Here is a 230,686-nt window from a genome sequence, read left to right as displayed (position 1 = left end):
AATGATGTGGCGGTGGCGGCGGCGGTGATGCGCGCAGAAGGCCGGGTGCGGCGGATTTTGATCATCGATCTCGATGTGCATCAAGGGGATGGCACGGCGGCCATTTTCCGGGATGTGCCCGAGATAACCACCTTCTCGATTCACGGAGATAAAAATTTTCCCGTGCGCAAAGCCCGCAGCGATTATGATCTCGCCTTGGCCGATGGCATCGGGGATGAGGACTATCTCGATCTTGTGAACAGCCATATCCCGCGACTGATCGCCGCGCATCATCCTGAGCTGATATTCTATAATGCGGGTGTCGATCCCCATATCGATGACCGTTTGGGCCGCTTTCATCTCAGCCATGATGGCATAAAAGCCAGGGATTGTGCGGTGATCGACCATTGTCGGGGGGCAGAGATCCCCCTTGTCACCGTCGTGGGCGGGGGCTATTCCAATGATCTGGAAGCGCTGGCCGGGCTCCATTTTATGGTGATCGAGGCCGCTGCCAGAAAGATGGGCTTTCCTGCTGCATAAAAGGCCTTTGCTTGCACTTGGGGCAAAGCTGTCTTAAATGCAGCCCACAGACTGAGCTTTGATGCTCAAATTGGTGCGGAAGGGCGGATGTGACAGGTCCACGTCTTCCAGATCGGCCTTGAGGGCCTTATCAGGATTGCGTTAAACGGCACGGATAAACAGATTTTGTGCCGGATATGAAGGACAACGAACAGGCATGGAACCATTCGAAACAGCCGACCGCTTGGAAGCGCTCGATAGCGTTGTCGTGCGATTTGCCGGTGATTCCGGCGACGGTATGCAGCTCACCGGCAGCCAATTCACATCATCCACGGCGCTTGCCGGAAATGATCTGGCGACCTTCCCCGATTTTCCCGCAGAAATCCGCGCCCCCGCCGGCACCACATTCGGGGTCTCGGCCTTTCAGATCAATTTCGGATCGTCCACGGTGCTGACCGCGGGCGACGATCCCGATGTTCTGGTGGCGATGAACCCGGCGGCGCTCAAGGTCAATCTTGAAACCCTGCGCGAAGGCGGCATGGTGGTCATCGATACCGGATCTTTTTCGGCCCGAAATCTGCAAAAGGCGGGCTTTGAAAGCAATCCCCTCGATACGCCTTTGCTCGATCGCTTTCGGGTTTTGCAATTCGATATCTCGAAGCTGACCCTTGAATCGGTCAAGGAATTCGGCCTTTCAAACAAAGACGCCCTGCGCTGCAAGAATATGTGGACGCTGGGGCTGATGATGTGGATGTTTTCCCGCCCAAGGCAGGCGGTGATCACCTGGCTCAACAGCAAATTCGCCGCAAAACCCATTTTGCGCGATGCCAATATCGCCGCCCTCAATGCCGGACATGCCTTTGGCGATACCGCCGAATTGGGCGCATCCATCAAGCGCTATCGCGTGGATCGGGCCCAGGCCGAGCCGGGCGAATATCGTACTGTCACCGGCAGTCAGGCTTTGGCATGGGGCATTGCCGCCGCGGGCCAGCTTGCCAAATTACCGATCATGTTCGGTTCTTATCCCATCACCCCGGCATCGCCCTTGCTGCATGAATTATCACGGATGAAAGAATTCAACGTGATGACCTTCCAGGCCGAAGATGAAATCGCCGCCATCTGCTCGGCCATCGGGGCTTCTTTTGCGGGATCGATCGGGGTTACATCAAGCTCGGGTCCGGGCATCGCCTTGAAAGGTGAGGCTTTGGGCCTTGCCATTTCCACCGAATTGCCGCTTTTGGTGGTCAATTCCCAGCGCGGCGGCCCGTCCACCGGCCTGCCCACTAAAACCGAACAATCCGATCTTTATCAGGCGGTTTATGGCCGCAATGGCGATGCGCCCCTGCCGGTGATCGCCACCGCCACGCCGGGCGATTGTTTTGATGTGGCCATCGAAGCCACGCGCCTTGCGCTGAAATATATGACCCCGGTAATGCTGCTCACCGATGGCTATATCGCCAATGCCGCCGAACCCTGGAAGCTGCCCGATTTCAACAGCCTGCCCGGGATCGAAGTGGCGCAAAAGCAATTCCCCGATGAAGGCGTGGCGTTTAATCCCTATGCCCGCGATCCCAAAACCCTTGCCCGCCCCTGGGCGGTGCCGGGCACGCCGGGGCTGGAACATCGCATCGGCGGGATCGAAAAATCCACCGAAACCGGGCATATTTCCTATGATGCCGCCAATCATCAGAAAATGAGCAACTTGCGGGCGGACAAGATCAATCGCATTGCCGATGATATTCCCCTGCAATCTGTGGCCTTTGGCAAAGAAGGCGGGCGTTTGGCGGTGGTTGGCTGGGGATCGACCTTTGGCCCCATCGATCAGGCGGTGCGCCGCGCCCGGGCCGAAGGGCTGGATGCCAGCCATATCCATATTCGCCATATTCATCCCTTCCCGAAAAATCTGGGGGATCTTTTGGCCAGCTATGATCGGGTGATCGTGGCGGAAATGAATATGGGGCAATTGATCACCGTTTTGCGCGATCGCTTCCTGCTTGATGCCCGCGCCTTCACCAAGGTATCGGGCCAGCCCTTCAAAATTCGCGAATTGCTGGCCGCCATCGAGGAAGAGCTTGATCCCGCCTCGGCACAAGGGGCCATTTCCTCTCATAGAGCGGCGGAGTAAGCATCATGAACAAGCCTTTAGTTGATCTGACCGCCAAGGATTTCGCCACGGATCAGGAAGTGCGCTGGTGCCCCGGCTGCGGCGATTATGCGATTTTGAAATGCATGCAGCGCACCTTGCCCGAATTGGGGGCAACCCCCGCCAATACGGTTTTCGTATCGGGCATCGGCTGTTCTTCGCGCTTTCCCTATTATATGGCCACCTATGGCTTCCACACCATTCATGGCCGCGCTCCGGCGGTGGCCACGGGGGTGAAGCTGGCCAATCCCGATCTGGATGTGTGGATGATCACCGGCGATGGCGATGGTCTGTCGATTGGCGGCAATCATCTGATGCATGTGTTGCGGCGGAATGTGGATCTCAATATCTTATTGTTCAACAATGAGATTTATGGCCTCACCAAAGGGCAGTATTCCCCCACCTCGCGCGAGGGAACGCGCTCGCCCTCCACGCCTTATGGCTCGCTGGATCGGCCGATATCGCCGGCGGGCTTTGCCTTGGGATCGGGGGCGCGTTTTGTGGCCCGCACCATCGATACGGCGCAAAAGCATATGCCCGATATCTTCAAGCGCGCCCATGGCCATAAAGGGGCGAGCTTTGTGGAGATTTTCCAGAATTGCATCGTTTATAATGATGGCGTGTTCAATGAATTCACCGAAAAAGCGGTGTTTGCCGATCAAACCCTTGATGTGGTGCATGGCCAGCCGATGATTTTTGGCAAGGATCGCAATAAGGGCCTGATGTTTGATGCTAAAAATTTCCGTCTGATCGTGGCAAATATTGGCGAGAATGGCATCACGGAAAGCGATATCCTGATCCATGATGAAACCAATCCCACCCTTGCAACGATGCTGGCGGGCCTCCATCCGCCCGATTTTCCGATGGTGATCGGGGTTATTTTCTGCAGCCCGGCTTCCAGCTTTGATCGGGATATGACCAGCCAGATGAACGCCGTGAAGGCCGAACGCGGGGCCGCCGATATGAATGCCTATCTGCGCCGTGGCTATAGCTGGACCGTGGAATAAACACCGCCCGGGCCAGACCCTTTAGCTATATGCCCCTTGCCTGGCTCGCACCCGGCAGGGGGTTTTTCATAGAGGCGTGCAATAAAAGCAAAACTTATATAATGATCTTTTCTGGCGCAGGGTTTTGCCTTGGTGCGGCGTATCACTGTGAAAAGAGTCTGAATTGGCAAAAAATGGCTCGATCAATGCGACAGATGATGTGACTGGCGATATGCCCAGCGAGGATGCGGCAAATGGTGTGGAGGCGTCTGACGAAGGTCTGATGGAACGTGTGGCGAAAGGAGACCGGGTGGCTTATGCCATTCTGGTCAAACGGCACGCAAACCGCTTTTTAGCGATGGCCGAACGCATCTTGGGCAATCGACAGGAAGCAGAAGATCAGGTTCAGCACGCCTTCACCCGGCTTTGGGTTCATGCGGCACAGTTCAATCCGCAAACGGCGCGATTTTCCACCTGGTTTTACAAGATCGTGACCAATGCCTGCACCGATCATTTGCGTAAGAAAAAAACGGTGCCGCTGGCACAGGGATGGGATGCAGAAGATGGGGCGCTCCGGGCCGACAAGAAGATAGAACAGGCGGAGCAGAATGAAGCCCTAAGGCAGGCTTTGATGGGGCTTTCACAACGCCAGAGGATCGCGATCACATTGTGCTATTTTGACGAATTGAGCAATCATGAGGCCGCCCGTATCATGGGAACGAGCATCAAGGCGCTGGAATCCCTTCTGGTGCGCGGGCGCGTGGCGCTCCGCCAGATTTTGGCCGAGGATCAATCTGCATGACCATGAAACGGCATCAATTTTTGCACGCACTGGCCTGCTATGGCGCCGATATCGGGCGCTGGCCCATAGACCTGCGCGCCGATGGGCGATCTTTGCTTGCCCGGATCAGCGAAAAAGAAAGCGCCTTTGACCCGGCCATCAGCGAAAGCCTCAAAGCCGCCCAAAGCCTTGATCATCTTATGGATAGCAGCGCATCGCCCGGCCCGGCTGATGATGCTTTTCTTCAGCGCCTTTACAGCATCCCCTTTCATCATGGCCAGAGTGCATATTCAAAAGATCGCCCAGGCCCTGCAAAGCCCGCAGCCGATAGCATCGGGGCAGCACTCCCGGCTTTCTGGCGCTCGGGATGGCAATGGCTTTCACCAATGAAAATCGCCGGGCAAACCGCCCTCACAGTGGCGGCGATCATCAGCGGCTTATATCTTGGGGCGATGGGCCTTCATAACACCCCCAGCGATCATGTTGATCTCAGCCCCTATCTGATGGGCAATGATCTCGCCTATTATGAGGAGCCGGGCGAATGAATACCCCAAAGGCGCCCTTTGCTTTCACCGGATCTGCGGGCTTTAAGCTGGCCTTGGCAATTTCGGTGATTTTGAATATTTTTCTGGGCAGCATCATGCTGGGGCAAATGATCTTTGGCAAAGATCATCATCAGGATCGTAGCAGCAAAGGGGATCGCTATACCCTCAGGATGGAATTGCGGGCGCTTGATTCCGCCCTGCCCGATGAGGCGCGCAAGGCCCTGCGCCAAAGCCTCAATGCGGCCCGCACCGATCTGCGCGCGCAAATCGATGATATTCATGCAACCCGCCGCTATATCCGTGATCTTTTAACCGCACCGCAATTGGATAGCCCGGCGCTATCGGCGGCTTTTGCCCGCCTCAATCAGGATCTGGCCGCCCTGCAAAGACCATTGCAATCGATCATCGTTGATTCGGCTGAAAAGATGACGGCCGATCAGCGCGCCGAGATGGCCCGGGCGCTTTCTGCGGCACAATCCCATGCGTCCAGAAAAGCATCGGATGAAAAGAAGGATGATGAAAAAAGGGACGATCCGCGCTGATCGCCCTTGCGGCTCACAGAGCGCTTAAAATGCCTCCTCCCATGATCCTTGGGTCGCCGCCTTGGAATATTCGGTTGAGCGATTTTCAAAGAAATTCGTATGTTCCACCGCATTCAGCATGATATCGAGCCACAAAAGCGGGTTCTTTTCCGTGGCAAATAAAGGGGCAAGGCCAAGCTGCGCCAGCCGCCGATCCGCGATATAGCGGATATAGCGCTTCACATCATCCGCCGTCAGCCCCTCAACCGGGCCAAGCTCAAAGGCGAGATCCACAAATGCCTCTTCATGGCTGACGATGGTGCGGCAGATATCGGCCAGTTCATCGCGCAGATCGGCAGTCCATAAATCCGGATTTTCCGAAACCCATGTACGAAACAGCTTGATGATGCTGTCGCAATGCAGGCTTTCATCGCGGACCGACCAGCTCACGATCTGGCCCATGCCCTTCATTTTATTAAAGCGCGGGAAATTGAGCAGCATGGCAAAGCTGGCAAAAAGCTGCAGACCTTCGGTAAAGGCCCCGAAAACGGCCAAAGTAATGGCTATATCGCGGGGGCTATCGGTATTGAAGCGCTGCATATAATCATATTTGTCCTTCATTTCCTTATAGTGGATGAAGGCCGAATATTCGGCTTCCGGCATCCCGATGGTATCGAGCAGATGGCTGTAAGCGGCAATATGCACCGTTTCCATATTGGAAAAAGCCGCCAGCATCATCTGGATTTCGGTGGGTTTGAACACTTGGGCATAGTGTTTCATATAGCAATTATTCACCTCGATATCCGATTGGGTGAAAAACCGGAAAATCTGGGTCAAAAGATTGCGCTCGCCATCACTCAGCTTCTGACGCCAATCCTTCACATCTTCCGCCAAAGGCACCTCTTCGGGCAGCCAGTGGATGCGCTGCTGGGTGAGCCATGCCTGATAGGCCCAAGGATAGCGAAAGGGTTTATAGGCAAGGCGATCTTCGATCAAAGACATAGGCGCTTTTCTTCCTTTTAAGCAAAAACACACACCCTATCCATGGGCATGGAACGCATTGGCCACCGCCACCGAAATGCTGAGCAGGCCATCATAAACAATTTCGATGGGATCGATCAGCCGGTGATTGATATCGCTGTAATTGGCCGCTGTTTCATCGGGATAATCCGATTTTTCATGCAGGTTGAAATCATCGGCACTGGGCGCGGTATCGGGATAGGCTTCTCGCAGCAGGGCAACGGCTTCGGGAATCCGCAATTCAAAAACCAGCTCCATGATATCGGCCCGGCTGATATCATTGCGCGCCGAAAATTGCGGGATTTTGGCGGCCAGCAAAAACAGATGCTGGATAAGGGCAATCCGCACGGCATGCAAAAGGGCAAGAAAATCCCGTTCGCCTGCATCCAGAACCTGCTGATCCTCGCTGGTTTCATGCAGCAATCGATGGAGCAGCAATTCATCAATCCGCAACCGGGTGGATAATTCCAGCATCGCCCCGAAGCGATCATCGCGTTCCAGCCTGTCGGCGATATAAAGGCAGGCTTCGGTCAGATGGCCCTGATCCGCCCCATGGGGCCGTGCCGCCCAATAGCCCCCATCGAAAAGCGTGCCATAGGCCATCATCGTGCGCAGGCTGGCGCGGGTGCGGCTGGCCACCACCATATCCATCAGATCGGAAAAGCGCCGGCTTTCGCGCCGCCATTCGGAAAAAGGCTCGCGGCCCTTGCGGGTGGCCTGCCCAATGCCCCCCAGCACATTCACCGGATAGCCAAGCTGCTGCAAAACCGCATTATGGGGAATGGCCCGCACTTTCGATAGATCGGGGCGTTCGCCCGAGCCGCTTTCAAATTGCCGACGGGCCTTGCGCGATCCGGTGGTTTTCAATAGCGCCAGCCCGAAAGCCGACAAAGTGCGGTGATACGCACCCGAGCCCATCAGCGATTCCTGAAACCGCATCACCCGGCGAAAGAAATCCAGGGTGATATCGGGGGCTTTATAAAAGCTGTCTTCATCGGCTTCGGGCACCCGCCGTTCCAGCCCTTTGCGATATTCAAAAATGCGGGTGAAAACCGCCAGCGCCAGATCGGTGCTTTTAAACCATAAATAGCCATCGCCGCCCTGGAAGCTGGTTTCATGACGAAGGCGGAGATCGCGCTCTTCAAAGCGCTTGCGTGCCCAAGGGGATAAAACATGATCGAGCCGGGCCGCGAAGGAAGCGGGATGCGCCCCGCGCCCCATCGATTCGCCATGGGTATTGAAAATCAGACATTCCAGATCGCCCAGGCCGTGGCTTTCCACCAAACGAGCCATATTCGCCTGCAATCGCTCGATCGACAAAGACGCAGGAATTTGACCGATGAACCGCCCGGCATCGGAAAATCCGGTTTGAATGCTGATCCGCCCCCGCGTCTTCACCGCCTTACGATAAGCGGGCTGGCTGAACAGCACATCCAAAAAGCGTTCCCCGCCCTCTAGCGCCGGGGGGGTTTCAAACAAGGGAGAAATATCCACATGATGATCCACCCCAAATAACCGTGCCAGATAAACCGCAGCCAGCACAGTAGAGGGACGTTCGCATTCGGCAATCAAAAGCCGGATATCAGAATCCGCATCGATATGCTTGATGAACTGCGCAATGGTCAGGAATTGGCGCACGGCGGTGGTCGATTCCATCGACAAGGCTGCAAAATTCACCGCCAGCGGCGCTTCATTTTCATAAAGATCATTCAAGGCGATGAGCGCCCCACGGCTGGCCAGATCCACCGGCTTTTCGCGATCCAACCGCCGCCGCACCGCATTATGCAATTGGGTGGCATTCATCCGAAAATGCACCCGCCCGGCCCCCAGGCCATAGCATTCCATACGCGCCGCCAAAATCATCAATGGCAGGCTGATCGCATCATCAGGATGCGCCGCCGCCAGGGCGCGCAGGCGTTTAATGACCGAGCGCAGGCTGATGAGCCGCCCCGGCCCCGGATCAGTGAGCCAATTGGCAGCAGCGGTGAAGGCCGGAGCCTGATCAAGGGGTTCGGAAAAAAGGGCGATGGCCCGGCGACTATGGCCCAAAGCGGTTTCCAAAACAGCCTTGATGGCATCCATCTCGGTGGTGATCGCCTCGCCACAGGCCGCAAGGGGCATCTGATCGATATCCGCCAGATACCAGCCAAGCTGGCTTTCTTTTTCCATCAGCCGCAGGCGCACACAATCGGCCCAGCCGATATCGGTGCGGCCATCCATATCATAGCCCACCCAGCTTGCCAGATCGAAAGGCCGGGGCCGCAAATCCAGCCAGCGATTGCCATAATGGGCTTTCGCCACCTCATAAAGCAGACGACAGAATGTGCTGTGGGCGGCGCGGGCATTGGCAATGGCGGCCAGCACCTGTTCATGCTCGTCGCTCAAAGTTGGGGGGTTATGCGGCCCCTCATCGGCGCTTTTCCGATGCACGCCGGTGAGGGCATGGATCAGCTTTTCACTTTGGGATGGCGACAGCAAAAAGGTGGGATGGGCGGTAAAAACACAGCCAAAAGCGGCGCGCCCCCAGCGTTCGGCAAATTCATCGAAATCCAGATTTTGGGCATCGTCTTCAAAAATGGCCCGCAGGCGCTGCTCATTGTCTTCGCTTTGCAACGGCTCCAGCATGGCCTGCATCCAGCCCGCCCGATCTTTCAGGGATCGATCCAGCAAATGCCCGCATAAACGGCTCAGATCCTCGCGATCCAAACGGCCGCTTTCGATCCGTGTAGACAGATCACAGGCCAGACGCCAGATCGGATTGAAGCCGGGATCTTCCTTGCGGCGCAAGCGCAGATCTTCCAGCCGTGCCAAAAGGCGTGCTTCCAGATCACGGCTATCGATCAAAGCGCGATCGGCCTCGGATTTTTCAGGGTGCTGGGATGGGGTCATGGGTCTCGTCAGTCTCCGCTTGAAGGGCACGCACTGCGGCGCAGGAACGGATCGGAGCAGGTCAGGCGCAGCCAATCTTTCTCTTCAAGGCGCAAATGCGCATCAAAAAGGGTTGGCATGATCGACCAGCCACGGTCGCTCATGGAATTCCACAAGGCAACCACGCCCAATCCGCTTTCGGGCATGAAGGCAATCTGGGCCCGATAGCCATTAAGGCCGCCATTATGCATCACCAGATCACGCCCGGCATAATCATAAATCCGCCAGCCCAGGCCATAATAGGTTTCCCGCACCCGATCCTTCAGCCAGCGGATTCGCCGCAATTCAGCCCGGGTTTTCACGCGCGGACTATGCAAAAGCGAAAGCGCTTCGGGGCTGAGGATTTCGGGGGCTGCCCCCATCTGCGCCGCCAGCCACAAGGCCATATCGTGGATGCTGGCATTCACCCCGCCCGCCGATGGCACCTGATAATAGGCATCATCAAGCCGCGCCTGCTTCCAGCCATTGCGCCCGAAAACATAAGGCCGCGCCCAATTATCATCCTTGATGAAACCGGCCATACCATAAGAGGCATCCGCCATCTTCAAAGGCGCAAACAGCCGTTCGCTGACGGCGCGCTCGAAATCAAGGCCCGTGGTGCGCAAAACCACCGGTTCAATCAGGCTATAGGCAATATTTTGATAGCTGTAACAATCGCCCGTCGCGCAGATCAGCCGCACCTTGGCCAGACGATCAAAAATATCCGGCACCGGAATATGGGCTTCCAGCAAATTATCATAAGCATAAGGCGGCAGGCCGGTCCGATGGGAGAGCACATGCTCGATGGTCAGCCGGGTTGCGGCCTGAGGCTGGATCAAGGAAAAGGTCGGGGCAAAGGGCCGGACCGGCGCATCAAGCTGAAGCTTTCCCGCCACCACAAGCTGAGCCGCCATGGCCGAGGCGAATCCCTTGGATAAGGACGCGATACGAAAGCGGGTATGGGCATCGATGGGCGCGCCATTATCCCGATTGCGAACCCCATAGGTGCGCAAAAGCGCAATTTCGCCCTGATCAACCACCGCTACCGCCAGACCGACAAAATCCTGGCCCTTGGCGGCTTCATCAAGCTTTCGAGCAAAAGCGGCAATCGAATGATCCGGGGCCATTTTCGGCGTGGGCGCCAGACGCATCTGGGCCCGGGCCGATGGCCCCACCATCGCGCCCATGAAGGCGATGAAGGCGATGAAGGCCAGCGTGAGGACTATCAAAGCCCGTGACAGGGCTTTGAAAGCTTCATGATCCCAAAAAATGCGCATTTCAAAAGATCATTGGCAGGCAAGACATTCATCATAATCGGTGTTGCTGGCATCATAATCGGTGATGTCCGGATCGGTCTTGCTCTGATCCGCGCTGATAGCCGCCACAAGGGGAATTTCAATGCCATCGGGCGAGGGCGGGCGATCATCGGATGCCGCAGCCGCAGGGGCCATGCGATCAGAGACAATATCAGCCCGTTGCAAGGATTTTGAACGGCAATAATACAGGCTTTTCAGGCCCTTTTTCCAGGCGCTGAAATGGATTTGATGCAGATCACGCTTATGAATATCGGCAGGAATGAACACATTCACCGATTGCGCCTGATCAACGAGCGGCGCACGATCCGCCGCCAGATCAACCACCCAGCGCTGATCCAGTTCGAAAGCGGTTTTGAACACCGCCTTTTCATCATCGCTCAGAAAATCAAGATGCCGCACCGATCCTTCGCGGGTGGTGATGGATGACCAGATGTCCTCATCATTGCGGCCTTTTTCTTCCAAAAGCGCGATCAGATGCCGGTTTCTGACATTAAAACTCCCCGATAAGGTTTTGTGAACATAGGAATTTCCGGCAATCGGCTCGATCCCGGGCGAGGTGCCGCCGCACAAGGTGGAAATCGAGGCCGTGGGGGCAATCGCGGTCTTGTTGGAAAAGCGTTCAAGCATCCCATAATCTTCGGCATCGGGGCAGGCGCCGCGTTCTTTGGCCAAAGCTTTCGAGGCGGCATCCACATCTTTTTTGATGTGATTGAAAATCTTGAAATTCCAGGCCTTGGCCATGGCCGATTCGAAGGGCACCATCCGGCTTTGCAAAAAAGAATGAAAGCCCATCACCCCAAGCCCCACCGAGCGTTCGCGCATCGCCGCATAGCGGGCATGGGCATGGCCATCCACATCAACGGTTTTATCGATATAATCCTGCAATACATTATCGAGAAAGCGCATCACATCGGGAATGAAATCAGGCACATCGCGCCATTCCAGATAACGTTCCAGATTGAGCGACGACAAGCAGCACACCGCCGTGCGCATGGCTCCCAGATGATCGCGCCCGGTGGGCAAAGTGATTTCCGAGCACAGATTGGATGTTTTGACGGTCAGCCCCGCAAGCTTGTGATGTTCGGGAATGGCGCGGTTGACGCTATCGGAAAACACCAGATAAGGCTCGCCGGTTTCCACCCGCGCTGTCAGCAGCCTGATCCACAGGGATCGCGCCGAAACCGTGCGCACCACATGGCCATCTTTGGGGCTGGTCAGCGCCCAGTGTTCATCGGCTTCCACCGCCCGCATGAAGGCATCGGGGATCTGCACCCCATGATGCAGATTGAGCGCCTTGCGATTGGGATCGCCGCCGGTGGGCCGGCGCAATTCGATGAATTCTTCGATTTCAGGATGGCTGACCGGCAGATAAACCGCCGCCGAACCGCGCCGCAAGGACCCCTGGCTGATCGCCAAAGTGAGCGAATCCATAACCCGCACAAAAGGAATGATGCCGCTGGTTTTACCAACCCCGCCCACCGTTTCGCCAATCGAACGCAGATTGCCCCAATAGCTGCCAATGCCCCCGCCCTTGGCGGCCAGCCACACATTTTCCTGCCATAAAGAAACGATGGAGCCAAGATTATCCTCGGCCTCGTTCAGAAAACAGGAAATGGGCAGTCCCCGATGGGTGCCGCCATTCGATAAAACCGGCGTGGCCGGCATAAACCACAGGCGCGAAATATAATCATAAAGCCGGGCGCTGTGGGCGCTGTCATCGCCATAATAGCTCGCCACGCGGGCAAACAGATCCTGATAGGATTCGCCGGGCATCAGATACCGGTCTTCCAATGTTGCCTTGCCGAATTCGGTCAGCAATCCATCGCGCGTACGATCAACTGAAACCGCCGCACGGTGTTCGAAATGGGTGACCTCAAACACCTTGCTCATCCTTGCTCTTTTAAGGGCCTTCACTTCAGGGTCGATCAGTATGGCCGCATGAGGATACTGATTTTATGAGCACAGGAACATATGTCGAACAAAAAAATAAAGTGCTTTTTGTTCGGCCCTTTAGCCAAAGATATGACAGGGCAGGCAGGGCCATCTCACAGTTCTGTGTCCGGGGGGTGATCCTATGGAAAAGGCGGCATCTGGTCAACATTCTGATGAAAAAATATTCCCGCACACCATATCTTGTGTGTGAAATGAAGGGTCATGGCCAAAAACCCCTGAAATGAGCGAGTCGCCGTCTTCGGCTCAGCGATCCCGATCCAGATATTGATCCGCGCGGGAAAGGATTAATAAAAGCCGCACGCCATAGCGCGATCCATCGCCCCTCAGGCCCGCCCGATGGCCAGAAAGCGTTCGCGCCGCAATTGCCGCAAACGATCCGCCGGGATGCCATCCATTTCATTCAAGGCATCCTGCACCGCTTCACCCAAAGATTGGATGGCCCGGCCCGGCTCGCGATGGGCCCCGCCCAAAGGCTCGGGGATGATGGCATCCGCAACCCCCAGTTTCAGCAGGTCCTGCGCCGTGATCTTGAGGGCGGTTGCCGCATCCTTGGCCTTGTCGGCGGTGCGCCATAAGATCGAGGCACAGCCTTCGGGCGAGATTACCGAATAAATGGCATGTTCCATCATCAAAACCTTATTGCCCGCCGCCAAAGCCACGGCACCGCCCGATCCGCCTTCGCCCACAATGGTGGAAACAAGAGGCACAGACAGGCGCAGGCAGCGTTCGGTGGACCGCGCTATGGCTTCGGATTGGCCGCGTTCTTCGGCACCGATGCCGGGATAAGCCCCAGGGGTATCCACAAAGCTTAAAATCGGCAATTGAAAGCGATCCGCCAGATCCATCAGGCGCACGGCCTTGCGATAGCCTTCGGGCCGGGCCATGCCGAAATTATGCCGGATCCGGCTTTCGGTATTCGCCCCCTTTTCATTGCCCATCACCATCACCGCCCGGCCATTGAAACGGGCCAGACCGCCGATGATGGCATTATCCTCGCCAAAGGAACGATCCCCGGCCAAAGGCGTGAATTCGGTGAACAAGCGCGCCAGAATATCGCTCAGATGCGGCCGTTCGGGATGGCGGGCCACCTGCGCTTTCTGCCAGGGCGAAAGCCCGGCATAGGTTTCGCTCAACATCCTGTCGCGCTTGGATTGCAGCCGATCCACCTCATCGCTGAGATCCAGACTGCCTTCATGACCGGATAATTTCCGCAGATCGCGAATGCGGCCTTCAAGCTCGGCAATGGGTTTTTCAAAATCGAGAAAGGTAATCATTCATCCATCCACACAGATTTCAGAGGCAAAGTGGTGCCGCCGATGCCATGAGTCAAGCATCCATGGTGATCAGCTGCTTGCCACATCCATCGCTTTTGCCTTTTTGATCATGGCTTTTGCCTGCCGGATCGAGGCCAGATCGATCAGCTTGCCATCCAAAGCCACCGCGCCCTGGCCACTGGCTTCGGCCTTTTCCATGGCATCCAATATCTTTTGGGCCTTGGCAAGCTCATCGGCAGACGGGCTGAACACCGCATTGGCCAAAGCCACCTGACTGGGATGGATCGCCCATTTGCCTTCACAGCCCAAAACCATGGCCCGGGCGGCATGGGCGCGGAAACCGGCCTCATCGGAAAAATCACCAAAAGGCCCATCGATAGGGCGCAAGCCATGGGCCCGGGCGGCCACCACCATCTGCCACACCGGATAATGCCACATATCGCCCCAATGGATATCGCGGCGGCCGCTTTCATCCAAGGGATCGGTGAGCACCGCATAGCGCGGATTGGGGCCGCCGATCTGGGTGGTATCGGCATGCACCGAAGCGGCAAAATCGGCCACCCCGAAATGCAGGCTTTCATTGCGCGGGCTGGCCCCGGCAATGGCATAGGCATTGGCCAGCCCCATGGCCGATTCGATGATGAGTTCAAAACCGATGCGTTTTTTGCGGCCCCGCGCCCGTTCCACCTGGCTCACCAGAACATCAAGGGCATAGACATCCGCCGCCACCCCCACCTTTGGCAACATCATCAGATCAAGGCGTTCGCCGGTTTTCTCCAGCACATCCACCACATCGCGATAGGTCCAGGCGGTATCCAGCCCATTGAGCCGCAGGGAAACGGTTTTCTCCCCCCAATCGAGATCATTGAGCGCCTCGATAACATTGCGGCGCGCTTCATCCTTCAGGGCGGGCGAGACCGAATCCTCGAGATCGAGAAACACCACATCCGCCGCCGATTGCGCGGCCTTTTCCAAAAAACGCCGGTTCGATCCGGGCACCGCCAGTTCGGATCGATTGAGCCGCGCCGGGGCTTCAGTGATTTCGGTAAAGCTCATGATCGGGCCTTTCTGCGAGCATTGCTACAGTGCATCTTTTGCACTGCAACAATAGCAATCTAATTCTCCGGCGCCAGATAATAGCATGAGAACCCTGCCGATTTGAGGGCATTGCACCGGCTGTTGGCCGCCCCGCGCGATGCAAAAGGACCGATCTGCAGGCGATAAAAGGTGCCGCGATCCGCAATATCGGCGGGAATGATCTGATGATCGAGCCCCGCCAGCAGATCGGGGGCGGCGGCGCGCATGGCCTCCCATTCTTTTTGGGCTTCGGATTCTGAACGCAGGGCCATCAATTGCAGCCGCCAACTACCGATGAAGCGTTCCAGATCAAGCCCCGGGGGGTCAGGGGGGGGAGCCGGGGAAGAAGCCGCAGGGGAAGTGGGGGGAGAAGCCGGGGCTGCCGCAGCCGAAGATGCGGCTGTTTCGCCCACAGATTGGGGGCGCGGAACCGGGGTGATGGTCCGCCCCTGCTCATCTCTTTCCGCCATCCGGTTCACACCGGGCTGTTCATCGGCATCCCGGATGGCCGGTTGCGTGGCGGGCGCCTGCGCCGGTTCGGCATCGCCTGAAGGTCCGCTCGCAATCTGTGACTCTTCAGGCTCCAAAAGTTCGGGTGACAGGGTTTCCGCCTCGCGGCGCTGGCTGACATCCAGATAGCGATCCATGGTTTCGCGGGCTTCATTGGCTTCAGGCAGGCCATTTTGCGATGCCAGCCCCATCCAAGCCCGTCCGCGCACCAGATCCCGCGCCACCGCATCGCCATTCCAGTATAAAAGCCCCAAACGATATTGCGACAAGCCATGATCATGGCGGGCGGCATCCAGCCACCAGCGCACCGCCTGCTGGCGATCGGCTTCATCAGCCGTTTCCGCATCGAAAAGCTGGCTGGCCAGAACATATTGCGCTTCCGCAAAGCCCTGATCAGCCGATTGACGCAGAAAATCGGTGGCCCGGTCGCTATCGGCCTCTACCCCCAAACCCCGACGATAAAGGGTCGACATATTATAAAGGGCCCGGGGATCGCCCGCATCGGCCAGCGGCTGCCAGGCCTTGCGCGCTGCCTCATAATCCCCGGCCAGATAATGGGTGCGCCCCTCGTCCAATGCCGAAAGGGACAAGGGGGCCTCATCCGCAGCCTGATTTTGGGCCTGATTCTGGGCCTGATTCTGGGCCTGCATCGCCTGCGCTCGGGGCATCGCGCAGATCAGCGCCGCCGCCATCATCGGCAGAACAAAGCCGAGCCGCATGGCCCCTTTCCACACTAAAGCGATACGGTGCCACCCCCCCGCATTCCCCGCCTGTTGCCAAACCCCGATCATCATCCCGTGCATGCCCTTGCTATCACCTTCCATCCTGCGCGCGCCCATGCGCCATGCTTAGCGAAAAGCGGGCGATGGGTCCAGAAGCGACATGCCGAAAATGCCGCCCCCTTGCAGCATGGATTATCCTCTAATGAAATTGATTAATACTTATTATAATTAAAAATTTATCAAATTAAATGGCTTTTTACTCGTCTTTATTCAATCACTTTACGGTTCTTTAAAGCCATTCTTTTAGTTTATTCACTGATAATCGCCTATCCCGAGTCTGATTTCAGGCATCAAGACATCAAGGCATCAGCTATTCGGGATTCGAAAAATCGAGACACAAGCTCAAAGGAACAGGCACATGCGCGTGATTGCTTTTGCATCTCAAAAGGGCGGATCAGGCAAAACGACCCTGAGCGGACATATGGCCGTAGCCGCAGAGCGCGCGGGCGCCGGGCCTGTGGTGCTGGTGGATACCGATCCGCAGGGATCATTATCGGAATGGTGGAATGAACGGGCTGATCCCGCCCCGGCTTTTGCCCGCACATCCATTTCGCGGCTGATCAGCGATCTGGATGATCTGCGCGCCCAAGGCTTCAAGCTGGCGGTGATCGATACCCCCCCGGCCATCACCATGGCCATCCAAAGTGTTGTGGCGATCAGTGATATGGTGGTGATCCCCACCCGCCCATCGCCCCATGATCTGCGGGCGGCCGGGGCCACGGTGGATCTGGTGGAGCGGGCGGGAAAACCGCTGGTGTTTGTCATCAATGCCGCCACCGCCCGGGCCCGGATCACCTCTGATGCCGCCATTGCCCTGTCGCAGCATGGCACGGTGGCCCCCACCACCATCCATCAGCGCACCGATTTTGCCTCCAGCATGATCGATGGGCGCACGGTTCTGGAAATCGGCAAGCCCGGCAAATCCGCCGAAGAGGTGGAAGCCCTGTGGCGCTATCTGCATGATCGGCTGGAACGCACACACCGGCGCACGGTGTTCAATGGCCGCAGCCATCCGCGATCCATCGGCAATGGCAGCGCGGCCCGCAGCTTTGGCCGCAAAAACGATCTGGCCGATCAATCCGCATGGTGATGATGGTACGGGCTTTTGGCCCGATGCGTTCAGAAGAGTCAAAAAGAACAGGAGACAGATGAAATGTCCCATGTCGCCCGCTTGAATGCCGGCCTGCTGGCCCGCAAAGGCAGCGCCAGCCCGGCTTTCATGCCCCAGAAAACCGGCCAAACCAGCCACGGCCCGGACGCCAGGCTTTATGGCGATGCCCACCGCCCCCCCGCGCACCAAGGGCCGGATCATCTGCATACAAGGGCCAAAGGCGTGGCGCAAACGGCCCATAAGCTTGGCAATACAGATGGCGTAACGGATCAGAAACGAATTGCCCTTAGCCTAAGGCTCAATAAAGAAAAGCATCTGCAATTAAAGATTCTTTCAGCGCATCTCAATCAATCAGGCCAGATGATCTTGCAGGAAGCCTTGGATATGATCTTGAAATCTTATCAAGACCGTCTGCCTGATTGCGCTTGTTTAAAAGGCATGAATCCCAAACAATGCTGCCAGCAAAAAAGGCATGAATAAAGGTGAGCGAAAAACAACCCGTCCTATCCCTGCGGCATCATAAACCCGCCCCGGCTCTGGCCCTCGCCCTTGGTCTGGCCACGCTGATGGTGGGTGCCTGCACCTCATCGCCGATGGTACAGCAGGCCGCCATGCCCATATCCGGGGCCGAAGCGGGGGATAAGGCCCCGTTGCTCAGCCTTGCCCGCAGGCTGGCCGATGAGGGCCGCCATGCCGCCGCCATCCCCCTTTATCGGCAGGTCATCTCGGGCGGTGCAATGCGGCCACAGGGGCTGGTGGGTTTGGGTCAATCGCTAATCGCCATGGGGCAAATCGCCGAAGCCGAAAAAACCTTCCTGTTGGCGGTGCGCGCCGATAAAAATCTGGCCGCTGCCTATCTGGGTCTGGGTGAGGTTGATCTTGCCTTTGGCCGATCCGAACTGGCGCTCAAGCAATTTGATCAGGCCATCGCCACCGCCGGGCCCATCCCCTTGCCCGAGGCCCATTCAGGCCGGGCGGTGGCCCTTGATGCTCTGGGCCGCCATGATGAAGCCCTCAAAGCCCATGATCGCGCCCTGCAAAGTGGCGGTGATGATCTCAATCTGCGCAGCAATCTGGCCCTGAGCCATGCGCTTTATGATGAGAATGAAAAGGCCATCGCGTTGTTGGAAGACATCGTGAAAAGCCCAAAAGCCAAAGCCCAGCATCGACAGAATCTGGTTTTGGCCTATGTTTTTGCCAATCGGATGGAACCGGCAGGGCAGATGGCCCGGGTCGATCTTGATCACCGCTCGGCCATTGAAACGCTCGCTTATTTCCGGGAATTAAACAGCCTGCCGCCCGCCCAAAGGGTGGCGGCGCTGATTTTGGGCCTGCAATCCCCGGCCCGCACGCCATCGGATCAGGCCATTCTGGTTTTTGAAGAAACCGAAGACAAATCCCGTGCTGCCGCCCGGCTTGTGACGGCACCAGACCCTGAGCCCGCGCCTGCGCCCCAACCTGAACCTGAGCCTGAACCTGAGCCTGAACCTGAGCCAGAACCCGCCCCCGAGCCGGTGGACCTGCCGCCGCTGATCGAACCCGAAGGCTGGTCGGTGCAGGTGGCCGCCTATCGCACCGCCGATCAATTGATCAAGGGCCAGAAATTTTATTGGGATCGCTATCAGATCATCCTCGAACCCCTGGAACCGCGCCGGTCCGAGGTGGATTTTGGCGATCGCAATACCGCGCCCCGGGGCTTTTTCTATCGCCTGAATGCCGGGCCTTTGCGGGATCTGGCACAGGCCCGCGATGTGTGTGCCGCCCTTAAAAAAGCCGGTGCACCCTGCTGGATCAGGCCGCCCGAGCCACCCGAAGGCCGTCTGCCGGATGAGGCAGCACAGCAAGATGAAGCGGAAAAATGATCAGACCGGGCTGCACCGGCTGATCCTCCCTCTTGACCCGAACCGATCCCAACCCCAAATATTTTGCACCCAAGGCCAGCTTTGCCGCAACGATCAGGATTGCTGGCCCGGGGTGAGGTGCTTATCCGGTGCTTTATGTTGATCTCCATGGGAGATGGGCCGGATGAGCGGATCGCTTCTAAAGGAGGACAACCATGTCACGCTTATCTGTCTTCAACAGCCCTCTGCTTTTGGGCTTCGATCATATCGAACGGATGCTCGATACCGCTGCGAAAAGCGGCAATGATGGCTATCCGCCCTATAATATTGAACATCTCGATGATCGCACCTTGCGCATCACCTTGGCGGTTGCCGGATTTACCACCGATGATCTCGACATTTCGGTGGAAAGCAATCAGCTTGTGATTCGCGGTCGGCAAAATGAGGAAACCGAGCGGACCTTCCTGCATCGCGGCATTGCCACGCGCCAGTTCCAGCGCAAATTCGTGCTTGCCGAAGGCATGGAAGTTTCGGGTGCTTCTTTGGATAATGGCCTGCTCAATGTCGATCTCAATCGGCCCGAGCCTGAAAAATCGATCAAAACCATCGAGATCAGACAAGGCGACCACAGCGCGCGCAGCATCAAACGCAATCTTGAAGGAAAAGCCGCGTCTCCTTCAGATGCCAAAGAAGGGATCGCCTATGAACGCTCCGACCACTGATCGCTTTTCGGATCGGGACTTTGCTGAATTGGGTGCGCCGCATCTGGTTTATATCCGATCCGTTAAATCCCAAAACGGCGATAAAAGCTTTTGTCTTCATGCCGCCAATGGCATCAAGCTTGCGGATGTGTCCAGCTTTCCTGAAGCGCTGATGATGGCCCGCTCCCACGAGCTGATGCCGGTTTCGGTGCATTAAAGCTCAAAATTGTGCCGTCGATGCCGCGCGCAAGGCTTTTTCAACGGCCTTTGCCAAAGCATCGGCGGCCATCGTTCCCGCCACCAACAGGCTACGCGCATAGGGCTGGGGCGGGGTGATCGCCCCGGTCGAGAGAGCAAACACGCTATCCCCATCAAAAGGCGTGTGGATCGGTCGCAAGCTGCGCGCCAAACCATCCTGAGCCATCATCGCCAACCGCTTGCACCCCGCTTTATCAAGGGCGAGATCGGTGGCAATGGCGGCAATGGTGGTATTCGCCCCCACCAATCCTTCTTTCGGCATGGGTATGCGATCCCGGCGATCATCAATGGGCGGGCCATAGGCATTCACCGCCACCAGCGCCCCCACCGAAAAGCCGCTTTCACAGCAAAAAGCCGCCGTGCCAAGGCCGCCACGCTGGCCCCCGGCCCGCGCCCCATAGCCTGCGCCCACAGCCCCTTCGCTGATCTCAAGACCAGCCGCATCACAGGCGGCCATCCCCAGATCGCGATAGGGGGGCAGCGATCCCCAGTTTTTATCGCCACCATTGGCCAGATCATAAAGGATGGCACCGGGCACCACCGGCACGAAACACGGCCCCAAAGCCAGCCCCCTTTGCCGCACCGAAAGCCATGAAACAACCCCATCCACCGCCGCCAGCCCAAAAACCGAGCCCCCCGAAAGCACCAGCCCATGAAAACTGTTGACGAGACACGTAGGATCAAGGGCATCGGTTTCCCGGGTGCCGGGGGCGCCGCCGCGCACATCCACACCCATCGTGACCGGATGATCGGGCAGAATAACGGTGGTGCCGGTTTGCACCCGCGCATCATGGCTATTGCCAACCAAAATCCCGGCGATATCGGTGATCCGGTCATGGGCCGTGGGTTTAATGGGTTCGTCGCTCATGGGGCTTTGGCTCTGTGATCAAAAGGCCTGACTGGATGCTTTTCTTGTTGCGCTCCTTTGCTATAGTGGGCGCTTGCACCCTTATCAAGGATCGTTCATTCATGCGCTCACCCTTTCTGCCCGCCAGATCTGCAGCCTTGTCCATCGCCCTGCTGCTGTCCCCCCTCTTTTTCACAGCCGCCCTTACCCTCCCCTCGCGGGCCTTTGCTCAGGATGGTGCGGCGCCGGAAACCCGTCCCGCCACACAAGTGGTTGAGGCTGAAAAGCACATGGCCATTGCGGCCAATCCCCATGCCAGCCGCGCCGGTTTGGCAATGCTGCGCCAAGGGGGCAGTGCGGTGGATGCGGCGATTGCCATGCAGGCGGTGCTCAGCTTGGTGGAGCCACAATCATCGGGCATTGGCGGGGGTGGCTTTCTGCTCCATTATAATAAAGCCGATGAAAAGCTGATTGCTTATGATGGGCGGGAAAAAGCACCTCAGACCGTGGATGAAACCCTGTTTTTAGATGAACAGGGGAAACCCATGGGCTTTTTAGAAGCGGCTTTTGGTGGCCGCGCCGTGGGTGTGCCCGGGGTGATGGCCATGCTGGCACTGGCCCATCAGGAACAGGGTAAATTACCTTGGGCAGAGCTTTTTGCGCCTGCCATCGATCTCGCAGAAAACGGTTTTGAAATCTCGCCCCGGCTTTTTTATCTGCTGGATGGGCGGGCCAGACTTTATCGCGACGCGGGCTATAGCCTTGATCGGCTGGGCGCTGCGGGCCGCTATTTCTTTACCGATGATCTACAGGCAAAACCCCTTGGCTTTTTACTGAAAAATCCCGTCTATGCAAAAAGCCTGCACCAAATCGCCGAGCAGGGCGTTTCCGCCTTTTATGAGGGTGAAATCGCCCAAAATATGGTTGAAACGGTGCAGAACAACCCCTTTGCCCCCGGGGCGCTGAGCCTTGAGGATCTGGCCAGCTACGAGCCGATGAAGCGCGAAGCGGTGTGTGGGCCTTATCGCAGCAATCGCGTGTGTTCCATGGGCCCGCCTTCATCGGGGGGCACCACCATGCTGGCGATTTTAGGCATTTTGGAAGGCTTTGATCTCGCCGCCCTCGCCCCCTATGGCCCGGATGCGGTGCATCTATATGCGGAAGCCAGCGAGCTTGCCTATGCCGATCGCAATCTTTATTCCGCCGATCCGGCTTTTGTTTCGGTGCCGGTGAAGGGGCTGATCGATCCCGCCTATCTGGCCAAACGCCGCGCCCTTATCGATCCCGTTAAAGCCATGGGCGAAGCCCCGGCGGGCGACCCTTCCCATGATCAGGGGGCGCTGTTTGCCCCCCATATCGGCCCGGATATTCCCTCCACCAGCCATCTTGTGGTGGTTGATGATGCGGGCAATGTGGTGTCCTTCACCACCACCGTACAGATTGCTTTTGGCAGCTTTTTGATGAGCGGCGGCTTCATCATCAATAACCAGCTCACCGATTTTTCCTTTGCCCCCGAAGTCGATGGCGTCAAGGTGGCCAATCGGGTGGAACCGGGCAAAAAGCCCCGCAGTTCCATGACCCCCACCATCGTTTTCGATGAGCAAAATCGGGTGCGCATGGCCATCGGCTCCCCCGGCGGGTCGCGGATCATCAGCTTTGTCGCCAAAACCCTGGTGAATGTGCTGGATTTCGAGATGACTATCCAAGAGGCCATCAGCGCCCCCAATCTGGTGGCCCAAAGCGGTATTCTGGAAATCGAGCGGGATCGCGGCCTGCTCGATCTGATGGATGCCCTGCGGGCCCGGGGGCACGAAGTTCGGGATCGCACCCTTAATTCCGGCCTGCATGGCTTAACCGTGCATTATGATGAGGATGGCACAGCCCATTATCGGGGGGGGGCCGATCCCCGGCGCGAAGGCGTGGCGCTTGGAGATTAAGAGGATGGGCGCCTGAGCAAAAACCTATAGAAAGCTGTAGGGGTCCACATCCACCCGCAATCTGACCGAAGACGGCAGACGAACCGCGGCCAGCCATTGTTTTAAAATCGCCTGGATCGGCTGATCCCGCCGGGTTTGCAGCAACAGGCGCTGGCGATGCTGGCCGCGCAGGCGGGCCAAAGGGGCAGGCGCCGGACCGAAAACCGCGATCCCCGGGGCCATCGGCGCGGCGCGGGCCACCGCCTTTGCCGCCATATTAAGGGCATCGAGATCAGGGCCGGATAAGATCAGCGCCGCCAATCGCCCGAAAGGGGGCATCCCCGCCGCCCGCCGATCCGCAATATCCTGATCGAGAAAGCCATCCCGATTGCCGCTGATCAGCGCTTTAGTCACCGGGTGCGATGGATCATAGCTTTGCAGATAAACAATGCCCGGTCGATCCGCCCGCCCGGCGCGGCCCGCCACCTGCATCAATTGTTGCCAGCAGCGTTCCCCGGCGCGCAGATCGCCGCCCCGCAGGCCCAGATCGGCATCCACCACCCCCACCAATGTCAGCATCGGGAAATGATAACCTTTGGTAATGATCTGGGTGCCGATGATGATATCCGTTTCCCCGGCTTCGATCCGGCCGATCAGCATCCGGGCCTTGGCCGGGCTTGTGATGGTGTCGGATGTCATCACATCGAGCCGGGCATCGGGCCAGCGCCGGGCAGCTTCTTCGGCCACCCGCTCCACCCCCGGGCCACAGGCCACCATGGCATCTTCCGCCCCGCAGGCCGGGCAATCGGGCTGCGATGGCTGGAAATAGCCGCAATGATGGCATTGCACCTGCCGCTTATAGCGATGTTCCACCAGCCATGTGGAACAATGGGGGCAGGATAATCGCTCGCCGCAGGATCGGCACAAGGTAAGCGGCGCATAGCCACGACGATTGAGAAACAATAAGGCCTGCTCGCCCCGGGCCAGGGTTTCATCCACCGCATCCACCAGCCCCTGGGCCAGCCACTGGCCGCTTTCCGGGGGATCGAGGCGCAGATCAAGGGCGCGGATATCGGGCAATTCCGCCGATCCAAAGCGCGATGGCAACAGGCAATGACGATAGCGCCCTTCCCGCGCATTGAGCAGGGTTTCAAGGGCGGGGGTGGCCGAGCTTAGAATGACCGGGCAGCTTTCCATCCGCGCCCGCACCACCGCCATATCTCGGGCATTGTACAAAACCCCCTCTTCCTGCTTGAAGCCGGGATCATGTTCTTCATCCACCACGATCAGAGATAAAGCGCGAAAAGGCAAAAACAGCGCCGACCGCGCCCCCACCACCACCCGCGCCCCGCTTGATGCCACCTGATGCCAGGCCCGCCGCCGTTCTGCCGGGCCAAGATCGGAATGCCATTGCACCGGATAAACGCCAAAGCGCGCCTTGAAGCGATCCAGCCATTGGCTGGTGAGGGAAATTTCCGGCAAAAGCACCAGAATCTGCGCATCATTGCCGGCATCCAACTGCAAAGCCCGGGCGATGGCTTCAAAATAAACTTCCGTCTTGCCCGATCCGGTCACCCCTTCCAACAGCACCGGCGCAAAAGCCTGTGCCGCCACCAGATCACATAATATCTGCGCCGCCCGTCTTTGATCGGCGCTTAGATCCGCCCCCAAAAGATCAGGATCGGGCGCGGCAAAGGCGCTGTCGCCGCTTTGTTCGGTGATCATCAAAATCCCCGCCTGTATCAGCCCGCGCACCACGGCATCGCTGACCCCCGCCGCCGCCGCCAAGGCCGCAATGCTTTGGGGCGGACCGCTTTTTGCTTGACCGAGCACCGCTTTTCGGGCGCGGGTCAGCCGCAGGCCTTGATGATCGGCATCAGGCGCCGGGGCGCATAATCGGCGGATAGGGGCTTTCGCCTCGATCACAATCGCCGGTAAGGCCATGCGTAAAACCGCCCCCAAAGGCGCCATGGTATAGCGCGAAACCCAGCCGATGAAGCCCCGCATGGATGCCCCCATGGGCGGCAGATCCAAAACCGCTTCAATGGGTTTCAGCCGATCATCGGGAATGGGCGTGGCTTTCGCATCAGGGCCGGGGGCATCATCATCCCAGATTACCCCCAGCCGGCTTTGGCGGCCAAAAGGCACCCGCACGATGGCACCGGGCCTGCACAACAGGGCTTTGCCATCATCCGATAAGGGGGCAAGATAATCAAAAGGCTGCGCCACCGGCAAAGCGAGCAGAACCTTCAGACGTTGCGGCTGATCATAAGACATAAAAGATTGAGACAGCTTTTGTTTATGGACAACAGATAGGCTCGTGGCACCGATCAAGAACGCCGGATCATCTTGTGCATGGCTTGCATTTCACTAAACAAAGGGATAGCACAGCCCCATGCAGCCTTCACCATAACTCAGGATCATGGCCATGAAATTCTTTGTCGATACCGCCGATGTTACCGATATTCGCGAACTCAATGAAACCGGATTGCTGGATGGGGTCACCACCAATCCATCGCTGATCATGAAATCAGGCCGGAATTTTCTGGATGTGGTGGCCGAAATCGCCGGCATTGTGGATGGCCCGGTGTCCGCCGAAACGGTGGCGCTCGATCATGCAACCATGCTGAAGGAAGGCCGCAAGCTGGCCGCAATCGCCGATAATATCGCCGTGAAAGTGCCGCTGACCATGGATGGCCTCAAAACCTGCAAGGCCTTGTCGAGCGATGGTATCATGGTCAATGTCACCTTGTGCTTTTCTGCCAATCAGGCGCTTTTGGCGGCAAAAGCCGGGGCCACCTTTATTTCGCCTTTCGTGGGCCGTCATGATGATCATGGCTTTGATGGCATGGATCTGATCGAAGATATTCGGATCATCTATGATAATTATGGCTTTGATACCGAAATTCTGGTGGCCTCGATCCGCCATCCGGTTCATGTGCTGGAATCCGCCCGCATCGGTGCCGATGTCGCCACCATGCCCGCCGATGTCATCCGCAAGCTGGCCAATCATCCCCTGACCGACAAAGGGCTGGAAGGCTTTTTGAAGGATTGGGCGGCGACCGGCCAAAGCATCCTTTAAAAACCGCCGATCATCGCGTTTTTTCAAGGCCGTCTCAGGATCATGAGGCGGCCTTATAGATTTCCACCCGATCCATGATGCCGATTCCCATCGTGGCTTTTGTGCCCTCCCGTCGCAAAGGCAGCGACAGAAATTCGATATGCACATGCCCGCGGCCATAAGGGGCGAGCGAGGACAGGAAATAAAGCGGCGCTTTCCCCTGATAGAAATCGGCCCCATGAAGGCGCATGGCTTCAACCCATTCCGGGGGCAGAATATCGCTATTCAAATGGCCCGATGGATCTTGCGCCAAAGTCTCCACCACATAGGTGCCCGCCAGCCGCACATGCACGGCATCGGCCTGGGGCACATGCTCCCAGATCGAAAGCCGGGGCAACAGGCCCTTCATTTCATGGGGCGACAGATCGGCACGCCGGGGAATATCCCCGCTGCATTTCATCAGCCAATAGGCAAAAAGCTGCCGGCTGTGATCGCTGCGCAAGTGATGCTTGAAATCATTGATCTGCGCCGGGTTGGGCCAGGCTTGCGCAAAAGACGGACCAACGATACGCTCATACAAGGATGCCGTGTTATCAGAAACAACCATATGCATTCACCTGTCTCACCATGTTTATAGTCGCAGGCCTTTTTTGAACAATCAAGACACATATAAAGATATTCAGTGTGATATTGATGTAATCAATCCTTCTTTGGTTGAAATTTTCAAACAATGGAGCCGCTATATTACCACAGAGAAAAGGTTCTCTGCCCATACAATACAGTCCTATCATCACGATGTTTTGATGTTATTGAAATTTTTAAATAAACACCGTGATGATTTTGAAGATGAAACCGATTTCCAAAAACTGACTGTAGCTGATTTTCGCGCCTTTCTGGCCCAGCGCCGGGCCGATGGATTGGGATCGCGCTCTTTGGCCCGGGCCTTGTCGGCCTTGCGCTCGTTTTTCGGCTATCTCGATCGGGCAAAGGGCATCAAATGCGATGCTCTGGCCGCCGTGCGCAGCCCGAAACTGCCCCGCCGCCTGCCCCGGCCCATCGGTATCAAGGATAGCCGCACCCTGCTCAGCAGCATCGGGGATGAAGCCCGCGAACCCTGGATCGGTGCCCGCGATTGTGCCGTTTTGAGCCTGCTTTATGGTTGCGGCCTGCGCATTTCCGAAGCTTTGTCTTTGCACTGCGGCGATATCGCCGGGCGCGATATGCTGATCATCAAAGGCAAGCGCGATAAGGAAAGGCTGGTGCCTGTTTTACCTTTAGTTGCAAAAGCCATTGCCGATTATCTGGCCTTATGCCCCTATCCCCAAAGCTTTGATCGGCCTTTGTTTTTAGGCGTGCGGGGGGGCCGTTTGGGGGCGCGGGCGGTGCAGGCGGCGATGCAAAAGGCCCGTTATGCGCTGGGCCTGCCGGAAAGCGCCACCCCCCATGCCCTGCGCCACAGCTTTGCCACCCATCTTCTGGGGAATGGCGGCGATCTGCGCACCATTCAGGATCTTTTGGGCCATGCCTCTCTTTCCAGCACCCAGCTTTATGCCGATGTGGATCAGATCCATCTGATGACCAGCTATGAACAGGCCCATCCCCGGGCCAAAGCCAGGAAACAGCCCTGAAGGCTTTAAGCCGGGCTGATACCCAGCTTTTGAAACAGGGCCCGGTCGCGATCATGTTCGGGATTGCCGGTGGTGAGCAGCTTTTCGCCATAAAAGATCGAATTGGCCCCCGCCAGAAAAGCCAGAGCCTGACATTCCTCGCTCATGCTTTCCCGCCCTGCCGATAAACGCACCGCCGAGCGGGGCATGGTGATGCGGGCCACGGCGATGGTCCGCACGAATTCCAAAGGATCAAGGGGTGCGGCATCGGCCAGCGGCGTGCCTTTCACCTGCACCAGCATATTGATCGGCACCGATTCGGGATGCGGTGTCATGGTGGCCAGCACCTCCAGCATCGAGGCGCGATCCCCCACGGTTTCGCCCATCCCCACAATGCCGCCGCAGCACACGCTCATCCCGGCTTCCCGCACATGGGCCAAAGTTTCAAGGCGTTCGTCAAAGGTGCGGGTGGTGATGATCTCGCCATAATATTCGGGCGAGGTATCAATATTATGATTGTAATAATCAAGGCCCGCCGCCCGCAAACGCTGGGCCTGATGGGCTTCCAGCATCCCCAATGTCATACAGGTTTCAAGGCCCAGCGCTTTCACTTCGCGAATGATGCCTTCCAAAGCGGGCAGATCGCGATCTTTCAATCTGGTCCAGGCCGCCCCCATGCAATAGCGCGAAGCCCCCCCGTCCCTGGCGCTTTGGGCATCGGCCAGAATGGGGCCGATATCCATCAGCTTTTCCGCTTTCACTCCGGTCGCTTCGGCAAATTTGGCCGATTGCGGGCAATAGGCGCAATCTTCGGCACAGCCGCCGGTTTTGATCGATAAAAGCTGGGAAAGCTGCACTTTATTCGGATCATGAAAGGCCCGGTGGATTTCGGCCGCCCGAAAGATCAGATCGGAAAAGGGCAAGGCAAAAAGAGCGCCGATCTCGGCTTTGGTCCAATCATGGCGGATGCTGCCTTTAAGCTTAGGATCATCCACGCCTTCAAAGGCAGACAGCGCAGACGCTTTTGCAGTCGAGGGCGTTTTAAGGGATGTGTTAATGCGCGTGGCCATAGCATATCCATTCAATGGGGGGGACCAAACGCTTGCCCGCGCAGGGCCGTGAAGTCAAGCCCGGCATCGCCCGATATTTCACAAAAACAGGGCGGATCATGCGGCCCAAAACGCATGATCATTGACCTGCAATCCCGAATGGCGCTATCGCCTGATCATGATCAAACCCTCATCCCTTGCGGCCTTTGCTGAACAAAAGCTTGATGCCCTGCGCGATGCCGCACTGGATCGCCATCTTCATCCCACGGCCCGGGGGGCGGGGATGACAGCCCGGCGCCATGGGCAGGATCTGATCTCATTTTCCGATAATGATTATCTGGGGCTTTCCACCGATCCACGCCTGATCGAGGCGGCGGTGGATGCGGTTCGGCGCTATGGGGCGGGGGCCGGGGCTTCAAGGCTGGTGAGCGGCGATCATCCCCTTTATGCGCAGCTCGAAGCCCGGCTGGCGGCGTTCAAGGGCACCGAAGATGCGGTGGTTTTCGGCTCGGGCTATCTGGCCAATATCGGCTCTGTTCCGGTTTTTGCAGGCCGTGAGGACCTCATCCTGATCGATGAATGGGCCCATGCCTGCCTGCACAGCGGCGCGCGGCTGGCCCAATCCCGGTGTTTGCGGTTTCCCCATAATGATATGCACAGCCTTGATCATCTGCTGGCCACCCATCGCCGCGATCATCGCCATGCCCTGATCATCACCGATGGTGTTTTTTCCATGGATGGCGATCAGGCCCCCCTCGCTGAATTGACCGCTCTGGCCCAAAAGCATCAAGGCTGGCTGATGGTGGATGATGCCCATGGCGTGGGTGTTCTGGGCAAAGGGCGGGGCACCCCGGCACAGCAAAACCAGCATCCCGATCTTTTGATCGGCACCTTATCAAAGGCTTTGGGCAGCTATGGCGGCTATGTGGCCGCCGACAGCCCGGTGATAGAGCTGATCCGCAATCGCGCCCGCAGCCTGATCTATACCACCGGCCTGCCGCCGGCCGCCATCGGCGCGGCCCTTACCGCCCTCGATATCATCGAAAACGACCCTGATCTCTGGGCCAGGCCCTTGATGGCGGCACGCTCTTTCTGCCAGGCTTTGGGCCTGCCTGAACCCCAAAGTGCGGTGGTGCCGCTGATTTTGGGAAGCGCGGAAAAAGCCCTTGCGGCGCAGGCGAAGCTGTTGGCGCGGGGCTATCTGGTGGTGGCCATTCGCCCCCCCACCGTGCCCGATGGCACCGCCCGGCTGCGCTTTTCTTTTTCCGCAAGCCACCGCCAAAGCGATATCGATGGCCTGATCACCGCCCTTCAGGATACGGGGATCGTGTGATGGCTGGATTGTTCATCACCGCCACCGGCACCAGGATCGGCAAAACCCTGCTCACCGCCGCATTGGTGCACCAACTGCGCCACGCCGGGCGAAGGGTGCAGGCCATCAAGCCGATCATTTCCGGCTATGCCCCCAAGGATGAAACAAGCGATACCGCCCTCTTGCTCAAGGCTTTGGGGCGGCCCTCATCGGCCGCTGCCGACATATCACCCTGGCGATTTGCGGCCCCGCTTTCACCGGATATGGCCGCAGCCCTTGAAGGGCGCCGCCTTCCTTATCCGGCGCTGCTCGCTTTTTGTCGGCAGGCCATGGCCGCCCCCGGCCTTACTTTGATCGAAGGAGTGGGCGGGGCCTTTGTCCCCCTTGATGATCGCCATCTGGTGGCCGATTGGATCGCCGATCTGGGCTGTCCGCATCTTCTGGTGACGGGCAGCTATCTGGGAAGCCTCAGCCACAGCCTATCGTGCATCGAGGGGTTGGCCCATCGCGGGCTTGCACCCTCGGCCCTGATCGTCAGCGATAGCCCCGATCATCCGGCCGCCATTCCCCTGAACGACACTTGCAAGAGCCTCTCTCGTCATATCTCCTGCCCGATCATCAGCCTGCCGCGCCTCGATGGCCCCGACCCTTGGGCCCACGCCCCCGATCTTTTGGCCGTGCTTGATCGGCTGGGTATTCCGGCTGCCTGACAGGCTTAAATGTCTCTCGCTTTTTGAGGCGGCAAGCTTTGCGCCCCCAGCCCGGCAAAGCCTGCCTGCCCGCCCGGCCATGGGCTTTGATTTTTTGTAATCATTAATTTTATATCGCATAAAAACAATGGCTTAAAATGTTTTTTTAAACTGGCCCGGCATTTGCTGATGAAACGGCATCATCCTTTATACCGGGAGCCTGTGATGCCTGCTTTGCCCCTAACGCCGATTGTGAATGACTTTGATCCCAAGGTTTATTTTGAAATCGCCGCCAGTACGCTGGTCAGAAATTTCGGGGATCGCGCCCTTTATTATGCCGATGAAGCCCTGAAAAAAATGCGGGCCATCGATGATGCGGATGGCTTTGATATGTGGCTGGGGATCCATCAGCATATTCTGGGCATCATCCGTGATGGGCATATCCCCGCCGGAGTCTCGATTCATTAAAGCAAAGCCGGGGCTGAACTTTTCGATGGACCATGATAGGACTATGGCGCTTTTCTCCAAAGGAGTGCGCAGCCATGGTCGGCCATCCCCCGCCCAAAGATCAGCCCCATCAACCTGATCAGCCCCGTCAGCCCGATTGGTATGAAGCGGGGCTTCGGCATCTGTGGTTTCCCTATAGCCAGATGAAAACCGCCCGGCCGCCTTTGGCCATTGCCTCCACCCATGGCGAAAGGCTGCAACTGAGCGATGGGCGCAGCCTGATTGATGGCATCGCAAGCTGGTGGACCGCCGCCCATGGCTATAATCATCCGCATATTCTGGCGGCCATCCAAAAGCAGCTTCAGGCCATGCCGCATGTGATGTTTGGCGGCCTGATGCACGAACCCGCCGCCCGGCTGGCTGCGCGTTTGGCTGGGCTTTTGCCCGGTGATCTGGATCGCGTGTTTTTCGCCGAATCCGGCTCGGTTTCGGTCGAGGTGGCGATGAAAATCGCTCTTCAATATGGCATCAATCAGGGCCGCCGCCGCCATCGCTTCCTGTTTTTTCGCCATGGCTATCATGGGGATACTCTGGGCACCATGGCGGTGTGTGATCCCGATGAAGGGATGCACCGCCATTTTGAAGGGATGCTCGCCCAACAGATCATGGGGGAATTGCCCGATGATCCGGCCCGCCTCACGGCCCTTGATGATCTGATGGGCCGCCATGCCGATGATCTGGCAGCGGTGATTATCGAGCCATTGGTGCAGGGTGCCGGGGGCATGCGCTTTCATAAGCCAGAGACTTTGAAAACCGTGGCCGATCTGTGCAAAAAGCACGATATTCTGCTCATTCTCGATGAAATTTTTACCGGATTTGGCCGCACGGGAACGCTTTTTGCCTGCCAGCAGGCGGGGATCGTGCCCGATATCATCACCCTTTCCAAAGCCCTGACCGGCGGCACTTTGCCCTTATCAGCAGCGATTGCCCGGCGCGGCATTTATGATGCCTTTCACAGCGATGATCCCAATCATGCCCTGATGCATGGCCCCACCTATATGGCCCATGCTTTGGCTTGTGCTGCGGCCAATGCTTCCCTCGATCTGTTTCTAACAGAAGATCGCCTGGGCCAATGCGCGGCCATTTCCCGGCAATTGACGGATGAACTTGAGCCCTGCCGCCATTTTCCCGGTGTGCGCGATGTGCGGATATTGGGGGCCATCGGCGTGGTGGAATTGATGCGCCCCCCCAATATCGATAAGCTGAGGCAGGCCTTCATCGACCGTGGCCTGTGGATCAGGCCCCTTGGCTCGGTGGTCTATCTGACCCCGGCGCTGACCATCAGCCCTGCGGATCTTTCCGCCCTGACCGAAGGCATCAGGGCCTGCCTGAAAGATCTGTGAGGCCAGCCCCTGCGCCACCAGAATGCCGATAGCTTCCATCGGCACCCCACTGTTTCGTGTGGCAGAATAATGTTTTTATAAATGATGCGATTGTGCGGCCCTTGGCCAAGCCATAAACTGTGATGCAGATGACCATTTTACACAGGAGCGCAGCATGACCAAAATCCTCGTTTTATATTACAGCATGTATGGACATATCGAAATCATGGCCAATGAAGTGGCCAAAGGGGCCAGCAGTGTTGAAGGCTGCGAGGTGAGCTTGAAGCGCGTGCCCGAAACCATGTCCGAAGATGCGGCCAAAGGCGCCGGCGCCAAGCTCGATCAGGCAGCGCCTGTAGCGAGCCCTGCCGAATTGGGCGATTATGATGCCATCATCATTGGCACCCCCACACGCTTTGGCAATATGGCTGGCCAGATGCGCACCTTTTTCGATCAAACCGGCGGCCTGTGGGCCAAAGGGGCTCTGGCTGGCAAGGTGGGCAGCGTCTTTACCTCGACCGGCACCGGCGGCGGCAGCGAGACAACCATCATCAGCACATGGCTGACTTTGGCGCATCATGGCATGGTTTTGGTGGGCACCCCTTATGCCATTCCTGAATTGACCGATATCAGCGCCGTGCGCGGCGGCTCGCCTTATGGCGCGGCCACCATCGCCGGGCCCGATGGTTCGCGGATGCCCAGCGAAGCCGAACTGACGATTGCCCGCTTCCAGGGCAGCCATGTGGCCAAAATCGCCGCCAAACTACACGGCTGAGATTGAACTGAAATCGGGCTGAAGCTGAATCCCAAAATCAAGGGCTGTGTCCATCCAAGGCACAGCCCTTTTTATTTCTGCGGCAAATGGCTTTAGAATTTATAGCCAACCCCGATCCCGAAAATCCACGGATCGATATCCACATTGGCTTCGATCGCCCCATCATTGAGGGTGACCCGGGTATCGAGAAACAGCTTTTTCATATCGATATTGATCATCCACGGCCCTTTCACGGCGAAATCCGCTCCGGCTTGCAGGGCAATGCCAAAGCTGTCGCGTGCCTTTAGCTGCGTGACCACGCCGCCTTCCGCTTTATCCTTGATGAACATCGTATAATTCACCCCGGCCCCGATATAGGGTTTGAAATAATCGCCGAATTGCTGGTGATATTGCACGGTGAGGGTGGGCGGCAAAAGCAACAGTTCGCCCAACTCCAGATCGCCCAAAGCTGTGCCCTTGGCCCGGGCATCATGGGGCGATACCGCCGCGATCAATTCAACCGCCAGATGATCGGTGATGAAATAGGTCAGATCAAGCTCGGGCATCACCGCATTATCAATCCCAACATCCCCGCCAATGGCGCTGATGGTCGCGCTTTCATCAGGGGCCACCAGAATGGCCCGGCCCCGTAGCAGAAAATCCCCTGCCTTTACCATATCCTGCGCGCTGGCATCGGGCGCACAGATCAAAACCGGCACCATCGCCGCCATTGCCCACATATTCAGTTTCATCACACATTCCTTTCTTAAAGCCTTCTGGCCATGGCTAAAGCCTTGCCGACCCTTTCAATGTCTTTGGTTTAGGGCTTTCCTGACGGCGGCTGTTGATCCATATCAAATAAATGTGAAGAGGAGGATATGCGTGCTTTTCCGGCAACAGTCGCAGCGGCCAGCCTTCAGCGCCGGACAGCGGTTTCAACGATCAGGAGAGTGGCCACGCCCTGGCCCAAAAGGCGATCTGTGGTGCTTTGCAGGATCGTCTTGATGATATCCAGATCCACCGATTCGCCCGGACGGATAAAATGCTCCGACAAATCGGACAGATTGGCGAGATAAGCCGCTTCGAGCCGGGGCATCAGCCGATTGATTTCGGTTTTCGCCTTCGCATCCACCGCCGCCAGATTGAGCCGCAGATGAAAACTGCCGCTGACATAGCCATCGCGCAGCAAGGGCACGGTCATCGGCATCAGTTCCACATAGATGGGGGCAGTAGCGGCCTCAGCCTTTTTTTCTGCCAAAGCCCAAGCGGGTTGAGGCGCAAGAGCAACCCAGGCCATTGCGATCATCGCCAGCCATGAAAGAGAGATCATCTTCATCCCGTGAGTGTGGCGATTAAATCTTAAAAAGATGTGAGGCACTGATCAGAATAAAAATTCGCATTTTGCAATGCATTTTGATTTCTATATTCCGAAATTGCCGGGCAGTCGGGCCAAAAAATGGATTCTATGGCTGAAAGATGGCGAATTTCCGGCATCATAAATATGGCACGCGGTTTGCTTATCAGGGTTGAGAGACAACAGACAGACCCTCATTGCAAAGACCGTATCTCGACCCTCAGGTCCGCTCAATCAGGGTTTGCTGCTGTATCTTTAAAATCGACACTCAATTGGCCGGTCCGGACCCCATCCCGGGCCGGTCATTTCTTTTGCCAAAAGCCGTGATCAGCCCCGCCTTTTGCCCAGCACCCGCATCAGGATATAGAGCGGCACCACGATGGCTGCGCCCATCAACACATAGATGAGCAAGCCATCCACCGATTGCCAGCTCCACAGCGCCATTGCCGACAGGCGATTCCATAAGGATTGCCAGAATTCCATCGGCGAAAGACCAGCCACCTTCAAAAACAGGCCCACCAGCAGGCTGGCGAGCACAAGGCCAAGGACCTGTTTCATGGTGATGGATTTCATAAGCCGCCTTTGGATGATCAAATGATAAGAAACCCCATAAAACACCGTCCTTTCGCCCTTGGCAAGTCAGCAACCGGAGACGATCCGGGAGCCAGGCAAGTCCTTTAAGTCTGTTTAAAAGGTGCCCGCTGATCGGCCAGATCGGCCAATTGCCCTGTGGTGGCCCCGGCGGCTTCGGCCTCAAGCAAAATCCGGCTGTCTTCCTGAGCGCGTTGCTCATGAACACTTGTCGCCGCATATAGCAGGGATTGTTTTAAGTGATCGACGGCCAGAGGCCGCAGCCTTGCTTTTCCAAAGCGTAAAAGCAGACGCCCGAATCCGGCATGGATCAGGAGATTATCGGGGTCCTGCTTTAAAGATCGCTGAAACAGATCAATCGCCTGATCGCGATCCGCCCCGAAAAACAGGCCGCCCAAAAAAGACCCGGCCCCCAAAATCACCCGCCCATGCCAAAAACCGAAAGAGGCGAGAACACGCGGATCATCGGGATCGATTTCATAAGCCTTTTCAAGGAACCGCTTTGAAGCCCTGGCATCAGACAGGCTGCGATTGATTTGCGCCCGCACCCCATAGCTGGCTGCCGCCTGCAGCAGGATTTCGATGGCATCGGCGTCCAAGGCCAAAGCCTGATCAGCCCAATCCAATGCCCGATCAACGGCCTGCTTTTGCTGATCGGGCTGATCATCATACATCACCGATGCCAATAAAGCGCGCGAGGCCATAACAAACCCGCCCGCACTTTGCATGGCCGTGCCCCGGGCGATCACCGCATCCCACTGCCCCGCATCATAAGCGGCTTTCAGATCATCGGCCAATCCCGCTTCATCAGCCAATCCCGCTTCATCAGAGAGCGCAGAATCAAAGGCGGCCACGCCGCCCGCCCAGAAGAAGGCCCCGATCAGCACAATCAGCCGGATAAAGTCCCGGCGGAAGCACGCGAAGGCCCTTCGCCACCTCCCCATAAAAATGCGCATGAAAAATGGCCTCCTTTCGACAAGATTTGCCACAAGAGCCCATTTCCCACGCACATGATCATTCTATCCAGTAGCAGATGATTATTTCGGGGCAATGACCATGGTCATCTGCCGCCCTTCCAGCCGGGGATGCGCCTCAACCTTGGCGACGGCGGAAATATCATCCTGAACACGCTTCAAAACTTCCATGCCCAGATCCTGATGCGCCATTTCGCGACCGCGAAAGCGCAAGGTGACCTTCACCTTATCGCCGGCATCCAGAAATTTGGTCATGGCCTTCATTTTGGTCTGATAATCATGGATATCGATGCCGGGGCGCATCTTGATTTCCTTGACCTCTTGAATCTTCTGCTTTTTCTTTGCGGCATTGGCTTTTTTCTGGGCTTCGTACTTATATTTTCCAAAGTCCAGCACCTTGCACACCGGCGGATCAGCATTGGGCGAAATCTCGACGAGATCAAGCCCCACCTGCCGGGCAACCTGCAAAGCGGTGTTGATATCCACAACACCATGATTATCCCCATCGGGGCCGATCAGGCGCACCTGTGGCACCTTGATACGTTCGTTGATCCGCGGGCCTGTTGGTTTCGGCGGCGGACCGACAAGACGACCTTTACGTATGAGCTTTCCTCCTGCAATGAATATCAGACAAAGCCCACGCTCTGCCTGTCGTCAAAACTGATGACGGATCGACTATAACCTGTCTGCCACATCTTGGCGAGTGGCCCCCATGCAACAATCCGTCACTAAATTCATAATTTTCAGGGCATGTGTGCTTCCGCAACCAAAAGCGCAAGGGCTTCATCCAAAGCATAGGATGTCTGATCATTCGACCCCAAACGCCTGAGCGAGACTTTGCCCTCTTCCGCCTCGCGCTTGCCCACGACCAGAAGAGCCGGAACCTTGGCCAGACTGTGTTCGCGGACCTTATAATTGATTTTTTCATTCCGCAGATCGCTTTCAACCCGCAAGCCTGCGGCTTTCAAACGATCCCGCACATGGGCGGCATAATCATCGGCATCCGATGTGATGGTCGCCACCACGGCCTGCACGGGGGCAAGCCATAAGGGGAATTTTCCCGCATAATGTTCGATCAGAATGCCGATGAACCGCTCGAACGAGCCAAAAATCGCCCGATGCAGCATCACCGGACGATGCCGCGCCCCATCTTCGCCCACATAGCTGGCATCAAGCCGTTCAGGCAGCACGAAATCCACCTGTAAAGTGCCGCATTGCCAATCCCGGCCAATGGCATCGGTCAGCACGAATTCCAGCTTCGGCCCATAAAAGGCTCCCTCGCCGGGATTGAGCTCAACCTCAAGCCCCATAGCCGTGGTGGCATCGCGCAAGGCGGCTTCGGCGCGATCCCAGGTGGCATCATCGCCCGCACGCTTTTCCGGCCGATCCGAAAATTTCACCCGGACCTTCTCAAATCCCAGATCCTTGTAAACGGCAAAAAGCAGGGTTGAGAAGGCTTCGCTTTCCGAACGGATCTGCTTTTCGGTGCAGAAAATATGGGCATCATCCTGCGTGAAAGCCCGCACCCGCATCAAGCCATGCATCGCCCCCGAAGGTTCATAGCGGTGGCATGAGCCAAATTCAGACAGCCGCAAGGGCAGATCGCGATAGCTGTAAAGCCGTTGATTGAACACCTGCACATGGCAGGGGCAATTCATCGGCTTTACCGCCAGTTCACGCTCTTCTGACGTCAGCGCATACATATGTTCGGAGAATTTTTCCCAATGGCCGGATTTCTCCCACAGGCTGCGATCCACGATCTGCGGGGTTTTGATCTCGCGATAACCGGCAGCATCGAGCTTTCGCCGCAAATAGGTTTCAAGGGCGCGATAGATGGTCCAGCCCTTGGGATGCCAAAAGGCCATGCCTGCGGCTTCTTCCTGAAAATGGAAAAGCTGCATTTCCTTGCCCAAGCGCCGATGATCGCGCCTTTCCGCTTCTTCAATCCGCTCCAGATGAGCGCGCAATTCCTTTTTATCGCGCCAGGCGGTGCCATAGATACGGGTGAGCATTTCATTGCGCTGATCGCCCCGCCAATAGGCCCCGGCCACCTTGGTCAGCTTGAAGGCATCGCCCACCTTGCCCGATGAAGGCAGATGCGGGCCCCGGCACAGATCCATCCAGCCATCCCCATGGCGATAGACCGAGATTGTTTCGCTTTCCGGCAGATCCTCGATGATTTCGGCCTTGTAATGCTCGCCGATGGACCGGAAATGGGCGATGGCCCGCTCACGATCCCATTCTTCGCGGCGGATCGGCTCATCCCGGGCGACGATCTCATGCATCCGGGCTTCGATGACCGCCAGCTCTTCTTCGGTGAAGGGCTGATCGCGGGCGAAATCATAATAAAAGCCATCCTTGATCACCGGGCCGATGGTCACCTGTGTATCGGGATAAAGCTCTTGCACCGCTTCGGCCAGAATATGCGCGCTATCATGGCGAATCAGCTCCAGCGCATGATCTTCATCGCGGGCGGTGATGATCGACACCGCAGCATCTTTGGTGATCGGCACTGAAAGATCGCGCAGATGGCCATCGATCATGATTGCAAGGGCGGCTTTCGCAAGGCCCGGACCAATGCTGGCAGCCAGATCCGCCCCGGTGACCGGGCCATCGAATTGGCGGCGGCTGCCATCAGGCAAAAGCAGGCTCACAGGGCGGGCATCAGGCCCGGATGCAGCAGAGATATCGTCCATCGAACTTCATTCCATTCAGCCAAATCCACGGGGTCAGAAACAGACGGACCCATGGTGTTTGGCGATCATCATCTGATTTCGGGCGCAAAAAGATGCGCGCCCCAGCAAAAGGGCACAGCCGCACGAAGCCGGGTTTATAAGTCAGTTTCCCATGATGCGCAAGGCGTTCACCGCCGCTTTCAGCCCGGCTTCAAGGCCCGTGATCAGGCCGCCAGCATCCTTTGATAGCGGGCCAGAACCTGCTGGCACATTTCATCCCGACCAAAGCGGTTCACCATCCGGCTGCGGGTTTTCATGGCAATGGCCAGCCGCGCTTCGGTTTCCAGATCAGCGGCATGGAGCAGGGCTTCGGCCAAAGCCCCGGCATCGCCCGGGTCCACCAGCCAGCCGGTTTCCCCATCCAGCACCGTTTCCCGCGCCCCGCCATGGCGGCTGGCCACCACCGGACGGCCCATCGCCTGCGCTTCCACACACACCCGGCCAAACGCTTCGGGCTGGATCGAGGGCACCGCCACCACATCCGCCAGCATATAGGCGGCGGGCATATCCTCGCAATAACCGGCGAGCCGCACCCGGCCCCCCAGTTTGTGCTTTTCGATCAGGGCTTCAAGCTGGGCGGCCTGCTGGCTTTCGGCAGGCCCGCTGCCTAAAATAAGACAGAACAGATCATCCCGCTCGATCCGTGCCATCGCCTCGATCAGGATTTCAAAGCCATTGCGCGGCAAAAGGCTGCCCGCCGCCAGAATGATCGTGCACCCATCGGGCAGGCTGTAGCGCCGCGAAAGCTGGATCAGCCTTTGCGCCTTTACCGCTGCCGGATTGAAGCGCGCCAGATCGATCCCGCGATGGATCACCGATATCCGGTCGGGGCTCAAATGTCGTTCGGTGCCGATCTGTTCGGCAATGAAATCGGAAATGGCGATGATATGATCCGCATCGGTAAAGGCCCGTTCATAGCGGCGGGCCAGAAACCCCCCATCCGGTGGCCCCAGATCGCTGATCGTGCTGACGCTGTGGCACCCGGCCGCTTTCGCCGCCCGCATGGCGGGCCAGGCAAAAGCCGGGCTACGCACATGCACCAGCTTCACATCATGGGCAGCGATCAGGCGGGCGATCCTGCGCTGCATCAACCGCATGCTGAGCGGATTGGGGCGGGGCAAGGATAAGGGCTCATGCAAAGAGCCCCCCACCAAAGCTTCGGCCAGCAAAGAGCCCAAAGCCGATGCAATCACCGACCGCCCGCCCTTTTGCACCAGCGCTTTCGCCACATCCACCGCCGAGCGGCCAACGCCATGCGGCTCCAGATCATCGAGAATCTGCAAAACGCAAACGCCCTTCAGGTCCCCATCCTCGGGTCTGAGGATAAGGTCGCGCGAGGGGGATGTTCCGGGCATAATCTGTTCCAAATCAAAAAACCCTGGACCATAAGGAGATCCCATGACACCGCCATCCATAGCCCACAGCCCGCATGGCGTCCAGATTGCCTATCACAAGATTGCCGGGAATGAGAACACAGCCGCCCCCAAACAACCCGAACAGAATGAGGGCGCCACCCCCGGCCTGATTTTTCTGGGCGGTTTTCGATCGGATATGACCGGCACCAAAGCGCTGGCACTGGAAGCGCACAGCATCGCTCAAAGCCAAAGCTTCATCCGTTTTGATTATCGCGGCCATGGGCAATCCTCGGGGCAATTTGACATGAACACCCTGAGCGATTGGCTGGCCGATAGCCTTTTTGTCATTGATCAATTAAGCACCGGCCCGCAGATTTTGATCGGCAGCTCGATGGGCGGCTGGCTGGCGCTTCTGGCGGCTTTGGCGCGCCCGCACCGCATCTGCGGCCTGATCCTGCTGGCCCCGGCACCCGATTTCACCGAAAAACTGATGTGGGATCACTTTTCCGAAGACATCCGACGCCAGATCATGGAACAGGGCCATTATGCCCAGCCCAGCGCCTATGACCCCGAACCCACCCTGATCACCCGCAATCTGATCGAGGATGGCCGCAAACATCTTTTGCTCGTCAAGCCCATCGATCTTACGATCCCCATCCGCCTGATCCATGGCGACCGCGACCCCGATGTGCCCTGGCAGCACAGCATCACGCTGATGGATCGCCTGACGAGCGATGATGTGGTGCTGCATCTGATCAAGAACGGCGATCATCGGCTGAGCAGCCCCGCCGATATTGCGCGCCTCAAAGCCATCACCACAGACCTCAGCGCACAATGCAGGCATCGGAATTGATCCCTAATGATCGCCATTGATCTGATTTTCGCATCCGTTCGTAAGAGCCATCAAGAGCATGAAAAGATTTTTCGCTGTAGAGCCGTGCGATTTTTCGTTAAATGGAGACAGACGTGCCCGGATATGCGGAGAGCAACGCTGACCGTTTCAGACAGACCAGAAAGCCAGTTCATCTGGCCCCGATCATGATGCGCGGCCTGTCTTCACAGAGCCGTCCGCGGCCGGATGATGCGCGCCTTGTGGCGCTGATCACGGCCATCGCCGCAGAGCGGTCGCGGGCAGCATTTGCCGAGCTTTTCCGCGCCTTTGCGCCCCGGCTCAAGGCCTATGTGATGCGCGCGGGGGCCGATGGCCGCATGGCCGAGGATGTGGTGCAGGAAGCGATGATCGCGGTCTGGCGCAAAGCCGATAGTTTCAATCCTGAAAAAGCATCGGTTTCCACATGGATCTTTACCATCGTGCGAAACAAGCGAATCGATTATCTGCGCCGGGAAGCCCGGCCCGATCTGAAGCCTTCCGATTTTCTGCATCTGGAAAATGATCAAACCCATGCCGATGACGAGATCGATGATCAGCAAACCGGAGACAGCATCCAGGAAGCGCTGGCCGGCCTGCCTTTGGAACAGGCGCAGGTTCTGGAACTCGCCTATTTCGAGGATAAATCGCATCGCGAAATCGCCGAACAACTCAATCTGCCTTTGGGCACCGTCAAATCCCGCATCCGGCTGGCGCTCGCCCGGATGAAAGGGTCGATATCGGATATGGCATCATGAATTTGAACCGTCTTTCAGATGAAGTGCTGGTGGATTATGCCTCGGGCGCAGCCCCCGAGCCGGTGGCTTTGGCCATTGCCACCCATATGAGCCTCAATGCTGAGGCCCGCCGCGATTATGAACAGATGAACCATCTGGGCGGTGCTCTTTTGATGTCGCTTGATGAAGAAGCGGTGAGCGATCATCTGCTCGATGATCTGCTGGCGCGTCTTGATGAGCCGGAAGCGGCGCAATCCCCAAGCCCCGCATTCGATGCCCAGACAAAAGCCATCGTGCCCCAGCCCCTGCTGCCCTATCTGCGGGCCTCGCTCGATGATCTGCCATGGCAGAAGGTTTATAACGGGGTTGAGGAATATCGTTTTGAAACGACCCTGCCGGGCTATAAATCCGCTTTATTGCGGATTGCACCGGGCAAGCCCATGCCGCTGCACAGCCATCGCGGGCCGGAATATACCGTGGTGCTGGATGGGGCTTATTATGATCAGGGCGTGCGCCTGGGGCGGGGTGATCTGTGTGAAGCCGATGGCCATGATCAGCATCGCCCCATCGCCGATGACAAAGATGGCTGCCTGTGCCTGATCGTGCTCGATGCGCCGATCCGGCTTTCGGGACTTTTGGGGATCGTGCTCAATCCGTTCCTGAAAAACTGAAAGGCATCCCATGTTGCGTCGTCGCTTTTTAAGCCAGGCGGCCGGGTTTGCCGCCGCCGCTCCCATCATTACCCTTCATGGCCCATCGGCTTTTGCCGATCCGGCAGGCGATGATGGCTTTTGGCTGTTTGATGACCGAAGCGCCATTCCGGCACAGATCGCTTTCGACATCATCCGCAAAGGGGATCGGATCGGCGAGCATATCATCGCTTTCACCCCCACCGAACAGGGCCTGCTGGTGGATGTGGATATTCGCATCAAGGTGAAATTTCTGTTCATCACAGCCTATTCCTATCACCACCAGATCCGCGAACACTGGGTGGGGGATCGCCTGCAATCCTATACAACCCGCACCCGGGATAATGGCAAGGATCTGGCCGCCCATGGTCAGATCATGGGGGATGATTTTGAACTGACCGATGCCACCGGGGCGGTACACCGGGTGCCCCACAACACCCTTCTCACCAGCTATTGGCATCCCGATACCCGCACGGCAAGCCGGCTCATCAACAGCCAAACCGGCGCACCAATGGATGTGCGGCTGGTGCCGGTGCAAAAGGATGATCCGCTGATCGCCCCCTGGGGCGAGGTGCGGGCCGACAAGCTGCGGGTGGAAGCCGACCGCCAATGGTATTTATGGATCGATTCCATGGGTTGTCTTTTCGATATTGCCTTCACCGGCAAGGATGGGACCGAAATCCGCTATGAACTCAAACGCCATCTCGATCCCCAAACAGCCCCGTGGATCAATGATGCCCCCCTGCTTTCCCCTTATGTGAATAATCCCATGCTGGCCCGCCAGCAAAGCAGCCCTTCAGGCCAAGGCTGAGATCACAAACAAAATTCACTGGCGGGATTCGCTGGCGGGATTCACTGGCGGGTTTCAGGGGCGGGATTCAGGGGCGGGTGGCGGCCAGTTTCTGGCGCAGGCCCCGATGCTCGGTTTCATCCAAATGAAAGCCGCGCATCAACCAGATGGCCCAGCCCTTGAAAAGGGCGGGAACAAGGGCATACATCACCGCCACCACCAACAGCGCCGAGGATGAATTGGCGGCCCCCAGCTTTTCATCGAAACCGGAAAGCCCAAGGGCAAACAGCCCCGCCGCCCCGGCCAAAGCCCATGACAGCTTGTAGATCATCGATAAAAGCGAGAAAAAAAGCCCCGCCCGCTCGGCCCCGGAATAAACCTCATCCAGATCCACCACATCCGCTGCCATCGCCGGCGGCAGGAAAAAATCGGCGCCCAAACAAAAGCCGGTGATCACAACCAAAGCCAGATAAATCTGATGATCCGCAGGGCCCAGAAAGGCCACAGGCACAAAAGCCGCCGCCGCGATCCCCATAGCCAGCATCCATGTGCGATCCTTGCCCAAGGTTTTGGATAGGCGAGTCCATAAAGGCACGCCCAGAATGCCGCATAAAAAATAGATCATGATATAAAACCCCACATCATTGGGGGCATCAAGCACCGCCTGCACATAATAGATGAATAATGTGGGCGGCAGGCCATTGGCGATCCCATTGATGAGGAAAGCCCCCGACAACCGCTTCAGGGGGCCATTGCGGGCCAGATCACGCAGATCATACCAGCTTTGCCGTGGACGATGGCCCGGCTGACGGGGATCAGGCACAAGAACAAGCGCCAGCCCCACGGTGATCGGCAGCGCAATAAGCAGGCCAATCCCCAAAAGCCTGAAAGCCGCGCCGATATCATCCCCGGCCAGATTGAGATCGCCGCCCATCGCGCTCACCGCCTGCACGAGCAGGGCCAAAGCCGCCACCGTTCCCAAAAGGGAAAAGCCTTCGCGAAAAGCCGAAATGCGCGCCCGTTGATGATAATCCCCCGAAATCGCCACCGACCAGGCATTCAGGGGCAGGGCCATCATCGTCCAACCCAGAAACAAGAGCATGGTCCATAAACCAAGGCGGATGGGCGATATGCCCGGTTCGGCAAACAGTACCATCACGATCCCCAGCATGGCCACGGGCAGGCCAGCCAAAAGCCATGGCCTGCGCCGCCCCAAAGGCAGGCGGGTGCGATCCGATAAGATGCCGATCAGGGGATCGGTGAACACATCCCAAAGCCGGGTTACGAGAACCAAAATCCCGGCAGTGGCAAATTCGATTCCTAAATGCAATTTATAATAATAGGGGAAAAAGCCGATCAGCAGCAAAAGCGCATAAAGCGGCAAGGCCGGTGCCCCATAAGCCAGCAAAAGCGAAACCGGCACCGCCGCCGATTTTTCCAAGGGAGAGGCGCGGGCTGCACCCTCCGCCGCCTTATCAGGCTCAATCGCCATCGCGAGTCAGCGCCAATTGGACGACATCGATGCTGCCACCGCGAAAGCCGCCCTCGCAATAGGCCAGATAAAAGCTCCATAAACGGCGGAACATCTCATCAAAGCCTTCGGGCAGGGCCCCGCGTTCGAATTGTTCGTTAAAGCGCAATCGCCACAAAGCAAGGGTTTGGGCATAGCTATCGGCAAAGCCCATCATGTCTTTCAACACCAGCCCGGCATGGGCCACTTCATGCTTCAAGGCCGACACGGTGGGCAGCATCCCGCCGGGGAAAATATAGGTTTGGATGAAATCGGCGCTTTTGCGATAGGCGGGGAAAAGCTTTTCATCGATGGTGATAATCTGCAATCCGGCCCGCCCACCCGGCTTCAAAACCCGATGCAGGGTTTCAAAATAAACCGGCCAATAGGCTTCGCCCACCGCTTCAAACATTTCGATCGAAACCACATGATCATAGCGGCCGGTTTCATCGCGATAATCGCGCAAAACAAATTCCACCTGATCGGATAGGCCAAGGCGGGCCATGCGATCATTGGCAAAATCGAGCTGTTCGCGGCTCAATGTGAGGCCGGTGACCCGCGCCCCGCGTTCTTTCGCCGCAATCTCGGCAAAGCCCCCCCATCCGGCCCCGATTTCAAGAATATGCTCACCCGGCTTCACATCGATCACATCGAGAAGCCTGCGATATTTGCACAATTGCGCGGCTTCCAGATCCTGTTCGCCGGCTTTGAACAGGCCCGATGAATAGGTCATGGTTTCATCGAGCCAGGGGCTGTAAAAGGCATTGCCCAGATCATAATGAAACGCGATATTCTTGCGCGCCCGGCTGCGGCTGTTGGCCCGCAATAGATGCCGCATCCGATCCAAGAGGCGCAGCGCCATTGAGCCGCGCAAATGATGGGCCATGCTTTCGCGATTGACCGAGGCAAGCGCGCAGACCGCTGCCAGATCCGGGGTTTCCCAATCGCCATCGATATAAGATCGGGCAAAGCCAAGGGCCCCGCCGGTGGCCATCCGCCCCAAAGCCCGCCAATGCAGGATATGAAAAACCGCCGCCGGGCCGGGCTCGGGTCCGGTAAACAGATGGCTGCTGCCATCGGGCAGAATGAGCCGCGCCGATCCCTTCAAAAGCTTGCCTTCAGCCAGCGCAAACAAGCGTTCCGCCCCATTGGTTTTGCTGATCAGCCAATCGAGGGGGGAATGCCCCGCCCGCTTCACCCGCTTTGCCCTGATGCCGTGATCGGTCATTTCATCCCCCCTTCATGACGATAAACCGGCGCGCCCTTGCGCCATAATCGCAGCGCTTCCCAATGTATGGCTGTGATGACTTTAAGGGTCATCAGCGGGTGCGTCACCAACCGTTTGGCCAAAACCGCATCGCACAGCTTTTCACGGCGGCCATTTTGCACGGCCAGCAGATGTTCGGTGGCATTGGAATGATCGATGGCAATCATCAAACGATCATCGGGGGGGTGGATGCGAAAACGATAGCGCCCGCTGATTGCCAGGAAAGGCGAGACATAAAACCGTTTATCACAGGCCTGTTGGACCAGCGACGCCCGCTGCTGCGGATCATCCACCGGCAAAACATAGCAATGACGCTCGCCAAAGGTATTAGACACCTGATGAATGAGGGCAACCAAAGCCCCCGCCCGATCATAGCAGAAATACACCGCCAAAGGATTGAACACATAGCCAAACAGGCGGGGAAAACACAGCAATCCGATCCGATCCGCTTCCAGCCCCTTGGCGGCAAGGCACTGCTGCGCCCAGGCTTTCAGGCCCGCGCCGCCCGCCCCTTCGTCCTTTGCCCCCGCCCCTTCGCCCTTTTCCAAAGGCACTTCACCATGATCCTTGTCATGAAAGCTGAAGAGATTGAAGCGGTTATGGGAAAATAAGCGGAGCCGTGCGGCCAGCGCGGGCAGTTCATCGAGATCGAGAAACAAGGAAAAAACGGCATAGGAAAAGCGATGCCGCACGGGGCTGAGGCGGCGATGCATCACATGACCTGTATAAAGCGCCGATTGCATCACACTGCCTCATGATAAGGTACCATGGCCCCATGATCGGGGGCCACCGCATCGGCTTTCACCCAAGGGGCATCAATACCGAAATCACGCGCCACCGCAAGAGCGGAGGCCAGCCCGTCTTCATGGAAGCCATGGCCGAAATGCGCCCCGCAAAACCACAGGCCGCCCATGCCCTGTAATTGGTGAAGCTGCTGTTGGGCCATCAGGGCTTCGCGCGAATATTGCGGATGATCATAAGCGATTTCCGCCAGAATATCGCGTGGTTCCTGATGCGGGTTCAGGGTAACAAACAGATCATGAGCCTGGTCCAGATTTTGCAGCCTGTTCATCCAATAAGTGAGCAACAGCTTTTCCCCATCGCCATCCCCCTTGCGGCTGAGATAATTCCAGCTTGCCCAGCAGCGCCGGGTGCGGGGCATCCATGTGCGATCCCGATGCAAAACCGCCCGATTGGGCACATATTGAAAGGCCGAAAGCAAGCGCTGTTCCATGGCGCTGGGGCGATCGATCACCGCCAGAGCCTGATCGGCATGGCAGGCCAGCACGGCACTGTCATAGCGTTCAGGGGCGCAGCCCTCGGCCTTCACCCATACGCCATCTTCATTGCGGGCAATATTTAAAACCCGCGCGCCTTTGCGGGTTTCTCCTTTGAAAGCGGCATTCAGGGCCGCCACATAAACCCGGCTGCCCCCGGCGATCGTCCGCCAGCGGGGGCGATTTCTGAGCTTGAACAAGCCATGATTTTCAAAAAAGCGCACAAAGCTGGCTGCCGGAAAATCCAGCACCTGCTCGATGGGGGTAGACCAGATCGCCGCCGCCATCGGCAGAATATGGCCCCGGGTGAGGCCCGCCGAACAGCCAAAGCGCACCAACAGATCATGCAGGGTCATATGGCTTAAATCATGGCTTTGGGAAAAAGCGATGATCTGCCGATAAAACTGCACGATATCCATCAGCATCCGCCAATGGCCGGGGCGCAACAGATTCCGCCGCTGAGCAAACAGGCCCGATAATCCCTGCCCGCTATATTCCATCCGGCCATTATCGAGGGACACGGCAAAAGACATATCCGAAGGCTGGCTGGCCACCTGCAAATGATCGAGAAGAGCCGTGAAATGGGGATAATTATGATCATTGAACACGATAAAGCCGGTATCCACCGGCTGTTCGCGCCCATCCATACTCACATCAAGGGTATTGGCATGGCCGCCAATCCGCTGATCCTGCTCATAAAGCACCACATCATGGCGATCCGATAACAACCATGCGGCGGCCGCCCCGGAAATGCCCGCACCAATCACCGCAATGCGGCCACGGGGAAATAAATCATCCGGGCTTGGCGGTTTCGATGCCAAAAAGCGTGAGGAGATCATAAGCCTGTTTTCACTTTCTCATAACCCGCCAGCGCCCGGGCCCGGGCCTTGCGATGATCGATCATGGGATGGGGATAGCTTTGCCCCAAAGAAACACCAGCCGCCTGCAGGATCATCGGCGGGGCTTCCCAGGGGGCATGGATATGCTCGGCAGGCAGATCGGCCAGTTCGGGCACATAGCGGCGCACATAATGGCCTTCGGGATCAAAGCGCTGGCCTTGCGTGATGGGATTGAAAATACGGAAATAAGGCGAGGCATCAGGGCCCGACCCCGCCACCCATTGCCAGCCCATGCTGTTATTGGCGAGGTCCGCATCCACCAATGTATCCCAAAACCAGCGTTCTCCCTGTCGCCAATCGATCATCAGATGCTTGATCAAAAAGCTGGCCGTGATCATCCGCACCCGATTATGCATGAAGCCCGTGTGCCATAGTTCGCGCATCCCGGCATCGACGATGGGATAGCCGGTTTGGCCCCGCTGCCACGCACGTAAATGATCCTCATTCTCGCCCCAGGGAAAGGATTGAAATTGCGGCCGCATCGGCTGATCGGGCAGATCGGGGATCATTGCCAGCAGATGACCGGCAAAATCCCGCCAGCCCACTTCCCGCAGAAAGGCCCAAACGCCTTTTTCCACGCTCCCGGCGCGATCAGTATCCGCCCGCGCACAGGCCATCTGCGCCCGATGCCAGATCTGGCGCGGGCTGATTTCACCGAAATGCAGATGCGGCGATAAGGATGAAGTGAAGGCTTCAGCCGGAAAATCCCGCCCGTTTTTGTAATTAGCCACCGCATCATCAAGAAAATCATCAAGACGGGCCGCCGCCGCATCTTCGCCAATGCCATAAGAATGAAGCCAGCGCTGGCTAAGGCCCGCTGCCCAATCCACCTGAGGCAACAAGGATAAATCCTTCAGATCAAGGCTTGAAAGCCCATCACTTGGGGGGGCAAACACCCCTGATCGGGGCGCGGGTAAAGGCGCATCGGGTTCCGGCGCTTTCAAAACGGCTTTCCAGAATTGGCTGAACACCTTATAGCCGCCGCCCTGCTGGGTGCGGATGCTGCCCGGCGGATGCAAAAAAGCCCCATCATGAAGTATCAGGGGCACCGGCAGGGATTTTGCCAGTTGATGATCCAAAGCGCGGGCATAAGGCTCGATCATGCGGGTGGCATGAAGGGCGGTGGCCCCGCTTTGCGCCACCAGTTCCATCAGTTGCGCGCCGGGGTCGCCCTGGCGCAAAATCAATCGGCCGCCGCGCTTTTCCAGATCACGGCCAAGGCTTTCCAGGCTGTGATGAAGCCACCAGCGGCTGGCCGACCCCATGGCCCAACCGCTGCCATCGGGCTGGTTTTGATCCCATAGATAAACGGCGATCACCGGCCCGCCCTGGGCCACGGCCTGATCAATGGCCGCCTGCAAAGCCGGATGATCAGACAGGCGCAAATCCTGCCGGAACCACAAAAGAACAGGTCGATCCTGTTTCATATCACCCTTGAATTATCTTTCGAGCCGATGAGGCTTTGCTTATTATGAAGCATTACGCGCCAAAGAGCGCCCAAGATCACCGGATTTGAAAAGATGCTGCAGCCGCGATTGAAAGCCGAGCTTTGGGTGAAAGCCCATATCCGCCGCTGTCAGGTGGCGGGGCTGGATGCCTTTTTGCGCCATCGCGGGGATCAGGATGCAGGTACGGTTTTATTGAAAATCAATGGGCTGGAGCGCGGCTCGATGCTTTTGGAGCCGATCATCGCCATGGATGGGGGCCGGGCCTGGATGAAATCGAGCGGCCCCCTGCCCGCAGATGATGCGCTGATCGAAGGCATGATCGAAAAACGCCTGCAGCGCGATAGCGATCTGTGGGTTCTGGAAATCGAAGACCCAAAAGATCGCCATCAACTGGATGATCCGATCCTTTAGGGTTTCCGGCGGTTTCTGCCTTCAATGACGGAAATGGCGCATCCCGGTCAAAACCATGGCAAGGCCCGCTTCATCGGCGGCCTTGATCACCTCATCATCGCGCATCGAGCCGCCGGGCTGGATCACCGCTGTTGCCCCCGCATCCGCTGCGGCCAAAAGGCCATCGGCAAAAGGGAAAAAGGCATCGGATGCCACCACCGATCCCGCCGCCCATGTTTCCTGATCCCCTGCCGCTTCGGCGGCTTCGGCGGCGCGGATGGCCGCGATCCGGCTGGAATCCCGGCGGTTCATCTGGCCCGCGCCAATCCCCACCGTCATCCCATTGCGGGCATAGACGATGGCATTGGATTTCACGTGCTTTGCCACCGTGAAGGCAAAAAGCAGATCATCGATTTCCGCATCGGTCGGCGCCCGCTTTGTCACGACCTTCAGATCCTTTGCAGTGATCATCCCGCGATCATGATCCTGCAATAAAAAGCCGCCCGAAATCTGCCGCCATGTCATCATCGGCTGTTTGGGATCGATCAGACCTTCGCTGAGCAAAAGCCGCACATTCTTCTTGCTGGCCAGAATTTCACGGGCTTCATCGCTGATAGCCGGGGCGATCACCACTTCGGTAAAGACCTTGACAATTTCGCTCGCCGTTTCCGCATCAAGACGATGATTAAGCGCCACGATGCCGCCAAAAGCGCTGACCGGATCACAGCTCAGGGCTTTCAGATAGGCTTCATGCGTCGTGCGGCCCATGGCCACCCCACAAGGATTGGCATGTTTGATGATCGCCACCGCCGGTTCGGCACGGCTCAATTCGCTCACCAGCAGAAAGGCGGCATCGGTATCATTAAGATTATTATAGCTCAATTCCTTGCCCTGAAGCTGCCGGGCGGTGGCAATGCCGGGCCGGGGATCGGCAGGGTTGCGATAAAGGGCGGCTTTCTGATGGGGATTTTCACCATAGCGCAAAACGCCAGACAGGCTGGCCGAAAGGGTTTGACGTTGGGGAAAAAGCTGATCCGTTTGCTGGGCAAACCATGTGGCAATGGCCGCATCATAGGCCGCCGTGCGGGCAAAAGCCGCCGCTGCCAAACGCCGCCTGAGCGCAAGGGTGGTGCCGCCTTCCTGATCGGCCAGTTCATCGAGAAGATCATCATAATCAGCCACATCCGTGACCACGGTCACGGCCTGATGGTTTTTCGCCGCCGAACGGATCATCGCCGGGCCGCCGATATCGATATTTTCGATGCACACTTCAAAGGATGCGCCCTTCTCCACCGTCGCTTCAAAGGGATAGAGATTGATCACCAGCAGATCGATGGGCTCGATGCCATGGGCATCCATGGCGGCGCGATGGGTGGCATCATCACGCACGCCCAAAAGCCCGCCATGCACGCGTGGATGCAGGGTTTTTACCCGGCCATCGAGCATTTCGGGAAAGCCGGTATAATCGGCCACTTCGGTGACAGCGATGCCGGCATCACGGAGATTTTTCGCCGATCCCCCGGTCGATAAAATCACCACGCCCCGCGCCGCCAGTGCCTGCCCTAATTCGATCAGCCGGGATTTATCGGAGACTGAAATAAGCGCCCGGCGAATGGGAATGATATCATTCATGATGGAAATCCTTATGGGATCATGGCCTGCTGGAAAGGGTTGGATCAGGGGGGGTGAGGCTTTTATCGCTGGGCGGACGGGCCGCGCTCAATCGCTCGAAACGCCAATGAACCGGGCGGCCAGCAGCCCCCTTTGCCACCCCTTGGCCACCAAAACGACCGGTGATGACGATCTGCTGACAGCGCACCGGGCGGCCCGCCTCCATATAAACGCTTTCTTCCAAAATCAGTTCGGCATCGAGATCATCGACAGCAAGATCAGCGGCAGCAAGATCAGCGGCAGCAAGATCAGCGGGATTGAGATGAAACAACCAGCCATGACGATGGGATAAGCGCAATAAAACCGCCCGCCCCCCTTGGGTGATCGATGCGCTGACAGCCGGATGCAGATGAAAGCGGATATGAAAGGGCAATCCCGCCCGGGGCAGGCGGCCATGGGCCACGCACAAATCCGTTCCATCCAGCCGATCCCCCCGGCGGCTAAGGCTAAGGCGGCGCTGATGATCCACCTTCAGGCGGCGGCGATAGCCATCATGGCGGGCGGTGATGCTCAGGGCATCGGGCTGTTCCACCCGCTCCAATTCGATATGGCTCACCCCTTCGCCCAGATGATCATTGCGGATGCGGGTGGAATTTTTATCCATCAAAATCAAGGTCGAATGAGCCGCGGTGGTGCGCACCAAAGCCGCCAGATCGGCGGCATAGGGATCGGTGCGTTCATCGCCCCCTTGATCCGCCGATTTGTGGGATAAAGGCGCGCGCGCCACCGGACCGATATTAACCACCAAAGGATCAGGGCCATCCGCCAGTTCAAAAGACAGCGTCCCGGCATGGGCCCCATGGCTCATGGCCATGGGGGCGGCGGGCATGGCATCGAAAATCACCAGCGTTTGCCGCGCATTAAGGCGCATCAGGCCGGTATAGGGGGCATTGGACAGCGCCCGGCCATGGGCTGCCGATTGCGCCAAAACCAGATCGATCAGTTCGGGCGGCTCGCCCCCGGCCCCATTGATATGCGTCAGGCGGCCATCGGCATGGCGCAGGGCGCGCAAAAAAGGCCCCATGCGATCAAGGCATTGTTGCAGATAGGCCGGGCTTTCTTCCTGCCGATCATCATAGCCATGGCGCAAGATCACCAGCAGCTTCATCACCGCCAGAAGATCTTCAGGCATCCGGCTGATCGGGCCACCATCGGCCAGCACGAACCGATCCAGCACCCGGCGCAACGCGGCCTCGCCCCTGAGCCGCCACGCTTTGCCATGGGGCAGATAAAGCCCGCACAAGATCAGGCCTGAGGCCGCATGAACACGGGGCAGGCCATCGGCGCTATCCCCCAAAACCCGCATCAGATGCCGTGCCTGACGCGCCATGCTGTTGAGCACCGCGCTGCGATAGACCAGATCATGGCTCGATAAAATGAGGGGGGCATGGATCAGCCAGTGGCGCAGGCGTTCGGCCAATAAAGGGGCAGACCAGGCCTCCGAGTGATAGCGGCCAAAAGCATCCAGCCAGCCGCGCATCAAAAGCTCGGCCACCACCCGGGCGCGCTTTTGATCCTTGATCATCGCCAGATCCGCCAGCCATGAAAAGCCCAAAGCCTTGTGCGATAAAGCCGGACTCCGCGCCGCCCGGCGCCAGAAATCCGGCTGCTCGATCCCCAGCCGGGCCCCCTGCCGACCCCCATGGGCGATCAAAACACCTTCATGCAAAGCGGCACCGGCTGTGGCATCGCCGGGAAAGGGATCCACGGGGCACCCCAACAGCTTCAAGGGGTGCCGCCCCCGCAACCGCCAATCATAAAAGCGGCTGGCATAGGCTTTCTGGCGCACGGCCCGCCACAGGCGCGCCCCCAGATCATCGAACAATCCGGGCGAAGGCATCCGCACCAGATGGCGCTGTTCGCGCAGCATCTCTTTATCTGGGGCCAACGTTCTATCAGAAGTTTTTGCAGGCGAAGATAGAGGCGCGGCCCCGGCCACCGGCTTGGCTGCGGACGGCCCGGAAGAGGGATGTGGAGGGGGATTTGAAGACGGTGAGACAGCCATATGCACAAACGCCTTTTCCATCATGAAAGCCCACAGTCCGCGTTCATCGCGTGTTCCGATCCCGGCTCAGAGATGCGCCCGCAATGCGGCAAGATTATCACGATAAGCCGCCGCCCCGCCCTCGAAACTCGCAGTGCCCGCCACCAGAATATTGGCCCCGGCCTGCCGCGCCAGCGGGGCCGTGCTCCGGGTGATACCGCCATCCACTTCCAGATCGATGACCCGCCCGCTGGCATCGATCATGCGCCGGATCTCGGCGATCTTGTCAATCTGGCTATCGAGAAAGGATTGGCCGCCAAATCCGGGGTTCACCGTCATCACCAAAATCAGATCCACCAGATCCATCACATGGGCAATCGCCGATATCGGGGTTGCGGGATTGAGGGACACCCCCGCCCGCTTGCCCAAAGCGCGGATGCTTTGCAGGCTGCGATGCAGATGCGGCCCGGCTTCGGGATGGATGGTGATGATATCGGCCCCGGCCAGCGCAAAGGCTTCCAGAAAAGGATCGGCGGGGCAGATCATCAGATGCACATCGAACGGCTTCTGGCTATGGGGGCGCAAGGCTTTCACGATGGCCGGGCCGATGGTGATATTGGGCACGAAATGGCCATCCATCACATCGATATGGATATAATCGGCCCCGGCTTCATCGATGGCGCGCACTTCTTCCCCCAAACGGGCGAAATCGGCAGACAGGATGGACGGGGCAATCTGAATATCGGTGTTCATAGTCTGCTCGTTATCAGTTTATTAAACTTTGCTCAATCTTTCTAGAGCATTTTCCGATCAAAGTGGATCGGATCAAATGCTCTAAATATTTGTTTGATCGCGATTTCCTGGCCGCGTCATGATTCCACTCCGCTCGAAATCGCTCTATGGACCTGTCTTTTGCAGGCGGGCAATGAAAAAACCATCCATGCCGCCACGCGCCGCCCAATGATCGGGCCGGGTGCGCACATCCCCCGCATCATTGATTGCCTGTGAAAGGCCGGGCAGCTCTTCCGCCCGGATCGGCAGCCTGCGAAAATCGCCATGGCGGGTGAGAAAATCGCGCACCTGATCCTCACCTTCTTCGGGCTCCAAAGAACACACGCAATAAAGGATCACCCCATCGGGGGCGAGGATGGATGCCACATGATCAAGAATGCGCTTTTGCAGATCCACCAGCTTATGAATATCCGCCGGGCCCTTCAGCCAGCCGATATCGGGATGGCGGCGCAAAGTGCCGGTGGAGGAACAGGGCGCATCCAAAAGCACGGCTGCGGGCGGATGATCGGGGATAAAGCTTGTGGCATCGGCCACGGCAATCTCGGCCGCAAGGCCGGTGCGCGCCAGATTTTGCCGCAACAAGCCTAGCCGCCGGGCGGATCGATCAATCGCCAGAAGATCGGCGGGCTTGGCGCCTGCCGCCGCGCGCGCCGCCAATTGCAGGGTTTTTCCACCCGGCGCGGCACATAAATCAATCGCCGGGCCGGGGGGCAAAAGCCGGGCGGGCAGGGATGCCGCCACATCCTGCACCCAGAAACGCCCGGCATCAAAGCCCGGCAGGCCGGTGACATCGGTGCTCTGTGCCAATCTGATGCTGGAAAAAGACCCTGCATCCTCATCAGCCATCAGCGCGATCGGGGTGGCGGCATGACCGGCACCCACCCATTCCGCGCATAAAGCCGGGCCATCGACGGGATTGCGCAGGCTGAGATCAAGGGGGGGTTCGGCCACCAGAATACGGGCCATGGCGGCAAGGGCTGCATCGCCATAAGCCTGCCGCCAGCGATAAGCAAGCCAGGGCGGCAGAACAAGAGCGGGATCCGCTTCAAGCCGCGCCAGAATATCAGGGCGTTCGCGCGCTGCCCTGCGCAAAAGCGCATTCACCACCGGCTTCATGCCGCGATCCGCCCGGTGTTTTGATCCGCCGATCAAAGCGACGCTGCAATCCACCGCCGCATGATCGGCCACATCCATGAACAAAAGCTGAGCCAGACCGGCGCGCAAAACCAGATCGGCATAGCGGCATTTTTCGGGCACCCCTTCGGTTAGAAAATCATCGAGAAGATGATCGATGAAACCAAGATAACGCAGGGTGCGGGTGGCAATCATCCGGGCAAATGCGCGATCAAGACCACCCATCGGCCATGTTTTCAATGCCGCATCAACCGCAAGATCAAGGGTTTGACGGCGGTTCAATACATGATCGAGGATGGCGAGCGCCAATCGGCGCGGAGCGAGGCTGTCTTGCATGGCGGCGGACTATGATGGAAAGCCGCACCGATTGCCAGAGTCGATTTCAAGTCTCAATCGCGTGGCCCCGATAAAGGCACGCTGGACCGCCGGATGCGGCGCGGCTGTTTTTCCCTGTGCGCCGGTTCCGGGCGGCTGATGGGCACCGAAGTTTTGACCGGACCCGCAGATGCCGGTGCCGTGCGAGGCCGGGACTTTTGCGCGGCAGATGGAGGCAAGCCCACCGACCCCGCCATCGCCTCAAGGGCGGCAATGCGATTATGGGCGGCCGGATGGGTGGAAAACAGGCTGTCCATCTTTTCGCCCGACAAAGGATTGATAATAAACAGATGCGCCGTAGCGGGATTGGATTCAGCGGCCCCATTGCGGATCTGCCGCGCCCCTTGCTGCAATTTGTTCAAGGCACTGGCCAAAGCCAAGGGCTTGCCCGATATTTCAGCGCCGCCCCGATCAGCAGCATATTCACGGGTGCGGCTGATCGCCATCTGCACCAGCATGGCGGCCATGGGGGCAAAGATCATCAATAAAATCACCCCCGCAAAGCCCAAAGGCTGATCGCGATTGCCACCAAAAAACAGGGCAAAATTGGCCAGCATCGAAATCGCCCCGGCCACCACTGCGGTCAGGGTCATGATCAGGGTATCGCGATGCTTGATATGGGCCAGTTCATGGGCCATCACGCCTTCGATTTCATCTTCATCAAGCAGGCGCAAAAGCCCGGTGGTGGCGGCCACAGCAGCATGATCGGGATCGCGCCCGGTGGCAAAGGCATTGGGCTGAGCCTGATCCACCAGATAGATTTTGGGCATCGGCAGATCGGCCCGCCGCGCCAGATGCGAAACGATCCGATAAAGTTGGGGGGCTTCCTGGGCGCTGACCGGCCGGGCCCCCTGCATTTTCAGCACCAGCTGATCGGAATTCCAATAAGCAAAGCCGTTCAAACCAATGGCCAGTAAAAGCGCCATGATCATGCCGCCAGTGCCGCCCAGCAAAAAGCCTACGGCCAGAAAAAGCCCGGTCATGGCTGCCAGCAAAAGGCCGGTTCTAAAGATATTCATCGCGCTGCAAACCCCTTCTCAAATGATCGGAATCAGGAAAAAACTGGTATCCGATGATCCCGATGCCTATGTGGGGAGAGAGCGATCGGGGATCAATATCCGCCGATCATCCCACCCATCGACATCTGATCCGGAGCCGCGCCCCCATGTCTGATCAAAAGACCCAAAGCCCAAACGAAACCCGCGATGAGACCCCTGCTCTCGATCAAAAGCGAGGGCAAAACCAGAAGCTGCAACCGGAAAAGGGCGGCCCCAAAGGCCCCGAGCCGACGCGCTTTGGCGATTGGGAAAAAAATGGGATCGCCAGCGATTTCTGAATATGGAATTTTTGGTTTGTGGGACGTTGGAAACAGTCTGATCAATCCGCGCGATCGGCTTTTTCCCGCAGGGCGATGAGCTGATCCATCACATCGATGGCCCGGGCGCCGAATTGATCGGCCAGATCATGATCAAGCCGGATCAGCTTGGCGCGGGGCACCTCATAGCGCTCGGCAAAAGCCTTGATCTGCGCCCGTTTGAACCGCGCGGGCGAGCCATTGAACAGAACCCGATCCACCCCTAAAATAAGGCTTTCCGGTTCTATGATCACGGCATCATCAGCGGATTGAAGCTGATCAGGGGCCCCCACCAGTTCAAACCGCGCCAAGGCCATCAGGGAACCGGCATAGCTTTGTTTGGCAACGGTTTTATAGGGATTATCCTGATCCAGATAAAGCACCCGGCGCAGGGACTTTGCGCGCATGGCCATTTTCACCCGCGCCTGCGCCGCCTCGAATCGGCGGGCCAGACTATCCGCCGCCGTGGGCACCTGAAAGACCCCGCCAAGCAGGGTATAAAGATCGAGATTATCCTGCACCATCTGCACATCCACCGCTAAAAGCGGCAAATCAGCGGCCGCCAACGCATCAATCACAGGCTGGGGGGTTGCGGATAAATGCACCAGAATATGGGTGGGGTTGAGATCGGCGATTTTCCTGAGATCAAGATCATCGATTTCACCAACCTTGGATATGGCCACCAGACCATCCATGCTTTTGGCGCAATCTCCGGTGCAGCCAACCAGTTTTTCGCCCAAATCAAGGGCAAATAAAAGATCGGTCAAGCCCGATGACAAAGACACGATTCGCGCCGCTCCCTCATGGGGTGCAAAAACCTGCCCGCGCGCATCGAAATAAGATCTGGCCTCGTCCATCATGACTAATCATCAGCCCCGATTTGGTTGATCCGCATATCTGATCTGAAAAATGATAAATACAAGAGGCTCTGGTCAGCCGCACCGGATTTCATTGCCTGCCGGGGGCGCTTTGTTTTTCTGGCCTATCCTGCCCATATTTCCGTCACTGGTGCCGCAAGAGGGATTCGAACCCCCGACCCCATCATTACGAATGATGTGCTCTACCAACTGAGCTATTGCGGCCCATGACAAACCCGCACCGCCCTTCAAAAGCAGCGCGCGGCGCAACATAGTGACCAGAAGATGATCCCGCAAGCCCTAAGATCAATCCACCCGCTTTGGCCCGTCATCGGGCTTCTCGCCACGCTGATCACGATCAGGATCAACAGCCTGCCCGGCCCCCGATGATCCATCCAGTATTCTGATCGCCGAGGCCGAGGCCGATGGCAGGGCCATGCCATCACCGCGCACCACATGCCAGTCAAAGCGATCGAAAGCCGCACAAGACGGGCATAAAGGCAACCAACGATCCCGGGTGAAGCCGCAATTGGCACAGCGCCAGCAGGGGCGATGGGCCCCATGCTGCGCTTTTTCGCGCCACAGATGTCCGCTTTCCTCATCATCCGCGCGCACCGCAAGGCTGGCCCGCAGCAGGGAAATGCGCGGATCGCCGCTTTCCAAAACCGGCTCCAGCGCCGCCATCGCCCGATCCGGGCGATCGGCCCCCATCGCCGCCGTTGCAAGGGCCAGACGGCTTTCCAGATGATCGGGAAGGCTGGCGATCAATCTTTCGATTCGCTGCAAGCGCGCAAAAGCGGTTTCAGTGGGGAAAAGCGCCTGCCATTCCTTTAAAAGCAGGGGGTGGGGCTGGGCTGCCCATCCCGCCAATAAATGCTTTTCGGCCTGTTTTTTCTGATTGGCCTGACGATGAAGCCGCGCCGCCAAAGCCACCGCAGGGGGCAGCCCGGGCCGCAAGCCTGCTGCTTTCTGCGCCAATTGCAGGGCGTGGGGCTGATCATTGGCCAGATTGGCATCCACCGCCTGACAATAAAGCAGGGCGGCGCGATGCTGTGCGCTTTGGACCTTATCATAAACACCGACGCGGCTTGCCTTGTCCAAAGTCTCCAAAGCCTCGTCCCAATCGGCGGCCTGCACCGCAAAATCAACCAGCGTGCGCAAGGCCCAATGGCTTTTGGGCCGCAAAGCCACGGCCCGGCGGGCCAGTTCCCGCGCCTTGCCGGAATGGCCATCCGCCCGTTCTTGCAAAACCAGGCCGCGCAAACCCAAAAATGCCGCCAGATCATCATCAAGCAACGCCTGATAATGCTGGCGCACCCGATCTCCATCTTCGGATAATTTGGCCGCTTCCGCCGCCATGATATGGGTCAAGGGCTGTTCGGGAAGGAGGCGCACGGCCTTGTCGCTTAAAGCACGGGCGGATTTGCCATCCCCCGATCCCAAAGCCACCATCGCCTGATTGAGCAGGCCATAGCCCTTTTCCGCCCGACGCCGGGCCCGCTTTTCCTTTGAAAAAGGCAGATCCCGCGCCAGAAAAACCAGAAGCCGCTGCACCGCCATGCCCAGAAAAAACACCAAAATCATGGCAAAGGCCAAAACCGCCATCGAGCTATCGGCGCGATAGCCCAGCCAGTTGATGCCCAGTTCGCCGGGATGATCGGCAAACCAGGCCATGGCCAAAGCGGCCAAAGTGATGAGCAGCAGATAAACGATAAACCTGATCATCACCGGCTCATAATCCTTCATCCGGTGTTTCAGCCGCCACGGGCAACTCCGGCTGATCGCGGAAATCTGCTTGGGGATCAACCGGCTGCAAACCCGCTAAAAGCCGATCATAGGCCGCCCGCGCCGCCACAAAAGCCCGGGCATCCTCAAGCCATGAAGCAGCCCCCGCCCGCACAATTTCGGGCAGCGCCGAAAGCTGCTCGTGGGCCATCGCCACATCCCCCGCATCCATCGCCGCTTCAGCCCTGGAAATCAGCGCCAGCGGCCCGCCTTTTTCGGCATCCACCCGGCCCGGATCGCTTGGCCGCACCACGATCACCGAAGCCAGCGACCGCTTCAGCCACGAAAACCAGCCGCTTTGCGCTGTGTTGGCATCCGGTTCAGCGGGGCTCGGATTGCCCGGACCGGCTTCAATCTGCACCGCCCGCCGCACCAGATCCGGCACCCTTTGGGCAAAGCGCTTTTGCAGTTCCACCAAGGTGGGAAGCCCGCCATCGGCATGAGCCTTTAATTCCGACAAGGGCGCATAAAGCCCCGCCTGCGCCGCCGCCGGGCGCGCCGCAAGGGCCGCCTCGACCCCATAAAGGGCCGATTGATAGGGCTGCCCCCCCTCGATCCGGCGGCCCAATTCCAGCACTTCGGCCGCCAAAGCCAGTGAGCCGACCCCCGCCCCGCGATCCACCGCTTCAAGGCTGGTCAAGCGCGATGCCAAAGCGGCCAAACGGCCCTCGATCAGGCGATCCGACTGGCGCAGGGCCGCCAATCCATCATTTAAAGCATCGAGCTGCGCCGTAGAGGCCCCCATCACCCCACTTTCGGATTGCGCCAAAAGCGCCCTTAACCCGGCCACATCCTCTTCCAATCCCGCAAGCCGCATCAAAAGCGCACTGCTTTCCTGCGCCACAGCCTGCATGGCGCGATCAAGGCTTTCTAATTGCGTGGTTTTCTCGGACAGGGTGATTTCCAGATCGGCAAGGCGATCCGCCACATCTTTGGCCCCCATGGCATTTGGGGCCGGGCCCTTCTCCACCGCCGGAACATCAGCCATCAAGCCCCAAGCGGCCATCTGCCGCTCAACAAAGGGGGCCGCAAACAGGCCGCCGATGAAACAAGCCAAAAGCAACGCGATCAGCCAGGGCAGCGCTTTCACCAGGCGGCGAAAGCCCGAACCACCCGCCCGGGGCGCATCCGCCGCATCATGCACTTTGGCCTCGCTGAACTCCCCATCGATCACCGGGGCATCGCCATCATGTTTTTGATCAACCATAAGCCCGCCTGTTTTTCCTTAAACGCCAAATGGCTGGTCGTAAAAATCTGCCAGGGCCCGCAGCAAAGACGCTTCATCCGGCTGCCGGGCGATAATCCGATGCCGCCAGACCGATTCCCCCGATGATCCTTTACCCCCATCTGCTGCCCATTCTGCGGCATGAGCCACATCATCGCTCAAACAGCCCACATCCACCCCGGCCAGAAGCGCTCGATCAAGACCGGACGCGGCCATCTGATCGAAAAACAACCGGGCACTGCGGGCAGAATACAATAAGACGAGATCGATGTCGCCCTTGGCAAAGGCCCGAACCGCCGTATCGCCCAGATCCGGCACGGGCCGGGCATCATAGATCGGCAATTGACGAAGGGTAAAGCCATTGGCGGCAAGGCTTTGGGCCGGTTCGTCCTTCCGCACCACACCACAAGGATGCACCAGCGCCCCGGCAGCAGGCTGGCACTGCTGGCTGATCATATGGGCCAGAGCCTGACCATCTCCATCAGCCGACCGCAGCTGCGAAAATCCCGCCCCCCGGGCCAGATCAGCGGTGCGCATGCCCGTGGCGAAAACCGGAAGGGCCATGGTTTGCTGGCTGATGACCTGACAGCGCTGCAAGGCCCGCACGCCATTCCCGCTGGTAAAGATCAGGCCCTGGGCATCGGCCAGATGATCGGCCAGACGACCACAAAGCCGATCATCCTCATCAGCCAGCCAATGCACCTCCATCACCGGCGCGGCGATCACCTGATGGCCCATCGCCTGCAAATGGGCAGCCAGGGCCTCTTGATCCGAAACTGGCCGTGTGAGCAGAATCTTCAGACGGCTTTATCCTTTTGCTGATCATTTTGCCCGATATCGGCAATATGGGCGAGAAAATCCTCCCCCGCCCGGGCCCGCACGCTTTTCCCCAAAGACCAGCCCAAAGCCGCAGAATCGCTGGCCGGGCCTTTGATGCTGTCTTCAAAACACTGGCGGCCATCCAGCCCCAAAAGCCGCCCGATCAGATGAATTTGGCCATCGCTGATCTGGGCATAAGCGGCAATCGGGGTGCGGCAATTACCCTCCAAAGCCGCGAGAAAGGCCCGCTCGGCCAACACGGCCTGAGTGGTATCGGCATCGGCAAGGGGGGCGAGACGATCCTTCATCCGCTGATCATCCGCCCGGCTTTCCACACACACCGCCCCCTGCGCCGGGGCGGGCAAAAGCTGATCCACCGGCAGCACGGCCGTGGCTTTATCCGCAAGGCCCAAACGCTTCATCCCCGCAAAAGCGAGCAGGGTGGCATCTGCTGCCCCGGCAGCCAGCTTTTTCAGCCGGGTGCCCACATTGCCGCGAAAGCTGATCACCTTAAGATCAGGGCGGATAGCCAAAAGCTGGGCCTGCCGACGCAAGGACGCCGTGCCCACAATCGCCCCATGGGGCAGAGCATCGATCCCGCCACCATGGGCGCTGATCAGAGCATCACGGGGGTCTTCGCGCTTTAAAAAGGCGGTGATGGCCAGGCCTTCGGGCAGGCTGGTGGGCATATCCTTGGTGGAATGAACGGCACAATCGATCCGGCCATCGAGCAGGGCTTCTTCAAGTTCCTGCGTAAACAGGCCCTTGCCACCGATTTCCGCCAAGGGGCGATCAAGGATCGCATCGCCTTTGGTTTTGAAAATGACGATTTCCACCGCATCCGGCTGCAAAGCGGGATGGGCGGCTAAAAGCGCATCGCGAACGGCATGGGCCTGCCAAAGGGCGAGGGGGCTGCCGCGGGTGCCAATTTTAAGGCCATGTTGCACAGAATCTGTGTAGCGTGTATCGAAAGCATCCGTCAATCCGGCGCATGTCAGCCCGCATGCCTTCGTGCAGCTTTTAACGGTATTCTTCCATGGCCAAAGCCCCGATCATCCTTGGCATCGAAACATCCTGCGATGAAACGGCCGCCGCCCTTGTGGATGGGGAGCGGCGGATTTTATCCCATGCCCTGTGGAGCCAGATCGAGGCCCATGCCCTTTATGGCGGGGTGGTGCCCGAAATTGCCGCCCGCGCCCATGTCGATCATCTCGATCATCTGATCCGCAAGGCGCTTTTGGATGCCAATATAAAGCTGGCCGATGTCGATGCCATTGCCGCCACCGCCGGGCCGGGGCTGATCGGCGGGGTGATGGTGGGGGTGGTGACGGCGAAAGCTTTGGCCTTTGGGGCGAATAAGCCCTTCATTGCAATCAATCATCTGGAGGGCCATGCCTTGTCGCCGCGTTTGTGCGCAGACATCGCCTTTCCCTATCTTTTATTGCTGATTTCGGGCGGCCATTGCCAGCTTCTGATCGTTGATGGCGTGGGCGCTTATGAGCGTTTGGGATCGACCATCGATGATGCCGCCGGCGAAGCCTTTGATAAAACCGCGAAATTGCTGGGGCTGGGCTATCCCGGCGGCCCGGCGATTGAACAGGCGGCCCTGAAGGGAGAGATTGGGCGCTTTTCCCTGCCCCGCCCCCTGACCGATCAGCCGGGCTGCAATTTCAGCTTTTCCGGTCTGAAAACCGCCATCCGCCGCTGTGCCGAGCGGCTGGAAAGCGATCAGGGCGGCCTTTATGAGCGCGATATCAACGATCTGGCCGCCGCCACCCAGGCCGCCATCGGCGATTGCCTGATCAATCGCACCGATCATGCCATCAGCCGCTATCTATCAAGCCGTGGGCCCATTACCCCGACTTTGGTGGTGGCGGGCGGGGTGGCCGCCAATGCAACCCTTAGATCGCGCCTTGAAACACTGGCCCAAGGGCGCGGCCTTTCCTTTATGGCCCCGCCGCCATGGCTGTGCACCGATAATGGCGCGATGATCGCCTGGGCGGGGCTGGAACGGTTTTTATTGGGGCAAAATGATGGGCTGGCCGCCCCCGCCCGCCCGCGCTGGCCGCTGGATGAAACCGCGCCCCCCCTTTATGGCACCGGGCAAAAAGGCGCAAAGGCCTGATCATGCTCATCGAATTCTTGCTTATGCGGCGCTTTTCCGCCACCGTTCGGGGATGATTAACATGGGCCATAAATCGCTGGTGGGCATTGTGGGCGGCGGCGCCTGGGGCACGGCTTTGGGCTGCCTGATGGCAAAAAAAGGCCAGCCCGCGCTTTTATGGGCGCGCAATGAAGCGGTGATCGCCGATATCAACCAGCATCAGCGCAATCGCCTTTATCTGCCCGATATTGCCCTTGATCGCGCCTTGCACGCCACATCAAGCCTTGAGGATCTGGCGCGGGCCGAGGTGCTTTTGCTGGTATGTCCGGCGCAATATCTGCGTGCCACCGCCCACGCCATCGGCCCCTTTATCGGCGCCGGGGTGCCGCTGGTGATCTGCGCCAAGGGGATCGAGCGCGATAGCGGCGCCCTGATGAGCACGGTTCTGGCCGAGCTTTTGCCCCACAATCCGGTGGCGGTTTTATCGGGGCCGAATTTTGCCGCCGAAGTGGCCCGGGGCCTGCCCGCCGCCGCCACCCTTGCCACCGCCGATGAAAGCCTGGGCCACAGATTGGTGGCGATCATCGGCGGCCCCGCCTTTCGCCCCTATTATTCCCCCGATATCATTGGCGCCCAGATTGGCGGCGCGGTGAAAAATGTGCTGGCCATTGCCTGTGGCATGGTGGCCGGGCTGCAACTGGGCGAAAATGCCCGGGCGGCGCTGATCACCCGGGGCCTTGCGGAAATGACCCGCTTTGGCATGGCTTTGGGGGCAAGGCAGGAAACCATGACCGGCCTATCGGGTATGGGCGATCTGATCCTCACCTGCATGTCGGGCCAATCCCGCAATATGTCATTGGGGATGGCTTTGGGTGAAGGCCGCAAGATGGCCGATATCTTAAAGGAAAGGCGCAGCGTGGCCGAAGGGGCGGCCAGTGCCGATGTGGTGCAGATGCTGGCCGCCAAAGCCGGGGTGGATATGCCCATCGTCGATGCTGTTGTGGATATTTTGCATGATCGCGCCCAAGCCGCAAAGGTGGTGCAAAATCTTTTGAACCGTCCGTTCAGACATGAAGGAATATGAAGCCATGCTGTTTGTGATTCTGGCCACCGACAAAGACAATGGCAGCGCCATCAGGGCCACCACCCGGGCCGCCCATCTGAGCTATCTGGAAGGGGCGGGCGAGCGGCTGAAGCTGGCTGGCCCCTTGCGCGATGAGGCCGACAAGCCCATCGGATCGATGATCGTGATCGATGCCGCGTCCCAAACCGCCGCCCGGCTTTTTGCCGAAAATGATCCCTATGCCAAGGCCGGGCTTTTCCAGCAGGTGCAGATCACCCCCTTTGTGGCGGTGACCGGACGCTGGGCAAAATTTGAGGGCTGAGGCCCGCACGGCGCGCGCATCAATATTTTCTAGGCATCCGGGCAAGATTTCATCGTTTGCCCTGATAGCCATAAATCCATAGCTGTCATCCCATGGATGGGTGTTTGTTGCCTCAGCTTCGATGACGGAGCGGCTCAAACCTCGCAGGTCTTTTTAGAAAGCCGGGATGATGGAAAGTCTGCCAATCTTCTTCAGAATGGCTGATCGTCGGGTGCTGCTGGTGGGGGATGGTGAACCCGCCCGCGCCAAATTGCGCCTGCTTTTGAAAACCCCCGCCAAAATCAAATGGGTCTTAAGCGATCCCGATCTGGCCGATGCGGCGCGGGCGGATTTTGCCGGAACCCCATCACTGGTCATTTCGGTTATCGGCGCGGGCCGGATCACGGCAGGCGATCTGGAAGGCATGTCGTTAATTTATGGCGCTTATGGCGAAGCCGGGCCGGATCAGCATCTGGCCGCTTTGGCGCGCCGGGCGGGCATCCCCGTCAATATCGTGGATCGCCCCGATCTGTGCGATTTCACCACCCCCGCCATTGTTGATCGCAGCCCCTTGCTGGTGGCGATTTCCACCGGCGGCGCAGCGCCTGTTTTCGGCCGCAGGCTGCGCGCCATGATCGAGCGGCTTTTGCCCCAGGGCATTGGCCATCTGGTGGGCCGCGCTGGCGCCTTTCGCGGGCGGCTGGCGGAAATTTTACCCACCCAAGGGGCGCGGCGGCGTTTTTGGGATCGGCTTTTTGACAGCACGAACCCCCAGCATCTGGTGGGGCTGGATGAACCGGCCTTTACCCGCCATCTGGAAGATCTGGCTCATGAGGCCATGAGCGAGCAGGGGCGCGGCCATGTGCAGCTTGTGGGGGCAGGCCCCGGCGATCCCGAGCTTTTGACCCTGAAGGCCCAGCGCGCCTTACAGCAGGCCGATGTCATTTTATATGATCATCTGGTGAGCCCTGCGGTGCTTGATTTTGCAAGGCGCGATGCCGAATTCATCGCCGTGGGCAAGCGCCGGGGGGATCATGGCAAAGGCCAGCCCCATATCCATGATCTGATGGTGCGCCATGCCCGCGCCGGCCGCCATGTGGTGCGTCTCAAAAGCGGCGATCCGCTGATTTTTGGCCGGGCTGGCGAGGAAATCGCCGCCCTCAGGGCCCTTGATATCGAGGTTGAGCTGGTGCCCGGCATCACCGCCCTTTCGGGCAGTGCGGCAAACGCCCAGATCCCCCTCACCCATCGCGATCATGCCTCGGCCATCACCCTTGTCACCGGGCAGGTGCGGGCGGGTTCCTCCCTTGATTGGCATGCGCTGGCTGGCCCGGATCGCACATTGGCGATTTATATGGGCCTCAATACCGCCCCCGATATCACGGCAGCGCTTCTGGCGGATGGCATCGCCCCACAGCTTCCGGTGGCGGTGATCGAAAATGGCACCCGCCCGGATGAGCGCCGCTTTTACGGCCCCTTGCGCGATCTGCCCGATCTGGTGACCCGCCATGGCATCAAAAGCCCGGCGCTGATCCTGATTGGCGCGGTTGTCCCGCTGGCCCGGGATTGGTCGCAAAGCCGGTCAGCTTCGGCATCGGCGGCGGCATCATCATCGCCCGAATTTCATGATCCGGTGGCTGCAGCCTTGTCTGTGGCAACCCTTGCTCTTGCTGGTTGAAGGATAATCTTATGGCCGATTTGAAACCCGCTTCATCGCAGATGATTTCCGCCAATGACCTGTGGACCGGTCAGGTGGTCTTTCTCACCCGCGCGGGAGGCTGGACGACCGATCCCGCCCGCGCCGCACTGAGCGAAAGCGCCGAAGACAGTGAAGCCCTGCTGGATCTGGCGGCACAATCCAATGCCCGGGCCGAAGTGGAACTGGTGCATCTGATCGCCGCCAGCCTGCGCCATGACGGCACGCCCTGGCCCAGCCGCAATCGCGAGGATATCCGCGCCCTTGGCCCCACGGTTCGCCGCGATCTTGGCTATCAGGCCGAAGGCCGCCCCACGCTCTAGACCCGTCAGACTTTTTCAGGACCAAAATTTATGTATCGCTATGACGATTATGATCAGACCCTGGTGAACCAGCGCATCGCCGATTTCCGCGATGCCGTGGAACGCCGCCTGTCTGGCCATTTGAGCGAGGAGGAGTTCAAGCTTGTTCGCCAGATGAACGGTGTTTATCTGCAATTGCACGCTTATATGCTGCGCGTGGCCATTCCTTATGGCTCGCTCGATAGCCGCCAGATGCACAAGCTGGCGCATATCGCCCGCACCTATGACAAGGGCTATGGCCATTTCACCACGCGGCAGAATATTCAGTATAATTGGCCATCCTTGCGCGAAATGCCCGATCTGCTTCAGGAACTGGCGGCCGTGCAGATGCATGCCATTCAAACATCGGGCAATCTGATCCGCAATGTGACCGCCGATCAATATGCCGGGGCCACAGCCGAGGAGGTGGATGATCCCCGCCCCTATGCCGAATTGATCCGGCAATGGTCGACTTTGCACCCGGAATTTTCATTCTTGCCGCGCAAGTTCAAGATTGCGGTCACGGCCTCGGCAACCGACCGCACGGCGGTGAAATTTCACGATATCGGCATGATTTTGCACGAGGATCCTGAGCGGGGCCGGGGCTTTGAGGTGATCGTAGGCGGCGGCATGGGGCGCACGCCTTTCGTTGGCCCCAGCCTGCGCGATCATCTGCCCGAAGCCCAGATTCTCACCTATCTGGAAGCGGTTCTACGGACCTATAATGAACTGGGGCGGCGCGATAATGCCTATAAGGCGCGGATCAAGATTCTGGTTCATGAATTGGGTGCCGATACCTTCCGCACCCTGGTGGAGGAAGAATTCGCCAAGCTTTTACCTCAGGCCGATGATCTGCCCCAGGCCGAGCTTTTACGCATCCGCGAGCGCTTCATCGTGCCGGAGCTTGATGCCCTGCCGGCCCGCGATCCGGGCTTTGACACGGCTTATGAGAAGGACCCCGATTTTCGCCAATGGGTGAAGGTGAACAGCGCCCCGCACAAGGTGCCGGGCTATATCATCGCCAATATCTCCCTCAAGCCCTATGGCGGGATTCCCGGGGATATTTCCGCCGATCAGATGGATCTGGTCGCCGATCTGGCAGAGCGCTATGGCCATGATGAAATCCGCGCCACCCATGCCCAGAATCTGGTGCTGCCGCATGTGAAACTGCGCGATCTTTACGACATCTGGCAGGCGCTGAGCGTGGCGGGCCTTGGCACCGCCAATCTGGATCGGGCGAGCGACATCATCGCCTGCCCCGGCCTTGATTATTGCGTGCTGGCCAATGCCCGCTCGATCCCCATTGCGCAGGAAATCTCGAAGCGCTTTGCCGCCAAGGGCCGCGAGGATCTGGTTGGCGAATTGAAGATCAAGATTTCCGGCTGCATCAATGCCTGCGGGCATCATCATGCCGGGCATATCGGGATTTTGGGCGTCGATCGCAAAGGCGAGGAAATGTACCAGCTCACTTTGGGCGGTTCGGGCGATGAACAGGCCTCCATCGGCCAGATCACCGGGCGCGGTTTTGATGAGGCGGGCATTGTCGATGCCGTTGATACGGTGGTCGAAACCTATCTTGGCCATCGCGCGGATCACGAGACTTTTCTGGAAACCTATCGCCGGCTTGGCCCGGCACCCTTCAAGGAGGCGCTTTATGGAACGGCTTGATCTTCGGAAATTGACCGGGGCGCATCTCAAACCCTATCGCAGCATCGATGATGAAGCCCCCCTGCCCGATGAAGGCGGCGTGCTGGTGAGCCTTGCCCGGCTGAAAAAGGACCGGGCGGCACTGGCGGCCCGCAAAAGCCCCTATGGGCTTTTGGTGAATGGCGATGAAAAGGCCGCCAACCTTGCCCCCCATCTCGAAGGTTTGGCGGTGATTGCCATCCATTTTGGCAAGTTCAGCGATGGTCGTGGCTTTTCCCTTGCCCATCGTTTGCGCGAGGATCATGGCTTTTCCGGCGAAATCCGGGCCACCGGGGGGCTGATCGCCGATCATGCCGAATTTCTGCTGCGTTCGGGGGTGAGTTCGGTGGAATTGGCCGACCCCATCATCGTTGCGCAGTTCATCAAGCGGCTGAAGCTTTATTCCGTATGGTACCAAGATGCCCATGATGCGCGCCCCACGGCTTTGGAACTGCGCCATGGGCGGACAAGAAAAAGGCTGGCTTCATGAGTTTCCTTGATCCCGATCTTTCCGGCCCTTGGGCGGCGGTGCTGGCGGATCGCTATGCCCGCGCCGATAGCGTGAGCCTGCTCAGGGCGATGATTTTAGATCTTTTTCCGGGCCGCATCACGCTGGTTTCCTCTTTTGGGGCCGAATCCGCGGTGCTGTTGCATATGGTATCGCGGATCGATCCCGATCTGCCGGTGGTTTTCATCGATACCGGCAAGCTTTTTGGCGAAACAAAGCGCTATCGCGATCAGTTGACCCGGCATCTGGGGCTGCGCAATCTTCAGATCATCACCCCCGATCCGGCGCGGCTGAAGGCGCAGGACCCCGATGGCATGCTGTTTTCCCAGAAACCCGATGCCTGCTGCTTCTGGCGCAAGGTCGAGCCTTTGGAGCGGGCTTTGGCGGGCTATGGCGCGTGGATTTCCGGCCGCAAGCAATTTCATGGCGGGGCGCGCGCCGATCTGCAGCGTTTTGAAGCGGTGGATAAACGCATCAAGATCAGCCCCCTTGCGGGATGGACGCGCGATCAGATCGCCGCCTATTTCACCGCCCATGATCTGCCCCCCCATCCTTTGGAGGCAGAAGGTTATCTTTCCATCGGCTGCATGCCCTGCACCGCGCGGGCAGAATCTGGCGCGGCTGTCCGCTCGGGTCGCTGGCAGGGGCTGGACAAAACCGAATGCGGGATTCATTTATCCCTTTCAGAAGCGCGAAAGCGGGCCAATCTTTGATTGGGGCTTGACGACAGGCGATGAGGGGCACATCAAAAGCACAGCAAAAGCGCCGCCCATCGGCCTTTTGCCCCGTGCAACGATAAATGGAACGATCCCGATCATGGCGGATGACAGCACAAGACCCGGTGCGATCAGGCGGTTGCGTCGGTCGCAGCTTCCTCTCAATGCCTTGCGCGCCTTTGAGGCCGCGGCCCGGCATCTGTCGTTCAAAAAGGCCGCCGATGAACTGGCTGTGACCCCGGCGGCGGTAAGCCAGCAGATCCGCAGCCTTGAAGATTATCTGGGCATTCAGCTTTTTCGGCGCACCAGCCGCGCCCTCATTCTGACCGAGCGCGCTCAGGATTCCCTTGAAGCCCTGCATCAGGGCTTTGATCTGATCGAAGATGCCTGTGGGATGCTGCAAAGCCCCATCGATGACAATATCCTCAAAGTTTCGGTGTCCCCGTCCTTTGCCGCGAAATGGCTGATTCCCCGGCTGGAACGCTATTATGAAGATCATGCCGATGTCGTGGTGAAAATTTCGGCCAGCAATGAACTGACCGATTTTTCAAAAGAAGATACCGATCTCGCCATTCGCTATGGCCCCGGCCACTATCCCGGCCTTTATGTGGAAGAGCTGATGCGCGAAGAGGTGTTTCCCGTATGCTCGCCCAAGCTCATCACCGGGGAGAATGCGGTTAAAATGCCGCAGGATATGGCGCTTTTAACCCTTATTCATGATGATAGCTCTTTGGATGATGAAAGCAATCCCACATGGCCGATGTGGCTGAAAGCCGCCGGGGTGAAGGTGGGGGATGGCCAGCGGGCCCTGCATTTCAACCAGACCGCTTTGGCCATCGAAGCCGCCATTGCCGGGCGCGGCGTGGCTTTGGCCAAGCGCACGCTGGCGGAAACCGATCTGAAACAGGGGCGGCTGGTACGCCCCTTCAGCGAATCCCATCCGGTGGATTTTGCCTATTATATGGTCTGCCCCGATCAGAAGAAAAATCTGATCAAGGTAACGAGCTTCATGGATTGGCTGCGCTATGAAGCCTGCCAATCCTGGGCCTGGGAAATTTAAACAGCCCTAAACGGCCCTAAACAGACCTAAACAGCTTTGGCCGAGACCGCGCGCAGGCAGCGGCCATAGCCCTGATCCTTGCCCAATTGGGGCGAAAAGTGGCCATCGCGCCACGCCACGCGGCCATTGATCAGCACCAGATCAACCACCCCATCGGATCGGTTGACCCGCTGATGATAGCCAAATTCCGGGCGCTGGATCAGCTGATTATGGGCTTCGCTTTCATAGGCCGCCAGTGCCTCGGGATTGATCAGCACCAGATCGGCGCGCGCGCCCTTTTCCAGCCGACCGGCATCGATGCCAAAAAAATCGGCAGGCTCGCGGGTGAGCCGGGCCACCGTATAAGCCACCGCATTTTCAGCCTGGGCAATTTTCAAAGCCCTGAGATTACCATCATAAAAGGCCATATTGGTGAGATGCGCCCCGGAATCATTGAAGCCGGGGAGAAAAAGCGGATCCATCACCAGATCGCGCACGACCTTTGGATCTTGATTGGCGCTGACGATCGACCAGCATAAATCCGTATCGCAATGGGCCAGAAGGGCGATCAGAAAAGCCGCCTCATCCCGCTCGCCGGATGACAGATCATCAAGGGCGGTAAAAGCCTTGGCCTCGGCCTCGGACCGGGCCTGATCAGCGCCCGCGCCCACCGCCCGCCAATGACGATAAAGGCTGCCCATATCACGGCCCGCCCATTCGGCCACCGGGGCATAATCGATCTCCATATCCGCGAGATTGCGGCTGATGGCATAATCTTCGCGGCGCAAGATGCGCTTCAGCCGCGCCAGCGACCAGCCACTTTTCCCGGCCCGCCACATCGCCCGGAATTCTGCCTGCCATTGGGGATCGGCCAGAATCGCCCGGCGCGCGGCCCGATCATCGAGATCGGGCTCATTCAACCGGCGCAGGCTGGGAATTTCTTCCGCCAAAGGGGTGAGCGGTCCTTCCGCCCAAACCCGGAAAGGGGCGGCCAGCGCCTGCATCCGAAACGATCCGCGCACAAAGCGGCTGTTTAAAAGTCGCGCCATCAGCCGCGCCAACACCACCAGCCCTTTATTGCTCGCCACATCGATGGCGGCCACCGCGGTGAGCTTTAAAGGCTTGCCATAAAAACGCCCGCTGCTAAGGAAAAACGTGCGCAAAACCTCGAGGGGGCGATCCTTGGGCGGGGTCGCCTGCCAGACCCTTTGATGCGCCCGCACAATATCGGTGAGCCGCCGCAATTCAGCAAAACGGCCATATTGCGCCGGAATACGGCTGCGTTCATGGGGGCGATTGGCCAGATAATGAAAGGGCAAGGCATCGGTGGAAAAACCGGCATAGCCTTCGGCCATGGCCTTTTGCAAAAGCGCTTCCATCTTCGCGATTTCAGCATCATCGGGATCGCGGCTGATGCTGTTGTGAAGGCCCATCACCTCGATCCGCAGCATCGAATGGGGCAAAAGGGGCACCATATTGGGGCCAAGGGGCAATTGATCGAGATGCGCCAGATAATCAGCGCTCGTTTGCCATGTTGCCTTATCCGCCACGGCCTTCAGGATGGGCTTGGGGATATTTTCCACCCGGGCAAAGCAATCCACCACCGGATCCTGCCCATCGCGGCGCTGATGGCCATAAGCCAGCCCCAGAGAACAATTCGCCACAACCACCGTGGTTGTGCCATGGCGCACGGCTTCGGGCAAAGCCGGGGCAATTTCGGCTTCCAGATCGAAATGGGTGTGAATATCAAGCAAGCCGGGCATCAGCCAACGCCCTTGGGCTTCGATGATCGTTGCGCCCATATCATCGGGGGCGGCAAGATCGGGGGCGGCAAGGTCGGGGCCGATTTCGGCGATCACGCCCCCGGCCACCCGCACATCGGCAATGAAGGAGGGACCATTGGTGCCATCATAAATCCGGGCCCCCCGGATCAGCAGATGGGGTGGTGGGGATGCTGTCATGAGGGCCTATCCCGATTTTGGGGCGGATGGGATGAAAAAGCGGCGCTGTGCCGGTCGATAAAATCGAGATAAGCCGCAGCCACCTGATCGGGCTGTTCGACCTGAGGATAATGGCCGATTCCATCCAGCGCACAGATTTCATCGCGATCCCCCAGAAGCTGGCGATAGCGGGCCACCATATGGGCCCCGGAAACCGGATCGGCGCTGCCATTGATCAGCTGTATAGGAGAGGGGCAGTGGATGAGCGCCCCCACCCAGCGTTCGCGATTGATCCGGCGTTCGTGCATATAGCCGATCAGCGAGGTAAAAACATGCCGCCCGTCATTTTCGGTGATCAGACCCCAGAAATCATCGAGCGCCCGGGCATCGGGCTTGCTATCGGGGCCAAAAACTGCGGAAAAGCTTTTATCAAAACGGCTTTTGGTGGTCAGCCGATTGACCAGCGATCCCACTGGGCTTGCCAGCAGCTTTTGAATGAGCCGGGCCCGGTGGGTTTCAGGAAACAGCCCGCCATTCAGCAAACACACGGATTTGAACAAACGATCATGGCCGGTGCGCGCCTGATCGCGGGCCAGCAATTCCTGGGCAACTGTATCGCCATAATCATGGGCCAATAGATGCACATCCGAAAGATCGAGCCGATCCATCAGGGCTTCCAGAAGATCGGCCTGTTCAAAAATGCCATAGCGATGGGGACAAGGCTTGGCCGAAAAACCAAATCCCAGCATATCGGGGATGATCAGCCGCATATGCGGCACCAGAAGCGGCCAAACGCGATGAAAATCCCAGCCCGCCGTGGGAAAGCCGTGGATCACCAGTACCACCGGTCGATCATCGGCGCCGCCAGCCAGATCATCGGCGCTGCCAGCCAGATCATCGGCGCTGCCAGCCAGATCATCGGCGCTGCCAGCCAGATCATCATCAGCGCTATCGACATAAAAAATATTATGGCCCCGCAGCGATGCCATATGCCCCGATGCGCGCCAAGCTTTTGGTGATGTCAATCTGTTGCTCATCGATGAAGTCTATCCTCATCCAATAAAAGCACAGCCCGCCAGTTCCGTGATGATCGCTTATAGATGATCGGTGCGCTTATCTCGCAGCCTTTATCCCGCAGCCCTTATCTTGATGGCCCCAGAAGATGCGCAAAACCGGCAATCACCTGTTCATACATTGGCCGCTTGAAAGCCACGATATGATCGGGCAAGGCCGCCGCTTCCTGCCAGCGCCATGCGCTGAATTCCTGATGCGGGCCGCCCAGATCGATAGCCTGATCATCGCCCTTGAACCGCATGGCAAACCAATGCACCCGCTGGCCCCGATAGCGGCCTTTCCAGGCCTTTCCCAAAAGTTCATCGGGCAGATCATAAAAAAGGGGCTGAGCCAGTTGATCGAGAATTTGCACATCTTCGATGCCGGTTTCTTCTTTCAATTCGCGCAAGGCCGCCTGTTCGGGGCTTTCACCCGGGTCAATGCCACCCTGGGGCATCTGCCATGCCAAAGCGGTGGTGTCTATGCGTTTTCCGGTCCACACCAGCCCCTGAAGATTGAGCAGCATCATCCCCACACAAGGCCGATAGGGCAGATCACTGGCCCTGATGGATTTGGCCATGATCGGTTCAAATTGGCGATCATTCATTCATCGCTCCCATAAAGTCCGGGCCGTAAAAACCGGTAAGAGATGTGACCGGGGCCAGATCAATGCCTTTCAATTCCAAGCCCTTCGCCCAGCGTTCGATTCGCTCCACCGTCACCGGATAGGGGCGGCCAAAACCCACGGCATGCCCACGCTGCAGGGCAATGATTTCAAGATCCGCCAGAAAACGATCAATTTCCTCGGCGGTGGCGGTATTATCGATATAGCGATCATTTTCAGCATAAGGCAGGCCGGTTTTTCCGGCAATTTCGGGCACCACTGAACGGGCGCTGGTGCGGGCATCAACAAACATCAGGCCCCGCCGCGACAGGTCCGCCAAAATCGGCTCCAAAGCGGCAGGGGTGGCGGTAAAGCGCGAACCCATATGATTGATCACCCCGGCATAGCCCTGGGCCCGGCTCATCACATGATGCAGGCGGCTGATATTTTCCGCCGCCGACAAGGATACCAAAAGACTATGGGGGCCGGGATCACTGCGGGGGAAGGACACCGGCTCCATCGGCACCATCAAAAGCACTTCATGCCCGGCATCGCGGGCCGCTTGCAAAACAGCCTGTGGATCAGCGGCATAAGGTGACAGGGCAAGGCTGACGGCTTTGGGCAGGCGATTGATGGCCGCCATGCTGGCTTCCCGCGCAAGGCCGATTTCCTGAATCACCAAAGCAATCCGGGGCCGATTGCCATTGGGCAGATAGGGCCGGGCATAAATATTCAGGGGCTTTCGGCCATCCACCGAAATCACCGGCAAGGGCCCGGCGGATGTTTGTTCCACCAAAGCCGGATCGGGCACCGGCCCCATCCGGATCAGGGTCAGGCCCTCTTCCTCAGCAGCGGGCATATTGGCGGGCATATTGGCAAAGCCTGATGAAACCGCAAGAGAGGCGGTTTCATCAGGCTTTGCCCCCATCCCCGCCCCCGCATCCCCAAAGGATGCAGACGGCATATCACCCGCATTTGGTACTGAACTGGGACCCACTTTCGGTAAAGGCGGCTGATAGCTGATCTGCAACCAGATGGCGAGGGCGGCCAGCACGATCAGGGTGATCGCCCACACAGCAATAAGGGGCCCGGCACCGCCGAGCCCCCCTATCAACAGATCTGTTTTCTGGCGAGAAAAGACCATCAAACCGGCCTGCCTTTTCGCAACGGGTGGATTTTCTCCAACATGCCGTTCTCGCGCCGCTTTAGCTCCACCTTTAGTCCTTGATGTCTGCGGCGGCTGTTTGTTCTTCAACCGCCTTTCTGACCCCGAGCAAAAGATCAAGGGCATAGTTAAGCTGATAATCGCCCGCTTCTTCTTCCTTATCTTCTGCACTTTCCGGGGCGGTATCGCCGGCCGCTTCATCCGACTTTGGGTCTTTGGTCGAAGCAATCACCTCAGCCGGGCTGATGCTTTCTGCATCCTCAGCCCCAGAGGCATCAGAAGATTGATCAGCAGCTTCATCCGCACTCTGTTCGGTATTAGCTTCATCTTTCAGCAATTGTTCATTCCGCAAATGGCCCAAAAGATCGCGTTCCCGGCGGGGCATCAAAACCCGCCCGCTGGCAGTGACACGCGGTTGGGTCACGGCGATATCCGGTTCGATCCCCCGTTCCTGAATCGAGCGGCCCGAGGGTGTGTAATAGCGGGCCGTGGTCAACCGCAGGGCACTTTCCGCCCCCAGGGGAATGAGGGTTTGAACGGTGCCCTTGCCAAAGGTATCATCGCCCAGAATGGTTGCCCGGCGATGATCCTGCAAAGCCCCGGCCACGATTTCCGAGGCCGAAGCCGAACCGGCATCAACCAGAACCACCACCGGCTTACCCTTCACCAGATCTCCCGGTGTTGCATGCCAGCGTTTGGTATCGCGCGGATTGCGCCCCCGGGTGGAAACCACTTCGCCCTGATCGAGAAAGGCATCAGACACCGAAATCGCCTGATCGAGCAGGCCGCCGGGATTGCTCCGCAGATCGAGCACCAGACCAACCATATCAGGGCCCAATTGCTTTTCGATATCGGTAATGGCTTCTTTCAGACCACGGGTGGTTTGATCATTAAAGGTGCGCACCCGCACATAACCCACCGCATCGCGCTCCACCCGATGCGAGACAGATGTGAGGGTGATGGTATCGCGCACCAGATCCACATCGAAAATTTCATCGTCTTCATCGGGAACAGGCCGCACGACGGTAATGGTGATCGGTGCCCCCACCGGGCCTTTCATCTTGTCGATGGCTTCGGTCAGGGTCAGCCCCAAAACCGGCGATCCATCGATCTGGGTAATATAATCGCCGCTTTTCAGCCCAGCGCGCGAGGCGGGGGTATCATCGATCGGCGACACCACCTTCACCACGCCATTTTCCTGGGTCACCTCAAGCCCAAGGCCACCATATTCGCCCCGGGTTTGCACCTGCATGGCGCGAAAACTTTCCGGGCCCATATAGCTGGAATGGGGATCGAGAGACGCCAACATCCCATTGATCGCCGCTTCCAGTACTTTTTCATCTTCGACCTTCTCGACATATTCGGCGCGCACGCGCTCAAACACCTCCATCAACAGATCGAGCTGCCGATAGGTATCGGCATTATTGCCCTGGGCAAAAGAGCTGGCCGAACCCATGAAAGCCAAAACAGCGGCGCTGGCGCCCAAGAAAAATCCACGCATCTTCAACTCACCTTTCCTAGTCCTGCTGCCAACCATGGCACAGGATCCACTGGTTCGCCCCCTTTACGCAACTCAACATACAGTTCCTGAGCATTTTTTGCGGGGACATCCGCCGTTTTTGCCCTTTGCGGCACCGCACGCGCCTCATCTTGCATGATCCCGACCGGTTCACCGGCCAAAACCCACTGACCAACCGAGGCATAAACCTCATCCATGCCAGCCAGCAGGGTATGGTACTCTTCGCCATGGGCAATGATCAAGAGCTTGCCATAGCCGCGAAACGGACCGGAATAAACCACCCGCCCATCATATGGGGCCACCACCTGCGCCCCCGCAAGGGTGGCGATGGTGATTCCTTTTTCATGAAGGCCCCCATTGAGCGCCCCGAATGTTCGCAAAAGCCGCCCGCGCGCCGGTAAAGCGAGGCTACCCCGGGCCTCGCTCAAAGGAGCTGACGAAGGGGGGACAGACGCGGGGGGAACCGCCAAAGCCACAGCCTTTTCTTCCGGCGTTCTGGGCATCTGCGCAAGCCGCTCAGCCGCTGCATTGGCCGCCGCCAAACGGCGGGCACGCTCGGCCTCGATGGCTTTGAGCAGGTCCTCAAGGCTGCGCGCCTGATCCGCCAGCCGGGCCATCACGCGGCTTTCCTCCTGCGCTTCTTGCGACAATTTCTGCCGTTCGGCCTGTCGTGCCTCGCGCTGGAATTCCAGATCCCTGCGGCTGGCTTCCAAAGCCTTTTGATCGGCCTTCAGGGTCTCGCGTTCGGCCATCAATTCTTTGCGAAGATCAAGGATTCGGGCCACCTGCTGGCCCACGGCGCGGGCTTCATCTTCCAATTGCGGGGCGAGTTCCCGCAAAAGAATGGCGCCCTTGATGGTTTCATCGGCATCGCCGGGCCGGAGCAGGGCCAAAGCCTGAGGCCGACGCGACAGGCGCTGCAGGGCAGCGAGCGTGCGGGCCATCTGATCCTGTTTAAGTTCGAGCAGGCTTTCCTGTTCCTGCAAAAGATCGCCCACCGTTTCGATTTTCAAGGCCACCGCCGTCACCCGCTCTTCAAGGGCCTGTACATCGGCGGTGGCGGCAATGATCGAGCGGGCAATGGCCTCGGCTTCGCGGCCCGCAGACCGGGCTTTTTCCGCCAATGCGCGCTGCTGTGCCGCCCGCTGCTCCAATTCCTGCTCGATAGCATCGAGACGGCTGCGGGGATCGCCTTCGGGGTTTTGGGCCGCACTGTTTGGCACGGCACAGGCCATTCCCAACCCAAGGATCAGGAGCGTGAGGGCAATGCGTCCGGTCAATATCGACAAAGGCATGCGCGCCCTCATTCCCGGTGATAAGGATGACCGGCGCTGATCGAAACCGCCCGGTATATTTGTTCTGCCAGCATGACCCGCACCAGCATGTGCGGCCAGGTCATTTTCGACAAGGATAAAAGCGCATCGGCCCGGGCCCGCATCGCATCGCCATGGCCATCGGCCCCGCCAATGGCAAAGGCCAGCGGCCGCCCCTGCTGCCGCCAGCCTTCCAGCTTTTGCGCAAAGCCAAGGCTGGTCAAATCCGGGCCCTGTTCATCCAAAAGAATGAGAAAAGCATTGGCGGGCAGGGCGGCGAGGACCTTTTCCCCTTCGCGGTGTTTTCTTTCCGCCACAGACAAGGGCTTGCGTTCTTCCACCTCATGGATGTCGGCCCCGAAAGGCAACCGGTCGAGATAAGCCCGGGCAAGCTGCGCTTCCGGCCTTCGCCCGGCCTTTCCCACCGCATAGATCGTCAGCGCCATGCCGCAGCCCCATGTTTAAACCAGCATCATGCCTGGTGTTTTAAGCGAGTGGGGCCGCGCGTTCAATGATCGCGTCAAGATCAAGGCCATCGGGCAGGGTGCCAAAGGCCCGCCCCCAATCCCCGCCAAGGCGGCTGGCGCAAAAAGCATCGGCCACAGCAGGGGGCGCATATCGCACCAGAAGCGACCCCTGCAAAACGAGGGCCATATCTTCGACCAGTCGCCGGGCGTGGCGCTCATCAACCGACCCTTTGGCAAGCTTTGTGCCCATCTGATCCATGGCCCGATCCAGAAACCGATCCGTGCCTTTTGCGGCATGGATTTCCGCCATCAGGGCTTCAACCGATTGCGGCGATTTATGAAGCGAGCGCAGCACATCAAGGGCGATCACATTGCCCGAGCCTTCCCAGATGCCATTGAGGGGGGCTTCGCGATAGAGCCGGGGCATCACCGTTTCTTCCACATAGCCAACCCCGCCATGCACCTCTAAAGCCTCGGCAATCAGAGGGGCCACCCGTTTATTGAGCCAGTATTTCGCCAAGGCCACCGCCAAGCGGCTGAAAGCCCTGGCCTGTTCGCGGTCGCCGCCCGCTGCTGCATCCTCGCCGCTCTCCCCGCTGCTTTCATCATAAGAACGGGCAATCCGAAAGGCCAGAGTCGTGGCCGCCTCCTGCTCGATAGCCATATCCGCCAGCACCATCTGCATCAGGGGCTGATCCACCAGCCGCCTTTGAAAGGCCGTGCGATGGCGGGCATGATGGATCGATTCCGCCACCGCCCTGCGCATCAGCGAGGCCGCCCCGATGGTGGTATCAAGGCGGGTATGATGAACCATATCGATGATCGTGCGCACCCCCGCCCCTTCATCGCCAATGATTTCGGCATAGGCCCCATGATATTCGATTTCCGATGAGGCATTGGCCTTATTGCCCAATTTATCCTTCAGCCGCTGGATGAACAGACGATTGCGCTGGCCATCGGGGGTCCATCGCGGCACGAAAAAACAGCTCAATCCCCCGGGGGCATAGGCCAAAGTAAGAAACGCATCCGACATCGGTGCCGAACAGAACCATTTATGACCGGTCAGTTCATAAGCCCCGGACGTCGCTACAGCCTTCGTGCTGTTGGCCCGCACATCCGAACCGCCCTGCTTTTCGGTCATCGCCATGCCCATGGTGGCCGATGCCTTATCGGCCACCGGCCGCGCCGCCCCATCATAATCCCGCGAAAGCAATTTCGGCTCCCACAAGTCCGCCAGATCAGAATGATGGCGAAGGGCGGGAATGACCGCATAGGTCATGCTGAGGGGGCAACACACCCCGGCTTCCACCTGATGCATCAGATATTCCAAAGACGCATGACGCACATGCCCGGCTTTTTTTGCGGTCCAGGCCACCGAATGCTGACCATGCGCCATGCCCAGCGCCATCATCTGATGATAGGCCGGATGAAAGCGCACCTCATCGATGCGCTGGCCATAGCGATCAAAGGGATGAAAATCCGGCGGATGGCGATTCGCATCATCACCGGCCTGCAGAATCGCCGCATCCCCCAAAGCCGCACCATAGGCATCTGCGGCCTTTTGGGCATCGGCATCGCCTTCCCGGCCCACGGCTTCGATCAAAGCGGCATCGGCGGCATAAAGATTATAATCCACCAAAGGCGGAGGCTGATTGGTCACCGCATGGGTGGGCAAATCGGCCATAGGACGAAAAGGGGGACGAAAGGGGGACATAAGGCGTTCCTTCAACAAAGGACCAGAATCCTGATCAAGATCGAACAGGAAAAGTTGAACAAGCTTAAACCCCCAAACAAAGCGGGAAAAGGGTGCAGCCATGCTTGCCTGCCGATGATGGCGGCGCTATGCAGCCTTGTTCGGGCCATGAACAGCCCCAAAACCATTGAACACGAAATCCCAAAAGGACCAAAAGCATGAACCCAGCCGCGCCGCCCTTGCGCTTTCACAATGCCCGCGCCGTGGTTACCGGCGGCACATCCGGCATCGGGGCGGCGGTGGTCAATGCCCTGATCAAGGAAGGGGCGCGGGTGGTTTATTGCGGGCTTCCCGAACCCGAAGGGTCCACGGCCCAACATTCGGGTGAAACGGCAATCGCGCCGGTTCGGGTGGTGCCCCATGATCGCGCTTTATGCCAGCCCTGTGATGTGCGCGATGATCGGCAAACCGGGGCTTTCATCGCCGCCGCCCGCCAATGGATGGGGGGCCTTGATCTGGCGGTGAATTGTGCGGGCATCAGCCATGCCCCGCAAAAGCTGGCCGATCTCAGCCCCGAAACCTGGCGGCAGGTGATGGCGACCAACGCCGATGGGATTTTTCATGCCCTGCGCCATGAAATCCCCGCGATGCTGGAAAGCGCCCAATATGATCAAATTACCGGCCATCCGCCAGAAGAAGTGCCGGGCCGCGCCATCGTCAATATCGCCTCGATATTGGGCACCCGGGGGGCACCCTGGATGGCGGCTTATGGGGCCAGCAAACATGCGGTGGTAGGCCTCACCCAATCAGCAGCCCGCGATTATGCGACCATGGGGCTGCGGATCAATGCCATCTCCCCCGGCCCGGTGGAAACCCCCATGCTGCACAGGGCTTTAGCGGATATCGGCCATGATCACAGCAAATATGCGGGCGGCTTTCCCCCCGCAGGGCCGGGGCAGCCCGCCGATATCGCCGCCGCCGTGCTGTTTTTGCTGAGCCCGGATGCCCGCTATATCAATGGGGCGAATCTGAGCATCGATGGGGCTATCACCGCGATCTGAGACCCCTTAGCACGGGCATTCAAAGACGCAATCCGCGAGGAATGAGCCAGCGCCCCGCCAGATCGAATGAGCCCGTAACCAAAAGCGCAAGCCCGGCCGCCGGGATCGCCCCTTCTAAAATGAGGCCCATATCATTGAGGCGGATACCCGTTAAAATCGGCTGACCCAGACCGCCTGCCCCGATCAAGGCCCCCAAAGTGGCGGCCCCCACATTGATCACCGCCGCCGTTTTGATCCCCGCCAATAGGGTGGGCAAAGCAAGGGGCAATTCGATCCGCCACAAGCGCGCCCATGATGATAAGCCAAGGGCCCGCGCCGATTCCTGCAGATCCCCACTGATGCCAGTCAGCCCGGCATGGCCATTGCGCACGATAGGCAGCAACGAATAAAGAAACAAAGCGGCAATGGTGGGGGCCGCCCCCACCCCCAAAAGCGGGATCATGAATACGAAAAGGGCCAAAGCCGGAACCGTTTGCAAAAGCCCCACAAAGCCTAGAATCGGCCCCCCCAAAGCGGGCAGGCGAAAAGCCGCGATGGCCAGCGGAACCGCTACCAGCAAAGCCGCCCCCAAAGACACCGCGACCAGCGCCAGATGTTCGAGACTGCGGCCCCACACGCGTTCCAGCCTTGATTGCGGGGACGCAAGAATGGGCGCCGGACCGCTGCCATCATCCACGAAATCCGCCGCCACCCGGCTTTCGCTGCGCTGATCGATCTTCACTGCCTTGTTCATCGCCCGCATCTGATCGCTGCTGATCTGCCCTGCCAAACCCTGCAAGATGGGGATCAGCGCGGGATGGCTGCGGGCCAGATCAAGACGATAAAGAAACACCGCCTCATAACGGGGAAAAAACCGCCGATCATCATCCAGAACCGCCAGATCGTAAAAGGCGATTTCCGCATCCGTACTATACACATCGATGATGTCGAGTCGTCCCGCCGCCAGCCCGCGATAGGATAGTTCATGCTGCAGGCCATTGGCGGATTGAGGCAGACCATAGACCCCCTTCAGCGCCCGCCAGCCATCGCCGCGATCAAGAAATTCATTGGAAAGGCCGAACACCAGATCGGGCTGCGACCGCAGATCGGAAATCTGCTTCAACCCACGCTTTTGCGCCATTTCCGACCGGGTGGCGAGGGCAAAGCTGTTTTCAAAACCCAAAGACCCGGTGATCCCCAGCCCATCGCGGGCCAGCCGGTCGCGCAAAGCTTGCGCATCGGGCAGATCCTCACCGGCATAGATTTCATGGCGGATGGTGCCCGTATAATCGGGATAGATGGCGATTTCACCGGATTTGAGGGCATCAAACACAATGCGCGTGCCCCCCAAAGCCCGGCGATGGGGCAGATCGATCCCCGCCCCCTGCAGCTTCAACCGCAGGATTTCCGATAAAATAATCGATTCGGTAAAGGCTTTCGAGGCAATCACCGGCTGATCGGCCTGCGTTTCCTGCCCCATGGCAAGAGGGGGTAAAAACAACAGGACCCCTATCAGCATGATGACCGCTGCTTTCATTCCGCCCCTCCGATCATCAGGCCCCGCTGGGCGCGGACAAATTCGCTGACGAACGGCTCGGCGGGATGATGGCACAAATCATCAAAACTGCCATCCTGAACAACCAGCCCATCGCGCAATAAGATGATCCGATCCGCCAGCCATGCGGCTTCCGCCAGATCATGGGTAACCAGAATGACCGTTGCCCCCACCGTCTCGAAAATCCCGCGCAAATCCGCCTGAAGCTGAAAGCGGATCATGGGATCGAGGGCCCCCAAGGGCTCATCCAGCGCCATCACATCAGGGCCGAGCATCAAGGCCCGCATCAGGCTCACCCTTTGGCGCTGGCCGCCCGATAATTCCACCGGATAACGCGCCAGTTGATCGGGCTCCAGATGCACCAATTGAGCCAGTTCATCGAGGCGGGCGGCGATCTTTTGACGGGACCAGCCCGCCTGACGGGCCATCAGAACCACATTCTGCGCCGCCGTAAGATGGGGAAACAAACCCCCGCTTTGGATCACATAACCAAAGTGCCGACGATAGGCGCGGATATCATGCGCCCCCAAAAGCTGCCCGCGAAACAGGATCTGCCCGCCGCTGGGGGCCACCAATCCCGCGAGCAGGCGCATCAGCGTTGATTTGCCGCAGCCCGAGGGGCCGATCAGCGCCACCCGCTCCCCTTCATGGATCGCGAGATCCAAAGGCCCAAGCGCCCGGTGCGCGCCATAATCGCGGCTCAATTTTTCCAGCCGATAAAGGGGATGATGATCGGGCGCTGTCATCCCATCAGCTTAATCAGGCTTCGCGCAAAGCGCTACAAGGAACAGCGAGGCCCGCCTTCAAAGCGCTGTCATCAAGCGCTTTTCCGTTTTATATAAGCGACATGGAAAGTCTGTTCATCCAATATGAAGCGATCATGCGCCTTGCCGCCTTTCTTGGCATGTTCGCCCTGATTGCCGGAGCGGAAATCATCCGCCCCCGGCGGGCTGATGTGGATCGCCGCCATCGCTGGCCGCTCAATCTGGGAATGGTGGTGCTGGGCAGCCTTTCCCTGCGGGCTTTGGGGCCGTTGATCGCGGTTTCTGCGGCGATCTGGGCGCACAAGCACGATATCGGCCTTTTTCATGCCCTTGATTGGCCCCATGGCATCGAAATATTCCTGATGGTCGTGCTTTTGGATCTGGCGATCTATGCCCAGCATGTGGCCTTTCACAAAATTCCGTTTTTATGGCGTTTGCACCGGATGCATCATGCCGATCTCAGCCTTGATGTGACCAGCGGGCTGCGCTTTCATCCCCTTGAATATCTGCTGTCGATGCTGATCAAAAGCGCCGTGGTGGTGGCTTTGGGGGCGGATCTTCTGGCGGTGATTTTGTTTGAAATGCTGCTCAATGCCACGGCCATGTTCAATCATGGCAATCTGCGCCTGCCCCGGCGCCTTGATCGCTTTTTGCGGCGGCTGATCGTGACGCCCGATTTTCATCTGGTCCATCATTCTGTCACAAGAGATGAGCATGATCGGAATTATGGTTTCAATCTGCCCTGGTGGGATTATGCCTTCAAAACCTATAAAGCCGCGCCCGATCTGGGGGTGGATGGCATGATCATCGGCCTCAAACCCTGGCGTCGCCAAAAGGAATTGGGCTTTTGGGCGCTTTTGATGATGCCCTTTTTGTCGGACAATGTTGAGGGTGGGGTTGAGGGCGGGAAAAAGCCGGACGAGCGCATGAGGACTGATCCATGAAAACCGGGAAAAAGCTTTATCTGATGCGCCATGCCAAGGCCGGCGATAAAAGCCCCGAGGGCCGCGATTTTGATCGGCCACTCAATGCGCTGGGGGTGCGGGCTGCGGGATTGATGGGCGCGCATCTCAAAGAGTGCGTGAACCCGCCGAAGATTTTTTTATGCTCGCCCGCCTTGCGCACCCGCCAGACGCTGGAAATCGTGCAGGACAAAAGCGGCTGGCAGGCCCCGATAAACCATGCCCCCGATCTTTATGCCGCCACATCCGATGCACTTTTGGCCCAGCTTGCGCACTTGGATGAAAGCATTTCGATTGCCATGATCATCGGCCATAATCCCGCCATTCATGATCTGGCCCAGCTTTTAGCGGGGCGCGGCCGCACCACCCTCATTGAAAGCCTTGAAAAGCGCTATCCCACCGCTGGATTTGCCGAAATCGAGCTTTATGAAAGCCGCTGGTCCGAACTGCGCACACAGGCAGGCCATGGCCGTTTGGTGCGATTCGATCTGCCCCGCCATCTGCCCTGAAATTCATTGGCCATCATCGCCTTTCTTGACGGATGCGATCACTGCGCCTAGGTATTCCGGCAAACCCCCTATGAGCCCGGATATCATGACAACACGCCCCATTCTCACCTGCCTTGATCCTGTTCTGCGACAGAAAAGCGCCCCCATCGAACGGGTGGATGCCGATCTCGATCATCTGATCGATGATATGCTGGAAACCATGTATGAAGCCCCCGGCATCGGGCTGGCCGCCGTGCAGCTTGGGATTTTGCGCCAGCTTCTGGTGGTTGATGTGGCCGATGATGATGAAGGCCGCCAACCCCATGTGCTGATCAATCCGCAGATCATCTGGTCATCGGATGAACGCTCGATCTATAATGAGGGCTGCCTTTCGGTACCGGATTATTATGCCGAGGTGGAGCGCCCCGCTTCATGCCGGGTTGCCTTCATCAATCGTGAGGGCAAGGCCGATGAAATCGCCGCCGATGGCCTGCTGGCCACCTGTTTGCAGCATGAAATCGATCATCTGAACGGGGTGTTGTTCATCGATTATCTGTCGAAACTGAAACGCGATATGGTGATCCGCAAGCTGGCCAAGATCCAGCGCGAAACAGTGACGCTGTGAGCCGATGACCCCCTTGCGTCTTGCCTTTCTGGGAACGCCCGACTTTGCCCTTCCCACCCTGCGCGCCCTGCATCAGGCAGGCCATGAGATCGCCGCCGTTTATACCCAGCCGCCCCGCCCCGCAGGAAGGGGGCAGGCCCTGCGCAAAAGCCCTATCCATCTTTATGCCGAACAGCATGGCTTGCCGGTTTTTACGCCCAGGCGATTGAAAAGGGCGGATAATGTAGCGCAGTGGCGGGCTTTGAACCTTGATTGTGCCATTGTCGTTGCCTTTGGCCAGATTTTGTCGAAGGATATTCTCGATGCCCCGCGTCTGGGCTGCATCAATGTTCATGCCTCGCTCTTGCCGCGCTGGCGGGGCGCCGCGCCCCTGCATCGGGCGATCATGGCGGGAGATCGCCAGACCGGGCTTTCCATCATGCGCATGGACGAGGGCCTTGATACCGGGCCGGTGCTGATGCGCGAAACCCATGCCATCGCCCCTGATGACACCACCCAAAGCCTTCATGATGCGCTGGCCGAGAAAGCCGGGCCTTTGCTGCTGAAAGCGCTGGATGGCGTGGCGAAAGGCAGGCTTGAGGCCATCCCCCAAGCCGAAGAAGGCATCTGCTATGCCCATAAGATCGACAAAAGCGAATCGATGATCAACTGGGATGACAGCGCCATCGCGATTGACCGCAAAATCAGGGGGCTGACCCCCTTCCCCGGTGCCTTTACCCTTTTAAACGGCGAGCGACTGAAGATCTTGAAGGCCGAAATCGTCTCCCCAACCGATCCATCTCTTAAAGCCCCGCCTAAAGCCCCGCCCGGAACAGCGCTTGATGATGCCCTGACCATTGCCTGCGGGCAGGGTGCCTTGAAGCTCATTCATCTGCAAAAACCGGGCCGGGGGGCCATGGATGCCGCCAGCTTTCTACGCGGCCATGCCATCCCCAAAGGCACCCGCTTCGGCCCGGCCATCGCGGCGCCCACCAAGACCATGCACCCCGGGGATGAATGAGGATGGCCCGGCGGTTCAAGCTGCTCATCGAATATGATGGCCGCCCTTTTGCGGGCTGGCAAATTCAGGCCAATGCCCCCAGCATTCAGGCGGCTCTGACCAAAGCCATCCATGCCTTTACCGGCGAACAGGTGATCGTGCATGGCGCCGGGCGCACCGATGCCGGGGTTCATGCCAATGGGCAGGTGGCCCATGTGGATATCGAAAAGGCCATCAGCCCGCAGCGCTTTCTGGGCGCCATCAATCATCATCTGAAGCCGCATCCCATCAGCGTTTTATCGGCTGAAATCGTGGGGAATGATTTTCACGCCCGCTTTTCCGCCCGCCGCCGCAGCTATCGTTATGAGATCATCAATCGCCCAAGCCGATTGAGCTTTGCCGAAGGGCTGGCCTGGCATGTCAGCCGCCCGCTGGATGCCGATGCCATGCAGGAAGGGGCCAATCATCTTTTGGGGCGGCATGATTTCACCACCTTTCGCCATAGCGCCTGTCAGGCCAGATCGCCGATCCGAACCCTTGATCTTTTGCGGGTGGAACGCCTTGATGATCGCCTGCATATCCATGTTTCTGCCTTATCATTTCTGCATCATCAGGTGCGATCCATGGTGGGCAGCCTTGAATTGGTGGGGGCGGGAAAATGGCCGCCCATCATGATGAAAGAAATTTTGGAAGCGAAAGACAGATGCGCCCTGGGCTTTAACGCCCCGCCCTTCGGGCTTTATCTCACCCGCATCGATTATTGAATAATGTATAAATATTTCGCAATATAGCGTCTGTTTATTTCAGTATCTTTAAGCATATATTTCATCTATATTTCCTGAAGGTCCTATAAAATTCTGAATTTATAAACCCCCCTTAAAGATTCTAAATTTATTCTTATCGCCTGATTCAAAAATCTGTGATCACCCGTCACGATCGGTAACCTTTTTATGTCTGCCAAAAATTCAGACAACGCGATTCCAAGCAGCGCAATCAAAACGCTTCTGGCGCAAAAAGGAACTGCCGATGAAGCCCAGCGCCAATCTTTGGCGGAATTTGTGGCAAATTCTTTTGCCCGCAATGATCTGAGCGATGATGAAAACCGGATCGCGATTGAGATTTTGCATCGCTTTGCCCGAGATACCAGCGAAAGGGTGCGCACGGCTCTTGCCCATTGTTTGGCCCATACCCCGATTCTGCCAACGGATCTGGCGCAAAAGCTGGCTTATGATGTGGTGCATGTTGCCGAACCCATTTTGATGCACAGCTTATCGCTCACCGATGAGGATCTTATGGCCATCATCTGCATGGATGATGGCCAGAAACAAACCGCCATCGCCAAACGATCCGATCTGTCGCATTCGGTGGTTCATTCTCTGATCGAAAGGGCGCAGGAACCGGCGGTTGAAGCGGTTCTGGACAATAAAACAGCCCGGATCGCGGGCGATGATGCCCGCCTTGCGGCCCAGCGTTTCAGCAAAAGCACGGCTGTTCTGGCGGCCATCGCCAGACGCCATGATCTGCCCGCCGATCTGGCCGCCGATATCGTGCTTCATGCCAGCGCCGGGATCAGGGCTTTGATCGAGGATCAGCTTGATCTGCCAACACCCTTCATCGAAAATCTGGTTCTTCGTGTGCGCGATGAAGCCCTGCGCGGGCCTTTGGGATCGGCCTTGGGGAATCATCTGCTCGCTATTCTGCGCCGCCTTCATGATCGCCAGCAGATCACCGACAGCCTTGTTTTGCGAATCACCCTTTTGGGCGACAAAGACATGCTGGAAGCCGCCATTGCGGTGCGCGCGGGCATGGGTCTGGTGGCCGCCCGTTTGCAGCTTTATCATCGTGGGCCCCAGGCTTTTGCCGATCTGATCCAGAAGGCGCGCTTTGCCCGGATGCTGCAACATATCCTGAAGCTGGCCCTGCCTTTATTGCGCGAAGCCGAAGATCGCAAGAGTTTCGACAGGAGCCGCTATCAAACCCGCCTTTCCTATAATCTGGTGCATAATTTCAGGACCATAGCCCCCGGGCCGCCGGAAAATCTGATTGCCCAGATCCTTCATCATGCGGAATGGCAACAAGCCAAGACCTGATGATAAAGGCTGCCAGAACCGCTGGTTCGGCGGGTGCCTGTGGCGTGCTATCATCATGGGGTCGTTTGTTTTGCTCTTGCCCGAAAGGCCGCGCCATGAGCCTCAAAGATCTGTATCCGATCGACGCCCCCGACCATCATGATGTGATCAATCGCTTTGCCACGCGCTTTGACTGGCGCTTTGATGATGGCCGCGAGAGCCTTTTGGGGCTTTATGAAAAAGGCAAGCGCAAGCAATGGAATGCTGTGGATCGCATCGACTGGTCTTTGGAGCTTGATCCCGAAAACCCCCAGCAGCTTCCCGAGCAGGTGCTGCCCATCTATGATGCCCCCTGTTTTCTGCAGCTCAGCCGCGCCCGCCAGATCGAAGTGCGCTGCGCCCATCAGGCCTGGACCAATTCCCAATTCCTGCATGGCGAACAGGGTGCGCTTTTATGCGCGGCCAAAATCGTGCAAAGCGTGCCCGATCTGGACAGCAAATTCTATGCCGCCACGCAGGTGATGGATGAAGCCCGCCATGTCGAGGCCTATCAGGCCCTTTTGCATAAATTCGGCCGCGCCTGGCCCATGAGCAAACCCTTGCAATCCCTGCTCGATCAGGTGCTGGAGGATAACCGCTGGGATATGACCTATCTGGGCATGCAGGTGGTGATCGAAGGATTGGCGCTGGCCGCTTTTGCCATGGTCCGCGATCAGGCGCAAAATCCCCTGGCCCAACAGGTGAATGCCTATGTGATGGAGGACGAAGCCCGGCATGTGGCTTTTGGCCGTTTGGCCCTGCGCGATTATTATCCCCAATTGAGCGAGGCGGAACGCCGGGAGCGCGAGGATTTTCTGATCGAAGCCTGCTATCTGATGCGGGATCGTTTTGAAGCTCGCGAAGTGTGGGAACACCTTGATCTGCCAGTGGAAGACTGTGTGGCGCATCTGCGTGACAGCGCCACCATGCAGCAATTCAGGGGCTTTTTATTCAGCCGCATCGTGCCCATCGTCAAGGATATCGGGCTGTGGAGCCAGCATGTGCAAAAAGCCTATCACGAGATGGGGGTGATTTCCTTTGCCGCCATCGATATCGATGCTTTGCAAAAGCGCGATGAAGATATTGCCGCTGAATTCGATGCCCGCCGCCAGCATGTTGAGGCCACCATCAAAGCCGCCCATGGTTAAAGCCGGACCATCAGGAAGCCCTTAACGGCGGCCCCGCACCGACAAGGCGAGCTTCAAGCATAAGCGCGCGGTGAGGGTTTCCGCCGGCATGCCGGTGGATTTGCACTGGATTTCCGTTTCCAATATCAGATCAAGGGCGGCGGCCAGACGATCCGGTGGCCAGCGCCCCACATCGCGCAAAAAGCCATCGCGTTCCTTGAAAAACAAGGGCGGGGCCAGCCGCCCGGCCGCTTCACTGGCAGACAAACCCTTGTTCATATGGCCCCGCACCAGATGCAGACGCATCAACCGCGCCTGCAAAACCCGCAGCACGGCAATCGCGCTTTCACCGCTGATCCATGCCTTTTCCAGCAGATAATCAAGGGCCGCTGCCTCGCCACCGGTCACCGCTTGCGCAATTTCAGCCAAGGTGAGCGCCGCCGCATCCCCCACCGATGCCCGCACATCGTCCATACTGATCGTGCGGTCAGGATCATCCCCCTTATAAAGGATCAGCTTTTCGATTTCGCTGCGGGTGACCATGCGATCATTACCCAGATGCGCTGCAAGCCAGGCCAAAGCATCGGGGCTGGGATCAAGCCGGGCATCCTGAAAAGCCCGGCGTAAAAGATCCACCAGATCGCGCCCCTCATCGGCATAGCAGGCAATCGCCAGCAGATGATCATCCCCCTCAAACAGCTTTCTCAGTTTCGAGCCTTTGCCCAGATCCCCCGCCATGGCCAGCAACAGGCTATCGCCCGCATGCAAAAAGGCATCTTCAAGGGCGGGAACCATCGCATCGCTGGCCCCATCAAGGCGGATCAGCCGTCGCCCGCCAACCATCGACAGGGCCGCCATTTCATCGGCGAGAATCGATCCCGTGGCCTTGACCATATCCGGGCCAAGGCGCGCCACCCGAAAGGGATCGGCCAGATCTTCCACGATCTGCCGCCCGATGGCATCGGCATATTCACGGCCCAGCCCTTCATCCGGGCCATAAAGCAAAACACCCCGAATATTGGGCGACAAGGCCCGCAAAGCTTTTTCGGTCTGCTGTTTTGTGGCCTTTACCATGGCGGGTCCCTATCTACGATCTGGAATGGCCAAAAACCATTGCGGCCACCATCCCCCGAACCGGCATGGGATTAAGATGGGTCTTTCTGGCGGAAATGCCGGGCAAGCCGGGACACGATCCGATCAACGATCTGATTGGCCGTGCGTTCGCGCGCATCCCTTTGGGCCGATAAATTGGCGAAATCCGATTGCACCACATCATAGGTCATCCACGCGCTGAGATCATCGGCCACAGCCACATCGCCGGTTTTCAGATCCACCAGCGTGATAAGGGCATCGAGCTGAAGCTTCTGGCGGGTGATCGCCCGATCCTGACGAAAGGCAAAGCCTTCGAGCTTTTCATCAAGATCAACCCGCAAACCATAGCGGGGCACATCCGGCGTGCCCCGGGGGCTGAGCATCCCGATCAGCCGATTGCGCACCTGCTGGCCCAAACGATCCCCGGGCTGGGCCACCTCGATCATGGCAAACTGGCTGGCCAGATCCTGATAAGACTCGCTTTCCCCGGCAGGCTGGGGCGCATAAATCGGCGAAAAGCCGCAGCCCGTCAAAAGCAGGCTGGCCAAAAGGGGCAGGAAACAACGATGAAGGCAAAAGCGCATGGCGGATATCACATCTGGCTTAAATCACGATATTGACGATACGATTGGGCACGACCACGATCTTGCGAACGATTTTATCGCCGATGGCACGGCGCACCTTGTCGGATGCCAGTGCCAAGGCTTCCACATCGGGGCCGGACGCATCTTTCGCACAATCGATGGTATCACGCAATTTGCCGCCCACCTGCACGCCAATGGTAACGGATTCCTCAACCAGCAAAGACGGATCGGCCTCAGGCCAGGGGGCGCCGGTCAGCATGGTTTTATGGCCTAAGCTTTGCCACAGTTCTTCGGCCAGATGCGGCATCATCGGCGAAACCAGCCGCACCAGCATTTCCAAAGCCTCGCGGTAACAGGCGGGATCGATATTCGGCACATCGGCAGCGGCAATGGCATTGGCCAATTGATAAAGCCGCGCCACCGCCCGATTGAGATGAAGGCCGGTGATATCGCCCGTCACGCCCTCGATCGCCTTATGTACCGAACGCCGCAAATCAAGGCTGTCACCGGAAAGATCGGCGCGCACCGGCGTGTCCGGGGGCACCAAAGCCCCCTGGGCTGCCGACACCAGACGCCATAAACGCTGGGTAAAGCGCCACGCCCCTTCGATGCCGGTTTCGGTCCAGATCAGATCGCGTTCCGGCGGGCTATCAGACAGCACGAACCAGCGCGCCGTATCGGCCCCATATTGATCGATGATATCATCAGGATCGACCACATTGCGCTTGGATTTGCTCATTTTCTCGACCCGACCGGCAGAGATTTTGAGGCCGCTATCAGATCGGATCAGGGCTCCCGCATCATTTTCCCGCACAAGGCTTGGGAAAACCCACTGCCCGGCTTCATCGCGATAGGTCATGTGATTGACCATGCCCTGGGTAAACAGGCCCGCGAAAGGCTCTTCCAGATCAAGATGGCCGCAACGCTTCAGGGCGCGGGTGAAAAAGCGGGCATAAAGCAGGTGCAAAATCGCATGTTCCACACCGCCGGTATATTGATCCACCGGCAACCAGTAATCGGCCGCCGCCCGATCGATGGGGCGATCGCTTTGGGGCGCGGTAAAGCGGATGAAATACCATGAGCTATCGACAAAGGTATCAAGCGTATCGGTTTCCCGCAGGGCCGGTTTCTGGCATTGCGGGCAGGTGGTGTGCTTCCAATCGGGATGATGGGCGATGGGATTGCCCGGCTTATCGAAAGAAATATCTTCGGGCAGCACCAAAGGAAGCTGATCGCGCGGCACCGGTACGATGCCACAATGCTCGCAATGGATGATCGGGATGGGCGTGCCCCAATAGCGCTGGCGGGAAATCCCCCAATCGCGCAAACGGAAGGTCACCTTGCCCCGGCCCCAACCACCCTTTTCGGCCAAGCCGATCACATGGGCCTGGGCATCCTCGATGCTCATGCCATCCAGAAAATGGGAATGAGCGAGCCGCCCCGGCCCGGTATAGGCTTCCGCCCCCACGCTGAAGGCATCGGGTGATTGATCATGAGGCACCACCACCGGGCGCACGGCAAGGCCATATTTGCGGGCGAAATCCAGATCGCGCTGATCATGGGCCGGGCAGCCGTAAATAGCCCCGGTGCCATACTCCATCAACACGAAATTGGCCACATAAATGGGCAGATCAGAGCCCCCCGCAAAAGGATGCCGGGCCACAAGGCCGGTATTGAAACCTTTTTTCTCCGCCGCTTCCAAGGCTTCCTGCGAGGTGCCGGAGCGCTGGCATTCCTTGATGAACGCCATCAGATCGGCATTGGTTTCCGCGAGCTTCAAGGCCAAAGGATGATCCACGGCCACGGCACAGAAACTGGCCCCGAAAATAGTATCGGGGCGGGTGGTATACACCTCCAGCCGATCCTCAAGACCCTCGATTTCAAAGCTGAACTGCAGGCCTTCCGAACGGCCGATCCAGTTTTCCTGCATGGTCCGCACTTTTTCAGGCCAGCGTTCCAGCATCTTCAGATCATCGAGCAATTCATCGGCAAATTCGGTGATTTTCAAAAACCATTGCGACAGTTTGCGCCGCTCCACCGGGGCCCCGGACCGCCAGCCGCAGCCATCGATTACCTGTTCATTGGCGAGCACGGTTTGATCCACCGGGTCCCAATTCACCCAGGATTCCCGGCGATAAACCAGCCCGGCATCCATGAAATCCAGAAACAACGCCTGTTCATGGCCATAATAAGACGGATCACAGGTGGCGATTTCCCGGCTCCAATCAATGGCCAGCCCCACCTGTTTCAACTGGGTGCGCATGGCGGCGATATTGTCATAGGTCCAATCGGCGGGATGGGTGCCCTTTTCCATCGCGGCATTTTCAGCCGGCATCCCAAAAGCATCCCAGCCCATGGGATGCAGCACATTATAACCCCGGCTCATATAAAAGCGGCTGAGCACATCGCCGATGGTATAATTACGCACATGCCCCATATGAATCCGCCCCGAAGGATAGGGAAACATTTCCAGCACATAATATTTCGGCTTGTCGGGGGTCTGTTCTGCACGAAAAAGCGCAGCTTCATCCCACTGGCGCTGCCATTTTGCTTCCGTGACTTTAGGATTATAACGCGACATATATCTTCCTGGCTTTTCTTCGGCTGATCTTGATGATGGGCCCCTCAATCAAGGGCTGGCAGGAGCATGATCAGTATTTTGTTTTTTGACGTGGCGCAAAGCCCGGCCTGTTTCGGCGGATCATATTGCCTCAATTCCCCAGAGAATCGATCCGCAATTCCCGCGCACGCTTCAGGATGGCATCTTCAATCTTAAGCTCGGTGCCCGCCCGGAGCGGTTCATTCACCCAGATGGATGATGCATTGCGCACCTGCCTTACCACGCTCACCTTCAAGGTATCGGCACGCAACTGGCCCCCCAGAATAAAGGCAGAGACCTTCATCCGTTCATTGGGCACATCGGGATGCACATACCAATCGGTGATCAAGGCCCCGGCGCGGGGATCCACATCAACCATCGGCATGAAAGACAGGGTTTCCACCGCCGCCCGCCATAAATAGCCATTCACCCCCGATGATGTGGGTTCAATGCGCACATCTTCCTTGTCACCGCCAAAAATGCCGCAGGCGGAGAGCGTGGCCGCTGAAAAGGCAAGGCCGATGATCGTCAGGACGAGTCTGATAGTCATGATATCCCTTCACACGCGTCGTTATCCGGATTGTCATCCAGAATGCTGTCAAATGCGGCTATATACCGGTCCTTAGGGCAATTGACCAGCGTTAGAAACCCCAAGCCCCAGATCACAGCCCAGATCGCCCCCCAGATCATGCCGTGCATAAGTGCAACAGGCCATGGCAAAAATAAGGGCAGCATCTGGATTTCGTTGAAATGAAATGGTAATCTCTTATCATTATCCTTATCTAAGGTTCGCTCTCATCCATGCCATTGCCCATGTGCAGATAAAAGCGGGTGCGGATGAAAGCAGGCTTGAACATAAGAGCTTGAACTTAAGAAAACAAAATCAACATAAGAGATCCGCTAAGGACTCTTTCAGGGAAGAAGACGCTTTTACCGTGAAACAGGCATTCCTCAAAGCATTGGCTCTTTTGGGTATGTTCGCCATCTGTATCACAGATGGTGCTGCGGAACAGGTGCCGCGGTTCAAATCCAGCGGCTTCCTTCAATCTCTTGATCTTTTTGCTGATCAAAGCGCCACTTTGCAAGGTGACGATCAAAAGCCTGATCGCCTGAAAATCGATTTTGCCTTTCGCGGCGAGCAAATGAAGGAAGAGCCGGGCTTTTTATATCTGCGCGATGAAAGCAGCGATCAGACGGGCGATATCGCCCCCTTGCAATCGGCGTCTCATGCTCGCCCTTCTACCAGCTTCACGCCACGACTCAGCGCCTTGGGTGGACTTGATCGCGGGGTTGATCCCAATGGCCGGGCCCGCACCCTGAGCAGCTTCACCCCGCGCTATGCCGGTTCTGAAATGAGCTTGAGCTTTGCGCCGCGCGAAAACAGCGCCCCGCGCGAACAGATCAGGCTTAAGATCAATTCCGAATATCTTCTGGAGCAATCCCCCGGTTATCTGGCCGCCGGATCAGGGCATTTCGGCTCGGGGGCAGCGCTTTCTCCCTATGATCGGGAGTCCATCAATATGGGGATGAGCGTGGGCTATCTGGGCTTTATCATCGGTGCCAGCATGACCCGCGAATCGGGCGGGCTGTTGCAGGATGTTGATGGGTTCAATATCGGATTCGGCTATGCCTGGTCGGCCTTCACCACCCAATTATCGGTGGGGGAATATCATCTGAGTGGAGATGTGCCCGGCTTTGAGACCGGCTATGATCGCTATCACAAGCTGGAATTGGGGGCCGCCTATGCGGTGTCTGAACGGCTGCGTGTTTCGGGTGGGGTGCGTTTGTTCGATTATGGCGCACGCTTTAGCATCAATAGCGATTCGGCAGAACGTTCGGGCCTGCTTTATCTAGGCACCCGCTTCAATTTCTGATCCCGTTTTTCGTTTTTAGGTTATTGCCTCAGCGCCTGTTTTGGCGGCATCGGGCGGCCAGATGGCCAAAGCGATCTTCGTGGAATCCACTGATCGCGGCAATGCCGCACAAGCCGGGCGGCAGGCGGTGGATATTTTGGCTGTTGATCCCGCCCAAGGCATACACCGGCAATCGGCTTTCGCTGATCATACGTGCCAACCGATGCGGCCCCAGGGTTTTGGCACCGGGATGGCTTGATGTTTGAAAAACCGGTGAGCATAAAACCGCATCACAGCCCAGCCGCCATGCCTGCGCCACGGCCCGCTGATCATGGGCGGCTGCAGTCATGATCCAGCCCGGCTTTCTCAGCATCCTCCCCCTTCTTTCCAGCATCCCCCCCCTTTTTTCCAACATCCATTGCGGCCAGTGAACGCCTTGCGCGCCACAAGCCCGCGCCAAAGCCACGTCGCCCGCCACCAGAAGCACCAAGGAGCGCGCCCTTGTAATAGCGGCCAGCCGCTGCGCCAGCCCAGCCCGATTTGGGGCCTGATAAGCCCGCAACAAAACCCCGCTGCCCGGCAAAAGCCGATGCAAAACCCCCATCATGGCCGGGCTCAGATCGCGATCAATGATATAAAAACAAGGCGGCAGGGCCTTGACCAAAGCCATTTTGTGTTTCACCTGAAGCCAGATAACTGTTTGGAATGGGATGATGATGCCAAAACAACCCTATAGCGCTGATGATGTGGCTGGCAATCTTGCTGATGTCAAAACCCGGATCGATGCCGTGATGCTGGCTCAGGGCCTTGATCGCCCCCGCCCTTTGATCATTGCCGTTTCAAAACGCCAAAGCGCCGATCACATCCGCCGGGCGCTGGAGGCCGGGCATCGCCATTTCGGCGAAAACAAAGTGCAGGAAGCCCAGGACAAATGGCCCGCCTTGTTGCGCGATTATCCCGATGCCCGGCTGCATCTGATCGGCCATCTGCAAAGCAACAAGGCCGCTGATGCCGTGGCCCTTTTCGATGTCATTGAAAGTTTGGATCGGCCCAAACTGGCCCATGCCATCGCCAAAGCCTTGGGGCAACACAACAAACAACCCAGCCTTTTCATTCAGGTCAACACCGGCGATGAGCCGCAAAAAAGCGGCGTGGCCCTTGATGAATTGGATGATTTCATCGCCCTGTGCCGCGATGATCTGGAACTGCCCATCACCGGTCTGATGTGCCTGCCGCCCGTGGATGATGATCCGGCGCTCCATTTTGCCCTTTTGGCAAAGCTGGCCCAGCGCCATCATCTGCCGCAGCTTTCCATGGGCATGAGCGGGGATTTTGAACTGGCAGCCCTGATGGGGGCAAGCCAGGTGCGGGTGGGCACGGCAATTTTCGGCCCCCGCCCCGATTAGGAAAGGCGATCAGATCGGCACGATATCGATTTCCTGCACTGCGCCCATAAGGGCGGCCAGCTTTAAAAGATCATCAGGCCGACAGGCCACACAGCCCAAAGTGGGCGGCAGGCTTTCATCGGTCATATGCAGAAAAATCGCGCTGCCCCGCCCCGGCACCACCGGCTGGCGATTGAAATCGAGCACGAAGAAAAGATCATAGCGATGATCGGTCCGCCATAAATCCTCATGGCTGACGGCAAAGGGTTTTTTGATGAGGCGATTATAATCCGGGCTTTGGGGATCATCACACCAGCCCCAATGCGCCTCGATCACTTTCAGCGGCAAAGCACAGGGCGGCGGGGCCAGGCGATCCGCCCGGTAATAGCCCATCTCCAGCCCATAGCGCCCCGCAGGTGTGGCCCGATCCCCTTCCCGTGCTTTATCTGCGGGCACGATCCCCGCCCCGCCCAAGGCGCAGGGCACCACCAGATCCCCAAGGCCAAGCCAACCCCGGCTGGCCCCAATGGGCGCGCGCACGGTCATGATCGGGCTGGTCATAGAAAATGCCCGGTTTTATCGCGCTTTGTGGCCAGATAATGGGCATTGTGATCATTGGCGGGGAAGCTGTGTTCCACCCGCTCCAAGATGGTGACGCCCTCATCTTCCAGCCCGCTGACTTTTGCCGGATTATTGGTCAACAGCCTGATTTTCGTAAAGCCCAGGGCTTTCAGCATCGCCGCTGCCGGGGCAAAAACGCGCTCATCCGTGGCAAAGCCCAAGCGCAGATTGGCATCCACCGTATCATGGCCAAGATCTTGCAGGGCATAGGCTTTCAATTTCGCGATCAGGCCGATCCCCCGGCCTTCCTGCGCCAGATAAAGAAGGAGACCGCCACCCGCCGCCCTGATGCTTTCAAGGGCCCCGCGAAACTGGCTGCCGCAATCGCATTTCAAAGACCCCAGCGCATCGCCGGTGAAACATTCGGAATGAAGCCGCACCAGCACCGGTTTCGAGGGAGCCGGATCACCCAGCAGAATGGCGAAATGCTCGATCCCGCCGCTGATCGGGCGAAAGGCAATGATCCGGCTGTCCACGGCCCCCTCGATAGGCAGGCGGGCATCGGCAACGATGCGCAAATCCGCTGTCTGGCGATCATCGGCTTGAGCGATCTTTTCTTTTTCCACCCATAAAAGGCCATGATGATCGGCCAGTGCTTGCGGATCACCATCCAGCGGAAAGATGAGCGCTGCCGGCAAAAGCCGGGCAATTTTCAAAAGCCGCAGCACCGCTTCGTGAAGATCGGCGGCAGCCGGATCATTATCGATCATCTGAAACGGCCCCTTCAAGGGGGCGGCCAGATCAAAAGTGGGATCGGCCAGCGCCCGCATTTGCGCCGGGCTCAGCCAATCGGGACAGGCCAAAGGCACGGCGGCGCGGCCCTTATGGTGAATTTTCAGGACTGCCGCCCGTTCGCGGCTGATCAAAAGCTGCGCCCTTCCAAAAGGGGCAAGCTGCGCCAAACGCTGGGGATCAGCCATTTCCGCGGGGAAAACGACAAAAACCGGCGCGCCATTCCCGATGCCTCGCGCCCCTGGGCCATCGGCGATCAAAACCGGCAAACCCCGGCGCAAATCCCCCGCTGCCCGGCCGATGGCGACCATGTCACGCTGTTGTGTCTGTAAAAAGGCTTTACCTATCGCCATATCCGGCTCGCTCTGGTTAAAATATGTTCTGTGTGTCATAGATAACGGGTGGCGTGCCGAAAGGCACCCTGAAGCTGTGACTTTCTTTAAAGCCCTTAACGGAAAGACGCATTCCCTATGTCGGTCAAACGAATTTTGCTTGTTGATGATGATGATGATCTGCGGAGCGGGCTGGCCGAACAGCTTGCGCTGCATGAGGAATTTGAACCCGCGGAAGCAGAAACTGCAACCCGGGGCATAGAAAAAGCGCGAGAGATCAGCCCTGATCTGATCATTCTGGATGTGGGGCTGCCTGATATCGATGGTCGTGAAGCCTGCCGCATGATGCGCAAAGCGGGGATCAAGGTTCCCATCATCATGCTGACCGGTGCCGATACCGATGCCGATACCATTTTGGGGCTCGAATCAGGTGCCAATGATTATATCTCCAAGCCCTTTCGCTTTGGTGTTCTGCTGGCTCGCATGCGGGCGCATCTTCGCCAGCATGAACAAAGCGAGGATGCCGTTTTCCAGATCGGACCCTATGTTTTCAAGCCCGCCAACAAGCTTTTGGTGCAGGAAGACAAGGGCACCAAATTGCGGCTGACGGAAAAAGAAACATCGATCCTCAAATATCTCTATCGCGCCGGGGGACAATCGGTCAGCCGGGAAGAGCTGCTCAATGAAGTGTGGGGCTATAATGCCGGGGTGACCACCCACACGCTGGAAACCCATGTTTATCGCCTGCGCCAGAAAATGGAGCTGGACCCATCCGATGCCCGCCTTCTGGTCACCGAACCGGGTGGCTATCGCCTCAATGCGGCAAAAGACGACTGAGCGAGCGGGCGCAGAAACCCCCTCAAGACAAGGGCAGATCGATATCGACGATGACCGGAGCATGATCTGATGGCTTATCCCAGCTCCGGGCATCGTCGAACACACTCATCCCCCGCAAACCATCTTTAAGGCAGGGGCTGACCCAGATATGATCGAGCCGCCGCCCCCGATTGGACGCCCGCCAATCCCGCGCCCGATAAGACCACCAGGAAAACAGCGGCTCATCATCCGCCACGAAATGGCGCATGGCATCCACCCAATCATGGGCTTTTTGCAAGGCGTGCATCCGTTCGGTTTCCGGCGGGGTGTGGCTGACCACCTTCAATAATTGCCGGTGCGACCACACATCGCTTTCCAAAGGCGCGACATTGAGATCGCCCACCATGATGCTCGGCTCATCCAGCGTTTTTGACCAGCCGATCATTTCATCAAGAAAATCAAGCTTATGAGCAAAGCGGGGATTCACCTCGCGGTCTGGCTCATCGCCCCCTGCGGGTACATAGAAATTATGCAGCTTCACCCCGCCGGGCAGGCGTGCCGCGATATGCCGGGCATCGCCCTTCTGGCACCAATCGGCGCTTTCAATCTCTTCGAGGGGCAAGCGCGATAAGGTCGCCACGCCATGATGATTGCGCTGTCCGGCGATGGCCTGATGAACATAGCCGCGCTCTTCAAACCAGCTGCGGGGAAATTGATCGGTTTGCACCTTGATTTCCTGAAGGCATAAAATATCAGGGTCCTGCAGGCTGATGAAACGATCCACAAGATCAATCCGGGCCCGCACGGAATTGACATTCCATGTGACCAGACGGGCGCGTTTCGATGGCCGGTAAGCCTTCGATGCTGTGTCATAGGCTGAAGCTGTCATCAATCGGGGTCTCTTTTCAGGGAAAATAATTCAAAAAAAGCGCCATTCATCAGAAAATATTGAGCGTGCCGCCCATGATGCCCACGGGCCAGCGGCCATGCTCGAAAATCCTGAATTTATAGCTGATGGCATGATCAGGATCGCCGCCCGATGCCAAAAGCAGGGCCGCCTGATGGCACATCTGAACAGCGGCACCGGTGGCCGCGCGAACAAAGGCTTCATCATCGATCAACAAAAAATCCCGCACCTCCTGGGCAGCAGCCTCGGCGCTTTGGGCGGCTTTAGCAGCAATATGGGTGAGCACCAGTTCCAGCGTTTCTTCATCCACCTCGGCCAAAGCATCCTGCAAAACCGCCATCCGCATCAATTCTTCCGCTTCCCACGCGGGGCTGTTGAGATCGATGCTTTCCGCCGCCCCGGCTGCATCCTCCCACAAGGGCAGGATTGCCGGCTGTGCCTCGGGAAAGCCCAAAGCATCGCAATAGCTTTGGCTATCGGCCATGAGGGCTTTGCTCATGGGATCGCCCACCGCCCGAAACCACGGGCAGCGCTCGATCAAGCTGGTGAGCCGCCCCACCCCCGCTAAGGTCGGATAGCGTTCAAAAACCTCGAAAGTCTCTTCGTCTGATCCGGGGTCTGAAGGGATATCTGATCGGCGATCGGTCACAGGATCAAATCCTTTGGTCCATGCATGAAAGCCCCGGCATGGGGATATCGGACGCCTTCATGCCATAAGAAAAATGCCCGGTCGAGGGGGGTATCGACCGGGCACCGACGCTCAGTATGCGTCTCGTGACAGCCAGACCGGAAAGTGGGGGGCACAACTCCGGGAGGGGAAGGCTGTCACACAGCCGTACATAACGACCCACTATGGCATTTCAAGGGCGCAGAGCCGGTGCGTGGACAATTTGTCTCACCTTTTGGTGGAAATCCGGGACTGTCAGGAATTTCCCGTGCGGCCTCCAAATACCTCGGTGCTTATCAAATCAGCGCCCGCGCCGCCGCCGCTGCGATGGCAATGTGCGCGGATCTTTGAACGACCAAAGCTCTTCATCCGCCAGCGCCAGATTGAGTCGCGTTTTTTCCAGCCTGATTCGCGTCACCGCCCCTTGCCCGTCCATCACCTCCCAGCCGCGCAGGCTTAAGCTTGGGGGGCCATCGGGCTGCGACGTTTCCTCGATCAACAAGGTGAGATTGCCCTGTTGATTATTGGCAGGATCATCCACAGACACGAGAATGACCGATTGCCCGCCGATCTCAAGGCTGTTGACCATGGCATCCGCCGCCCGCAGATCGATCTTTTTCTGCACCAGAATTCCCAACGGCGTATCATCGATGGGCCAGCGTGTCACCTGCCCCACATCATAATCAATAAAGCTCAAAAGCGTGCCATCGCTCACCAGCAAAAGCGGTGTTTCATCAGTATATTCAAAGCGCAGCCGCCCCGGGCGATCCAAAGACAAAACCCCCCGGGTGATGGTGCCATTCTCGGCGATCTGAATGAAATCGGATTTCAGGGTATCGATCCCATTGAGGAACGCCTCAACCTTATCGATCCTTTGGGAAAGGCCATCGCTTTCCACATGCTGCTCACTCAACTCCGCCAGCGGCTCGCCTGGCTCTCCGTCACGATCCTGGGCCAAGGCATCAAGGCCGGCCAAGGATCCCAGCGTAAAAAACAATGCCGCCACCAGATCGCGCGCCATATGAAAACCCTTTCATCAAATCCGTGCATCCCGATCCCGATAAAGACAGAGTCCATCCGCGCCCATCAGGACAGGGGCTAGAGGAGGATTTAGGGCCCGATCGCGGCTTTTTAAAGGGCAAGACTGTTTTCACATGATCTCTTATCTTCAAACTTCTACTTTACCAGCATCTCAAAACGCGTTTCGACACTGCCCTTTTCAGCTTGCAATCAATTTTTATAGACAATCAGCTTAAGGTTTTTCTGGCGCGGTAAGGTCGAATTTCCCTTGTGCTGCCGCTATCGGTTCGCGGATCAAAAGCAATGGTTTTCCCACCGTTCCGCTTTTACTTATCAACTTTTTATCGAAGGTCTCTAAGGCATCAGCCACAAGATGAATCGCTGTAGCAACATGGATAGCGTCTTTAGGCTTAATACTATTATCCCAGACGAGAATTTGCGCAGATTCCGAAAGTTTACGCGTGACGTTGTAAACGCGAATGTAACTACGTCGAAAAAATTTTTGGACCAACTCTGCCTTGTCTTTTTGTACTCTCGGGCCACCGCGCATCCAAAGAACTTCAGCAAGGGTAAGTGCAGACGTCACTATGATGACCTCCCCTCGTTCAGCCCGCTCTAAGACATCTTTACATTTTTCGACCTTACCAGCCTCTGCACACAAGTGGCCTAAAAAACAGTCGCTATCCCAGTATATTTTCTCAACCATCATGCACTTGCCATGATACCCCTGACATCATCAGCGGATGGCAATTCCTGATCATCAGGAAGCACATCAATAACATCAGCTTCAATACTAATAGGCGTGCCGTCTTTGCGATAATGAATGCGCCCATCAATCTCGACGCGTTTCCTGAAGCTATCCAAAACAATTTGCATGAGTCCTTCCGGCACAACACAGTTAATGGCCTTAGGGTATAAATAATCTTTTATCCTGATCTTTATGGACTCGGAAGCATCAAAAATAGCTTCAAGACGTCCCTCTATCGTTCCAAAGTCGTAATAGTCAGATTCCCAATCTTCTCTCACAGTATTTGCAATACCGGCTTCAATAACAATGGGTTTTTTCTTGACCCAAAGATTCACACCTTTGCCATTCTGATATTTTGCGGCTAGGTCGGATAAATTCTTAAGGTGCCCTATGGCCTTCTCGGAAAGCCCCGCACCTGCAACATCACCGCGTTTAAGCGCCTCCAATCCATATTTGGCTTGTTTATATATATTCTCTACGCGAGAAATCGGTGCAGAAAGCCTAGGCTCAACGCCAATTAAGGAGGACCCTTCTCGAACTCTCACCGTCCAACCGACATCTACGCCGTCACCTTTTTGCGCATCTGTTATCTCGGACACATAGCCAATAAAATTTCGAGCAGCCGCCAAGAATTCTTCGGGGGACAAGTCGTCTCCCAAATCAATCGTAAGATCTGTTGGTATCTGGTCCGGCGTTGCCATGTGTTACACTTCCTGCACCCTTAACGCAGATTCTATGCGCCCAAAGAGGCACGGTAAAGTAATCTCTTACCTACTTTCTTAGAAAGCGCCATCCGCGCCCATCAGGACAGGGGCTAGAGGAGGATTTAGGGCCCGATCGCGGCTTTTAAAGGGCATCAGCCCTCATCATCCCGGGGTGGCACCAGAATTTCCCGCTTTCCGGCATGATTGGGGGCGCTGATCACGCTTTGATCTTCCATTTCCTCGATCAGCGATGCGGCCCGATTATAGCCGATGCGCAGCCGCCGCTGAATATAGCTGGTGGAAACCCGGCGATCGCGCAAAACCACATCCACAGCTTTGTCATAAAGCGAGGCATCGCTCTCGCCGCTATCGCCCGAAGGCCCGGGGATGAAGGGGCTGTCGAAGCCCTCGCTGGGCTCTTCGGTGACATCTTCCATATAAGACGGGGCGGCCTGCTTTTTCAGATGCTCCACCACCCTTTCCACCTCGGCATCCGACACGAAGGCACCATGCACCCGGGTGATCCGCCCGCCGCCCGCCATATAAAGCATATCCCCCATGCCCAGAAGCTGTTCGGCGCCCTGCTCCCCTAAAATGGTGCGGCTATCGATTTTCGAGGTCACCTGAAAAGAAATGCGGGTGGGGAAATTGGCCTTGATAGTGCCGGTGATCACATCAACCGAAGGCCTTTGGGTCGCCATGATGAGATGGATGCCCGCCGCCCGCGCCATCTGCGCCAAACGCTGCACCACCGCTTCCACATCCTTGCCCGCCACCAGCATCAGATCGGCCATTTCATCGATCACGATGACAATCATCGGCAAAGGTTCGAAATCGAATTCCTGTTCTTCATAAAGGGGTTGGCCGGTGTCTTTATCAAACCCGGTCTGCACCTTACGCTTGATGGTTTCATCATTTTCCCGGGCTTCGGCCACCCGCTTATTATAGGCGGCCAGATTGCGCACCCCGATTTTCGACATCGCCCGATAGCGTTCTTCCATCTCGCGCACCGCCCATTTCAAGGCCACCACGGCCTTTTTCGGTTCGGTAACCACCGGGGTCAAAAGATGGGGAATATCGTCATAAATGCTGAGCTCCAGCATTTTTGGATCGACCATGATCATTTTGCAGCGTTCGGGCGGCATCCGATAAAGCAAAGACAGGATCATCGCATTCAGGCCCACCGATTTTCCCGAACCGGTGGTGCCCGCAACCAATAAATGAGGCATCGAGGCCAGATCGGCGATCACCGGCCCCCCGCCGATATCCTTGCCCAGAATCAGCGGCAGGCGGGCAGTGCTGTTTTCAAATGGGCGCGAGGCGAGCAAAGCGCTCAAAGGCACCATTTCCCGAACGCTATTGGGCAATTCGATGCCGATGGCATTGCGCCCCGGGATTACCGCCACCCGCGCCGAGATCGCGCTCATGGAGCGGGCAATATCATCCGCTAAGCCGATCACCCGCGCCGATTTCACTCCCGGTGCCGGCTCCAGTTCATAAAGGGTCACCACCGGGCCGGGGCGGACCTGCACGATCCTGCCTTCAATCCCGAAATCATCGAGCACGGTCATCAAAAGCCGGGCATTCTGTTCCAGCGCATCCTCGCTTAAAAGGGCATCGGGATCAGCGGCTTTGGGCGCATCCAAAAGCTCAAGAGGCGGCAGGCGAAAGCCATCGAGATCGGGAAAGAGCGAGCCCTGGCGTTCTTTTTTGGCTCGCTTGCTTTCTTCGCGGGTTTCTTGTTTTCCGGCCTTTTTACGCTTGATTTCAGGGCTGGATCGGGGGGCATTGCGGCTTTTGGGCTGGCGCCGGGGGGTGGGGGCCTCATCCGTTTCACGCCGGCGCACCAAAGCCCATAAAGCCATAAAAAGCCGCCCGATGCCGCGCCCAAAGCGGCCCAGAACGGCCAGAACTGCGCGCCATTCCGCCCGCGAAATGCCCAGCGCTGCCAAAAGCGCCAGCACCCCCCCCACAAAGCCCACAAGGGCCGCAACCCAGCCCGGCGGCGCCCAGCCAAGGCCCGCGCCAAGACGATAAAACCAACTGGCCAGCCGATCCCCCAATAAGCCGCCATAGCCAAGACCATCAAAAGGCCAGGACCCCAGCAATGACAAACGGGCCGACGAAAAACTGAATGACGAAAAATACGATGCCGCCAAGGCAAAACACAAAGCCGCCACCGGCAAAACCAGAAGATGGGTCCAAAACCACGGAAGGCCGCGCGCTGACCCCACCCGCCAGCCCCAGCCCAGAAAGGGAAGCGCCAAAATCACCGAAGCCAGCCCCAGAGTTTGCAGCAAAAGATCGGCCAAAGCCGCGCCGGGAAAACCCAGAAGATTGCTCACCCCATCATCTGTAGAGCGATTGAGCGTGGGATCGGCAGGATCAAAGCTTGCCAAAGCCAAGATGATCGCCACCCCGATGGCCGCGATCAAAAGCCCGAAACATGTTTGCGCCCAGCGCTTCAGCGCCTGTATCATGGCGGCTGGCAGCAGTGGCGGTTTATGGGTATTGGCCTGTCCTTGCGCCACGCGCTTCATCCTTTTTGCCTGTTGCTTTTCTGCGGCATCTGTTGTTGATCTTGCCCCGTATCATCATCATGCGAAAATAAATGAGCCCAAGAGGAATGCCAACCCAATAGACGGCCCAAGAGAGATGACACAGCAAAGCGTTCAGCGCTAGACTATGATCATCATCTGCACAAGACGCCCGAACACAGGGTAACAGGAACGGATTTTATGCCTGATCATGGTGATATGAAGGTTGATATCGCAATTATCGGTGGCGGCATGGCCGGTTTGACCGCCGCCTGCGGACTTGCTCATTATGGGCTTGAGGTTGCCGTGATCGATGCCGCATCGCCGCCCGATCTGACCCATGAAGCCTATGATGGCCGCTGTTCGGCGATTGCTTTTGCCTCGGTCGAAATGTTTCGTGCCCTTGATATCTGGTCACCCTTGGAAGAAACCGCCCAGCCCATTCATGAAATCCGGGTATCCGACGGCGCTTCGCCCTTGTTTTTGCATTTCGATCAGGCCGATGTGGGGGATCAGCCCCTTGGTCAGATGGTGGAAAACCGGCATCTGCGTCAGGCCCTGTTTTTCCGCGCCGGGCAATTCCAAAATCTGCACCAGATCGCACCCGCACGCCCCCTTTCCATCAGCCGCGATGATCATCAGGCCGAAATTGTGCTATCGAATGGCCAGCATCTGGCGGCGCGCCTGATCATTGCCGCCGATGGACGCAACAGCAGCCTGCGGGCCGAGGCCGGAATTCCGACCCCGCAATGGCGCTATGATCAGGCGGGTATCGTTGCCAGCATCGATCATGAATTGCCCCATTGCGGCATTGCCCATGAACGCTTTTTACCCGATGGGCCTTTTGCCATCCTGCCCCTTAAGGGCAATCGCTCCTCTTTGGTGTGGACCGTGCGCGCCGATTGCGCCGAGGCCATCATGGCCCTGTCCGCCCGTGGTTTTGAGGCCGAAGTGCAAAAGCGGGTGGGGGATTTTCTGGGTAAAGTCAGCATTGCCGGGCCGCGATGGAGCTATCCTTTGGGTCTGCATATGGCCGAGCGCATCATCGATCAGCGCCTGTGCCTGATCGGCGATGCCGCCCATGGCATTCACCCTATTGCCGGGCAGGGGCTTAATATGGGCCTGCGCGATATTGCCGCGCTGATCGAGGTTCTGGTTGAAGCCGCCCGCCGGGGCGAAGATATCGGCAGCCCCTTTGTGCTGGAACGTTACCAGCGCTGGCGGCGCACCGATAATGTGACCCTTGCGGTTGTGACCGATGCTTTGAACCGATTATTTTCAAATGATATTGCGCCCATCCGGCAGGCCCGGGATCTGGGCTTGGGACTGGTCAATAAGATGCCTTTTTTAAAGCGGTTTTTCATCAGCCATGCCCGGGGCACGGTGGGCCATCTGCCGCGCTTATTAAAAGGCCAATCTGTTTAATGGATAGGGCCGTTTGATATAAGAACGGCTCAAGGGCGGTGTTTTGCTGTGGATAAGGTTTTGACCAATGGCCGATCTTCCCGCACCGGCTGATAATCCTGATACACAAATTCAACCCTGTAATCGATGGAACCAAAAGGCTGCCCGCCGCTGACCGCAAGGCTTTGCTGGCGGATCACCGGGGTGCCATCGGCCAGCCTTTCAAAGCGGATCACACCCGTCCCCTCATGGATCCGCACCAGCCAATGGGGCTTGAAAGACTCTTCGACCTTTAAGCGGATTTCTGTGACCAGCGGCTTGTTGGTGCGGGTATCAATCACCGCTTCACCAGAAATCCGGTCGGAAATATCGTCCCCCTCCAAAAGGATGGAACCCACGCCCAAACGCCTGATCTGATAGATGGATTGCTCTTTGGTGCGCGATAAAAGGCTGACCTCGCCATCCAGATAATTGAGGATCCGGCCATAGGTTTCGGGCGCCCCGCGTTCTTCGGATTGTTCATATTTGCGCAGATATTTATCGGATGGCGGCTCTTCATTGCGTTCCAGCAAAAGCCACTCTTCCCCATCCGGACGGGTGGGATCATAAGCCGCCCGGCGCTGCCGGGTTTTGCCCGAATTATCCGTGTAGATGCGAATGAGGCGGTAATCATCGGCAGAAATGCTGGCGGCTTCAGCGCGCACGGCCTCCAGAACCGGATCGGCCAAAGCCCCGCTTGCCCAAAAAACCAAAAAGAGGCCGATCAGCATCGACCGGATTTTGTTTCCAAACACCATCATTCTCCACATATCCGGCTGTATCGATCCTGATCAAGCCCATAGGTTACAGCATCATGATAGGGGTTTAGAAAATTGTGGATGAGCAGCCGATGAACATCCGGCTTTTAGGGCACGAAAAAAAGCCGATCAGGCCTGATCGAGCGCGCGGGCTTCATCCGCCAGCATAATCGGCACCCCATGGCGAATGGGAAAGGCAAGCCCGGCTGCTTCGCTCACCAGTTCCTGCGCCGCGCGATCATAGCGCAAGGTGGTTTTGGTCAGCGGACACACCAGAATTTCCAGTAATTTCGGATCGATCAGATCTTTTTCCATCGGGGCTGTCCTTTATGGGGATCACAATCCCCCTGAACAGGCATGAGGGGGCATGAACGGGCCTTCACACACGGCACGGTTTAATTCGGTATTTGAGGCGGGCGATCATCATCCTCATCAATCGTGGGATCGGCAAGGGAGAATTCCATCAAAGTGATCATGGTTTGGGTTCGCTCGGTCAGGCTGCGGGCTTCGAGCAAAGCCTGCTTTTCGGCGGGCTCGAACGGACAGATCATGGCCAGCGAATTGACCAGAAGCTCATCGGGCGCCTTTTCAATGGATGACCATTCAGCATTCAGCCCGCGCTGTTCCAAAAAGCGGGTGAGGCTACCCAAAAGGGCATCGCGATCCACCCCGGCGCGGCGGGCGGGAATGGCCCGATCCGTTTCAAAATCGCGATAATCCACCTTCATCTGGCGATAAGGCGTAAGGCTGGACAATTCTTCTTCGATGCGAAAGCGGCTCACCCCCTTGAGACTGATGAGAAAGCGCCCATCATCGGTTTCCGCAAAAGAGCAGATGCGCCCGGCGCAGCCGATCTCATAAAGGCCCGCCCCATCATTGCCCTGCCCGCCTGCGATGGCCTGAGGCGTGCTGCGGGGCTGAACCATGCCGATGATACGATCCGATCCCATAGCATCACGGACCATCTGCACATAGCGGGTCTCGAAAATATTGAGGGGCATTTCACCGCGTGGCAATAACAGCGCCCCAAGCAGCGGAAATACCGGTATCACGGTCGGCAATTGCTCTTCACTCGGCGAGACGGATTCAGCCATTGTCTCTCTCCACCTGAAAGTCTTCATTCCTATGAACGGTTCCAACAGCAAAAAAGATCATATCAGGAAAACAAGACGGACGATAAACGCCGCCGCCAACGCAAGGTAAAGGGATCGGTTGGACCTTTTGATTCAAATAATTTCAGCAAAGCTGCCCGGGCCGCCCCCTCATTCCAATCGCGATCCGTGCTGATGATGGCAATCAGATGCTCGGCCGCTTCTTCCGGGCGCTGATACGCCGCCAAAGCCCGGGCCAGGTCAAAGCGCGCCTGATGATCATCCGGTTGCGCCCTGTGAGCAGCTTCCAGGCTATCGAGATCGCCCACTTCTTTTGCCAGATCGGCCAGTTCCAGCGCCGCCCGCGCCTTCATGATGGCGGGATCATTGGCTTTATCAGCCGGAATATCAGCCAATAGGGCCCGGGCTTCCTCAAGATGCCCCAGAGCCAGATAGGCCTGCGCCATCCCCCCCAGAATGCGGCTGTGATCCGGCTCGGCATGGCTCAGCCCCCCCAAAATACGCAGGGCTTCGGCAGGCTGATTGGCATCAAGGGCCGCAAAGGCCTGATCGATCATGGCATCGAGGCCATCACCGGGATCGCCTGAAAGCTTGATCAACTGATCGATGAAAGCCCGCACCTGGCTTTCGGGCAGGGCCCCTTGAAAGGCATCCACCGGCTGGCCCTTATAAAAGGCATAAACCGTGGGCACGGATTGAATCTGCAATTGCGCGGCGATATCGCGATTTTTTTCGATATCCACCTTGATCAGGGCCACCTTGCCCTTATGCCCCCGCACCAGCGTTTCGAGCATAGGGGTAAGCTGCTTGCAGGGCGCACACCATTCCGCCCAGAAATCGACCAGAACCGGGCGATCCTTCGAGCCTTCCAGCACATCCTTCACAAAAGAGCGGGCATCGGCATCCCGGATCAGATCATTTTGTGCGGAAGGTCCTGATGCTCCAGACGCCGAAGAAATAATATGGTCCATTTTTTCCTGTCCTTCAGGGTTTGCGCCTGTTTTTTTGCCGGTCCGCTTCAAAAACGCAGGGCAGCCGCCGCCATCCATCTATAGGTATCATGGCATATATGAAACACTTGGCCGGTTTTTAACATCTTTTGAGAGATTGACCAGACAAGAGATCGCTTTCTTATCCGTCAAAAGCCCTCTTTTTCGCTGGACTCTCACCCCCAAGGCCCTTATATCGCCTGCCGGTAACGCTGATCCCGGTTTTGTCTTACCCGGTTTGAGAAAAAAGTCTGTTGCATCCTTCTTGCCGATGCGTATAGTCCCGGCGTTACCCGGTCATTGGCCGGACCCATATGCGGGCGTAGCTCAGGGGTAGAGCACAACCTTGCCAAGGTTGGGGTCGTGAGTTCGAATCTCATCGCCCGCTCCAGTTTTTAAAAACCAGTCGCTCAGGCCAATCGGTCAGAACGGCTGGTTTTTTATATCCGGTGGATCGGCAGGCCCTGTGGCTTTTTCGGTGATTTTGAGGCCACATCGGGGTTGGGACCCGGATTAGGCCCAAGATTAAGCCTGTGAGGGGGTCTGAGGGCGGTGAAAAAATGCCCCACCAAAAAGGCGGCATCCTGCTCGATATCATATTCATCAGGCGCGCGCAGATAATCGGTATGAAGGCCGCGCATCAGGCCATACAGCCCCAAAGCCAAAGTGCGGGGAGAGGCCCCCGCCGCCGGCAAAATCCGGCCATTTCCGTGCAAGCGCGCAAAAAAATCGGTGAGCGACCGGATCACCTCGGCGCGGGCCGTGTGTTCACGCTCAACCAAACCCGCCATATCGGCCACATATTCGCATTTCAAAAGCAGAATCGTATAAACCCGGCGCATCTGTTCATCATGATGCATATCGATCAGGCAATTGATGCATAAAGCCTGCAGGTCATCGAGGCTGTCGGTGCTATCGAGAAGCTGATAAAAGCTGCGCTCCATCGGCATCCGCACCCGATCAACCATGGCATTGAACAGATCGGATTTATTTTCAAAATGCCAGTAAAGCGCCCCCCGGGTGACCCCGGCAGCCTGCGCAATCTGCTCAAGACTGGTGCGCGAAACCCCCCGCTCCATAAAAACCCGCTCGGCAGCATCGAGCAGATTTTCCCGCGTTTCATAGGCTTCCTGCTTTGTGCGCCTGACCATCATCCACCCCCAATCAAGAATTTTACTTTACATACATTTAAGAATGTATATTAATGCGCCCCATGGTGCAAGGCCAGCATGATGAGCCTTTAATTCATAACGCAGCGACCGGAGATCTTTTATGTGGCGTGAACGACAATCGTTCCCCCTCAGCCTTGTGCTGGCTGGGGTTTTGTTCCTGTCTGCCTGCGGTGAAAAGGGCGGCAATGGACAAAACGACAATGGCAATCAAGGCCCGGTCGCGGTTGAAGCGATGACCATAAAGACCGCTGATATCGCCATCGAGGATGTTTATTCCGGGCGCACGGCGGGATCATTGGATGCCATCATCAAAGCCCGGGTCGAAGGCACCTTGATCGAGCGCCCCTATAGCGAAGGGGCAAAAGTGAAGGCCGACGATGTGCTGTTTGAGATCGATCCCGAACCCTTCGAGGCAGCGATGGAGGAGGCCGAAGCCGCACTTTTGCAGGCGCAAATCACGCTGAGATCGGCCGAACGCACATGGGAACGCGCGCGCGATCTTTATGCGAATAAAAATATCAGCGAACAGCGCCGCGATGATGCCTATACCAATCGCGAAGTGGCCATTGCCGGTGTTGCTTTGGCGAATTCCCGGGTTCACGCCGCCCGGATCAATCTGGATTACACCACCGTGCGCGCCCCCTTTGATGGGGTGACGGGGACCGAGATTCAATCCGTGGGCAACCTGGTTGGCTCCACCCCCGAAAACAGCGATCTCACCCGGCTCACCCGGCTTGATCCCCTTTATGTGGATTTTTCCATCCCCGATGAAAGCTGGCTGATGCTGCAGCGCCTGCTGGCCGATGGGCAGCTGATCAAATCGGTTGATGGCCCGCTAAACGCCCGGCTGGAAACGGCGGATGGCCGGATGCATGCGGCAGAAGGCCGGGTGGATTTCACCGCCGCCACCATCGATCCCACCACCGGCACCGTTAAAGCCCGGGCCGTGGTTCCCAATCCCGATCATCATCTGTTACCCGGGCAATTCGTGCGGGTTCATCTGGGGGGATTGACCCGGCCTGATGCCATCGTCATTCCCCAAACGGCGGTGATGCAGGATCAGAACGGGGCTTATGTCTATCGCATCGATGCGCAAAATATCGCCCAGCGTGCGGCGATCCAAACCGGCCCCCTTTATCAGGATGGCTGGATCATCGACTCAGGCCTGAAAGCCGGTGATCAGATTGTGACCAAAGGGCTTTTGCGGGTAAGACCGGGGCAATTGGTGGCCCCGGAAACCACAGACCGCAGGCCATCGAGCGCCCCGGTCAATGCGACTGAAAAGGGGAGCCGCGGCTGATGTTTTCCCGCTTTTTCATCAATCGCCCGGTTTTTTCCGGCGTGTTGGCGATCGTCATCGTGCTGGCCGGGCTGATCGCGATGCGCAGCCTGCCGATCGAGCAATATCCCCAGATCATCCCGCCCGAAGTGGTGGTGACGACCAGCTATCCCGGCGCCAATGCCGAAACCATCGCCACCACCGTTGCCGCCCCCATGGAGCAGGAAATCAACGGGGTGAGCAATATGATCTATATGCGTTCAACCAGCACCAATGGGGCGCTGTCGTTGAATATCAGCTTCAAGATCGGCACCGATCCCGATCAGGCCGCCATCGATGTCAATAACCGGGTGAAAATCGCCGAAGCCCGCCTGCCCGAAGAGGTGCGCCGGCAAGGGATCAAGGTGGAAAAGCGGGGCAGCTCCATCCTTTTGGTGGTGGCCATGACCTCGCCCGATGGACGCTATGATTCCACCTTTATCAGCAATTATGCCCTTTTGAATGTGATCGATGAATTAAAGCGCCTGCCCGGTGTGGGGGATGCCGCCCAATTTGGCGCCCGTGATTATTCCATGCGGATCTGGCTGAAGCCCGACAAGCTGGCCCAATATGGCCTGACCGCCGCCGATGTGGCCGCCGCCATCCGCGAACAGAATGCCCAATTTGCCGCCGGGCAGTTTGGCCAGGAACCCATGGCTGCCGATCAGGCTTTTACCTATAGCGTATCCACCCGGGGGCGGCTGATCGAGCCATCCGAATTTGAGCAGATCATCCTGCGATCCGATGCCACCGGGGCCAGCCTTCATCTGGGGGATGTGGCCCGGATCGAGCTGGGCGCCCAGCAATATGGCCAAACCGCCACCGCCCTTGGCAAAACCGCCGTGCCCATCGCCATTTATCTGCAGCCGGGTGCCAATGCCCTGGAAACAGCGGCGGCCGTTTCTGATAAAATGGATGAGCTTTCCGCCCGCTTTCCTGAAGGCATTGCCCACACCATCCCCTTCAACACCACGATGTTTGTGAAGGTCTCGATCCAAGAGGTGCTCAAAACCTTTGGCGAGGCGGTGATCCTCGTGGCCCTTGTGGTCTTTTTGTTCCTGCAGAATGTCCGCGCCACATTGATCCCCCTGCTGGCCATCCCGGTCTCGATCATCGGCACCTTTGCCGGCATGTATGTTTTGGGATTTTCCATCAATCTGCTGACCTTGTTTGGCATGGTTCTGGCCATTGGCATCGTGGTGGATGATGCAATCATCGTGATCGAAAATGTCGAGCGGCTGATGACATCGGAAAAGCTCGATTCCAAAGCGGCGTCGCTGAAAGCCATGGAGCAGGTGGCCGGGCCGGTGATCGCCATCGTGCTGGTTTTATCGGCGGTGTTTGTGCCGGTGGCCTTTCTGGGTGGGCTGAGTGGTGAGATGTTTCGGCAGTTTGCCGTAACGATTGCGGTTTCTGTGTCTATTTCAGGCCTTGTCGCCCTCACCCTCACGCCCGCTTTATGCGCCCTGTTGCTCAAGCCCACCCATAAAGCCCCGGCGGCCCCCTTTCGCTGGTTCAACCGGGCTTTCACGAAAACCACTGATGGCTATATGGGTGGGGTTTCCGGGCTTTTGCGCCACAGCGTTTTTGCCTTGCTGCTGTTTAGCGGCCTGATCGGGCTGACGGTTGTGCTGTTCCGGCAGGTGCCAGCGGGACTTTTACCCTCGGAAGATCAGGGCTATGTGCTGATGGCCTACCAATTGCCCCCTGCCGCATCCCTTGCGCGCACAAGGGACATCACCACAACCATGACCGAAAGGCTGATTGACGACGCGGCGGTGAAATCGGTGGTCACCGTATCGGGCTTTGACATCCTCACCTTTGCCCAGAAAACCTATAGCGGCGTCTCTTTCGTGCCGCTCAAGGATTGGTCGGAACGCATGGAACCCGGGCAAAATGCCCAGGCTTTGGTTGGTAAATTCATGGGCATGGCCTCGGATTTGAAGGGGGCGCAGATCTTTGCCTTCAATCCCCCGCCGATCAATGGCATCAGCATGACCGGCGGTTTTGAGGGCTATTTGCAAAATCGCGGCGGACAAAGCAGCGATGCGCTGGCCGCCATGGCCAACAGGCTGGTGGAAGCCGCCAATGCGCGCCCCGAACTGCAAGCCGTGCAATCCCTGTTTTCGGTGGGCACCCCGCAATATTTCATTGCCCTTGATCGGGAGAAAACACGGGCGCTCGATATTCCCATCGATCAGGTTTTTGCGACGATGCAAAGCACCTTTGGCAGCCTTTATGTCAATGATTTCACCCTTTATGGCCGCAATTATCGGGTCAATCTGCAATCCGAAGCCGATTTCCGCCGCACCCCTGATGATCTGCGCCATGTTTTTGTGCGGGCGCAAAATGGCGATCTGGTGCCTTTGGCCAGCCTTGTGCGTGTGGAGCGGATCGTGGGGCCTGATGTGATTGATCGGTTCAACAATTTTCCGGCTGCGAAAATCATGGGCGAACCCACGCCGGGCTATAGTTCGGGCGAGGCTTTGGCCGCCATTGAAGCCGTGGCTGGCGAAATCCTGGATGAAAATTACAGCCTGGGCTGGATCGGCTCCACTTATCAGGAAAAAGTGGCCTCGGGCAGTGGCGGGCTGGCGTTCGGTTTCGGCATCATCATGGTGTTTCTGATTTTGGCCGCGCAATATGAACGCTGGACCCTGCCGATTGCCGTGCTCACCGCTGTGCCCTTTGCGGTGTTCGGGGCGGTTCTGGCCACATGGCTGCGGGGGCTGGATAATGATCTTTATTTCCAGATCGGACTTTTGACCCTGATCGGGCTTTCGGCGAAAAACGCCATCCTGATCGTTGAATTTGCCATGCTGCAAAGAAAAGCCGGGGAATCGCTCAAAGAGGCCGCCCTCAATGCCGCCCGCCTGCGCTTTCGCCCCATTGTGATGACCTCCCTTGCCTTTACCCTGGGGGCCGTTCCTTTGGCGCTCAGCACCGGAGCCGGGGCATCGAGCCGCCATGCCATCGGAACCGGCGTCATTGGCGGCATGCTCGCCGCTACCTTCATCGCCACCTTCTTCATTCCGGTGTTTTTCAAGCTGATCAGCCGGCTCACCGATAAGGATGCATGATCCATCGCTAACAAGGATTGCGCCCTTTCCCTGAACCGGCCACAATCGCTGCGTGAACGGCCAAACGAACGCATGATCAGGATTAAAGGGCAGGAGTGCGGATGACTTTCAGTGTGGGTTGGGAAGAATGGGTGGCACTGCCGGATCTGGCCATTCCCGGCGTGCGCGCCAAGATCGATACCGGCGCACAAACCTCGTCCCTGCATGCCTTTTCCGTTCATCCCTTCAGAAAAAACCAAGCCGATTATGTCCGTTTTGGCCTTCACCCCCTGCCGGAACGCCCGGAAATCGAGATTTTTTGCGAAGCCGAACTGATCGGCCAGCGCGAGATCACCTCATCCAATGGCGAGACAGAGCTGCGCCCCATCATCCGCACCCATGCCCGATTGGGTGATCGCCTCTGGCCCATTGAAATTTCCCTGACCAATCGCGAAACCATGTCTTATCGGATGCTTTTGGGGCGGCGCGCCCTTGAGGACGGCATTCTGGTGGATGTGACCCGATCCTGTATTCAGGGCAGCCTGGATCTATCGGTTTATGATCATCTGCCCCATGTTCATGCCGCCGACCGACCTTTGCGGATTGCTTTGCTTCATGGGGCCCCCGGGCTGGCCATCTGCGAACGGATCATCGAAGCGGCACAGGCGCGGGGGCATGAAATTCACGCGCTTGATGTCAATCGCTGCTATATGTCGGTTGAACAGGGCCAGCTTCGGGCACATCTGAATGGCGAGGCCCTGCCCCGCTTTGATATCGCCCTGCCCTGGCTGACCGCGACCGATCTGGTTTATGGCCTTGCCCTTTTGCGGCAATTTGAAACCAGCGGCATTCGCAGCCTGAATAATTCTGCGGCGCTTGCCGCCTGCTGGGATCGCCTTCATGCCAGCCAAAAGCTCGCCCGGCGGGCCATTCCCCAACCCGATATGGGCTTTGCCAATGCCACTGACAGCAATGCCCATCTGGTGAAGCTTTTGGGCGGCGCGCCTTTGATGCTGAAAATTCTGGAAGGCAGCGAAGATCGGGGCGCGGTCATTGTGGATACGCGGAAAGCGGCGCAATCCGTGCTGGCGGCGATGCGGGGTTTACGGGCGCATATATTGGTCCAGAATTATATCGCCCAAGCCAATGGCGCGGCTTTGCGCTGCTTTGTTCTGGGGCGAAAAATTCATGCCTCTTTGCTTTTGCAGCCCGATCCTGAGGGGAAACCCCCCCTGAGTCAGGGCGATATTTCCCCGCGCCGGGCTTTGAAAGCCCGGCCCACCGCCCTTGAACGAAAGATTGCCAGCAAAGCCGTTTCCGCTCTGGGCCTGCAAGCCGCAGTGGTGGATCTGGTGCGATCCGATGCCGGGCCTTTGGTGGTGGATGTAGATCCGATCTGCGATCTGGAACAATTTGAAACCGTGACCGGCCTTGATCTGGCCGCCGCCCTGATCGGCCATCTGGAAGATCGCAGCGGCCGCAATGGACGCCACTGATCAATTCATCTTTTGATTGCCGATCTCGCCTTGCACCCTTATGCACAATATGAGATGAGCAAAAGACTGATTTTCTCAGGCAAAAAAGCCGATGCGCTGTTCATATATCCTCCCCTTGATGGCCACCGCCCCTTTTCGGGCTAAGGGGGCCTGTGCCTGCCCGGCTGATGCCATGATGCGGCCTTATGAGGGGGGAGCCTGAAGACAATGACACCCCTTATGACCACCCTATTGCCCCCCGATAATCAATTTTTTGGATGAATGAGATGGATGTGAACGGCTCGAACCCCTTTGAGCACAAAGACGCAGTGATCGCCGAGGTGATCCAGATCGCAGGGAAAAATGCCCCGAAAAAAGAACGCGACGATTTTCTGCGCTTTCTTGATGTTTTTTATGCCCATGCATCGCCCGATGATGTGATCGCTCAATCGCCCGAGACCCTTTATGCCATTGCCTTTCATCTGTGGCAGATGAGCGCCACCCGAAAAGCCGGGCAGCCCAAGATCGAGGTTTTCAACCCACGCAGCCTGAAAGGCGGCTGGGGCACGGCCCATACCGCCATTGCCATCGTCAATGATGATATGCCTTTTCTGGTGGATTCGATCACCGGCGGTTTGGCCGTTACCCATCGCTATCGCCTCCATGCCGTGCATCATCCCATTGTGATGATGGATCGCGATGAGACCGGAAAACGGCGGAAATTCATCGGGGCCGTCAGCTTTGAACGGGGCCATGAACGCGGCGATGGCCGTGAATCATGCATGTATATCGAGATTGATGCCCAATCCGATCCTGCCGTGCTCGAAGATATCAAGCGCGTAATCGAAACCATTTTGCATGATGTGCGCGCCAGCGTGAAAGATTGGCGGGCGATGATTGCCAAAATCGATGAAACGGTGGCATCCTTAACGGTTAATCCCCCGCCCATCGATCCTGATGATCAGGAAGAAACCATCCGCTTTCTGCGCTGGCTGGGGGCGGATCGCTTTACCTTTCTTGGCTATCGGGAATATCGCTTTGATGGCGATGCAACAGACAGCGATTTCCATGCCGTGGAAAAATCGGGCCTAGGCATTTTGCGCGATCCCAATCGGTTCATCCTGCGCGGCACCCAGGGGCTGACCGCCATTTCCGCAGAAATCCGCCATTTTCTGGCCCAGCCCGATAAGCCGGTGATCATTACCAAAGCTAATGTGAAGGCCACGGTGCATCGCCCGGTGCATATGGATTATGTGGGGGTCAAAATCTATAATGAAGAGGGCGGGGTGATTGGCGAACGCCGCTTTACCGGCCTTTTCACATCCCAGGCCTATGCCGAAAGCCCCTATGACACGCCGCTTTTGCGCCGCAAGGTGGAAAATGTGCAAAAGCGCGCCTTATTCGATAAACGCAGCCATGCCGGTAAGGCCCTGCGCCATATTCTGGAAACCTTTCCCCGCGATGAACTCTTCCAAATCGAGGAAGGGCGGCTTTTGCGCACCGGCCTTGGGGTTTTGCATCTGCTCGAACGGCCCCGCCCCCGGGCCTTCATCCGTCGTGATCAATTCGAACGCTTTGTTTCGGCTCTGGTTTATGTGCCGCGCGATGTTTATCATTCCGGGCTGCGTCAGGCGGTTGAAGGTATTTTATGCGATGCCTTCAATGGCGAGATATCGGTTTATTACGCCCAGCTTTCCGATGATGTGATGGCCCGCTGGCATTTCATCATCCGCACCAAGCCCGGTGAGGTGCCACAAGCCGATGAGGCGATGATCGATCAAAGGCTGGCCGAAGCCGTGAAGGGCTGGCCTGAATTGCTGCGCGAACATCTGGTGGGACGCCATGGCGAAGAGGATGGAATCCGTCTTTATAATCGCTATGGCCAGATTTTCTCGGTTGGCTATCAGGAAGATTTCGATCCCAATCATGCTGTGCTCGATATTGCCAAAATCCATGCCCTGCGGCAGGGCGAAGGCATCGGCTTTGATCTCTATCGCCGGGAAACCGACCGCCCCGATGCCCTGCGGCTCAAGATGTATCATGATAGCGAGATCATCCCCTTAAGCGAATGCCTGCCGATGCTCGAACATCTGGGCCTCAAGGTCATCAGCGAACATGCCTATGAATTGGAGCGCGAGGAAGGCGGCTGCATCCATGATTTCTTCCTGCTCAAATCCGGTGCCCATCTCGATATCAAAACGCTCAAGCCCTTGGTCGAAGATCTTTTGGTTCATGTCTGGACCGGGCGGGTGGAAGACGACAGCTTCAACAGCCTGGCCATTGATTGCAGCCTGACCGCCCGGCAGATCATGGTTTTGCGCGCCTATAGCCGCTTCATGCGGCAGCTTGGCCTGCCTTTCGGTCAGGTCTATGTGGCCCGGTGCCTGCGCGATCATCCTCAGATCAGCCGCGATCTGTTTGATCTGTTTGCGGCCCGCTTTGATCCTGATGATGCTAATGACGATCAGCGCGATGCGCGGGTGGCTAGCCTTGAAAGCCGCTTTCATGAAGCGCTCGATCAGGTCACGGGCCTTGATGAGGATCGCATCCTGCGGGCCTTTTTCAGCCTGATCAAAGCCAGCGTTCGCACCAATTTCTATCAATCCCTTGATTGCGACAAAGGCTCGGATGGCAGCACGGGCCTTGCCATCAAGATCAGATCCCATGATGTGGATGAAGCGCCCTTGCCCCGGCCATGGCGGGAAATCTTTGTTTATTCTCCGCGTGTTGAAGGGGTGCATCTGCGCTGGGGGCCGGTGGCGCGCGGCGGTTTGCGCTGGTCGGATCGGCGCCAGGATTTCCGGACCGAAGTTTTAGGGTTGGTGAAAGCCCAGCATGTGAAGAATGCGGTGATCGTGCCGGTGGGCGCAAAGGGGGGCTTCGTTCCCAAAAATCTGCCCACGGGCGGGGATCGTGAAGCCATTCTGGATGAAGGGATCGCCTGCTATAAACGCTTTATCTGCAGCCTGTTATCGATCACCGATAATCTTGTGGATGGAACGCTGACGCATCCGGATCGGGTTCTTTGCCATGATGAGGATGATCCTTATCTGGTGGTTGCCGCCGATAAAGGCACCGCAAGCTTTTCCGACATTGCCAACCAGATCGCCAAAGAACGCAAATTCTGGCTCGGCGATGCCTTCGCATCCGGCGGCAGCCAGGGCTATGACCATAAAGCCATGGCCATCACCGCCCGGGGTGCCTGGGTTTCGGTGGAGCGCCATTTCCGCGAACGCGGGCTGAATGTGGACATCGACCCTTTCACCGTGATCGGGGTGGGGGATATGTCGGGGGATGTGTTTGGCAATGGCATGCTTTTATCCCGTGCCATCCGCCTGCGCGCTGCTTTTGATCATCGCCATATCTTCATCGATCCCGATCCCGAGGCCCATGCCGATGCCGCCTTCAAGGAACGCCAGCGTTTATTTGCGCTCAGCCGATCAAGCTGGGCGGATTATGATACCAGCCTCATATCCGAAGGCGGTGGGGTCTGGTCACGCAGCGCCAAATCCATCCGCCTGAACCCGCAGATCAAAGCCTTTTTAGGCATCGATAAAGAAAGCCTCACCCCCACCCAACTGATCCACCATATCCTGAAGGCCAAAGCCGATCTTTTATGGTTTGGGGGAATTGGTACCTATGTAAAAGCCACGGAAGAAAGCCATGCCGATGCAGGCGACCGGGCCAATGATATCTTGCGGATCAATGCCAGCGAATTGCGGGCAAGCTGTGTGGGCGAAGGCGCCAATCTGGGGATGACCCAGAAAGCGCGGATCGAATTTGCCCGCGCCGGTGGCCGGATCAATACCGATTTCATCGATAATTCCGCCGGTGTCGATTGTTCCGATAAAGAGGTCAATATCAAAATCCTACTGGCCGATGCCATGGCCACAGGCACCCTTCAACCTCAAAACCGCGACTCGCTTTTAGCCGAGATGACGGATGCCGTGGCCACGATTGTTTTGGAAGACAATTATCTGCAGACACAGGCCCTTAGCCACGCCGAGGCGCAAGCTGCAGGCGCCCGGGAAAGCCATGCCGGCCTCATCCGCACCCTTGCCCGTGAAGGAACGCTGGATCGCGATATCGAATTTCTGCCCAGCGAAGAGCAGTTTTCCGAACTTGCGGTGACGCAAAAAGGGCTGAGCCGACCGGAATTATCGGTTCTCATGGCTTATGCCAAGCTCAGCCTGAAAGCCATCATGACCCGGGCCGATCTTTTGGATGATCCTTTTTTGCAGCCTGAATTATGCCACGGCTTTCCCGATATCCTGGTGGAACGCTTTCCAAAATCCTTGGAAAATCATCGTTTGCGCCGTGAAATGATCGCCACCATTCTGGTTAATCAGGTGGTGAATCGGGCCGGGCTGACCTTTGTTTATGAGGTGCGCGAGGAAACCGGCCTTGGTGTTGATCAGATTTTCAGCGCTTTTTTAGTGGTGCGGGATATTTTCCGGCTACAAAGCCTGTGGCCACAGGTCGATGCCCTTGATTATCAGGTGCCCTCCACCATCCAAACCCTGATGCATCTGGAACTGACCACCCTGATCAAGCAGCAAACCATCTGGTTTTTGCGAAATGAAGACCGCCCCTTGGCCCTGAAACCCCTGATCGAAACCTATGGCGATGGGGTGGCTGCCCTTTTGGCACAACCGGAAGAGGTTTTATCCCCCCTCTCGCGGGAAGCCTATCAAACCCGGGTGGCGATGTATCAAGAACAAGGCACACCCCTTGAACTGGCGCGCCGGGTGGTGTCCCTGCAGATGCTTGGTTTTTGCTGCGATGTGCAAAAAGTGGCCATGGCTTTGGGCCGGGATGTGGTGGATGTGGGCCGCGCTTTTTCCGAAGTAGGGGAATGCATCGGCTTTGATTGGTTGCGCCAGACCAGCGAGATGATTTCAACCGAAGATCATTGGGATCGTTTGGCCGCCCGGGCGGTTTTGGATGATCTGGCCGATCAACAACGGGAACTCACCCGCTATATCCTGCAAAATACCGCCAGCGATCAGGGGTCGGAAGCCGTGAGCCTCTGGTTTAAAGAACAGGAGATGACCCGAATGCGGGCGGATCGGCTTTTGGCTGATCTGAAATCAAGCGGCCCCCTTTCGGTGGCGAAGCTCTCTTTTGCGGCCCGGCATCTGCGCTCGATCATGTCGCGGGCCGTTGGATCATAAGGCTTTTAGATCAAGGGGTTGGTGCGGTTTTCTGAAAAATTGCACCAGCCTTTCTCCCCGGCGCTCTCACGCAATATGGCTATGCTTTAGCGCTCGATCAGCGCCTGGCACAGATCATCGAGCTGCTCTAATGAAGCATAGCGGATCGTGACCTGTCCGCCCGCATCCCCCTTATGATCGATGCTCACAACCAAACCCAAAGATTGGCTGAGATCCTGCTCCAAAGCCCGGGTATCGGCGTCTTTCCGGGGCGTGCCGGGCTTATGGCCCGCTGATGATGGGGATGATGATTGGCTGGCTGCTGGTGCTTTTAGCTGATCTTTTTGTGCATGAACGAGCTTTTCCACCGCCCGCACGCTCAATTCCCCCTCGATAGCTTTTTTCGCCAAAGCCAAAGGATCGGGGGTGCCGATCAAGGCTCGGGCATGGCCCATGCTCAGGCGACCATCATCCACCATATGCCGCACCGCTTCAGGCAAGCTGAGCAGACGCAAAAGATTGGCGATATGGCTGCGCGATTTCCCCACAGCCTTGGCGATTTCATCCTGCTTATGGCCGAAATCATCGATCAAGCGCAGATAACCCTGCGCTTCTTCGATGGCCGAAAGATCGCGCCTTTGGATATTTTCGATGATCGCCACTTCCAACGCCGCCCGATCATCCAGATCGCGCACCAGAACCGGCACATCATGCAGGCCCGCTTTCTGGGATGCCCGCCAGCGCCGTTCTCCGGCAATGATTTCATAACGTGGCCCATCAGCGCCATCTTTCGCCGATTTTCGCACCAGAATGGGCTGCAAAACGCCTTTTTCCCGGATTGAATCGGCCAGCGACTGCAATTCTTCTGCATCAAAGATCCGCCGAGGCTGAAACGGATTGGCCATCAGATGATGGATCGGCAAAACCCGCACCCCATCTCCAGAAAGCCCACCGGCCCGTCCTTGGGTATCATGGCCCTCATCCAGCGGATAATCATCCATCAGGGCAGAAAGCCCCCGGCCCAAACCCCGCTGAACCGCCCGCGTTTTTGGCTTTGCTGTTTGCTGAGGATCGCTCATGCCGCCCGTGCCCTTCCTTCTCTGCGCAAAACTTCACTGGCCAATTTCATATAGGCCTGGCTGCCGGAACAGCGGTGATCATATAAAAGCGCCGGTTTTCCATGGCTTGGGGCTTCTGATACACGCACATTGCGCGGGATCACGGTTTTGAACACCACATCCCCCAGATAATCGCGCACATCCCGGGCGACCTGTTCGCTCAAACGGTTGCGTTTGTCAAACATGGTCAGCACCACACCGGCAATGGCCAAAGATGGATTATAGCTTGACCGCACCCGCTCGATGGTCCGCAGCAAAAGGGATAAGCCTTCAAGGGCGAAAAATTCGCATTGCAAGGGCACCAAGACCTGTTCCGCCACCGTCAGGGCATTCAAGGTGAGCAGGGAAAGCGAGGGCGGACAATCGATCAAAACATAATCAAAGCCATCAAGGCCGGGATCTTTTTCCAGCATATCCCGCAGGCGATAGGCCCGGCGCGGCATGGTCACCAATTCCATATCAGCGCCAGACAGATCGATGGTTGAGGGCACCACATAAAGCCCGGGAATCCCCGTTTTCACCAAGACCGAGGCAATATCGGCTTCGCCCATCACCAGATCATAAGACGATAAAGACCGCTGCGCGCGATCGATCCCAAATCCTGTGGAGGCATTCCCCTGCGGATCAAGATCAAGGATCATCACCTTTTTCCCGATGGCCGATAAGGCGGTTGCCAGATTGATAGCGGTGGTGGTTTTCCCCACCCCGCCCTTTTGATTGGCAACAGCAATAATCCGGGGGCTTATGGGTTTTTTATCCTGCACGGCTTGCCGCCCTTATCTGAATGAGGATTGCCTGTGGATCAGTCCAGCTTTCAAAAAGCTCCGCCTCAACTGTCCAGGATTGTTGGCAGCGGGTCAATTCCTCTTGCACGGACCGTCCCTTCAAAAACCAGTATTCGCTTTGGGGCGTGCAGAATTTTTCGCCATAAGCCAAAAGCTGATCCAATGGGGCCAGGGCGCGGGCGGTGATGATATCCACCGGAAAAGGCGTGAGTTGCTCGATCCGGCTGTGATGGACGGTGGCATTCACCCCGGTTTCCCGGATCACCTGCCGCAAAAAGCTGCATTTACGCTGATCGCTTTCCACCAGATGCACCGGCCCCGCATCAAAACAGGCCAGCACAAGGCCGGGAAATCCCGCCCCGGCCCCCAGATCCAGCCAACTTGGCTTTTCACCCTTTTCCGCCACCGGATGCAAAGACGAATGATCGCGAACCTGCGCCACTATCTGAGCACTATCAAGAAAATGCCGTGTCCAGATATGATCCACAGTGGCCGGGCCAATCAGATTGATCTTTGCCTGCCATTTTTTCAAAAGCGCTTCATAAAGGCACAGGCGCTCATATGTTTCACGTGAAACATCGAGCCGCCCTTTTGCCAAGCCCGCTGGCCACAAGTCTGGCGATCTGACGCTGAGCGAACCCATAGATTGAAGCCCCCTGCTTATGCCGCTTTCGTTCGTTTTTTCAGATGCGACAGGATAAGAGTCAGCGCCGCCGGGGTCACGCCGGATATCCGCGCCGCGGCCCCCAAGGTTGCGGGCCGGGCCTGAGCAAATTTTTCCTGCAATTCCTTTGAAAGCCCCGGAAGATCGGCAAAATCGAAATCCGCCGGAATGGTCAAGCCTTCGTCTTTTCTAAAGGCGGCAATATCATGGGCCTGACGATCCAGATAGGTGGCATAGCGGGCTTCGATCCGCACCTGATCCAAAGCATCGGATTGCAGGGCCGCCATGGCTTCGGGCCAAATCCGGCGCAAGACATCGGGATCGATTTCGGGATAGCTCAAAAGCTCGAAAGCCGTGCGACGGCGGCCATCCTTGCGCAGGCTGATCCCATGGGAACCCGCCTCATCGGGGGTGATGTGCAAAGCCTGAAGCTGCTGGCGCGCCCGAGCCAGCTGATCGGATTTATCCTGCCAATGCGCCGCCCGTTCCGGCCCCACCAAGCCGATGGCGAGGCCTTTTGCCGTCAGCCTTTGATCGGCATTATCCGCCCGCAAATGCAGGCGATATTCCGCCCGGCTGGTAAACATCCGATAAGGCTCAGCAGTGCCCCGGGTGATCAGATCATCGATCATCACCCCCATATAGGCATCGGCGCGATCCAGAATGAAGGGCGCGGCCCCGGATGCCGACAAGGCGGCATTCGTACCCGCCAAAAGCCCTTGGGCCGCGGCTTCTTCATAGCCGGTGGTGCCATTGATCTGCCCTGCCAGATAAAGGCCGGAAACGCGCCGCGTTTCCAGGCTTGGGCGCAATTCGCGGGGATCGATATAATCATATTCAATGGCATAGCCTGGGCGCACGATCTCGGCTTTTTGCAGGCCGGGCATGGTGCGGATCAGGGCCAGTTGTACATCTTCGGGCAGGCTTGTTGAAATGCCATTGGGATAAACCAGATGGCTATCCAAACCTTCGGGCTCCAGAAAGATCTGATGGCTGTCCTTATCGGCAAAGCGCACGATCTTATCTTCGATGGATGGGCAATAGCGGGGACCACGGCTTTCGATCCGCCCGGAATACATCGCAGATAAATGCAGATTATCGCTGATCACCTGATGCGTTTCGCGGGTGGTACGGGTGATATAGCATGAAATCTGTGGAACCGTGATCTGGCTGGTCAGGGTGGAAAATGGGACCGGCGGCTGATCGCCCGGCTGCTCTTCGCATTGCGACCAGTCGATACTGCGGCCATCTAATCGCGGCGGTGTGCCGGTTTTCAACCGGCCAAGGCTAAAGCCCGCACGCTCAAGAGAAAGGGACAAGCCCACCGCCGGCGCTTCGCCCATGCGGCCTGCGGGGATGGTTTTTGGACCCAGATGAATAAGGCCGCGCAAAAATGTGCCAGTAGTCAAAACCACATTGGGGGCGCGCACCACCGCGCCATCGGCCAGCACAACACCCGTAACTTTTGCACCCGCATCGGTATCCTGATCGATAATCAGATCTTCGACAGAAGCCGCACGCAGCGTCAGCCCCGCAATATTGGCCAAATGATCTTGCATAGCGCGAGCATAAAGGGCGCGATCCGATTGACAACGCGGCCCCTGCACGGCCGGCCCCTTGCGCCGATTGAGCAGGCGAAATTGAATCCCCGAGGCATCGGCCACCCGCCCCATCAGGCCATCCAAAGCATCAATTTCACGAACCAGATGGCCCTTGCCCAATCCGCCAATCGCCGGATTGCACGACATCACCCCGATATGATCCAGACGGTGGGTAAGCAAAAGGGTTCTCGCCCCGATGCGCGCCGAGGCCGCAGCGGCTTCGCAGCCAGCATGGCCACCGCCAATAATGATCACATCAAAGGAATCGTTCACTCGGCACCTGTTAAATTCACTGATTTGGCCAAGCCTATCATCGCTTGCACCTGTGCCGCACCTTATGTTCGGGCGATCAAAAGGTCAAACGCCATTGCACGTTTGTTGGGCGCGCCTTATCGAAACAGAGTTGCTGAATAGCAATGTTTCACGTGAAACATCGGCCAGCACTCCTCGCAAGCCACAAGATTTTTACACTATTTTCCAATGCAGAATGAGGAAAAGACGATATCCAGCATCGACTCGACATCCACCCGCCCGGTGATCCGCCCCACCGCCCGTGCCGCCATACGGATATCCTCCGCGGCCAGCACCGGATCCCTATGATCGGCATCCGCACGCATATAGCGTTGCAAACAGGCTTGAGCCTCTTCAAGAGCCTGGCGGTGGCGAATGCGGGTGAGCGCCGGGGCTTCTCGCACGTCGCATAAATCCATCACCCGATGCGATAGTGCTTCCAACACGTCCGCAATCCCGCGATCGGCCGTCACCGAGATCACAAAAAGCCTCTCATCACCCGGCTGGTGGCCATAAGGGGGATGGCCAAGCTGATCCGCCTTGTTCAAAAGGATGATATCCGCATCATCACGCAAGCGCGCGAGATCGGCTGGTAGCTGCGAGAGATCAAAAACAGGCGCATGATGCTCAGAATCATCTTCTTCCATGATGATATGCGCAGCGGCATCAAGCAAAAGAACCCGAATATCCGCCTGATGCGCCTTATCCAGCGCCCGCCGCACGCCTTCGCTTTCGATGCTGTCTCCGGCTTCCCGGATGCCCGCCGTATCGATCAGGCTGGCAGGATAGCCTGATAAATTCATCTGCACCTCGATCACATCGCGCGTGGTGCCCGCGATATCTGAAACAATCGCGGCATCTTTCTTCGATAAAGCATTTAAAAGGCTTGATTTTCCAACATTGGGCGCGCCCAGCAAAACAATCGATACGCCCTCGCGCAGGCGCTCGCCCCTATGATCATCGCCAAGATGGGTGCTGATTTCATCCAGCAGGCGCATCAGATCGGGGCGGAGTGTTTCCACCATATCCTCGGGCAGATCTTCATCCGGAAAATCGATATCGGCCTCGATCCGGGCATAGGCATTCATCAGCCGCAGGCGCCAATCTTCATAAATCCGGCCCAGGGCGCCGCCCATCTGCCGCAGCGCCTGTTGCTGCTGGGCTGCCGTTTCCGCCATCACCAGATCATTGATGGCTTCGGCTTCGGTCAGATCCATCCGGCCCTGTTCAAAAGCACGACGGGTAAATTCCCCCGGCTCTGCCCCCCGCAGGCCTTTGATCCTTGATAAAACCTCCAGAACCGAGGCCACCACCGCCCGCCCGCCATGAAGATGCAATTCCACCACATCTTCTCCGGTAAAGCTGGCCGGTGCGGCAAAAACCAGAATCAAAGCCTCATCCAGCAAGGCCCCTGATTGCGGATCATAAAGCCGGCGCACGGATGCCAGACGCGGCGGTGGCGGTTTTTTTCGCGTGAGGCTGGCCAAAGCCGCCATCACCCGGGGGCCAGACAGCCGCACAACACTGACCCCGGCCCGGCCATGGCCACTGGCCAGCGCAAAGATGCTATCTGGCGCGGCGGGCATGGCTCAGCTTTTAGGCTTGGCGGTGGTCATCGCGGCTTGCACCAGCTTTTGAAACTGCTCCATACCCGTGCTGGCCCCGGTCATCCAGCCGCTCATCATCTGCTGAAGATCTTCGGCACTCAGCCCCTCGCTCGCCCGGCGCTGCATTTGCGCCATGATTTCCTGCTGCAAAGGTTCCAGATCAGGCAAACCGAAAAAGCTGCGCAGTTCTTTTGGTGTACAATCGATATCCACGGTAATTTTCATGGTCTGGCCTCCTTGCGGCTTGCGGCCCACCCGCGTAGCCTGTGCATGGATCGGGATCGCCACCGAGCCGGCATCCCCAGAAAATAGGTTACCCGCGCATGTCAGACAACCAATTACGATTTGAATCAAGCCCCTATCTGCTCCAACATGCCGATAATCCGGTGGATTGGCGGCCCTGGGGGCCAAAAGCTCTGGCTGAAGCCCAGGCCCAAAACAAGCCGATCCTGCTTTCGGTGGGCTATGCTGCCTGCCATTGGTGCCATGTGATGGCCCATGAAAGCTTCGAGGATCCAGACATTGCCGAACAAATGAACAGGCTTTTCATCAATATCAAGGTGGATCGCGAAGAACGGCCCGATATCGATACGCTTTATATGTCCTCTTTATCGCTGATGGGGCAGCCGGGGGGCTGGCCGCTCACGATGTTTCTGACCCCAAAGGGCGAGCCTTTCTGGGGTGGCACCTATTTTCCGGCACAGGCTTCGTATGGGCGTCCGGGCTTTATCGAGGTTCTGGATAGGGTCGCAGCCCTCTATCACAGCAATCGCGAACAGGTGGCTGAAAACAGCACCATCTTAATGGAGCATCTTGAAAAGCTTTATGAAACCAAATCCCTTGAAGGCTCGCAATCAATAATAGAACCCCATCTGCTGGATCAAATCGCCACCAAGCTTTTCCATCATATGGACCCGCGCCATGGCGGCATGGCGGGGGCGCCCAAATTCCCCCAACCCCATATGCTTGAATTTCTCTGGCGCGGTGCCATCCGAGCCCGGCAGGAAAACTGGTTTCAGGCCGTGGAACGTGCCCTTGATCAAATGGCTTTGGGCGGACTTTATGATCATCTGGGCGGGGGATTTTCGCGCTATACGGTGGATGAGCGCTGGCTGGTGCCGCATTTTGAAAAAATGCTTTATGACAATGCCCAGCTCATCGCCCTTTATACCGAAGTTTGGCGCGAAACCCGATCCCCCCTTTATCGCCTGCGTGTGGCTGAAAGCATGGAGTGGCTCGAGCGTGAAATGATCACCGCCGAGGGGGCCTATGCCGCATCTTTGGATGCCGACAGCGAAGGCGTGGAGGGCAAATTCTATGTCTGGACGAAGGCGCAGATCGCTGCTCTGCTCAGCCCCGAGGATGCCGCACTCTTTTGCGAGCATTATGATGTGCGCGATGAAGGAAATTGGGAGGGGGTCACCATCCTCAATCGCCTGCATAGCGCCTTTCCCCAAATGGATGAAACGGAAAACCGTCTGGCCCAATGCCGGGCGATTCTCTTTCGCGATCGCACAGAACGGGTGCGCCCAGGTCTCGATGATAAGATCTTATGCGATTGGAATGGCCTGATGATTGCCGCCGCGTGCAAGGCCGCTTCTGTGTTCGAGCGGCCAGATTGGCTGGAACGGGCCCGCCATGTGTTCGCATGGATCAAAAACACCATGAGCGGCCCCGATGGCCGCCTTTTTCATGCCGCGCGGGGGGGCAGGATCACGACCGTCTCCCTTCTCGATGATCATGCGCAGATGATCCGCGCGGGCCTGACGCTTTATGAAACTACGGCCGAAACGCGCTATCTTGAACAGGCCATCCTTTGGGCTGAAAAAGTGGAAGATCTGTTCAAGGATGAGGAAACGGGGGGCTATTTCACGGCGGCAAAAGATGCCGATGATTTGCTGATGCGCCCAAAATCCGCCCATGATGGGGCCCAACCATCCGGCAATGCGACGATGCTGGAAAATTTTGCACGCCTGTTTGCCATCACCGGCGATCTGCAATGGAAAAAGCGCGCGGATCATTTGCTGGCAACCTATTCAGAACCGGCCATTGCCCAGTTTTTCCCTCATCTATCCTTTCTCAATGCCTGTGATACCCTGTTCAACAGCCTTGAAATCAGCCTGATGCAAAAGGATGTGCAACCATTGGAGGGAGCGTTCAAGGCCACCATCCTTGGTCAATCCCTGCCCAATGCAATCTTGAACTATAAACAGGATCGAAATCTTGAGGCCGATCAGATGACCTTATGCACCCAGCAAAAATGCAGCCAACCGATCACCGATCTTCAGGCATTTGCCACGCTTTTGAAAAGCGCACGATCCGGCGATCCGATCTTCGAAGGTGGAGACTGAACCCATGGGCATTTTATCTCTTCACAGCCCCTTGGGCGATCTCACCTTGTTTGAAGAGGATGATCATATCATCGCTTTGGAATGGGGATGGGGGGATCGCCAGCAGCCCAGCCCGCTTTTGATCGAAGCAGCCCAGCAGGTACAGGATTATTTCGATGGAGTCCGCACCCTGTTCGATCTGCCGTTAAATCCCCATGGCAGTGATTTTCAAAAGCGGGCCTGGTCTGCGATCAGCCAGATCCCCTATGGCACCACTCAAAGCTATGGGGAGTTGGCCCATAAAATCGGCACGAAGGCCCGCGCCATGGGCAGTGCCTGCAGAACCAACCCCATTCCGATCATCATCCCCTGCCATAGAGTGTTGAGCGCTCAAGGCAATCTAACCGGCTATTCCGGAATGGGCGGCCTCGACTCCAAAGCCGCCCTCATCCGCTTGGAAGGCATTGCGCCCCAGCTTCCCTTATAATCGGCATTTATCGCAATAAATCATTTCAAACCAAGGAGACAACAATGCCCGCACGCACCATCTCTATCGACGCCAAGGATCAATCCGGCCGCTTCAAGGCTTATGTCGCTTATCCTGAAAGCGGATCGGGGTCTGTGGTTGTGGCCATTCAGGAAATTTTCGGCGTCAACACACCGATGCGCCTAATTTGCGACAAGCTGGCCGAAGATGGTTATATCGCCATTTGCCCCGATCTTTTTTGGCGACAGGAACCCGATATCCAACTGAATGACAAATTATCCAAGGATTGGGATCGAGCTTTCGAGCTTTATAAGGGATTTGATCTTGATAACGGCATTGAAGATATCGCCGCAACCATCGCCACGGCCCGCAAGATCGAAGGCAGCAGCGGCAAGGTGGCGGTGATCGGCTATTGTTTAGGGGGGATGTTGGCTTATCTCAGTGCCTGCCGAACCAATGCCGATGCGGCCATTGGCTATTATGGTGTGGGCATTGATGGAAAGCTGGATGAGGCGGCCCATATCAAGGGGCAATTGATGCTCCATATCGCCCGCGAAGATGGCTTTGTTGATAAACAGGCGCAGGCCGCCATCCATCAGGCGCTCGATGGTCATGATCATGTGATTGTGCATGATTATGCGGATGTGGATCACGCTTTTGCCCGCCCGGGTGGCACCCATTATGATCAGGCGGCGGCAGAGAAGGCCAATGCCCGAACGGCGGCATTTCTCAAAGAGAATATCGGTTAGGATTGAGACGAGAGAACCGTTTGATACCCATGTTTCACGTGAAACATCAAACCCCCCGAGTCTGTTTTATCAGAAACATCGGGGGGTTTTTTAATAAGCTCAATTATTCATCGAGGTGAAGAAATCCTCATTGGTTTTGGTTTCCTTCAACTTCCCGATCAGGAATTCAATGGCATCGGTGGTGCCCATAGGCTGCAGAATACGCCGCAAAACCCAGGTTTTTGCCAATTGATCCTTGGGGATGATCAGTTCTTCTTTTCGCGTACCGGATTTCAGAATATCGATGGCAGGGAATACGCGCTTATCGGAAACCTTCCGATCAAGGATCAGTTCGCAATTGCCGGTGCCTTTGAATTCTTCAAAAATCACCTCGTCCATCCGCGAGCCTGTTTCCACGAGTGCGGTGGCAATGATCGACAAGGAACCTCCCTCCTCGATATTGCGCGCAGCACCAAAAAACCGCTTCGGCCTTTGCAAAGCATTGGCGTCCACACCCCCCGTCAGCACCTTGCCCGAACTGGGAACCACCGTATTATAAGCCCGCGCAAGACGGGTGATGGAATCGAGAAGGATCACCACATCTTTCTTATGTTCCACCAGCCTTTTGGCTTTTTCAATCACCATTTCCGCAACCTGCACATGGCGCGTGGCCGGTTCATCAAAGGTCGATGACACCACTTCACCCTTCACCGAGCGCTGCATATCGGTCACTTCTTCCGGCCGTTCATCAATTAACAGAACCAACAGATAAATTTCGGGGTGATTGCGGGTAATGGCCTTGGCAATATTTTGCAAAACCATGGTTTTACCCGTGCGCGGCGGCGCCACGATCAGAGCCCTTTGACCTTTACCAATTGGGGTCACAAGATCGATGATGCGTGGGGTCAGATCCTTGATCGTGGGATCCTGAGGATCGAGATTGATCCGTTCATCGGGATAAAGCGGGGTCAGATTATCGAAATTCACCTTATGGCGAATTTTTTCCGGCTCATCGAAATTGATGGTATTGACCTTGAGCAGAGCAAAATACCGTTCCCCATCCTTGGGCGCCCGGATCTGGCCTTCGACCGTATCGCCAGTGCGTAAACCAAAACGCCGGATCTGGCTGGGGCTCACATAAATATCATCGGGACCCGCCAGATAGCTGGCTTCTGGTGATCGCAAAAAGCCAAATCCATCCTGCAGAATTTCGATCACCCCACCGCCTGAAATATCCTCGCCCCGTTCGGCAAGATTTTTCAGAATGGCAAACATCATATCCTGTTTACGCAAAGTGCTGGCATTTTCAATCCCGTGTTCTTCAGCAAGGGCTAAAAGATCACTGGGTGTTTTATTTTTCAGATCCTGAAGATTCATGGGCCGGAACTCTGGATGGACACTGGAAAGGTCTGGGAAGGGGGGATCATCAAGCCGGATAGACAGTGAACCTGATGATAAAGAGGGGAAAAATACAAAAATATGCCGACAGGAAAGACAATCAAAAGGCATATCCGGCAATTTCAAAGACCCTGGAGAAAAAGGGCCCGAAGATGCCATTCAGGAAGGACGCTATCAGCTAGCGCTTTGAAGTCAAGCTAAATCAAAGAAATTCCTTCAGAACGGTTTCACAATCACGAGAATGACAATGATGATAGTACTGATGGTGGGGATTTCATTGATCATCCGATAGAATTTTGAACTGCGGACATTCTCGCCTCGCTCAAAAACCTTGCGCCACCGCGCCAGCATGATGTGCAGCACGGTAAGGCCCACCACAAACAGCAATTTTACATGAAGCCAGGCTTCAGCAAAGCCATAGAAGGCTGCGAGGGATAACCCAAAAATCCAGGTTGCAATCATGGAAGGATTGATGATGATGCGCAGCAATTTCCGCTCGCGCTCGATCCATTTTCGATCTTCATCAGTGCCTTTGATGGCTTCGGCATGATAGGCAAAATAGCGCGGCAACATGAACATGCCCGCCATCCAGAAAATCACCGCAATCAGATGAAGTGCCTTTATCCAAAGATAAAGTGTCATGAAAAAAATCCTGCTTTCGCTTTGGCTATCATTGGGATTGATCGTGCCATTCATGAAGGAACGCGGCAAGCCTTTCCACATGGGCCACCGGCGTATGGGGCACAAAGCCATGGCCTAAATTGAAAATATGCGGGCGCCCTTCCAGGGCTTTCAAAATCCGCGCGGTTTCAATGTCCATCAGATCACCACCCGCCACCACATATTGCGGATCGAGATTCCCCTGCACGGCCATTTTGGCCGGTAAACACTGATCAGCATAGGAAAGCTTCATCCCGCTATCGAGGGAGACCGCATCCACCCCGGTTTTGAGCGCATATTCGCCCAGATAGGGCCCGGCAGCACGGGGAAAGCCGATGATGGGTATGGTTGGCCGCGCCGCCTTCAATCGCGCCACCAGCCGTTGCGTGGGGGCGATGACAAAGCGATCAAAGGCCGGTTCCGGAAGATTACCCGCCCAGCTTTCAAAAATCTGAATCACTTCCGCCCCGGCATCGATCTGCCCCACAAGATAGTGAAAGCTTGCCTCTTCCAAAAGAGAGAGAAGCTGATCAAAGCCTTCGGGATCATGATAGGCCCAGGCCTTGGCGGCAGCCTGTTCATCCCCCCCTCGGCCCGCCACCATATAGCTTGCCACCGTCCATAAGCCGCCGCAAAAACCGATCAGAGTGACAGAAGGGGGCAAAGCCGCCAGCACTTGGCGCACGGTTTGATAAACCGGTGCCGCTCGTTCATCCAAAGCATCAAGGGAAAGTTTGGCAAGATCAGCCCGCGACGTGATGGGATCAAGAACCGGGCCTTCACCTTGTTTGAAAGCGACATCCTGACCCAAAGCATGGGGAACAATCAGAATATCGGAAAAAAGGATCGCCCCATCGGTTTTTAAGCGATGAACGGGTTGAAGCGTCACTTCGGTGGCAAGATCGGGGTTATAGACCAAATCGAGAAAACTTCCCGCCTTGGCTCGCACCGCACGATATTCCGCCAGATAGCGACCAGCCTGACGCATGAACCAGAAAGGGGGCCGGGTGTGACGCTCGCCTTTCAAGACACTGAGAATGGGTTTTTCAATCACGATGGGATCTGCCTGCCTTCTACTACTATCTTAAACTTTATAAGAATCTATAAGATTGAAGTGGTAGTGGTATCCTGTGAAAACCGGGGATCAATCTTTATCCCCACAGTTATCAACAGTTTCTTGGGTAGATTCAACAGATATCAATCCAAAGATTTTTTCTGACCCACAAAGGCATATCCTATGAGATCAGGCCCTATCCCCTGATCAGTTATCCCCTTTATCCGGGGCTGTTGAAAAACAAGGATGGATGCGGGATAAAAAAGTTCACTTGCGGGCATTTGTTCGGCATTCTTGTTGATGAAATTTTTGTTCGATCTTTATCCACAGCTTACTCACCCCTTTTTCTTAGATGAGTGTTGCCCCTTTCATGGAAAAACCCCCGGCTCCTCAGCGTTTTCATCTGCATCTGGTGTCTGATTCAACCGGGGAAACCCTGGAAGCCATGGCCAAGGCGGCTTTGGTTCAATTTGAAGATGCCCGCGCTGAAAAACATATCTGGCCCATGGTGCGCACGGCGCGTCAGATGGAGCGGATTATGGAATTCATCGAAGATCGCCCCGGTCTTGTGATGTACACCCTTGTCAATGAAGACATCCGACGGGAATTAACTCGCCATTGTTCGGCCCTCAATATTCAGCATGTATCGGTTCTGGATCCGGTCATCAGTGCCCTGGGGCAATTTTTGGGGGCGCAATCGCGCGGTCTGCCGGGTCGTCAGCATGAAATGGATCGCGATTATTTTGATCGGATCGATGCACTCCATTTTACCATGGCCCATGATGATGGGCAGATGGCCCATGATCTGCTGGCGGCCGATATTATTCTGGTGGGGGTGTCGCGCACCTCAAAAACGCCGACCAGTATCTATCTGGCAAATAAGGGCTTTAAAACGGCCAATATTCCTTTCGTTCCCAATGCTGTATTGCCGCCCGAGCTTTATGGCCCTTTGAATGCATTGGTGGTGGGGTTGACCGCAAGCCCGGATCGATTGGTACAGGTGCGCACCAATCGCCTGCGATCCATGCGCGAAGCCCCCTCGACATCTTATGTGGATATGGAGGCGGTAAAGCTTGAGGTTCTGGCCTGTCGGCGCTTGTGCAGCGATAATCATTGGCCGGTGATCGATGTCACCCGACGATCCATCGAGGAAACGGCAGCGGCGATTTTAAGGCTGCATTCGGCCCGGGAAGCAAGCTCGCATCAAAAGGAAAAGGAATGAACAAGCCTTTGATCCTTGCTTCAAAAAGCCCGGTGCGGGCAAAGATGTTGCGCGATGCGGGCCTTTTCTTTGAGGTGAAAGCAAGCGCCCTGGATGAACAGCCGATCAAGGATCATTGTCTGGCGCAGGATGAACCCGATCTGCTGGCCATTGCCCCCACTTTAGCCCGGCAAAAGGCGCTGGATATATCTCATGATTGGCCGGGCTCTTATGTGATCGGGGCGGATCAAACCCTGATCCATGATCAAACGCTTTTATCAAAAGCAGCGGATGAAAGCAGCCTGCGCCAACAGCTCCTCTCTTTACGCGGGCAGACCCATCATCTGCATAGCGCGGTGGCCCTGGCTTTTAATGGGGCGATCCTTTGGCAATGGGATCAGCAAGCCGTTTTATGGATGCGGCATTTTTCCGATGCCTTTCTTGATCACTATCTCGCTTTGGGGGGTGAGGCTTTATATCAATCCGTGGGCGGCTATTGTTTGGAGGCGGAAGGCGTGCAGCTTTTTGACCGGATCGAAGGCGATTATTTCTCCATTCTGGGCTTGCCCTTATTGCCGCTTTTGGAATTTTTGCGGACAGAAAAGCTGATTTTGAAATAATGGCTCACCAATCAACAAAACTGGCAGGCGTGATGGGATGGCCGATTGGGCATTCTTTGTCGCCGCATCTGCATCGTTTTTGGCTCGATCGTCATGGTCTTGCGGGGGATTATGTGCCCTTGATGGTGCGGCCGCAAAATCTGGCCTCGGCGATCAAGGGCCTCTATCCACTGGGTTTTTCCGGGGTGAATTTGACGGTTCCCCATAAGGAAGCGGCCATGGCCCTTGTGGATCGGGTCGATCCTCTGGCCCGCCGGATCGGGGCGATCAATTGCATTTCCATCGATGCCAAAGGGCGGCTGGAAGGCCGGAATACGGATGCCTATGGTTTTTTTGCCCATTTGGAGGCAAGCGCGCCGAACTGGCAGGCAAAAGGGGCGCGGGCGCTGGTTTTGGGGGCGGGGGGTGCGGCCCGGGCGATCATTGTAGCTTTGCTTGATGCCGGGCTTGAGCAGGTTTTTGTGGTCAATCGGACGGGGGATCGCGCCCGGGCTTTGGCGGATGATTTGGGGCGCGCCTTTGGCAATGATCGGGTGTGCGCCCAGCCCTGGCAGGATCGCACCATGCTGTTGAAAGAAGTGTCTTTGCTGGTCAACAGCACGGTTCTGGGCATGATGGGCCAGCCGTCATTGTCGATTGAATTGTCATTGATGGCTCCGGGATCGGTGGTTTATGATATTGTTTATAAACCCCTTTTAACCCCCCTTTTGAAAGAGGCCGAGGCCCGGCGGCTTGTGGCGGTGGATGGTTTGGGGATGTTGATCCATCAGGCCGTGCCCGCCTTTCACAGCTTTTTCGGGGTACGGCCGGAAGCCGATGATGACGTGCGCAGCGCCTTATTGAAGGCACTTGAAAGTGCGGGATCATGATCATTCTGGGGCTGACGGGTTCGATTGCCATGGGCAAAAGCGAAGCGGCCAAAATGTTGCGGCGCTTTGGCATTCCGGTTTTTGACAGTGATGCCTGTGTGCATAAGCTGATGGGCCCCGGCGGTGCGGCTTTAGCGGCCATTGCCGAAGCTTTTCCTGAAACCGTGACGGCTTTGGGGGTGGACCGGGCGGCTTTGGGGGTGGCGGTTTTTGGCCATAAGGATCGGCTGGCCCGCCTTGAAGCCATTCTTCATCCCCGGGTTCTGGCCGCCCAATATGATTTTTTGCGTGAAGCCGAGCGCCAAATCGCCGCCAATCCTCATTCCTGCGCCTTGGCCGTTCTTGATATTCCGCTTTTGTTTGAAACCGGTGGGGATCGCCGGGTTGATTTCGTGGCCGTGGTCAGTGCACCTGCGGCCACCCAGCGCCAGCGGGCTTTGGCGCGCCCGCAGATGAGCGCGGAAAAATTGGATGCCATTCTGGCCCAACAGATGCCTGATGCCGAAAAACGTGCCCGAGCCGATTATTGCCTCAATTCCGGGGATGGAAAACGGGTGATGCTCCATGATATTGCTGTGATGCTACGCGATCTTTCAAAGAAAAGCGGATCAAGCTGGCCGTGGTTGATCCATTGATCGATTGCCGGGACATTTGAAGGAGAGAGCGCTGTGCGCGAAGTTGTTTTTGATACGGAAACCACCGGTCTTGATCCGGCTCAGGGCCATCGGCTGGTGCAGATCGGAGCGGTCGAGCTGATCGATTATCTGCCCACTGGCCGCCATTATATGACCCTGATCAATCCCGACCGGCCCATGGACCCCGGTGCCGAAGCCATCCACGGGATCAGCGATGCCATGCTGGCAGGTAAGCCCGGTTTCGATGCCGTGATTGATGATTTCATCGCTTTTGTGGATGAGGATCCGCTGGTGGCGCATAATGCGGAATTCGACATGAAATTCCTCAATGCCGAACTGATCCGGATCGAACGTCCGCCGCTGCCGAAAACCCGCTTCATCGATACCCTTGATATGGCGCGAAAGCGCTTTCCCGGGCAAAAACTCTCCCTTGATGCCTTGTGCAAGCGCTTTGGCATCGATAATTCCATGCGCGAACGCCATGATGCCCTGCTTGATTGCCAGATTCTGGCTCAGGTCTATCTTGAATTGCGGGGCGGTCGGCAGCAGGGCCTGGGGCTGGGGGGGATGATGGCCCCAAGTGATCAGAGCCTTATGACACCGGGCTTTGAAAGCCAATCCGGGCCGCGCAGGGAACCGCGCCCCCATCAGCCTGATGAGGGCGAATTGGAAGCGCATGAGGCCTTTGTCAAAAGCCTTAAAAACCCGATCTGGACCGCATGATGGTCTTTTGATGATCAAAAAAGCCTGCAAGCGCTGAGCTTGCAGGCTGAAGGTTTCGATCAGGCGTTGTCCTTTTTATTTTAGGCGTTGCCTTGGGGCTCACCCAGATCAAGGGTGCCAGGCGCGGCAGACCCGCTTTGCTGGGGCTGGGCTTGCGCAACGGATCCGCGCTGCTGTTGATACAGACCGGCGAAATCGATGGGATCGAGCATCAGGGGTGAATAGCCGCCATCGCGCACGGTGTCGGCAATGATCCGGCGGGCAAAGGGGAACAGAATATGCGGTGCCTGCACCAGCAAAAAGGGCTCGACCATATTTTCCGGCAGATTACGCGCTCCGAAAAGCCCGGCATAAACCAGTTCAACGGCGAAGGCGGTCTCGTCGCCCAGCTTTGAAGTGGCATTGATTTTCAATTCCACCTCGAAAGCCTCGTCACCCATGCGGCGGGCGCCCACATTCACATTCACTTCCATTCCCGGCTTTGGCGCATCGGGATTGGACATGGCTTGAAAGGTTTTCGCGGCATTGGGATTTTCGAAAGAAAGATCTTTCACATATTGCGCCAGAACAGCGGCTGCGGGCGCATTGGTTTGCGAGGCGGCTGTGCCTGAGTTCTGGCCAAAGTTCTGGCCTGAGTTCTGGGTGCCGCCGATGGGTTCATTTTCCGCCATGATCTGACGTTCCTTCACACTGCTGATCAATATTATGATGATAAGGATGCTGAAAAGAACGGGCACCCTGCCCGCGCCAAACAGCGATGGCGATTTCGCTAGCACGAACCGGCCGATCAAACAACCGCCGATCAAACATCAAAAGAGCCCGGCACGCCTCAATTTTGCCTGCTCATGGCTTGATCCATCATGATCGGGGGGGCAGATGCTGATCGGAGGGTTGATCCGATGTCTGATCCGGCGTTTGGTCCTCGGGTGTTTTGCCATTTTCCCAATAGGTGCCTTCGATGATCACATGGTTGCTTTGGGGCCGGGTTCGGCGCAAAATGCCCAGAATGATCCACAGGCGCAAAGGCGGGATCAAAAGCAATGCACCCAGGAAATCGGATAGGAAGCCGGGGATCAAAAGCATCAGCCCGGCCAAGGCGAGAAAAGCCCCATGCATCAGTTCCAAAAGGGGGGCGCGGTTGGCATCAAGCTCGGCGCGGGCCTGTCGGATGGTTTCAAACCCCTGGGCGCGCACGAGCGTCACACCAATCACGGCCGTGGCGATAGTCAGCAAAAGCACTGGAAGAGCACCGATTTCCCCTCCAACGGCAATAAAAACGCTGATTTCAGCGAGTGGTGCGGCTATAAGCGCCAGAAGGAAGAGGAGCGCCATGCTTGTCCTTTCAAAGAGAGAGGCTTATCTATCATAAGATCATGCTTATAGATGTAGGATATGATGCGCCAATGGCAATCAACAATCAGCCTTGGATTTGTCTTTGGTTGCCATCTTGTATAAAAGGCGCTTGGTTCAGTTTCCAGTTCGCGGGATATCGCAATGGGTGAGGGTTTTCAGTTTATCGACATCATTCTTCTGGCAATGGTGGCAGGGTTTATCGCTTTGCGCCTACGCAGTGTTCTTGGCCGCCGCACGGGGGATGAGCCGGATGCCGATGCGCAGCTTCGGGTGGGCCAGACAAAACAGGGCCATCCGGTGGATGGCACGGGGCAGCCCCTTGAATCCCCTTATGGTGAAACCGTGGTGCGGTTGGAAGCCGATCCCGAAGTGCGGAAGGCATTCCGGGCCATGCGTCGGATCAATGGGGATTTTGATCCCGATCATTTTTATCAGGGCGCCAAGGCCGTTTATCCGATGATCCTTGATGCTTTCTGGCAGGGCAATCGCGATGAATTGCGCGGCCTGCTCAGTCCGTCTGTCTATGCCGATTTTGAAGCCGCCATCACCGCCCGGGAACAGGCTGATCACAAGATCGAAGGTCAGGTGATCGATCTGGCGGATGTGAAAATTGTGAAGGCCGAATTGCTCGAAAAGATCGCCACCATCACCATGGAATATGAGGCGGAAATCGTTTCGGTGACCAAAAATGCCGAGGATGAAATCATCGAGGGCAATAGCGCCGATACCGTCACCGTGCATGATATCTGGACATTTGAACGGGATCTGGGCAGCGATGATCCCGCATGGCTTTTGGTTTCCACCAGCAGCGCCTGATGATGCCGAACATACAAGGCCGGGATCGCAGATATGATCGCAGATATGATCAATGGGCGGAAAGGGCTGGGCATTCTTTTGGTCGGCCTGGGGCTCGCCGCTCTTTTGTGGCTTTTGTTTTTTTGGCCCTTTTCCCGACAGACGATCCCCGCCAAGGGGATCGCTTTTGTGCCCGCAGCCTTTGCCGATCTGCCTGGATGGGGCCGCGATGATCTGTCGCCCGCCCTCGCCGCTTTTGTAACGAGTTGCCAGAAAAAGCAGACCCTGCCAGCCGATCGCCCCATCAGCCCCATGGCCATTGGCGGGGTGGTGAGTGATTGGCGGGTGGTTTGTGATCGGGCGATGGCCCTTGATGAAAGCGGTGCGTCATCCGGTCAGGCGGCCTCCTTTGATCGGGCAATCAGGGATTTTTTCGAGCAGTTTTTCACCCCCCTCTCGGTGCGGTTCGATGGATCGGCGCGCGGGCTTTTCACCGGCTATTATGAGCCCCTCATCCGGGCCAGCCGGACCCCCGATGCCCGCTATCAGGTCCCGATCTATCGTCGTCCGCCTGAATTGGTGACGGTTGATCTGGGAGACTTTCGCGACGATCTGGCCGGGCGGCGCATTGCCGGAAAGGTGGAAAACGGGCGCTTGCAGCCCTTCCCAAGCCGCCATGAGATTGCCCAGGGGGCTCTTGCCGGTCGGGGGTTGGAGCTTTTATGGGCCGATGACGGGGTGGATGTCTTTTTCTTGCAGATTCAAGGCTCGGGGCGGGCCCTTCTGCCCGATGGATCGATGATCGCCTTGGGTTATGATGGGCCCAATGGCCATGGCTATACATCTCTGGGTCGCCTGATGGTCGAGCGCAGAATTTTGCACCCCGATCATGTGTCGGCCCCGGCGATTGCCGATTGGCTGCGGGATAATCCGGTGGCGGGGGCGGATTTGATGGCGGAAAATGCCTCCTATATTTTCTTTCGCCGGCTGGATGGCCCCGGTCCTTTGGGGGCGGAAGGGGTGCCCCTCACCCCGGGGCGTAGCCTCGCCGTTGATCGCGCTTATCTGCCTTTGGGGGCGCCCTTGTGGCTGGCTGGTGGCATGCCGGATCGGGAAACGGCGCCGGATGAAGCTCCAAAGCCTTTGGAACGCTTGATGGTGGCTCAGGATACCGGCGGGGCGATCCGGGGGGGCGTGCGTGGCGATGTTTTTTGGGGCTTTGGCGATGAAGCCGCTTATCTGGCGGGGCATATGGCCCATTATGGGCGGCTGTGGTTGTTGCTTCCCACACCTTTGGCCCAGCGTTTGTTTGCACCTGCAGAAAAATCATGAGCAACAAGCCGAAAAATCAAATCGGCGGAAATGATCAAAATCAGGATCAAAAATTGTGGGATCAACTGACCCGCGATGTACGGCCCCTGAAAAACCGGCCTAAAGCCCCACCCCTCCCCAAAAACACCTTTCCCGGCGCGCTTCCGAAATCCCTTTATCGCGAAAGCGCGGTTCATCCGCGTGATTTTGAGGATTCGCTGCCCCTCCCCCTTATGAATCAGCCCGATCCCTCCCCCTCGACAAAGGCGGCGGCGGAGATTCGCAACCAGCTTGATCGCCGCACCCAGCGCCGCCTGGCGCGCGGGCATCAGCCTATCGATAGCCGCATCGATCTCCATGGTCTGACCCAGAAACAGGCGCTGGAGCGGTTGGTTCGCCATGTCATGATGGCCGCAGGGCGCGGGGATCGGGCGGTTTTGGTGATTACCGGCAAAGGTGGGCGGCAAAATCCTCAAACCACTGGCGTACCGGTGGCCCTTCGCCGCCGCGATAGCTTTGATCTGGGCTCGGGTGTGCTGCGCCGGATGGTGCCCTTATGGCTGGAATCGCCGCAGCTTGCCCCTTATGTGCACAGCTATGGCCCGGCCCATGATGGGCATGGCGGCGATGGCGCGCTTTATGTGTTGCTGCGCCGCCCCCGCTGAGGCTTGAAGCCTTTTAAAGCCTAGAGAATGAAGCGCGAAAGATCGGTGTTTTTCGGCAGGTCGCCCAGATGTTTGCGCACATAGGCGGCATCGATGGTCACCAGCGCGCCATTGCGATCCGAGGCATCGAAGCTGATTTCATCCAGCACCCGTTCCAGCACCGTATGCAGCCGCCGGGCGCCGATATTTTCCACCGAAGCGTTCACATCGGCGGAAATTTCGGAAATTTCGGCAATACCATCCGGGGTAAAATCAAGGGTCACACCTTCGGTTTCCATCAAAGCCTTATATTGGCGGATCAGGGATGTTTCCGGTTCGGTGAGGATGCGCTCGAAATCCTTTTTATCAAGGGCTGAAAGCTCCACCCGAATGGGTAGCCGGCCCTGCAGTTCGGGCAAGAGATCCGATGGCTTGGCCAGATGAAAAGCACCCGATGCAATAAACAGAACATGATCCGTTTTCACCGATCCATAGCGGGTGGAAACGGTGGTGCCCTCGATCAGCGGCAGCAGGTCGCGCTGCACGCCTTCGCGGCTGATATCACCGCCGCGGCGATCTTCGCTGGCGCATACCTTGTCGATTTCATCCAGAAACACGATGCCGTTCTGTTCAACGGCTTCGATGGCTTCGCGGGTGATGGCATCATCATCGATCAGCTTGTCGCTTTCTTCAGCGATCAGGGGCTTATGGCAATCGCGTATCGTCACTTTTTTGCGGCTGGTGCGCTGGCCGCCAAAGGCTTTGCCCAGCATATCCTGCAGATTGATCATGCCAAGCTGGGCCCCCGGCATTCCCGGAATATCCATGCTGGGAATCCCGCCTTGGCCGCTATCGGCCAGATCCAGTTCGATTTCCTTGTCATCCAGTTCGCCCTGGCGCAGGCGAACGCGAAAGCTTTGGCGGGTATCGGGGGAGGCGGATTTCCCCACAAGGGCATCGAGCACCCGCTCTTCGGCGGCGAGTTCGGCCTGCGAAGTGACAGTCCGGCGGTGATTTTCGCGTACCATCGTGCGGGCCTGTTCCACCAGATCGCGGATGATCTGTTCCACATCGCGGCCCACATAGCCCACTTCGGTAAATTTGGTGGCTTCCACCTTGATGAAGGGGGCATTGGCAAGGCGCGCCAAACGGCGGGAAATCTCGGTTTTGCCCACGCCGGTGGGGCCAATCATCAGGATATTCTTGGGCAGCACCTCGTCGCGCAGGGTGTCATCAAGCTGCTGACGGCGCCAGCGATTGCGCAGGGCAATGGCCACAGCACGTTTGGCATCATTCTGGCCGATGATATAGCGATCGAGCTCAGAGACAATTTCACGGGGAGAAAAAGAGGTCATGCGGTTTCTAGCTTTTCGATGATGATATTGTCATTGGTATAAACGCAGATGCCAGCCGCCACGGCCATGGATCGGCGGGCGATGTCTTCGGCATCCAGATCCATGTCATAAAGGGCGCGGGCCGCTGAAAGCGCGTAATTGCCGCCCGATCCGATGCCGATCAGGCCATCTTGCGGCTCTAAAACATCGCCGGTGCCGGTCAGCAGCAGGCTCACATCCTTGTCTGCCACCGCCATCAGGGCTTCCAAACGCCGCAAATAGCGATCGGTGCGCCAGTCTTTCGCCAGTTCCACACAGGCCCGGGTAAGCTGGTTGGGATAGCGTTCCAGCTTGGCTTCAAGGCGTTCGAGCAAAGTAAAAGCATCGGCGGTAGCCCCGGCAAAACCCGCAATCACCGCGCCATTGGCCAAAGGTCGCACCTTGCGGGCATTATCCTTCACCATGGTTTGCCCCATGGTCACTTGCCCGTCGCCCGCCATCACCACTGTGCCTGCTTTTCTCACACATAAAATCGTGGTGCCATGCCAGCCGGGAAAATTATCACGTTCTGAGGTCATTCTCTCTCACTTCAGGAAATCGGGTGTTCTGATCGATTGCCCTGCATATATAAAACGGCCGAGCGGGATAGCAAGCCATCTGGCGGGCTTGGCGGGGACGGATCACCCTGCTATAGGCAGGATGGTTCTACGGCACCCATGCTTTTATCAAAAGCACTCAGTTTCAGGATGGCTTTCATGCGCAGCGCCCAGATCGATCGTAAAACCCGGGAAACCGATATTTCCGTCAGCCTTGGCCTTGATGGCGAAGGGCGGTCCACTATCTCGACCGGTATCGGTTTTTACGATCATATGCTTGAGCAACTGGCGCGCCATTCCCTGATGGATATTGATATTCGGGCGGTGGGCGATCTTCATATCGATGCCCATCATACGGTCGAGGATGTGGGCATTGCTTTGGGCGGGGCGCTGAAAAAAGCCCTGGGCGAACGGCGGGGCATCACCCGCTATGGCCATGCCTATGTGCCCATGGATGAAACCCTGAGCCGGGTGGCGGTGGATATTTCGGGGCGGCCCTTTCTGGTGTGGAAAGTGCCCTTCACCCAGGCCCGTTTGGGCGAGATGGATACCGAATTATTCGAGGAATTCGCCCGCGCCTTTGCTTTTGGGGCGGGGATCACCTTGCATGTCGAGGTTCTTTATGGGGTGAATAATCACCATAAGATCGAATCCTGCTTCAAGGGCATGGCCATGGCTTTGCGGATGGCCATTGAAATCGATCCCCGGCGGAAGGATGCCATCCCCTCCACCAAAGGCACGATTGGCGGCTGACCTATGGCGCAAACCCTTGTTGTTATCGATTATGGATCAGGCAATCTGCGTTCGGTCTCGCGGGCGCTACAGCGTGTGGCTCTGGATGCGGGGCTTTCCTGCCAGATCACGGTCACGGGCGATCCGGCGGCGGTGCGCAAGGCCGATCGCATCCTTTTGCCCGGTGTTGGGGCCTTTGGCGATTGCCGGGCCGGGATCGATGCCATTCCCGATATGATGGCGGCGATCGAGCAGGTGGCTTTGCATGATGCCCGGCCTTTTCTGGGCATTTGTGTGGGGATGCAATTGCTGGCCTCGCGTGGGCTGGAGCATGGCGAACATCAGGGTTTTGGCTGGATTCCGGGCACGGTCGAGGCGATCCGCCCCCAAAGCCCCGATCTCAAAATCCCCCATATGGGCTGGAATGCTTTGGAACTGACCGAAGCAGGCGCCGCGCATCCCCTTTTTTCCGGGATTGCATCCGGCGATCATGCTTATTTCGTTCATAGCTATCATCTGGCGCTGCAATCGCCTGAAGCCTGCCTTGCCCGGGTGCATCATGGCATGGCGCTGACCGCGGCGGTGGCCCGGGGAAATGTGGCGGGGGTTCAATTTCATCCTGAAAAAAGCCAATCAACCGGCCTTCGTTTCCTGCGTAATTTTCTGGAGTGGCAGCCATGAAACTCTATCCGGCGATTGATCTGAAAGATGGCAAGGCGGTGCGCCTGCAAAAGGGCGATATGGCTAAAGCCACCATCTTTCATGATGATCCCGCAGCCCAGGCGCTTGATTTTGTCAAAGCGGGGTGCGAATTTTTGCATCTGGTGGATCTGGATGGCGCTTTTTCCGGCCGACCGGAAAATGCCGCAGCGGTGGAAAATATTCTGAAGGCGGTTTCGGTGCCGGTGCAATTGGGCGGCGGTATCCGATCCCTTGAAACCATTGATCGCTGGCTGCAATTGGGGGTGTCGCGGGTTATTCTGGGCACGGCGGCGGTCAAGAACCCGGCCTTGGTGAAGGCGGCCTGCCAGCAGTTTCCGGGCCGTATCCTTGTGGGGATTGATGCCCGCAATGGCTTTGTTGCCACCGAAGGCTGGGCGGAAACATCCGATCTGCCCGCCGCCGATCTTGCCCGGCGATTTGAAGATGTGGGCGTTGAGGCGATCATTTTCACCGATATCGATCGCGATGGCATGATGATGGGGGTGAACTGGCAGGCGGTGGCCGATCTCGCCCGGGCGGTGCGCCTGCCGATCATTGCTTCGGGCGGGGTGCGCGGCATGGATGATATCCGGGCCCTGTGCGCAACGGCGCGGGCCGCAGCCGATGGCATCAAGGGCGGCGAGATGCCGGGCGGAAAGGTCGATGGCGTGGTGATCGGCCGGGCGCTTTATGATGGGGCCGTGGATTTGCGGGCCGCCCTTCAGCTGGTTTCCGCATCATGTTGAAAACGCGGATCATTCCCTGCCTTGATGTGAAGGATGGCCGGGTGGTGAAGGGGGTCAATTTCGTTGATCTTCTGGATGCGGGCGATCCCGTGGAACAGGCCCGCGTTTATGATGCGGCGGGGGCGGATGAGCTGTGTTTTCTGGATATCACCGCGAGCCACGAGCGGCGCGATACTTTGCTTGATGTGGTGGCCCGCACTGCCGAGATGTGTTTCATGCCGCTCACCGTTGGCGGCGGGGTGCGATCCGTGGGGGATGTTCGGAAATTGCTTCTGGCCGGGGCCGATAAGATCGCCATCAACAGCGCGGCGGTGCAATCGCCTGAATTGATTGCCCAATTAGCGGAAAAATTCGGCTCCCAATGTATCACGGTTGCGGTGGATGCCAAATCGGTGGGGCCGGATCGTTGGGAAATCTTCACCCATGGCGGCCGCACGGCCACGGGGATTGATGCCGTGGCATTTGCCTGCCGCGCGGCTTCTTTGGGGGCGGGCGAAATCCTTCTCACCTCGATGGATCGCGATGGCACAAAATCCGGTTTCGATCTTGATTTAACGCGGCGGATTGCCGATGCCGTGCCGGTGCCGGTGATTGCCTCGGGCGGGGTTGGCTCCCTTGATGATCTGGTGGCGGGGGTGCGCGATGGCCATGCCTCGGCGGTGCTGGCGGCCTCGATCTTTCATTTCGGCCATTATACCGTGGGCGAGGCGAAGGCCCATATGGCCCGGGCCGGGATCAATATACGCCAAACGAAAGAGATGATCTGATGACCGATGAGCAACCAACAGCCCCCATTGATTGGGCCGCCCTCAATCGGCTTTATGCCACCCTGATCGCGCGTAAATCCGCCGATCCCGAGCAGAGCTATGTGGCCCGGCTTTATGGCAAGGGCCGCCAGAAAATTGCGCAAAAGCTGGGGGAAGAAGCGGTGGAAACGGCGCTGGCCGGGGTTCTGGATGATCGGGCGGGGATCATTTCGGAATCCGCCGATCTGCTGTTTCATCTGATGGTTTTATGGGCGGATGCAGGGATCGCGCCCGACGATATCATGGCCGAGCTCACCCGCCGCGAAGGGCTTTCGGGTTTGGAAGAAAAAAAGCGCCGAACCCTTTAAAGGCGGCTTTCGATGGCATCCCAGACCAGCCCCGCGATATTGGCATCATCGAAACGGTCGATTTCCTGAATCCCGGTGGGGGATGTCACATTGATTTCAGTGAGCCAATCGCCGATCACATCGATGCCAACAAAAATAAGGCCGCGTTTTTTCAATTCCGGCCCCAAACGATCACAAATTTCCTGATCGCGGCGGCTCAGCACCGCGATTTCAGCACGCCCCCCCACATGGAGATTGGATCGTGCTTCGCCCACTGCCGGCACGCGGTTGAGCGCGCCTGCCACCTCGCCATCCACCAAAATGATGCGCTTATCGCCTTGGCGCACCTGCGGGATATAGCGCTGCACCATGATCGGTTCGCGATAGATGCCGGTGAACAGCTCGATCAAGGCGCCTAAATTTTCATCCCCCGGCTGCAGGCGAAACACCCCGGCCCCGCCATTGCCATAAAGCGGCTTGACGATGATATCCTTATGTTCGGCCCGAAAGGCTGCCACTTCATCCTTGCGCCTTGTGATCAATGTGGGGGGCATCAGATCGGCAAAATGGGTGACAAACAGCTTTTCCGGGGCATCGCGCACCGAAGCCGGATCATTCACCACCAGCGTTTTGGGGTGGATATGTTCCAATATATGGGTAGCGGAAATATAGCCCAGATCAAAAGGCGGGTCCTGGCGCATCAGGATGGTATCGAGATCGGCAAGATCACGCTTTTCAGGGCTTCCGGCAGAGACATGATTGTCCTTTTCGCGCCTGAGGGTGATCGGGCGGCCTATAGCGGTGACATGGCCCTGCTGCCAGCTTAGATCCCCGGGCAGATAATGAAACAGGCTGTGGCCCCGGCGTTCAGCCTCAAGCCCCAGGGCAAAGGTGCTGTCGCCATTGATATCGATTGTCTCGATCGGATCCATCTGCAAGCCAACGGCCAAACCCATCTTTTCTCTCCGTCAAAAAATCATCTATCGTCCGTCATCCGCTGGCCGTCCATCGCGGGCAGCCTCTGGCGCAGCCCTGTATAAGCCGTTGCTGATCAGGGGGAAAGGCCATCCCGGCCTCTTGCCATCATTTTCCCGTGCCCGGCTATGCCGGTTGATGGCCTGATGGGTTTTGGGTCTAGAACTGGCCGGGCTTTGCCCCCTCGAACGCATGGATCAGATGCTTGGGCAGCTTGAAGGGGCGGATGATGATGACATCAAAGCGCAGGGGAAGGTGAGCCTCATGGGGATGGCGCATGATGAAATGAAGGGCCCCGCGCATCAATCGCTGCTGCTGACGGGGCGGCACCGCTTCGAGCCCGCTTGTCAGGGTTTTGCGGGCTTTCACCTCGATGAACACAAGGCTGTTGTGATGCCGGGCGATCAGGTCGATTTCACCCACGGGGCTGCGATAGCGCCGGGCAATGATGCGATAACCCTTCAGCTTCAGATAAAGCGCCGCCAGTCCTTCCGCCCGGCGGCCCAGAATTTCGGCCTTTTTGCGCCCCTTTTTTGCCGGTTTATGATGCGGGGCCAATGTCATTGCGGGTCATTGCGGGTCATCGCTGATCTGGCCTTGCAGGGCCAAAGCCCGTTGATAAATGGTGCGGCGCTTTTCCCCGGTCATCCAGGCGATGGCCGCGGCGGCTTCGCGTACCGATAAATCCTGCAGCGCCCTTTTGATCAGATCATCGATCTGATCGCTTTTGGGCCGTTCGCCTTCCGGCGGGGCGATCACTAAAACGATTTCGCCTTTGATCCGGTGTTCCTGAGCGGCTGTGCTGGCGGCCAGATCGAAAAGGCTGCCCCGGCGGATTTCCTCATAGCTTTTGGTCATCTCGCGGCAGATGGCGGCTTCGCGCCCGGCCCCTAGAATTTCGGCAAAATCCGCAAGGGCGGCGGGCAGGCGGCTTGGGCTTTCATAAAGCACCATGGTGGCATCCACGGATCGATAGGGTTCGACAAATTTTTTGCGGGCCGATGATTTGGGGGGTGAAAAGCCAAGAAACAAAAGCTTGTCGGTGGGCAGGCCACAGGCGGATAAAGCGGTGATGAACGCACAGGCACCGGGAATGGGGATAACCTTGTGCCCGGCGGCGCGGGCATCGGCCACCAGCCGATAACCGGGATCGGAAATCAGCGGCGTTCCGGCATCCGATATCAGGGCCACCCTTTTCCCGGCGGCCAGAGCATCGAGAATTTTGCCCCCGCTCATTTTGGCATTATGGTCATGATAGGATATCAATGGGCGCTTCAAGCCATAATGATTGAGAAGCTTGAGGCTGACCCGGGTATCTTCGCAGGCGATCAGATCGGCGGCTGCCAGAATGGCCAGAGCGCGATGGCTGATATCCCCCAGATTGCCAATCGGGGTGGCCACGATATAAAGCCCGGCGCTGGGGATGGACCCCACGGCAGAGCGGGGCCCAAGGCTGGCCTCATCATCAAAATCAGCCTGTGCCACTTTGTTGCCTTCTGTTTGCGGCTTTTATGATGCAGCGTTAGTCTATATGCCAACCAGTGTTCAAGGGTGAACTCACCATAAAAGCCGGGATGATGTCCATGCGTTTTCTTATCGGCCCCGCGATGATGGGGATGATCATGCTGCTTGCGGGCTGTGCCACGGCACCGCCTTCGGATGGATCGTCTATGGGCGGATCGGGGCGTGCGCCCACCGCACTTTCGGGGGCGGATCGCTCCGGGGCGGATGCTGATCCCCGGGCTCAAGGGCTTTTGGCCCCCGATCAGGGCGAAATCAGGATTGCGCTTCTGCTGCCCCTCAGCGGCCCGGCGGCGGATGTGGGGGCGGCCTTGCGCGATGCGGCGGCTTTGGCCTTGTTTGATGCCTATGATCCCCGCTTGCGGCTTTTGCCTTTCGATACGGCGGGCACGGCGGAAGGGGCGAGGCTTGCTGCACAAAAGGCTGTGGATCAAGGGGTTTCGGTGGTTTTGGGGCCGCTTCTGGCCACATCGGTGCAGGCGGTGGCCCCGCTTTTGCGCCAATCCGATATCCCCTTGCTCGGCTTTTCCAATGATCAGCGGGTGGCTGGCGATGGGGTTTATCTGTTTGGCTTCATGCCCGATCAGGATGTGGAACGGATCGTTTCCTATGCCATCGGGCGCGGGCTTGGCCGCTTGGCCGGATTGATCCCCTCATCGCCTTATGGGGATCGTATTTTGCAGCGCTTTGGCCCCCTTGTGCAGGAAGCGGGGGGGGATCTGGTCTCGCTGATTCGCTATGAGCCGGAAACCGATGCCCTTGATGCGCCGGTGAAAATTCTCGCCCATTATGATCAGCGCCGGGCTGCCTATCTTGCCGAGGTAAAGGCTCTTGAAGCCTTGGGCGATGATCTGTCCAATGAAATTTTGAGGCGGCTCAAAACCAAGGAGGCCTTGGGACCACTCGGCTTTGATGCCCTGCTGATCGCCCAGGGCGATCCTTTATTGCGCTCTTTGGGGCCGCTTTTGCCTTATTATGAGATCGATCCCCAAACGGTTCAGTTTCTGGGCACCGGGCTTTGGGATGAACCTTCATTGGTGCGCGAACCGCCCTTGCGTGGGGCGTGGTTTCCAGCGCCTGAACCCAGCGTGCCCCGGGCTTTTCTGGCGCGCTTTGAAAAGGCTTATGGCCGCCCGGCACCAAGGCTTGCCACATTGGGCTATGATGGCATGGCGCTTTTGGCCACCCTTGCCCGCAATCCCGTGCAAAGCGAACGCTTTGAAGCGGCGGCTTTTGAAGATCGGGCGGGCTTCAGCGGCCTTGATGGGGCTTTCCGCTTTGGTTCGGATGGGATTGTGGAGCGAAATCTGGCGATTTTGGAAATCGGTGCGCGTGATTTCAGGATCATCGATCCCGCCCCGGTGGATTTCCGGGGGCCCAGAATCGGTTTCCATCTCGATCTTGATGGGCAGGGTTCAACCCAGCAGGCGGCCTATGATGGCATTGAGCAATAAGCGGCCTTTTTGACTGGTGCGCAAAGCCTGTGCATCGCATTCCAAAAGCCCCTGTTCGACCAATTCGGCCAGGGCTTTACGGTTGACGATGGTCATCAGGTCGCACCCGGTGTGCTGTTTGAAATGGTGGCGATCAATCCCCTTGGTCAGGCGCAGGCCCATCATCACAGCTTCAGCGGCGCGGCTTTCGGGGTCGATCTCTTCACTTTCAAAGCGGCCATGGCCATGATTTTCCACGGCCAGAAGCCAATCTTCGGGGCGTTTGATCTGGGATGTTGCCTGATAGCGGGGAAGCGGCCCTTTTGGGGCAGTGGGCATCCGGCCATGGGCCCCGGGTCCGATCCCCAGATAGCCCCCGCCCTGCCAATAAATAAGATTATGGCGCGATTCCTCACCGGGTCGGGCATAGTTCGATGTTTCATAAGCATAAAGCCCGGCCTGGGCGGTCAGTTCGGCGGTCAGCTCAAAAAGATCGGCAGCCAGATCTTCATCCGGCAGGTGAAAGTCCCCCCGGGCATGGCGGCGAAAAAAGGCGGTATCCTGCTCGATGGTCAATTGATAGGCCGAAAGGTGCCCCGCCTGATAGCGCAGGGCGCGGGAAAGTTCGTCGCGCCATGATTTAAGGCTTTGTTCGGGGCGGGCATAAATCAGATCGAAGGATATCCGGTCGAAATGATGGCGGGCCACATCCAGCGCCGCCAGGGCTTCATCTTTGGAGTGAAGCCGCCCCAGAAAGGCCAGCGCCTGATCGTCAAGGGCCTGCACCCCCAAAGACACCCGATTGACACCGGCATGGCGATAATCGGCAAAGCGCCCGGCCTCAACACTGGAAGGATTGGCTTCCAGCGTGATTTCCGGCTGCGCATCAAGGGGCCAATGGCCCGCCACCGCATCGATAAGGGCCGCAACAAGGCTCGGTTTCATCAGGGATGGGGTGCCGCCGCCGAAAAAAATGCTGGGTACGCGATAGCCTTGGGTGCGTTCGGCAAACCATGCCAATTCCGCCAGCAGGGCGCGCTGCCAGCGCGGGTGATCTACCTCATCGCGGACATGACTGTTGAAATCGCAATAGGGGCATTTGCGTTCGCAAAAGGGCCAGTGAATATAGATCGCAAGGCGATCTTGCTCTGCGCTGTCGGCACGGGTTTTCAGATCAGGCAGATCGGTCAAAGCAGCGCTCCAGCATCTGGCGAAAGGCATCGGCGCGGTGATTGATGGCGGCCTTGTGGTCGGGGTCCATTTCCCCAAAGCTGAGATCATAGCCATCGGGCACGAAGATCGGATCATAGCCAAAACCGCGTGTGCCCCGGGGCGGAAAACACAAATGGCCATCGATCCGGCCTTCCACGCTTTCCCTATGGCCATCGGGCCAGGCCAATGAAAGGGCGCAGATGAAATGGGCGGTGCTGTCGGCCCCATCCAGCTTTTCGGCGATCAGGTTCATGGCGTGGCCGAAATCCTTTTCCGGCCCTGCCCAGCGCGCCGAATAAATGCCGGGGGCGCCAAGAAGCCCATGCACCACCAGCCCGGAATCATCGGATAAAGCGGGCAGATCACTGGCTTTGGCGGCGGCCAGTGCCTTTAATTCGGCATTGGCGATAAAGCTTGTGCCGGTTTCTTCGGGTTCATCAAGGCCCAGATCGCCCGCCGCTAAAACGGTGATCCCCAAAGGCGCCAGCAACAGCTTGATTTCGCGCACCTTGCCGGCATTGTGGCTGGCCAGCACAAGGCGATCACCGGAAAAACGCCGGGCGGTCATTATTTCAGGCCCAGAACACGTTTTTGTTCAGCAACAATCCGATCACAGCCGATCCGCGCCAGCCGCAAAAGCCGCAGGAACTGTTCTTCGGAAAAAGGTGTTGCTTCGGCAGTGCCTTGAATTTCCACAATCCCGCCCGATGCCGTGAGCACGAAATTGGCATCGGTTTCGGCAGCACTGTCTTCATCATAATCCAGATCAAGGATCGGGTTGTTTTGATAGATCCCGCAGGAAATGGCGGCCACCGGCTCGCGGATCGGCAGAGTATCGATCAGCCCGGCATCGCGCATATAGCGCAGGCAATCCACCAAAGCCACAAAGCTGCCTGAAATGGCGGCGGTGCGGGTGCCCCCATCGGCCTGGATCACATCGCAATCGATGCGGATCTGGCGTTCGCCCAAACCTTCAAGCTCGGTAATGGCGCGCAAGGAGCGGCCGATCAGCCGCTGGATTTCCTGGGTCCGCCCCGATTGTTTGCCGCGGGCCGCTTCGCGATCCATGCGGCTATGGGTGGAGCGGGGCAACATGCCATATTCGGCCGTTACCCAGCCCTTGCCGGTATCGCGCAGGAAGGGCGGCGGGCGGCTTTCAAGGCTTGCCGTACATAAAACATGGGTATCCCCGAATTTGACGAGGCATGAACCTTCGGCATGTTTGGAAAATCCGCGCTGAAGGCTCAAGGGGCGCATTTCGTCAAGGGCTCGGCCGGATGGTCGCATGGGGGTCTCTCCAGATCCTGAAAGCCACGGCACCCGATCCCATTTGGGGGATCATGATGCGCCTATGCGCCAAAGCACAGGCAGGGCCAGATCACAGCCTTCTAACCCTTGCAGCGAACCGCCGTCCAGCCCCCCTTTTGGAAAACAATCCCGGCCTAAGCCTGTGGGGATCGCTGTCTGTGGATTGACGATTGGCCCCCGGCCCCTTAAATCAAAGGCTTGACAGCTCATCAGCTCGGACAGGTGACATGCAGATCGAAACATTGAACGATCGTTCGCGCGTCATTTTTCGGATGATCGTGGAATCCTATCTCGATAATGGCGATCCGGTGGGGTCACGCACTTTGTCGCGGCATCCCGGCGTTGATCTGTCGGCGGCCTCTATTCGCAATGTGATGGCCGATCTGGAAGAAACCGGGCTGATTTACGCCCCCCATGTGTCTGCCGGGCGGATACCCACGGAATTGGGTTTGCGGCTTTTCGTGGATGGCCTTCTTGAAATCGGCAATCTGACCGAAGAAGAGCGCGCCAATATCGATATCCGTTGTGCCGGTCAGGGGCGGCGGCGGGAAGATGTTTTAGAAGATGCCACCAATCTTTTATCGGGGCTGTGCCAATGTGCCAGCCTTGTGATGGTGCCCAAAACCAATGCCCCCCTAAAGCATCTGGAATTCGTACCGCTTTCGGCTGAAAAGGCTTTGGTGGTGGTGGTTTCGGAAGATGGGGTGGTGGAAAATCGGGTGATTGACCTGCCCCCCGGCCTGCCTCCGTCGTCTTTGGTTCAGGCGAGCAATTATCTCAATAGCCGGTTCAAGAACCGCACCTTTGAAGAGGCCCGCGCGATCATCGCCCGCGAATTATCCGAACAAAAGGCCGAACTTGACGGCCTGACGAGCAAGCTGGTGGAACAGGGCCTTGCCACATGGACCGGAGATGATAAGCCGTCATTGATCGTGCGCGGGCGCGGCAATCTTTTGGAAGATGTGCGGGCGATCGAGGATTTAGAGCGAATCCGCAGGCTTTTTGATGATCTTGAAACCAAGCTCGATCTCACCCGCTTGTTGGAAAAAGCCCGGGATGCCGAGGGGGTGAAGATTTTTATCGGCTCGGAAAATAATCTTTTTTCGCTTTCGGGTTCCTCCCTCGTTGTCTCTCCCTATATGAAGGGCGATAACAAGATCATTGGGATGATCGGGGTGATTGGTCCGACCCGGATCAATTATGCCCGGATTATTCCGATGGTGGATTATACAGCAAAGGTCATCGGCCGGATATTGTAAGGGTGAACCCTTGCGGCGGCCTATCAATGGAGGCGGACGAGCGCCATGAGCGGATCGGACGAAATGAACAGACACCCAACTGATGAAACCCGGGATGAAGCCCAAAAGCCACAGGCCGGGCCAGATCCATCCGGCCCATCCCCCGAAAGCGGGGCCGAGGCCAAAGCCAAGGCGGACGCCGCCGATGAGAAGGGGGCGAGCACCCCGCCTGATCGGATCGGGGCGCTGGAAGCCGAGATCGAAACCTTGCGCGATCAGGCGATGCGGGCCCGGGCCGAGGTGGAAAATATCCTGCGGCGTACGGCGCGGGAAAAGCAGGAAACCAGCGCTTATGCGGTCTCGGGCCTTGCCCGTGATCTTTTGAGCGTGCCGGATAATCTGCGCCGGGCCCTTGAAGCCCTGCCCGCCGAGGCGCGCCAGGATAAGCTGATCAAAACCTTTGTCGATGGCGTTGAGATGACCGAGCGGGAATTGCTCAATGCTTTCGAGCGTCATGGCATCCGGCGGATCGAACCCAGGGGCGAGAAATTTGATCATAATTTCCATCAGGCCATGGCCGAAGTGGAAAGCCCCGCACAGGCACCGGGAACGGTGGTGGATGTGTATCAGGCGGGCTATGTGATCCGGGATCGCCTGCTGCGCCCGGCGATGGTAACGGTGGCCAAAGCGGCTCCCGGCCCGGGGGCTGACTCTGCGCCGGACCCATCATCACCCAAGGGGGTTGATACCACGGCCTGAAGGCGGGCGAAAAAGAGGGGAAATGCATCTGCATCGATCCTCTGCCTTGCAGCACGGAAAAGGCGGCCCTATATGCAGGGTCGATTGTCGCGCGAAAAATGTTTCAAGACAGCCGGATGCACCGGACATGCTGTTTCGAGCGACACACAATGAATGAATATCCTGATTGGAGGGCCGGACGGGTGCATGATGTGGCCCGCCGACCCGGCTGAAAAAAAAGGTCAGACATTATGAGTAAAGTCATCGGAATCGATCTGGGGACCACCAATAGCTGCGTTGCGGTGATGGAAGGCTCCAACCCCAAAGTGATTGAAAATGCCGAAGGGGTGCGGACAACGCCCTCGATCGTTGCCTTCACCGAAGATAGCGAGCGGTTGGTGGGGCAATCCGCCAAGCGTCAGGCGGTGACCAATGCCAAAGATACGCTGTTTGCCATCAAGCGCCTGATTGGCCGCACCTATGCCGATCCCACCACCACCAAAGACAAGGGCATGGTCCCTTATTCCATCGTCAAGGCCGATAATGGCGATGCCTGGGTGGAAGCGCGCGGCGAAAAATATTCTCCCTCGCAGATTTCCGCGTTCATCCTGCAAAAAATGAAGGAAACGGCGGAAAGCTATCTGGGTGAAACCGTTAGCCAGGCCGTGATCACGGTTCCGGCCTATTTCAATGATGCCCAGCGGCAGGCAACGAAAGATGCCGGCAAAATCGCGGGCCTTGAAGTTTTGCGGATCATCAATGAACCCACCGCCGCCGCTTTGGCCTATGGCCTTGAAAAGCAGGATGGCAAAACCATCGCCGTATACGATCTGGGGGGCGGCACCTTTGATGTCTCGATCCTTGAGATCGGCGATGGCGTGTTCGAGGTGAAGGCCACCAATGGTGATACCTTTCTGGGTGGCGAGGATTTTGATCTCAGGATCGTTGATTATCTGGCCGATGAATTCAAAAAAGAAAATGGCATTGATCTGCGCGGTGATAAGCTCGCCCTGCAAAGGCTGAAGGAAGCGGCAGAAAAGGCCAAGATCGAATTGAGCTCGGCCACGCAAACCGAGGTCAATCTGCCCTTCATCACCGCCGATTCTTCGGGCCCCAAGCATCTGACCATGAAGCTGAGCCGGGCAAAGCTCGAATCGCTGGTCGAAGATCTGATCAAACGCACCCTTGAGCCATGCAAAAAGGCGCTGAAAGATGCGGGCATCAATGCCGGTGAAATCGATGATGTGGTGCTGGTGGGCGGCATGACCCGCATGCCCAAAGTGCATGAAACGGTGAAATCCTTCTTTGGCCGCGAACCCCATAAGGGGGTTAATCCCGATGAAGTGGTGGCCCTTGGGGCGGCCATTCAGGCGGGTGTGCTGCAAGGCGATGTGAAAGACGTGCTGCTGCTTGATGTAACGCCTTTGTCTTTGGGCATTGAAACATTGGGTGGTGTGTTCACCCGCTTGATCGAGCGCAATACCACCATCCCTACCAAGAAATCTCAGGTCTTCTCAACGGCCGAGGATAATCAGGGCGCGGTGACCATCCGGGTGTTCCAGGGTGAGCGCGAAATGGCTGCCGATAATAAAATGCTCGGTCAGTTCGATCTTGTTGGGCTGCCCCCGGCCCCGCGCGGTGTGCCGCAGATCGAGGTGGCCTTTGATATCGATGCCAATGGGATCGTCAATGTATCGGCCAAGGATAAAGGCACCGGCAAGGAACAGCAGATCCGTATTCAGGCTTCGGGCGGGTTGTCGGATGCCGATATCGAAAAGATGGTGAAGGATGCCGAAGCCAATGCCGCCGAAGATAAAAAGCGGCGGGCTGCGGTGGAAGCCCGCAATCAGGCCGAAGCTTTGGTGCATCAGACCGAGAAAAATCTGTCGGAACACGGGGATAAGGTGTCTGCCGATGATAAGGCGGCGATTGAAACGGCGGTCACCGAGCTTAAATCTGTTCTCGATAGCAATGATGCCGATGCCATCCAGCAGAAAACGGAAAGCCTGACCCAGCTTTCCATGAAGCTGGGTGAAGCCATCTATAAAGCGCAGCAGGACGATGCCGGCGAAGGCGCCCCAACGGATGCCCAGCAGGCGGATGCGGCTGCCAAAAAAGCCTCTGACGAGGATGTAGTGGATGCCGATTTCGAGGAAGTTGACGAAGACAAGAAATAATCTTGCGAGTTGATATCCCATCATCGGATGGATGCCTTTTGCGCCGTCGGTGCCTGCCTTGATGGCGGTTCGGCGGCGCAGGGCTTTCGCTTCCGATGAAAAAACAGAACGGATTGCTTCATGACTGAATGCTATTATGAAACGCTTGGTGTGGAACGCGGGGCTGATGGTTCGACCCTTAAAAGCGCCTATCGCAAGCTTGCCATGAAATATCATCCTGATCGCAATCCCGGTAATGAAGAGGCCGAGCGCCGCTTCAAGGAAATCAGCCAGGCCTATGATATCTTGAAAGATGATCAAAAGCGGGCGGCCTATGATCGCTATGGCCATGCGGCTTTTGCCAATGGCGCAGGCCCCGGGGCGCAGGCGCATGGCTTTGATCAGGATAGCTTCTCCGATATTTTCGATCAGTTCTTTGGCGATATGATGGGCGGACGCGGGCGCGGGCGCGGCCAATCCTCGGCCCGGCGGGGGTCTGATCTGCGCTTCAATCTCGAAATTTCCCTGGAAAATGCCTATCACGGGCTGACCGAAACCATCGATGTGCCCACCAGTGTGCCTTGTGATGATTGTTCGGGAACCGGTGCCGAAGAAGGCTCGGTGCCTGAGCTGTGCCCGGCCTGTAATGGGGCGGGCAAGATCCGCTCGGCTCAGGGATTTTTCACCGTCGAACGCACCTGCCCGGGCTGCAAGGGCGCGGGCCGGGTGATTTCCAGCCCCTGCAAAAGCTGCCATGGCATGGGCCGGGTGGAAAAAGTGCGCCAGCTTTCCGTGAAAATTCCTGCCGGTGTTGAAGAAGGCACCCGCATCCGCCTTGCCAGCGAGGGCGAGGCCGGTTTCCGGGGCGGCCCTCCGGGGGATTTATATATTTTTCTGTCGATCCGCCCGCACAAGCTTTTCGAGCGCGAAGGCACGACGATCTATTGCCGGGTGCCGATTTCTATCGTCACCGCCATTTTGGGGGGCGATGTTGAGGTGCCCACCATCGGTGGCGGACGGGCGCGCCTGAAAATCCCCGAAGGCACCCAGAATGGGCGGCAATTCCGGCTGCGCAACAAAGGAATGCCCCAGATCAATACACCCATCTATGGCGATATGATGATCGAGGTTCAGGTGGAAACGCCGGTCAATCTAACAAAGGCGCAAAAAGAAAAAATCCGCAGCCTTGGTGAGGATTTTGGCGAGCGGCACACCCCTCAATCCTCTGGCTTTTTCAGCCGGGTGAAAGATTTATGGGATGATCTGACAGATTGATCCGATTAGCGCAGAAGGCGGGCCGGAATGAGCGGGGCGGATGATGGGGGAGCAGGCGATGATCAAAATCGGAATATTAGGCTGTGCCGGGCGCATGGGGCGGGCGCTCCTTGCCGAGGTTGATGGGTCATCTTGTGCTCTTTTGTCGGGGGGAACGGTGCGGCCCGGTGCCTCGCCTTTGGTCCACACGGCCGATGGCCGGTCTTTTGCTGATAGCATCGATGAAGATGCGGCGGCCCTTTTTGCCCGATCCGATGTGCTGATCGATTTTACCAGCCCCAAAGCCAGCCTTGATCATCTGGCTTTGGCCTGCAGCCATGAAAAGCCTCTGGTTTTGGGCACCACCGGTTTTACGGCTGACCAGCAAGCCGATATCGATGATGCGGCGCGCACCATTCCCATTCTGCAGGCGGCGAATTTTTCTTTGGGCATCAGCTTGCTATCATCTTTGGTGCGGCAGGCGGCGCGCGCCCTTGGCCCTGAATTTGATGCGGAAATTCTGGAAATGCACCATCGTCACAAGGTTGATGCGCCATCGGGAACGGCGCTGGCCCTGGGCCGGGCCGTGGCAATGGGCCGGGGTGTTGATCTGGATGAGATGAGCGAAAAACTGCGCGATGGCCAGATCGGGCCACGGGTGCCGGGCCGGATCGGTTTTGCCACTTTGCGCGGGGGCGATGTGGTGGGGGAACATCAGGTGATTTTTGCCGGGATGGGCGAGCGTCTGGTGCTGTCGCATCTGGCATCGGATCGGCAGATTTTTGCCCGTGGCGCGGTTCATGCGGCTTTGTGGCTGGCCACCCGCTGGCAAGAGGATCGAGCACCCGGGCTTTTCGATATGGCAGATGTGCTTGGTTTGTGATCCGCTGTTATAATGGCGGGTGCCCGGCTTTTTTGGTGGCAAGGGCGGTTTTTAAAGCCTCACCTAAAGAAAGCCGCTCTTGGGGGCTGAGCGCCTCACCCACCTCAAGGGATTGCCCGCGTTCCTGAAGATAAAGACGGGGTGTTGCGGCTTGGCGGCGCTCCGGGCTTGGCGGGTCGGTGATCGCAATCCTTACCCAATAAGGATCAAATTGGTGGCGATCTGTTTTTCCGCGCCAGCTTGTTTTGGTGATGATCAGGGCATCTTCCAAAAGCGCGATGGTTTCAAAAGATCGGGCATGGGCATAAGAAAGGCGGAAAGCCCCCCAGATCAGCAGGGCATCGACAATGAAGAAAGCCGCCACCGGCCAGGCGCCCAAAAACCAGAAGCGTAAAGCCGCCAGGGCGCTCAGGGCCAGCAGCCCCATGAAAATGAGCACGAAGTGCCTGCGGTCAAGGGAGCGATGCGGCCGCACGGTGGCATGAAACCATAAGGGGCCGGACGCTTGACCGGAACAGCCGGTGCTGTAAACAGGATCAGGAACGGATTGTGATGTCATCTCGAAAGGGCCCTCATGCCTTGTCATGAACTGTCGGCCAAAGCCATTGAAACCTTGTTTTCCCGCTTTGAAAAGGCCGATCCGGCCCCCCAAACCGAATTGGACTATCGCAATCCCTATACCCTGCTCGTGGCCGTGGTGCTGTCGGCGCAGGCCACCGATGCCGGGGTGAACAAAGCCACCAAAAAGCTCTTTGCCCGTGCCGATCATCCGGCGGCGATGGTTGCTCTGGGCGAAGCCGGCATAAGGGATCACATCAAAACCATCGGGCTTTTCAATAATAAGGCCCGCAATGTTTTCGCTTTGTCAAAAATCTTATGCGAAGAATACGGCGGGACTGTGCCAGCGGATCGCAGCGCCCTTGAAACCCTGCCGGGGGTGGGGCGCAAAACCGCCAATGTGGTTTTGAATGTGGCCTTTGCCCAGCCGACCATGGCTGTGGATACCCATATTTTTCGCCTGTCCAACAGATTGGGGCTGGCCCCGGGGAAAACTGTTCGGGCGGTTGAAGATGGCCTCGTTGCCCGCATTCCGGCGCGCTTCATGCGTCATGCCCATCATTGGCTGATTTTGCATGGCCGCTATATCTGCAAGGCACGAAAGCCCGAATGTGGGCGGTGCCCGGTGCGGGATCTGTGCCTTTATGAAGATAAAACCGCCTGATCATTTTGGTGCGCGGCTTAATTACCAGTGGGTGCGCGGAATGAGTTGGGCCATGCATTGGGTGGCATCGAATGGCTGCCCATCCAGATCGCGGGCTTCCACATGCTGGGTGCGAAAATGCATGCCAGGCTGGGGCTCGTATAAATAGATATCGAGCACGCATTGGGCGGATTTATATTGCATCATCTGCGCCCGATCTTCGCGCCGAACCAAAAGCGGCACCCCCATCAGATGATGCACATCGCCAGCGGTCAGCCCCAAAAGCCGCCCCGGATCAGGGGATTGCGGCACGGTGATGGGGGTGGGGGGAGATGCCAGATCGGTGCCTTTTTTGCTGTTTGGGGCCAAAGACGATGGGGAGGTTGCAGCCGGAGGTGCCTGCGGTTCCGGGGCTTTGGGGCTATGATCGAGCAGCGATGTGCAGCCCGCTGCACCGGCCATCAGCAGGATAAGCAGGCCAAAGCGCCGGATCATCATTGATATAGTGCTGATCCCCATCATTCAGTTGACCCGTCTGCTTTCCGGCTTGTTTTCCGGGCTGTCATGAAACAGATGCACCATCATGGCAATGCCGATGACCGGGGCCATCAGGTTCAGCACCGGGATCATGAATAAAAGGGCGATCATCAGCCCACCCATAAAGGCTTTATCCCGGTTTTGTTTGCGCAGATGTCTGGCATTGTTCGGGGTGGCATGGCGCACCGCCACCATTTCATAATATTCCCGGCCCAATAAATAGCCATTGATCGCCAGATAAAGCGCCAAAGTGCCAAAGCCGGTAAAAAGCAGGGCCAGATACAGGGGCAAGGCCAGCAGATTGATCAGCACGATCAGCAGGGAAAGCCGCAGCCCCAGCCAGATGGCTTCATGCAAAGGCGAGGCCCGCCAGCCCGCCAGATCAGGATAGTGAAGCGCTTCCACGGCATCCACAACATCATCGAGAAACAGGCTGGTGATGCTGGTCATCACAGCGGGAAAAAGCAGCCAGGTGACCAAAGCAAAGATCAGGGGAACCCCCAAACCAGCGAGCCAGATGACAGCCTTGTCGATCCAGCCGATACTGCTTTCGGGGATCAGGGGCACGAGGGCAATCAGCCCCCCGAGCAGAAGAAGAAACACCAGAAGCGACAAGCCGAATCCTAAAAGAATGACCCGGCGAAAAGCCGGATCGTTCAATTGGCCAATGGCTAGATTGAGGGCGCGGAGGATCGACATGTCATGGCTCTTTAAAATGGGTCGGCCCTGTTTTAGCAGCCCGATGCACCCTGTGGAAAGTGCGCTGGTTGGCATCTGTGCGACAATCGCTATACTCCCGCTCAGTCAATCAGCAATAATGATGATAAGGATACCGCATATGGTTGAAAAGACACATGATCTGGTTGGGATCGGCAATGCGATCGTGGATGTGATCTCTCGCGATGACGATGCCTTTCTCGCGGCCCATGATATTCAAAAGGCGGGGATGACCCTGATCGATGCGGATCGGGCCCGCCTTTTATATGATGCCATGGGGCCGGGGGTCGAGATTTCCGGCGGATCGGTGGCTAATTCTACGGCGGGATTTGCGGCTTTGGGCGGGCGCGTCCGCTTCATTGGAAAAGTGAAAGATGATCAACTGGGCCAGGTTTTCGCCCATGATCTGCGTGCCACCGGGGTGGATTTCACCACCCCCATGGCCCCTTCGGGTGAGCCCACCGCCCGCTGCCTCATCATCGTGACGCCGGATGGCCAGCGCAGCATGAATACCTTTCTGGGGGCAAGTCAGGGTTTGACGGAAGCCGATATCGTCCCCGAAGAAATCGCCGCCGCTAAGGTCATCTATCTGGAAGGCTATCTGTGGGATCCCATCGAGGCGAAAAAGGCCTTTTTAAAGGCCATGCGCCTTGCCCATGAAGCGGGAACGAAAGTTGCACTTACCTTGTCGGATTCCTTTTGTGTGGATCGCTATCGCGATGAATTTCGCGATCTGGTGGATCATCATGTGGATATTCTGTTTGCCAATGAAGACGAGATCAAATCCCTTTATCAAACCGATGATTTCGAACAGGCGATGAAAGCGCTGGGGCAAAAGGTGGAGCTGGCCGCCCTCACGCGGTCGGAAAAAGGCTCGGTGGTTCTCTATGGATCGGAACGGGTGATCATCAATGCCGAACCGATTGCGAAGCTGGTGGATGCCACGGGCGCGGGCGATCTTTATTCGGCGGGCTTTCTTCATGCTTATGTCAGGGGCCAGGATGCCCGCACCATGGGGCGGGTGGCATCGATCTGTGCGGCCGAAATCATCTCGCATTATGGCGCCCGGCCCGAAGCCGATTTGGCGGCGCTGGTGGCAAAGGCGATGTCAGCCTAAAGCCGGCAGGATGAACAGCATCAGGGTGGCGATCAGGCCCACGGCCCATATGGCGGTGCGGCCATAGCCCCAATCTTTAAGATAAGCCGGAATGAACAGGATCCGGGCAGCGATGAATAACAGCGCCAGCCCATCACGCCAGTGGGGATCGGCCTCCAGAAAATGCGCCATGATCACGGCGGCGGCAAAGGGGCCAAAGGCTTCGATCATATTCTGATGCGCCCCCATGGCCCGCAGTGCCTTGCCTTTCAGCCGGGCCTGCTGGGCGCGGGGTTCCAGAATATCATAATGCCCTTCCTGCTCCAATATGCCGCGCAAAGCCGGTCCGCGCGGCGCATAAATCAGAATGAAAGCGGCCAAAAGGCACCATGCGGCAATGGTCATCGGTTCAATCCTTCAGGGGGGTGAGCATGGGCCCCAAAGGGCGACCGGCAAAGATATGGATGTGCAGATGCGGCACCTCTTGATGGGCATCGGCACCATGATTGGCCAGAATGCGATAGCCCCTTTCAGCGGCCCCCACTTGCCGGGCCACATGGCCCACAGCCTTGAAAAAACCGGCGATCAGGGCATCGGGGGCGTGGGCGGTGAAATCATCCATCGATTGATAGGGGCCCTTGGGGATCACCAGAATATGCTGAGGGGCCTGTGGGTTGATATCGTGAAAGGCCAGAGCATATTCATCTTCATAAACGGATTTTGCAGGGATTTCGCCGCGCAGAATGCGGGCAAAGATATTTGTGTCATCATAGGCCATGATCTGCTCCTTATCTTTTCGCCAAAACATGCCCGCGATGCCGATAAACAGCAAGACAATCCGTTTCTGATCCACCCATGTTTCAAGAGATGAAACCATCTGTTGCGAGCGAAAGAACATCGCCTTATACAACTATGATTGACGCTTTTGGCCAAAGCCCGCACATTGGCCCGCCACAGAGCATCGAAAGCGGGGATCCATATCCGGCGTGATCACGAAATGATAAGGGGGGCGGCATTTGGTTGCGCATATCAATACGGTGGCCTTTGCCGGGATCGAAGCCCGGCCCGTTGATGTTCAGGTGCAATTAAGCGCAGGCCTGCCGGGTTTTACCATTGTTGGTCTGCCCGATAAGGCGGTGGGCGAATCGCGCGAACGGGTGCGCTCGGCGTTGGCGGCAATGGGGCTGGCTTTGCCGCCCAAGCGCATCACGGTCAATCTGTCGCCAGCCGATCTGCCAAAGGAAGGCAGCCATTTCGATCTGCCCATTGCCCTTGGCCTTATGGCGGCGATGGATGTGCTTGATCGCGAAGAAAGCGCGCAATTGCTGGCTTTGGGTGAATTGTCGCTGGATGGCAGGATCAGCGCGGTGCCCGGTGTTCTGCCTGCGGCTTTGGCGGCTTCGGCGCTTGATCTCACTTTGGTTTGCCCGGCTCAGCAGGGGGGCGAGGCGGCCTGGGCGGGCGATCTGGCAATTTTGGCTGCGCCCGATCTGCTCACCCTGATCAATCATCTGAAGGGCAGCCAGATTTTATCCCAGCCCCAGGCGGGGGTGATGGATGAAGGCGGCACCCTGCCCGATCTGCGCGATATCAAAGGTCAGGAAATGGCCAAGCGGGCTTTGGAAATCGCCGCATCGGGGGGGCATAATCTTTTGATGATCGGACCGCCGGGATCGGGGAAATCGATGCTGGCCTCCCGCCTGCCCTCGATTTTGCCGCCCCTCGATGCGCGCGAAGCTCTCGATGTCTCGATGATCGCTTCGGTGGCGGGATTGCTCGATGGCGGGGCGATCAGCCGCAGGCGGCCTTTTCGCAGCCCCCATCATTCCGCATCCATGCCGGCTTTGGTGGGCGGCGGGGCGCGGGCGCGACCGGGGGAAATCAGCCTTGCCCATATGGGCGTGCTGTTTTTGGATGAACTGCCGGAATTTCCCCGGGCCACCTTGGAAAGCCTGCGTCAGCCTATCGAAACCGGCAAGGCCGTGGTCTCGCGGGCGATGGCCCATGTCACCTATCCGGCGCGCTTTCAGCTTGTGGCGGCGATGAATCCCTGCCGCTGCGGGCATCTTGATGATGCAGCCCTTGCCTGTGCTCGGGCGCCGCGCTGCGCCATTGATTATCAATCGAAAATTTCCGGTCCGCTGTTTGATCGGATTGATCTGCACATCGATGTTCCGGCGGTTTCGGCGGCTGATCTTGGCCTGCCGCCACCCGCCGAAGGATCGGCCGAAGTGGCGCGCCGGGTGGCTGCAACGCGGGCGGTGCAGGAAGCCCGCTTTCGCGCCATGGGCATCGATGATCTGCGCACCAATGCCGAAGCCGATGGCGAGATTCTGGATCGGATCGCCACCCCCGATGCGGCGGGCCGCGCCCTTCTCAATCAGGCGATTGACCGGATGCGGTTATCGGCGCGGGGTTATCACCGCATTTTGCGGGTGGCCCGCACTCTGGCGGATATGGAGCAGGTACAAAGCGTGGGCCGGGGGCATATCGCCGAAGCCCTGAGCTTTCGCCGCATCGCCCCGGCGCTTTCCTCCCTTTAAATCTTCAAAGCAGGATACGCATTTTATGCCTTCTCAAGGCCATAAGGGCCGCTTAGTCTGCCGCTGATGTCATCTTCAAGTTCACCCAAGCCGCCGTCTTATGTCGTGCCCAAAGTCCTTGCCCGGCTTTTTGGGGTGGGGTCCATTTATCTGGAACGCCGGGTGGCGGTGTTTTTGTTTTTCGGATTTGCCAGCGGCCTTCCTTTGGGTCTGATTGGTGAAACCTTTCGCATTCGGCTCACCGATGCCGGGGTCGATTTCGGCACCATCGGGCTCACCAGCCTGATCGGCACGGCCTATGCCATCAAGTTTTTATGGGCCCCTTTTGTGGATCATATCAGGCTGGGCCCCCTCACCCGCCGATTGGGCCAAAGGCGGGGCTGGATGGCGCTGACATTGGTGCTGATGCTGGCGCTTTTGTTCGGGCTATCGGTGGTTGATCCGGCCAGCGCCCTCATGCCCAGCATCCTGTTGGCGGTGGGGGTGGCTTTTGCCTCGGCCACCTTCGATATTGTGGTGGATGCTTACCGCATTGAATATCTGGATGATCGGCAATTGGCGGGGGGCACGGCGGTTCATGCCACGGCGTGGTATCTGGGGGCCAAGCTTGCGGCGGGGGTTCTGGTTTTATGGCTGGCTGATGTGGCAAGCTGGGAAAGCGCCTATTTATTTGCCAGCCTCACTTTGGTTCTCGGGCTTTTGGCGGTGGCTTTCAATCATGAACCCGAACGCCGGGTGGAAGCCGAATTGGAAGCCCGGCAGCACGAGGTGGCGCGGTTTTTAGCAACGCGGCCGCGTTTGGCCGGGGGGCGCAGGGGCCATGGGCTGGCCACCCTTTATGTGATGGTGGCGGCACCTTTTGTCGATCTGGTGCGTCGTTTTGGCTGGGCTTTGCTTTCGGTTATGGCCTTTGTGGTTTTGTTTAAATTCCAGGATGCCTTTGCCGGGGCGTTATCGGGGCCTTTCGTGCGCGATCTGGGCTATCAGAAATCCACCATTGCCTTTGTTTATAAAGGCTTTGGGTTGGTGGCGGTGTTTGCGGGCATGTTTGCCGGGGGCCTTTTGATGCATGCCTTTGGGCTGGTGCGCGCCCTTTGGATCGCCGGGGTTTTGCAGGTTGTGTCGAATCTGGGCTTTTCGTGGCTGGATTGGATGGCGGGCTTTGCCACATTGGGGGTTGAAACGGCTTTCGGGCAGGGCAATATCCCGTCTGAATTGAAAGGCGCTTTGATCGATGCTCATTGGCCGTGGCTGGCGGGGGTGATCGGCTTTGAAAATTTTGCGTCCGGCATGGGCAATACCATCTTCGTCGTTTTTCTGTCGCGGCTGGTGAATGATGCCTATACCGCCACCCAATATGCCCTTTTATCCGCTACGGCTTTGGTGGCGCGCACCTTTCTGGCGGCCCCTGCGGGGTTTCTGGCGGAAGCTGTGGGCTGGTTTGATTTCTTCATCCTATCGGGGATTGCTGGCATACCGGGGCTGATTTTGTTATGGTTTCTTGCCCGTACAAGAAAATGGGACTGAAGATCGAAAACGCATAAAAGACGGTCAGGCCCTCGCGCATTTGTGCGCTGGATATGGGCAATGCACCGCAGGTTTGGGTTGAGATATGAACGGCAAAGGCTCACACTCCAGCCGTTTTGATGCGATGGGGCGCAGAATTTTTAATCGATTTCTGGAAGCCGCGTCACGAAATTGTCTCTGAAGGGGCTTAGAAGCGCGTTATGGATTATACCGGCAAAGACAAGGTCGTCGCCGCGCAAACACTGGCGAACGCCGATTATTACGCCCGATCAGGCCCTTTGGAGGTGCGCTGTTCGCGCGAAGACTCTGAAATTCTGGAAGCCCAGCGTTTGCGCTATCGCATTTTCTACGAGGAAATGTCGGCACAGCCCACGCTTCAGATGCAGCGCGAACGCCGTGATATGGATGTTTATGATCCCTTATGCGATCATTTGCTGGTCATCGATCATTCCAAGCCCAAAGGCAGTCGGGTGGTGGGCACCTATCGTCTGCTGCGCCAAAAGGTGGCGTCCCAGCATGGCGGCTTTTATTCCGCTCAGGAATATGATCTCGGCCCTTTGATGGGGGAACGCTTTCAGGCCCATATGGGCAAGGGCGGCCAGCTTCTGGAATTGGGCCGGTCCTGTGTGGCGCGGGATTATCGCTCGAATGCCACCATCACCCTTTTATGGAAGGGGATCGCGGGCTATCTGGCAGAACATTCCATTGCCTATATGTTTGGCTGTGCCTCTTTGCATGGCACCGATCCCGATGCTTTAGCGGCTCCCTTATCCTATTTATGGCACGAACATCTGTGCCCGGCGGATTTCATGGTGCGTGCCGTGCCCGAGCGTTTTGAAGATATGAACAGGGTGCCGCGCGATCAGCTTGATATCCGCATGGCTCGCCGCTCTCTGCCGCCTTTGATCAAGGGCTATCTGCGCCTTGGTTGCTTCATCGGTGATGGGGCGGTGGTGGATGATCAGTTTGGCACCACCGATGTATTCATCCTGCTGCCCGTAGAGCGGGTGACCAAGCGCTATTCCATGCGCTTTGGCACCCCCGGGGCGATCAATGACGGTGAGGCCGAGGCCGCCGAGGCCATTGGCGGCAGAAGCCAGATCATCATCTGAAAGATCATCATCCAAGCTTCAGGAGTTGGGGGCTGCCGATCAATCGCGCGTGATCGAACCCACAGCCGCCAAAGCCGCCATATTCAGCACATCCGATGTGTGCGATCCCATCCGCACCACCTGAACCGACCGATCAAAGCCCCATAAAATCGGCCCGATCACCCGGGCGCCGCCCAAAGCCCCCACCAGCTTTGTCGAAATATTGGCGGAATGAAGGGCCGGCATGACCAGCAGATTGGCCGGGCCGGAAAGCCGCGCAAAGGGATAAAGCTTCAAAAGATCGGGGTTGAGCGCGGTATCGGGGGCCATATCGCCCTCGAATTCAAAATTCACATCGCGCTGTTCCAAAATGGCCACGGCTTCGCGCACATGATCGGCCTTTTCCCGCATCGGTTGGCCGAAATTGGAAAAAGACAGCATGGCGGCGCGGGGCTCGTGCCCCAGATGACGCACGGCAGCGGCGGCATTTTGGGCAATATCGGCCAGTTCGCTCCCGGTGGGGCGTTCGTTCATCACCGTATCGGCAATGAACACCGTGCGATCGCGGGACATCACGATGGTCAGCCCGAAAGGGGCGACGCCCGCCTTGGGATCGATCACGAGCTGAATATTTTCAATAGCCTGATAATAATTGCGGGTCAGCCCGGTGACCATGGCATCGGCATCGCCATGGGCCAGCATGCAGGCGGAAAAGGCATTGCGATCCCGGTTCACCAGCCTTTGGGCGTCGCGCTTTAAATAGCCCTTGCGCTGCAGACGCCCATAAAGCCATTCGGTATAATCCTTATTGCGCGATGAGGTGGCGGCAGAGCGGATATCATAGTCATCGGGATTGGCACCCATATCGCGCAGTTTTCGGGCCACCACATCTTCATAGCCGATCAGGATCGCCTGGCCATAGCCCCCCGATTGAAAGCCCATGGCAGCCCGCACCATGCGATCCTCTTCCCCTTCGGCAAAGATTACCCGCTTATTATGATCGGTGAGCATGTCAAACATCTCGCCCAACAGCCCGATGGTGGGATTGAGCCGGTTCGAGACCTGACGGCGATAAGCGGCCATATCCTCGATGGGTTTGCGGGCCACACCGCTATCCATCGCCGCTTGCGCCACCCGGGGGGGAACAAATTCCATCAGCCGGGGATCGAAAGGCGCGGGGATGATATATTCGGGGCCAAAGCTGTGCTTGCGCCCGGAATAGGCGGCGGCCACTTCTTCGGGCACATCGGTGCGCGCCAATTCGGCCAAAGCATGGGCGGCGGCGATTTTCATCTCGTCATTGATGGTGCGGGCCCGCACATCAAGCGCCCCGCGAAAGATATAAGGAAAACCCAATACATTATTGACCTGATTGGGATAATCTGATCGCCCGGTGGCCATGATGGCATCATCGCGGATGGTGGCCACCTCTTCGGGGCTGATTTCGGGATTGGGATTGGCCATGGCAAAAATGATCGGCTTTGGGGCCATGCTTTTCACCATCTCCGCATTCACGGCCCCCTCGACTGAAAGCCCGATAAACACATCGGCGCCCTCCATCGCTTCCGCCAGGGTGCGCAGGGGTGTCTCTACCGCATGGGCGGATTTCCATTGATTGAGGCCGTCTTCGCGGTTTGTGTGGATCACCCCTTTGCTATCGCACATGATCAGATGATCATGGGGCACCCCCATCGCCTTGATCAATTCCGCACAGGCGATTGATGCTGCCCCCGCCCCATTCATCACCACCCGCACATCCTTGATATCGCGGTCGGTCAGAAAAAGGGCATTGATGAAACCGGCGCCGGTGATGATGGCCGTACCATGCTGATCATCGTGAAAAACCGGAATATCCATGGCTTCGCGCAGGCGTTGTTCGATGATGAAACAGGCGGGCGCGCCGATATCTTCGAGATTGATGCCGCCAAAGGTCGGCTCCATCAGGGTCACGGCGCTGACAATGGCATCCACATCGCTGGAATTGAGCTCGATATCGATGGCATCGATATCCGCAAAGCGCTTGAACAGAACGGCTTTGCCCTCCATCACCGGCTTCGATGCGGCAGCCCCCAGATTGCCCAGGCCCAAAATGGCCGAGCCATTGGAAATCACCGCCACCAGATTGCCCCGGGCGGTATAATCGAAAATACAGTCGGGATTTTCGGCAATCGCCTTCACCGGGGCGGCCACGCCGGGGGAATAAGCAAGCGACAGATCACGCTGGGTGGCCATCGGTTTGGTGGGGGTGATCTCGATCTTGCCCGCCGTGGGAAAAGCATGAAAGCGCAAAGCTTCGCGGTCGGTGAATCTCGACTCGGTGGATTTCGACTCAGCGGATTTCGACTCAGGGGATTTGGATGGCATATCGGTCATGAAGGGTTCTGATCCTTGTTGCAGGGGCTTGAAGGGTCATAAGAGGATTAAGGTCGCAAGAGGGTTCTGGCAGTTCATCGGGGGCAATGCTAAAACACGATCCTGAAGAACAGGGCTGGTTGATGTGCCTCATCTTCTAGCATTATGGAGACGGTCCGAGAACAATCTATATGAAAAATCTGGCCCTTATGAATAATCCGGCAAAAAATGTGAAAAATGGCCCCGCCGATCCTCAGGATGCGGCAACGCCGATGATGGCGCAATATCTGGCTATTCACGCCGCCCATCCCGATTGTCTGCTGTTTTATCGCATGGGCGATTTTTACGAGTTGTTTTTCGATGATGCGATCAAGGCGGCGGCGGCCCTCGATATTACCCTCACCCGTCGTGGCAAGCATGAAGGCGAGGATATCCCCATGGCCGGGGTGCCGGTTCATGCCGCTGAAAGCTATCTGGCGCGCCTGATCAAGGCGGGGTTCAAGGTGGCGGTGTGCGAACAGACCGAAGATCCCGCAGAGGCGAAAAAGCGGGGCGCAAAATCGGTGGTGGCCCGCGAAGTGGTGCGTTTGGTGACGCCGGGCACCCTGACGGAAGAGACCCTGCTCGATGCCCGCCGGCATAATTATCTGGCGGTTCTGGTGGCGGTGGGAAGTGGCATGGCCGTGGCCTATGCCGATATGTCCACCGGCAGTTTCATGAGCATGGAAACCAGCCCCGATCATCTTTCGGCCGATCTGGCCCAGCTTGCTCCCGGTGAGCTTTTGGTGGCGGCAAAGCTGCTCGATGATCCTGAACTGCGCCGCCTGCTCGATGGAATGGCCGATGTGGTCTCGCCCTTGCCATTAGGATCATGGGATAGTCTGGGGGGCGAGCGGCGCTTGAAAGCGCTTTATGGGGTGGCGAGCCTCGATGCTTTTGGCGATTTCAGCCGCGCCGAGCTTGCCGCTTTCGATGCCCTTCTTGATTATCTGGAAAGCACGCAAAAGGGCCGGATGCCGCGCCTGCGTCCGCCGGGGCAAAGGGCCCGTGGCTCAGTGATGCTGATCGATGCCGCTACCCGCCGCAGTCTTGAACTGGCGCGCACCTTGGCAGGGGAAAGCAAAGGCAGCCTGATCGCCACCATCGATTGCACCATCACCGGGGCCGGGGCGCGGGCGCAGGCGGCCCGCCTTGCGGCCCCCCTCACCGATCTGGCGCTGATCGAACAGCGGCTGGATGCGGTGGATCATTGTGTGAAGGCATCGGATCTGCGCGCCGATCTGCGCGCGAACTTGCGGTCCGCACCCGATCTGGAACGCGCTTTGTCGCGCCTGATGCTGGATCGCGGAACCCCGCGCGATCTGGCGGCGGTGCGCGATGTTCTGCGGGTGGCGGCCGATGTGTGTGATCGCCTCGATCGCGGCGGTGCCGCTGATGGCGGCCTTGATGATCACGGCCTTCCGGTTCTGCTCGATAGGGCGCAAAAAGCTTTGACCGGCCATGCGGCTCTTGAAGATTTGCTGGGCCGGGCTTTGGTGGCCGAACCCCCGGCGCTGGCCCGGGATGGCGGCTTTATCACCAAAGGCTATGATGCGGCTTTGGATGAAGTGCGGACCCTGCGCGATGAAAGCCGCCGGCTGATCGCCGGGCTGGAAGCCGATTATCGCCGCGATACCGGCCTGAATGCATTGAAGATCAAGCATAATAATGTTTTGGGCTATCATATCGATGTGCCCGCCAAAGCGGCGGATCTTTTGATGCAGCCCCCCCATGCCCAGCGCTTCATTCATCGCCAGACATTGGCCAATGCCGTGCGCTTTTCTACTACCGAACTGGCGGGTTTGGCGGCTGAAATCAATCAGGCGGGGGATCGGGCGCTGGCCATGGAACAGCAGATGTTCGATGAACTGGTGGCCCGCATTGCCGATCATTGGCACGAGCTGATGGCCTGCGCGCAGGCGCTGGCAGAGATCGATGTGTCTGCCGCTTTGGCCGAACGCGCGGTGATCGATCGCTGGGCGCGGCCAAAAATCAGCGAGGATCGGGCCTTTGATATTCGCGGCGGGCGGCATCCGGTGGTGGAAGCAGCCTTGCGCAAGGAGGATGGCGGGCCTTTCATCGCCAATGATTGCGATCTGGGCCCCGATCAGCGCCTGTGGCTGGTCACTGGCCCCAATATGGCTGGGAAATCAACCTTTTTGCGGCAAAATGCCCTGATCGCCATTCTGGCGCAGGCGGGCAGTTTCGTGCCCGCCGAGGCGGCGCATATCGGCATTGTGGATCGCCTGTTCAGCCGGGTGGGGGCATCGGATGATCTGGCGCAGGGGCGCTCCACCTTCATGGTGGAAATGGTTGAAACGGCGGCGATCCTCAATCAGGCAACGGATCGCTCTTTGGTGATTCTCGATGAAATCGGCCGGGGCACGGCCACCTTCGATGGTTTGTCCATCGCTTGGGCTGCGGTTGAGCATCTCCATGATGTCAATCGCGCCCGGGCTTTGTTTGCCACCCATTATCATGAAATGTCGGCTCTGAAGGCGCGTTTGTCCTCTTTGGCTTTGCGCTCTATGCGGGTGAAGGAATGGCGCGGCGATGTGGTGTTTTTGCATGAAGTCACGATGGGGGCGGCGGATCGATCCTATGGCATTCAGGTGGCGTCACTGGCGGGCTTGCCCAAGGCGGTGATCAATCGGGCGCGGCAGGTGCTGGATGATCTGGAAGCCAGTGGCGAAGGGGCGCGAACCCGCGGCGCTTTGGGCGATCTGCCCCTGTTTGAACGATCGGCCGCAAGCCCCGCGACCCCTGCGCCCAAAGATGAGGCGGCCAGCGCGGTGCTGGATGCCGTGCGGGCGAGCAATCCTGATGAGCTCACCCCCAAACAGGCGCATGATCTGGTCTATCACTTAAAAAGCCTGAGCCAGGGCCCATATTGATGCCTGAGCGCGATGCACCTTTATCACCAAAAGGGATTTCATGGTCACCATAGCGAAAAAACGTCAGATCATCGATCCCGCAGATTATGCCAAAGATCTGGCCGAAGCCGCCTTGTGCGCCGATCCAAAAGAGCGCCAGCAGCAGATTCTGGCGGTTTCAAAGGCTATGTGGCAGCGCGGCTTCGATGAGATCAAGGCCCGCCATGAACAGGATGGCATGAGCGGTCGGCGGGTGGCGGCGGCTTTCAGCTATCTGGCGGATAAATTGATCATCGGCCTTTATGATCTGGCCACCACCCGGCTTTATCCTCGCCCCAATCCCACCGATAGCGAGCGCATGGCGGTGATTGCCACCGGCGGCTATGGGCGCGGCGAACTGGCCCCCTTCTCTGATCTCGATCTTTTGTTTCTCTATCCCTATAAATCCACATCATGGCATGAACAGATCGTTGAATTCATGCTCTATACCCTTTGGGATCTGGGCTTGAAGGTGGGTCAGGCGGTGCGCTCGCCCAATGATTGTGTGCGCATGGCCCGCGAAGATGTTTCGGTCAATACATCCTTGCTCGAACGCCGGATGCTGGCGGGGGATCAGGCTTTGTATGAAGAGCTTGGGCATCTTTATCAAAGCTCGGTCCGGGAGGTGCGCGGCCATCGGTTTGTGGATGAAAAACTGGCCGAGCGCGATGCCCGCCATGATCGCATGGGCGATAGCCGTTATGTGGTGGAACCCAATCTCAAAGATGGAAAAGGCGGCCTGCGCGATTTGCACACGCTGTTCTGGATCACCCGTTTTCTTTATGATGTGCATCTGCCAAAGGATCTGGTGGCCGAAGGGATATTAGAGGAAGATGAGCTTAAAACCTTCAAAAAGGCCGAATCCTTTTTATGGACGGTGCGGGTGTCTTTGCATTTTCTGGTGGGCCGGGCGCAGGAAAGGCTGACCTTTGATGTGCAGCTTGAATTGGCGAACAGGCTGAATTACCGCGACCATCCCGGGCTTTCGGGGGTGGAACGCTTCATGAAGCATTATTTCCTCGTCGCCAAGCAAGTGGGCGATCTCACCCGCGTGGTCTGTGCCGTGCTTGAAGCGCGGCACCAGAAAAACACCCTGTTTTCGCTGGCGAACTGGCGGCCAAGGCGGTCGATCCGGGGCTTTCGGGTGGATGGGGAAAGGCTCACGGTGCGCGATGAGCAGATGTTCATCGATGAACCGCGCAAGATGGTGGAGATTTTTGCGGTCGCCCATGAAACCGGCTATGATATCCACCCCAATGCCCTGCGCTATATGGGGCGGCATCTGGGTCTGATCGATCGGGATGTGCGCCATGATTTTGCCGCCAATAAAGCCTTCATGGATGTGCTGACCTCGGCCAATCATCCTGAAATCAATTTGCGGCGGATGAACGAAGCCGGGGTTTTTGGCAAATTCGTGCCCGATTTCGGGCGCATCGTGGCGCAGATGCAATATGATATGTATCACCATTATACGGTGGATGAGCACAGCATCCATGCCCTGGGCCTGCTGGCCAGGATCGAACGCGGCGAATTGAAAGACGAGCATCCCCTGTCCACAGATCTGATCGGCAAGCTGGTGTCGCGGCGGGTTCTTTATATGGCGGTGTTTTTGCATGATATCGCCAAGGGCCGGGGCGGCGATCATTCCCGCATCGGCGAGCGGGTGGCCCGCAAGCTGTGCCCCCGGATGGGGCTGACCCCATCGGAAACCGATCTCGTGGCCTGGCTCGTGCGCTGGCATCTTTTGATGAGCCAAACCGCCTTCAAGCGCGATCTGGCGGATCGCAAAACCGTGCTCGATTTTTGTGAAGCGGTGAAAAGCCCCGAGCGTTTGAAGCTTTTGCTCATTCTGACCGTGGTGGATATCCGGGCGGTGGGCCCGGGGGTGTGGAATGGCTGGAAAGGCCAGCTTTTGCGCGATCTTTATGAACAGGCCGAAGAGGTGCTGGTGGCCGGCCATGCGGTGAGTGGCCGCCGGGATCGGGTGGATGGCAAAAAGAAAGATCTGGCCGGAAGGCTTGCCGATTGGCCCGAACGGGATCGCGATAGCCATATGGGCCGCCTGCATGATAGCTACTGGATTTCCGAAGATGGCGATACCCACGAAAACAATGCCCGGCTGATCCGCAAAACCGAGCAGGCGGGCGAGGCAGTGGGGGTGATGGTTTCGGTCAATGCCTTTCAGGATATGACCGAAGTGAGCGTGTTTACCCGGGATCGTCCGGGGCTTTTCGCCCGGCTTTCGGGGGCTTTCGCCGTGGCCGGCGCGAATGTGATGGATGGCAAGATCCACACCACATCGGATGGCAAGGCGCTGGATAATTTCCGCATCCAAAGCCCGGATGGCTCAGCCTATAGCGAGCCGCGCAAGCTGGCCGAACTGGAACAATCGATCCGCCGGGCGGTGGTGAATAAATTACCCGCCGAAGAAAAGCTGAAGCGCAAAAGCGATGGGATCAAAAGCCGGACCGCTGTATTCAAGGTGGAGCCATTGGTGATCGTTGATAATCGGGCCTCCAACCGCGCCACGGTGATCGAGGTGAATGCCCGGGATCGCGTGGGCCTGCTTTATGATCTGACACGGGCCTTATCGCGCATGCGGCTGTCGATTTTCTCGGCGCATGTGGCCACCTATGGCGAACGGGCGGTGGATGTTTTTTATGTGCAGGATCTGGAAGGCCAGAAAATCATCGGCAGCCAGCGCATCGCCAATATCGAAAGAAAATTGATGGCCGCCACGAAAGGGCAATTGCCCCTGAGCCATGATGTGCGGCGCAAAGGCGGGCCGTTGGCCCATGGGCGCTCTTGAAATGCGGTTTTTAGCATGAGCATGATGCGCGGCTTTACCACGGTCGGCGCCTTCACGCTGATCAGCCGCATTCTGGGCTTTATACGCGATATTTTGATGGCCCAATTTCTGGGTGCGGGGCTGGCGGCGGATTGCTTTTTCGTGGCCTTCAAGCTGCCCAATTTTTTCCGTCGTTTATTTGCCGAAGGGGCGTTTTCTTCGGCCTTCGTGCCGCTTTTTGCCAAATTGCTGGGCCGCCATCCCCATCCCCGCAGCATTGATGCGGCGCGGGCTTTTGCGCAGGATGCCTTGGCCATTTTGCTGCCGGTCCTGCTGCTTTTGATGGCACTGATGCAGCTTTTCATGCCCTTTGTGATGCTCGCTCTGGCCCCCGGTTTTGTCGATCAGCCGGATAAATTTGCGCTGGCCATCGATCTCACCCGTCTCACTTTTCCTTATCTGGTTCTGATCTCGCTGGTTTCGCTTTTTTCCGGTGTTTTAAATGGTTTGGGGCGCTTTGCTGAAGCGGCAGCGGCCCCGGTTCTGCTCAATATCATCCTGATTGCCGCCCTGCTGCTTTTTCATGACAATGAGATGATCACCGCCAGGGCGCTGGCCGTGGCGGTCAGCTTTGCGGGCATGGCGCAGCTTTTAATGCTGGTGCTGGCGGCTCGGCGGGCGGGGTGGAGCCTGTCTTTGCCGCGCCCACGCCTCACCCCATCGGTGAAGCATCTGCTGACAGTGATGATCCCCGTGGCTTTGGGGGCGGGGATGACCCAGGTGAATCTGGTGATCGATATCATTCTCGCATCCTTATTGCCGGAAGGGGCTTTGTCTTATCTGTTTTATGCGGATCGGCTCAATCAGTTTCCTTTGGGGGTGATCGGCATTGCGGTGGGCACGGTTTTGCTGCCGCATCTTTCACGCACTTTGGCCGATCATAAACAGGGGGGCGCGCCTGGGGGGGATGGCATTTCTGATGCCGCCAATGCCCAGCATAATCGGGCAGTGGAATTTGCCCTCATCCTCACCTTGCCGGCGGCTTTTGCCCTCATCGCCATTGCCGGGCCGCTGATCACCACCTTGTTCGAGCATGGGGCCTTCAGTGCCGATGACAGCGGCAAAACAGCACGGGCCCTGATGGCCTTTGCCTTTGGCCTGCCCGCTTTTGTTCTGATCAAGGTGCTGGTGCCGGGGTTTTATGCCCGGGAAGATATGAAAACGCCGGTGAAAATCGCGATGCTGGCGCTGTTTGTCAATCTGGGGCTCAATCTGTTGTTGATGGGGCCTTTGGAGCATGTGGGGCTGGCTTTATCCACCAGCCTTGCGGCCTGGCTGAATGCCGGGCTGCTTTATATCTTTTTGCGCAAGCGCCGTCATCTGTTGCTGGATCAGCGCTTTAAATCAAGGCTCTGGCGGGCCCTATTTTCCTGCCTTGCGATGGTTGTCGTTCTTCTGGCTATCCGCTTTGGGCTGGTGCTTCCGGCTGATGCCCATCTGTGGTCCCGGATTGGCCTGCTGGCGGCTTTGGTTATTGCGGGCATGGCGGCTTATGGCCTGTCGGCTGTTTTGACAGGGGCCGTGGTGCCCCGTGAAATCCGCAAGCGTCGGAGCCCCGATGCTTGACCGGTTGTTGTGCCATTGTCATAAGTCGCGGCAACCAGGATTGAGCCGCCCCGATCTTCTAAGGGGTTGGCGCGTCAATAAGGATCGTCATCATGGATGAGCGTCAGCCGACCCTGCCTCGCAATCGCGTTTTTTCGGGTGCCCAGCCTTCGGGATCGATGCATCTGGGGAATTATCTGGGGGCTTTCCGGAATTGGGTGCGCCTGCAAGATGATTATGAATGCATTTATTGTGTGGTGGATCTTCATGCCATCACGGTGTGGCAGGAACCGGCGGTTTTGATCCAGCAAACCCGCGAGGCAGCGGCGGCCTATATTGCGTGCGGCGTTGATCCGCAAAAATCCATCCTGTTCAATCAAAGCCGGGTGGCCGCCCATGCGGAATTGGCCTGGATTTTTAATTGTGTGGCGCGGATGGGTTGGCTCAACCGGATGACCCAGTTCAAGGATAAGGCGGGGAAAAATCGGGAAAAGGCCAGTGTGGGGCTTTATGTTTATCCCGATCTGATGGCCGCTGATATTCTGGCCTATAAAGCCACCCATGTGCCGGTGGGCGAAGATCAAAAACAGCATCTGGAATTGACCCGCGATATTGCCCTTAAATTCAATAATGATTTCGGGCATGAGGTGTTCCCCATCGTGGAGCCGATCATCCAGAAAGAAGGGGCGCGGGTAATGAGCCTGCGCGATGGTGCCAAAAAAATGAGCAAATCCGATCCGTCGGATGCCGCGCGCCTTAATCTCACCGATGATGCCGATCGCATTGCTTTGAAGATTCGCAAGGCAAAAACCGATCCCCTGCCCTTGCCAGAGGATGCCGCAGGCCTAGCCGACCGGCCCGAAGCGGCCAATCTGGTAGGGATCTATGCGGCTTTGGCCGATCTTAGCCAAGCCGATGTGCTGGCCCGCCATGGGGGTAAGGACTTTGCACCTTTCAAAAAGGATCTGGCGGATTTGGCGGTGGCCCGCCTTGCCCCCATCAGCAACGAGATGAGCCGTTTGATGCGCGATCCGGCAGAAATCGATGCGCTTCTCGACAAGGGGGCCGAAAAAGCCGCTGCCCTTGCCCGTCCGGTGATGGAAGAGGTGCGCGCGGTCGTCGGTTTATTGGGGGCGCGATCTTTTTAAGGGCGGGGGGCGGATGAAACGCTGGTTCACCTTGTCGCAGGGGCTTGTAGTCGGATCATGGGCGCTTACATTTTGGGCGCGATCCTTTTGTGGATTGGGCCCTGGCCGGGCCCCTTGTGATTGGGGAGATGAAAAATGAATAAAATGATGGTCCTATCGCCTTTTCTTCTGGCCTTGTCGGCCTGTGCCGAGGGCGTGGACAAGCGGGTATCCTCTTCTCCTGAAAAAGCCACCTCTGTTACCCGCTATGGCGATTATTGGGCGACCTATCGTTCCATGCGTCAATCGCACATCAAATTCAGGGCCGAGCAGGATAAGCCTGCTGAAAAGCCGGATCGCCAATCTTTGGTAAAGGATGAGAAGGAAAGACTTTCCCTGCGATGAGTATGGGATAAGGCTTTATGTTTGAACGACAGGGAATGATAATTCATCACCGGTTCAGTCTTTTGATTTAATGTGAAATGACTTCGATGCATTGATACTGATCTGCATGTGCGACGACGCAAGGATGACAAGGCTATGATGAGGCAAGGTTTTAAAATTGTGCTGCTCCTGTCGGCTTTGACGGTAGCGGCCTGCGCGAAAACATTCGAGGCCGATGTTGCCCGCTTTCATCGATTGGAACAGCCTGCAGGCAAAAGCATCACGATCATTCCTATTGACCCTGAAAAAAAGGGCAGCCTTGAATTCGAGCAATATGCAAGCCTTGTGCGCGCGCAATTGATCGATGCCGGCTATCGCCCCACCGAAGAAAATGCCGATATTCGGGTTGAGCTGGATTGGCTGGTTTCGGATGGTCGGGAAAAGATTTTCTCACGGCCGGGCTATTATGGCGGCTATCCTTATTATGGCGGCAGTTTTTATCATCCTTATGGATTCCGCTCGGGCTTTGGCCATGGTTTTGGTGGTCATGGATTTGGCGGCTATGGTTATGGCGGTTATGGCGGCTATGGTGGTAGTCAAGTTTATTCCGTTACGGTTTATTCCGTTCGGATGACCTTGGCGATGCTTAATCCCCAGGACGAAGTTGTGTTTGAAGGTCGTGCCGATACCACCTTGAACAATACCAATCTGCCGGAAGCCATGCCCTATCTGGTGCAGGCGATGTTTACCAATTTCCCCGGCGAAAGTGGGCGCACGCAAAAGGTTGAATTGGAATTGCCCAAGGGTAAGGATGCGGGCTATTAAGGCTTTCGGTCTGTCGTTCTGGCTCATTACCTCTGCCAGCATCTGATCGAATAGGAGCGGTTCGCCGCTCCTATTTTGTGGGTTCAGAGTCCTCGGCCTAAAGCCATTCGCCCAAAACCCGATCCGGCGGGGCATGGCCATCGGCAAAGGTTTTGATATTGATCAGCACCTTTTCCCCCATATCGATGCGGGCTTCCCGGGTGGCAGAGCCCATATGCGGCAAAGCCACCACCGATGGCAGGGCCAGAAGCCGGGGATTGACCGCCGGTTCATGCTCATAAACATCAAGCCCGGCCCCCGCCAGTTCGCCTGCCTCCAGCATTCGCAGCAGGGCATTTTCATCCACCACCTCGCCCCGGGCGGTATTGATCACATAGGCATGGGGCTGAAGCTGCTTTAAGCGCCGCGCCGACAAAAGATGATAGGTGGCCGGGGTGTGCGGACAATGGATGCTGATCACATCGGCCCGGGCCAGCATCTGATCCAGACTTTCCCACCATGTGGCTTCAAGGGATTGTTCAAGCCGGGCGGGTAAGCGGCGACGATTATGATAATGCACCTGCATCCCGAAAGCCTTGGCCCGCCGGGCCACCGCCTGACCGATTCGGCCCATGCCGATGATGCCCAAACGCTTCCCCCACAGCCTTGTGCCCAAAAGGCCGGTGGGCGACCAGCCCTGCCAATCGCCATCCTCCAAAAGCCGCACACCTTCGATCAGGCGGCGCGGCACGGCCAGAATAAGCGCCATGGTCATATCGGCGGTATCTTCTGTTAAAACACCGGGGGTGTTGGTCACTGTGATGCCCCGCTGCCGGGCGCTGGCCAGATCGATATGATCGACCCCATTGCCAAAATTGGCGATCAGCTTCAAACGCGGACCGGCATGGGCCAGAACAGCCGCATCGATTCGATCTGTCACCGTGGGCACCAGCACATCCGCTTCGGCCACGGCCTTGATCAGATCAGAAGAAGAGAGTGGCTGATCATCGGGATTGAGCACGATATCGAACAGCTCGGCCATTCGGGTTTCGATGGGTTCGGGCAGTCGGCGGCTCACAATAACGCGGGGTCTGGTCTTGTCTCGTGCCTCGCTCATCAGCGTCAAGTCCTTGATTGCCGTAAGGGTTGCGGAATAAACCGGATCAGGTACAAGATGCACTCAGATGACAAAACTTCCGCTCACTCTTTTCCTAGCAGATCAGATGGCTCCTTTCAAAGCATCCGCGTCAGCATTTTTCGATAAAGCATCGGATGCCGCCAGAAATGGGCGGCTTTGGCGGCTTCATGCCCGCTGCACGGGGCGCGTTTTTGCTGTCCTGATGCTTGTAGCGGGGTTTTTTCTGGCTGGCCTCGACCGATCCGGCCCGAGCATGGGGCCCGCCCCCGCCATGGCCCAGATGATTGATCCCGGCGAGCGAATCCCCGGCGCTTCAGGGCTGCCCTTGCCGCGCTTTGTCTCCCTTGCGTCCGATAAAGCCCATATGCGCACCGGTCCGGGCCAGCAATATCCCATTTTATGGACCTATGTGAGACGCAATATCCCCCTTGAGATCACCGCAGAATATGGCCATTGGCGACGGGTGCGTGATTGGGATGGCACGCAGGGCTGGATGCATTCCGCCTTGCTTTCGGGCAATCGCACCGCCCTTGTTTCGGGGGGCCTGCACAAGCTTTATCAAAAGCCGGAACCAAGCGATCATCCCATTTTCGAGGCTGAAGCCGGGGTGATCGTCAGCCTGCAACGCTGCACCCCGCTCTGGTGCGAAGTGGGGGCGGGCGGGCGATCGGCATGGATTGATCGCAATGCTTTATGGGGTACCTATCGTGGGGAGGCGCTGAACTGAAACCCGTTCAGCTTTCGATATAAATCACCACATGCACCGAAGAGACCGAGGCCCCGGCAGGGGGTTTTGGCAGGCAGGACAACACCACATCATCATGCGGAACATCATAAACCTCGCCCGTGGCGGCATTATAGAAATGATGATGGCCATCGGTATTGGTATCGAAATAGGTGCGTGACGAATCGATCACCAGTTCATTGAGCAAGCCGGCATCGGTCAATTGATGGAGGGTATTATAAACCGTTGCCAGCGATACCCGCATCCCTTCGGCCAGCGCTTCTTCATGCAGGCTTTCGGCGGTAACATGACGCACATGGCCACTGCTGAACAATAATTTTGCCAGCGATAAACGCTGCCGCGTGGGGCGAAGGCCCGCATCCCGCAATAGATTGAGACTGGCCGCATAGGGCCTGACAGCCTGACTTTGGCTGAGGCCTTCCCGGTTCAACATATCTGATGCTCCCTTGCCTGCTGGGATAGAGCGAATACGTTAACCTTGGACGGCAGATTTAACAAGTAATGTTTGTTTAATATCCGGCGCGTGGTCAATCCCCGGTCAGGATGCGATCCACAAGCTGTTTCACATTGGGTATGAAGCCATTGGAATAAAAGGGATCTTCGGCAAAGCGATAGGCATTGTGCCCGGCAAAGACAAGATTATCCTCGATCGAGGCCCCATGGGCCACATCCTGAAGGGTTTTCTGGATGCAAAAGCTGCGCGGATCGGTTTTGCGACCGGTGGAATTTTTTTCATTATCCGCCCAATTGGAAAACTGGCACTGGGATAAACAACCCATGCAATCGGCCTGATCCTTCCTGATTTTATCGCGGCTTTGGGTGGTGACGAAAACCAGAGTATTATCAGGCGTTTTCATCGCCTCGCCATAGCCTTGATCCAGCCATCGCCCGGCGCGGGCGGCATCCGCTGCCGTAACATAAAATTTCCGCCGGGACCCATCGGTGAGCAGGGTATCATGGGTACCCACCGGCTGGGGGGAATAGGCGATCTGGCGTTCGCTGCGCTCCACCAGTTCCTGCAAAAACCGATTTTTGATGGCCGAGGAATAAAAGCCCGTAGGTGAGAAATGATGCAAAAGCACATCGCCCTTCTTCAAGGACAACAACATCTGTTTCCAGGCTTCGGGGATCGGGCTTTCCCGCGTCACTAAAGGACGAGTGCCAAATTGAAAGGCAATCGGCCCCAATTCGGGATTATCCAGCCAATCTTGCCATTCGCGCAAAAACCAAACGCCCCCCGCCATAATGATCGGCACTTCCGGGCAACCGGCATCGCGCATGGTTTGGCGCAAAGCCACCACCCGGGGATAAGGATCTTCGGGTTTTTGCGGATCTTCACTGTTCGAAAGCCCATTATGCCCCCCCGCAAGCCAGGGATCTTCATAAACCACAGCGCCCAGATAGCTGGAAAATTTATGATAGGCCCGTTTCCACAGCGCCCGAAAAGCCCTGCCCGATGAAACGATGGGATAATAATGCACGCCATAGCCAGCGCAGATTTCCGCCAGCCTATAAGGCATTCCGGCACCGCAGGTAACCCCGCTCACCAATTCCCGGGTTTTGTCCAGAACCCCTTCCAATATCCGCTGGGCACCACCCATTTCCCACAGGATATTGATATTGATGGCGCCGCCGCCGCCCGCGCTTTCATGGGCCCTATGTACCTGCTCAACACCGCCTTCGATGGAATAGCGCACCAGTTCTTCATGACGTTCGCGGCGGGTGCGGCCATGATAAACTTGGCGGATCACCGATCCATCTTCATCATAGCTATCGGCATTCACCGCCGAAACCGTGCCGATGCCGCCCGCTGCCGCCCATGGCCCCGATGATGCGCCGCTGGTCACAGAAATCCCCTTCCCCCCTTCGATCAAAGGAAGAAGATCCTTGCCGGCCATTCTTATCGCATTCAGTGCCTTCATCGAGCTGATCTCCGCGCTATCAAAGAATTATGTGCGATCATTTAAGCTCATTTCGTTTTGTAACTCAAACGCCGGGACGGTTAAAGAACCATCCCGGCGTTCATTATTTTAACTTAAAAATGGGGTGAATTTTAAGACAATCAACCCTTCGAACCTCGACTATCTTCGCGCGGCTGGCCGGTTTCCTGATCAACAAGGCGCATCGACAAGCGCACCTTGCCACGATCATCGATATCCAGAACCTGCACCTTCACCTGATCGCCTTCCTTGACGATATCGGTCACTTTATCAACCCGATGATCGGCCAGTTCAGAGATATGCACCAGGCCATCCCGGCTGCCGATGAAATTGACAAAGGCCCCGAAATCCATGATCCGCACCACTTTGCCAGCATAGATCCGGCCCACTTCCGGCACCGCCACGATGCCTTCGATCCAGGCACGGGCCCGGCTGATGGCATCGGGATCAGAGCTGGAAATCTTGATCAGGCCATCATCATCGATATCGAGCTTGGCGCCCGTGGTTTCAACGATTTCCCGGATCACCTTGCCGCCGGTGCCGATCACTTCGCGGATTTTTTCCTTGTTGATCTGCATCGTTTCAATGCGCGGTGCATTGGCAGACAATTCGGTCCGCGAACCGGTCAGCGCCTTGTTCATTTCACCAAGGATATGCGCCCGCCCGCCATGGGCCTGAGCCAGCGCTTTTTCCATGATCTCCCCGGTGATCCCGGCGATCTTGATATCCATCTGCAAGGAGGTGATCCCTTTTTCGGTTCCCGCCACCTTGAAATCCATATCGCCCAGATGATCTTCATCACCCAGAATATCTGAAAGAACGGCGAAATCATCACCTTCCTTGATCAAACCCATGGCAATGCCAGAGACCGGACGGGCCAGAGGCACCCCGGAATCCATCATCGACAAAGACGCACCACAAACCGTGGCCATCGAGGACGAGCCATTGGATTCAGTGATCTCCGAGACGATGCGGATGGTATAGGGGAAGCTTTCCTTTGATGGCAAAACCGCCTTCAAAGCCCGCCATGCCAGCTTGCCATGGCCCACTTCGCGCCGTCCGGTAAAGCCGACCCGGCCCGTTTCCCCCACCGAATAGGGCGGGAAATTATAATGCAGCATGAAATGCTCGCGATAAGAGCCATCAAGCGCATCGACGATCTGTTCATCATCGCCGGTGCCAAGGGTGGTGACCACCAGCGCCTGTGTTTCCCCGCGGGTGAACAGCGCCGAGCCATGGGCCCGGGGTAAAACCCCCACTTCCGCGAGGATCGGCCGCACCTGATCAAGCGCCCGGCCATCAATCCGGGGCTTGCCCTTCAGGATATTGCCGCGCACGATCGTTTTTTCGAGCTTCTTGAAAAGATCGCCCACCTTTTCGGCATTCTCGGCATCATCGGCAAAAGCCTCTTTCACCGATGCCTTCACCGCATCAATCCGATTGCGGCGTTCCTGCTTTTCCGTCAGGCTATAGGCATCTTCCAAACCGGCGGCTGCCAATGCAGAGACCTTGGCTTCAAGGGCCGAAAGATCGGGCTTGGCCGGAAGATCCCATGGCTCTTTGGCGGCTTCTTCGGCCAGAGCGATAATCGCATCCAGAACCGGCTGCATCTGCTCATGGCCATAAAGAACGGCACCGAGCATGACCTCTTCCGAAAGCTCGCTGGCTTCGGATTCAACCATCAAAACCGCATCCTGGGTGCCCGCAACGATCAGATCGAGATCGCTGTGTTCCAGATCGGCCGGAACCGGATTGAGCAGATAGGCGCCATCCTTATAACCCACACGGGCACCGCCGATGGGGCCAAAGAAAGGAATGCCCGACAAAGTGAGGGCCGCCGAGGCTCCCACCATCGCCACGATATCGGGATCATTTTCCATATCATGGCTCAAAACGGTGCAGATCACCTGCGTGTCATTGCGGAATTCCGCAGGGAACAGCGGTCTGATCGGGCGATCGATCAAGCGCGAGGTCAGCGTTTCCTTTTCAGAAGGGCGCCCTTCGCGTTTGAAAAAGCCGCCGGGAATTTTGCCGGCAGCATAGGTTTTTTCCTGATAATTCACGGTGAGGGGAAAGAAATCCCGACCCGGCTCCGCCTTGCGCGCGGCAACGACCGTGCACAAAACTGATGTTTCGCCATAAGTGGCGACCACGGCACCATCGGCCTGACGGGCGATGCGACCGGTTTCAAGGGTGAGGGAGCGTCCGCCCCACTCGATGGTTTTGCGATAGATTTCGAACATTCTGACTTCCAAACGGTCATGAAGCCGATGGCCTTCCATCCGGCTCCTGTGGGCAGATCTGCTGCCCGTTTCCAAGCTTTTAACGCACAAAGGGCCGACGAATTTCGTCCCGTTCCGCGCCGGTGGCCCCAAAAGGCACAACCGGATTATAGAAAGAAGCCGGGCTGCTGTTCACATCCCGGCTCCCAGAGATTTTATTTGCGCAGCCCAAGACGCTTGATCAGGCTGGTATAACGGCCCTGATCCTTGCGCTTGAGATAATCGAGCAGACGACGGCGTTGATTAACCATCTGCAAAAGACCGCGGCGGGAATGATTATCCTTGGCGTGGGTCTTGAAATGCCCGGTCAGATTGGCAATCCGTTCTGTCAGGATCGCCACCTGGACTTCCGGCGATCCGGTGTCGCCTTCGGCCTGTGCATAGTCTTTGATCAGCTCTTGCTTGCGCTCAGCAGTGATCGACATCGAGTTCTCCATAAACTAGAGGTTGAAAACCCGCCGGGATGTGATCAATCCTGACTGACAACGGGCAATGGCCACAGGCCGCTCGCCACAGATCAGGATCAGATCGCCATCCTGCGCGGAGGAATGCCGGAGACATTGACCTTTTTTAATGAGGTCTGCCTCCTGATCCGTTATGGCCAGCGCCGGGATGTCGTCCAGCGCGGTCGTAACGGGAAGCACAATGGCCTCGGCGGGCGCACCATGCCTGACTTTTTCAAGATTTTCCAGAGAAATTGCCGCCCGTTCATGAAACGGCCCCACCCGGGTTCGGCGCAGTGCCGCCACATGCCCCACCGTACCAAGATTTTGGCTCAAATCCCGGGCCAGAGAGCGCACATAGGTTCCTTTGCCGCAACACATGAAAAACCGCCCATGTCCCGCCTCATCGGGCCCCAGATAGCGCAGCTCGTGAATATGAACCGGGCGGGCCTGCAAAAGCGGTGTTTCGCCCCCACGGGCAAGGGCATAAGCGCGCTTTCCATCCAGCTTGATCGCTGAATAGGCCGGGGGCACCTGCGCAATCTCGCCGATGAACTGCGGCAAAGCGGCCAGAATGGCTTCTTCATTGGGGATTACATCGCTGCGCGCCACCACTTCGCCTTCACAATCATCGGTGCTGCGCGCCTCACCAAAAGCGATTGTGAAAACATAATCTTTCGTGGAATCAACGATAAAGGGCATGGCCTTGGTGGCTTCCCCCAGGCCGATGGGCAAAACCCCGCTGGCCAGCGGATCAAGGGTGCCGGCATGGCCCGCTTTGCGCGCATCCAGAAGGCCCCGCACCTTGCCCACCCCTTGGGATGAGCTCAAGCCCAAGGGTTTATCTAAAATCACCCAGCCATGAATATCCTGCCCGCGCCGCCGTCGGCTCATGCGTCCTCGCCGTTATCAGGCGCATCATCAGGGCGATCATTATCGGAGTCATCATCAGGGTGGGAGGCCAGATCCTGGCTCACTTTTTCAGAGCGCAGCAAGGCTTCGATCCGATCCCCCTCACTAAAGCTTTCATCAAGCTTGAAATGAAGCTGAGGCAGATATTTAAAGCTCACCTGCCGAGCCAATAAAGCCCGCAAATGCGATGCGCTGCGGCCCAATCCCCGCATCACCTCATCGGCATGGGCGCCCAATAAAGGCACCACGAAAACATCGGCATGGCGCATATCGGGGCTGACCTCCACCGCCGAAACGGTCAGGGTGCGCCCGGAAAGATCGGGATCGGCCAGTTCATCCCGGCTGAGGATGCCAGACAGCGCGTGGCGGATCGTTTCCCCCACGCGCAAAAGACGCACCGAGCGTCCACCTTCACGCGCACGCATGGGCGCCGTCTCCCTGATCAGAGTTTGCGTTCAACCTCGCGGGTCTGGAAGATTTCGACCTGATCGCCAACCTTCATATCCTGATAATTTTCAAAGGCCATCCCGCATTCGGTGCCAGACCGCACTTCGTCCACATCATCCTTGAAGCGTCGCAATGAGGTGAGGCGACCGGTGTAGACCACCACATCATCCCGCAACAAACGGGCCTTCGCAGATTTGCGAATCACCCCTTCATTGACGAAACAACCGGCAGCCTTGCCCGATTTCCCTGCCGAGAACACATCGCGCACTTCGGCCATGCCGATGGTCGTTTCCTCGATCACCGGACCAAGCTGACCGGCCATCGCCGCCTTCACTTCATCCACAAGGCTATAGATCACCGAATAATATTTGATCGCCACGCCATCCCGTTCGGCAGCTTCGCGCGCCTGTTTATTGGCCCGCACATTAAAGCCGATGATCAAGGCGCCCGACGCATTGGCCAGGGTGACATCGGTTTCGGTGATGCCCCCGGCGGCGGCATGCAAAACCCGCGCCTTGATATCATCTCCGCCGATTTTCGCCAGCGATTGCACGATGGCTTCAACCGAGCCCTGCACATCGCCCTTGATGACCACAGGAAAATCTTCGGCTTTCTTTTCTTTTAATTGGGTGAACATACCCTCGATGCTGGTGGGGGCCACAAACTGACGCCGCTTGCGAATCTGCTGCTGACGATAGCTGCACACCTCGCGCGCCCGCGCTTCCGATTCCACGACCGAGAAAGCATCCCCGGCCGATGGGGCCCCATTGAGACCGAGAATTTCCACCGGACGCGCCGGCCCGGCTTCCTGCAATTGCTGGCCGCGTTCATCGATCAGGGCGCGCACTTTGCCCCATTCGCCGCCCGCCACCACAATATCGCCAACCCGCAAAGTGCCGCGCGCCACCAGAACCGTCGCTACCGGACCTCGGCCTTTTTCCAGCTTGGCTTCCACCACCACGCCTTCGGCGGCGCGATTGGGATTGGCTTTCAATTCCAGCACTTCGGATTGCAAGATGATGGCTTCTTCAAGCTTGTCGAGATTGGTCCGCTTCAGGGCCGAGACCTCAACATCGAGAACATCACCGCCCATGGCTTCAACCTGAACATCATGCTGCAACAATTCCTGTCGCACCCGTTCAGGATTGGCCCCGGGGGTATCGATCTTGTTGATCGCAATGATCATCGGCACCTTGGCGGCCTTGGCATGGTTGATCGCTTCGATGGTTTGCGGCTTGATGCCATCATCGGCAGCCACCACCAGAACCACGATATCGGTGACACTGGCCCCACGGGCCCGCATCTGGGTAAAGGCTTCATGGCCCGGCGTATCAAGGAAGGTGATCCGCGCGCCCGAAGGCAGATTGACCTGATAAGCGCCGATATGCTGGGTGATCCCGCCGGCTTCGCCCGAAGCCACATCCGTGGAGCGCAGGGCATCAAGCAGCGAGGTTTTCCCATGATCCACATGGCCCATGATCGTGACGACCGGGGGCCGGGGCTGCTGATCGGCCGGATCATCCTGTTCGCCAACCAAACCGATTTCCACATCCGCTTCCGAAACACGACGCGGGATATGGCCCAATTCGGTTACGACGATTTCAGCGGTATCCTGATCAAGATTTTCATTGATCGTGGCCATCACGCCCATTTTCATCAGCACCCGGATGGCATCGGTGGCTTTTTCCGCCATCCGATTGGCCAATTCCTGCACGGTGATCACCTCGGGGATGATCACGTCTCGCGCCTGCTTTTCCTGATCCTTGATTGATTGGCCGCCCCGGCGCTTGGCCTGAGCACGCCGGAAGGCTGCCATCGACCGACGGCGCTCCTGCTCTTCTTCGCTATCAAAAGCGCGATTGACCGTCAGCTTGCCCGAACGGCGGCTATCGCCCCCCCGGCTGCGCTTGCCCCGGCTGCGCTTTTCATCATCTTCCTCGGGCTTTTCCTCACGCCGCTTCACCGGCTTTTTGGTATCGACCTTGGTTGATTCAGGTTTGTGCGCTTCTTCGCGGGCCCGCTCTTCTTCTTCGGTTTTCTTGCGGGCTTCGGCCTCTGCCTTTTTGCGGATCTTGTCTTCAGCGGCGCGCTTGGCAGCCTGCTCGGCAAGGCGCTTGGCCTGTTCTTCGGCCTTGGTCAACTCGCCCCCGGCCATCGCTGCTGGCTCGGCGGCAGAAGCGGCTCCTTCCGGTGCGGCTTTGGCTTCGGCCCGGCGCTGGGCTTCGGCCGCTTCGCGCACGGCTTCTTCCTCTGCCTTGCGCCGACGCTCGTCTTCAGCGCGCTTGCGCGCCTCGGCCTCAACACGTTGATGTTCTTCTTCGGCGCGCTTGCGCTCGGCATCCAGGCTTTCCAGCGCCCGCTTGCGCACGGCCAGTTCCTGGCTCGTCAAACTCCTGCTATCCTGGCCCCCGGAAGGACCGGATGATCGGCCCACAGACCGGCCCACCGTTTGGTGCGCCGAAGAGGCAGAGGATTGACGCGCACTATAACCCGCTGATGGACGCTCAGCCTGACGAGGCTTTGCAGCCTCGGGCGTTGCCACCGCTGGTTTGGGCGCATCGGTTTTTGCGACCGGCGCTGCTGGGGCTGCCGCGGTTGCCGGGGCCACGGGGGCCGCCGGGCTTGCCGGACTATCGCTGCCCGCTGCCGCTTCCGGCCCGGTTCCTTTTTTCAGAACCCGCTTCCGGCGTCGCTCAACGACAACCGGTTTGGAACGGCCATGGGAAAAATTCTGCCGAACATTCGCTTGATCGCGGCTCGTGCCGACACCCAGTTTACCGCGCCCAGTGAGGCTTAATTTGTTGTCGTCGCTCATATTCTCTCTTCGATCTACACACGGAGACTATCCCCGCGATCCGTCATTCCTCGGCTCCAGGCCCGGCAGGCCGCGCAGGCGGCACCGCCAAATTCAAGGCCGGAGCCAGTGACTGACCGCGCCAAAGGGCCAGTCTTTCCAATTCACACAGCAGGCGCGTTGCCCCTGTCCCTTTCAGAACGGCTGCATGTACCACATTTTCACGCCCTAATGCCAAACCCAATTGGGTTCGATCCAAAAGCGCTGCAATCGCAACCGTTTCTCCAGCCGCAGCACGCACCTTTCGGCGCCCATCTGCAGCTCCATCCACTGCTTCGATCAGGATCGACGCCCGCCCCGAAAGCAGGGCCGCCCGTACCTTTTCAAAGCCCGTCACAAGGCGGCCCGCCCGTTTTTCCAGCCCAAGCCGACCCGTCACACGATCCAAAAGCAGCCGATCAATCAGATCCGGTAAAGCCCGATCCACCATCGCTGGCGTTATCGGTCGTTTCAAGGATCGTGCCACGGCCCCTATAAATCGCTTTTTGTCCAAAGCCTGCTCGAACGATGCCCGATCAGCCTTGATCCAAACCCCCCGACTAGGCAGGGATTCCGCCAGATCAGGGATCAATTTTTCATCCGGCGCCATGACAAGACGAATCATCGTCTCTCTTGGCCCCACCTCCGAGCAGACCAGACAGCGCCGTTCGGGCTCTTCCCGCTTTTGTCGAGAGTGTCCCAAACGGTCCGGTCCTTATGCCTGCTCTGGCGTTTCGTCCGCAAGGCCGTCGTCATCCCCATCAGACGCCTGTTCCAGATCTTCATCGGTGATCCAGCCAGCCAATCGGCGGGCTTTCATGATCAAATTCTGTGCTTCCAAAGGATCGAGCCCGGCATTCCGCAAGGGTGCATCCCGATCCGATACCAGCTCTTCAGTGGTGAATCCGGCAAAATCCTCAAGGCTTTTGACATCAGCCTCGCCCAAAGCCACGAGCATCAGGGGGGTGAGGCCATCCAGATCGGCCAGTTCATCCAAAACCCCCAAAGCCCGGCGTTTTTCTTCGGCAACGGCGCTTTGCGCTTCCAGGGCATCCAGCGCCCGCTTTTGCAATTCGCCGATCAGATCTTCGTCAAAGCCTTCGATGGCAGCCAGTTCATCCGGCTCCACATAAGCCACTTCTTCCAGATCGCTGAAGCCTTCCGCCACCAACAATTGGGCAAGGGTTTCATCAACATCAAGAGCATCAACAAAAAACTGCGTTTGCTGCGTAAATTCTTCCTGACGCCGCTCGCTTTCTTCCTGTTCGGTCATGATATCGATGGTCCAGCCGGTGAGCTGCGAGGCCAAACGCACATTCTGGCCACGCCGCCCGATGGCGAGACTCAATTGATCATCGGGTACCACCACCTCGATTCGATTGCTGTCTTCATCCATCACCACCTTGGCCACTTCTGCAGGGGCAAGGGCATTGACGATGAAGCTGGCCTGATCATCCTGCCAGGGGATGATATCGATCTTTTCCCCTTGCAATTCATTCACCACCGCCTGCACCCGGCTGCCGCGCATCCCCACACAGGCGCCCACCGGATCGATGGAGCTGTCATTCGACAAAACAGCGATCTTGGCCCGGCTGCCGGGATCGCGGGCCACGGCTTTGATCTCGATGATATTGTCGTAGATTTCCGGCACTTCCTGAGCAAACAGGGCCGACATGAATTCCGGCTTGGTGCGCGACATGAAAATCTGCGGACCGCGGGTTTCCCGGCGCACATCATAAATGATCCCGCGAATGCGTTCATTCTGGCGCAGATGCTCACGCGGGATCACCTGATCCCGGCGCATGATCGCTTCGGCCCGGCCCAGATCGACAATGGCATTGCCATATTCCACCCGCTTGATCACCCCGGTCACCACTTCGCCGATCCGATCTTTATATTCGGCATATTGGCGATCCCGCTCGGCATCGCGCACTTTTTGCACGATCACCTGCTTGGCGGTTTGCGCCCCGATGCGGCTATAATCGATGGGCGGCAGGCTATCGGCAAGAAAATCGCCGATGGCGGCATCTTCTTTTTCATGGCGCGCATCGGCCAAAGAAATCTGGGTGGCGGGGGTTTCCACCTCTTCCACCACTTCCATCACCCGAAACAGCCTGATCTCACCGCTTTTGCGATCGATCTGCGCCCGGATTTCGTTTTCCGCCCCATAGCGCGTGCGGGCAGCCTTTTGAATGGCTTCTTCCATTGCTTCCAGAACGATCTCTCGATCGATCATTTTCTCCCGCGCAGCCGCATCCGCGATCTGCAAGAGTTCAAGCCGGTTGGCACTGACCGCCGCTGCCATGCTCTTCTCGCTCCTCATTCCGGGCACGGGGCCCACTTTTCTCAATCACGCGCCGCGCGGCGCGCCATGTCTAACAAGTCGTCCGTCATCACAAGCTTTGCCTTGTGCACATGATCAAACGGAATATCCAGATCTTCACCATCCACCCGCAGCCGCACCTGATCCCCCACAAGACCGAGCAAAAGCCCACGATAGCGCTTGCGGCCCTCATGGCTTTCATCCAATTCGATCCGCGCCTCAAAGCCAGCCCAGCGTTCAAAATCCTTGGCGCGGGTCAGTGGTCGATCAATCCCCGGAGAACTGACCTCCAGCACATATTCGCCCGGAATCGGATCCTCAACATCCAAAAGCGCCGAAACTTCCCGGCTCAGCAAAGCACAATCATCCACCGACATCGTTCCATCGGGGCGTTCGGCCATGATCTGCAATTTGGCCCGGGCATCCCCACCAAAGCTGACCCGTACCAATTCATAGCCCATTGATTCTACAGTGGGTTCGATGATCGCCCTGACCTTTTGTGCCGCATCCATCTTCGCTTCTGCCGTCCCGATCGTCTGTTCCGCTTTCCACGCCCCCCGTGCCCCCCTATTGGAAAGGCCATGCTAAACAAAAAAAGTGGGCCGGGGCCCACTCCTCAACATTGATCCCGCATGTTTGGGAGAGCAGGGCTATATATACACAGAGCAGCCCATCGCACAAGCCCGCACAAGAGCCCGTTATCCCCCTATCAAAGCTTTTGATAGCGGAAAAAACAATCAAAGCGGCCTTCGCGTTCGGCCTTCAGGGCATAGCGGGTGTCGATCCAATCGGCGGGCGGCGTGCGCCAATCGGCGGGCTTTTCCGCCATCCAGCGAAAATCCGTCCGCTCGGTCATGCGGATGGCGGTCCATTGGCGATAAACAGGATCATCGGTAACGATCCGCAATTCCCCGCCCGGCTTTAATACCCGGGCCAGGGCATCGAGATTATCCGGGTTCACAAAGCGCCGTTTGGCATGGCGCTTTTTATGCCATGGATCGGGATGCAGCAGATAAACGATATCCAATCCGGCATCGGGCAGGGCATCGATCATTGCCCGCGCATCATCCATATAAACCCGAACATTGGTGATATCATCGCGCAAAAGCACATCAAGGCACGCGGCCATGCCATTCAAAAAAGGCTCGCAGCCGATAAGCCCCATCTCGGGCCGGGTGCGCGCCTGATGGGCCAGATGCTCGCCCTTGCCAAAGCCGATTTCCAGCCCGAAGCTTTTGATCCCGGCCGGAAACAGGGCAGGAAGATCAAGGGCCACAGCCCCCTGATCGCCGGGATCAGATGCCTTGGATGACGAAGCGGCAGATGATTTTTCCGGTAGATCAATGCCATAGCGTGCATAGCCCCGAACCATCACATCCTGCTGCCGGGGGCTGAGGGCCGGGCCTTTGCGGCGTCCAAAAAATTGCCGCTCATTCAGCCGGGCCCGCCGCTCTTCGCTGATCATATCCGCACTCACTCTCGCCTACCCTTGATTCAGGGGCGTGCTGCCGCCCTATCGCGCGCCAAAGGCCCGTTTCAAAGGATCGGCGAGATCGGTTTTCTCCCAGGAAAAGCCGCCATCCGCCTCTGGCTCCCGGCCAAAATGACCATAAGCCGCCGTGCGCGCATAAATCGGGCGGTTGAGGGAGAGATGCTCACGAATCCCACGGGGCGACAGGCTCATCAATTCACGCAACAGTTTCGAGACCTGATCTTCGGAGACCGCACCGGTGCCATGAAAATCGGTATACACCGCCAGCGGATGAGAAATGCCAATGGCATAGGCAAGCTGGATGGTGCATTTATCCGCCAAACCGGCGGCCACCACATTTTTGGCCAGATAGCGTGCCGCATAGGCCGCTGAGCGATCCACTTTCGAGGGGTCTTTTCCAGAAAAGGCCCCGCCGCCATGGGGCGCCGCGCCGCCATAGGTATCGACAATGATCTTGCGCCCGGTCAGCCCCGCATCGCCATCCGGGCCGCCTATCACGAATTTACCGGTGGGATTCACATAAAAAGCATCATCAGGGCACATCCAGCCTTCGGGCAAAACCTGCTCCACATAGCCGCGCACCAGTTCGCGCAGATCGGGCTGGCTGATCTCTTCACGATGCTGGGTAGACACCACGATGGATGTGGTGGCCACCGGCTGGCCATTTTCATATTTCAAGGTCACCTGACTTTTGGAATCGGGCTCCAAAAGCGACGCCTCGCCTGAATGACGCACATCGGCGAGCTTTTTCAGAATACGATGGGCAAATTGGATGGGGGCCGGCATCAAGGCATCGGTTTCCCGGCAGGCATAGCCGAACATGATGCCCTGATCGCCAGCGCCCTCTTCTTTGCTGGCCGCCTCATTGGCATCCACACCCATGGCGATATCGGTCGATTGTTCATGGATCAGGCATTCGAGTCTGGCCTTTTCCCAGTGAAAGCCATCCTGCTCATAGCCGATCTGGCGGACCGCATCCCGGGCTACCCGCTCCAGATCTTTGGGACCAATGGAAGAGGGGCCGCGCACCTCGCCAGCCAAAATGATGCGATTGGTGGTGACCAGCGTTTCTGCCGCCACGCGCGCATTGGGATCGGCAGCCAGATAAAGATCGAGAATGCTGTCAGAAATGCGATCCGATACTTTATCGGGATGCCCTTCAGACACGGATTCGCTGGTAAAGAGATAATTGCTTTGCGCCACCTGTTCCTCCAATCGCCAAATTTGGCCCGTCAAAGATCTTCAAATCTATAACGAAGCCAACGCACAGGAACAAGCATAAAGAAATCTTTATATGCTTAACCTCATATCGATCTGAACAGATAAAACGGATGAACCAACGCCAATGGCAACCAACCCAAATGCCTTGGGCGGTTGGTCTATAAACGTTAAGGAAGTAAATGAAAAACCGATCAGCTCTCGCTATGGGCGATGGATTTGATCAATTCAAACATATGTTTGCGGATTTTGGGCTGAGTAATTTTATAATAGGCCCTGACCAGTTCCAATGTTTCGCGCTTGGACAGCTGATCCGCCTCGAAAGGTTCGCTGGGCGTATCCGAAAGGCCGCGATTGGCCTTTTGCACATCATCGGGCATATCATCAAAAAAGAAAGAAACGGGCACATCAAGGATCTGCGAGAGCTTGAAAAGGCGGCTCGACCCGATCCGATTGGCGCCGCGTTCATATTTCTGGATCTGCTGGAAGGTCAGGCCCAGTGCATCACCAAGCTTTTCCTGGCTCATGCCAAGCAATGTTCGGCGAAGACGCACGCGCGAACCAACATGAACATCAATGGGATCAGGGTTTGCTGCCACAGGGGGAATCCTTGTTATTATGTCAAGTAGGATGCGAAGACGGAATTTGTCTTTAAACGCAGAACAGAGTAAAACACAACCCTAATATCGTATCAAGAAAACAGACCAATAACACGCACTCTTGTGTTTAGCGTGAGAGCAGAACAGCGGTCAAGGCACATTCGGCTTGAATTTCAACGATCAGAAGCCCGCAAAACGTGTATTTTTACGGATCATCAAAAAAAGAACCACCCCGATCAGACCGATCCACAAGGGCCAATCGCCGATCCGCGCATAGGTTGTTTTGCCATCCAGCTTGAGGGGAAGGGCGCTGTCGCTCACGCCTCTTTGGCCCAGCCTGATCTCGGTCAGAACCCGGCCCAATGGATCGACCACGGCGCTGATCCCGGTGCCCGCCGAGCGCAGCAAAGGCAATCCCTGCTCCACCGCCCGCATCCGGCTTTGGGCAAAATGCTGATGCGGGCCAGAGCTCATCCCGAACCACGCATCATTGGTGATGTTCACAAGCAAACCGGCTTCGCCCCCCCGGGGGCGCAGCGCACCGGGGAAAATGACCTCATAACAGATCAGGGGGCTGATCACCGGCAGGCCTTCGATGGCAAGGGTTTGTGGTCCGGGGCCTTTGGATATATCAAACATCCCCCCCGCCAGTTTTTCCAGACCCAGCGCCGATAAAAGCCCGCGCGCCGGGAGATATTCACCAAAAGGCACCAGATGATGCTTATCATAAAAGCCCGGCAAACCACCTTTTGAATCAAAGGCGAATAAGGAATTATAGGCTTTTTGCCCGGCATCGGGGCTTGCTTCCACACGCAGCGATCCGGCGAGCAAAATCCCATCATCGGGGAGCATCCGCGCCACCAGCGCCCGGCCGCCGGGGGATCGATCAAAAAAAGGATCGGTGATCGCGGTTTCCGGCCAGATCACCAAAAGCCGGCCTTCGGGGGGGGGCAGGCCATCGCTCAGGGCCAGATAATCGGCGAAATGCGCCCGCCGCAAAGCCCGATCCCATTTCTGCTTTTGGGGAATATTGGCCTGCACCAGCCGCACCGTGATGGTGCCATCGCGTTTGGTGGGATGCTGATCCAGCCGCCACATCCCATAGCCGCCCCAGATGATCAGCAAAACCAGCATCAAAGCCGGATAAAACCACAATCTGCGGCCCCGAAAGCGCGGGCTGAAACCCAAGGGGGTCAAAATCAGCATCATCGTCAAAAAACCAAGGCCATAAGGGCCGATCAGCGCCAAAGGCTGCATCATCGGGGTCCAGACGGTCCAGATGGCCGAGATCGGATTCCACGGAAAACCGGTGAAAAGATGCCCCCGCAGCCATTCCATGAGAATGAAGGCGAGGGCAAAAAACACCAGACCCAGTGGGCCTTTGGGGGCAAATCGCCAACTGAGCGCCGCCGCCAGGGCCGGATAAAGAGCCAAAACCGCCGCTAAAAGCAAAACCGCCGGTGGCCCCATCGCATCAGGCACCGATGGCTGATTGGCAAAGCTTTGAACGATCCACCGCAGGCCAATGGCAAAGGCGCCAAAGCCAAAAAACCAGCCATCGATAAAGGCGCCCCGCCCCCGATCCGCCCCCATCACAATCAGCAAAAACAGGGGAAAACTGATCCATAAAACGGGCAGAATATAAAATGGGGCAAAGGCGAAACTGCTAAGCGCTCCCAACAAAAACAAAACGGCCCATCGCCCCATGCGCCGCCTTAAAAAAGCCCGGTGCAGCAACGACCCAATATGCGCAAATCGGCCCTCGGCAGGCCCCGGATCAAACCGCGCCGCAGGCTGATCATGCATGGCGCGCGAGAACGGTTTTGGGCGTAAAAATCCGCAGCTTCAAAATTCGCCGGGGTTCAGCATCCACCACTTCAAAACGAACCCCGGATTCATGCTTGATCCGCTCGCCGATCTGCGGCACCCGGCCTGCCAGGGAAAAGACCAGACCCCCCACCGTATCCACATCTTCCCAGCGTTCATCGGTGAGATCGATATCGATGGTTTTTTCCAGGTCCTCCAAGGACAAACGCGCATCGGCATCGAATTTGCCTTCCCCCAAAGGCCGGATCAGAACCGGCTCTTCGGTATCATGCTCATCTTCGATATCACCCACGATCTGTTCCACCAGATCTTCGATGGTGACAAGGCCATCGGTGCCGCCATATTCATCAACGATCACCGCCATATGAATCCGGCTCGACCGCATCTTTGCCAGCAAATCCATGGCCCGCATGGATGGCGCCACAAACAAAACCGGGCGCTGGATATCGGAGACCCGGGCCGGCTGATCGGATTGCCCGGCTCCCTTGCCATGAAGCAGGCTAAGGGCATCTTTGACATGCACCATCCCGATGATATCATCCATTGATCCCCGATAAAGGGGCAGGCGGGAATGGGCGGCCTCGGCAAACAGCTTTAAAATCTGATCAAAGGGTTCTTCGATATCAACCGCCACCACATCCACCCGGGGCACCATGATATCGCGGATGCGCAGATCGCCATTCTTAAGAATATTGAACAACATCCTGATTTCATCGGCGCCCAAAGACAACGCCCCCAGTTCATCGCGATGATCTTCCAAAATGCCTTCAAGAGTTTCGCGCAGGCCGGTATCGTTTCTCCCCAAGCCCAATTTGCGAAAAATGGCCAGCATCGTGCTCATTGGCCCGCTCTCCCTTTATCGTCATGGGGGCCAGTATCGGCATAGGGATCGGAAACCCCCAAATCCGCCAGAATTCGGCGCTCCAGGGCTTCCATGATGCTCGCCTCATCATCCTCTTGATGGTCATAGCCCAAACAATGCAGCACCCCATGCACCACAAGATGCACAAGATGATCACTAAAATCTTTGCCCTGCGCCATAGCCTCCCGCACCAGAACCCCATCGGCCAGAATCAGATCGCCCAGCATCAGGGGCATGCCCGGGGGGGTGGCGGCAAAGGCGGCCGCCAGATCATCGGCCTCGAATGCCGGAAAGGATAAAACATTGGTGGGGCCGCTTTTGCCGCGATAATCGGCATTGAGCCCGGCCACCCGCTGATCATCGGCCAGTTCCAAAGCCAATTCCACCATCATCCCCCGTGCCTGATCGGGGGCCAAGGATGCGAGACAAGAGTGCAGATCGGGGCGACCGGCGATCCCGCCCCTGAGCGCGGCTTTTGCCGCCTTTTGGCACAGGCTTATAGGGGATGGGGCCCCATCGGCTGGGCCTTGCCCCGCTTTGGGCGGGCGCTCTGCTGGCCAATCACCGCAGGTTATGGCCACATCGATCCGGGCCCCATCAATGATCGTGTGGAGGGTTTTATCTTTGGCAACGACCGGGCCGCTGCCGGCGGGACTGGACGGGTCATCAGGCATCAAATATCACGATCCGATTTGGGCGCTTGGGCGCTTTGGCGTTCATAGGCGGCAACGATCCGGGCGACCAGAGGATGGCGCACCACATCTTTTTCCGTAAAGCGGATGACGGCAATGCCTTCGACATCTTCGAGAATAGCAAGAGCGCTCATCAATCCGCTTTGGGTGTGGGGGGGCAGATCGACCTGACTGGGATCGCCGCAGATCATCATATGGGAATTTTCCCCAAAACGGGTGAGGAACATCTTCATCTGCACCGGCGTGGTATTTTGCGCCTCATCCAAAATCACACAGGCATTCGCCAAAGTGCGGCCCCGCATATAGGCGAGGGGGGCCACTTCGATCTGCCCTGATAACAGGCGTTTTTCCACCTGATCGGCAGGCATCATATCATAAAGGGCATCATAAAGCGGGCGCAGATAGGGATCGACCTTTTCCTTCAGATCACCGGGCAGAAAACCCAGATTTTCCCCCGCCTCAACCGCCGGACGCGACAGGATGATCCGCTCCACATCGCCCGACAGCATCCGCGATACCGCCATCGCCACCGCCAGATAGGTTTTCCCGGTTCCCGCCGGGCCGATTCCAAAGGTCATCAAGGTGGATTGAAGGGCCGCCATATAGCGTTCCTGCATGGGCGAACGCGGCTGAATAATGCGATTGCGGGTATTGATCCGCACGCCGCCCCCCGCATCCGCCCCACCGCCCGGCATGGGCTTTTGCGACGGGGATGCCGCCTTTGGCCCGCCTCCCGCATCCACAAGACCGGGAGACCCGCCCATCATGCGCACTGTTCCATCAAGATCGCCCTGTTCAAGGATTTCACCCCGCTCCAAACGCTGATAAAGCGCTTGCAGCACCTGAGCGGCCATTTCGCAAGCGCCGGGAGCGCCCGTGATCAAAAGCCGATTGCCACGGTTGACGATAACAACATCAAGGGTTTGCTCGATTCGGGCAAGATGCCGATCATGCGGCCCATAAAGTGCGGCGAGCAGCCTGTTATTCTCGAAATCCAATATCACCCGGGCCGCATCATCCTGGCCGGGCGCATGGGCGCGGGCCTGTTCCTGCTGCATCCGGTTTTTGCGGATCTGAACTTTTTGCACCTCTGTCAGACTGCTCAATCGACCTCCATGCCTTTTTCTGCCGGCTTCAGATCTGCCTGCCGCGCAGGCTGTTGGGTCCGGCGGATTGAATTTCAACCATCATAAGCTGGCCCATGTGATTACTGCCAGTCTTAAGACTGTATGACTGTGATGCCTGTTCGTCCAGAGGGCCATTTGCCCCCAAGGCATGCAGATCCACATGCACAGATTGATTATAAGGGCTGCGACCCAGCAACTGCCCCGGCATTTTGCCCGGACGTTCGAGCAGAACCGCCATTGTCTGGCCCACGGATTTTTGATTGAAAGCAAGCTGCTGTTCATTGAGCAGGGCCTGCAGGGCGGCCAGCCTTTCGGTTTTCACCCCTTCATCCACCTGATCTTCAATGATGCTGGCCGGTGTGCCGGGGCGGGGGCTGTATTTAAAGCTATAGGCCTGAGCATAAGACACCCGGCGCACCAGATCGAGGGTGGCGGCAAAATCCGCATCAGTTTCACCGGGGAATCCGACGATGAAATCCCCGGATAAGGCAATATCGGGACGGGCAGCCCGCAGTTTTTCGATGATCGCCAGATAATCTTCCGCCCGATGCTGGCGGTTCATCGCTTTCAGAATGCGATCAGAACCCGATTGCACCGGCAGATGCAGATACGGCATCAAACCATCGAGGCGGGCATGAGCATCGATCAGATCATCGCTCATATCCCGAGGATGGCTGGTGGTATAGCGCAAGCGTGCAAGGCCATCAATCTCGTTCAAGGCCGCTAAAAGCCCGGCCAGACTTTCGCTGCGCCCGTCCGCCCTCAAGCCGTGATAGGCATTGACATTCTGCCCCAAAAGCGTGATTTCGCGCGCGCCGCCGTCCACCAAACGCCGGGCTTCATCGATGATCGCCTGCACCGGGCGCGAAACTTCAGACCCACGGGTATAGGGAACCACGCAAAAAGTGCAGAATTTATCACAGCCTTCCTGCACGGTGAGAAAAGCCGTCGGGCCCTTATGTCCGCTTTTTCCGGGCAGATGATCGAATTTATCTTCGGCAGGGAAATCGGTATCGAGCACCCGCACAGTCTGGCCCCGCGCCCTTTGTTCATCGGCACGGCTGATCATATCCGGCAGGCGATGATAGGTTTGCGGCCCAAAGACCATATCCACAGCCGGTGCCCGGCGAACGATTTCTGCCCCTTCGGCCTGCGCCACACAGCCGGCAATGGCGATATACATGCCCTTGCCCGCCCGGGTGCGCTCGATTTTCAAGCGTTTCAAGCGGCCGACTTCAGAAAACACCTTTTCCGCCGCCTTTTCGCGAATATGGCAGGTGTTCAAAATCACCAGATCAGCCTCATCGGGCTGATCAACCGGCACGAAATGACGGGATGCCAAAGCATCGGCCATGCGCTGGCTGTCATAAACATTCATCTGACAGCCATAGGTTTTGATATAGACGGTGCGCGGGCTTTCATCCCCTGATTGGGATGCCGCATCAGGGGGAGACGCCGGGGATATGTTCTGTTCAATATTCATGATGCGCCTATGGACGAAAACCGCCCCCTATTGCAAGAAAAAGCCGCCATCCCCCACGACCCAAGCCAAGAATGGGGATCACTCAAGCCGCCCGCTATTGGCATCTGCCAAGCCTTTGGAGACGGTTTCATGACAAAGCCGGGCCAGGTCTTTGCGGCTGAGGGATGGATCTAATCTGATGGGCGGATGGAACTGGATCACCGCCTTGATTTTCCCCAAACGCAAAATCTGCCAGATATGGCTTGTGAGTTCCATATCGCCATACCATCCGATCAAAGGCCGCATGGAACGCGAAATGGGCATCCCATTAATGGTGGTATAGGCGATGGTCATGCATTGAATATTGAGATTATCAATATCCTGAGCCACCGAAAACAATGCGGATTTGAACGGCTTGACGCTGGTTCCATCGGTTGATGTGCCCTCGGCAAACAAAATCAGCTTATCGCCCGAGGCCAATCGAGAGCTGATTTCATTGCGCTGATCCATGCTGCTGCGGGGCCGCCCGCGATCCACGAAAACCGAACGATAAAGCCGGGCCATCAGGCTGATGCCACCCCAGCCTTCCACCTCGCTTTTGGCAATGAAGGCCGCATGGCACTGGCCGCCGATGATCGGGATATCGAGCCATGAAATATGATTGGACACGAGCAAAAGCGGGCCTTTGGCCTCAATCCCGCGCACTTCGGTTTCCACCCCGATGAGGCGGCTGATCAGATGGCTGAGGCTGCGTGGCAGAAAACACCAGCGCGAGGGCAGAAAGCGCAGCACGAACATTTGCACTGGAATGGCAAGACAACAGCTTAATACGATGGCCACCAGAGCGAGCGCCGCCCCGGGATGAAATGACAAAGTGCCCCGAAGTTCTCGCAAGGTCCGCACTTCGGGGGTCATCATGTCATCGCCCCCGGCAGGGGCCTGCCGCTCGGCTGGGGCGCGATCAGTTGGGGCAAAGGTCAGGGCAATTCCTCATGCATTATCTTTGCGCGACAAGGGCACAGCATAAAGCTCCATCCGATGATCCACCAGCTTATAACCCAGCTTTCGCGCCACGTCCTGTTGCAGCCTTTCGATCTCTTCATTATGAAATTCAACCACTTGGCCTGTTTCCAGATCGATCAGATGATCATGATGCTCGTCGCTCACCGGCTCATAGCGCGAACGGCCATCGCGAAAATCATGGCGCTCTAAGATCCCCGATTCCTCGAACAGGCGGACCGTGCGATACACCGTGGCGATAGAGATTTTATCATCCACCGCTATCGAGCGGCGATAAACCTCTTCCACATCGGGATGATCGGTGGCATCGCTCAAAACCCGGGCGATCACGCGCCTTTGATCAGTCATGCGCATCCCCTTTTCGACACATTTCTGTTCGATATCGGGCTGCTGCTCATCCATCATCATCTCTCCGATTCCTGCCCTAGCAGGGACAAACACCATTATCTTCGTGCTTATATAGCGATATTTTCACCATCGCGACAGGCTTTGAAAGCCGAAAAGCAAAAACTTCTCGTCAGATTTTCCATCAGACCGCCGAAAAAGGCATCCGCTTCTGTTAAAGGATCAGGATTTCCGCCGCCGGGTGCCCAGCCCTATTTTCTTCGCCAAAGCCTGTCTTTGCTTTGCGTAATTGGGGGCAACCATGGGATAATCGGCGGGCAGGCCCCAACGTTCGCGGTAATCTTCCGGGGTCATATCAAAGCGGGCCTTCAGATAGCGCTTGAGCATCTTGAGCTTTTTGCCATCTTCCAAACAAATCACGAAATCAGGGGTCACCGATTTCTTGATCGGCACCGCCGGTTCCGGGCGCTCTTCGGCGACCACCGCTTCCTCTGATCCAATCGACCGCAAGGCCTGATACACATCCTCGATCAATTTTGGGAGTTCGGACACCGGGACAGAGTTGTTCGAAAGGTGAGAGACGACAATATCCGCGGTCAAGGCAAGCAATTCATCGTTTTTCAAAGCCGTTACTCCCAATCTCATTTATTTTGCATAAACTTTAAAGGTTTGTGCAACAGATGCTATACAGATGAGATTGATATACGAAAATATGCGAATACTTCAAGAATTTTACGTGATGATTTTTTAAGGATGATCAATCGTTCAAGGAATATGCCATCGTCACCGCATCTTTGGCCGTTCCATTGGCCATTTTATAATATCTGGGGCGTCGGCCCACAATTTTGAAGCCCGATTTGTTATACAAGGCCCGGGCTGCCTCATTATCTTCGCGGACTTCAAGAAACAACCGCGCCATTGAGCGATTGCGGCACAAATCGATCAGATGCCCCACCAAAGCATGGGCCACGCCCGACCGACGCTGGGGATCGGCCACCGCCAAGGATAATAATTCACATTCATCAGCGGCAAAACGGGCAAGGCCATAGCCCAAAGGCTGATCATCCCGGCTGGCAATGAGGGCAAGTGTCCCCGGCATCCGCAAAACCTCGCACAGATCGGTATGGCTCCAGCGCTCCCCGCTGCCGGGGGGGAAACAGGCCTGATGCAGGGCAAAGACGATATCCGCGCCCTCGATCCCCGTTTTCAGGACCATCAGATCCGATGGCTTCACATCATCTGGCACATCATCGGTTCGCATGGTCATGATCGCTCCAGATGGGTGAGACCGGGCCGCGCGCTGAGGGTGGCATCGGGCGGGCGCAGATAAAGAGGCGTGGGCGGTTGGAGCCGGGTTCCGGGTGCCCCCCCTTTGATGCGGTGGCGCGCCAGCGCTGCCAAAGATGCCGCCAAAGCTGCGGGTGTTTGGGCCATTTGGGCATGGGGCAAAACCGCCTTCAGCGCCGCCGCCCCGCTCCCCACCAAAAGCCCCGAAAAGCCCTGATAATCTCGCGCCATTGCCGCCCCGTCGCTGACTTTGGGGTCTGCTTGCGCAACCCCTGCCGCATCATAGGCCTGCACATAAAGCTGATCGCCCCGGGCCGCAATGGCTGCCAGAATGGGCAAGGCTTCAGCCGCTGGCAAACGGCGATCACAGGCGGCAAAGGCCAAAACTTCCAAAGTGCCAAAGCCATAGAGGGGCAGGTTCAAAGCCAGCGCCAGCCCCCGCGCCGCCGCAATGCCGATGCGCACCCCGGCAAAGCTGCCCGGACCGGTGGTCACGGCCAGATGACTGATATCTGATCGAGCCACCGCATGGGCAGCCATCAGATCCGCGATCATCGGCAATAAGGCTTCAGCCTGACCCCGGCGCATGGCCCGGCTGGCCAGAAAGGGGGCCTGATCGAGAGGATCGAGCGGGCACAGTGCCAGTGAACACTGATCGGCCCCGGTATCAAAAGCCAGCAACAAAGGCGCGATCCTTATAGAATGCGGCAAGCCTCATCAAAGGCAAGACGCGGGCTGCGGGGATATAGCTCTTCTTCGCTGCCATGGCCCAAAGCGCAGATGAAATTTGAAACCCATTGGCCATCGGGGAAAAAATCAGCATCAAGACCCGCCTGATCAAAGCCGCTCATCGGCCCGCAATCAAGGCCCAAAGCCCGCGCCGCCAGCATCAGATAAGCGCCTTGCAAGGTGGCATTGCGAAAAGCCGTGCTCTGTGCCACCTCTGCATCATGGGCAAACCAGTTGCGCGCATCGGGATTATGGGGAAATAATTGCGGGATTTTATCATAAAACTGCCGATCCCATGCGATGATCACAATGAGGGGGGCTTGTTCAACCTTCACCCGATTGCCTACAATCACATGCTCCATCAACCGCGCTTTGGCTTCTTGGCTTTTCACGAACACAAAGCGCGCCGGAGAACAATTGGCGCTGGTGGGCCCATATTTGAGCAGATCATAAAGGGCCCCGACCGTTTCATCCGAAACAGATTTCGCCTGCCAGCGATTATAGGAACGGGCCGTGCGAAACAAGGTATCGAGGGCGGCATCAGATAAGGTCGCGCTCAAGGGGCTCTCCTTTTAACTCGGCTTTCAAAAATATCGGACATAAAGTGACCATGATCACATATCACAGCCATCATCAAGATAACGGGCTTTTTAGCCGCATCCCATGGGGCTTGGCAAATCGTTCTCTGATGAGATGTCGCACCATCCTCTGCGCTCTGTGGCTTGCGGCCATCTTCGGCCATTCTGCTCTGGCCGCATCCGAAAAGCCGCGCGATCTGGCCGCTGCCGATCAGCTGGATGCGGTGATCATGATCTATCATCGCTTTGGCGAGGATGGCATCCCCCTCACCAATATCCGCACCGATCAATTCAAATTCCAGCTCGATGAACTGGTTGCGGGCGGTTATTCCGTTCTGCCGTTGTCCGAGATCTTCAGCGCCTTTCAAAGCGGGCGGGCGCTGCCTGCAAAAACGGTCGCCATCACCATCGATGATGCCTATCAATCCTTTGCCACCACCGGCTGGCCGATGCTGAAAGCCCGTGGCTTTCCGGCCACGCTTTTTGTTGCCACCGATCCTGTGGATCAGGGCTTACCCGGCTATCTCACATGGGATGCGCTGCGCGCTCTTGCGGATGACGGGGTGGCGATCGGCCATCATGGCGCCGCGCATATGCATATGGTGGATGAAGGGGTGGAGGCTGCCAGGGCCGATATTCTGCGCGCCAGTGATCGATTCCGCGAAGAATTGGGGGCCGTGCCCGATCTTTTTGCCTGGCCCTATGGTGAATATGGACCCGAGCTGGAAACCATGCTCCGCGAGATGGGGTTCAAGGGTGCGGTGGCGCAATATTCCGGCGTGGCGGCCGCGTGGGACAATCAATTTTCCCTGCCGCGCTTTCCCTTCAACGAAAATTATGCAACCGAAGATCGCTTTCGCCTGATCGCCCCGGCGCGCGCCCTGCCAATATCCGATGTCGTGCCCCGGGGGCCGATCCTGCAACCAGACAGCCCCGCGCCCGCCTATGGCTTCAGCCTGATGATGGATATCCCCGGCCTTTCAGCCTTGGCCTGCTATCCCAGCCACAGCCAGCAGGCCCAGATCGAAAATCTGGGCAATCGCCGGATCGAGGTTCGGATCGACAAACCCTTTCCCCCCGGGCGGAGCCGAATCAACTGCACCCTGCCCGGACCCGAGGGCCGCTGGTTTTGGCTGGGGAAATTTTTCTATGTACCCGGCAGCCCGGATTGAAAGCTTTGCAGCTTATACGGCCAAAGCCCGCACTTCGGTGATTTCCGGAATATAATAACGCAGCAGATTCTCGATCCCCTGTTTCAAGGTCATGGTTGAGCTGGGGCAGCCCGCACAGGCCCCTTGCATATGCAGATAAACTACGCCTTCTTTAAAGCCGTGATAGGTAATATCGCCGCCATCGCGGGCCACCGCCGGGCGCACCTTGGCATCAAGCAGTTCCTTGATCTGATTGATGATTTCATCATCGGCCGGATCGCTTTCCATCTCGGCCGGGCCGCCGGTGCGGGGGGCATCAGCATCAAGGAGCACCGGCGCACCCGAGGTGAAATGCTGCATCACCACTGCCAGAATATCCGGCTTCAACTGTGACCATTCATGGCTGTCGTTTTTGGTGACAGTGATGAATTCGGTCCCCAGAAAAACCGCCTCCACACCCGCAACTGCAAACAGGGCCTCTGCCAAAGGAGAAGCTTTGGCTTTGTCGGGATCGGTGAATTCCGCCGTTCCGTCTTCAAGAACAGTGCGCCCGGGTAAAAACATCAGGGTCGCGGGATTGGGGGTTTGTTCGGTTTGAATAAACATGAAACATCCTCGTGATCAGTGCCACCCGGAGGCAGCACCCTATGGGTTCCCTGCTTATGTGGCGTCAAAGCCAGCCAAGGTCAAGTAATTCAGACTATATCCGTCGTGATTTATTCAAACAAGGCGGTCGATGCTCTCGGGGTCAAGGCTGCCGGGCACAATCACCACCGGGCAAGGCAGGCCAGCCACCAGAGGTCCGGAAAAATAATCCACCAAAGGCCCCGGCTCGCCCCCTGGGCTTGCGGCCAAAACCAAAGCGAATAAATCCTGACGTTCCTTGATGAATTGATACAGCTCTTCTTTGGGCTGGCCTTCGCGCACAATGATTTCCGGCTTTACCCCGGAATAGGCATAAATGCCCGCCGCCACATCTTCAAGCATCGCCCGGGCTTCAGCCAGGGCTTCATCGCGCATCCGATCCGCCACTGCCATCCAATGCTGGAAATCGGCGGGGGCCACAGCATGAAACAGGATGATGCCACCCCCCACGATATGCCCGGCGCGGCCCGAGGCAAAGCGGATGGCCAGCCGCGTTTCTTCGCTTTCATCCACCACCACCACAAAATTGCGGGGCCGATCCTTGATCGGGCCAAGGGGGGGATCATTTTTGATGTTCATGCTGCTTACCATAAGCCGATGGTGGCAAGCCCGATGCCATGATGCAAGGGCATAAAATCGGTGCCCTTAAAGAAAAGGATCCATCAAAGCGTGCTTCATGGGGCCTGATCCACAGATCGCTTATCGAGCCGTGCCCATTCCCTGATGACATTTTCATCCGTTTCCCGGGGCCGATGGGTGCGTTTGGCCGCTTTGATCTGATGCTCATCCCCCAGCCGGCCCAGTGCCCAGATTGCCATGGCCCGCACCAATGGCGATGGATCATCCAGCCTGCGATGGATCACCGGCAGATGCGCGGGGTTTGCTGAATTGCCGATGGCGATCAGCACATTGCGGATAAAACAATCGCGCCCCGTGCGTTTGATCGGCGATCCGGCAAAAACCGTGCGAAAGGCGGCGTCATCAAGATCGGCGAGATCGGCGAGATCGGGGGCACTCAGCTCGGGCCGGGGAAAAAACGCCGGATCATTGGTTTTATGGGCGTATTTATTCCACGGGCACACCGCCAGGCAATCATCGCAGCCATAGATGCGATTGCCCATGGCAGGGCGCAGATCGGCATCGATATGGCCTTTATATTCGATGGTGAGATAAGAAATGCAGCGCCGCGCATCAAGCTGATAGGGGGCGGGAAAGGCATTGGTGGGGCAGATATCAAGGCACCGGCGGCAGCTTCCGCAATGATCCTTGATCGGCGCATCGGTGGGCAGCGCCAGATCGGTGAAAATCGCCCCCAAAAACAGCCAGTTACCCAGATCGCGGGAAATCAGATTGGTGTGCTTGCCCTGCCAGCCCAGCCCGGCGGCGGCGGCCAGCGGCTTTTCCATTACCGGTGCGGTATCCACAAACAGCTTCAGGGCGCAGCCGGTCTGCTCCACCAGCCAGCGCGCCAGCGCCCGCAGCCGGGTTTTGATCAGATCATGATAATCCTTATTGCGGGCATAAACCGAAATGGTGCCCTGATCAGGCCAGCCAAGCTGATCAAGGGGATCATGGGCCGGGCCATAATTCAGCCCCAGCATGATAATCGATCTCACCTCGGGCCACAGGGCTTTGGGATGGCGGCGGCGGTCGGCTTTTTCAGCCATCCAGCCCATCTCGCCATGGCGGCCAAGGGCCACGAACCGCAGCAGATGCTCGCCCGACTTTTCCACCCCATCGGGATCGGCAATCCCCACCGCATCAAAGCCGCTTTTAAGCGCCTGTTCGCGGATCAGGCGGCCCAGTTGGTCTGGAGTTTGTGGGCCGCCCGCTTTGGCGATATGAGGGGCCGGGGGGGTCAAAAATCGGGCCTTTCATAATGGCGGGGCGGGGTTAATCCGGGGATGCGATCCTGCAGGATAAGACGCAGCGAGCGGCGGGATTTCACCCGCATATACCAATCACGCGCCGCCAGATGACGATCCCATGGAATATCGCCGAAATAATCGATGATCGAAAGATGGGCGGCGGCGCAGGCATCGGCCATGGAAAAATGGGCACCCCCCAGATAATGTCGGCGTTCGGCCAGGAAATCGATATAATTCAGATGGATACCAAGATTATGATGCGCCGATCTGATGGCCGAACTATCGGGCTCGCCCATCCGCAGAAAACGCTTCAAAAGCTTTTCATTGATCAGAAGGGCGCTGACTTCATGATCGAATTTTCCCATGAACCATCCCATCAGGCGGCGGATTTCGGCCCGTTCGATGGGATCGCCGCCGATCAAAGAATTCGGGCCTGTAGTCCCTTCCTTTGGGGGATCGCTGGCTTGCGTTAAAGGGCCATGGGCTTCATCAAGATATTCGCAAATAGCGATGCTATCGCAAAAAATATGGGCATCTTCAACCAATACAGGAACACGGCCCGCGGGGTTGAGCCGTAGGAAATCCGGCCGTCTTTCCCATGGTTTTTCAAGGCGCAGGCGGGCTTCTAAAGATTTTTCCGCCAGAACGATCCGTACCAGCCGTGAACCGGCATCGAGCCAGCTATGATACAGAACGCGCGTCAATGCGGTCTCCATGATGGATGTTTGAAGATACTTTTCAACTCAGCTTGCGTTGGCTATAGCATGTTCGTCATGACTTTGCTTTTATTCAGTCTCTGTTTTCGGCTCAGACCTTATCATCTGGAAAATCCATGGCCCCTGTCATTGCTCTATCGCATATCCAAAAATATTATGGCGATCAACTGGCTCTCGATGATCTTTCTTTGTCGGTGGAGCCGGGGGAGGTTTTTGGCTTTCTGGGCCAGAATGGCGCCGGAAAAAGCACCAGTATCCGCATTCTTCTGGGGATCATCGATCCCGATGGCGGCAGCCGTCAGGTTCTGGGGGCCTCCACCGCGCTCGAAGTCTCGCAACGCATCGGCTATCTGCCCGAAGAACGCGGCCTTTACAAGCGAATGTCGGCGGAACGGGTGATCGCCTATCTGGGTCAGTTGAAGGGGATGGATGCGGCTTCGGCGCTGGAACAGGCGCGCATCCTGCTGCAGCGCTATGGCTTGGGTGAAGCCGCGAAAAAGCGGGTGCAGCAATTATCGAAAGGCATGGCCCAAAAGGTGCAGGTGCTGTCCACTCTGGTCCATGATCCCGATCTTCTGATTCTGGATGAGCCCTTTTCCGGCCTTGATCCGGTCAATCAACAGGTTCTGGAAGGGCTTGTGGGCGATATGAAGCGCGCGGGCAAGACGATCCTGTTTTCCACCCATGTGATGCAACATGCCGAGCGTTTATGTGATCGGGTGTGCATCATCGCCCATGGCCGCGATGTGTTTACCGGTACCGTGGCCGAAGCCCGCGCCCTGTTGCCATCGCGGATGATCCTGCGCACGGCGGATGATATCGCGCCCCTGAAGGCTTTGCCTGAGGTGGGGCAGATCAGCGCCATCCGCCAAGCTGGGCGGGCTGGGGAGGCAGGGACGCTGGTGGATTATGAAATTGAAACGCTGAGTCATCTGTCTGTTGAGCGATTGGTGGCCTTTTGTGCGGAAAAGGCCATCAGCATCGATTATTTCACGATGATCGAGCCGAGCCTGCATGATGTTTTTGTTCATTTGGTGGGGGACGATCAAAACCGTCCCTTGGGGGATGTTGCCTGATGATGCGGTCGATCAAGCTCATTGCGCGCCATGAATTCATTGAAGCGGTGCGCAGCAAAAGTTTTTTATTCTCGCTGTTTTTAATCCCCGCAATGATGGCGGTGGGGATGTTTGTGCCGCGCTGGCTGGAGCAGAAAACCAGCATTGTGCGCAATGTGGCGATTGAGGACATGACCGCCGATGGCCTTTATGGGGCGGCGATCCGGCAGGCTTTGCTGCGGGCTGAAGCCAAGGAAGCCCTGGCCGATATCACCTCTTATGTGCGGGCCTATGCTTATCCGGAGTATAAAACCGCGCGCGGGCTTGATCCTGAAAAAGTGCCGCCCTTATTGCTTAAACGCCGCAGCGATATGACCGATGCCGATGCCGATGCCTATCTGGAACGAGGCGGTTTGGCCTGGGCCATCAATATCGCCATGCCTTTTGTAAAACCCGGATCGCCGCCGCCGGTTCTGGAGCCGTCTAATTTGCGGCTGGTGGATCTTCCGCCATCAATTGATCGCACGGCCCTGCGCACGGCCCCTGCCGATTCCCTGCGCCCCTGGTTGAAGGGGGAACAACTTCTTCAAATGGGCGAGGGGGCGGATGAAAAGCTTCATGCGGTGATGCTGATCCAGCCCGATGCCCAGCCTGTGGCCCCTGATAGCCTATCGGCTTTGGGTTATGGTGGGCCCGATGATGTGGTGCAGCTTTGGAGCGATGGTGCCTTGAAATCGTCCCTGTCTTCGCGTTTGGAAGATGCGGTGGATGATGTGTTCCAGAAAAAGGCGCTGATCGGCTTTGTTGGGGATGAAGGGGTTTTGGCACCCTTAAGCTTTAAAGCGCCGCTGATGGAGCTGGATATTTCCGCCCCCAAGGGGCGCAGCGTGACCCCGGGGGATATAATCGCCCAGTTTTTGCCCCGGGCTTTATCATGGCTTTTGATCTATTTCCTTTACATCAACATGTTCATGCTGATGTCCAATACCATGGAGGAAAAATCCAGCCGCATTATCGAGGTGCTCGTCAGTTCGGTGACCCCCAATCAGTTGATGGTGGGGAAATTGCTGGGGTCTTCGCTGGTGGCGATCACCATGTTCGCTTTTTCCGTTGGGGCTTTCGTCGCCGTTATCATGATGGCCGGGGGCAGCGCCTTTGTGGAATTTTCAAGCATCCTGATGGGGCTGATCGTCGGGTCTCCGATCCTGCCCGCCATGCTGATCAATTTTGTTTTGGGCTATTTTCTTTTTGCCGGGATTTTCCTCACCCTGGGGGCTTTTTGCGAAAATTCACGGGATGTGCAGAATCTGTCCACACCCATGGTCATTTTGATGCTGGTTGTGCCCTTTGTGGTTTCAGCCTTTGCCGATGATCCCAATGGCGCAAGCGCGCGGATTTTATCATGGCTGCCCTTTTTTGGGCCGTTCATGATGATGGCCCGCGCGGCGGCCGAACCGGCCTTGATCGATGTGATTGGTTCGATCATTGTGCAGTTGATCACGATTGTCGTGATTTTATGGGGATCGGGGAAGGTGTTCAGACTTGCCGTTCTGTTTAGCGGCAAGCCGCCCAAATTCAGCCAATTGCTCAGCTTTGTGCGCAGCAGCCGTTAGGCTAAATCCAGAAAAGATGGCTGAGCCGCTTTTGGCGGCAACCCAATAGCCCTGATGGTGCAGATCTTGCCATCAGGGCGATTGGGTTCAGGCATGGATCAGGCGCTTTCGCGTTCCTTTTCATCCGACAGGGGATGGGATAAGCGGTTCAGCATTTCCTTTGGCACCACCTGCCAGAAGCGATTCAGGCTTTCTTTCCAATTGCTGAGCAGCATGGCCGCGTGGCGGCTGTCGGTGGCGGTCAGATGCCGCTCGATCAGGTTTTGCAAATGTGCTTCCCAATGCGCAGATTGAATGCGGGTGGCAATCACCGTATCCTGATTGAGATGGCTATCGAAATCATTGCGATCATCATAGATGAAGGCCATGCCCCCGGTCATCCCGGCGGCAAAATTATCGCCCACAGAGCCAAGAATGACACAGGTGCCCCCGGTCATATATTCGCAGCCATTATCGCCGCAGCCTTCGATCACCGCTTCGGCGCCTGAATTGCGCACGGCAAATCGTTCACCCGCCTGCCCCGAGGCAAAAAGCTGCCCCGATGTCGCCCCATAAAGCACGGTATTGCCGATGATCGTATTTTCATTGCTGATGAGGGGCGATCGCGCCGGGGGCCGCACGATGATGGTGCCGCCCGATAAGCCTTTGCCCACATAATCATTGGCATCGCCAAAAACCACGAGCTTCAGCCCGCGCACGGCAAAAGCGCCAAGGGATTGCCCCGCCGAGCCTTTCAACTGCACCGTCACATGATCAGCGGCCATTCGCTCATTCAGATGGCCCCGCACCAGATGCGCGGAAAAACGGGTGCCCACGGCCCGATGGATATTGCGGATGGCATAGGTGAGCTGCATTTTCTCACCGCGCTCAAATACCGGTTTGGCATCCTCGATCATTTTGGCATCAAGGGAATCGGGCACTTCATTGCGGCCAATGGTGCGGCAGATGCGTTCTTCATCAGGCGCATCCACCCGTACCAGAATGGGATTGAGATCCAGATCATCAAGGCGCGGCGAGCCCCGGCTCATCTGCTTTAAAAGATCCGAACGGCCGATGATTTCCTCAAGGGAATGGGCCCCCAGCCCGGCCAGAATTTCGCGCACATCCTCGGCCAGAAAAGTCATGAGATTGACCACCTTTTCCGCCGATCCATCGAATTTCCGGCGGAGATCCTCATCTTGGGTGCAGATGCCCACCGGGCAGGTATTGGAATGGCATTGGCGCACCATCAAACAGCCCATCGCCACCAGCGATGCCGTGCCGATGCCAAATTCCTCGGCCCCCAAAAGCGCTCCGATAACAATATCGCGGCCGGTTTTCAGCCCCCCATCCACGCGCAGCTTGACCCGATGGCGCAGGCGATTGAGGGTGAGCACCTGATTGACTTCGGCCAGCCCCAGTTCCCATGGGGCACCGGCATATTTGATCGAGGTTTGCGGCGATGCGCCGGTGCCGCCCGAATGTCCGGAAATCTGGATCACATCGGCATGGGCTTTGGCCACACCGGCGGCAATGGTACCGATTCCGGCAGAAGCCACCAGCTTCACACAAACCCGGGCCACCGGATTGATCTGCTTTAAATCATATATGAGCTGCGCCAGATCCTCGATGGAATAGATATCATGATGGGGGGGTGGTGAAATCAGCATCACCCCGGGGGTGGCATGGCGCAATTTGGCAATCAGTTCGGTCACCTTGAAACCGGGAAGCTGGCCGCCCTCGCCGGGCTTTGCCCCCTGGGCCACCTTGATTTCGATTTCTTCGCAATTATTGAGATAATTAGCCGTGACCCCAAAGCGCCCCGAGGCAATCTGCTTGATCGGCGAATTGGCATTATCGCCATTGGCATAGGGCTTGAAGCGGCGTTCATCCTCGCCCCCTTCGCCGGAAACCGATTTCGCGCCGATGCGGTTCATGGCAATGGCCAGAGTTTCATGGGCTTCAGGTGATAGCGCCCCCATGCTCATACCCGGGGTTACGAATCGCTTCCGAAGGGCCGTCACCGATTCGACATCATCAAGGCTCACCGGCTTTTTCTTGGGCACAAAATCCATCAGATCGCGCAAGTTAACCGGCGGCAGCTTGGCCAAAGCGCTGGTATAATGCCGGAATTGTGAGCTGGCCCCGCTGGCCACCGCCATTTGCAGCATATGGATCAGGCGGCCTTCAAAAGCATGGGTTTCCGCCCCGGCACGAAAGCGGTAAAGGCCACCGATGGGCAGGCTCGAGACATCTTCCTCAAAGGCCCGGGCATGATTGGCGCGCAGGGTTTCTTCAATCCCGGCCAGACCGATTCCGGATATTTTTGACGGCACATTGGGGAAGAATTCCGCTGCCAAAGCCCGCGACAGGCCCAAAGCCTCGAAATTGCCGCCGCCCCGATAGCTGGAAATCACGCTGATCCCCATTTTCGAAATGATCTTCAAAAGGCCATTATCGATGGCATCTTTCCAGTTCTTGAGGCACGCGTCATAGCTTTTGGAACCAAAAAGCCCCCGCGCAAAGCGATCATGAATGGCTTCCTGCGCCAGATAGGCATTCACCGTGGTCGCCCCCACCCCGATCAGCACCGCATAGGCATGGGTATCAAGGCAATCACAGGCCCGCACATTAAGGCTGGCAAAGGTCCGCAGGCCACGATTGAGCAGATGCGTATGCACGCCGCCGGTGGCCAGGATCATCGGCACCGGGGCGCGATCGGGGCCGATCTTCTCATCGGTGAGAAAAATCTGCCCAAGGCCTGAGCGCACGGCATCCTCGGCTTCGGCGCGGATGCGATCGAGCGCATCTTTCAAAGCGCCGGGGCCGGCCTTCAGATCAAAGGTGCAATCGATGATGGTGGCTTCATTGCCCCAATAATCGAGCAGGGCCAGATATTCGCGCGAGGTGAGCACCGGGCTTTCAAGAATGAGCACATTATTTTGCGGATTGTCGCCATCCAGCACATTGCCAAAATTGCCGAAACGGGTTTTCAGCGACATCACCCTTTGTTCGCGCAAGGGATCGATGGGGGGATTGGTGACCTGACTGAAATTTTGCCGGAAATAATGCGACAAGGGCCGATAATGCGAAGAGAGAACGGCCAAAGGCGTATCATCACCCATCGAGCCGATGGCTTCCTTGCCGTCATCGGCTTGGGGATGCAGGATCAATTCCAGATCTTCATGGCTCAGCCCCGCTAAAAGCTGACGCCGCAGCAATTCATGCTTTTCATAGCTCGCGGGTTCGGTGCTGTGCTCATCAACGATTTCGTCGAAATCCTTGAAATGCCGGACCCAATGTTCAAAAGGCCGGGCATTGGCGAGGGCGTCTTTCAATTCCAGATCATGATAAAAATGGCCATTCACCAGATCGACGGCAATCATCTGCCCCGGACCTAAGCGGCCCTTTTCAATAACATTTTCCTCTTCTACAACCACCATGCCGGATTCCGATCCCACGATCAGCAGGCCATCGCGGGTGACGGTATAGCGCAGGGGGCGCAGGCCATTGCGATCAAGACCCGCCAGCGCAAACCGCCCATCATAAGCCACCAGCGCTGCCGGGCCGTCCCACGGCTCCATCACCGAATTGCAATAGGCATACATCGCGCGATGGGAATCGGGCATGGTGGTGCGCTTCGACCAGGCTTCGGGCACCAGAAGGCTTTTCGCCATGGGGGCGGAGCGGCCCGCCCGCACCAGCAATTCAAAAACCGAATCAAGGGCTGCGGAATCGGATGCGCCCTGCGGCACCACCGGCTTGATCGCTTCATCATGATCGCCAAAGGCCAGCGATGCCATCCTGATCTGATGGCTGCGCATCCAGTTGACATTCCCCCGCACGGTATTGATCTCGCCATTATGGGCGATCATCCGAAAGGGCTGGGCCAGCCACCATTGGGGGAAGGTGTTGGTGGAATAGCGCTGATGATAAAGGGCAAAAGACGAAACGAATCGCTTGTCTTTCAGATCGGGATAAAACACCGAAAGCTGTTCGGCCAGAAACAGGCCCTTATAAATGATCGAACGCGCCGAAAGCGAACAGATATAAAATTCATTGATCTGGGCCGTGATCACCTCTTTTTCGATGGTGCGGCGAATGACATAAAGATCACGCTCGAAGGCTTCTTCATCAAGATTTTTATCATTGGCGATCAGGATCTGTTCGATTTCGGGGCGGGTGGATTGGGCTTTCGTCCCAATCACCGAAGCATCCACAGGCACCTGCCGCCAGCCATAAATCTTGTGGCCTGCCGATAAAATGGCCCCCTCAACGATGGAGCGGCAGCGTTCCTGCGCCGATAAATCCGTGCGCGGCAAAAACACCATGCCCACGGCAATGCGCTCATCGCTTTTGATGCTTTGGCCCATGCGCTCGGCATGATCGCGGAACAGGGGCTGGGGAATTTCCAGATGAATCCCCGCCCCATCGCCGGTTTTCCCATCGGCATCCACCGCCCCGCGATGCCAAACGGCTTTGAGGGCGGTAATCCCCGATTCCACGACCCGGCGCGATGCCTTGCCATTGATGGCAGCAACCAGCCCCACCCCACAGGCATCATGTTCTTCCGATGGGTGATACAATCCGATGGCTTCAGGGGGAAGATGGGTCATGACAGGGTTTTCCTGATTTCGGTCTTGAACTTGATTAAAGGCTGGGCCGCGGATGATCTAAAGCTGTGCGGGCACAGTCAGATTTTCAGCGGTCAGGCGGTTTTTGATGGCCTCCATCGCCGTCATGGCCGCTTTTTGCGACATCTGCATCCCCGCCTGCATGCTTTCCCGGGCGATGATCGGCTGTTTTTCCAAAAGCTTGGTGCCAAGGGGTGTCTGGTAAAATGCGGTCAGCCCGCGAATTTCATCGATGGTGAAATGGCGCGACCACACCGAAGCCGTGAGGGCAATCACATCGGGTTTCAAGGAGAGCATCGCCCCCGCCACTTCTTCGCGAATGATACGATCAAGCTGTTCATTCGCTTCCGGGTTCGATTCAAGAAGCAAGGGCAGAATATCTTCATTGAACAGATCGATCATCTGCGCGGCCATCGCTTCGATCTGGGTGATTTCCACCAGTTCGCGGATGGCTTCAAATTTTTCCTCATCGCTTTGGCTGGCATCCGTTTTCGCACCTTGGGCGAAAGCGGATTGGGGGCTGATGGGGGCGAGCAGAAAAACGGCCGCCATGGCCAGCCCCAAAAGAGGGCGGCCAAAAGGTGATGGGCGATTATGAGGCTTTTGCGTGTTCAGCAGATCTGTGCGGGACATTGATATACTTTCAGTTTATTTGAAGGAACGCTTATGCTCGCGAATGGATGGCGTCTCCGCAAGCATTAACTGACCGTTTCCAAAGCAAGGCTTTGGTCATCAGTCGAAAGGGGCTTTGGCGTTCTTTTGTCCTTGAGATAACGATCAATGGCGGCGGCGGCATCCTGGCCATCGCGCACCGCCCACACCACAAGGGATGCGCCCCGCACGATATCCCCGGCAGCAAAAACCCCATCAAGGGATGTTTCAAGGGATGGTCCGCCGGTTTTAACGGTGCCCCAGCTTGTGGTGAGCAGATCAGGGGCATCGAAAGCGCTCACCAGATCTTCAGCCTCAAAACCCAAAGCCTGGATTACCAGATCGGCTTCAAGGCTGTGGCTTTGATCGGGAATGGGTTCGGGGCTGCGCCGACCGGTGGCATCGGCGGGGCCAAGACGCATTTTAGACGCCCGCACAGCGCTGACCACACGGCGACCCAGAAAGGCTTCGGGTGCGGATAGCCAGTTGAACACCACGCCTTCTTCTTCGGCATTCTTCACTTCGCGGGCCGAGCCGGGCATATTCTGGCGATCCCGGCGATAAAGGCAGGTCACGCTGCTGGCTCCCTGGCGGGTGGCGGTGCGCACGCAATCCATGGCCGTATCGCCGCCACCAATCACCACCACGCGCTTGTCTTTGGCGTTAAAGCGGCTGCTATCGGTAGCGGGCAGCTTATCGCCCAGATCGGTGCGATTGGCGTGGATCAGATAGGGCAGCGCCGGCACGATATTGCCCAGCCCCACACCGGGGGCCTTCAGCTCCCGCGCCTGATAGGTGCCGGTGGCGATCAGCACCGCATCATGGCGCTGGCGCAAGGCGCCCAAGGTGATATCGCGGCCCACATCCACATTCATGTGGAATTTAACACCGCTTTCGATCAGGCGCTGGCCCCGCCGCAGAACAACATCCTTTTCCAGCTTGAAATTGGGAATCCCATAGATCAAAAGCCCGCCGATGCGATCATAGCGATCATAAATGGCCACCTGATAGCCCTTGCGCCGCAACCGTTCGGCACAGGCAAGCCCCGCCGGGCCCGCACCGATGATGCCCACCGATTGATCGCGCTCCAAAGGCGGGGTGATCGGCTTGATCCAGCCCCGCGCCCAGGCCAGATCGGTGATATGCTTTTCCACCGCGCCGATGGTCACCGATTCAAAACCTTTTTCGATCACGCAATTGCCTTCGCACAAACGATCCTGCGGGCAGATGCGGCCACAGATTTCCGGCATGCTATTGGTGGAGGATGAAACCGCATAGGCTTCTTCCCAGCGGCCTTCGGCAGCCAGCCGCAGCCAATCGGGGATATTGTTCTGCAAGGGGCAGTGAATCTGGCAAAAAGGCACGCCACATTGGGAACAGCGCGAGGCCTGCTCCGCAGCTTTTTCCTGCGCAAAAGCGCGATAGATTTCATCGAAATCCGTGCGTCGCTGGGGCGCCGGCCGTTTATCCGGCATGGCCTGCGCAAGAGAGACAAATTTCAGCATGCGCTCGGTCATGGCAGTTCCTTCGCTTTCTGGCGGCTTGCGGTAAAAGCCGCCCCCATAAAATGCGGGGCATGTCTTGTGATTGAGATGGTGTCACCAAGCAGGGCGGCTCCGGAATGAGAAAGCGCCATAGCCTTTGGTCTCGAAAAACGGATGAGACCGAGATGACCCATCAGGTGCCGATGATCATCAGGCACGATCAAGGCGAAACCGGCCACACCCCGGATCACCCTCAGCCGCTGCCTGATTTGATTAAACTATCATCAAAAAATTTGAAATACGAGCATGAATTGTCCATTATGGCAGTATTGCTGCCTTAATAAGATCAGGGGTCGAGACGGATCGTCGTCGCCCGGCGGAGATGATAGGCGATCATGCGGGCCGTTTGTTTGCGGCTGTCCTTGTCTGGTCCAGTCTTTGGGCTCAACAAGGCTGAATTTTGGTTTGGGCGCAGAGGCTCAGCCCCCACTCTGTCGGAGAGGGACGCTTTATCTGCAAGGGCTTTCATCCGTTGATGTGACATAGACCCACCTGTTTCCGGCCTTTCAATCCTGTTTTGAAAGACTCTAGCAAACTTTAAGACCCTAGCAAGCTTTGGGCCAGAGTCACTCTGGCCGGGATGAAGGGCCAAAAAACCTTCATTTCAGGGCAGGCGATGCCCATCAATACGCAAAGTGCGATCTTGTGTCAGGCATCAGGATGATCTGACGCGCTGGGTGTTTCCTGCCTTGGGGCATGATCGGCCCGGCAGACCCTGCCCCTTGCCTCAATCCAATGGGGTGTCATTCTAAGCCGTGTAAAACGGCCTTATGGGTGCTTGGGCCGCGTGAAACGGTCATTATTGATTTCGGGGCCGTGTGAAACGGCCTTGGGGGGCATAAAGATCAAGATAGCCGGGCAGGATGGCTTCGGCGGCCGTGGGGCTGATCCCCAGATCGCGCAGGCCGGGGGTGTTTTCATGCACGATATTATCCTGCTGCAGCATCAGCAATTGATCCGGCGTCAGGGGCGGTGAGGGCAGATATTGCAAAAGGCTGGCCTGCAGCCGGGCCAATGGCATGGGAATATCCAGCAAAGGGCGCTTTTGCCCCGAATAATGAAGGATCATTCCCAGCAAAGCCCGAAAGCTGTAGATCTTTGGTCCGCCCAATTCATGGAGGGTCGCCTTTTCCGGCGCGGGCTGGCGCAATGAGGCGAGAACCGCATCCGCCACATCCCCCACATAAACCGGCTGAAAGCGGGTTTCACCAGCGATCACCGGCATGAAGGGCAGCTTTTTGGCAAGGGCGGCAAAGCGGTTGGTGAAAGCATCGTCTGGTCCGAAAACAAGGCTGGGGCGCAGGATATGGGCCTTGGGGAAGGCGTCTCTCACCGCCTGCTCGCCTTGCGCTTTGCTCATGGCATAAAGGGAAGGAGAGGCGGCATCCGCACCAATGGCCGAAAGATGCACCAGATCGCTGATCCCCAGTTCGGCGGCAGTGCGGGCGATCAGGCCCGCGCCCTTCGCCTGCACCAGATCAAAGCGTTGCCGCCCCGATTGGCTGAGGATTCCCACCAGATTGATCGCCACATCGCACCCCGCCAATGCGGCTTTGATGCTAGGCGCATTCGTCAGATCGGCATGCACGGCATGGATTTGGCCCATTTCGCCCAAAGGTTTTAGAAAATAGGCCTTATCGGGATGGCGCACTGCCACCCGGATCCGATAGCCTGCCCGCGCCAGCCTTTGCACCACGGCGCGGCCGATAAAGCCGGAACCGCCAAAAACCGTTGCCAATCGGGCGTCTTTTATGGGCATGATGTTGCAAGGCTCCCGCACTTTGAAAGAGGAATGAGAATCATTGTGTCATTCCTCGGCGATCAAATAAAGCGCCTTGACAAGGGGCTTTGTGGGTTCTAGTGATCGCGACCTTGATGACCCACCTGTGCCCAGGTGGCGGAATTGGTAGACGCGCTGGCTTCAGGTGCCAGTGATCGCAAGGTCGTGGAGGTTCGAGTCCTCTCCTGGGCACCATCATCTTCCGGTCACAGATCCCATTTTCGTCGTTGCGTCTATCGTCTCCCGCTTATGCGTTAGACGCAAAAAACCGCTATCCCGGTTTTCAAGCGGGAGAACGGTTTTTCAGAAAAAGCGGCCAAAAATCGCTTGGCGCAAGGCCAAGGTTTAGCGTAAAGCCCAAATTTAGCGTAAAGCCCAGGCCAAAGGCAGGATGAAGGTCAGTTGATCATCACTCAGATCATTGGGCGGAGCCGGCAGGGGGCTGATCCGTTCCATCAATTTTGGCACTTCACGATCCAGAACGTCATGGCCGGTATTTTCGAGAATTTCAAAATTGGCAATCGTGCCATCCCGGGCAATAGTGATCTGAACGCGGGCATTGCCTTCGATTTCACGCCGCAGGGCAGAGCGTGGATAAACCTGCTTTTGGGCGACGACCTGCACAATGGATCTTTGCCAGCTTGCGATATCCGCCGCCTGTGCAAAAACAGCGCTCGTGGCCAGAAAAGAGACCGCAGCCAGCCCCATGAACAGTTTTTTGAATTCTCTTGTCATCTGCATTCTTCCCTATCAGACGATTTCCGAGGCGGCATGGAGAACCCTCTCAAATCCGCGCTCATCCTGATCCCATAGAGGTAAATCTAAGCTTCAAATGTAAAACTGCATTTAAGGAACATAGTTAATTTAAAATTTATTCTTAATGAATCTTGATAATGGGAAGCGACAATATCCTTGCACGGAGTGGATTTGCCCAAAAATATAGAGAAACAGCCTGAGAATTTGCGGCCGGGGCATCTGCGCGCTTGCGTTCATAGGATGAACGACTATAGTGCGCCCCGTTCGTCTGATAAACTTTTCCAAAGACGACTTTGCGGAGCGGTGGCCGAGCGGTTTAAGGCGCACGCCTGGAAAGCGTGTTGGGGTGTAAGCCCCTCGAGGGTTCGAATCCCTCCCGCTCCGCCAATAAGTCTTTGTTTTAAAATATTTTTCATAAAAAGTTCGAACCCGCGCTACGGGCCCCCGCATTCTGCGGGCGTTCCGTTCAACGCCTATGCCCTGCTTGGGCTTCAGGCGTGTCGTATTCCGTCAGAAGATTGATCAGTTCCCGCTGAGGCTCGTCCGGGACGGTTTCCCCGGCCTTCCTCCACTTCGTTCCGTGCAGACCGGGTGATCCCCCTCCATCCCGGCCGCCCTTGCGCCTTGCACCCCCCGGTCTCGCCGACGGGCAAGGGTACAGGAGCGGCGCTTCGCTGCTCTGAAACCGATAATCCAGAGGAACAGAGACATGACCGGAAACACCAATCTCCCCCGCAGCGTGATTTTTAACGGCGATTGCATCGACGTGATGCGGTCTTTTGACCGGGGAACGGTCGATTTTATCCTGACTGATCCGCCCTATGTCACCAACTTCCGCGACCGTCAGGGCCGCACTGTCGCCAACGACGACAACGGCCGCTGGCTGCGCCCCGCTTTGGGATCGTGCAGGCAAGGCCCGATCAGATCGATGGTGCGCGCCCAGTCTTTATCAAGATTGTGCAGGAAGACGACGGCCTCGTCGTAGCGGGCTGACAGGTTCTCGGGCAAAGACATGGCTTCCTTCAAGTTCATCGTTCTGCGCGCAGGATCGCATGGTCCGCATCCCTCAACGCTCCGTTTCTTGCTTTCAATTTCATGAAGTTCGAGAGCAAGGTTCAGAGTGCCGCGCGGCGAGAGATTTTGCCATAAAAGGCCATGACCATGCAGGGGAGCGATATGTCGGATGCAGGCGAATCTCGTATTCGCATCATCAGTATCCGCCGGCAGACATTCGGCTTTCGACGGCCTGCCGACCCGCCCTCGACCCTCGCTGCGCTGCTGGCGGGTTACAAGCGCGTCCTGCACCCTTCGGCTCTTGATGGAGACAAAGATGATGACTGACCTTTTCGGCGGAGAGGAACCTCGCCAGTCCACGCGCGAGGAAATGGCCGAAGGCGCGGTCCTCCTGCATGGCTTTGCGCTGGATCGCGAGGATGATCTCCTCGCCGCGATCCGGGAAATCGCTATTGTTTCACCCTTCCGCAATATGGTCACGCCGGGCGGTCATGTCATGTCCGTCGCGATGACGAATTGCGGACGGGCGGGTTGGGTGACGGACCGTACCGGCTATCGGTATGATGCGGCCGACCCCGAGACCGGCAAGCCATGGCCACCGATGCCCGACAGCTTTATGGCGCTGGCGGTCACGGCTGCAACCGAGGTCGGATATTCCGCGTTCCGACCCGATGCCTGCCTCATCAACCGCTATGATCCTGGCGCGCGGCTGTCGCTGCATCAGGACAAGAACGAGCGCGACTTCGCCAATCCCATTGTTTCGGTTTCGCTCGGCCTGCCCGCGATTTTCCAGTTCGGGGGCCTGAAACGCCCCGATCCGATCCAGAAATACGCGCTGCGTCATGGCGATGTCGCCGTTTGGGGCGGGCCGTCGCGTCTTTGCTATCACGGCGTCCCGGTTCTGAAGGAGGGCGAGCATCCTAAGGTGGGGCGGATGCGGTTGAATCTGACCTTTCGCAGCGCACTCTGAGGCGGACTACACGGCAAGGAACGGAATGTCGGGATCGCCGGAATATGGTTTCTGGCAACGAAACTCGTCAACAGGAGCCTGCCATGCCCTTGCACGGGAATTGACCTATGCCACATGCGCTACACCCTGTTCTCGCCACCACCTTTCAGGCTGAAGCGCGGGATGTCTGGCCGAGAGAAGGCCATGCCGATCCCGACCAAGCTTTGGTCATGCACTCCATCGGCGATCTGGTGGAGAATGGGCCGGCCGGATGGGACTATTCGCTAAGTTTGTTCGGCGAGGCTGTCGTTCATCTGCGCGAGACCGAAATTGAGAGGACTATATAGAATTCCTTGCTTCCTGAATTTGAAAGCAAGGATCGGAGTGAGAACACGATCTTCCGTGGTTAAGTAGAGCAGACAAACGGCAACGAAGTGAGAACCGCCATGAACAAGACCCCAACCGAGCAGGATTTACGCTGGCAAAGCGTGGCCGCGCGTGATGCGGGCGCAGACGGCAGCTTCGTCTACACTGTCACGACGACCGGGGTTTATTGTCGTCCTTCTTGTCCTTCACGGAGAGCGAAGCGGCAGAATGTGCGCTTCTACGACACACCCGCCGAGGCCGAGGCGGCGGGCTTTCGCCCCTGCCAACGCTGCAATCCGAACGGACAGTCGTTGACTGAGGCCAACACCGCGCTGGTGGCCGAAGCCTGCCGATTGATCGAAGCCTCCGATGAGATGCCGACACTGGACGGTCTGGCCGCGCGTATCGGGCTGAGTCCCTCTTACTTCCACCGTCAGTTCAAGGTGATCACCGGGCTGACACCGAAGCAATGGGCCGTTGCCCATCGAAGCCGGAAGATCCGGGCGGAACTCTCTGATCAAGCGGCCAGTGTGACCAGCGCGATCTATGGCGCGGGATTCAACTCGAACAGCCGCTTTTACGAACGATCGAATGAGGTGCTTGGAATGACACCGACGACCTATAAGAACGGCGGCAAGGGCGCCGATATTCGCTTTGCTATCGGAGAGACTTCGCTTGGCGCAATTCTGGTGGCGCAGAGCAACAAGGGTATCTGTTCGATCACATTGGGGGATGACCCGGACGCTCTGGCCCGCGACCTGCAGGACCGTTTCCCCAATGCCAATCTGATCGGTGGTGACGAGAATTTCGAGAAGCTCATCGCGCAGGTGGTGGGCTTCGTCGAGACACCGGCGATTGGATTTGACCTGCCGCTCGACATCCGGGGCACGGCATTTCAGGAACGGGTTTGGCAGGCTTTGCGGCAGATTCCGGCGGGGCAGACCATATCCTACACCGAATTGGCCCACCGGATCGGCGAGCCGAAAGCTGTTCGGGCCGTCGCTCAGGCTTGTGGGGCGAACAAGATCGCCGTGGCCATCCCTTGCCACCGTATTGTCAGAAATGACGGGGCGTTGTCCGGCTATCGCTGGGGCGTCGAACGCAAGCGCGCGCTTCTCGAAAAGGAGGCTCAGGCATGAGCACCAAGGATTTCATCCCGGCGGCTGAAGCTGTCGCCAGCGCCGAAAAGCGGCTGAAGACATATGATTGGGATGCTCTCGCGGGTGAAATGAACAGCTTTGGTTGCGTGGTGCTGTCGGGGCTCCTTAGCCCCGACGAATGCGCTGATCTCGCGTCCCTTTATCCGAGGGAAGAGCATTTTCGCAGCCATATTCACATGGCGCGGCACGGGTTCGGCAAGGGCGAATACCGCTATTTCAAGTATCCATTGCCCGATCTCATCCACTGCTGTCCGGTTTAAATTCACTGCCATTGCAGCACCATTTGGTTCGTGTTTTCCGGTGGGCTATGCGCAGTTTGCAGGAGTCGGTCGATACGCTTTCTATGCATGAGGTTGACACGCACCAGCCGTGCAAAAGCAAGCGGGCTTCGGACTGTTTTCTGTGTTTCCTGGGCCAGCTGCAACAGCAGGAAGGCAATCATCGCTACAGCAACCTGGATGCGTACGGCGTTTTCGCTGCGCCCGAGAAAATGACGGATTTTCAGGTTTTGTTTGATCCAGCGGAAAAACAACTCGATAGCCCATCGGCGCTTATACAGCGCGGCAATCTCCTCTGCCGGAGCGTTCAGGTCATTGCACAGCAAGCGCAGGATTTTGCCGGTATCCGTTCTGACCCTTATTTCCCGGACCGGATCGGTAAATGGATTCGCTCTGCCCTTTGAGCGTCTTTTGGGCAACATCCCAGCGCGGTCGGACAGAAGGTTGTCGTTGCCACCGGGCACCGCGCGTTCTTCCGTCACATGAATCGGCGTATTGGTTTTGAGGCGGGTGACGATCCGGCAACCGGCGTCGTTCAGTCTCGCCCACCAAGCATAATCAAAGTATCCCAGATCAAAAACATAGGTCGCGCCAGCCTCAACGGGCAT

212 protein-coding genes, 4 tRNA genes and 2 pseudogenes (1 of these 218 cut by a window edge) are annotated in these 230,686 nt (G+C 57.4%); 95 read left to right on the top strand and 123 right to left on the bottom strand.

The window, feature by feature from the left end; genetic code table 11:
- From QK300_RS01090 to QK300_RS01065, 6 genes are all read left to right on the top strand, one after another.
- Positions 1–519, top strand: partial view of a histone deacetylase gene (locus QK300_RS01090; protein ID WP_281299823.1) — the 3' portion only. The gene continues 426 nt to the left of window position 1, outside the view; the window shows 519 of its 945 coding nt (coding positions 427–945); the start codon falls outside the window, past its left edge; its stop codon occupies positions 517–519.
- A 196-nt stretch (positions 520–715) separates the two neighbouring features.
- Positions 716–2,623, top strand: coding sequence for a 2-oxoacid:acceptor oxidoreductase subunit alpha (locus QK300_RS01085; RefSeq protein WP_281299824.1), 1,908 nt, complete (start codon positions 716–718; stop codon positions 2,621–2,623).
- A gap of 5 nt (positions 2,624–2,628) precedes the next feature.
- Positions 2,629–3,648 (top strand): 2-oxoacid:ferredoxin oxidoreductase subunit beta, encoded by a 1,020-nt coding sequence (locus tag QK300_RS01080; protein WP_281299825.1) that lies wholly within the window; start codon positions 2,629–2,631, stop codon positions 3,646–3,648.
- 163 nt (positions 3,649–3,811) lie between these two features.
- A complete protein-coding gene (locus QK300_RS01075; RefSeq protein WP_281299826.1) occupies positions 3,812–4,429 on the top strand; it encodes an RNA polymerase sigma factor in 618 nt (205 codons plus the stop codon).
- Entirely contained in the window at positions 4,426–4,953 is a 528-nt protein-coding gene (locus QK300_RS01070) for a hypothetical protein (RefSeq protein ID WP_281299827.1), read from the top strand. The genes QK300_RS01075 and QK300_RS01070 overlap by 4 nt, the downstream gene beginning before the upstream one ends.
- On the top strand, positions 4,950–5,495 hold the full coding sequence (locus QK300_RS01065) for a periplasmic heavy metal sensor (RefSeq protein ID WP_281299828.1): 546 nt from the start codon (positions 4,950–4,952) through the stop codon (positions 5,493–5,495). The genes QK300_RS01070 and QK300_RS01065 overlap by 4 nt, the downstream gene beginning before the upstream one ends.
- Before the next feature lie 24 nt (positions 5,496–5,519).
- On the opposite strand, the gene QK300_RS01060 is transcribed toward QK300_RS01065, so the two are convergent.
- From QK300_RS01060 to QK300_RS01030, 7 genes are all read right to left on the bottom strand, one after another.
- Positions 5,520–6,476 carry a ribonucleotide-diphosphate reductase subunit beta gene (locus QK300_RS01060; RefSeq protein WP_042085286.1) on the bottom strand — a complete coding sequence of 319 codons (957 nt, stop codon included), beginning with the start codon at positions 6,474–6,476 and terminating at the stop codon, positions 5,520–5,522.
- Positions 6,477–6,512: 36 nt separating this feature from the next.
- The gene (locus tag QK300_RS01055; protein WP_281299829.1) at positions 6,513–9,383 is read right to left on the bottom strand and encodes a phosphoenolpyruvate carboxylase; all 2,871 of its coding nucleotides are present in this window, start codon (positions 9,381–9,383) and stop codon (positions 6,513–6,515) included.
- Between the two features lie 8 nt (positions 9,384–9,391).
- Complete coding sequence (locus QK300_RS01050; protein ID WP_281299830.1) at positions 9,392–10,678, bottom strand: serine hydrolase domain-containing protein; 1,287 nt, start codon at positions 10,676–10,678, stop codon at positions 9,392–9,394.
- A 9-nt stretch (positions 10,679–10,687) separates the two neighbouring features.
- Positions 10,688–12,607, bottom strand: coding sequence for a ribonucleoside-diphosphate reductase subunit alpha (locus tag QK300_RS01045; RefSeq protein WP_281299831.1), 1,920 nt, complete (start codon positions 12,605–12,607; stop codon positions 10,688–10,690).
- 386 nt (positions 12,608–12,993) lie between these two features.
- Positions 12,994–13,944, bottom strand: a complete 951-nt coding sequence (locus tag QK300_RS01040; protein ID WP_281299832.1) for an acetyl-CoA carboxylase carboxyltransferase subunit alpha — start codon at positions 13,942–13,944, stop codon at positions 12,994–12,996.
- 69 nt (positions 13,945–14,013) lie between these two features.
- Complete coding sequence (locus QK300_RS01035; protein ID WP_281299833.1) at positions 14,014–15,000, bottom strand: CoA ester lyase; 987 nt, start codon at positions 14,998–15,000, stop codon at positions 14,014–14,016.
- Between the two features lie 59 nt (positions 15,001–15,059).
- Positions 15,060–16,370, bottom strand: a complete 1,311-nt coding sequence (locus tag QK300_RS01030; RefSeq protein ID WP_281299834.1) for an SPOR domain-containing protein — start codon at positions 16,368–16,370, stop codon at positions 15,060–15,062.
- Between the two features lie 301 nt (positions 16,371–16,671).
- Between QK300_RS01030 and QK300_RS01025 the strand changes: the two genes are divergently transcribed.
- From QK300_RS01025 to QK300_RS01005, 5 genes are all read left to right on the top strand, one after another.
- Positions 16,672–17,403, top strand: coding sequence for a ParA family protein (locus QK300_RS01025; RefSeq protein ID WP_042088372.1), 732 nt, complete (start codon positions 16,672–16,674; stop codon positions 17,401–17,403).
- A gap of 63 nt (positions 17,404–17,466) precedes the next feature.
- Positions 17,467–17,904 carry a hypothetical protein gene (locus QK300_RS01020; protein ID WP_281299835.1) on the top strand — a complete coding sequence of 146 codons (438 nt, stop codon included), beginning with the start codon at positions 17,467–17,469 and terminating at the stop codon, positions 17,902–17,904.
- Between the two features lie 2 nt (positions 17,905–17,906).
- On the top strand, positions 17,907–19,286 hold the full coding sequence (locus QK300_RS01015; protein WP_281299836.1) for an SPOR domain-containing protein: 1,380 nt from the start codon (positions 17,907–17,909) through the stop codon (positions 19,284–19,286).
- Positions 19,287–19,480: 194 nt separating this feature from the next.
- Entirely contained in the window at positions 19,481–19,987 is a 507-nt protein-coding gene (locus QK300_RS01010; protein ID WP_281299837.1) for an Hsp20 family protein, read from the top strand.
- Positions 19,968–20,183, top strand: a complete 216-nt coding sequence (locus QK300_RS01005; protein WP_281299838.1) for a DUF1150 family protein — start codon at positions 19,968–19,970, stop codon at positions 20,181–20,183. The genes QK300_RS01010 and QK300_RS01005 overlap by 20 nt, the downstream gene beginning before the upstream one ends.
- A gap of 3 nt (positions 20,184–20,186) precedes the next feature.
- Here the strand turns inward: QK300_RS01005 and QK300_RS01000 are convergent, their stop codons facing one another.
- Positions 20,187–21,092: a P1 family peptidase gene (locus tag QK300_RS01000; RefSeq protein ID WP_281299839.1), complete on the bottom strand. Its 906-nt coding sequence runs from the start codon at positions 21,090–21,092 to the stop codon at positions 20,187–20,189.
- 101 nt (positions 21,093–21,193) lie between these two features.
- On the opposite strand from QK300_RS01000, the gene ggt reads away from it, so the two are divergent.
- A complete protein-coding gene (ggt, locus tag QK300_RS00995) occupies positions 21,194–23,008 on the top strand; it encodes a gamma-glutamyltransferase (protein WP_281299840.1) in 1,815 nt (604 codons plus the stop codon).
- Between the two features lie 24 nt (positions 23,009–23,032).
- Here the strand turns inward: ggt and QK300_RS00990 are convergent, their stop codons facing one another.
- Positions 23,033–25,264 (bottom strand): primosomal protein N', encoded by a 2,232-nt coding sequence (locus tag QK300_RS00990; protein WP_281299841.1) that lies wholly within the window; start codon positions 25,262–25,264, stop codon positions 23,033–23,035.
- 151 nt (positions 25,265–25,415) lie between these two features.
- Between QK300_RS00990 and fsa the strand changes: the two genes are divergently transcribed.
- Positions 25,416–26,069: a fructose-6-phosphate aldolase gene (gene fsa / locus QK300_RS00985; protein ID WP_281299842.1), complete on the top strand. Its 654-nt coding sequence runs from the start codon at positions 25,416–25,418 to the stop codon at positions 26,067–26,069.
- Positions 26,070–26,109: 40 nt separating this feature from the next.
- On the opposite strand, the gene QK300_RS00980 is transcribed toward fsa, so the two are convergent.
- Positions 26,110–26,655, bottom strand: a complete 546-nt coding sequence (locus QK300_RS00980) for a PAS domain-containing protein (RefSeq protein WP_281299843.1) — start codon at positions 26,653–26,655, stop codon at positions 26,110–26,112.
- 43 nt (positions 26,656–26,698) lie between these two features.
- On the opposite strand from QK300_RS00980, the gene QK300_RS00975 reads away from it, so the two are divergent.
- A complete protein-coding gene (locus QK300_RS00975; RefSeq protein ID WP_348651787.1) occupies positions 26,699–27,676 on the top strand; it encodes a tyrosine recombinase XerC in 978 nt (325 codons plus the stop codon).
- A 5-nt stretch (positions 27,677–27,681) separates the two neighbouring features.
- Here the strand turns inward: QK300_RS00975 and bioB are convergent, their stop codons facing one another.
- Positions 27,682–28,725: a biotin synthase BioB gene (bioB, locus tag QK300_RS00970; protein WP_348651786.1), complete on the bottom strand. Its 1,044-nt coding sequence runs from the start codon at positions 28,723–28,725 to the stop codon at positions 27,682–27,684.
- Between the two features lie 157 nt (positions 28,726–28,882).
- Between bioB and bioF the strand changes: the two genes are divergently transcribed.
- The 5 genes from bioF (at position 28,883) to wrbA (ending at position 33,309) form a co-directional block, all read left to right on the top strand.
- Positions 28,883–30,037 carry an 8-amino-7-oxononanoate synthase gene (bioF, locus tag QK300_RS00965; RefSeq protein ID WP_281299845.1) on the top strand — a complete coding sequence of 385 codons (1,155 nt, stop codon included), beginning with the start codon at positions 28,883–28,885 and terminating at the stop codon, positions 30,035–30,037.
- The gene (gene bioD, locus QK300_RS00960) at positions 30,037–30,726 is read left to right on the top strand and encodes a dethiobiotin synthase (protein ID WP_281299846.1); all 690 of its coding nucleotides are present in this window, start codon (positions 30,037–30,039) and stop codon (positions 30,724–30,726) included. Before bioF ends, bioD begins: the two co-directional genes overlap by 1 nt.
- Positions 30,727–30,930: 204 nt before the next feature.
- Positions 30,931–31,173 carry a hypothetical protein gene (locus QK300_RS00955; protein WP_281299847.1) on the top strand — a complete coding sequence of 81 codons (243 nt, stop codon included), beginning with the start codon at positions 30,931–30,933 and terminating at the stop codon, positions 31,171–31,173.
- Between the two features lie 74 nt (positions 31,174–31,247).
- The gene (locus QK300_RS00950) at positions 31,248–32,555 is read left to right on the top strand and encodes an adenosylmethionine--8-amino-7-oxononanoate transaminase (RefSeq protein WP_281299848.1); all 1,308 of its coding nucleotides are present in this window, start codon (positions 31,248–31,250) and stop codon (positions 32,553–32,555) included.
- Between the two features lie 154 nt (positions 32,556–32,709).
- On the top strand, positions 32,710–33,309 hold the full coding sequence (gene wrbA, locus QK300_RS00945; protein WP_281299849.1) for an NAD(P)H:quinone oxidoreductase: 600 nt from the start codon (positions 32,710–32,712) through the stop codon (positions 33,307–33,309).
- Positions 33,310–33,401: 92 nt separating this feature from the next.
- Here wrbA and QK300_RS00940 read toward each other — a convergent pair whose 3' ends face one another.
- From QK300_RS00940 to QK300_RS00910, 7 genes are all read right to left on the bottom strand, one after another.
- Complete coding sequence (locus tag QK300_RS00940; RefSeq protein ID WP_281299850.1) at positions 33,402–34,040, bottom strand: OmpW family outer membrane protein; 639 nt, start codon at positions 34,038–34,040, stop codon at positions 33,402–33,404.
- Positions 34,041–34,204: 164 nt separating this feature from the next.
- Entirely contained in the window at positions 34,205–34,618 is a 414-nt protein-coding gene (locus QK300_RS00935) for a hypothetical protein (RefSeq protein WP_281299851.1), read from the bottom strand.
- A gap of 351 nt (positions 34,619–34,969) precedes the next feature.
- On the bottom strand, positions 34,970–35,215 hold the full coding sequence (locus QK300_RS00930) for a DUF6460 domain-containing protein (RefSeq protein ID WP_042088354.1): 246 nt from the start codon (positions 35,213–35,215) through the stop codon (positions 34,970–34,972).
- A 104-nt stretch (positions 35,216–35,319) separates the two neighbouring features.
- Positions 35,320–36,189, bottom strand: coding sequence for a hypothetical protein (locus tag QK300_RS00925; protein ID WP_281299852.1), 870 nt, complete (start codon positions 36,187–36,189; stop codon positions 35,320–35,322).
- An 81-nt stretch (positions 36,190–36,270) separates the two neighbouring features.
- Positions 36,271–36,810: a translation initiation factor IF-3 gene (gene infC / locus QK300_RS00920; RefSeq protein ID WP_348651800.1), complete on the bottom strand. Its 540-nt coding sequence runs from the start codon at positions 36,808–36,810 to the stop codon at positions 36,271–36,273.
- Positions 36,811–36,950: 140 nt separating this feature from the next.
- Positions 36,951–38,903 carry a threonine--tRNA ligase gene (gene thrS, locus QK300_RS00915; protein ID WP_281299853.1) on the bottom strand — a complete coding sequence of 651 codons (1,953 nt, stop codon included), beginning with the start codon at positions 38,901–38,903 and terminating at the stop codon, positions 36,951–36,953.
- 203 nt (positions 38,904–39,106) lie between these two features.
- Positions 39,107–40,297, bottom strand: a complete 1,191-nt coding sequence (locus tag QK300_RS00910; protein WP_281299854.1) for a glycosyltransferase — start codon at positions 40,295–40,297, stop codon at positions 39,107–39,109.
- 43 nt (positions 40,298–40,340) lie between these two features.
- On the opposite strand from QK300_RS00910, the gene QK300_RS00905 reads away from it, so the two are divergent.
- The 4 genes from QK300_RS00905 (at position 40,341) to QK300_RS00890 (ending at position 43,402) form a co-directional block, all read left to right on the top strand.
- Positions 40,341–41,150: an alpha/beta hydrolase gene (locus QK300_RS00905; protein ID WP_281299855.1), complete on the top strand. Its 810-nt coding sequence runs from the start codon at positions 40,341–40,343 to the stop codon at positions 41,148–41,150.
- Between the two features lie 185 nt (positions 41,151–41,335).
- On the top strand, positions 41,336–41,923 hold the full coding sequence (locus tag QK300_RS00900; RefSeq protein WP_281299856.1) for a sigma-70 family RNA polymerase sigma factor: 588 nt from the start codon (positions 41,336–41,338) through the stop codon (positions 41,921–41,923).
- Positions 41,920–42,573, top strand: coding sequence for a ChrR family anti-sigma-E factor (locus QK300_RS00895; RefSeq protein ID WP_281299857.1), 654 nt, complete (start codon positions 41,920–41,922; stop codon positions 42,571–42,573). The genes QK300_RS00900 and QK300_RS00895 overlap by 4 nt, the downstream gene beginning before the upstream one ends.
- Before the next feature lie 10 nt (positions 42,574–42,583).
- Positions 42,584–43,402, top strand: a complete 819-nt coding sequence (locus QK300_RS00890) for a DUF6134 family protein (protein WP_281299858.1) — start codon at positions 42,584–42,586, stop codon at positions 43,400–43,402.
- A gap of 67 nt (positions 43,403–43,469) precedes the next feature.
- Here QK300_RS00890 and QK300_RS00885 read toward each other — a convergent pair whose 3' ends face one another.
- Genes QK300_RS00885 through QK300_RS00865 form a run of 5 tightly spaced genes read right to left on the bottom strand, consistent with a single transcriptional unit; the run spans position 43,470 to position 49,761 of the window.
- Positions 43,470–44,873, bottom strand: coding sequence for an MFS transporter (locus tag QK300_RS00885; protein ID WP_281299859.1), 1,404 nt, complete (start codon positions 44,871–44,873; stop codon positions 43,470–43,472).
- The gene (locus QK300_RS00880; protein ID WP_281299860.1) at positions 44,863–46,119 is read right to left on the bottom strand and encodes a cyclopropane-fatty-acyl-phospholipid synthase family protein; all 1,257 of its coding nucleotides are present in this window, start codon (positions 46,117–46,119) and stop codon (positions 44,863–44,865) included. Before QK300_RS00880 ends, QK300_RS00885 begins: the two co-directional genes overlap by 11 nt.
- Complete coding sequence (locus QK300_RS00875; protein ID WP_281299861.1) at positions 46,116–46,901, bottom strand: DUF1365 domain-containing protein; 786 nt, start codon at positions 46,899–46,901, stop codon at positions 46,116–46,118. Before QK300_RS00875 ends, QK300_RS00880 begins: the two co-directional genes overlap by 4 nt.
- Positions 46,901–48,274 carry an FAD-dependent oxidoreductase gene (locus QK300_RS00870; RefSeq protein WP_281299862.1) on the bottom strand — a complete coding sequence of 458 codons (1,374 nt, stop codon included), beginning with the start codon at positions 48,272–48,274 and terminating at the stop codon, positions 46,901–46,903. The genes QK300_RS00875 and QK300_RS00870 overlap by 1 nt, the downstream gene beginning before the upstream one ends.
- The gene (locus QK300_RS00865) at positions 48,271–49,761 is read right to left on the bottom strand and encodes a deoxyribodipyrimidine photo-lyase (protein WP_281299863.1); all 1,491 of its coding nucleotides are present in this window, start codon (positions 49,759–49,761) and stop codon (positions 48,271–48,273) included. The genes QK300_RS00870 and QK300_RS00865 overlap by 4 nt, the downstream gene beginning before the upstream one ends.
- Positions 49,762–49,854: 93 nt before the next feature.
- Between QK300_RS00865 and QK300_RS00860 the strand changes: the two genes are divergently transcribed.
- The gene (locus tag QK300_RS00860; RefSeq protein ID WP_281299864.1) at positions 49,855–50,193 is read left to right on the top strand and encodes a DUF1491 family protein; all 339 of its coding nucleotides are present in this window, start codon (positions 49,855–49,857) and stop codon (positions 50,191–50,193) included.
- Between the two features lie 21 nt (positions 50,194–50,214).
- Here QK300_RS00860 and purH read toward each other — a convergent pair whose 3' ends face one another.
- From purH to htpX, 5 genes are all read right to left on the bottom strand, one after another.
- Positions 50,215–51,804, bottom strand: coding sequence for a bifunctional phosphoribosylaminoimidazolecarboxamide formyltransferase/IMP cyclohydrolase (gene purH / locus QK300_RS00855; protein WP_281299865.1), 1,590 nt, complete (start codon positions 51,802–51,804; stop codon positions 50,215–50,217).
- Positions 51,805–51,823: 19 nt separating this feature from the next.
- Positions 51,824–53,713, bottom strand: coding sequence for a heparinase II/III family protein (locus QK300_RS00850; RefSeq protein WP_281299866.1), 1,890 nt, complete (start codon positions 53,711–53,713; stop codon positions 51,824–51,826).
- Positions 53,714–53,914: 201 nt separating this feature from the next.
- Positions 53,915–54,580: a ribulose-phosphate 3-epimerase gene (gene rpe / locus QK300_RS00845; protein ID WP_281299867.1), complete on the bottom strand. Its 666-nt coding sequence runs from the start codon at positions 54,578–54,580 to the stop codon at positions 53,915–53,917.
- Positions 54,581–54,724: 144 nt separating this feature from the next.
- Positions 54,725–56,089 (bottom strand): transcription antitermination factor NusB, encoded by a 1,365-nt coding sequence (locus tag QK300_RS00840; RefSeq protein ID WP_281299868.1) that lies wholly within the window; start codon positions 56,087–56,089, stop codon positions 54,725–54,727.
- 53 nt (positions 56,090–56,142) lie between these two features.
- The gene (htpX, locus tag QK300_RS00835; RefSeq protein ID WP_281299869.1) at positions 56,143–57,147 is read right to left on the bottom strand and encodes a zinc metalloprotease HtpX; all 1,005 of its coding nucleotides are present in this window, start codon (positions 57,145–57,147) and stop codon (positions 56,143–56,145) included.
- Positions 57,148–57,293: 146 nt separating this feature from the next.
- On the opposite strand from htpX, the gene QK300_RS00830 reads away from it, so the two are divergent.
- A complete protein-coding gene (locus tag QK300_RS00830; RefSeq protein WP_281299870.1) occupies positions 57,294–57,464 on the top strand; it encodes a succinate dehydrogenase assembly factor 4 in 171 nt (56 codons plus the stop codon).
- A 41-nt stretch (positions 57,465–57,505) separates the two neighbouring features.
- On the opposite strand, the gene QK300_RS00825 is transcribed toward QK300_RS00830, so the two are convergent.
- The 6 genes from QK300_RS00825 to hemC all read right to left on the bottom strand — a co-directional run bounded on the left by QK300_RS00825 (position 57,506) and on the right by hemC (position 63,151).
- A complete protein-coding gene (locus QK300_RS00825) occupies positions 57,506–58,339 on the bottom strand; it encodes an ABC transporter substrate-binding protein (RefSeq protein ID WP_281320800.1) in 834 nt (277 codons plus the stop codon).
- A 149-nt stretch (positions 58,340–58,488) separates the two neighbouring features.
- Positions 58,489–58,564 (bottom strand) — tRNA-Thr (locus QK300_RS00820).
- Positions 58,565–58,645: 81 nt separating this feature from the next.
- Positions 58,646–60,064, bottom strand: coding sequence for a heme biosynthesis HemY N-terminal domain-containing protein (locus QK300_RS00815; protein WP_281300026.1), 1,419 nt, complete (start codon positions 60,062–60,064; stop codon positions 58,646–58,648).
- Positions 60,065–60,071: 7 nt separating this feature from the next.
- Positions 60,072–61,331, bottom strand: coding sequence for a hypothetical protein (locus QK300_RS00810; protein ID WP_281299872.1), 1,260 nt, complete (start codon positions 61,329–61,331; stop codon positions 60,072–60,074).
- 18 nt (positions 61,332–61,349) lie between these two features.
- A complete protein-coding gene (locus QK300_RS00805; protein ID WP_281300027.1) occupies positions 61,350–62,108 on the bottom strand; it encodes a uroporphyrinogen-III synthase in 759 nt (252 codons plus the stop codon).
- A 38-nt stretch (positions 62,109–62,146) separates the two neighbouring features.
- Positions 62,147–63,151 carry a hydroxymethylbilane synthase gene (hemC, locus tag QK300_RS00800; protein WP_281299873.1) on the bottom strand — a complete coding sequence of 335 codons (1,005 nt, stop codon included), beginning with the start codon at positions 63,149–63,151 and terminating at the stop codon, positions 62,147–62,149.
- 53 nt (positions 63,152–63,204) lie between these two features.
- On the opposite strand from hemC, the gene tsaD reads away from it, so the two are divergent.
- From tsaD to gcvA, 9 genes are all read left to right on the top strand, one after another.
- A complete protein-coding gene (gene tsaD, locus QK300_RS00795; RefSeq protein WP_281299874.1) occupies positions 63,205–64,293 on the top strand; it encodes a tRNA (adenosine(37)-N6)-threonylcarbamoyltransferase complex transferase subunit TsaD in 1,089 nt (362 codons plus the stop codon).
- 61 nt (positions 64,294–64,354) lie between these two features.
- Positions 64,355–65,356, top strand: a complete 1,002-nt coding sequence (locus QK300_RS00790) for an NAD(P)H-dependent glycerol-3-phosphate dehydrogenase (protein WP_281299875.1) — start codon at positions 64,355–64,357, stop codon at positions 65,354–65,356.
- A 4-nt stretch (positions 65,357–65,360) separates the two neighbouring features.
- Entirely contained in the window at positions 65,361–65,657 is a 297-nt protein-coding gene (locus QK300_RS00785; RefSeq protein ID WP_281299876.1) for a YciI family protein, read from the top strand.
- Positions 65,658–65,826: 169 nt separating this feature from the next.
- Positions 65,827–67,314 (top strand): siroheme synthase CysG, encoded by a 1,488-nt coding sequence (cysG, locus tag QK300_RS00780; RefSeq protein WP_281299877.1) that lies wholly within the window; start codon positions 65,827–65,829, stop codon positions 67,312–67,314.
- A gap of 11 nt (positions 67,315–67,325) precedes the next feature.
- Positions 67,326–67,655, top strand: coding sequence for a DUF2849 domain-containing protein (locus QK300_RS00775; protein WP_281299878.1), 330 nt, complete (start codon positions 67,326–67,328; stop codon positions 67,653–67,655).
- Positions 67,656–67,685: 30 nt separating this feature from the next.
- The gene (locus tag QK300_RS00770) at positions 67,686–69,341 is read left to right on the top strand and encodes a nitrite/sulfite reductase (protein ID WP_281299879.1); all 1,656 of its coding nucleotides are present in this window, start codon (positions 67,686–67,688) and stop codon (positions 69,339–69,341) included.
- Complete coding sequence (locus QK300_RS00765) at positions 69,328–69,849, top strand: DUF934 domain-containing protein (RefSeq protein WP_281299880.1); 522 nt, start codon at positions 69,328–69,330, stop codon at positions 69,847–69,849. Before QK300_RS00770 ends, QK300_RS00765 begins: the two co-directional genes overlap by 14 nt.
- Positions 69,846–70,580: a phosphoadenylyl-sulfate reductase gene (locus tag QK300_RS00760; protein WP_281299881.1), complete on the top strand. Its 735-nt coding sequence runs from the start codon at positions 69,846–69,848 to the stop codon at positions 70,578–70,580. Before QK300_RS00765 ends, QK300_RS00760 begins: the two co-directional genes overlap by 4 nt.
- 103 nt (positions 70,581–70,683) lie before the next feature.
- Positions 70,684–71,643, top strand: coding sequence for a transcriptional regulator GcvA (gene gcvA / locus QK300_RS00755; RefSeq protein WP_281299882.1), 960 nt, complete (start codon positions 70,684–70,686; stop codon positions 71,641–71,643).
- 26 nt (positions 71,644–71,669) lie between these two features.
- Here the strand turns inward: gcvA and QK300_RS00750 are convergent, their stop codons facing one another.
- The 8 genes from QK300_RS00750 to QK300_RS00715 all read right to left on the bottom strand — a co-directional run bounded on the left by QK300_RS00750 (position 71,670) and on the right by QK300_RS00715 (position 81,367).
- Entirely contained in the window at positions 71,670–73,583 is a 1,914-nt protein-coding gene (locus QK300_RS00750) for an amidohydrolase family protein (protein ID WP_281299883.1), read from the bottom strand.
- On the bottom strand, positions 73,580–74,599 hold the full coding sequence (locus QK300_RS00745; protein ID WP_281299884.1) for an alpha/beta hydrolase: 1,020 nt from the start codon (positions 74,597–74,599) through the stop codon (positions 73,580–73,582). The genes QK300_RS00750 and QK300_RS00745 overlap by 4 nt, the downstream gene beginning before the upstream one ends.
- 104 nt (positions 74,600–74,703) lie before the next feature.
- On the bottom strand, positions 74,704–75,222 hold the full coding sequence (locus QK300_RS00740) for an RNA pyrophosphohydrolase (RefSeq protein WP_281299885.1): 519 nt from the start codon (positions 75,220–75,222) through the stop codon (positions 74,704–74,706).
- A complete protein-coding gene (locus QK300_RS00735; protein ID WP_281299886.1) occupies positions 75,215–76,363 on the bottom strand; it encodes a divergent polysaccharide deacetylase family protein in 1,149 nt (382 codons plus the stop codon). Before QK300_RS00735 ends, QK300_RS00740 begins: the two co-directional genes overlap by 8 nt.
- 73 nt (positions 76,364–76,436) lie before the next feature.
- The gene (locus tag QK300_RS00730; RefSeq protein ID WP_348651799.1) at positions 76,437–77,840 is read right to left on the bottom strand and encodes a S41 family peptidase; all 1,404 of its coding nucleotides are present in this window, start codon (positions 77,838–77,840) and stop codon (positions 76,437–76,439) included.
- Between the two features lie 47 nt (positions 77,841–77,887).
- Positions 77,888–79,198 (bottom strand): peptidoglycan DD-metalloendopeptidase family protein, encoded by a 1,311-nt coding sequence (locus QK300_RS00725; protein WP_281299888.1) that lies wholly within the window; start codon positions 79,196–79,198, stop codon positions 77,888–77,890.
- Between the two features lie 8 nt (positions 79,199–79,206).
- Complete coding sequence (locus QK300_RS00720; RefSeq protein WP_281299889.1) at positions 79,207–79,662, bottom strand: 23S rRNA (pseudouridine(1915)-N(3))-methyltransferase RlmH; 456 nt, start codon at positions 79,660–79,662, stop codon at positions 79,207–79,209.
- Positions 79,663–79,702: 40 nt separating this feature from the next.
- Complete coding sequence (locus QK300_RS00715) at positions 79,703–81,367, bottom strand: acyl-CoA dehydrogenase family protein (protein ID WP_348651798.1); 1,665 nt, start codon at positions 81,365–81,367, stop codon at positions 79,703–79,705.
- 227 nt (positions 81,368–81,594) lie between these two features.
- Here QK300_RS00715 and QK300_RS00710 point away from each other — a divergent pair, with 227 nt between their 5' ends.
- A complete protein-coding gene (locus tag QK300_RS00710; RefSeq protein ID WP_281299891.1) occupies positions 81,595–82,437 on the top strand; it encodes an SDR family oxidoreductase in 843 nt (280 codons plus the stop codon).
- A gap of 19 nt (positions 82,438–82,456) precedes the next feature.
- On the opposite strand, the gene QK300_RS00705 is transcribed toward QK300_RS00710, so the two are convergent.
- Positions 82,457–83,935 (bottom strand): glycine betaine ABC transporter substrate-binding protein, encoded by a 1,479-nt coding sequence (locus QK300_RS00705; protein ID WP_281299892.1) that lies wholly within the window; start codon positions 83,933–83,935, stop codon positions 82,457–82,459.
- Positions 83,936–83,949: 14 nt separating this feature from the next.
- Positions 83,950–84,717 carry an ATP-binding cassette domain-containing protein gene (locus QK300_RS00700; protein WP_281299893.1) on the bottom strand — a complete coding sequence of 256 codons (768 nt, stop codon included), beginning with the start codon at positions 84,715–84,717 and terminating at the stop codon, positions 83,950–83,952.
- A gap of 101 nt (positions 84,718–84,818) precedes the next feature.
- Between QK300_RS00700 and QK300_RS00695 the strand changes: the two genes are divergently transcribed.
- The 7 genes from QK300_RS00695 to QK300_RS00665 all read left to right on the top strand — a co-directional run bounded on the left by QK300_RS00695 (position 84,819) and on the right by QK300_RS00665 (position 91,045).
- Positions 84,819–85,679: a sterol desaturase family protein gene (locus QK300_RS00695; protein ID WP_281299894.1), complete on the top strand. Its 861-nt coding sequence runs from the start codon at positions 84,819–84,821 to the stop codon at positions 85,677–85,679.
- Positions 85,676–86,206 (top strand): histidine phosphatase family protein, encoded by a 531-nt coding sequence (locus QK300_RS00690; protein WP_281299895.1) that lies wholly within the window; start codon positions 85,676–85,678, stop codon positions 86,204–86,206. The genes QK300_RS00695 and QK300_RS00690 overlap by 4 nt, the downstream gene beginning before the upstream one ends.
- Before the next feature lie 85 nt (positions 86,207–86,291).
- Positions 86,292–86,810 carry a peptide deformylase gene (def, locus tag QK300_RS00685; protein WP_281299896.1) on the top strand — a complete coding sequence of 173 codons (519 nt, stop codon included), beginning with the start codon at positions 86,292–86,294 and terminating at the stop codon, positions 86,808–86,810.
- A 13-nt stretch (positions 86,811–86,823) separates the two neighbouring features.
- Positions 86,824–87,810, top strand: a complete 987-nt coding sequence (gene fmt, locus QK300_RS00680; protein ID WP_348651797.1) for a methionyl-tRNA formyltransferase — start codon at positions 86,824–86,826, stop codon at positions 87,808–87,810.
- Between the two features lie 2 nt (positions 87,811–87,812).
- Positions 87,813–88,553, top strand: coding sequence for a tRNA pseudouridine(38-40) synthase TruA (truA, locus tag QK300_RS00675; RefSeq protein WP_281299898.1), 741 nt, complete (start codon positions 87,813–87,815; stop codon positions 88,551–88,553).
- A gap of 186 nt (positions 88,554–88,739) precedes the next feature.
- A complete protein-coding gene (locus QK300_RS00670; RefSeq protein WP_281299899.1) occupies positions 88,740–89,879 on the top strand; it encodes a DUF2336 domain-containing protein in 1,140 nt (379 codons plus the stop codon).
- Between the two features lie 95 nt (positions 89,880–89,974).
- On the top strand, positions 89,975–91,045 hold the full coding sequence (locus QK300_RS00665) for a diiron oxygenase (protein ID WP_281299900.1): 1,071 nt from the start codon (positions 89,975–89,977) through the stop codon (positions 91,043–91,045).
- 21 nt (positions 91,046–91,066) lie between these two features.
- On the opposite strand, the gene holA is transcribed toward QK300_RS00665, so the two are convergent.
- The 4 genes from holA to QK300_RS00645 form a co-directional block, all read right to left on the bottom strand.
- Positions 91,067–92,098 (bottom strand): DNA polymerase III subunit delta, encoded by a 1,032-nt coding sequence (holA, locus tag QK300_RS00660; RefSeq protein WP_281299901.1) that lies wholly within the window; start codon positions 92,096–92,098, stop codon positions 91,067–91,069.
- Positions 92,099–92,169: 71 nt separating this feature from the next.
- The gene (gene lptE / locus QK300_RS00655; protein WP_281299902.1) at positions 92,170–92,700 is read right to left on the bottom strand and encodes an LPS assembly lipoprotein LptE; all 531 of its coding nucleotides are present in this window, start codon (positions 92,698–92,700) and stop codon (positions 92,170–92,172) included.
- A gap of 19 nt (positions 92,701–92,719) precedes the next feature.
- Positions 92,720–95,281, bottom strand: a complete 2,562-nt coding sequence (gene leuS / locus QK300_RS00650) for a leucine--tRNA ligase (RefSeq protein ID WP_281299903.1) — start codon at positions 95,279–95,281, stop codon at positions 92,720–92,722.
- A gap of 130 nt (positions 95,282–95,411) precedes the next feature.
- Positions 95,412–95,849 carry a DUF3576 domain-containing protein gene (locus QK300_RS00645; protein ID WP_281299904.1) on the bottom strand — a complete coding sequence of 146 codons (438 nt, stop codon included), beginning with the start codon at positions 95,847–95,849 and terminating at the stop codon, positions 95,412–95,414.
- A gap of 385 nt (positions 95,850–96,234) precedes the next feature.
- Here QK300_RS00645 and QK300_RS00640 point away from each other — a divergent pair, with 385 nt between their 5' ends.
- Positions 96,235–97,173 carry a porin gene (locus QK300_RS00640; protein ID WP_281299905.1) on the top strand — a complete coding sequence of 313 codons (939 nt, stop codon included), beginning with the start codon at positions 96,235–96,237 and terminating at the stop codon, positions 97,171–97,173.
- A gap of 28 nt (positions 97,174–97,201) precedes the next feature.
- Here QK300_RS00640 and QK300_RS00635 read toward each other — a convergent pair whose 3' ends face one another.
- Positions 97,202–97,822 carry a thiamine phosphate synthase gene (locus QK300_RS00635; RefSeq protein ID WP_281299906.1) on the bottom strand — a complete coding sequence of 207 codons (621 nt, stop codon included), beginning with the start codon at positions 97,820–97,822 and terminating at the stop codon, positions 97,202–97,204.
- 43 nt (positions 97,823–97,865) lie between these two features.
- Here QK300_RS00635 and QK300_RS00630 point away from each other — a divergent pair, with 43 nt between their 5' ends.
- Positions 97,866–98,558, top strand: a complete 693-nt coding sequence (locus tag QK300_RS00630; protein WP_281299907.1) for a YggS family pyridoxal phosphate-dependent enzyme — start codon at positions 97,866–97,868, stop codon at positions 98,556–98,558.
- Between the two features lie 9 nt (positions 98,559–98,567).
- Here QK300_RS00630 and QK300_RS00625 read toward each other — a convergent pair whose 3' ends face one another.
- Together QK300_RS00625 and ribA are read right to left on the bottom strand one after the other, a co-directional pair.
- On the bottom strand, positions 98,568–99,098 hold the full coding sequence (locus QK300_RS00625; protein WP_281299908.1) for a L,D-transpeptidase family protein: 531 nt from the start codon (positions 99,096–99,098) through the stop codon (positions 98,568–98,570).
- Entirely contained in the window at positions 99,095–100,201 is a 1,107-nt protein-coding gene (gene ribA / locus QK300_RS00620) for a GTP cyclohydrolase II (protein WP_281299909.1), read from the bottom strand. Before ribA ends, QK300_RS00625 begins: the two co-directional genes overlap by 4 nt.
- Positions 100,202–100,360: 159 nt before the next feature.
- Here ribA and QK300_RS00615 point away from each other — a divergent pair, with 159 nt between their 5' ends.
- Entirely contained in the window at positions 100,361–101,059 is a 699-nt protein-coding gene (locus tag QK300_RS00615) for a response regulator transcription factor (RefSeq protein ID WP_281299910.1), read from the top strand.
- Positions 101,060–101,081: 22 nt separating this feature from the next.
- Here the strand turns inward: QK300_RS00615 and QK300_RS00610 are convergent, their stop codons facing one another.
- The 6 genes from QK300_RS00610 to QK300_RS00585 all read right to left on the bottom strand — a co-directional run bounded on the left by QK300_RS00610 (position 101,082) and on the right by QK300_RS00585 (position 107,624).
- Positions 101,082–101,927, bottom strand: a complete 846-nt coding sequence (locus tag QK300_RS00610; protein ID WP_281299911.1) for an exodeoxyribonuclease III — start codon at positions 101,925–101,927, stop codon at positions 101,082–101,084.
- 49 nt (positions 101,928–101,976) lie between these two features.
- The gene (locus tag QK300_RS00605; protein WP_281299912.1) at positions 101,977–102,594 is read right to left on the bottom strand and encodes a hypothetical protein; all 618 of its coding nucleotides are present in this window, start codon (positions 102,592–102,594) and stop codon (positions 101,977–101,979) included.
- A gap of 319 nt (positions 102,595–102,913) precedes the next feature.
- Positions 102,914–103,633, bottom strand: a complete 720-nt coding sequence (locus QK300_RS00600; RefSeq protein ID WP_281299913.1) for an outer membrane lipoprotein carrier protein LolA — start codon at positions 103,631–103,633, stop codon at positions 102,914–102,916.
- 231 nt (positions 103,634–103,864) lie between these two features.
- The gene (locus QK300_RS00595; protein ID WP_281299914.1) at positions 103,865–104,341 is read right to left on the bottom strand and encodes a type II toxin-antitoxin system VapC family toxin; all 477 of its coding nucleotides are present in this window, start codon (positions 104,339–104,341) and stop codon (positions 103,865–103,867) included.
- A complete protein-coding gene (locus QK300_RS00590; RefSeq protein ID WP_281299915.1) occupies positions 104,338–105,081 on the bottom strand; it encodes a hypothetical protein in 744 nt (247 codons plus the stop codon). The genes QK300_RS00595 and QK300_RS00590 overlap by 4 nt, the downstream gene beginning before the upstream one ends.
- Before the next feature lie 155 nt (positions 105,082–105,236).
- The gene (locus QK300_RS00585; RefSeq protein WP_348651785.1) at positions 105,237–107,624 is read right to left on the bottom strand and encodes a DNA translocase FtsK 4TM domain-containing protein; all 2,388 of its coding nucleotides are present in this window, start codon (positions 107,622–107,624) and stop codon (positions 105,237–105,239) included.
- Between the two features lie 198 nt (positions 107,625–107,822).
- On the opposite strand from QK300_RS00585, the gene QK300_RS00580 reads away from it, so the two are divergent.
- The gene (locus tag QK300_RS00580; RefSeq protein ID WP_281299917.1) at positions 107,823–109,046 is read left to right on the top strand and encodes a UbiH/UbiF/VisC/COQ6 family ubiquinone biosynthesis hydroxylase; all 1,224 of its coding nucleotides are present in this window, start codon (positions 107,823–107,825) and stop codon (positions 109,044–109,046) included.
- 29 nt (positions 109,047–109,075) lie between these two features.
- On the opposite strand, the gene QK300_RS00575 is transcribed toward QK300_RS00580, so the two are convergent.
- The 4 genes from QK300_RS00575 to trxA all read right to left on the bottom strand — a co-directional run bounded on the left by QK300_RS00575 (position 109,076) and on the right by trxA (position 111,905).
- The gene (locus QK300_RS00575; protein WP_281299918.1) at positions 109,076–109,825 is read right to left on the bottom strand and encodes a hypothetical protein; all 750 of its coding nucleotides are present in this window, start codon (positions 109,823–109,825) and stop codon (positions 109,076–109,078) included.
- Between the two features lie 126 nt (positions 109,826–109,951).
- Entirely contained in the window at positions 109,952–110,137 is a 186-nt protein-coding gene (locus QK300_RS00570; RefSeq protein WP_042088260.1) for a Trm112 family protein, read from the bottom strand.
- An 80-nt stretch (positions 110,138–110,217) separates the two neighbouring features.
- The gene (locus tag QK300_RS00565) at positions 110,218–110,916 is read right to left on the bottom strand and encodes an LON peptidase substrate-binding domain-containing protein (protein WP_281299919.1); all 699 of its coding nucleotides are present in this window, start codon (positions 110,914–110,916) and stop codon (positions 110,218–110,220) included.
- A gap of 62 nt (positions 110,917–110,978) precedes the next feature.
- A complete protein-coding gene (gene trxA, locus QK300_RS00560) occupies positions 110,979–111,905 on the bottom strand; it encodes a thioredoxin (protein ID WP_281299920.1) in 927 nt (308 codons plus the stop codon).
- 334 nt (positions 111,906–112,239) lie between these two features.
- Between trxA and QK300_RS00555 the strand changes: the two genes are divergently transcribed.
- Positions 112,240–112,314, top strand: a tRNA-Gly gene (locus QK300_RS00555).
- A gap of 49 nt (positions 112,315–112,363) precedes the next feature.
- Here QK300_RS00555 and QK300_RS00550 read toward each other — a convergent pair.
- On the bottom strand, positions 112,364–113,074 hold the full coding sequence (locus QK300_RS00550) for a TetR family transcriptional regulator (RefSeq protein WP_281320799.1): 711 nt from the start codon (positions 113,072–113,074) through the stop codon (positions 112,364–112,366).
- A 121-nt stretch (positions 113,075–113,195) separates the two neighbouring features.
- On the opposite strand from QK300_RS00550, the gene QK300_RS00545 reads away from it, so the two are divergent.
- The 4 genes from QK300_RS00545 (at position 113,196) to QK300_RS00530 (ending at position 124,121) form a co-directional block, all read left to right on the top strand.
- Positions 113,196–114,395: an efflux RND transporter periplasmic adaptor subunit gene (locus QK300_RS00545; RefSeq protein WP_281299922.1), complete on the top strand. Its 1,200-nt coding sequence runs from the start codon at positions 113,196–113,198 to the stop codon at positions 114,393–114,395.
- The gene (locus tag QK300_RS00540) at positions 114,395–117,493 is read left to right on the top strand and encodes a multidrug efflux RND transporter permease subunit (RefSeq protein WP_281299923.1); all 3,099 of its coding nucleotides are present in this window, start codon (positions 114,395–114,397) and stop codon (positions 117,491–117,493) included. Before QK300_RS00545 ends, QK300_RS00540 begins: the two co-directional genes overlap by 1 nt.
- Positions 117,494–117,594: 101 nt before the next feature.
- Positions 117,595–118,968, top strand: a complete 1,374-nt coding sequence (locus tag QK300_RS00535; RefSeq protein WP_281299924.1) for a RimK/LysX family protein — start codon at positions 117,595–117,597, stop codon at positions 118,966–118,968.
- Between the two features lie 266 nt (positions 118,969–119,234).
- The gene (locus tag QK300_RS00530) at positions 119,235–124,121 is read left to right on the top strand and encodes an NAD-glutamate dehydrogenase (protein WP_281320798.1); all 4,887 of its coding nucleotides are present in this window, start codon (positions 119,235–119,237) and stop codon (positions 124,119–124,121) included.
- A gap of 86 nt (positions 124,122–124,207) precedes the next feature.
- Here the strand turns inward: QK300_RS00530 and QK300_RS00525 are convergent, their stop codons facing one another.
- The 6 genes from QK300_RS00525 to QK300_RS00500 form a co-directional block, all read right to left on the bottom strand.
- Positions 124,208–125,179, bottom strand: a complete 972-nt coding sequence (locus QK300_RS00525; RefSeq protein WP_281299926.1) for a ParB/RepB/Spo0J family partition protein — start codon at positions 125,177–125,179, stop codon at positions 124,208–124,210.
- Complete coding sequence (locus tag QK300_RS00520) at positions 125,176–125,982, bottom strand: ParA family protein (protein ID WP_281299927.1); 807 nt, start codon at positions 125,980–125,982, stop codon at positions 125,176–125,178. Before QK300_RS00520 ends, QK300_RS00525 begins: the two co-directional genes overlap by 4 nt.
- Positions 125,972–126,646, bottom strand: coding sequence for a 16S rRNA (guanine(527)-N(7))-methyltransferase RsmG (gene rsmG / locus QK300_RS00515; protein ID WP_281299928.1), 675 nt, complete (start codon positions 126,644–126,646; stop codon positions 125,972–125,974). Before rsmG ends, QK300_RS00520 begins: the two co-directional genes overlap by 11 nt.
- A gap of 17 nt (positions 126,647–126,663) precedes the next feature.
- Positions 126,664–128,541, bottom strand: coding sequence for a tRNA uridine-5-carboxymethylaminomethyl(34) synthesis enzyme MnmG (mnmG, locus tag QK300_RS00510; RefSeq protein ID WP_281299929.1), 1,878 nt, complete (start codon positions 128,539–128,541; stop codon positions 126,664–126,666).
- A gap of 197 nt (positions 128,542–128,738) precedes the next feature.
- Positions 128,739–130,145: a tRNA uridine-5-carboxymethylaminomethyl(34) synthesis GTPase MnmE gene (mnmE, locus tag QK300_RS00505; protein WP_281299930.1), complete on the bottom strand. Its 1,407-nt coding sequence runs from the start codon at positions 130,143–130,145 to the stop codon at positions 128,739–128,741.
- 3 nt (positions 130,146–130,148) lie between these two features.
- Positions 130,149–130,391, bottom strand: a complete 243-nt coding sequence (locus tag QK300_RS00500; RefSeq protein ID WP_281299931.1) for a DUF6489 family protein — start codon at positions 130,389–130,391, stop codon at positions 130,149–130,151.
- Positions 130,392–130,489: 98 nt separating this feature from the next.
- On the opposite strand from QK300_RS00500, the gene QK300_RS00495 reads away from it, so the two are divergent.
- The 3 genes from QK300_RS00495 to QK300_RS00485 are packed head-to-tail and all read left to right on the top strand — an operon-like array spanning position 130,490 to position 133,732.
- The gene (locus tag QK300_RS00495; protein ID WP_281299932.1) at positions 130,490–132,517 is read left to right on the top strand and encodes a thioredoxin domain-containing protein; all 2,028 of its coding nucleotides are present in this window, start codon (positions 130,490–130,492) and stop codon (positions 132,515–132,517) included.
- A 4-nt stretch (positions 132,518–132,521) separates the two neighbouring features.
- Positions 132,522–132,983, top strand: coding sequence for a methylated-DNA--[protein]-cysteine S-methyltransferase (locus tag QK300_RS00490; protein WP_281299933.1), 462 nt, complete (start codon positions 132,522–132,524; stop codon positions 132,981–132,983).
- Positions 132,984–133,027: 44 nt separating this feature from the next.
- The gene (locus QK300_RS00485; protein ID WP_281299934.1) at positions 133,028–133,732 is read left to right on the top strand and encodes a dienelactone hydrolase family protein; all 705 of its coding nucleotides are present in this window, start codon (positions 133,028–133,030) and stop codon (positions 133,730–133,732) included.
- A gap of 99 nt (positions 133,733–133,831) precedes the next feature.
- Here the strand turns inward: QK300_RS00485 and rho are convergent, their stop codons facing one another.
- From rho to hemE, 3 genes are all read right to left on the bottom strand, one after another.
- Complete coding sequence (gene rho / locus QK300_RS00480; protein WP_281299935.1) at positions 133,832–135,088, bottom strand: transcription termination factor Rho; 1,257 nt, start codon at positions 135,086–135,088, stop codon at positions 133,832–133,834.
- A gap of 237 nt (positions 135,089–135,325) precedes the next feature.
- Complete coding sequence (gene hemJ / locus QK300_RS00475; protein ID WP_281299936.1) at positions 135,326–135,751, bottom strand: protoporphyrinogen oxidase HemJ; 426 nt, start codon at positions 135,749–135,751, stop codon at positions 135,326–135,328.
- A gap of 28 nt (positions 135,752–135,779) precedes the next feature.
- Complete coding sequence (gene hemE / locus QK300_RS00470; protein ID WP_348651796.1) at positions 135,780–136,820, bottom strand: uroporphyrinogen decarboxylase; 1,041 nt, start codon at positions 136,818–136,820, stop codon at positions 135,780–135,782.
- A 373-nt stretch (positions 136,821–137,193) separates the two neighbouring features.
- On the opposite strand from hemE, the gene QK300_RS00465 reads away from it, so the two are divergent.
- The 5 genes from QK300_RS00465 to dnaQ are packed head-to-tail and all read left to right on the top strand — an operon-like array spanning position 137,194 to position 140,871.
- Positions 137,194–138,045: a pyruvate, water dikinase regulatory protein gene (locus QK300_RS00465; protein ID WP_281299938.1), complete on the top strand. Its 852-nt coding sequence runs from the start codon at positions 137,194–137,196 to the stop codon at positions 138,043–138,045.
- Positions 138,042–138,644 (top strand): Maf family protein, encoded by a 603-nt coding sequence (locus tag QK300_RS00460; protein ID WP_281299939.1) that lies wholly within the window; start codon positions 138,042–138,044, stop codon positions 138,642–138,644. The genes QK300_RS00465 and QK300_RS00460 overlap by 4 nt, the downstream gene beginning before the upstream one ends.
- Positions 138,644–139,513 (top strand): shikimate dehydrogenase, encoded by an 870-nt coding sequence (locus QK300_RS00455; RefSeq protein WP_281299940.1) that lies wholly within the window; start codon positions 138,644–138,646, stop codon positions 139,511–139,513. The genes QK300_RS00460 and QK300_RS00455 overlap by 1 nt, the downstream gene beginning before the upstream one ends.
- Positions 139,510–140,148, top strand: a complete 639-nt coding sequence (gene coaE / locus QK300_RS00450) for a dephospho-CoA kinase (RefSeq protein ID WP_281299941.1) — start codon at positions 139,510–139,512, stop codon at positions 140,146–140,148. Before QK300_RS00455 ends, coaE begins: the two co-directional genes overlap by 4 nt.
- 33 nt (positions 140,149–140,181) lie before the next feature.
- Entirely contained in the window at positions 140,182–140,871 is a 690-nt protein-coding gene (gene dnaQ, locus QK300_RS00445) for a DNA polymerase III subunit epsilon (RefSeq protein WP_281299942.1), read from the top strand.
- 80 nt (positions 140,872–140,951) lie between these two features.
- Here dnaQ and secB read toward each other — a convergent pair whose 3' ends face one another.
- The gene (gene secB / locus QK300_RS00440) at positions 140,952–141,542 is read right to left on the bottom strand and encodes a protein-export chaperone SecB (protein WP_281299943.1); all 591 of its coding nucleotides are present in this window, start codon (positions 141,540–141,542) and stop codon (positions 140,952–140,954) included.
- A 187-nt stretch (positions 141,543–141,729) separates the two neighbouring features.
- The gene (locus QK300_RS00435; protein WP_281299944.1) at positions 141,730–142,203 is read right to left on the bottom strand and encodes an FxsA family protein; all 474 of its coding nucleotides are present in this window, start codon (positions 142,201–142,203) and stop codon (positions 141,730–141,732) included.
- Positions 142,204–142,365: 162 nt separating this feature from the next.
- On the opposite strand from QK300_RS00435, the gene QK300_RS00430 reads away from it, so the two are divergent.
- Genes QK300_RS00430 through QK300_RS00420 form a run of 3 tightly spaced genes read left to right on the top strand, consistent with a single transcriptional unit; the run spans position 142,366 to position 144,995 of the window.
- Entirely contained in the window at positions 142,366–143,040 is a 675-nt protein-coding gene (locus QK300_RS00430) for a Tim44/TimA family putative adaptor protein (RefSeq protein ID WP_281299945.1), read from the top strand.
- A 33-nt stretch (positions 143,041–143,073) separates the two neighbouring features.
- Positions 143,074–144,351 (top strand): MltA domain-containing protein, encoded by a 1,278-nt coding sequence (locus tag QK300_RS00425; protein ID WP_281299946.1) that lies wholly within the window; start codon positions 143,074–143,076, stop codon positions 144,349–144,351.
- 53 nt (positions 144,352–144,404) lie between these two features.
- Complete coding sequence (locus QK300_RS00420; RefSeq protein ID WP_281302250.1) at positions 144,405–144,995, top strand: Smr/MutS family protein; 591 nt, start codon at positions 144,405–144,407, stop codon at positions 144,993–144,995.
- A gap of 20 nt (positions 144,996–145,015) precedes the next feature.
- On the opposite strand, the gene hslU is transcribed toward QK300_RS00420, so the two are convergent.
- Both hslU and hslV read right to left on the bottom strand, forming a co-directional pair.
- Positions 145,016–146,329, bottom strand: coding sequence for an ATP-dependent protease ATPase subunit HslU (gene hslU, locus QK300_RS00415; RefSeq protein ID WP_281299948.1), 1,314 nt, complete (start codon positions 146,327–146,329; stop codon positions 145,016–145,018).
- Positions 146,326–146,886, bottom strand: a complete 561-nt coding sequence (gene hslV / locus QK300_RS00410; RefSeq protein WP_281299949.1) for an ATP-dependent protease subunit HslV — start codon at positions 146,884–146,886, stop codon at positions 146,326–146,328. Before hslV ends, hslU begins: the two co-directional genes overlap by 4 nt.
- Positions 146,887–147,063: 177 nt before the next feature.
- Between hslV and hisB the strand changes: the two genes are divergently transcribed.
- From hisB to QK300_RS00385, 5 genes are read left to right on the top strand one after another with little or no spacing between them, the layout of a single operon-like run.
- Complete coding sequence (hisB, locus tag QK300_RS00405; protein ID WP_281299950.1) at positions 147,064–147,657, top strand: imidazoleglycerol-phosphate dehydratase HisB; 594 nt, start codon at positions 147,064–147,066, stop codon at positions 147,655–147,657.
- A 3-nt stretch (positions 147,658–147,660) separates the two neighbouring features.
- Complete coding sequence (hisH, locus tag QK300_RS00400; protein ID WP_281299951.1) at positions 147,661–148,317, top strand: imidazole glycerol phosphate synthase subunit HisH; 657 nt, start codon at positions 147,661–147,663, stop codon at positions 148,315–148,317.
- Entirely contained in the window at positions 148,314–149,084 is a 771-nt protein-coding gene (gene hisA / locus QK300_RS00395) for a 1-(5-phosphoribosyl)-5-[(5-phosphoribosylamino)methylideneamino]imidazole-4-carboxamide isomerase (protein ID WP_281299952.1), read from the top strand. The genes hisH and hisA overlap by 4 nt, the downstream gene beginning before the upstream one ends.
- Positions 149,078–149,851: an imidazole glycerol phosphate synthase subunit HisF gene (hisF, locus tag QK300_RS00390; RefSeq protein WP_281299953.1), complete on the top strand. Its 774-nt coding sequence runs from the start codon at positions 149,078–149,080 to the stop codon at positions 149,849–149,851. The genes hisA and hisF overlap by 7 nt, the downstream gene beginning before the upstream one ends.
- Positions 149,851–150,198, top strand: coding sequence for a phosphoribosyl-ATP diphosphatase (locus QK300_RS00385; protein ID WP_281299954.1), 348 nt, complete (start codon positions 149,851–149,853; stop codon positions 150,196–150,198). The genes hisF and QK300_RS00385 overlap by 1 nt, the downstream gene beginning before the upstream one ends.
- Here QK300_RS00385 and gshB read toward each other — a convergent pair.
- The 3 genes from gshB to rsmI all read right to left on the bottom strand — a co-directional run bounded on the left by gshB (position 150,195) and on the right by rsmI (position 152,637).
- The gene (gene gshB / locus QK300_RS00380; RefSeq protein ID WP_281299955.1) at positions 150,195–151,133 is read right to left on the bottom strand and encodes a glutathione synthase; all 939 of its coding nucleotides are present in this window, start codon (positions 151,131–151,133) and stop codon (positions 150,195–150,197) included. The two genes, QK300_RS00385 and gshB, sit on opposite strands and share 4 nt — an antisense overlap.
- Positions 151,134–151,311: 178 nt before the next feature.
- The gene (locus tag QK300_RS00375) at positions 151,312–151,716 is read right to left on the bottom strand and encodes a YraN family protein (RefSeq protein WP_281299956.1); all 405 of its coding nucleotides are present in this window, start codon (positions 151,714–151,716) and stop codon (positions 151,312–151,314) included.
- Positions 151,717–151,722: 6 nt separating this feature from the next.
- Entirely contained in the window at positions 151,723–152,637 is a 915-nt protein-coding gene (gene rsmI / locus QK300_RS00370; RefSeq protein ID WP_281299957.1) for a 16S rRNA (cytidine(1402)-2'-O)-methyltransferase, read from the bottom strand.
- Between the two features lie 98 nt (positions 152,638–152,735).
- Here rsmI and QK300_RS00365 point away from each other — a divergent pair, with 98 nt between their 5' ends.
- Entirely contained in the window at positions 152,736–154,127 is a 1,392-nt protein-coding gene (locus QK300_RS00365; RefSeq protein ID WP_281299958.1) for a penicillin-binding protein activator, read from the top strand.
- On the opposite strand, the gene hemW is transcribed toward QK300_RS00365, so the two are convergent.
- The 3 genes from hemW to rph are packed head-to-tail and all read right to left on the bottom strand — an operon-like array spanning position 154,089 to position 156,605.
- On the bottom strand, positions 154,089–155,297 hold the full coding sequence (hemW, locus tag QK300_RS00360) for a radical SAM family heme chaperone HemW (protein WP_281299959.1): 1,209 nt from the start codon (positions 155,295–155,297) through the stop codon (positions 154,089–154,091). The genes QK300_RS00365 and hemW overlap by 39 nt on opposite strands.
- On the bottom strand, positions 155,281–155,886 hold the full coding sequence (rdgB, locus tag QK300_RS00355) for an RdgB/HAM1 family non-canonical purine NTP pyrophosphatase (protein ID WP_281299960.1): 606 nt from the start codon (positions 155,884–155,886) through the stop codon (positions 155,281–155,283). Before rdgB ends, hemW begins: the two co-directional genes overlap by 17 nt.
- Complete coding sequence (gene rph, locus QK300_RS00350) at positions 155,886–156,605, bottom strand: ribonuclease PH (protein ID WP_281299961.1); 720 nt, start codon at positions 156,603–156,605, stop codon at positions 155,886–155,888. The genes rdgB and rph overlap by 1 nt, the downstream gene beginning before the upstream one ends.
- A 248-nt stretch (positions 156,606–156,853) precedes the next feature.
- Here rph and hrcA point away from each other — a divergent pair, with 248 nt between their 5' ends.
- The 5 genes from hrcA to dapB all read left to right on the top strand — a co-directional run bounded on the left by hrcA (position 156,854) and on the right by dapB (position 162,895).
- Complete coding sequence (hrcA, locus tag QK300_RS00345; protein ID WP_281299962.1) at positions 156,854–157,885, top strand: heat-inducible transcriptional repressor HrcA; 1,032 nt, start codon at positions 156,854–156,856, stop codon at positions 157,883–157,885.
- 63 nt (positions 157,886–157,948) lie between these two features.
- Positions 157,949–158,623, top strand: a complete 675-nt coding sequence (gene grpE / locus QK300_RS00340) for a nucleotide exchange factor GrpE (RefSeq protein WP_281299963.1) — start codon at positions 157,949–157,951, stop codon at positions 158,621–158,623.
- 230 nt (positions 158,624–158,853) lie between these two features.
- A complete protein-coding gene (gene dnaK, locus QK300_RS00335; protein ID WP_281299964.1) occupies positions 158,854–160,779 on the top strand; it encodes a molecular chaperone DnaK in 1,926 nt (641 codons plus the stop codon).
- Positions 160,780–160,899: 120 nt separating this feature from the next.
- Positions 160,900–162,033: a molecular chaperone DnaJ gene (dnaJ, locus tag QK300_RS00330; RefSeq protein ID WP_281302251.1), complete on the top strand. Its 1,134-nt coding sequence runs from the start codon at positions 160,900–160,902 to the stop codon at positions 162,031–162,033.
- A 61-nt stretch (positions 162,034–162,094) separates the two neighbouring features.
- Positions 162,095–162,895 carry a 4-hydroxy-tetrahydrodipicolinate reductase gene (gene dapB, locus QK300_RS00325; protein WP_348651795.1) on the top strand — a complete coding sequence of 267 codons (801 nt, stop codon included), beginning with the start codon at positions 162,095–162,097 and terminating at the stop codon, positions 162,893–162,895.
- Positions 162,896–162,902: 7 nt separating this feature from the next.
- Here the strand turns inward: dapB and QK300_RS00320 are convergent, their stop codons facing one another.
- Positions 162,903–163,454 carry a DUF2244 domain-containing protein gene (locus QK300_RS00320; RefSeq protein ID WP_281299967.1) on the bottom strand — a complete coding sequence of 184 codons (552 nt, stop codon included), beginning with the start codon at positions 163,452–163,454 and terminating at the stop codon, positions 162,903–162,905.
- 15 nt (positions 163,455–163,469) lie between these two features.
- On the opposite strand from QK300_RS00320, the gene nth reads away from it, so the two are divergent.
- Positions 163,470–164,117: an endonuclease III gene (gene nth, locus QK300_RS00315; protein WP_281299968.1), complete on the top strand. Its 648-nt coding sequence runs from the start codon at positions 163,470–163,472 to the stop codon at positions 164,115–164,117.
- A gap of 21 nt (positions 164,118–164,138) precedes the next feature.
- Here nth and QK300_RS00310 read toward each other — a convergent pair whose 3' ends face one another.
- Positions 164,139–164,618 (bottom strand): hypothetical protein, encoded by a 480-nt coding sequence (locus QK300_RS00310; RefSeq protein ID WP_281299969.1) that lies wholly within the window; start codon positions 164,616–164,618, stop codon positions 164,139–164,141.
- Positions 164,619–165,332 carry an EI24 domain-containing protein gene (locus QK300_RS00305; RefSeq protein WP_281302252.1) on the bottom strand — a complete coding sequence of 238 codons (714 nt, stop codon included), beginning with the start codon at positions 165,330–165,332 and terminating at the stop codon, positions 164,619–164,621.
- Positions 165,333–165,471: 139 nt separating this feature from the next.
- On the opposite strand from QK300_RS00305, the gene QK300_RS00300 reads away from it, so the two are divergent.
- On the top strand, positions 165,472–166,467 hold the full coding sequence (locus tag QK300_RS00300; protein WP_281302253.1) for an adenosine kinase: 996 nt from the start codon (positions 165,472–165,474) through the stop codon (positions 166,465–166,467).
- On the opposite strand, the gene QK300_RS00295 is transcribed toward QK300_RS00300, so the two are convergent.
- The gene (locus tag QK300_RS00295) at positions 166,459–166,851 is read right to left on the bottom strand and encodes an MAPEG family protein (RefSeq protein ID WP_042088181.1); all 393 of its coding nucleotides are present in this window, start codon (positions 166,849–166,851) and stop codon (positions 166,459–166,461) included. The genes QK300_RS00300 and QK300_RS00295 overlap by 9 nt on opposite strands.
- A gap of 4 nt (positions 166,852–166,855) precedes the next feature.
- A complete protein-coding gene (locus tag QK300_RS00290; RefSeq protein WP_281302254.1) occupies positions 166,856–167,224 on the bottom strand; it encodes a histidine triad nucleotide-binding protein in 369 nt (122 codons plus the stop codon).
- A gap of 238 nt (positions 167,225–167,462) precedes the next feature.
- Here QK300_RS00290 and QK300_RS00285 point away from each other — a divergent pair, with 238 nt between their 5' ends.
- The 3 genes from QK300_RS00285 (at position 167,463) to QK300_RS00275 (ending at position 171,628) form a co-directional block, all read left to right on the top strand.
- Entirely contained in the window at positions 167,463–168,989 is a 1,527-nt protein-coding gene (locus QK300_RS00285; protein ID WP_281302255.1) for a YifB family Mg chelatase-like AAA ATPase, read from the top strand.
- Between the two features lie 105 nt (positions 168,990–169,094).
- Positions 169,095–170,516, top strand: coding sequence for an MFS transporter (locus tag QK300_RS00280; RefSeq protein ID WP_281302256.1), 1,422 nt, complete (start codon positions 169,095–169,097; stop codon positions 170,514–170,516).
- Positions 170,517–170,716: 200 nt separating this feature from the next.
- Entirely contained in the window at positions 170,717–171,628 is a 912-nt protein-coding gene (locus QK300_RS00275; protein ID WP_281299975.1) for a GNAT family N-acyltransferase, read from the top strand.
- Positions 171,629–171,667: 39 nt separating this feature from the next.
- On the opposite strand, the gene QK300_RS00270 is transcribed toward QK300_RS00275, so the two are convergent.
- Positions 171,668–173,971 (bottom strand): NADP-dependent malic enzyme, encoded by a 2,304-nt coding sequence (locus QK300_RS00270; protein ID WP_348651794.1) that lies wholly within the window; start codon positions 173,969–173,971, stop codon positions 171,668–171,670.
- 197 nt (positions 173,972–174,168) lie between these two features.
- Here QK300_RS00270 and mutS point away from each other — a divergent pair, with 197 nt between their 5' ends.
- From mutS to QK300_RS00240, 6 genes are all read left to right on the top strand, one after another.
- Complete coding sequence (mutS, locus tag QK300_RS00265; protein ID WP_348651793.1) at positions 174,169–176,892, top strand: DNA mismatch repair protein MutS; 2,724 nt, start codon at positions 174,169–174,171, stop codon at positions 176,890–176,892.
- 40 nt (positions 176,893–176,932) lie between these two features.
- Positions 176,933–179,719 carry a [protein-PII] uridylyltransferase gene (locus QK300_RS00260; RefSeq protein WP_281299978.1) on the top strand — a complete coding sequence of 929 codons (2,787 nt, stop codon included), beginning with the start codon at positions 176,933–176,935 and terminating at the stop codon, positions 179,717–179,719.
- A 15-nt stretch (positions 179,720–179,734) separates the two neighbouring features.
- Positions 179,735–181,324 (top strand): murein biosynthesis integral membrane protein MurJ, encoded by a 1,590-nt coding sequence (gene murJ, locus QK300_RS00255; protein ID WP_281299979.1) that lies wholly within the window; start codon positions 179,735–179,737, stop codon positions 181,322–181,324.
- 92 nt (positions 181,325–181,416) lie between these two features.
- The gene (trpS, locus tag QK300_RS00250) at positions 181,417–182,451 is read left to right on the top strand and encodes a tryptophan--tRNA ligase (protein WP_281299980.1); all 1,035 of its coding nucleotides are present in this window, start codon (positions 181,417–181,419) and stop codon (positions 182,449–182,451) included.
- 135 nt (positions 182,452–182,586) lie between these two features.
- Complete coding sequence (locus QK300_RS00245) at positions 182,587–182,835, top strand: hypothetical protein (protein ID WP_281299981.1); 249 nt, start codon at positions 182,587–182,589, stop codon at positions 182,833–182,835.
- 135 nt (positions 182,836–182,970) lie between these two features.
- A complete protein-coding gene (locus QK300_RS00240) occupies positions 182,971–183,639 on the top strand; it encodes a DUF4136 domain-containing protein (protein WP_281299982.1) in 669 nt (222 codons plus the stop codon).
- A 97-nt stretch (positions 183,640–183,736) separates the two neighbouring features.
- On the opposite strand, the gene QK300_RS00235 is transcribed toward QK300_RS00240, so the two are convergent.
- On the bottom strand, positions 183,737–184,735 hold the full coding sequence (locus tag QK300_RS00235) for a D-glycerate dehydrogenase (RefSeq protein WP_042088167.1): 999 nt from the start codon (positions 184,733–184,735) through the stop codon (positions 183,737–183,739).
- Between the two features lie 106 nt (positions 184,736–184,841).
- On the opposite strand from QK300_RS00235, the gene QK300_RS00230 reads away from it, so the two are divergent.
- Positions 184,842–185,483, top strand: coding sequence for an SH3 domain-containing protein (locus QK300_RS00230; protein WP_281299983.1), 642 nt, complete (start codon positions 184,842–184,844; stop codon positions 185,481–185,483).
- 7 nt (positions 185,484–185,490) lie between these two features.
- Here QK300_RS00230 and irrA read toward each other — a convergent pair whose 3' ends face one another.
- The 24 genes from irrA to QK300_RS00110 form a co-directional block, all read right to left on the bottom strand.
- On the bottom strand, positions 185,491–185,934 hold the full coding sequence (irrA, locus tag QK300_RS00225) for an iron response transcriptional regulator IrrA (RefSeq protein ID WP_281299984.1): 444 nt from the start codon (positions 185,932–185,934) through the stop codon (positions 185,491–185,493).
- Between the two features lie 94 nt (positions 185,935–186,028).
- The gene (locus QK300_RS00220; RefSeq protein WP_348651784.1) at positions 186,029–187,423 is read right to left on the bottom strand and encodes a nitronate monooxygenase; all 1,395 of its coding nucleotides are present in this window, start codon (positions 187,421–187,423) and stop codon (positions 186,029–186,031) included.
- A gap of 140 nt (positions 187,424–187,563) precedes the next feature.
- Complete coding sequence (gene pnp, locus QK300_RS00215; RefSeq protein ID WP_281299986.1) at positions 187,564–189,684, bottom strand: polyribonucleotide nucleotidyltransferase; 2,121 nt, start codon at positions 189,682–189,684, stop codon at positions 187,564–187,566.
- A gap of 194 nt (positions 189,685–189,878) precedes the next feature.
- Positions 189,879–190,148, bottom strand: a complete 270-nt coding sequence (gene rpsO / locus QK300_RS00210) for a 30S ribosomal protein S15 (RefSeq protein WP_042088159.1) — start codon at positions 190,146–190,148, stop codon at positions 189,879–189,881.
- A 15-nt stretch (positions 190,149–190,163) separates the two neighbouring features.
- Entirely contained in the window at positions 190,164–191,060 is an 897-nt protein-coding gene (gene truB, locus QK300_RS00205; protein ID WP_281299987.1) for a tRNA pseudouridine(55) synthase TruB, read from the bottom strand.
- Positions 191,057–191,503, bottom strand: coding sequence for a 30S ribosome-binding factor RbfA (rbfA, locus tag QK300_RS00200; RefSeq protein ID WP_281299988.1), 447 nt, complete (start codon positions 191,501–191,503; stop codon positions 191,057–191,059). The genes truB and rbfA overlap by 4 nt, the downstream gene beginning before the upstream one ends.
- 17 nt (positions 191,504–191,520) lie before the next feature.
- Positions 191,521–194,340, bottom strand: a complete 2,820-nt coding sequence (infB, locus tag QK300_RS00195; protein ID WP_281299989.1) for a translation initiation factor IF-2 — start codon at positions 194,338–194,340, stop codon at positions 191,521–191,523.
- A 43-nt stretch (positions 194,341–194,383) separates the two neighbouring features.
- A complete protein-coding gene (locus QK300_RS00190) occupies positions 194,384–195,061 on the bottom strand; it encodes an RNA-binding protein (RefSeq protein WP_281299990.1) in 678 nt (225 codons plus the stop codon).
- Positions 195,062–195,073: 12 nt separating this feature from the next.
- Positions 195,074–196,663 (bottom strand): transcription termination factor NusA, encoded by a 1,590-nt coding sequence (gene nusA / locus QK300_RS00185; protein ID WP_281299991.1) that lies wholly within the window; start codon positions 196,661–196,663, stop codon positions 195,074–195,076.
- A 41-nt stretch (positions 196,664–196,704) separates the two neighbouring features.
- Positions 196,705–197,193: a ribosome maturation factor RimP gene (rimP, locus tag QK300_RS00180; RefSeq protein WP_281299992.1), complete on the bottom strand. Its 489-nt coding sequence runs from the start codon at positions 197,191–197,193 to the stop codon at positions 196,705–196,707.
- Between the two features lie 197 nt (positions 197,194–197,390).
- Entirely contained in the window at positions 197,391–198,158 is a 768-nt protein-coding gene (locus QK300_RS00175) for a tRNA (guanine(46)-N(7))-methyltransferase TrmB (RefSeq protein WP_281299993.1), read from the bottom strand.
- Between the two features lie 36 nt (positions 198,159–198,194).
- Complete coding sequence (metK, locus tag QK300_RS00170) at positions 198,195–199,376, bottom strand: methionine adenosyltransferase (protein ID WP_348651792.1); 1,182 nt, start codon at positions 199,374–199,376, stop codon at positions 198,195–198,197.
- A 209-nt stretch (positions 199,377–199,585) separates the two neighbouring features.
- A complete protein-coding gene (locus tag QK300_RS00165) occupies positions 199,586–199,990 on the bottom strand; it encodes a helix-turn-helix transcriptional regulator (RefSeq protein WP_281299995.1) in 405 nt (134 codons plus the stop codon).
- A gap of 180 nt (positions 199,991–200,170) precedes the next feature.
- Entirely contained in the window at positions 200,171–201,697 is a 1,527-nt protein-coding gene (gene lnt / locus QK300_RS00160) for an apolipoprotein N-acyltransferase (RefSeq protein ID WP_281299996.1), read from the bottom strand.
- Positions 201,698–201,788: 91 nt separating this feature from the next.
- The gene (locus tag QK300_RS00155; protein ID WP_281299997.1) at positions 201,789–202,658 is read right to left on the bottom strand and encodes a hemolysin family protein; all 870 of its coding nucleotides are present in this window, start codon (positions 202,656–202,658) and stop codon (positions 201,789–201,791) included.
- Positions 202,655–203,353, bottom strand: a complete 699-nt coding sequence (gene ybeY / locus QK300_RS00150) for an rRNA maturation RNase YbeY (RefSeq protein WP_281299998.1) — start codon at positions 203,351–203,353, stop codon at positions 202,655–202,657. Before ybeY ends, QK300_RS00155 begins: the two co-directional genes overlap by 4 nt.
- Complete coding sequence (locus QK300_RS00145) at positions 203,353–204,429, bottom strand: PhoH family protein (RefSeq protein ID WP_348651791.1); 1,077 nt, start codon at positions 204,427–204,429, stop codon at positions 203,353–203,355. The genes ybeY and QK300_RS00145 overlap by 1 nt, the downstream gene beginning before the upstream one ends.
- A 76-nt stretch (positions 204,430–204,505) precedes the next feature.
- A complete protein-coding gene (gene miaB, locus QK300_RS00140) occupies positions 204,506–205,981 on the bottom strand; it encodes a tRNA (N6-isopentenyl adenosine(37)-C2)-methylthiotransferase MiaB (RefSeq protein ID WP_281300000.1) in 1,476 nt (491 codons plus the stop codon).
- Between the two features lie 78 nt (positions 205,982–206,059).
- Positions 206,060–206,878: a 1-acyl-sn-glycerol-3-phosphate acyltransferase gene (locus tag QK300_RS00135; RefSeq protein WP_281300001.1), complete on the bottom strand. Its 819-nt coding sequence runs from the start codon at positions 206,876–206,878 to the stop codon at positions 206,060–206,062.
- A gap of 72 nt (positions 206,879–206,950) precedes the next feature.
- The gene (locus QK300_RS00130; RefSeq protein WP_281320805.1) at positions 206,951–207,382 is read right to left on the bottom strand and encodes a Fur family transcriptional regulator; all 432 of its coding nucleotides are present in this window, start codon (positions 207,380–207,382) and stop codon (positions 206,951–206,953) included.
- 165 nt (positions 207,383–207,547) lie between these two features.
- On the bottom strand, positions 207,548–207,970 hold the full coding sequence (locus QK300_RS00125; protein ID WP_042088147.1) for a MucR family transcriptional regulator: 423 nt from the start codon (positions 207,968–207,970) through the stop codon (positions 207,548–207,550).
- Positions 207,971–208,082: 112 nt separating this feature from the next.
- Positions 208,083–208,592: a ribosomal protein S18-alanine N-acetyltransferase gene (gene rimI, locus QK300_RS00120; RefSeq protein ID WP_281300003.1), complete on the bottom strand. Its 510-nt coding sequence runs from the start codon at positions 208,590–208,592 to the stop codon at positions 208,083–208,085.
- Positions 208,589–209,296, bottom strand: a complete 708-nt coding sequence (gene tsaB / locus QK300_RS00115; RefSeq protein WP_281300004.1) for a tRNA (adenosine(37)-N6)-threonylcarbamoyltransferase complex dimerization subunit type 1 TsaB — start codon at positions 209,294–209,296, stop codon at positions 208,589–208,591. Before tsaB ends, rimI begins: the two co-directional genes overlap by 4 nt.
- A gap of 11 nt (positions 209,297–209,307) precedes the next feature.
- Positions 209,308–209,901: a malonic semialdehyde reductase gene (locus tag QK300_RS00110; protein ID WP_042088145.1), complete on the bottom strand. Its 594-nt coding sequence runs from the start codon at positions 209,899–209,901 to the stop codon at positions 209,308–209,310.
- Positions 209,902–210,029: 128 nt separating this feature from the next.
- Between QK300_RS00110 and QK300_RS00105 the strand changes: the two genes are divergently transcribed.
- Positions 210,030–211,091: a polysaccharide deacetylase family protein gene (locus tag QK300_RS00105; RefSeq protein ID WP_281300005.1), complete on the top strand. Its 1,062-nt coding sequence runs from the start codon at positions 210,030–210,032 to the stop codon at positions 211,089–211,091.
- 12 nt (positions 211,092–211,103) lie between these two features.
- Here QK300_RS00105 and QK300_RS00100 read toward each other — a convergent pair whose 3' ends face one another.
- The 4 genes from QK300_RS00100 to QK300_RS00085 form a co-directional block, all read right to left on the bottom strand.
- Positions 211,104–211,676, bottom strand: a complete 573-nt coding sequence (locus QK300_RS00100; RefSeq protein ID WP_281300006.1) for a NifU family protein — start codon at positions 211,674–211,676, stop codon at positions 211,104–211,106.
- A gap of 114 nt (positions 211,677–211,790) precedes the next feature.
- Positions 211,791–212,294: a universal stress protein gene (locus tag QK300_RS00095; RefSeq protein ID WP_281300007.1), complete on the bottom strand. Its 504-nt coding sequence runs from the start codon at positions 212,292–212,294 to the stop codon at positions 211,791–211,793.
- A gap of 95 nt (positions 212,295–212,389) precedes the next feature.
- Positions 212,390–213,556, bottom strand: coding sequence for a tRNA epoxyqueuosine(34) reductase QueG (gene queG, locus QK300_RS00090; protein WP_348651790.1), 1,167 nt, complete (start codon positions 213,554–213,556; stop codon positions 212,390–212,392).
- A 17-nt stretch (positions 213,557–213,573) separates the two neighbouring features.
- Positions 213,574–214,299, bottom strand: coding sequence for a glutathione S-transferase family protein (locus QK300_RS00085; RefSeq protein WP_348651783.1), 726 nt, complete (start codon positions 214,297–214,299; stop codon positions 213,574–213,576).
- A gap of 116 nt (positions 214,300–214,415) precedes the next feature.
- On the opposite strand from QK300_RS00085, the gene QK300_RS00080 reads away from it, so the two are divergent.
- Both QK300_RS00080 and QK300_RS00075 read left to right on the top strand, forming a co-directional pair.
- Positions 214,416–215,375 (top strand): ATP-binding cassette domain-containing protein, encoded by a 960-nt coding sequence (locus tag QK300_RS00080; RefSeq protein WP_281300010.1) that lies wholly within the window; start codon positions 214,416–214,418, stop codon positions 215,373–215,375.
- Positions 215,375–216,967, top strand: a complete 1,593-nt coding sequence (locus QK300_RS00075) for an ABC transporter permease (protein WP_281300011.1) — start codon at positions 215,375–215,377, stop codon at positions 216,965–216,967. Before QK300_RS00080 ends, QK300_RS00075 begins: the two co-directional genes overlap by 1 nt.
- Positions 216,968–217,065: 98 nt before the next feature.
- Here the strand turns inward: QK300_RS00075 and gltB are convergent, their stop codons facing one another.
- From gltB to QK300_RS00060, 3 genes are all read right to left on the bottom strand, one after another.
- Positions 217,066–221,562, bottom strand: a complete 4,497-nt coding sequence (gene gltB, locus QK300_RS00070; protein WP_281300012.1) for a glutamate synthase large subunit — start codon at positions 221,560–221,562, stop codon at positions 217,066–217,068.
- Between the two features lie 57 nt (positions 221,563–221,619).
- The gene (locus tag QK300_RS00065) at positions 221,620–222,213 is read right to left on the bottom strand and encodes a DUF2059 domain-containing protein (protein WP_281300013.1); all 594 of its coding nucleotides are present in this window, start codon (positions 222,211–222,213) and stop codon (positions 221,620–221,622) included.
- A gap of 65 nt (positions 222,214–222,278) precedes the next feature.
- Positions 222,279–223,748, bottom strand: coding sequence for an NAD(P)-dependent oxidoreductase (locus QK300_RS00060; RefSeq protein ID WP_281300014.1), 1,470 nt, complete (start codon positions 223,746–223,748; stop codon positions 222,279–222,281).
- A 152-nt stretch (positions 223,749–223,900) separates the two neighbouring features.
- Here QK300_RS00060 and QK300_RS00055 point away from each other — a divergent pair, with 152 nt between their 5' ends.
- The gene (locus QK300_RS00055; RefSeq protein WP_281300015.1) at positions 223,901–224,056 is read left to right on the top strand and encodes a hypothetical protein; all 156 of its coding nucleotides are present in this window, start codon (positions 223,901–223,903) and stop codon (positions 224,054–224,056) included.
- Between the two features lie 518 nt (positions 224,057–224,574).
- Here QK300_RS00055 and QK300_RS00050 read toward each other — a convergent pair.
- Entirely contained in the window at positions 224,575–225,534 is a 960-nt protein-coding gene (locus tag QK300_RS00050; protein WP_281300016.1) for a complex I NDUFA9 subunit family protein, read from the bottom strand.
- A 129-nt stretch (positions 225,535–225,663) separates the two neighbouring features.
- Between QK300_RS00050 and QK300_RS00045 the strand changes: the two genes are divergently transcribed.
- Positions 225,664–225,750, top strand: a tRNA-Leu gene (locus QK300_RS00045).
- Positions 225,751–225,918: 168 nt separating this feature from the next.
- Here the strand turns inward: QK300_RS00045 and QK300_RS00040 are convergent.
- Complete coding sequence (locus tag QK300_RS00040; protein WP_281300017.1) at positions 225,919–226,290, bottom strand: TonB family protein; 372 nt, start codon at positions 226,288–226,290, stop codon at positions 225,919–225,921.
- A gap of 318 nt (positions 226,291–226,608) precedes the next feature.
- On the opposite strand from QK300_RS00040, the gene QK300_RS00035 reads away from it, so the two are divergent.
- Positions 226,609–226,698, top strand: a tRNA-Ser gene (locus tag QK300_RS00035).
- 322 nt (positions 226,699–227,020) lie between these two features.
- Positions 227,021–227,206 (top strand): annotated as a pseudogene (locus QK300_RS00030) (DNA methylase); the annotation flags it as partial.
- Here the strand turns inward: QK300_RS00030 and QK300_RS00025 are convergent.
- Positions 227,155–227,616: a hypothetical protein gene (locus QK300_RS00025; RefSeq protein ID WP_281300028.1), complete on the bottom strand. Its 462-nt coding sequence runs from the start codon at positions 227,614–227,616 to the stop codon at positions 227,155–227,157. The pseudogene QK300_RS00030 and the gene QK300_RS00025 sit on opposite strands and share 52 nt — an antisense overlap.
- A 28-nt stretch (positions 227,617–227,644) precedes the next feature.
- Here QK300_RS00025 and alkB point away from each other — a divergent pair, with 28 nt between their 5' ends.
- The 3 genes and pseudogenes from alkB to QK300_RS00010 all read left to right on the top strand — a co-directional run.
- Positions 227,645–228,295 carry a DNA oxidative demethylase AlkB gene (gene alkB, locus QK300_RS00020; protein ID WP_348651789.1) on the top strand — a complete coding sequence of 217 codons (651 nt, stop codon included), beginning with the start codon at positions 227,645–227,647 and terminating at the stop codon, positions 228,293–228,295.
- A 425-nt stretch (positions 228,296–228,720) separates the two neighbouring features.
- The gene (gene ada / locus QK300_RS00015; RefSeq protein WP_281300019.1) at positions 228,721–229,779 is read left to right on the top strand and encodes a bifunctional DNA-binding transcriptional regulator/O6-methylguanine-DNA methyltransferase Ada; all 1,059 of its coding nucleotides are present in this window, start codon (positions 228,721–228,723) and stop codon (positions 229,777–229,779) included.
- Positions 229,776–230,042: pseudogene (locus QK300_RS00010) on the top strand (proline hydroxylase); the annotation flags it as partial. The gene ada and the pseudogene QK300_RS00010, both read left to right, overlap by 4 nt.
- A 20-nt stretch (positions 230,043–230,062) precedes the next feature.
- On the opposite strand, the gene QK300_RS00005 reads toward QK300_RS00010, so the two are convergent.
- Positions 230,063–230,686 (bottom strand): IS4 family transposase (locus QK300_RS00005; protein WP_281302336.1); only part of this gene is annotated, 624 nt, incomplete at its 5' end.

This window comes from Iodidimonas sp. MBR-22 (assembly GCF_029946565.1).
Taxonomy (GTDB): Bacteria; Pseudomonadota; Alphaproteobacteria; order Sphingomonadales; family Rhodothalassiaceae; genus Iodidimonas; species Iodidimonas nitroreducens.
Note: the sequence above shows the minus strand (reverse complement) of the source record. Positions and strands in the feature narration are given on the sequence as shown.

Excerpts from the sequence above, each read along its gene's own strand:
- ggt (WP_281299840.1), top strand. The coding sequence starts at position 21,194 with ATGCGCTCACCCTTTCTGCCCGCCAGATCTGCAGCCTTGTCCATCGCC.
- infB (WP_281299989.1), bottom strand. The coding sequence starts at position 194,340 with ATGAGCGACGACAACAAATTAAGCCTCACTGGGCGCGGTAAACTGGGT.
- QK300_RS00100 (WP_281300006.1), bottom strand. The coding sequence starts at position 211,676 with ATGTTTATTCAAACCGAACAAACCCCCAATCCCGCGACCCTGATGTTT.
- QK300_RS00365 (WP_281299958.1), top strand. The coding sequence starts at position 152,736 with ATGCGTTTTCTTATCGGCCCCGCGATGATGGGGATGATCATGCTGCTT.
- QK300_RS00435 (WP_281299944.1), bottom strand. The coding sequence starts at position 142,203 with ATGGCGCTCCTCTTCCTTCTGGCGCTTATAGCCGCACCACTCGCTGAA.
- QK300_RS00385 (WP_281299954.1), top strand. The coding sequence starts at position 149,851 with ATGACCGATGAGCAACCAACAGCCCCCATTGATTGGGCCGCCCTCAAT.
- QK300_RS01035 (WP_281299833.1), bottom strand. The coding sequence starts at position 15,000 with ATGAGCTTTACCGAAATCACTGAAGCCCCGGCGCGGCTCAATCGATCC.
- QK300_RS00705 (WP_281299892.1), bottom strand. The coding sequence starts at position 83,935 with ATGCTGATAGGGGTCCTGTTGTTTTTACCCCCTCTTGCCATGGGGCAG.
- dnaK (WP_281299964.1), top strand. The coding sequence starts at position 158,854 with ATGAGTAAAGTCATCGGAATCGATCTGGGGACCACCAATAGCTGCGTT.
- gcvA (WP_281299882.1), top strand. The coding sequence starts at position 70,684 with ATGGCGGATGACAGCACAAGACCCGGTGCGATCAGGCGGTTGCGTCGG.
- QK300_RS01050 (WP_281299830.1), bottom strand. The coding sequence starts at position 10,678 with ATGCGCATTTTTTGGGATCATGAAGCTTTCAAAGCCCTGTCACGGGCT.
- QK300_RS00830 (WP_281299870.1), top strand. The coding sequence starts at position 57,294 with ATGTCTGATCAAAAGACCCAAAGCCCAAACGAAACCCGCGATGAGACC.
- QK300_RS00275 (WP_281299975.1), top strand. The coding sequence starts at position 170,717 with ATGGATTATACCGGCAAAGACAAGGTCGTCGCCGCGCAAACACTGGCG.
- hemJ (WP_281299936.1), bottom strand. The coding sequence starts at position 135,751 with ATGACACTTTATCTTTGGATAAAGGCACTTCATCTGATTGCGGTGATT.
- QK300_RS00155 (WP_281299997.1), bottom strand. The coding sequence starts at position 202,658 with ATGAGCACGATGCTGGCCATTTTTCGCAAATTGGGCTTGGGGAGAAAC.
- QK300_RS00670 (WP_281299899.1), top strand. The coding sequence starts at position 88,740 with ATGTCTGCCAAAAATTCAGACAACGCGATTCCAAGCAGCGCAATCAAA.
- QK300_RS00610 (WP_281299911.1), bottom strand. The coding sequence starts at position 101,927 with ATGACAGCTTCAGCCTATGACACAGCATCGAAGGCTTACCGGCCATCG.
- truB (WP_281299987.1), bottom strand. The coding sequence starts at position 191,060 with ATGAGCCGACGGCGGCGCGGGCAGGATATTCATGGCTGGGTGATTTTA.
- bioF (WP_281299845.1), top strand. The coding sequence starts at position 28,883 with ATGATCAAACCCTCATCCCTTGCGGCCTTTGCTGAACAAAAGCTTGAT.
- QK300_RS00575 (WP_281299918.1), bottom strand. The coding sequence starts at position 109,825 with ATGATGGTGTTTGGAAACAAAATCCGGTCGATGCTGATCGGCCTCTTT.
- QK300_RS00825 (WP_281320800.1), bottom strand. The coding sequence starts at position 58,339 with ATGGACGAGGCCAGATCTTATTTCGATGCGCGCGGGCAGGTTTTTGCA.
- QK300_RS01005 (WP_281299838.1), top strand. The coding sequence starts at position 19,968 with ATGAACGCTCCGACCACTGATCGCTTTTCGGATCGGGACTTTGCTGAA.
- QK300_RS00595 (WP_281299914.1), bottom strand. The coding sequence starts at position 104,341 with ATGATGGTTGAGAAAATATACTGGGATAGCGACTGTTTTTTAGGCCAC.
- hrcA (WP_281299962.1), top strand. The coding sequence starts at position 156,854 with ATGCAGATCGAAACATTGAACGATCGTTCGCGCGTCATTTTTCGGATG.
- QK300_RS00900 (WP_281299856.1), top strand. The coding sequence starts at position 41,336 with ATGATGCGCGGCCTGTCTTCACAGAGCCGTCCGCGGCCGGATGATGCG.
- hslV (WP_281299949.1), bottom strand. The coding sequence starts at position 146,886 with ATGACCTCAGAACGTGATAATTTTCCCGGCTGGCATGGCACCACGATT.
- QK300_RS00925 (WP_281299852.1), bottom strand. The coding sequence starts at position 36,189 with ATGCGCATTTTTATGGGGAGGTGGCGAAGGGCCTTCGCGTGCTTCCGC.
- QK300_RS00465 (WP_281299938.1), top strand. The coding sequence starts at position 137,194 with ATGGAAAAACCCCCGGCTCCTCAGCGTTTTCATCTGCATCTGGTGTCT.
- rph (WP_281299961.1), bottom strand. The coding sequence starts at position 156,605 with ATGCGACCATCCGGCCGAGCCCTTGACGAAATGCGCCCCTTGAGCCTT.
- purH (WP_281299865.1), bottom strand. The coding sequence starts at position 51,804 with ATGAATGATATCATTCCCATTCGCCGGGCGCTTATTTCAGTCTCCGAT.
- ybeY (WP_281299998.1), bottom strand. The coding sequence starts at position 203,353 with ATGCCTGATGACCCGTCCAGTCCCGCCGGCAGCGGCCCGGTCGTTGCC.
- QK300_RS00135 (WP_281300001.1), bottom strand. The coding sequence starts at position 206,878 with ATGATGACCCCCGAAGTGCGGACCTTGCGAGAACTTCGGGGCACTTTG.
- hisB (WP_281299950.1), top strand. The coding sequence starts at position 147,064 with ATGCGCAGCGCCCAGATCGATCGTAAAACCCGGGAAACCGATATTTCC.
- QK300_RS00105 (WP_281300005.1), top strand. The coding sequence starts at position 210,030 with ATGAGATGTCGCACCATCCTCTGCGCTCTGTGGCTTGCGGCCATCTTC.
- QK300_RS00550 (WP_281320799.1), bottom strand. The coding sequence starts at position 113,074 with ATGGTCAGGCGCACAAAGCAGGAAGCCTATGAAACGCGGGAAAATCTG.
- gshB (WP_281299955.1), bottom strand. The coding sequence starts at position 151,133 with ATGGGTTTGGCCGTTGGCTTGCAGATGGATCCGATCGAGACAATCGAT.
- bioD (WP_281299846.1), top strand. The coding sequence starts at position 30,037 with ATGGCTGGATTGTTCATCACCGCCACCGGCACCAGGATCGGCAAAACC.
- QK300_RS00905 (WP_281299855.1), top strand. The coding sequence starts at position 40,341 with ATGACACCGCCATCCATAGCCCACAGCCCGCATGGCGTCCAGATTGCC.
- QK300_RS00485 (WP_281299934.1), top strand. The coding sequence starts at position 133,028 with ATGCCCGCACGCACCATCTCTATCGACGCCAAGGATCAATCCGGCCGC.
- QK300_RS00785 (WP_281299876.1), top strand. The coding sequence starts at position 65,361 with ATGCTGTTTGTGATTCTGGCCACCGACAAAGACAATGGCAGCGCCATC.
- QK300_RS00540 (WP_281299923.1), top strand. The coding sequence starts at position 114,395 with ATGTTTTCCCGCTTTTTCATCAATCGCCCGGTTTTTTCCGGCGTGTTG.
- QK300_RS00095 (WP_281300007.1), bottom strand. The coding sequence starts at position 212,294 with ATGAACATCAAAAATGATCCCCCCCTTGGCCCGATCAAGGATCGGCCC.
- dnaJ (WP_281302251.1), top strand. The coding sequence starts at position 160,900 with ATGACTGAATGCTATTATGAAACGCTTGGTGTGGAACGCGGGGCTGAT.
- QK300_RS00580 (WP_281299917.1), top strand. The coding sequence starts at position 107,823 with ATGCCTGATCATGGTGATATGAAGGTTGATATCGCAATTATCGGTGGC.
- QK300_RS00865 (WP_281299863.1), bottom strand. The coding sequence starts at position 49,761 with ATGAAACAGGATCGACCTGTTCTTTTGTGGTTCCGGCAGGATTTGCGC.
- QK300_RS00310 (WP_281299969.1), bottom strand. The coding sequence starts at position 164,618 with ATGATGGGGATCAGCACTATATCAATGATGATCCGGCGCTTTGGCCTG.
- QK300_RS00300 (WP_281302253.1), top strand. The coding sequence starts at position 165,472 with ATGGTTGAAAAGACACATGATCTGGTTGGGATCGGCAATGCGATCGTG.
- rpe (WP_281299867.1), bottom strand. The coding sequence starts at position 54,580 with ATGAACACCGATATTCAGATTGCCCCGTCCATCCTGTCTGCCGATTTC.
- QK300_RS00840 (WP_281299868.1), bottom strand. The coding sequence starts at position 56,089 with ATGCAAGACAGCCTCGCTCCGCGCCGATTGGCGCTCGCCATCCTCGAT.
- ada (WP_281300019.1), top strand. The coding sequence starts at position 228,721 with ATGAACAAGACCCCAACCGAGCAGGATTTACGCTGGCAAAGCGTGGCC.
- QK300_RS01040 (WP_281299832.1), bottom strand. The coding sequence starts at position 13,944 with ATGATTACCTTTCTCGATTTTGAAAAACCCATTGCCGAGCTTGAAGGC.
- secB (WP_281299943.1), bottom strand. The coding sequence starts at position 141,542 with ATGGCGGAAAATGAACCCATCGGCGGCACCCAGAACTCAGGCCAGAAC.
- QK300_RS00630 (WP_281299907.1), top strand. The coding sequence starts at position 97,866 with ATGATGCCAAAACAACCCTATAGCGCTGATGATGTGGCTGGCAATCTT.
- QK300_RS00980 (WP_281299843.1), bottom strand. The coding sequence starts at position 26,655 with ATGGTTGTTTCTGATAACACGGCATCCTTGTATGAGCGTATCGTTGGT.
- QK300_RS00635 (WP_281299906.1), bottom strand. The coding sequence starts at position 97,822 with ATGGCTTTGGTCAAGGCCCTGCCGCCTTGTTTTTATATCATTGATCGC.
- miaB (WP_281300000.1), bottom strand. The coding sequence starts at position 205,981 with ATGAATATTGAACAGAACATATCCCCGGCGTCTCCCCCTGATGCGGCA.
- QK300_RS00645 (WP_281299904.1), bottom strand. The coding sequence starts at position 95,849 with ATGACTATCAGACTCGTCCTGACGATCATCGGCCTTGCCTTTTCAGCG.
- QK300_RS00615 (WP_281299910.1), top strand. The coding sequence starts at position 100,361 with ATGTCGGTCAAACGAATTTTGCTTGTTGATGATGATGATGATCTGCGG.
- QK300_RS00870 (WP_281299862.1), bottom strand. The coding sequence starts at position 48,274 with ATGATCTCCTCACGCTTTTTGGCATCGAAACCGCCAAGCCCGGATGAT.
- QK300_RS00940 (WP_281299850.1), bottom strand. The coding sequence starts at position 34,040 with ATGAAACTGAATATGTGGGCAATGGCGGCGATGGTGCCGGTTTTGATC.
- rsmG (WP_281299928.1), bottom strand. The coding sequence starts at position 126,646 with ATGGGTTCGCTCAGCGTCAGATCGCCAGACTTGTGGCCAGCGGGCTTG.
- QK300_RS00295 (WP_042088181.1), bottom strand. The coding sequence starts at position 166,851 with ATGACCATTGCCGCATGGTGCCTTTTGGCCGCTTTCATTCTGATTTAT.
- QK300_RS00055 (WP_281300015.1), top strand. The coding sequence starts at position 223,901 with ATGACCCATCAGGTGCCGATGATCATCAGGCACGATCAAGGCGAAACC.
- QK300_RS01065 (WP_281299828.1), top strand. The coding sequence starts at position 4,950 with ATGAATACCCCAAAGGCGCCCTTTGCTTTCACCGGATCTGCGGGCTTT.
- QK300_RS01020 (WP_281299835.1), top strand. The coding sequence starts at position 17,467 with ATGTCCCATGTCGCCCGCTTGAATGCCGGCCTGCTGGCCCGCAAAGGC.
- ribA (WP_281299909.1), bottom strand. The coding sequence starts at position 100,201 with ATGGTCGCCATCGGCCGGGCAGCGGGGGATTTGCGCCGGGGTTTGCCG.
- def (WP_281299896.1), top strand. The coding sequence starts at position 86,292 with ATGACAACACGCCCCATTCTCACCTGCCTTGATCCTGTTCTGCGACAG.
- nusA (WP_281299991.1), bottom strand. The coding sequence starts at position 196,663 with ATGGCAGCGGCGGTCAGTGCCAACCGGCTTGAACTCTTGCAGATCGCG.
- murJ (WP_281299979.1), top strand. The coding sequence starts at position 179,735 with ATGAGCATGATGCGCGGCTTTACCACGGTCGGCGCCTTCACGCTGATC.
- hisF (WP_281299953.1), top strand. The coding sequence starts at position 149,078 with ATGTTGAAAACGCGGATCATTCCCTGCCTTGATGTGAAGGATGGCCGG.
- trxA (WP_281299920.1), bottom strand. The coding sequence starts at position 111,905 with ATGGACCATATTATTTCTTCGGCGTCTGGAGCATCAGGACCTTCCGCA.
- QK300_RS00725 (WP_281299888.1), bottom strand. The coding sequence starts at position 79,198 with ATGCCTTTGTCGATATTGACCGGACGCATTGCCCTCACGCTCCTGATC.
- QK300_RS01030 (WP_281299834.1), bottom strand. The coding sequence starts at position 16,370 with ATGGGCGCGCGCAGGATGGAAGGTGATAGCAAGGGCATGCACGGGATG.
- lptE (WP_281299902.1), bottom strand. The coding sequence starts at position 92,700 with ATGCGCTTTTGCCTTCATCGTTGTTTCCTGCCCCTTTTGGCCAGCCTG.
- pnp (WP_281299986.1), bottom strand. The coding sequence starts at position 189,684 with ATGTTCGAAATCTATCGCAAAACCATCGAGTGGGGCGGACGCTCCCTC.
- QK300_RS00625 (WP_281299908.1), bottom strand. The coding sequence starts at position 99,098 with ATGACCAGCCCGATCATGACCGTGCGCGCGCCCATTGGGGCCAGCCGG.
- QK300_RS00125 (WP_042088147.1), bottom strand. The coding sequence starts at position 207,970 with ATGAGATTGGGAGTAACGGCTTTGAAAAACGATGAATTGCTTGCCTTG.
- QK300_RS00935 (WP_281299851.1), bottom strand. The coding sequence starts at position 34,618 with ATGATCTCTCTTTCATGGCTGGCGATGATCGCAATGGCCTGGGTTGCT.
- QK300_RS00240 (WP_281299982.1), top strand. The coding sequence starts at position 182,971 with ATGATGAGGCAAGGTTTTAAAATTGTGCTGCTCCTGTCGGCTTTGACG.
- coaE (WP_281299941.1), top strand. The coding sequence starts at position 139,510 with ATGATCATTCTGGGGCTGACGGGTTCGATTGCCATGGGCAAAAGCGAA.
- leuS (WP_281299903.1), bottom strand. The coding sequence starts at position 95,281 with ATGTCGCGTTATAATCCTAAAGTCACGGAAGCAAAATGGCAGCGCCAG.
- QK300_RS01080 (WP_281299825.1), top strand. The coding sequence starts at position 2,629 with ATGAACAAGCCTTTAGTTGATCTGACCGCCAAGGATTTCGCCACGGAT.
- QK300_RS00990 (WP_281299841.1), bottom strand. The coding sequence starts at position 25,264 with ATGTCTTATGATCAGCCGCAACGTCTGAAGGTTCTGCTCGCTTTGCCG.
- QK300_RS00600 (WP_281299913.1), bottom strand. The coding sequence starts at position 103,633 with ATGGCGCGCGATCTGGTGGCGGCATTGTTTTTTACGCTGGGATCCTTG.
- QK300_RS00790 (WP_281299875.1), top strand. The coding sequence starts at position 64,355 with ATGGGCCATAAATCGCTGGTGGGCATTGTGGGCGGCGGCGCCTGGGGC.
- hisH (WP_281299951.1), top strand. The coding sequence starts at position 147,661 with ATGGCGCAAACCCTTGTTGTTATCGATTATGGATCAGGCAATCTGCGT.
- QK300_RS00375 (WP_281299956.1), bottom strand. The coding sequence starts at position 151,716 with ATGACATTGGCCCCGCATCATAAACCGGCAAAAAAGGGGCGCAAAAAG.
- tsaD (WP_281299874.1), top strand. The coding sequence starts at position 63,205 with ATGGCCAAAGCCCCGATCATCCTTGGCATCGAAACATCCTGCGATGAA.
- QK300_RS00810 (WP_281299872.1), bottom strand. The coding sequence starts at position 61,331 with ATGGTTGATCAAAAACATGATGGCGATGCCCCGGTGATCGATGGGGAG.
- QK300_RS00145 (WP_348651791.1), bottom strand. The coding sequence starts at position 204,429 with ATGCAGCAGGAACAGGCCCGCGCCCATGCGCCCGGCCAGGATGATGCG.
- nth (WP_281299968.1), top strand. The coding sequence starts at position 163,470 with ATGCCTTGTCATGAACTGTCGGCCAAAGCCATTGAAACCTTGTTTTCC.
- QK300_RS00455 (WP_281299940.1), top strand. The coding sequence starts at position 138,644 with ATGGCTCACCAATCAACAAAACTGGCAGGCGTGATGGGATGGCCGATT.
- QK300_RS00950 (WP_281299848.1), top strand. The coding sequence starts at position 31,248 with ATGGTCGGCCATCCCCCGCCCAAAGATCAGCCCCATCAACCTGATCAG.
- QK300_RS00245 (WP_281299981.1), top strand. The coding sequence starts at position 182,587 with ATGAATAAAATGATGGTCCTATCGCCTTTTCTTCTGGCCTTGTCGGCC.
- mutS (WP_348651793.1), top strand. The coding sequence starts at position 174,169 with ATGAATAATCCGGCAAAAAATGTGAAAAATGGCCCCGCCGATCCTCAG.
- QK300_RS00220 (WP_348651784.1), bottom strand. The coding sequence starts at position 187,423 with ATGAAGGCACTGAATGCGATAAGAATGGCCGGCAAGGATCTTCTTCCT.
- QK300_RS01085 (WP_281299824.1), top strand. The coding sequence starts at position 716 with ATGGAACCATTCGAAACAGCCGACCGCTTGGAAGCGCTCGATAGCGTT.
- QK300_RS00895 (WP_281299857.1), top strand. The coding sequence starts at position 41,920 with ATGAATTTGAACCGTCTTTCAGATGAAGTGCTGGTGGATTATGCCTCG.
- QK300_RS00130 (WP_281320805.1), bottom strand. The coding sequence starts at position 207,382 with ATGGATGAGCAGCAGCCCGATATCGAACAGAAATGTGTCGAAAAGGGG.
- QK300_RS00875 (WP_281299861.1), bottom strand. The coding sequence starts at position 46,901 with ATGCAATCGGCGCTTTATACAGGTCATGTGATGCATCGCCGCCTCAGC.
- QK300_RS00545 (WP_281299922.1), top strand. The coding sequence starts at position 113,196 with ATGTGGCGTGAACGACAATCGTTCCCCCTCAGCCTTGTGCTGGCTGGG.
- QK300_RS00745 (WP_281299884.1), bottom strand. The coding sequence starts at position 74,599 with ATGAGCAACAGATTGACATCACCAAAAGCTTGGCGCGCATCGGGGCAT.
- hisA (WP_281299952.1), top strand. The coding sequence starts at position 148,314 with ATGAAACTCTATCCGGCGATTGATCTGAAAGATGGCAAGGCGGTGCGC.
- wrbA (WP_281299849.1), top strand. The coding sequence starts at position 32,710 with ATGACCAAAATCCTCGTTTTATATTACAGCATGTATGGACATATCGAA.
- holA (WP_281299901.1), bottom strand. The coding sequence starts at position 92,098 with ATGGTAAAGGCCACAAAACAGCAGACCGAAAAAGCTTTGCGGGCCTTG.
- rimP (WP_281299992.1), bottom strand. The coding sequence starts at position 197,193 with ATGGATGCGGCACAAAAGGTCAGGGCGATCATCGAACCCACTGTAGAA.
- QK300_RS00290 (WP_281302254.1), bottom strand. The coding sequence starts at position 167,224 with ATGGCCTATGATGACACAAATATCTTTGCCCGCATTCTGCGCGGCGAA.
- QK300_RS00570 (WP_042088260.1), bottom strand. The coding sequence starts at position 110,137 with ATGGAAAAAGATCTGATCGATCCGAAATTACTGGAAATTCTGGTGTGT.
- QK300_RS00235 (WP_042088167.1), bottom strand. The coding sequence starts at position 184,735 with ATGAGCGAGGCACGAGACAAGACCAGACCCCGCGTTATTGTGAGCCGC.
- QK300_RS00750 (WP_281299883.1), bottom strand. The coding sequence starts at position 73,583 with ATGACAGCATCCCCACCACCCCATCTGCTGATCCGGGGGGCCCGGATT.
- QK300_RS00890 (WP_281299858.1), top strand. The coding sequence starts at position 42,584 with ATGTTGCGTCGTCGCTTTTTAAGCCAGGCGGCCGGGTTTGCCGCCGCC.
- QK300_RS00665 (WP_281299900.1), top strand. The coding sequence starts at position 89,975 with ATGAGCCTCAAAGATCTGTATCCGATCGACGCCCCCGACCATCATGAT.
- QK300_RS00530 (WP_281320798.1), top strand. The coding sequence starts at position 119,235 with ATGGATGTGAACGGCTCGAACCCCTTTGAGCACAAAGACGCAGTGATC.
- QK300_RS01055 (WP_281299829.1), bottom strand. The coding sequence starts at position 9,383 with ATGACCCCATCCCAGCACCCTGAAAAATCCGAGGCCGATCGCGCTTTG.
- QK300_RS00050 (WP_281300016.1), bottom strand. The coding sequence starts at position 225,534 with ATGCCCATAAAAGACGCCCGATTGGCAACGGTTTTTGGCGGTTCCGGC.
- QK300_RS00815 (WP_281300026.1), bottom strand. The coding sequence starts at position 60,064 with ATGATCAGGTTTATCGTTTATCTGCTGCTCATCACTTTGGCCGCTTTG.
- QK300_RS01025 (WP_042088372.1), top strand. The coding sequence starts at position 16,672 with ATGCGCGTGATTGCTTTTGCATCTCAAAAGGGCGGATCAGGCAAAACG.
- QK300_RS00765 (WP_281299880.1), top strand. The coding sequence starts at position 69,328 with ATGGAACGGCTTGATCTTCGGAAATTGACCGGGGCGCATCTCAAACCC.
- QK300_RS00060 (WP_281300014.1), bottom strand. The coding sequence starts at position 223,748 with ATGACCGAGCGCATGCTGAAATTTGTCTCTCTTGCGCAGGCCATGCCG.
- QK300_RS00710 (WP_281299891.1), top strand. The coding sequence starts at position 81,595 with ATGAACCCAGCCGCGCCGCCCTTGCGCTTTCACAATGCCCGCGCCGTG.
- QK300_RS00525 (WP_281299926.1), bottom strand. The coding sequence starts at position 125,179 with ATGAGCGATCCTCAGCAAACAGCAAAGCCAAAAACGCGGGCGGTTCAG.
- QK300_RS01060 (WP_042085286.1), bottom strand. The coding sequence starts at position 6,476 with ATGTCTTTGATCGAAGATCGCCTTGCCTATAAACCCTTTCGCTATCCT.
- QK300_RS00730 (WP_348651799.1), bottom strand. The coding sequence starts at position 77,840 with ATGGGTTCGGCCAGCTCTTTTGCCCAGGGCAATAATGCCGATACCTAT.
- QK300_RS00080 (WP_281300010.1), top strand. The coding sequence starts at position 214,416 with ATGGCCCCTGTCATTGCTCTATCGCATATCCAAAAATATTATGGCGAT.
- alkB (WP_348651789.1), top strand. The coding sequence starts at position 227,645 with ATGACTGACCTTTTCGGCGGAGAGGAACCTCGCCAGTCCACGCGCGAG.
- trpS (WP_281299980.1), top strand. The coding sequence starts at position 181,417 with ATGGATGAGCGTCAGCCGACCCTGCCTCGCAATCGCGTTTTTTCGGGT.
- QK300_RS01010 (WP_281299837.1), top strand. The coding sequence starts at position 19,481 with ATGTCACGCTTATCTGTCTTCAACAGCCCTCTGCTTTTGGGCTTCGAT.
- QK300_RS00715 (WP_348651798.1), bottom strand. The coding sequence starts at position 81,367 with ATGGCCGATTTGCCCACCCATGCGGTGACCAATCAGCCTCCGCCTTTG.
- QK300_RS01045 (WP_281299831.1), bottom strand. The coding sequence starts at position 12,607 with ATGAGCAAGGTGTTTGAGGTCACCCATTTCGAACACCGTGCGGCGGTT.
- truA (WP_281299898.1), top strand. The coding sequence starts at position 87,813 with ATGGCCCGGCGGTTCAAGCTGCTCATCGAATATGATGGCCGCCCTTTT.
- QK300_RS00740 (WP_281299885.1), bottom strand. The coding sequence starts at position 75,222 with ATGAATGATCGCCAATTTGAACCGATCATGGCCAAATCCATCAGGGCC.
- QK300_RS00880 (WP_281299860.1), bottom strand. The coding sequence starts at position 46,119 with ATGACCGATCACGGCATCAGGGCAAAGCGGGTGAAGCGGGCGGGGCAT.
- cysG (WP_281299877.1), top strand. The coding sequence starts at position 65,827 with ATGGAAAGTCTGCCAATCTTCTTCAGAATGGCTGATCGTCGGGTGCTG.
- QK300_RS00885 (WP_281299859.1), bottom strand. The coding sequence starts at position 44,873 with ATGGCGATTGAGCCTGATAAGGCGGCGGAGGGTGCAGCCCGCGCCTCT.
- thrS (WP_281299853.1), bottom strand. The coding sequence starts at position 38,903 with ATGGACGATATCTCTGCTGCATCCGGGCCTGATGCCCGCCCTGTGAGC.
- rho (WP_281299935.1), bottom strand. The coding sequence starts at position 135,088 with ATGAATCTTCAGGATCTGAAAAATAAAACACCCAGTGATCTTTTAGCC.
- QK300_RS00085 (WP_348651783.1), bottom strand. The coding sequence starts at position 214,299 with ATGGAGACCGCATTGACGCGCGTTCTGTATCATAGCTGGCTCGATGCC.
- QK300_RS00270 (WP_348651794.1), bottom strand. The coding sequence starts at position 173,971 with ATGCCATCCAAATCCCCTGAGTCGAAATCCGCTGAGTCGAAATCCACC.
- QK300_RS00260 (WP_281299978.1), top strand. The coding sequence starts at position 176,933 with ATGGTCACCATAGCGAAAAAACGTCAGATCATCGATCCCGCAGATTAT.
- QK300_RS00695 (WP_281299894.1), top strand. The coding sequence starts at position 84,819 with ATGGAAAGTCTGTTCATCCAATATGAAGCGATCATGCGCCTTGCCGCC.
- QK300_RS00230 (WP_281299983.1), top strand. The coding sequence starts at position 184,842 with ATGGCTCCTTTCAAAGCATCCGCGTCAGCATTTTTCGATAAAGCATCG.
- gltB (WP_281300012.1), bottom strand. The coding sequence starts at position 221,562 with ATGACCCATCTTCCCCCTGAAGCCATCGGATTGTATCACCCATCGGAA.
- QK300_RS00565 (WP_281299919.1), bottom strand. The coding sequence starts at position 110,916 with ATGGCTGAATCCGTCTCGCCGAGTGAAGAGCAATTGCCGACCGTGATA.
- QK300_RS00770 (WP_281299879.1), top strand. The coding sequence starts at position 67,686 with ATGTATCGCTATGACGATTATGATCAGACCCTGGTGAACCAGCGCATC.
- QK300_RS00700 (WP_281299893.1), bottom strand. The coding sequence starts at position 84,717 with ATGACAGCGCCCGATCATCATCCCCTTTATCGGCTGGAAAAATTGAGC.
- QK300_RS00425 (WP_281299946.1), top strand. The coding sequence starts at position 143,074 with ATGATCGCAGATATGATCAATGGGCGGAAAGGGCTGGGCATTCTTTTG.
- QK300_RS00735 (WP_281299886.1), bottom strand. The coding sequence starts at position 76,363 with ATGGTCTTTTCTCGCCAGAAAACAGATCTGTTGATAGGGGGGCTCGGC.
- QK300_RS00490 (WP_281299933.1), top strand. The coding sequence starts at position 132,522 with ATGGGCATTTTATCTCTTCACAGCCCCTTGGGCGATCTCACCTTGTTT.
- QK300_RS00305 (WP_281302252.1), bottom strand. The coding sequence starts at position 165,332 with ATGTCGATCCTCCGCGCCCTCAATCTAGCCATTGGCCAATTGAACGAT.
- rimI (WP_281300003.1), bottom strand. The coding sequence starts at position 208,592 with ATGACCATGCGAACCGATGATGTGCCAGATGATGTGAAGCCATCGGAT.
- QK300_RS00040 (WP_281300017.1), bottom strand. The coding sequence starts at position 226,290 with ATGACAAGAGAATTCAAAAAACTGTTCATGGGGCTGGCTGCGGTCTCT.
- QK300_RS00585 (WP_348651785.1), bottom strand. The coding sequence starts at position 107,624 with ATGAAGCGCGTGGCGCAAGGACAGGCCAATACCCATAAACCGCCACTG.
- rdgB (WP_281299960.1), bottom strand. The coding sequence starts at position 155,886 with ATGACCGCCCGGCGTTTTTCCGGTGATCGCCTTGTGCTGGCCAGCCAC.
- QK300_RS00535 (WP_281299924.1), top strand. The coding sequence starts at position 117,595 with ATGACTTTCAGTGTGGGTTGGGAAGAATGGGTGGCACTGCCGGATCTG.
- QK300_RS00930 (WP_042088354.1), bottom strand. The coding sequence starts at position 35,215 with ATGAAATCCATCACCATGAAACAGGTCCTTGGCCTTGTGCTCGCCAGC.
- QK300_RS00850 (WP_281299866.1), bottom strand. The coding sequence starts at position 53,713 with ATGCTGCGCGAACAGCGCCATCTGGTGCGGATGCCTTCGCCCGGATTG.
- QK300_RS00690 (WP_281299895.1), top strand. The coding sequence starts at position 85,676 with ATGAAAACCGGGAAAAAGCTTTATCTGATGCGCCATGCCAAGGCCGGC.
- QK300_RS00500 (WP_281299931.1), bottom strand. The coding sequence starts at position 130,391 with ATGAAAATTACCGTGGATATCGATTGTACACCAAAAGAACTGCGCAGC.
- irrA (WP_281299984.1), bottom strand. The coding sequence starts at position 185,934 with ATGTTGAACCGGGAAGGCCTCAGCCAAAGTCAGGCTGTCAGGCCCTAT.
- rbfA (WP_281299988.1), bottom strand. The coding sequence starts at position 191,503 with ATGCGTGCGCGTGAAGGTGGACGCTCGGTGCGTCTTTTGCGCGTGGGG.
- QK300_RS00320 (WP_281299967.1), bottom strand. The coding sequence starts at position 163,454 with ATGACATCACAATCCGTTCCTGATCCTGTTTACAGCACCGGCTGTTCC.
- QK300_RS00590 (WP_281299915.1), bottom strand. The coding sequence starts at position 105,081 with ATGGCAACGCCGGACCAGATACCAACAGATCTTACGATTGATTTGGGA.
- QK300_RS00495 (WP_281299932.1), top strand. The coding sequence starts at position 130,490 with ATGTCAGACAACCAATTACGATTTGAATCAAGCCCCTATCTGCTCCAA.
- QK300_RS01070 (WP_281299827.1), top strand. The coding sequence starts at position 4,426 with ATGACCATGAAACGGCATCAATTTTTGCACGCACTGGCCTGCTATGGC.
- QK300_RS00775 (WP_281299878.1), top strand. The coding sequence starts at position 67,326 with ATGGCCGATTTGAAACCCGCTTCATCGCAGATGATTTCCGCCAATGAC.
- QK300_RS01000 (WP_281299839.1), bottom strand. The coding sequence starts at position 21,092 with ATGAGCGACGAACCCATTAAACCCACGGCCCATGACCGGATCACCGAT.
- QK300_RS00720 (WP_281299889.1), bottom strand. The coding sequence starts at position 79,662 with ATGGCGCTGACGATCTATGCGGTGGGAAAGGCCGGGCGAAGGCCGGAA.
- hslU (WP_281299948.1), bottom strand. The coding sequence starts at position 146,329 with ATGACCTCTTTTTCTCCCCGTGAAATTGTCTCTGAGCTCGATCGCTAT.
- QK300_RS00460 (WP_281299939.1), top strand. The coding sequence starts at position 138,042 with ATGAACAAGCCTTTGATCCTTGCTTCAAAAAGCCCGGTGCGGGCAAAG.
- QK300_RS00860 (WP_281299864.1), top strand. The coding sequence starts at position 49,855 with ATGCTGCAGCCGCGATTGAAAGCCGAGCTTTGGGTGAAAGCCCATATC.
- htpX (WP_281299869.1), bottom strand. The coding sequence starts at position 57,147 with ATGAATATCTTTAGAACCGGCCTTTTGCTGGCAGCCATGACCGGGCTT.
- QK300_RS00760 (WP_281299881.1), top strand. The coding sequence starts at position 69,846 with ATGAGTTTCCTTGATCCCGATCTTTCCGGCCCTTGGGCGGCGGTGCTG.
- lnt (WP_281299996.1), bottom strand. The coding sequence starts at position 201,697 with ATGGGGCGATGGGCCGTTTTGTTTTTGTTGGGAGCGCTTAGCAGTTTC.
- QK300_RS00430 (WP_281299945.1), top strand. The coding sequence starts at position 142,366 with ATGGGTGAGGGTTTTCAGTTTATCGACATCATTCTTCTGGCAATGGTG.
- rpsO (WP_042088159.1), bottom strand. The coding sequence starts at position 190,148 with ATGTCGATCACTGCTGAGCGCAAGCAAGAGCTGATCAAAGACTATGCA.
- QK300_RS00910 (WP_281299854.1), bottom strand. The coding sequence starts at position 40,297 with ATGCCCGGAACATCCCCCTCGCGCGACCTTATCCTCAGACCCGAGGAT.
- fsa (WP_281299842.1), top strand. The coding sequence starts at position 25,416 with ATGAAATTCTTTGTCGATACCGCCGATGTTACCGATATTCGCGAACTC.
- bioB (WP_348651786.1), bottom strand. The coding sequence starts at position 28,725 with ATGGCCACGCGCATTAACACATCCCTTAAAACGCCCTCGACTGCAAAA.
- QK300_RS00065 (WP_281300013.1), bottom strand. The coding sequence starts at position 222,213 with ATGTCCCGCACAGATCTGCTGAACACGCAAAAGCCTCATAATCGCCCA.
- mnmE (WP_281299930.1), bottom strand. The coding sequence starts at position 130,145 with ATGCCCGCCGCGCCAGATAGCATCTTTGCGCTGGCCAGTGGCCATGGC.
- grpE (WP_281299963.1), top strand. The coding sequence starts at position 157,949 with ATGAACAGACACCCAACTGATGAAACCCGGGATGAAGCCCAAAAGCCA.
- QK300_RS00075 (WP_281300011.1), top strand. The coding sequence starts at position 215,375 with ATGATGCGGTCGATCAAGCTCATTGCGCGCCATGAATTCATTGAAGCG.
- QK300_RS00955 (WP_281299847.1), top strand. The coding sequence starts at position 30,931 with ATGCCTGCTTTGCCCCTAACGCCGATTGTGAATGACTTTGATCCCAAG.